181 protein-coding genes, 1 tRNA gene, 1 other RNA gene and 4 pseudogenes (1 of these 187 running past the window's edge) are annotated in these 212,506 nt (G+C 32.5%); 127 read left to right on the top strand and 60 right to left on the bottom strand.

What is annotated here, in order from left to right:
• The 5 genes from JM658_RS07865 to JM658_RS07845 all read left to right on the top strand — a co-directional run.
• The coding region (locus JM658_RS07865; protein WP_236958705.1) for a hypothetical protein at positions 1–350 on the top strand (350 nt) is incomplete at its 5' end.
• A gap of 2 nt (positions 351–352) precedes the next feature.
• A complete protein-coding gene (locus JM658_RS07860; RefSeq protein WP_236958704.1) occupies positions 353–649 on the top strand; it encodes a hypothetical protein in 297 nt (98 codons plus the stop codon).
• Between the two features lie 8 nt (positions 650–657).
• Positions 658–2,229 carry a PepSY-associated TM helix domain-containing protein gene (locus JM658_RS07855; RefSeq protein WP_236958703.1) on the top strand — a complete coding sequence of 524 codons (1,572 nt, stop codon included), beginning with the start codon at positions 658–660 and terminating at the stop codon, positions 2,227–2,229.
• Between the two features lie 128 nt (positions 2,230–2,357).
• Positions 2,358–4,733, top strand: a complete 2,376-nt coding sequence (locus tag JM658_RS07850) for a TonB-dependent receptor (protein ID WP_236958702.1) — start codon at positions 2,358–2,360, stop codon at positions 4,731–4,733.
• 101 nt (positions 4,734–4,834) lie between these two features.
• Entirely contained in the window at positions 4,835–6,094 is a 1,260-nt protein-coding gene (locus JM658_RS07845; RefSeq protein WP_236958701.1) for a DUF4374 domain-containing protein, read from the top strand.
• A gap of 93 nt (positions 6,095–6,187) precedes the next feature.
• Here the strand turns inward: JM658_RS07845 and JM658_RS07840 are convergent, their stop codons facing one another.
• Positions 6,188–6,655 carry a hypothetical protein gene (locus JM658_RS07840; protein WP_236958700.1) on the bottom strand — a complete coding sequence of 156 codons (468 nt, stop codon included), beginning with the start codon at positions 6,653–6,655 and terminating at the stop codon, positions 6,188–6,190.
• Positions 6,656–6,739: 84 nt separating this feature from the next.
• Positions 6,740–7,096 (bottom strand): hypothetical protein, encoded by a 357-nt coding sequence (locus tag JM658_RS07835; protein ID WP_236958699.1) that lies wholly within the window; start codon positions 7,094–7,096, stop codon positions 6,740–6,742.
• A gap of 236 nt (positions 7,097–7,332) precedes the next feature.
• Here JM658_RS07835 and JM658_RS07830 point away from each other — a divergent pair, with 236 nt between their 5' ends.
• Complete coding sequence (locus JM658_RS07830) at positions 7,333–7,893, top strand: DUF4251 domain-containing protein (RefSeq protein WP_236958698.1); 561 nt, start codon at positions 7,333–7,335, stop codon at positions 7,891–7,893.
• An 83-nt stretch (positions 7,894–7,976) separates the two neighbouring features.
• On the opposite strand, the gene JM658_RS07825 is transcribed toward JM658_RS07830, so the two are convergent.
• On the bottom strand, positions 7,977–8,696 hold the full coding sequence (locus JM658_RS07825; RefSeq protein WP_236958697.1) for an NUDIX hydrolase: 720 nt from the start codon (positions 8,694–8,696) through the stop codon (positions 7,977–7,979).
• Positions 8,697–8,871: 175 nt separating this feature from the next.
• Between JM658_RS07825 and xylE the strand changes: the two genes are divergently transcribed.
• From xylE to xylA, 3 genes are read left to right on the top strand one after another with little or no spacing between them, the layout of a single operon-like run.
• Entirely contained in the window at positions 8,872–10,503 is a 1,632-nt protein-coding gene (gene xylE / locus JM658_RS07820; RefSeq protein WP_236958696.1) for a D-xylose transporter XylE, read from the top strand.
• 9 nt (positions 10,504–10,512) lie between these two features.
• Positions 10,513–11,997, top strand: a complete 1,485-nt coding sequence (locus tag JM658_RS07815; RefSeq protein WP_236958695.1) for a xylulokinase — start codon at positions 10,513–10,515, stop codon at positions 11,995–11,997.
• Positions 11,998–12,023: 26 nt separating this feature from the next.
• Positions 12,024–13,337, top strand: a complete 1,314-nt coding sequence (gene xylA / locus JM658_RS07810; protein ID WP_236958694.1) for a xylose isomerase — start codon at positions 12,024–12,026, stop codon at positions 13,335–13,337.
• A 95-nt stretch (positions 13,338–13,432) separates the two neighbouring features.
• Here the strand turns inward: xylA and pgl are convergent, their stop codons facing one another.
• Genes pgl through JM658_RS07790 form a run of 4 tightly spaced genes read right to left on the bottom strand, consistent with a single transcriptional unit; the run spans position 13,433 to position 17,587 of the window.
• Positions 13,433–14,158: a 6-phosphogluconolactonase gene (gene pgl / locus JM658_RS07805; protein WP_236958693.1), complete on the bottom strand. Its 726-nt coding sequence runs from the start codon at positions 14,156–14,158 to the stop codon at positions 13,433–13,435.
• Positions 14,159–14,160: 2 nt separating this feature from the next.
• On the bottom strand, positions 14,161–15,675 hold the full coding sequence (gene zwf, locus JM658_RS07800) for a glucose-6-phosphate dehydrogenase (protein ID WP_236958692.1): 1,515 nt from the start codon (positions 15,673–15,675) through the stop codon (positions 14,161–14,163).
• A 22-nt stretch (positions 15,676–15,697) separates the two neighbouring features.
• Complete coding sequence (gene gndA / locus JM658_RS07795) at positions 15,698–17,110, bottom strand: NADP-dependent phosphogluconate dehydrogenase (protein ID WP_236958691.1); 1,413 nt, start codon at positions 17,108–17,110, stop codon at positions 15,698–15,700.
• A gap of 9 nt (positions 17,111–17,119) precedes the next feature.
• Positions 17,120–17,587, bottom strand: coding sequence for an RpiB/LacA/LacB family sugar-phosphate isomerase (locus JM658_RS07790; protein WP_236958690.1), 468 nt, complete (start codon positions 17,585–17,587; stop codon positions 17,120–17,122).
• Between the two features lie 203 nt (positions 17,588–17,790).
• On the opposite strand from JM658_RS07790, the gene JM658_RS07785 reads away from it, so the two are divergent.
• Complete coding sequence (locus JM658_RS07785; RefSeq protein ID WP_236958689.1) at positions 17,791–18,267, top strand: OsmC family protein; 477 nt, start codon at positions 17,791–17,793, stop codon at positions 18,265–18,267.
• Position 18,268: 1 nt separating this feature from the next.
• Here JM658_RS07785 and JM658_RS07780 read toward each other — a convergent pair whose 3' ends face one another.
• Entirely contained in the window at positions 18,269–19,369 is a 1,101-nt protein-coding gene (locus tag JM658_RS07780; RefSeq protein ID WP_236958688.1) for a formylglycine-generating enzyme family protein, read from the bottom strand.
• Positions 19,370–19,733: 364 nt separating this feature from the next.
• Between JM658_RS07780 and JM658_RS07775 the strand changes: the two genes are divergently transcribed.
• The 27 genes from JM658_RS07775 to JM658_RS07645 all read left to right on the top strand — a co-directional run bounded on the left by JM658_RS07775 (position 19,734) and on the right by JM658_RS07645 (position 65,530).
• A complete protein-coding gene (locus tag JM658_RS07775) occupies positions 19,734–20,756 on the top strand; it encodes a site-specific integrase (RefSeq protein WP_236958687.1) in 1,023 nt (340 codons plus the stop codon).
• 901 nt (positions 20,757–21,657) lie between these two features.
• On the top strand, positions 21,658–22,737 hold the full coding sequence (locus tag JM658_RS07770) for an alpha-L-fucosidase (RefSeq protein ID WP_236958686.1): 1,080 nt from the start codon (positions 21,658–21,660) through the stop codon (positions 22,735–22,737).
• A 6-nt stretch (positions 22,738–22,743) separates the two neighbouring features.
• Positions 22,744–24,207 carry a sulfatase gene (locus JM658_RS07765; protein ID WP_236958685.1) on the top strand — a complete coding sequence of 488 codons (1,464 nt, stop codon included), beginning with the start codon at positions 22,744–22,746 and terminating at the stop codon, positions 24,205–24,207.
• Between the two features lie 272 nt (positions 24,208–24,479).
• Positions 24,480–26,753: a glycoside hydrolase family 3 C-terminal domain-containing protein gene (locus JM658_RS07760; RefSeq protein WP_236958684.1), complete on the top strand. Its 2,274-nt coding sequence runs from the start codon at positions 24,480–24,482 to the stop codon at positions 26,751–26,753.
• A gap of 89 nt (positions 26,754–26,842) precedes the next feature.
• Entirely contained in the window at positions 26,843–28,585 is a 1,743-nt protein-coding gene (locus JM658_RS07755; RefSeq protein WP_236958683.1) for an arylsulfatase, read from the top strand.
• A 9-nt stretch (positions 28,586–28,594) separates the two neighbouring features.
• Positions 28,595–30,349 (top strand): right-handed parallel beta-helix repeat-containing protein, encoded by a 1,755-nt coding sequence (locus tag JM658_RS07750; RefSeq protein ID WP_236958682.1) that lies wholly within the window; start codon positions 28,595–28,597, stop codon positions 30,347–30,349.
• A gap of 231 nt (positions 30,350–30,580) precedes the next feature.
• Positions 30,581–32,026, top strand: coding sequence for an alpha-L-fucosidase (locus JM658_RS07745; RefSeq protein WP_236958681.1), 1,446 nt, complete (start codon positions 30,581–30,583; stop codon positions 32,024–32,026).
• A 381-nt stretch (positions 32,027–32,407) separates the two neighbouring features.
• Positions 32,408–36,586, top strand: a complete 4,179-nt coding sequence (locus JM658_RS07740; protein ID WP_236958680.1) for a hybrid sensor histidine kinase/response regulator transcription factor — start codon at positions 32,408–32,410, stop codon at positions 36,584–36,586.
• Positions 36,587–36,936: 350 nt separating this feature from the next.
• Complete coding sequence (locus tag JM658_RS07735) at positions 36,937–39,711, top strand: NPCBM/NEW2 domain-containing protein (protein WP_236958679.1); 2,775 nt, start codon at positions 36,937–36,939, stop codon at positions 39,709–39,711.
• A 42-nt stretch (positions 39,712–39,753) separates the two neighbouring features.
• A complete protein-coding gene (locus JM658_RS07730) occupies positions 39,754–40,818 on the top strand; it encodes a glycoside hydrolase family 5 protein (RefSeq protein ID WP_236958678.1) in 1,065 nt (354 codons plus the stop codon).
• A 351-nt stretch (positions 40,819–41,169) separates the two neighbouring features.
• Positions 41,170–41,625: a hypothetical protein gene (locus tag JM658_RS07725; protein WP_236958655.1), complete on the top strand. Its 456-nt coding sequence runs from the start codon at positions 41,170–41,172 to the stop codon at positions 41,623–41,625.
• Positions 41,626–43,899 (top strand): T9SS type A sorting domain-containing protein, encoded by a 2,274-nt coding sequence (locus JM658_RS07720; protein WP_236958677.1) that lies wholly within the window; start codon positions 41,626–41,628, stop codon positions 43,897–43,899.
• A gap of 153 nt (positions 43,900–44,052) precedes the next feature.
• The gene (locus JM658_RS07715; RefSeq protein WP_236958676.1) at positions 44,053–44,490 is read left to right on the top strand and encodes a putative porin; all 438 of its coding nucleotides are present in this window, start codon (positions 44,053–44,055) and stop codon (positions 44,488–44,490) included.
• Complete coding sequence (locus JM658_RS17210; RefSeq protein WP_236958675.1) at positions 44,466–45,173, top strand: putative porin; 708 nt, start codon at positions 44,466–44,468, stop codon at positions 45,171–45,173. Before JM658_RS07715 ends, JM658_RS17210 begins: the two co-directional genes overlap by 25 nt.
• Positions 45,174–45,372: 199 nt before the next feature.
• Positions 45,373–46,383, top strand: coding sequence for a zinc-binding alcohol dehydrogenase family protein (locus JM658_RS07705; protein WP_236958674.1), 1,011 nt, complete (start codon positions 45,373–45,375; stop codon positions 46,381–46,383).
• Positions 46,384–46,389: 6 nt separating this feature from the next.
• Positions 46,390–48,042 carry a UxaA family hydrolase gene (locus tag JM658_RS07700; protein ID WP_236958673.1) on the top strand — a complete coding sequence of 551 codons (1,653 nt, stop codon included), beginning with the start codon at positions 46,390–46,392 and terminating at the stop codon, positions 48,040–48,042.
• A 75-nt stretch (positions 48,043–48,117) separates the two neighbouring features.
• Positions 48,118–49,533 (top strand): tagaturonate reductase, encoded by a 1,416-nt coding sequence (locus JM658_RS07695; protein WP_236958672.1) that lies wholly within the window; start codon positions 48,118–48,120, stop codon positions 49,531–49,533.
• Positions 49,523–50,350 (top strand): amidohydrolase family protein, encoded by an 828-nt coding sequence (locus JM658_RS07690; RefSeq protein ID WP_236958671.1) that lies wholly within the window; start codon positions 49,523–49,525, stop codon positions 50,348–50,350. The genes JM658_RS07695 and JM658_RS07690 overlap by 11 nt, the downstream gene beginning before the upstream one ends.
• 11 nt (positions 50,351–50,361) lie before the next feature.
• Positions 50,362–51,318 (top strand): aldo/keto reductase, encoded by a 957-nt coding sequence (locus tag JM658_RS07685; RefSeq protein ID WP_236958670.1) that lies wholly within the window; start codon positions 50,362–50,364, stop codon positions 51,316–51,318.
• 48 nt (positions 51,319–51,366) lie between these two features.
• Positions 51,367–52,701: an L-fucose:H+ symporter permease gene (gene fucP, locus JM658_RS07680; RefSeq protein WP_236958669.1), complete on the top strand. Its 1,335-nt coding sequence runs from the start codon at positions 51,367–51,369 to the stop codon at positions 52,699–52,701.
• Positions 52,702–53,043, top strand: a complete 342-nt coding sequence (locus JM658_RS07675) for an L-rhamnose mutarotase (RefSeq protein ID WP_236958668.1) — start codon at positions 52,702–52,704, stop codon at positions 53,041–53,043. It abuts the gene before it with no gap.
• Positions 53,044–53,661: 618 nt separating this feature from the next.
• Positions 53,662–54,699: a cellulase family glycosylhydrolase gene (locus tag JM658_RS07670; protein WP_236958667.1), complete on the top strand. Its 1,038-nt coding sequence runs from the start codon at positions 53,662–53,664 to the stop codon at positions 54,697–54,699.
• 38 nt (positions 54,700–54,737) lie between these two features.
• Complete coding sequence (locus JM658_RS07665) at positions 54,738–56,297, top strand: GH39 family glycosyl hydrolase (protein WP_236958666.1); 1,560 nt, start codon at positions 54,738–54,740, stop codon at positions 56,295–56,297.
• A gap of 105 nt (positions 56,298–56,402) precedes the next feature.
• Positions 56,403–58,703: a glycoside hydrolase family 32 protein gene (locus JM658_RS07660; protein WP_236958665.1), complete on the top strand. Its 2,301-nt coding sequence runs from the start codon at positions 56,403–56,405 to the stop codon at positions 58,701–58,703.
• 103 nt (positions 58,704–58,806) lie between these two features.
• Positions 58,807–61,446: a glycoside hydrolase family 3 C-terminal domain-containing protein gene (locus JM658_RS07655; protein ID WP_236958664.1), complete on the top strand. Its 2,640-nt coding sequence runs from the start codon at positions 58,807–58,809 to the stop codon at positions 61,444–61,446.
• 259 nt (positions 61,447–61,705) lie between these two features.
• A complete protein-coding gene (locus tag JM658_RS07650; RefSeq protein ID WP_236958663.1) occupies positions 61,706–63,472 on the top strand; it encodes a hypothetical protein in 1,767 nt (588 codons plus the stop codon).
• Between the two features lie 165 nt (positions 63,473–63,637).
• Complete coding sequence (locus JM658_RS07645; RefSeq protein WP_236958662.1) at positions 63,638–65,530, top strand: right-handed parallel beta-helix repeat-containing protein; 1,893 nt, start codon at positions 63,638–63,640, stop codon at positions 65,528–65,530.
• A 118-nt stretch (positions 65,531–65,648) separates the two neighbouring features.
• Here JM658_RS07645 and JM658_RS17310 read toward each other — a convergent pair.
• Positions 65,649–65,821 (bottom strand): annotated as a pseudogene (locus tag JM658_RS17310) (IS256 family transposase); the annotation flags it as partial.
• A gap of 569 nt (positions 65,822–66,390) precedes the next feature.
• Here JM658_RS17310 and JM658_RS07640 point away from each other — a divergent pair.
• From JM658_RS07640 to JM658_RS07585, 13 genes are all read left to right on the top strand, one after another.
• Entirely contained in the window at positions 66,391–67,380 is a 990-nt protein-coding gene (locus tag JM658_RS07640) for a hypothetical protein (protein WP_236958661.1), read from the top strand.
• Positions 67,381–67,409: 29 nt separating this feature from the next.
• Positions 67,410–70,721: a SusC/RagA family TonB-linked outer membrane protein gene (locus JM658_RS07635; protein WP_236958660.1), complete on the top strand. Its 3,312-nt coding sequence runs from the start codon at positions 67,410–67,412 to the stop codon at positions 70,719–70,721.
• A gap of 12 nt (positions 70,722–70,733) precedes the next feature.
• Positions 70,734–72,383: a RagB/SusD family nutrient uptake outer membrane protein gene (locus tag JM658_RS07630; protein ID WP_236958659.1), complete on the top strand. Its 1,650-nt coding sequence runs from the start codon at positions 70,734–70,736 to the stop codon at positions 72,381–72,383.
• A 369-nt stretch (positions 72,384–72,752) separates the two neighbouring features.
• Positions 72,753–75,794: an FG-GAP-like repeat-containing protein gene (locus JM658_RS07625; protein ID WP_236958658.1), complete on the top strand. Its 3,042-nt coding sequence runs from the start codon at positions 72,753–72,755 to the stop codon at positions 75,792–75,794.
• Between the two features lie 523 nt (positions 75,795–76,317).
• The gene (locus JM658_RS07620; RefSeq protein ID WP_236958657.1) at positions 76,318–76,977 is read left to right on the top strand and encodes a hypothetical protein; all 660 of its coding nucleotides are present in this window, start codon (positions 76,318–76,320) and stop codon (positions 76,975–76,977) included.
• Between the two features lie 151 nt (positions 76,978–77,128).
• Positions 77,129–77,905 (top strand): hypothetical protein, encoded by a 777-nt coding sequence (locus JM658_RS07615; protein WP_236958656.1) that lies wholly within the window; start codon positions 77,129–77,131, stop codon positions 77,903–77,905.
• A gap of 369 nt (positions 77,906–78,274) precedes the next feature.
• Complete coding sequence (locus JM658_RS07610) at positions 78,275–78,730, top strand: hypothetical protein (RefSeq protein ID WP_236958655.1); 456 nt, start codon at positions 78,275–78,277, stop codon at positions 78,728–78,730.
• Positions 78,731–80,284, top strand: a complete 1,554-nt coding sequence (locus JM658_RS07605) for a T9SS type A sorting domain-containing protein (protein ID WP_236958654.1) — start codon at positions 78,731–78,733, stop codon at positions 80,282–80,284. It begins immediately after the preceding gene.
• Positions 80,285–80,511: 227 nt separating this feature from the next.
• On the top strand, positions 80,512–82,224 hold the full coding sequence (locus JM658_RS07600) for an arylsulfatase (protein WP_236958653.1): 1,713 nt from the start codon (positions 80,512–80,514) through the stop codon (positions 82,222–82,224).
• Between the two features lie 8 nt (positions 82,225–82,232).
• Positions 82,233–84,344: an alpha-amylase family protein gene (locus JM658_RS07595; RefSeq protein WP_236958652.1), complete on the top strand. Its 2,112-nt coding sequence runs from the start codon at positions 82,233–82,235 to the stop codon at positions 84,342–84,344.
• A 266-nt stretch (positions 84,345–84,610) separates the two neighbouring features.
• Positions 84,611–85,045, top strand: a complete 435-nt coding sequence (locus JM658_RS07590; protein WP_236958651.1) for a hypothetical protein — start codon at positions 84,611–84,613, stop codon at positions 85,043–85,045.
• Between the two features lie 6 nt (positions 85,046–85,051).
• The gene (locus JM658_RS17250) at positions 85,052–85,438 is read left to right on the top strand and encodes a T9SS type A sorting domain-containing protein (protein WP_394800470.1); all 387 of its coding nucleotides are present in this window, start codon (positions 85,052–85,054) and stop codon (positions 85,436–85,438) included.
• A 107-nt stretch (positions 85,439–85,545) separates the two neighbouring features.
• A complete protein-coding gene (locus tag JM658_RS07585; protein WP_236958650.1) occupies positions 85,546–86,604 on the top strand; it encodes a glycoside hydrolase family 5 protein in 1,059 nt (352 codons plus the stop codon).
• A 358-nt stretch (positions 86,605–86,962) separates the two neighbouring features.
• Here the strand turns inward: JM658_RS07585 and JM658_RS07580 are convergent, their stop codons facing one another.
• Positions 86,963–87,298 carry a hypothetical protein gene (locus tag JM658_RS07580; RefSeq protein WP_236958649.1) on the bottom strand — a complete coding sequence of 112 codons (336 nt, stop codon included), beginning with the start codon at positions 87,296–87,298 and terminating at the stop codon, positions 86,963–86,965.
• 229 nt (positions 87,299–87,527) lie between these two features.
• On the opposite strand from JM658_RS07580, the gene JM658_RS07575 reads away from it, so the two are divergent.
• The 6 genes and pseudogenes from JM658_RS07575 (at position 87,528) to JM658_RS07545 (ending at position 91,976) form a co-directional block, all read left to right on the top strand.
• The gene (locus JM658_RS07575; RefSeq protein ID WP_236958648.1) at positions 87,528–87,881 is read left to right on the top strand and encodes a single-stranded DNA-binding protein; all 354 of its coding nucleotides are present in this window, start codon (positions 87,528–87,530) and stop codon (positions 87,879–87,881) included.
• Between the two features lie 93 nt (positions 87,882–87,974).
• Positions 87,975–88,355, top strand: a complete 381-nt coding sequence (locus JM658_RS07570; RefSeq protein ID WP_236958647.1) for a DUF6876 family protein — start codon at positions 87,975–87,977, stop codon at positions 88,353–88,355.
• A gap of 10 nt (positions 88,356–88,365) precedes the next feature.
• Complete coding sequence (locus JM658_RS07565; protein ID WP_236958646.1) at positions 88,366–88,563, top strand: hypothetical protein; 198 nt, start codon at positions 88,366–88,368, stop codon at positions 88,561–88,563.
• A gap of 390 nt (positions 88,564–88,953) precedes the next feature.
• Positions 88,954–89,346: pseudogene (locus JM658_RS17205) on the top strand (BfmA/BtgA family mobilization protein).
• A gap of 4 nt (positions 89,347–89,350) precedes the next feature.
• A complete protein-coding gene (gene mobB, locus JM658_RS07550) occupies positions 89,351–90,379 on the top strand; it encodes a MobB family relaxase (RefSeq protein ID WP_236958643.1) in 1,029 nt (342 codons plus the stop codon).
• Between the two features lie 166 nt (positions 90,380–90,545).
• Positions 90,546–91,976 (top strand): type IV secretory system conjugative DNA transfer family protein, encoded by a 1,431-nt coding sequence (locus JM658_RS07545; RefSeq protein ID WP_394800468.1) that lies wholly within the window; start codon positions 90,546–90,548, stop codon positions 91,974–91,976.
• A gap of 77 nt (positions 91,977–92,053) precedes the next feature.
• Here the strand turns inward: JM658_RS07545 and JM658_RS07540 are convergent, their stop codons facing one another.
• The 7 genes and pseudogenes from JM658_RS07540 to JM658_RS07510 form a co-directional block, all read right to left on the bottom strand.
• The gene (locus JM658_RS07540) at positions 92,054–92,419 is read right to left on the bottom strand and encodes a hypothetical protein (RefSeq protein ID WP_236958641.1); all 366 of its coding nucleotides are present in this window, start codon (positions 92,417–92,419) and stop codon (positions 92,054–92,056) included.
• 7 nt (positions 92,420–92,426) lie between these two features.
• Positions 92,427–93,261 (bottom strand): annotated as a pseudogene (locus JM658_RS17305) (DUF4138 domain-containing protein).
• 30 nt (positions 93,262–93,291) lie between these two features.
• Positions 93,292–94,221: a conjugative transposon protein TraM gene (gene traM / locus JM658_RS07530; protein WP_236958640.1), complete on the bottom strand. Its 930-nt coding sequence runs from the start codon at positions 94,219–94,221 to the stop codon at positions 93,292–93,294.
• 111 nt (positions 94,222–94,332) lie between these two features.
• Positions 94,333–94,950, bottom strand: a complete 618-nt coding sequence (locus JM658_RS07525) for a conjugal transfer protein TraK (RefSeq protein WP_236958639.1) — start codon at positions 94,948–94,950, stop codon at positions 94,333–94,335.
• A 20-nt stretch (positions 94,951–94,970) separates the two neighbouring features.
• Positions 94,971–95,813: a hypothetical protein gene (locus JM658_RS07520; protein ID WP_236958638.1), complete on the bottom strand. Its 843-nt coding sequence runs from the start codon at positions 95,811–95,813 to the stop codon at positions 94,971–94,973.
• Positions 95,814–95,815: 2 nt separating this feature from the next.
• Positions 95,816–96,385: pseudogene (locus JM658_RS07515) on the bottom strand (conjugal transfer protein).
• A gap of 4 nt (positions 96,386–96,389) precedes the next feature.
• The gene (locus JM658_RS07510; protein ID WP_236958637.1) at positions 96,390–98,792 is read right to left on the bottom strand and encodes a TraG family conjugative transposon ATPase; all 2,403 of its coding nucleotides are present in this window, start codon (positions 98,790–98,792) and stop codon (positions 96,390–96,392) included.
• Positions 98,793–98,881: 89 nt separating this feature from the next.
• Between JM658_RS07510 and JM658_RS17190 the strand changes: the two genes are divergently transcribed.
• On the top strand, positions 98,882–99,046 hold the full coding sequence (locus tag JM658_RS17190) for a hypothetical protein (protein WP_317207858.1): 165 nt from the start codon (positions 98,882–98,884) through the stop codon (positions 99,044–99,046).
• A 49-nt stretch (positions 99,047–99,095) separates the two neighbouring features.
• Here JM658_RS17190 and JM658_RS07500 read toward each other — a convergent pair whose 3' ends face one another.
• Positions 99,096–99,383, bottom strand: a complete 288-nt coding sequence (locus tag JM658_RS07500; RefSeq protein ID WP_236958635.1) for a hypothetical protein — start codon at positions 99,381–99,383, stop codon at positions 99,096–99,098.
• A 199-nt stretch (positions 99,384–99,582) separates the two neighbouring features.
• Here JM658_RS07500 and JM658_RS07495 point away from each other — a divergent pair, with 199 nt between their 5' ends.
• The 5 genes from JM658_RS07495 to JM658_RS07475 all read left to right on the top strand — a co-directional run bounded on the left by JM658_RS07495 (position 99,583) and on the right by JM658_RS07475 (position 105,208).
• Positions 99,583–100,236 (top strand): N-acetylmuramoyl-L-alanine amidase family protein, encoded by a 654-nt coding sequence (locus JM658_RS07495; RefSeq protein ID WP_236958634.1) that lies wholly within the window; start codon positions 99,583–99,585, stop codon positions 100,234–100,236.
• A 242-nt stretch (positions 100,237–100,478) separates the two neighbouring features.
• Positions 100,479–101,549: a ComEC/Rec2 family competence protein gene (locus JM658_RS07490; protein ID WP_236958633.1), complete on the top strand. Its 1,071-nt coding sequence runs from the start codon at positions 100,479–100,481 to the stop codon at positions 101,547–101,549.
• Positions 101,539–102,636, top strand: coding sequence for a trypsin-like serine protease (locus JM658_RS07485; RefSeq protein ID WP_236958632.1), 1,098 nt, complete (start codon positions 101,539–101,541; stop codon positions 102,634–102,636). The genes JM658_RS07490 and JM658_RS07485 overlap by 11 nt, the downstream gene beginning before the upstream one ends.
• A complete protein-coding gene (locus JM658_RS07480) occupies positions 102,629–103,084 on the top strand; it encodes a hypothetical protein (protein ID WP_236958631.1) in 456 nt (151 codons plus the stop codon). Before JM658_RS07485 ends, JM658_RS07480 begins: the two co-directional genes overlap by 8 nt.
• Positions 103,085–103,090: 6 nt before the next feature.
• Positions 103,091–105,208 (top strand): AAA family ATPase, encoded by a 2,118-nt coding sequence (locus tag JM658_RS07475; RefSeq protein WP_236958630.1) that lies wholly within the window; start codon positions 103,091–103,093, stop codon positions 105,206–105,208.
• Positions 105,209–105,228: 20 nt separating this feature from the next.
• Here JM658_RS07475 and JM658_RS07470 read toward each other — a convergent pair whose 3' ends face one another.
• The 7 genes from JM658_RS07470 to JM658_RS07440 form a co-directional block, all read right to left on the bottom strand.
• On the bottom strand, positions 105,229–106,350 hold the full coding sequence (locus JM658_RS07470; protein WP_236958629.1) for an exonuclease/endonuclease/phosphatase family protein: 1,122 nt from the start codon (positions 106,348–106,350) through the stop codon (positions 105,229–105,231).
• A gap of 56 nt (positions 106,351–106,406) precedes the next feature.
• Complete coding sequence (locus tag JM658_RS07465) at positions 106,407–107,063, bottom strand: ATPase (protein ID WP_236958628.1); 657 nt, start codon at positions 107,061–107,063, stop codon at positions 106,407–106,409.
• Complete coding sequence (locus tag JM658_RS07460) at positions 107,047–107,694, bottom strand: hypothetical protein (RefSeq protein WP_236958627.1); 648 nt, start codon at positions 107,692–107,694, stop codon at positions 107,047–107,049. The genes JM658_RS07465 and JM658_RS07460 overlap by 17 nt, the downstream gene beginning before the upstream one ends.
• Positions 107,691–107,978 (bottom strand): helix-turn-helix domain-containing protein, encoded by a 288-nt coding sequence (locus JM658_RS07455; protein ID WP_236958626.1) that lies wholly within the window; start codon positions 107,976–107,978, stop codon positions 107,691–107,693. Before JM658_RS07455 ends, JM658_RS07460 begins: the two co-directional genes overlap by 4 nt.
• A 263-nt stretch (positions 107,979–108,241) precedes the next feature.
• The gene (locus tag JM658_RS07450) at positions 108,242–109,069 is read right to left on the bottom strand and encodes an RteC domain-containing protein (protein ID WP_236958625.1); all 828 of its coding nucleotides are present in this window, start codon (positions 109,067–109,069) and stop codon (positions 108,242–108,244) included.
• 243 nt (positions 109,070–109,312) lie between these two features.
• The gene (locus JM658_RS07445) at positions 109,313–110,218 is read right to left on the bottom strand and encodes a helix-turn-helix transcriptional regulator (RefSeq protein WP_236958624.1); all 906 of its coding nucleotides are present in this window, start codon (positions 110,216–110,218) and stop codon (positions 109,313–109,315) included.
• 420 nt (positions 110,219–110,638) lie between these two features.
• Positions 110,639–110,712: transfer RNA gene (locus JM658_RS07440), tRNA-Met, on the bottom strand.
• A 156-nt stretch (positions 110,713–110,868) separates the two neighbouring features.
• Between JM658_RS07440 and JM658_RS07435 the strand changes: the two genes are divergently transcribed.
• On the top strand, positions 110,869–111,252 hold the full coding sequence (locus JM658_RS07435) for an START-like domain-containing protein (RefSeq protein WP_236958623.1): 384 nt from the start codon (positions 110,869–110,871) through the stop codon (positions 111,250–111,252).
• A gap of 57 nt (positions 111,253–111,309) precedes the next feature.
• The gene (locus tag JM658_RS07430) at positions 111,310–112,158 is read left to right on the top strand and encodes an aminotransferase class IV (protein ID WP_236958622.1); all 849 of its coding nucleotides are present in this window, start codon (positions 111,310–111,312) and stop codon (positions 112,156–112,158) included.
• Here JM658_RS07430 and JM658_RS07425 read toward each other — a convergent pair.
• The 5 genes from JM658_RS07425 to JM658_RS07405 form a co-directional block, all read right to left on the bottom strand.
• Positions 112,155–112,715 (bottom strand): YqgE/AlgH family protein, encoded by a 561-nt coding sequence (locus JM658_RS07425; protein ID WP_236958621.1) that lies wholly within the window; start codon positions 112,713–112,715, stop codon positions 112,155–112,157. The genes JM658_RS07430 and JM658_RS07425 overlap by 4 nt on opposite strands.
• A 132-nt stretch (positions 112,716–112,847) precedes the next feature.
• Positions 112,848–113,120 (bottom strand): HU family DNA-binding protein, encoded by a 273-nt coding sequence (locus JM658_RS07420; RefSeq protein WP_236958620.1) that lies wholly within the window; start codon positions 113,118–113,120, stop codon positions 112,848–112,850.
• Between the two features lie 187 nt (positions 113,121–113,307).
• Positions 113,308–114,261, bottom strand: a complete 954-nt coding sequence (gene fmt, locus JM658_RS07415) for a methionyl-tRNA formyltransferase (protein ID WP_236958619.1) — start codon at positions 114,259–114,261, stop codon at positions 113,308–113,310.
• A 114-nt stretch (positions 114,262–114,375) separates the two neighbouring features.
• A complete protein-coding gene (locus JM658_RS07410; RefSeq protein ID WP_236958618.1) occupies positions 114,376–116,283 on the bottom strand; it encodes a RecQ family ATP-dependent DNA helicase in 1,908 nt (635 codons plus the stop codon).
• 135 nt (positions 116,284–116,418) lie between these two features.
• Complete coding sequence (locus tag JM658_RS07405) at positions 116,419–116,958, bottom strand: AAA family ATPase (protein WP_236958617.1); 540 nt, start codon at positions 116,956–116,958, stop codon at positions 116,419–116,421.
• 254 nt (positions 116,959–117,212) lie between these two features.
• Here JM658_RS07405 and JM658_RS07400 point away from each other — a divergent pair, with 254 nt between their 5' ends.
• From JM658_RS07400 to JM658_RS07335, 14 genes are all read left to right on the top strand, one after another.
• Complete coding sequence (locus JM658_RS07400) at positions 117,213–117,506, top strand: DUF493 family protein (protein WP_236958616.1); 294 nt, start codon at positions 117,213–117,215, stop codon at positions 117,504–117,506.
• A 94-nt stretch (positions 117,507–117,600) separates the two neighbouring features.
• The gene (locus JM658_RS07395) at positions 117,601–118,251 is read left to right on the top strand and encodes a DUF4290 domain-containing protein (RefSeq protein WP_236958615.1); all 651 of its coding nucleotides are present in this window, start codon (positions 117,601–117,603) and stop codon (positions 118,249–118,251) included.
• A gap of 17 nt (positions 118,252–118,268) precedes the next feature.
• Positions 118,269–119,579 carry a UDP-N-acetylglucosamine 1-carboxyvinyltransferase gene (murA, locus tag JM658_RS07390; protein ID WP_236958614.1) on the top strand — a complete coding sequence of 437 codons (1,311 nt, stop codon included), beginning with the start codon at positions 118,269–118,271 and terminating at the stop codon, positions 119,577–119,579.
• A gap of 302 nt (positions 119,580–119,881) precedes the next feature.
• Positions 119,882–123,190: a SusC/RagA family TonB-linked outer membrane protein gene (locus JM658_RS07385; protein ID WP_236958613.1), complete on the top strand. Its 3,309-nt coding sequence runs from the start codon at positions 119,882–119,884 to the stop codon at positions 123,188–123,190.
• A gap of 19 nt (positions 123,191–123,209) precedes the next feature.
• Positions 123,210–124,916: a SusD/RagB family nutrient-binding outer membrane lipoprotein gene (locus tag JM658_RS07380; protein WP_236958612.1), complete on the top strand. Its 1,707-nt coding sequence runs from the start codon at positions 123,210–123,212 to the stop codon at positions 124,914–124,916.
• 162 nt (positions 124,917–125,078) lie between these two features.
• Positions 125,079–125,618, top strand: a complete 540-nt coding sequence (gene pyrR / locus JM658_RS07375) for a bifunctional pyr operon transcriptional regulator/uracil phosphoribosyltransferase PyrR (RefSeq protein WP_236958611.1) — start codon at positions 125,079–125,081, stop codon at positions 125,616–125,618.
• Positions 125,619–125,626: 8 nt separating this feature from the next.
• Entirely contained in the window at positions 125,627–126,556 is a 930-nt protein-coding gene (locus JM658_RS07370) for an aspartate carbamoyltransferase catalytic subunit (protein WP_236958610.1), read from the top strand.
• Between the two features lie 4 nt (positions 126,557–126,560).
• Entirely contained in the window at positions 126,561–126,893 is a 333-nt protein-coding gene (locus tag JM658_RS07365) for a ribonuclease Z (protein ID WP_236958609.1), read from the top strand.
• A 33-nt stretch (positions 126,894–126,926) separates the two neighbouring features.
• A complete protein-coding gene (locus tag JM658_RS07360) occupies positions 126,927–127,841 on the top strand; it encodes a ribonuclease Z (protein ID WP_236958608.1) in 915 nt (304 codons plus the stop codon).
• A 48-nt stretch (positions 127,842–127,889) separates the two neighbouring features.
• Positions 127,890–128,543, top strand: a complete 654-nt coding sequence (gene pdxH, locus JM658_RS07355; RefSeq protein WP_236958607.1) for a pyridoxamine 5'-phosphate oxidase — start codon at positions 127,890–127,892, stop codon at positions 128,541–128,543.
• 96 nt (positions 128,544–128,639) lie between these two features.
• On the top strand, positions 128,640–129,134 hold the full coding sequence (locus JM658_RS07350; protein ID WP_236958606.1) for a CAP domain-containing protein: 495 nt from the start codon (positions 128,640–128,642) through the stop codon (positions 129,132–129,134).
• A gap of 262 nt (positions 129,135–129,396) precedes the next feature.
• The gene (locus JM658_RS07345) at positions 129,397–129,882 is read left to right on the top strand and encodes a SixA phosphatase family protein (RefSeq protein WP_236958605.1); all 486 of its coding nucleotides are present in this window, start codon (positions 129,397–129,399) and stop codon (positions 129,880–129,882) included.
• Positions 129,883–131,988, top strand: a complete 2,106-nt coding sequence (gene ppk1 / locus JM658_RS07340; protein ID WP_236958604.1) for a polyphosphate kinase 1 — start codon at positions 129,883–129,885, stop codon at positions 131,986–131,988.
• 9 nt (positions 131,989–131,997) lie between these two features.
• Positions 131,998–132,909 carry a Ppx/GppA phosphatase family protein gene (locus tag JM658_RS07335; protein WP_236958603.1) on the top strand — a complete coding sequence of 304 codons (912 nt, stop codon included), beginning with the start codon at positions 131,998–132,000 and terminating at the stop codon, positions 132,907–132,909.
• Between the two features lie 103 nt (positions 132,910–133,012).
• On the opposite strand, the gene miaE is transcribed toward JM658_RS07335, so the two are convergent.
• From miaE to JM658_RS07320, 3 genes are all read right to left on the bottom strand, one after another.
• Positions 133,013–133,594: a tRNA-(ms[2]io[6]A)-hydroxylase gene (gene miaE / locus JM658_RS07330; RefSeq protein ID WP_236958602.1), complete on the bottom strand. Its 582-nt coding sequence runs from the start codon at positions 133,592–133,594 to the stop codon at positions 133,013–133,015.
• Positions 133,595–133,658: 64 nt separating this feature from the next.
• Positions 133,659–134,153 (bottom strand): hypothetical protein, encoded by a 495-nt coding sequence (locus JM658_RS07325; RefSeq protein ID WP_236958601.1) that lies wholly within the window; start codon positions 134,151–134,153, stop codon positions 133,659–133,661.
• Between the two features lie 13 nt (positions 134,154–134,166).
• Entirely contained in the window at positions 134,167–135,882 is a 1,716-nt protein-coding gene (locus JM658_RS07320; RefSeq protein WP_236958600.1) for a DNA polymerase III subunit gamma/tau, read from the bottom strand.
• A 373-nt stretch (positions 135,883–136,255) separates the two neighbouring features.
• On the opposite strand from JM658_RS07320, the gene rnpB reads away from it, so the two are divergent.
• Positions 136,256–136,552: RNase P RNA component class A (gene rnpB, locus JM658_RS07315), an RNA gene on the top strand.
• 96 nt (positions 136,553–136,648) lie between these two features.
• On the opposite strand, the gene JM658_RS07310 is transcribed toward rnpB, so the two are convergent.
• Genes JM658_RS07310 through JM658_RS07300 form a run of 3 tightly spaced genes read right to left on the bottom strand, consistent with a single transcriptional unit; the run spans position 136,649 to position 138,652 of the window.
• Positions 136,649–137,191 (bottom strand): RsmD family RNA methyltransferase, encoded by a 543-nt coding sequence (locus tag JM658_RS07310; RefSeq protein WP_236958599.1) that lies wholly within the window; start codon positions 137,189–137,191, stop codon positions 136,649–136,651.
• Positions 137,191–138,024: a DUF3822 family protein gene (locus JM658_RS07305; protein WP_236958598.1), complete on the bottom strand. Its 834-nt coding sequence runs from the start codon at positions 138,022–138,024 to the stop codon at positions 137,191–137,193. The genes JM658_RS07310 and JM658_RS07305 overlap by 1 nt, the downstream gene beginning before the upstream one ends.
• Complete coding sequence (locus tag JM658_RS07300) at positions 138,002–138,652, bottom strand: hypothetical protein (protein WP_236958597.1); 651 nt, start codon at positions 138,650–138,652, stop codon at positions 138,002–138,004. The genes JM658_RS07305 and JM658_RS07300 overlap by 23 nt, the downstream gene beginning before the upstream one ends.
• Before the next feature lie 108 nt (positions 138,653–138,760).
• Here JM658_RS07300 and JM658_RS07295 point away from each other — a divergent pair, with 108 nt between their 5' ends.
• From JM658_RS07295 to JM658_RS07270, 6 genes are all read left to right on the top strand, one after another.
• Positions 138,761–140,188: an ATP-dependent DNA helicase gene (locus tag JM658_RS07295; protein WP_236958706.1), complete on the top strand. Its 1,428-nt coding sequence runs from the start codon at positions 138,761–138,763 to the stop codon at positions 140,186–140,188.
• Between the two features lie 127 nt (positions 140,189–140,315).
• On the top strand, positions 140,316–140,882 hold the full coding sequence (locus tag JM658_RS07290; protein WP_236958596.1) for a DUF4126 domain-containing protein: 567 nt from the start codon (positions 140,316–140,318) through the stop codon (positions 140,880–140,882).
• A gap of 53 nt (positions 140,883–140,935) precedes the next feature.
• Complete coding sequence (gene kdsB, locus JM658_RS07285) at positions 140,936–141,664, top strand: 3-deoxy-manno-octulosonate cytidylyltransferase (RefSeq protein WP_236958595.1); 729 nt, start codon at positions 140,936–140,938, stop codon at positions 141,662–141,664.
• Positions 141,655–142,365 carry an HAD family hydrolase gene (locus JM658_RS07280; RefSeq protein ID WP_236958594.1) on the top strand — a complete coding sequence of 237 codons (711 nt, stop codon included), beginning with the start codon at positions 141,655–141,657 and terminating at the stop codon, positions 142,363–142,365. Before kdsB ends, JM658_RS07280 begins: the two co-directional genes overlap by 10 nt.
• A 48-nt stretch (positions 142,366–142,413) precedes the next feature.
• Complete coding sequence (locus JM658_RS07275; RefSeq protein ID WP_236958593.1) at positions 142,414–143,496, top strand: iron-containing alcohol dehydrogenase family protein; 1,083 nt, start codon at positions 142,414–142,416, stop codon at positions 143,494–143,496.
• Positions 143,496–144,068, top strand: coding sequence for a 1-acyl-sn-glycerol-3-phosphate acyltransferase (locus tag JM658_RS07270; protein ID WP_236958592.1), 573 nt, complete (start codon positions 143,496–143,498; stop codon positions 144,066–144,068). The genes JM658_RS07275 and JM658_RS07270 overlap by 1 nt, the downstream gene beginning before the upstream one ends.
• A gap of 13 nt (positions 144,069–144,081) precedes the next feature.
• On the opposite strand, the gene JM658_RS07265 is transcribed toward JM658_RS07270, so the two are convergent.
• Together JM658_RS07265 and JM658_RS07260 are read right to left on the bottom strand one after the other, a co-directional pair.
• Positions 144,082–144,813, bottom strand: coding sequence for a YebC/PmpR family DNA-binding transcriptional regulator (locus JM658_RS07265; protein WP_236958591.1), 732 nt, complete (start codon positions 144,811–144,813; stop codon positions 144,082–144,084).
• 62 nt (positions 144,814–144,875) lie between these two features.
• Entirely contained in the window at positions 144,876–145,160 is a 285-nt protein-coding gene (locus JM658_RS07260) for a 4a-hydroxytetrahydrobiopterin dehydratase (RefSeq protein WP_236958590.1), read from the bottom strand.
• A 273-nt stretch (positions 145,161–145,433) separates the two neighbouring features.
• Here JM658_RS07260 and JM658_RS07255 point away from each other — a divergent pair, with 273 nt between their 5' ends.
• From JM658_RS07255 to JM658_RS07240, 4 genes are all read left to right on the top strand, one after another.
• Positions 145,434–147,497: an alpha-galactosidase gene (locus JM658_RS07255; RefSeq protein WP_236958589.1), complete on the top strand. Its 2,064-nt coding sequence runs from the start codon at positions 145,434–145,436 to the stop codon at positions 147,495–147,497.
• Between the two features lie 25 nt (positions 147,498–147,522).
• On the top strand, positions 147,523–147,723 hold the full coding sequence (locus JM658_RS07250; RefSeq protein WP_236958588.1) for a hypothetical protein: 201 nt from the start codon (positions 147,523–147,525) through the stop codon (positions 147,721–147,723).
• Between the two features lie 131 nt (positions 147,724–147,854).
• On the top strand, positions 147,855–149,849 hold the full coding sequence (gene ligA / locus JM658_RS07245; RefSeq protein ID WP_236958587.1) for an NAD-dependent DNA ligase LigA: 1,995 nt from the start codon (positions 147,855–147,857) through the stop codon (positions 149,847–149,849).
• Positions 149,846–150,520 (top strand): lysoplasmalogenase family protein, encoded by a 675-nt coding sequence (locus JM658_RS07240; RefSeq protein WP_236958586.1) that lies wholly within the window; start codon positions 149,846–149,848, stop codon positions 150,518–150,520. Before ligA ends, JM658_RS07240 begins: the two co-directional genes overlap by 4 nt.
• Here the strand turns inward: JM658_RS07240 and JM658_RS07235 are convergent.
• Complete coding sequence (locus JM658_RS07235; protein WP_236958585.1) at positions 150,504–151,409, bottom strand: bifunctional metallophosphatase/5'-nucleotidase; 906 nt, start codon at positions 151,407–151,409, stop codon at positions 150,504–150,506. The two genes, JM658_RS07240 and JM658_RS07235, sit on opposite strands and share 17 nt — an antisense overlap.
• Positions 151,406–152,170 carry a 5'-nucleotidase C-terminal domain-containing protein gene (locus JM658_RS07230; RefSeq protein ID WP_236958584.1) on the bottom strand — a complete coding sequence of 255 codons (765 nt, stop codon included), beginning with the start codon at positions 152,168–152,170 and terminating at the stop codon, positions 151,406–151,408. The genes JM658_RS07235 and JM658_RS07230 overlap by 4 nt, the downstream gene beginning before the upstream one ends.
• Before the next feature lie 66 nt (positions 152,171–152,236).
• Here JM658_RS07230 and JM658_RS07225 point away from each other — a divergent pair, with 66 nt between their 5' ends.
• From JM658_RS07225 to JM658_RS07130, 20 genes are all read left to right on the top strand, one after another.
• Entirely contained in the window at positions 152,237–152,761 is a 525-nt protein-coding gene (locus JM658_RS07225; protein ID WP_236958583.1) for a DUF6913 domain-containing protein, read from the top strand.
• Positions 152,762–152,763: 2 nt separating this feature from the next.
• Positions 152,764–153,657 (top strand): 4-hydroxy-tetrahydrodipicolinate synthase, encoded by an 894-nt coding sequence (gene dapA, locus JM658_RS07220; protein WP_236958582.1) that lies wholly within the window; start codon positions 152,764–152,766, stop codon positions 153,655–153,657.
• On the top strand, positions 153,650–154,567 hold the full coding sequence (locus tag JM658_RS07215; RefSeq protein ID WP_236958581.1) for an ion channel: 918 nt from the start codon (positions 153,650–153,652) through the stop codon (positions 154,565–154,567). Before dapA ends, JM658_RS07215 begins: the two co-directional genes overlap by 8 nt.
• A 233-nt stretch (positions 154,568–154,800) precedes the next feature.
• Positions 154,801–155,619: an outer membrane protein assembly factor BamD gene (locus JM658_RS07210; protein WP_236958580.1), complete on the top strand. Its 819-nt coding sequence runs from the start codon at positions 154,801–154,803 to the stop codon at positions 155,617–155,619.
• A gap of 8 nt (positions 155,620–155,627) precedes the next feature.
• Positions 155,628–155,951, top strand: a complete 324-nt coding sequence (locus JM658_RS07205; RefSeq protein WP_236958579.1) for a DNA-directed RNA polymerase subunit omega — start codon at positions 155,628–155,630, stop codon at positions 155,949–155,951.
• 5 nt (positions 155,952–155,956) lie between these two features.
• On the top strand, positions 155,957–157,168 hold the full coding sequence (gene coaBC / locus JM658_RS07200) for a bifunctional phosphopantothenoylcysteine decarboxylase/phosphopantothenate--cysteine ligase CoaBC (RefSeq protein WP_236958578.1): 1,212 nt from the start codon (positions 155,957–155,959) through the stop codon (positions 157,166–157,168).
• Complete coding sequence (gene porD, locus JM658_RS07195) at positions 157,161–158,051, top strand: type IX secretion system protein PorD (RefSeq protein ID WP_236958577.1); 891 nt, start codon at positions 157,161–157,163, stop codon at positions 158,049–158,051. The genes coaBC and porD overlap by 8 nt, the downstream gene beginning before the upstream one ends.
• A 57-nt stretch (positions 158,052–158,108) precedes the next feature.
• Positions 158,109–159,770, top strand: a complete 1,662-nt coding sequence (gene recN / locus JM658_RS07190) for a DNA repair protein RecN (RefSeq protein ID WP_236958576.1) — start codon at positions 158,109–158,111, stop codon at positions 159,768–159,770.
• A 9-nt stretch (positions 159,771–159,779) separates the two neighbouring features.
• Positions 159,780–160,586, top strand: coding sequence for a helix-turn-helix domain-containing protein (locus JM658_RS07185; protein ID WP_236958575.1), 807 nt, complete (start codon positions 159,780–159,782; stop codon positions 160,584–160,586).
• A 74-nt stretch (positions 160,587–160,660) separates the two neighbouring features.
• Positions 160,661–163,132 carry a TonB-dependent receptor domain-containing protein gene (locus JM658_RS07180; RefSeq protein WP_236958574.1) on the top strand — a complete coding sequence of 824 codons (2,472 nt, stop codon included), beginning with the start codon at positions 160,661–160,663 and terminating at the stop codon, positions 163,130–163,132.
• A 159-nt stretch (positions 163,133–163,291) separates the two neighbouring features.
• Entirely contained in the window at positions 163,292–164,110 is an 819-nt protein-coding gene (locus JM658_RS07175) for an enoyl-ACP reductase FabI (protein ID WP_236958573.1), read from the top strand.
• Between the two features lie 94 nt (positions 164,111–164,204).
• Positions 164,205–165,206 carry a glycosyltransferase gene (locus JM658_RS07170; protein WP_236958572.1) on the top strand — a complete coding sequence of 334 codons (1,002 nt, stop codon included), beginning with the start codon at positions 164,205–164,207 and terminating at the stop codon, positions 165,204–165,206.
• The gene (locus JM658_RS07165; protein WP_236958571.1) at positions 165,206–166,168 is read left to right on the top strand and encodes a YbbR-like domain-containing protein; all 963 of its coding nucleotides are present in this window, start codon (positions 165,206–165,208) and stop codon (positions 166,166–166,168) included. Before JM658_RS07170 ends, JM658_RS07165 begins: the two co-directional genes overlap by 1 nt.
• A gap of 2 nt (positions 166,169–166,170) precedes the next feature.
• Complete coding sequence (gene coaE / locus JM658_RS07160) at positions 166,171–166,755, top strand: dephospho-CoA kinase (protein WP_236958570.1); 585 nt, start codon at positions 166,171–166,173, stop codon at positions 166,753–166,755.
• 78 nt (positions 166,756–166,833) lie between these two features.
• Positions 166,834–168,405 (top strand): sensor histidine kinase, encoded by a 1,572-nt coding sequence (locus JM658_RS07155; RefSeq protein WP_236958569.1) that lies wholly within the window; start codon positions 166,834–166,836, stop codon positions 168,403–168,405.
• 6 nt (positions 168,406–168,411) lie between these two features.
• On the top strand, positions 168,412–169,128 hold the full coding sequence (locus tag JM658_RS07150; RefSeq protein ID WP_236958568.1) for a response regulator transcription factor: 717 nt from the start codon (positions 168,412–168,414) through the stop codon (positions 169,126–169,128).
• 207 nt (positions 169,129–169,335) lie between these two features.
• The gene (locus JM658_RS07145; RefSeq protein ID WP_236958567.1) at positions 169,336–172,356 is read left to right on the top strand and encodes a SusC/RagA family TonB-linked outer membrane protein; all 3,021 of its coding nucleotides are present in this window, start codon (positions 169,336–169,338) and stop codon (positions 172,354–172,356) included.
• 12 nt (positions 172,357–172,368) lie between these two features.
• Entirely contained in the window at positions 172,369–173,871 is a 1,503-nt protein-coding gene (locus JM658_RS07140) for a SusD/RagB family nutrient-binding outer membrane lipoprotein (RefSeq protein WP_236958566.1), read from the top strand.
• 205 nt (positions 173,872–174,076) lie between these two features.
• Positions 174,077–177,244, top strand: coding sequence for a SusC/RagA family TonB-linked outer membrane protein (locus JM658_RS07135; protein WP_236958565.1), 3,168 nt, complete (start codon positions 174,077–174,079; stop codon positions 177,242–177,244).
• 10 nt (positions 177,245–177,254) lie between these two features.
• Complete coding sequence (locus JM658_RS07130) at positions 177,255–178,643, top strand: SusD/RagB family nutrient-binding outer membrane lipoprotein (RefSeq protein WP_236958564.1); 1,389 nt, start codon at positions 177,255–177,257, stop codon at positions 178,641–178,643.
• Positions 178,644–178,698: 55 nt separating this feature from the next.
• On the opposite strand, the gene JM658_RS07125 is transcribed toward JM658_RS07130, so the two are convergent.
• The 6 genes from JM658_RS07125 to JM658_RS07100 form a co-directional block, all read right to left on the bottom strand.
• Complete coding sequence (locus JM658_RS07125; RefSeq protein ID WP_236958563.1) at positions 178,699–179,736, bottom strand: aminotransferase class I/II-fold pyridoxal phosphate-dependent enzyme; 1,038 nt, start codon at positions 179,734–179,736, stop codon at positions 178,699–178,701.
• A 1-nt stretch (position 179,737) separates the two neighbouring features.
• Positions 179,738–180,748 carry a dipeptide epimerase gene (locus tag JM658_RS07120; RefSeq protein WP_236958562.1) on the bottom strand — a complete coding sequence of 337 codons (1,011 nt, stop codon included), beginning with the start codon at positions 180,746–180,748 and terminating at the stop codon, positions 179,738–179,740.
• Between the two features lie 184 nt (positions 180,749–180,932).
• Positions 180,933–181,634, bottom strand: a complete 702-nt coding sequence (locus tag JM658_RS07115) for a head GIN domain-containing protein (protein ID WP_236958561.1) — start codon at positions 181,632–181,634, stop codon at positions 180,933–180,935.
• 43 nt (positions 181,635–181,677) lie between these two features.
• Positions 181,678–183,345 carry a PspC domain-containing protein gene (locus tag JM658_RS07110; protein ID WP_236958560.1) on the bottom strand — a complete coding sequence of 556 codons (1,668 nt, stop codon included), beginning with the start codon at positions 183,343–183,345 and terminating at the stop codon, positions 181,678–181,680.
• An 11-nt stretch (positions 183,346–183,356) separates the two neighbouring features.
• A complete protein-coding gene (locus JM658_RS07105) occupies positions 183,357–183,680 on the bottom strand; it encodes a PadR family transcriptional regulator (protein WP_008614155.1) in 324 nt (107 codons plus the stop codon).
• 134 nt (positions 183,681–183,814) lie between these two features.
• On the bottom strand, positions 183,815–184,285 hold the full coding sequence (locus JM658_RS07100) for a DUF4870 domain-containing protein (protein WP_236958559.1): 471 nt from the start codon (positions 184,283–184,285) through the stop codon (positions 183,815–183,817).
• A 194-nt stretch (positions 184,286–184,479) separates the two neighbouring features.
• On the opposite strand from JM658_RS07100, the gene JM658_RS07095 reads away from it, so the two are divergent.
• The 3 genes from JM658_RS07095 to rocD all read left to right on the top strand — a co-directional run bounded on the left by JM658_RS07095 (position 184,480) and on the right by rocD (position 187,274).
• Entirely contained in the window at positions 184,480–184,944 is a 465-nt protein-coding gene (locus JM658_RS07095) for a DUF4442 domain-containing protein (RefSeq protein WP_236958558.1), read from the top strand.
• Between the two features lie 118 nt (positions 184,945–185,062).
• Positions 185,063–185,863, top strand: a complete 801-nt coding sequence (locus JM658_RS07090) for a TIGR00266 family protein (protein ID WP_236958557.1) — start codon at positions 185,063–185,065, stop codon at positions 185,861–185,863.
• 166 nt (positions 185,864–186,029) lie between these two features.
• Positions 186,030–187,274 (top strand): ornithine--oxo-acid transaminase, encoded by a 1,245-nt coding sequence (gene rocD, locus JM658_RS07085; RefSeq protein ID WP_236958556.1) that lies wholly within the window; start codon positions 186,030–186,032, stop codon positions 187,272–187,274.
• A gap of 86 nt (positions 187,275–187,360) precedes the next feature.
• Here rocD and JM658_RS07080 read toward each other — a convergent pair whose 3' ends face one another.
• Together JM658_RS07080 and JM658_RS07075 are read right to left on the bottom strand one after the other, a co-directional pair.
• The gene (locus JM658_RS07080; protein WP_236958555.1) at positions 187,361–187,684 is read right to left on the bottom strand and encodes a CCC motif membrane protein; all 324 of its coding nucleotides are present in this window, start codon (positions 187,682–187,684) and stop codon (positions 187,361–187,363) included.
• Between the two features lie 15 nt (positions 187,685–187,699).
• On the bottom strand, positions 187,700–187,999 hold the full coding sequence (locus tag JM658_RS07075; protein WP_236958554.1) for a DUF2752 domain-containing protein: 300 nt from the start codon (positions 187,997–187,999) through the stop codon (positions 187,700–187,702).
• A gap of 106 nt (positions 188,000–188,105) precedes the next feature.
• Between JM658_RS07075 and JM658_RS07070 the strand changes: the two genes are divergently transcribed.
• Together JM658_RS07070 and JM658_RS07065 are read left to right on the top strand one after the other, a co-directional pair.
• Positions 188,106–188,333, top strand: coding sequence for a hypothetical protein (locus JM658_RS07070; protein ID WP_236958553.1), 228 nt, complete (start codon positions 188,106–188,108; stop codon positions 188,331–188,333).
• Positions 188,326–188,877 carry a DNA mismatch repair protein MutS gene (locus JM658_RS07065; protein ID WP_236958552.1) on the top strand — a complete coding sequence of 184 codons (552 nt, stop codon included), beginning with the start codon at positions 188,326–188,328 and terminating at the stop codon, positions 188,875–188,877. The genes JM658_RS07070 and JM658_RS07065 overlap by 8 nt, the downstream gene beginning before the upstream one ends.
• A gap of 4 nt (positions 188,878–188,881) precedes the next feature.
• Here JM658_RS07065 and JM658_RS07060 read toward each other — a convergent pair whose 3' ends face one another.
• Positions 188,882–189,790, bottom strand: a complete 909-nt coding sequence (locus tag JM658_RS07060; RefSeq protein WP_236958551.1) for a hypothetical protein — start codon at positions 189,788–189,790, stop codon at positions 188,882–188,884.
• 93 nt (positions 189,791–189,883) lie between these two features.
• Here JM658_RS07060 and JM658_RS07055 point away from each other — a divergent pair, with 93 nt between their 5' ends.
• On the top strand, positions 189,884–191,032 hold the full coding sequence (locus tag JM658_RS07055; protein ID WP_236958550.1) for a cysteine desulfurase family protein: 1,149 nt from the start codon (positions 189,884–189,886) through the stop codon (positions 191,030–191,032).
• Between the two features lie 79 nt (positions 191,033–191,111).
• On the opposite strand, the gene JM658_RS07050 is transcribed toward JM658_RS07055, so the two are convergent.
• The 8 genes from JM658_RS07050 to JM658_RS07015 form a co-directional block, all read right to left on the bottom strand.
• On the bottom strand, positions 191,112–192,170 hold the full coding sequence (locus JM658_RS07050; protein WP_236958549.1) for a nucleoid-associated protein: 1,059 nt from the start codon (positions 192,168–192,170) through the stop codon (positions 191,112–191,114).
• 76 nt (positions 192,171–192,246) lie between these two features.
• Positions 192,247–192,759, bottom strand: coding sequence for a plasmid pRiA4b ORF-3 family protein (locus tag JM658_RS07045; protein ID WP_236958548.1), 513 nt, complete (start codon positions 192,757–192,759; stop codon positions 192,247–192,249).
• 115 nt (positions 192,760–192,874) lie between these two features.
• Positions 192,875–193,921: a COX15/CtaA family protein gene (locus JM658_RS07040; RefSeq protein ID WP_236958547.1), complete on the bottom strand. Its 1,047-nt coding sequence runs from the start codon at positions 193,919–193,921 to the stop codon at positions 192,875–192,877.
• A 119-nt stretch (positions 193,922–194,040) separates the two neighbouring features.
• The gene (locus JM658_RS07035; RefSeq protein WP_236958546.1) at positions 194,041–195,474 is read right to left on the bottom strand and encodes a CCA tRNA nucleotidyltransferase; all 1,434 of its coding nucleotides are present in this window, start codon (positions 195,472–195,474) and stop codon (positions 194,041–194,043) included.
• Positions 195,475–195,804: 330 nt separating this feature from the next.
• Complete coding sequence (locus tag JM658_RS07030; RefSeq protein WP_236958545.1) at positions 195,805–196,365, bottom strand: L-threonylcarbamoyladenylate synthase; 561 nt, start codon at positions 196,363–196,365, stop codon at positions 195,805–195,807.
• 14 nt (positions 196,366–196,379) lie between these two features.
• On the bottom strand, positions 196,380–197,177 hold the full coding sequence (locus tag JM658_RS07025) for a glycosyltransferase family 2 protein (RefSeq protein WP_236958544.1): 798 nt from the start codon (positions 197,175–197,177) through the stop codon (positions 196,380–196,382).
• The gene (locus tag JM658_RS07020) at positions 197,177–198,277 is read right to left on the bottom strand and encodes a glycosyltransferase family 4 protein (RefSeq protein WP_236958543.1); all 1,101 of its coding nucleotides are present in this window, start codon (positions 198,275–198,277) and stop codon (positions 197,177–197,179) included. The genes JM658_RS07025 and JM658_RS07020 overlap by 1 nt, the downstream gene beginning before the upstream one ends.
• 1 nt (position 198,278) lies before the next feature.
• Complete coding sequence (locus JM658_RS07015; RefSeq protein WP_236958542.1) at positions 198,279–199,343, bottom strand: glycosyltransferase family 9 protein; 1,065 nt, start codon at positions 199,341–199,343, stop codon at positions 198,279–198,281.
• Positions 199,344–199,472: 129 nt separating this feature from the next.
• Here JM658_RS07015 and JM658_RS07010 point away from each other — a divergent pair, with 129 nt between their 5' ends.
• Both JM658_RS07010 and JM658_RS07005 read left to right on the top strand, forming a co-directional pair.
• Positions 199,473–200,078 carry a DUF4254 domain-containing protein gene (locus JM658_RS07010; protein ID WP_236958541.1) on the top strand — a complete coding sequence of 202 codons (606 nt, stop codon included), beginning with the start codon at positions 199,473–199,475 and terminating at the stop codon, positions 200,076–200,078.
• A gap of 15 nt (positions 200,079–200,093) precedes the next feature.
• Positions 200,094–201,035, top strand: coding sequence for an NAD-dependent epimerase/dehydratase family protein (locus JM658_RS07005; RefSeq protein ID WP_236958540.1), 942 nt, complete (start codon positions 200,094–200,096; stop codon positions 201,033–201,035).
• A 1,251-nt stretch (positions 201,036–202,286) separates the two neighbouring features.
• Here the strand turns inward: JM658_RS07005 and JM658_RS07000 are convergent.
• The 3 genes from JM658_RS07000 to JM658_RS06990 form a co-directional block, all read right to left on the bottom strand.
• Complete coding sequence (locus JM658_RS07000; RefSeq protein WP_236958539.1) at positions 202,287–203,222, bottom strand: hypothetical protein; 936 nt, start codon at positions 203,220–203,222, stop codon at positions 202,287–202,289.
• Positions 203,223–203,297: 75 nt separating this feature from the next.
• Positions 203,298–204,059, bottom strand: a complete 762-nt coding sequence (locus tag JM658_RS06995) for a glycosyltransferase family 2 protein (RefSeq protein WP_236958538.1) — start codon at positions 204,057–204,059, stop codon at positions 203,298–203,300.
• A gap of 106 nt (positions 204,060–204,165) precedes the next feature.
• Positions 204,166–204,981: a 2,3,4,5-tetrahydropyridine-2,6-dicarboxylate N-succinyltransferase gene (locus tag JM658_RS06990; RefSeq protein WP_236958537.1), complete on the bottom strand. Its 816-nt coding sequence runs from the start codon at positions 204,979–204,981 to the stop codon at positions 204,166–204,168.
• Between the two features lie 179 nt (positions 204,982–205,160).
• Here JM658_RS06990 and ruvX point away from each other — a divergent pair, with 179 nt between their 5' ends.
• From ruvX to JM658_RS06940, 10 genes are all read left to right on the top strand, one after another.
• The gene (gene ruvX / locus JM658_RS06985; RefSeq protein WP_236958536.1) at positions 205,161–205,571 is read left to right on the top strand and encodes a Holliday junction resolvase RuvX; all 411 of its coding nucleotides are present in this window, start codon (positions 205,161–205,163) and stop codon (positions 205,569–205,571) included.
• Between the two features lie 136 nt (positions 205,572–205,707).
• Complete coding sequence (locus tag JM658_RS06980) at positions 205,708–206,130, top strand: T9SS type A sorting domain-containing protein (RefSeq protein WP_236958535.1); 423 nt, start codon at positions 205,708–205,710, stop codon at positions 206,128–206,130.
• Positions 206,131–206,230: 100 nt separating this feature from the next.
• Positions 206,231–206,821, top strand: a complete 591-nt coding sequence (gene def, locus JM658_RS06975; RefSeq protein WP_236958534.1) for a peptide deformylase — start codon at positions 206,231–206,233, stop codon at positions 206,819–206,821.
• 57 nt (positions 206,822–206,878) lie between these two features.
• Positions 206,879–207,325: a DUF5606 family protein gene (locus tag JM658_RS06970; RefSeq protein WP_236958533.1), complete on the top strand. Its 447-nt coding sequence runs from the start codon at positions 206,879–206,881 to the stop codon at positions 207,323–207,325.
• Between the two features lie 122 nt (positions 207,326–207,447).
• Entirely contained in the window at positions 207,448–207,957 is a 510-nt protein-coding gene (locus tag JM658_RS06965; RefSeq protein ID WP_236958532.1) for a DinB family protein, read from the top strand.
• On the top strand, positions 207,945–208,628 hold the full coding sequence (locus JM658_RS06960) for an NRDE family protein (RefSeq protein WP_236958531.1): 684 nt from the start codon (positions 207,945–207,947) through the stop codon (positions 208,626–208,628). Before JM658_RS06965 ends, JM658_RS06960 begins: the two co-directional genes overlap by 13 nt.
• 125 nt (positions 208,629–208,753) lie before the next feature.
• Positions 208,754–209,143 (top strand): DoxX family protein, encoded by a 390-nt coding sequence (locus JM658_RS06955; RefSeq protein WP_236958530.1) that lies wholly within the window; start codon positions 208,754–208,756, stop codon positions 209,141–209,143.
• A complete protein-coding gene (locus JM658_RS06950; protein WP_236958529.1) occupies positions 209,140–210,177 on the top strand; it encodes an ATP-grasp domain-containing protein in 1,038 nt (345 codons plus the stop codon). Before JM658_RS06955 ends, JM658_RS06950 begins: the two co-directional genes overlap by 4 nt.
• Positions 210,178–210,184: 7 nt before the next feature.
• A complete protein-coding gene (gene mazG / locus JM658_RS06945; protein WP_236958528.1) occupies positions 210,185–210,958 on the top strand; it encodes a nucleoside triphosphate pyrophosphohydrolase in 774 nt (257 codons plus the stop codon).
• Between the two features lie 248 nt (positions 210,959–211,206).
• Positions 211,207–212,506 carry the 5' portion of an MATE family efflux transporter gene (locus tag JM658_RS06940; RefSeq protein ID WP_236958527.1) on the top strand. Its footprint extends 77 nt past the window's final position, so 1,300 of the gene's 1,377 nt are visible here — the first part of the coding sequence; it begins with the start codon at positions 211,207–211,209; its stop codon lies beyond the right edge, outside the window.

Genomic DNA, 212,506 nt, shown 5'->3' with positions numbered 1-212,506 from the left:
AAATTAACCAGCCATTCATGCTCACAGCATCTATTTTATTAATGTTTATAGGATTTTACTTTTTATATATCACTTCTAAGAGAGCTGACTATAAGAGTGAATTATTTATTTATAATTGGGGACACACTAATACCTCTCAATCAAAGTATTTAGGCATATTATTAATCGTATTAAGTCTTGTGTTGGATATTTGGCTTCTGGGACTAGGAAGTGGAGTCTTCTCTTTCTTCGTTTTATTAATGACGTTAGCAAGTTTGGTAGTCTTATTAAGTCCTCTTCGTTTTTTTTCTGTTCCTAGCCTCTTAATTATTGGATTTCTATCCCTTTTGTTAGAATTAAATATCTCTTAAAAATGCCTGCAAATAAAAAATATTTAACTCAATCTCCTTTTCAAAGAGTCTTAAAAATAACTGCTGGCTTTGTAGGTGGTTTTATAATAACTGAATTGTTGCATATGGTTTTAACGCTCTGGTTTGATTTTGGAGCAGTTATGTTTACGATACGTTATGCTGGTTTTATACTTTGGGCTGGATTAATGATTGTTGCTTTTCTAGCTAAAAATGGATGGAAAATATGGGGGATTTATCTTTTAATAATACTCATTCTAGCTACAATTTTATACTTCGGTTCTAATATTAATTCATTATAGTTTTTTTCATGTCAAACAGAATTTATAATATTCTATTTCATACACATACCATCAGTGGTATTTTTATTAGTGCCTTATTATATATTATCTTTTTCACCGGGTTCATCTCTTTTTTAAGGGATGAAATTAGTGCATGGGAGCGGAATGAGCCGATACAAGAAGATTATTTCGAAAATATAGATTTTGACACTGCTTTAAATAAGTTAAAGCAACATGATACGCTTTACAGTAGAGATATAACTTTTTCACAGCGCTTTTTTGAACGTAGAATAGGTGTTTTCATGACACCACCAAAAGATACAACTATTGTTGCCAAAAAGGGTGGAGGAAGACGTAGAGGCTTCTTTTATCTAGACATGGATGATTATTCCAAAACGGATTATGCTTCAGGATATTCTTTAGGAGAGTTTTTTTATAGGCTACATTTTTTTGCACAATTAAATTTCTTTGGGAGATCAGGTTATTTTTTAGCTGGTTTGGTAGCTTTCTTCTTTCTCTTTGCAGTAGTAACGGGGCTGCTAGTTCACTGGAAAAAAATAGTTTCAAGTTTTTATGTATTTCGTCCTAAAGGTAAATTGAAAACAATATGGACAGATGCTCATGTCGCTTTAGGAATTATAGGTTTGCCATTCCAATTTATTTTTGCTGTAACGGGTGCTTTTTTAATTATAGGGTATACAGTAATGTTACCTCCTGTTCAGAAAGTGCTTTTTGATGATAATCCTCGAGAAATGCAGAAAGCACTGGAGAGTCAGAAAGTAGAAGAATACGCATTCTATGGCAGTCCTCTTGAGAAGAATGTTTCTATAAATGATTTTGTAATACGTACTAAAGACAAATGGCCAGATTTAGTTATTAATGGTTTTAAAGTCTTTAACTACGGAAATGAAAATATGCATATTCAAGTTATAGGTGCTCCTAATTTTACTGATGGTTTTATAGGTACAGGGTATCAAACTTTTAAAGCAAGTGATGGTAAACTAGTAAGTGAAAAAGATCCTTATAATGATGTTTCCTATGTTGAAGGAGCAAATGATGTTATTAAAAGATTACACTTTGGAGATTTTGGGGGTTATGGAATGAAATTAATCTATTTAGTTCTTGGTTTTATTACATGCTTTGTCATTATTTCTGGTGTTCTTATTTGGCTTGTAGCTAGAGATAAAAAGAATGTCGCAGATCATAAAAGACGTTTTAATACATGGTTGGTTAAAGTGTATCTAGTAGGGTGCTTGAGTTTGTTTCCAGTTACAGCGCTCACTTTTGTTATTGTAAAACTTTTTGCTGATGATTATACTGGAGATAGAAATGTTTTTATAAATAGAACTTTCTTTTGGTCATGGCTTATTTTTAGTGCGCTTTTACTTCTTAAAAAGAGCAACTATTTTACTAATAAAGTGTGTTTGATTACTGGAGCAATATTCAGTTTATTAATTCCTATCACCAATGGAATAAAAACAGGTAACTGGCCTTGGGTTTCTTATACTAATGGATATTCACAAATTTTAGTTATAGACCTTTTTTGGTTGGTGGTAGCAATCCTATCTATAATTGTTGTTTTTAAAATAAAAAGAAAATAGTTCTTCCTTTTCAAAGCTAAATATTCCCTTTTGCGTAGGTATTAATCCGTTTTACGTATGAGTTTCACTATTTGAAATAGATACTTTTGCCGAAATTATATATTTAATAAGTCTAAATAAAAATAAATATGCGAATTGTTTGCATGAATAAAATAATGCTTTTGAGTTTTCTTGTATGCTCCGTAATGGCATTTTCACAAAGTGGTAATGTACGTATTACTGGAACCGTAACAGATACAGAAGGAGCTCCAATTGCAGGAGCTACTGTAATGGTTGAAGCATTGTCTAAAGGTGTAACAACAGATATTCATGGTGTCTATGATCTAAATACTAATGCAAGAAGTGGCAATTATACACTTAAAGTGTCTTATTTAGGATTTAAAGAAAAGGAACTTGAAGTTGATTTAAATGATGGGGAAACTTTAAAGCTTGATTTTCAGTTAGAAGAATCTTCTTATGATTTAGAGGAAGTTGTAGTTTCTGGGCAAAGTATTGTAGATCAAGTTAGAGAGAAGGCCTTTAATGTAAGTGTTGTAGATGCAAAAGAACTTCATAATACGACTTTAGATCTAGGCCATGCTTTAGATAGAGTATCTGGAATTAGAGTTCGAGAAAGTGGAGGAGTTGGCTCTCAGATGAATTTTTCTATAAACGGTTTCAGAGGGAAACAAGTGCGTTTTTTTATTGACGGAGTTCCCATGGATAACTTTGGAAGTTCTTTTCAGCTAAATAATATTCCAATAAATCTAGCAGAAAGAATAGAAGTATATAAAGGGGTTGTGCCTGTAGGTTTGGGTTCAGATGCTTTAGGAGGAGCTGTAAACATTATAACAAATGGCTATAATAAAAGTCATTTAGATGCATCTTATTCTTATGGTTCTTTTAATACGCATAGATCAATGGTGAATGCTATTTATGTCGCTAAAAACGGATTCACAGCACAATTGAATGCCTATCAAAATTTTTCTGATAACTCCTACAAAGTAAATGTTGATGTAGCGGATATTAATACAGGGGAGTATTACCCAGACCAGACGGTAAAGCGTTTCCATGATCAATATCACAACGAAACTGTTATTGCAAACTTCGGAGTTGTAAATAAGTCTTATGCAGATCAATTATTATTCGGAATAACACTTGGAAACAATTACAGAGAAATTCAAACAGGAGCTCGTATTGTTAGTGTTTTTGGAGGTTGGCACAGACGTGGAAATGTAATTATGCCTAGTGTAAAATATAAAAAGAATAATTTTTTAGTTGAAGGACTAAATGTTAGAATTAATGCTAACTACAATCTAGGGCAGGAGAAAAATATTGATACTCTTCATAGAAGGTATAATTGGTTTGGAGAGTATAAAGAATATGATAACCCAGGAGGTGAAAGATCATATTCGTTATATAAATATAGAAATAATAATGGAGTAGGAGCTGCTGCTTTTGATTATACGATTGCAAAAAAGCATAGGATTTCATTGGGGAGTACATTAAACACTTTCAACAGAGAGGGAGAAGATGAACTAAATCCAAATAATGATACATATCAACAGCCTAGAAAAACCCTGAAAAATATTTTAGGACTGAGCTATGGATATGAAACAGAAAATTGGAATGCATCTGCATTTACGAAGCAGTATTTTCAGCAAAATAAATTTACACAATCTTATAACCCAACGGGAGATTATGGAGATGTAGCTTATAGAGACCAAATTAATATATATAACTTCTTGGGATATGGTTTTGCAGTCTCTCATTTTTTTAATGAAAATTTCCAAATGAAAGCTTCTTTTGAAAAGAGTTATCGTCTTCCAGATTCAGAAGAATTATATGGTGATGTTATCAATCTTCAAGGAAATGTAGATCTAAAACCTGAGCATAGCTATAATTATAATTTAGGAGCTAGTTATTGGTTGGCATTGCATAATGAGCATCAATTAAACTTCAACTTAAATGGTTTTTACAGAGATGCTAGTAATTTTATTCGTCCTCGACTTAATAATAACCAAACGATGCAGGTTATGGATAATCTAGGAAGTGTAACCAATTTGGGTGTTGAGGCAGAAATTAGATACCAAAGTGCAAGACGTTTTAGTGCAGGTGTAAATGTAACATATCAAGATTTAAGAAATAATACGAAGTACGAAGAAGGACAAACAACGGAGAGTATTGTTTACCGTGACAGGATTCCAAATATGCCATACTTCTATGGAAATGCAGATGCTAGTTACACTTTTGAGAATGTATGGGGCGATGGTAACTTATTAAGTTTAGGTTACAATATGTTGTATGTACATGCTTTTTACTTGTATTGGCCTAGTTTGGGTTCTGATAAGCTTGATATTCCAGAGCAAATTTCTCATGATATAAACGCAACGTATACTTATAACCAAAAGCTTCAATTTACGTTGGAATGTAGAAATATTCTTGATGCTGAATTGTATGATAATTTCAGTTTACAAAAACCAGGGAGAAGTATTACAGGGAAAATAAAGTATACTTTTTTATAAGAAAAAGCGGAGTTATAACCGCATTAGCACATTTTAGTCAAGTGCATTATAACAATTAAAAATAGAGTTAAGTATAAATTTTAGTTTAAAAATTATTTAAAATGATCAAAAAATCAACTTATTTTTTCAGTCTATTATTCGCTGGAACCTCATTATTAATTGGGTGTAGTGATGACGATTCTTCAGATCCTGATGGAGGAACAGAAAACCCAGAAGCAACATCGAAGTATATTGTAACAGCTACACCAATAGCTTCAGAAGGAGTAGCGGATTATATTTTAACAACAGACGATTTATCTCAAGGTAGTATTACTACTGAAGGAAATGGAATTGAGCAAGATGGAACTTACCGTTATTATCTAACCACAAACAATAAGTTTTTTAGTTTATTATACGGGCAAGGAAATCCTGGAGCGGTTACTACATATCAATTAAATTCTGAAAGCGAGTTAAGCAAAATTTCAGATTTTCAATCAGAAACAGTTCAGGCTTTCGGAGCAGTAAATGATGATGTATTAATGATTAAAATTTCTAGAAGCGCTGAGTCTCCAATTGCATATTGGTATCAATTAGACACAGAAACTTCTCAATTTACTGCTGAAGGGCAAATAAATACTCAGGAATTAGCAGATACAGAGAATGGAGAGTTGGCTTTTTTTACATGGATAACTCAAGTTGGAGATAAGGTTTACCTTCCATATTTTACAATTAAAGGATGTTGTAGTGATACTTTTGGAACTGAATACCCAGATGAAGCTAATATTGCCGTTTATTCTTACCCAGAAATGGAATTAGAAACAGTTATTCATGATGATCGTACAAGTTATATTGGAAGATACTTTGATAACGGACTTTCTGTTGATGAAAATGGAGATGCATATGCTTTTTCTGCTTCAGTAGCTACAACTAATGGAGAGTTGTCTTCTACAAAACCATCTGCAATAACAAGAATTAAAAGTGGAACTACAGAATTTGACGATTATTACTTCGATATAGAAGCAGCTGCCGGAGGTGCTTATATTACAGACCATGTGTATGTAGGTAATGGAAAGGCTGTTGGAATTTTAAGAGATGAAAAAACTTCTGCTTATCAGACAGGTAACAGATTAGCTGTAATCGATTTGTATAATAAAACGTTGGATTGGGTAACTGGAATGCCAGCTGCAGAAACGGTATTAAATGTTACAGAAGGTATGGATGTTTTAGTTTCTGAAGATAAAAGTACAGTTCACGTTGGAGTAACTACAGAAACAGGAAGTTTTATCTATAATGTAGATGTTGCTGGTGCTAGTGCAACTCAAGGATTAGAGGTTAATGGTGGAGTGATTACTGCAATAAGTAAACTTGATCCAGTTGAATAAAATTAATTTTTGAATAGGGAGCTTTTTATCTCCATATTTAATTAAAGCAAAGAGTCGTCTTGAAAATGTTTTCAAGACGACTCTTTTTGTGTATTACAATTTTGAATTAATAAGGCGGTTCCATTTTTCTGCAACCATTACTTCTGGAATAAGTTGCTTAGATTCCTCGATATCAAAAACAACCAAAGTATTAACAATGTTAGCGTTGTTATATAACTCTATATTTACATTTGTATAGGCTGTACTAGTTGTTCTATTTTCATTTTTTCGTTTGATAAATGTTTTACTATTATCAATTTCACCTAAGGGGATTGTTTTTAGTTCCTCTTGTGTATTTGATTTACGGTAATAATATAAAATTTTTTGTTCCTCATCCATTGCAAGGCAAACATCAGAAGTCATTTCATGAACCGAAATGTTACTATTATTTTTCTTAGCTTCCTCTAGAATAGGAATTAATAATTTACGTGATGCTTTTTTTATTTGAATACCTAAAAGCACTAAAGGTACTAAGCAAGCAATAAAAATAATTGCTCCTAGTAGAATTGAAGATGTATCCATCTTTATGTATTTAAATTTATGAAAATGATTGATTCCCCATAGTAAACACAAGGGGTTAATTAGAATTAGAATTTTTCATAAATGTTACAAGAAAGAATGGAATGGATAAATGATTGTCCGGACTGGAAAATTTGTAAGAATCCTATCAATTCCTTGATAGGATAAGTTTAATTTTATAACACTAATTCCTAGAGTTATATGATTTAAAAGTTTAAAATCAAGTTTGTTCAGTTTAACATCAAATTCTGCGTGGGTAACTATGTGGTTAATAGTGTTAAGTATTGCTACCCCTTGGTATTTGACGTTAATTACAATATTTTCAGAAGGACTCTGTTGGAGTGGAAGCTGATCAATCTCAGCTTTTTTGGTATCATTTTTGAGAGGACTTAATTGAATAATTCCTCCAATAATGATTAGTGATATGATCTTCCAAAACTTCATAACAGCAAATGTAAGATTTTAAATACAAAGAACTAAATGATTTACAGTTGTATTTGATTTTTGTTGGATTTGAACGAACAAGAATTTTGAGTAGTTTGTTTTAACGTATTGTAAGGAATGTTAAATCCTTTTTTATTGTAATTTTGAAGGTTGTCATTTTTATAACTAAAGAGGGTGTTAGTTGTATGATAGTTAATTAGTTATATTTAATTTTGTTCAATATAAATTTTATTAAAATGAAAGTTTCATATTTTTTTTCCATGCTTTTACTGGTGATATTATCATCATGTGGCGGAGCAAAGAATAACGCTTCAACTCCAGAGCAAATTACTGCTATTAAAGAGTTGCTTGATAGTAAAGAATATCGTATTGAAAATCAATGGGCAATGCCTACTGTGAGTTCTAGTATGATGAGATTAGCCAATAGTGGTCTTGCAGGCCCGGGTTCTAATGTGCAACGAATAAATCTTATAGGAAATACTAATTACCTTGAAGTTAAAGGGGATTCTGTAAAAGCATACCTGCCTTTTTTTGGCGAAAGACAAATGGGAGGTGGTTATAACTCTGAAGGAGAAGGAATACAGTTTGAGCAAGTGGTTACCGACATGAAAACAGAATATGTGGAAGCTAAAAAACGTTATCTAGTAACATTTTCAGCAAATAATGGTACCGAATCGTTTGATATAAACTTGTTGGTATATCCTAATAATAAAACATCACTTTCTGTTAACAGCTCTCAGAGAGATTTTATTACGTACGACGGTACGATATCTCCGCTTCCAGAAAAGAAAGAATAATAAATAAAAATAACACTTTGTTTATTTATAAAATTGCCTCCTAAGGATATTATTAATATTTAAAGGAGGTTATTTTTTGAAGTCTACATTTCAAAATTGAACCCTTTTTTAGTGAGTTTATTATAAATTTCAGGATCAAATTTATAGAGTTTAGCAGCTCTATGAGAAACATCTTGTTGTTTTTCTTTAAGATCAACCAATAATTTCATCTTAAGTATTTTTCTTCTGAAATTCGGTTTGTCAAGTTCTACATTTAGAATTTCTTGGTATAGCTGCATTAATTGAAGAAGAGTAAACTTTTCTGGTAGTAGATTGAATCCAATTGGTGCATTTCTAACTCTATTTCTAAGATGTTCAAGGCTAAATTCTAAAATTTCGTTATGGTCATATATTAATTCAGGAATCTCTTCCATTTTATACCACTTAGCGTCAGAAGCAGTAGAACCAGCTTTTACATCGTAGTCCTCTTTTTTTATCAACGCATAGTAACCAATTGTTATAACTCTTCCAAGAGGGAAACGTTTTGGGTCGCCAAATGCTTTTAGTTGCTCCAAATAAAGATCCGATATTCCAGTCAATTCTTTAAGTAATCTATGAGCAGCGTTATCAATACCTTCATCTTCTTTAATCCAACCTCCTGGTAAACCCCATTTACCTTTGCTAATCCCTTCTGCGTGCTGAATTAGTAATACTTCTAATTTTCCTTCCTCAAAACTAAAAATAGCACAATCAATTGTAATAGCATTCATTACTTTTTCTTCTACTATTTTACCAGATTCACTGTCAATAAATTTCTTAATCATTTTTTAAAAGGTGATTAGTTCTTAATGCATAAATACAAAATTATTTCTATATGTCATCTTACGTCAAAAATTATTGCTAATTATTTATTTTTATGAGTAAAATTTTGATATAATAAAAATATTTAATTAGTATTGTAGTCAAATTAACTATAAGATATAGTTTAAACGACCATTAATGAGCAATCAAACTAACCAAAAAACTAGTAATGTTTACTTAATTACTGCAGTTGCTAGTCTCGGAGGATTACTTTTCGGGTATGATACGGCAGTAATCTCTGGCGCAGTAGGAGGGTTACGAAACTATTTTGTAGCACCATTATCAGACAACGCCAATTTAGCAACAGAAGCCATAATAGAATTTAAAAGTGTTATAACTATTTGTACACTGGTAATTTTCGCACTGTTTAGTTCTTTTATTTTCAAATTCTTTAAGAAAACAACAGCATTAGCTATCTTAATAGTTTCTTTTATATTAATTGGAGGTTTGCTGTATTCTAATTTTTTATCAATGCCAAATGAATTATCTGAGAATTTAGGAAATTCAATTCTAGGATTTATGGTAAGTAGTGCACTGGTAGGATGTATTATAGGGGCTGCTGTTGGAGATAGAATTGCAAATTCTATAGGTCGAAGGAATGGTTTAATTGTAGCCGCACTTTTATTTATTATATCTGCACTTGGTTCTGCGTATCCAGAAAAATTACCCTTTTTAATGGCAGGAAACCTTACAACTTTTATAATTTATAGAATTATTGGTGGAGTTGGCGTTGGTCTAGCTAGTATGTTAGCGCCATTATATATTGCAGAAATGGCCCCAGCGAATATGAGGGGAAAATTAGTTTCATGTAATCAGCTAGCAATTGTTAGTGGAATGTTGGTGGTTTATTTTGTAAACTATTTTATCATCAAAGGAAAAGAGGATGTATGGGTAGACACAATAGGTTGGAGATATATGTTTTTATCTGAATGTATTCCTGCAACGTTATTTTTCTTCTTGTTAATGATCGTCCCAAAAACACCTCGCTTTCAAGTTTTAAAAGGGAATGAGGAATCCGCTATTTCTGTATTGACAAAATATAATGGTTCTTCAAGAGCTTCAGAGATTTTAGAAGACATAAAAAAATCATTCAACACAAAAAAAGCACCATGGCTCAGCTATGGATGGGGTATAATAATTATAGGACTTTTACTTTCAATTTTTCAGCAATTCGTAGGGATAAATGTGGTCCTTTATTACGCTCCTGAAATTTTTAAAGGGATGGGAATGGAAACAGATGCTTCAATGATGCAAACAATTATTGTAGGAGCTATAAACCTTTTGTTTACTGTAGTAGCCATGTTTACAGTTGATAATTTCGGAAGGAAAAAGTTAATGATTATCGGAAGTATTTTTATGGCAATAAGTATGCTTGGGTTAGGAACTGTTCTATACGCTGATAACAGTGGTATTGCAGCACTGTTACTTATGTTACTTTATATAGCAGCATTTGCAATTTCTTGGGGTCCTGTTACATGGGTTTTGCTTTCTGAGATTTTTCCAAATAAAATTAAAGGTGTAATGGCAGTAGCTGTTGCTGTACAATGGTTAGCAAACCTTGTAGTTTCTTGGACATTCCCAATGATGAATAATAATTCACATTTAAATGAGCTATTTAATCATGGTTTCGCGTATTGGATTTATGGAATTATGGCAGTTTTATCGGCTTTATTTATATGGGAATTTGTTCCTGAGACAAAGGGAAAGACATTAGAAGAAATGGAAAGTATTTGGGAAGCAGATGGCCCTATAGAGTCAAAAATTAATTAAAGTATAGCTATGTTTTTTTTAGGAATAGATTTAGGAAGTTCATCGATAAAGTTATCTGTATTAGATACGGAAACAGAAAAGTGTATTGCATCGATTTCTGTGCCCGATTTTGAGTTAGAAATGAATGCGCCAAAACATGGTTGGGCAGAACAAGATCCAGAGATGTGGTGGCAATATGTAAAAGAGGGAATCTCGAAGTTAAAAACGGAACATAAGATAGCTATATCTAATATTAAGGGAATAGGAATTGCTTATCAAATGCATGGATTGGTTTTAACGGATGAAAATTTAAAGCCTGTTCGATCTTCAATTATTTGGTGTGATAGTAGGGCAGCACCTATTGGAGATGCTATATACAATGAAATAGGGGCGGAAGCTTGCCAAGAGCAAATTCTTGGAAGTCCAGGTAATTTTACGGCTTCAAAATTGAAATGGGTAAAAGATAATCAGCCAGAGATATATGCAAAAGCCAAGTTTATGATGCTTCCTGGAGACTATATAGCTGCTAAACTATCAAGGGTGGCACAAATTAGTACCTCAGGATTGTCAGAAGCAGCTTTATGGAATTTTAAGGAGAATAGATTGGCGACTGAGGTATTGGATGCCATGGAGATTTCAGAAGAAATTATTCCAGAGATCGTTTCAAATTTTGGTAAGCAATCGGTGATAAATAAAGAGGTTGCTTCAGAATTGGGGTTATCTCACGATGTACAAATAAATTATAGAGCGGGAGATCAGCCAAATAATGCTTTGTCTTTAAATGTTTTAAATCCTGGAGAAATTGCTGCAACGGCAGGTACTTCCGCAGTAGTATATGGGGTTAGTGATACTGATGATTACGATGAAAATAATAGAGTTAATACATTTTTACATGTAAATAATACTTCAGAAGAAAAAAGAAATGGAGTAATGGTTTGTATTAATGGTTCAGGAATTCTTTACCAATGGTTAAGAAAAACACTGTCTGAAGATTCGAAAAATCTTATTGATTACGATAGGTTAAACGAATTGGCTTCCAAAAGTGAAATTGGCAGTAAAGGACTCAGGTTTTATCCATTTGGAAATGGAGTAGAGAGAATTTTTAATAATAAACCTGCTATGTCTGGGATAGAAGGATTAAATTTTAATATCCACAAAACACCAGATATAGTTAGAGCTGCCTGTGAAGGAATTGTTTTTGCCTTGAATTATGGATTCGAAATAATGAGGAATGTTGGAGTAGAAGGAAAGGTAGTTAAGGCAGGAAAAGCAAATTTATTTTTGAACCCAGTATTTAGAGAAATCTTTGCAAATACAACAAATACTACTTTAGAATTATACAATACTTCTGGAGCGGAAGGTGCTGCAAGAGGGGCAGCCTATGGTTATGGATATTTTTCTACTCTAGAAGCTGCTTTTAATGGGCTGGAATGTTTAGAACGAATTGAACCAAAACCAGATTTGGTAGCTCAACATCAAGAAGTATATCAAGATTGGAAAAACCATATAAAATAGAATAACAACATTAATAATAAGCAAAAATGAAGTCAACATTTTTTAAGAATATCGAGAAAATTAAGTTTGAAGGAAGAGAAAGTGATAACCCTTTAGCGTTTAAATGGTACGATGAAAATCGTGTTGTAGGAGGAAAAACACTAAAAGAACATTTAAGGTTTGCTACCGCTTATTGGCATACGTTCAATAATAAAGGAGGAGATCCCTTTGGAGCTCCAACCGAAACTTTTGCATGGGATACAAAAGAAGATGCCATTGGAAGAGCAAAAGATAAAATGGATGCTGCTTTTGAGTTTATGGCTAAACTTGGAACACCTTACTATTGTTTTCATGATGTAGATGTTGTAGACGAAGCTCCGACATTAGCTGAATTTGAAAATCGAATTCAAGAAATGGTAGCTTATGCAAAACAAAAGCAAGAAGATACTGGTATAAAACTACTGTGGGGGACTTCTAATTTATTTAGTAATCCTCGATATATGAACGGGGCAGCGACAAATCCAAATTTTGATGTGTTGGCATATGCTGGAGCACAAGCAAAAATAGCTATTGATGCTACTTTAGCTCTTGGTGGTGAAAATTATGTTTTTTGGGGAGGAAGAGAAGGATACATGAGTTTGCTCAATACAGACATGCGTAGAGAGCAAGATCACTTGGCGAATTTTTTGACAATTTGTAAAGATTATGCTAGAAAACAAGGCTTTGAGGGAACTTTTCTAATTGAGCCTAAACCAATGGAGCCTACTAAACACCAATATGACTTTGATGCTGCGACTTCTATCGGATTCATAAATAAATATGGACTTCAAAACGATTTTAAATTAAATATTGAGGTGAATCATGCCACGCTTGCCGGGCATACTTTTGAGCATGAACTTCAGGTAGCGGTAGATAATGGACTCTTAGGAAGTATAGACGCGAATAGGGGAGATTATCAAAATGGATGGGATACAGATCAGTTTCCATTAAACCTTTACGAAATAACAGAAGCGATGTTGGTAATTCTCCAAGGAGGAGGAATCCAAGGAGGAGGAATAAATTTCGATGCAAAAGTTAGAAGAAATTCAACCGATTTAGAAGATAAATTCATCGCTCATATCTCTGGAATGGATGCTTTTGCTCGTGGACTTATTTGTGCTGATCACGTTTTAGAAAATACAGACTATAAAAAATTACGCAAAGAACGTTACCAAAGTTATGATACTGGAAACGGGGCGAAATTTGAAAATAAAGAGCTTTCATTAGAGCAGCTTAGTGAGATAGCGAAGGCTAGTGGGGAGCCTAAACAAATAAGTGGAAAGCAAGAATTATTCGAACAAATTATTTCGAACTCATTTTAAATGGTAAAAGAATTAGATTAGTAGATTTTTATTGATTAGAACGAAAACAGCCAATACAAAAGTATTGGCTGTTTTTATATAAAAAAGATATAATTTTATAAACTAAGCTTACTGGCAGCAGCTTTATCTACCATCCAAGTTACATTTTTACTACCTTTATTTATAAGTTGAGAAGGATATAAATTGCTATTACTTTTTCCTTCTATTACTTCATAAAGTGCATTTGATTTTTTCTCTCCAAAAACTATAAATACAATTTGTTTTGCTTTATTAATTAGCGGAGCTGTAAGTGTAATTCTATACATGTCTTGAGGTGCAAGAAAATAGGCAGCTACTTTCTTTTCTTTTTCCTTAAGAATAACTTCTTGATTTGGGAACAATGAGGCTGTATGGCCATCATCTCCCATTCCTAAAATAATAAGGTCAAATTTATCACCATCTTCTAAATGGTTGTCCAAAATCGTTTCATATTCTTTAGCGTATGCTTCAGGCTCAAAACCTTTTTTCCACATAGGAAACACATTTCCTTCAGGAATAGGAATATTATTTAAGAAGTCTTTAAAAGCAGCTCCAGCATTACTCTTTTCATCATCTAAAGGAACCCAACGTTCGTCTCCCCAAAAAATATATGTTTTATTCCAATCTACTTTATTTTTATAGGTATCTGAAGCTAATAAACGATGCAGTCCCGCTGGAGAGGAACCTCCAGTTAACGCAACTGTAAATTTACCGTTAGCCTCAATTGCTTCTTGAGCTTTTTCAACAAAAAGTGTCGCTAATTTCTGATTTAAATTATCTGTATTTTCAAATACTTTAACCATTGTTATTTTTTATCTTTTGTATGTTTATTTACAGCCCAAACATGTCCGTTTCGAGCAATTAATGCTTCGGCTGTTTCTGGTCCCCAGCTACCTGCAGGATAATCTGGAAAGTCTAAAGAATCTCTATTTTCCCATGCTTCTTGAATGGTTGAGATTACATCCCAAGCTTCCTCAATCTGATCAGATCTCATAAAGAGCGTAGTGTCTCCAACCATAGCATCCAATAATAAAGTCTCGTATGCTTCTGGAGTTTGTTTAGACCCTGTATCATAATCAAAAATCATTTCTGAAGGATTGAGATTCATTTCTAATCCTGTACGTTTTGTCATAAATCTAAGTCTAATATCCATTTGTGGTTGGATATTAATAGTTAGTCTATTTGGCTTGATGCTATCTACTTGTGTAGCAGGAAAAGATGCATGTGGAACAGGTTTAAACTGAATAGTAATAGAAGACGTTTTTTCTTGCATACGCTTACCTGTTCTTAAGTAGAAAGGAACGTTTTGCCATCTCCAATTATCTAAATAGAATTTTATAGCTGCATACGTTTCAGTATTCGATTTTTTATCAACTCCATTTTCATCTCTATATCCAGGAACTTTTTCGCCTTTTATCCAGCCTTCTCCATATTGCCCACGAACAGCATAATGATGTACTTCTTCAGGTTTTATTCTTCGGATGGCTTTTAGAGCGTCGTATTTTCTACTACGAATCTCTTCAGCATCAAAAGATGCAGGTGGCTCCATTGCAACCATACAAAGAATCTGAAGTAAGTGGTTTTGAATCATATCTCTCAATGCACCAGCTCCTTCATAATACCCGCCACGATCTTCTACACCAACTTCTTCGGCAACCGTTATTTGTACAGAATCGATATAGTTTCTATTCCAAAGTGGTTCGAATAAAGTGTTCGCAAAACGGAAAGCGAGGATGTTTTGTACGGTTTCTTTTCCTAAATAGTGATCAATTCTAAAAATCTGTTCTTCATCAAATGTTTTAGTAAGCATTTGATTGAGTTCTACAGCGGAAGCTTTATCATATCCAAAAGGCTTTTCAATAATAATTCTATCTTTAGTTTTATCACATGCCAAGCCAGATCCACTAATATTCTGTGTAGAACTCTCAATAAATCTAGGAGATACAGATAAATAGAACAATCTATTTGCTCTTACACCCCAATCGTCATCACATGCTTCTACTTTTTTTAGAAGTTCCGTATATGATTTTTCGTCATTTATATTTGATGTAAAATAATGAAGAGATTGTTTGAATTTATTCCACTGCTCATCATCTGGAGCACCACTTCTAGAGAAATCAACTAACCCTTCATGTAGGTTTTCTCGATACTCATCGTCACTTAGCTCAGTTCTTCCTAACCCGTAAATGGCGAAATTTTCAGGCATCCAATTTTCAATAAATAAATTGTAAAATGCAGGAATCAGTTTTCTTTTAGCAAGATCTCCAGTACCTCCAAATATAACAATTACTGTAGGGGTTACCTTTTTATTCGTTTTCATATTTTTTTTAATTTACAGAATGTTATTTTTCATCCCATTCTGTGTGGAAAATACCTTCTTTATCTATTCTTTCGTATTTGTGAGCTCCAAAATAATCTCTTTGTGCTTGTATAAGATTGGTTGGTAGCACCTCACTTTTATAGGCATCAAAATAAGATAAGGTAGCACTGAATACAGACATAGGAATTCCTTTATCTATTCCTCTTTTTACTGTTTCTCTCATTGCTTTTTGATGCGGATTCACTTTATCAGAAATTCCTTTATCTAATAATAAATTAGGTAAGGATGCATCTGCTTTATACGCTTTTCTGAAATCTTCAAGAACAGCAGCTCTAATAATACAACCACCGCGCCATATTTTGGCTACTTCATCTAAGTTTAATCCGTAATCAAATTCATTTGAAGCAATAGTTAACTGTGCCATACCTTGAGCATATATCGTAACCATTGCAAAGTAGAAAGCATCTTTAAACTGAGCTACTAAATTTTCTTTGCTAATGTCTTCAGGGTTTCCATTCCAAGAATAAATTTCTGAAGCTTTAATACGTTCTTCTTTATATTTTGAAATATCTCTCATTGTTACTGCAAGATCTATAGATGGTACAGGAGCCTGTATATCCATTGCACTTTGAGAAGTCCATTTCCCTGTTCCTTTTGCTTTTGCAGTATCAGAAATAAGGCTTACCAATCGCTCTCCAGTAATATTATCTTCCTTTTTAAGAATAGCAGCTGTAATTTCTACTAAATAAGATTGTAATTCAGTTTTATTCCAAGCTTCAAAAACTTTCTGTACTTCATCATCTGTAAAGTTATATCCACGTTTTAAAAGGTCGTACGTTTCTGCTAGCAATTGCATAATTGCATATTCAATTCCGTTATGAACCATTTTCACATAGTTTCCAGCGGAACCACGACCAAGGTATGTAACACATGGCTCTCCGTCTACTTTTGCAGCAACAGCTTCAAAAATTGGACGTAGTCTTTCGTAAGCACTCTCATTACCTCCAGGCATCATACTAGGACCAAAACGAGCTCCCTTTTCTCCACCTGAGATTCCCATTCCGAAGAAATGAATTCCTTTATCTGCAAGCTCTTTTACTCTTCTATTGGTATCTTCAAAATAAGAATTACCACCATCTACAACAATATCTCCATCTTCCAAATGTGGTAAAAGACTATCTATTACACTGTCAACAGGCTTACCTGCAGGAACTAGAAGCATAATAGCTCTAGGTTTTTCAATAAGCTGAACAAATTCTTTCGCATCTGTTGTTCCTTTCACGATATGTTTCTCATCAGCTTCATTTTCTAAAGAAGCAGCCTTTTCTGGGTCTAAATCCAAACCAGCTACAGAGAAGCTATGATCTGCCATATTTAACAGCAAATTTCTTCCCATTACTCCTAGACCAACGATACCAAAGTCAAAATTTTTCATATTCAATTTCTATTGTTTATTCTTTTTAAAATTTTCTTTTTCAATAGCTAAAACTTTATTTAGCCTTCTTTTAAAACGCTCTTCATCTTGGAATTCGGCTTTGATAAAAGTTTCGGTAAGTTCCCAGATTAGAGAAACACCAATAACTCTACCACCTAAACACATTAAATTCATATCATCATGTTCTACACCTTGATGGGCAGAATAGTTTTCTGTAATTAATGTTGCGCGAACACCCGCAAACTTGTTGGCAGCTATAGAAACGCCAACTCCGCTTCCGCAGATAGCAATCCCTTTTTTTATTCTTCCTTCTGAAATAGCTAAGGCTAATGGAATGATTATATCTGAATAATCATCTGTAGCATTATAAGTATGCGCTCCAAAATCTTCAAATTCGTAATTATATTTAGTAAGAAGTTTTTTTAATTCTTCTTTTACTTCAAATCCTGCATGATCTGCTGCGATACCTATTTTCACCTAAGTTTTATTTTCTGCTATGAAAATATAAAATTAAGTATTTCTGAATGATTAAGGCAATTTTATTTACTTATATAACGATAGTTTAATTAAATAGTAATATGCACACAAATATTAAAGGTTTATTATAATGATTACATCAATTTTACTTGATGGTGCTTATTTAATATAATTGTATTTTTGGTTATCATATATAATTTTAGATGTCGAAAAAACATAATTATACAGCTGTAATTAAATGGATCGGAAATAAAGGAAACGGGACTACTGATTATAAATCTTACGAGCGAAGCCATTCCATTTCAGTAAAAAATAAAACAACAATTATGGCTTCATCAGATCCTGCATTTCGAGGAGATAAGGAGAAACATAATCCTGAAGATTTATTTTTATCGTCTTTAGCGAGTTGCCATATGTTATGGTATTTACATTTTTGCGCAACCGCTGGAGTTGTGGTGTTAGATTATGTAGATGAAGCTACTGGAATAATGGAGGAGGAAGTAGGCGGGAAGGGGAAGTTTACACTAGTTACATTAAACCCTAAAATAGTGGTAGCTGATCTTTCTATGAAAGAAAAAGCTATAAAACTGCATCATAAAGCTAATGAATACTGTTTTATAGCTAATTCCTGTAATTTTTCGATTCTCCATAAACCTGTAATAACGGTTTTAGGAGAATAATTTATTTAGATAGCATCTCTGGAGTTGCTACGGTTCTAAAACCTAAGTGTTCTTGACCAGAATCTATTGCAGTAGCCATTCTCGCTGATATTCTGTAACTCGCACAGTAGGTGTCGCTACATAAAAAAGAACCTCCTTTTATAACTTTTTCTCTTGCATAAGGATTGTTTGGATTGTAAGGCTCGGTCGCACCTTTAGGATTGTTTACTTCGCCTTTATCTAAAACCTGACTGTAATAATTAACATTATACCAATCTTGTGTCCATTCCCATACATTTCCACTTATTTCATATAAACCATAAGAGTTAGGAGGGAAAGATTTTACAGGAGCTTTATTTTCAAATCCATCTACTTCTGTGTTTTCAGTAGGAAATTCTCCTGTCCAAGTATTTGCATTTTTTGTTAGTTTGCTATCGTCGTCTCCCCAAGTGTACATTTTATCATGGAGGCCTCCATTTGCTGCAAACTCCCATTCTGCTTCTGTAGGAAGTCTTCTTCCTGCCCATTCACAGTAAGCCACTGCGTCTTCATATGCAATATGTACTACTGGGTAATCATCTTTACCTTCAATAGAGCTGTCTGGTCCTTTTGGATGTTTCCAATCGGCTCCAATTTTCCATTCCCACCATTGAGAAAAGTCATATAAATTAGGAACGCTGTTCTTAGTTTTCTTAAAAAGTAGAGACCCAGGGCGTAATACAGAATCATGCGGTCTAGGTGTTCCTGGAGGGACTTGCTTTTTTATTTCTTCCCATTCTATAGGTCTTTCAGCAACAGTAACATATCCTGTTTCTTTAATAAACTTAGCGAACTCTTTGTTAGTTACTTCTGTTTCGTCCATAAAAAAACCATTTACAGAAACAGGGTGTGCAGGGTTTTCATGTTTCAGTGCAAATTTATCATTCGCTCTTGCTCCTTGAGTGTAACTTCCTCCTGGAATCCAAACCATTCCTTTTGGGGCTTTTATGTCTGAGGGTTTTTCTGAAGTTTTAGTATTAGCTGCGTTATCTTTATCAGCTTCAGAGGAGGTGTTTTTATTTTCTTTGCATTGTATTAAAAGAATTCCAATAGAAATAATGGAGAGGAAACGAAATAACTTCATTCTATATTTTTTAAGTTGAATAGCTTCAAATTTACAAAAGTCTTTTTAAAAAATAGAAGTTTATTTTTATGATAATGTTGCGTGAAAAATTAATGAGAAGATGATTGCAAAAAATAAAAAAACCAGAACAGATGTTCTGGTTTTTGTTGTAGCGAGATCGGGAATTGAACCCGAGACCTCCGGGTTATGAATTTTGAGCAGTATATATCATAATAATATAAATACCTTTAAAATCAATTGTTTAAGGTTCTTTTAATTTTGTTTAGTATTAATTAAAAGCAAATGAAATCAAAGAATGTTTTAGCTATGTTTTAGCAAAGGATAATTATTAAGTATCGTACTTTTATTTAAATATCAATTACTTATGTCATCAATAACTCCATTTTTAATTAAGAGATCTAATTCTAAAAATCTTCATCCTATAGCCATAAGGATTATTAAGGATAGGAAACCCTCGTACATATATATTGGTCAGACAATAAGATTAAATCAATGGGATGTTAAAAATTGTAGAGTTAAGAAATCACATCCAGATTGTTTAGAAATAAATCAACTTATAATTACAAAGCTATCAAAAGTCAATAAAAGCTTAATAAATAAAGACAACCTAAACTTTGATGAGTTAAATATTGATTTAATTAAAGAATTTGAACTTTATTTAGAACAAAAAAGGAATATAGTGGCTAGAACAATTGCAAATTATATGATTACATTAAGAACAATCTATAATTTAGCTATTTCTAAGTCCATAGTAAACGCTCAAAATTATCCGTTTGGAAAGGGAAAACACCAAATAAAATTTCCTGAATCCAGAAAGGTAGGGTTGAATATTCAAGAAATTAAATTGCTTGAAAATATAAAAGGATTAAGTGAAGCTCAGGAGTATGCCTTAAATGTATGGTTGCTTAGTTTTTATTTTGCAGGGATTAGGGTTAGTGATGTGCTTAAATTAAAATGGAGTGATTTTTATGATGGTAAATTGCATTATAGAATGGGGAAGAATTCTAAGTTAGTTACCCTATCTGTACCTGATAAGGTTTTAAAAATTATGATAAAATTGGAAAGAACAGAAACTTCAATTTATTTATTTAAAGAATTAGAAGGGGTAAATTTAAATGACGATAAACTATTACGTACAAGAATTAAAACAGCAACAAGAAATTTTAATAGAAGATTGGAAACAGTTGCTGAAATAGTTGGTATTGATAAGAAAATAAGTATGCATATAGCGCGCCATAGTTTTGGTAATATATCTGGAGATAAAATTCCTATACAAATGCTTCAAAAGCTTTACAGACATTCATCTGTAACAACTACCATTTTATATCAGGCTAATTTTATGCAAAAAGATACAGCTGAGGCCTTAGAAAAGGTGATTAATTTTTAGATAGATTAGAAAACGGGATTAGGTTAAAAATAACCAAATCCTGAAATTTTGAATTAATATACGTTTTTGAATGGTGTTTCTAAACCTTAATAAACTTACTTATGATTGGCTTTAGCATGACTTAATTCTACAGATTTTAGTTATACTAAGATGATAGGTTTTGAATTTTTCTTGTAATATCTAAAATGACAACACCTAAGCTTTCTCAAGCACAGTTTAGTCTAATGAAGGGTACAGGACTCTTTAACTATCTCTATATTATAATTTCTGAGTATTATTAACCAAATAAACTAAATTTTATGAAGACAAAATTATACAAAACTCAATCATTGATATTATTTTAAAATCAAGTGTTTATTGTGTTTATTTTGCTAATATACACCTAGCCTCATTATTGTTTAGAAGTTGTTTTTCCCAAATGGAATGGCTTCCTAAGAGTGTAAGTGACAGGAAATGGTTGGATTGTAATTACTTGTATTACTTGTATTACTTGGGTAGTTTGCGGTGCGCAACAAAATTTATACAATAGGCTTCATTTTTTTCATTCCTTTTTAGCAGTATAATATATTTTGCTCTAACTAAAACCAATTAAACTTTATAATTATAAAACAAGAATAATATCAATTTTTAAGAGTATCTACTTGATACTTACTTTTTCTCAAAATACAGCAAACGTTGTTGTTCAAACTCAAACTTCCGCACGACTAGGTGAAACAATCAAGGTTATGGTGCATTATAGAATTGGTTTTTTTACAAAGCGCTTGATGCAGATAAAATTCGACATAAAATATTTTAGGGGAGGAAGTTCGCTTTTTAAACAATGCAATAATTTAAAATCAATTAACGTGTCAGGATTAGATAACGGGTTATATATATTAAAAATGGATAAAAATAGTCATATATGATTTTTTGTTTTAGAAATATATTAATAATCTTTTTAGGGATAGTATTACTGTTTTCATGTAAGAACGAGTCAAAAAGGCCTAAAGAGGGAGTTCTTCAGGTAGTAGAAATTTCAGATTATCAATATTCATTGGAAAAACTAAGAGAAGAATTTATAAAGTTGAAATTTGGTATGTTCATCCATTTTAATATGGGGACTTATTATGAGATTGAATGGGTGGATTCGGGCAAAGACCCAGCATCTTTTAACCCTAAAAAGTTAGATGCAGGTCAATGGGCAGATGCTGCTAAATCTGCTAAAATGAAATATGCTGTTTTAACAACAAAGCATCATGATGGATTTTGTTTATGGGATACGGAAACTACAGATTATGATGTTGCTTCTACACCTCTAAAGGGAAGAGATATAATAAAAGAGTATGTTGATGAATTTAGAAAAAGAGATATAGAACCACACTTCTACTTTTCTATTTGGGATAGAACTCTTGGTATTGAGGATACGATTACTAGTCAAGATATAGTTTTAATAAAAAAACAGTTAAAAGAATTATTGACAAACTTTGGTGAGATTCCAACATTAACTATTGATGGTTGGGGCAATTGTGGCACGGTTTGGAATAGAGCTGACTATGATGAAATTGTTGGTTATATAAAGTCATTGCAGCCAGGAATAATGGTAACGGACCATTACCAAGTACAGCGTGTTTTTAATAGAGATAGAGGTGGTAAAGGATATCAAATGGATCCCGACAGTAGAGAGTATATTACACTTAAAGAAGCTTACGAAATAAATGACTTTCTTCATTTTGAGGAGCCGCTTGGAGATTGGGCCTGGGCTCCAGAGGACAATACTTATGCCTCGCACCAAGGGCCGACCATACAGAGTAAGTGGTTTTGGAAAGAAAGTTTCCCGACAGAAGAGTTGATGTCTGTAGATGAAATTGTTAATGGACATTTAAAAGTTCTGGGTAAGAGAAACTGTAACTTATTGCTAAACGTGGCTCCAAATACAAACGGTTTACTGGATGAAAATGTAGTACAAAGATTAAAAGAAGTTGGAAAAGTTTATACACCTTAATAGATTATGAAATACCTAAAAAAAATTGGTGTTATTTTTATTGTTGTTTTTACAATAGTAATTGTTGCCAATAAAGAACAAAAAACGCAAGCACAAATACCAACTGTTGAGAAACCAAATGTTTTAATCATTTTTATTGATGATTTAAGACCAGAATTAAATTGTTTTGGAAAGTCACACATTAAATCTCCAAATATAGACGCCCTAGCAAACAATAGTATGGTATTTACTAATGCCTATGCATCTGTACCTGTATGTGGAGCATCAAGAGCAAGTATATTAACAGGGCTACACCCTACATATACAAGATTTGTAGATTATGGTGCTCGTGTTGATGAAGATGCTCCCAATAGTGTAACGATGCCAGAACACTTTAAGAATAATGGCTATTACACTTGTTCTATTGGGAAGATTTTTCATCATCCCGATGATGCCTTAGAGGGATGGAGTGAAATGCCTTGTAGACCAGATTATCCCAATACCTTAAAGCAACAGGAATTATGGAGAGATTATCAATCAGAAGAAAATGAGTATACCAAAAAGACCAATTTACCATTAGGAGCAGCAGGTCCCGCATGGGAAAGTGCTAACGTTTCAGATGACGCATATTATGATGGTAAAACTGCAGCTATAGCCGTAGAGAAGATTAACTTGCTGGCTAAGTCTAATAAGCCTTTCTTATTAGGAGTAGGTTTCATAAGACCTCACTTGCCTTTTAATGCTCCTAAAAAATATTGGGATATGTATAATGAAGAAGAAATTGACTTAGCGGAAAATGATTTTTTTCCTTTAGACGCTCCTGTAGAAGCAAAGCATAATTATGGAGAATTGCGCAGTTATACCAATATAAGCAACGATACAATACCAATACCAGCCTCTCAGGCTAAAAAGTTAAGGCATGGTTATTACGCATCGGTTAGTTATGTAGACGCACAGATAGGTGAAATTATAAGGACATTAAAAGAAAACAATCTTTATGATAATACTATTGTTTTATTGTCTGGCGATCATGGATGGAATTTGGGAGAGCATGCTTTATGGTGTAAGCAATCGTGTTTTACCAATGCTTTAATTACTCCGTTAATTGTAAAAAAAGTTAATGAAACTAAAGGTAGACGAACCACTTCTCTAATTAGTATGTTGGATATTTACCCAACACTATGTGAATTAACCAATGTAAAAGAACCAGAACACCTAGATGGTAATAGCTTTGCAGAAATTTTAAATTCTCCTAATCATATAATTAACAAATATGTATATGCAAGGTTTCATAACGCCGAAACTATAAAATCAAAACAATTTAGCTATACCCAATACTTAGATAGTGAAGGAAGATTTATTTCCGATATGCTTTATGACAATTTATCAGACCCTCAAGAGAATATAAATCTTGCACATAAAAAAGAGTTTAAAACAATTGTTGAAGATTTAAAATCAACCTTAAATAAGCATATAAATATAAGAGGCTAATAGTGAAAAACTTAATTGTAATCAATATGTTTTTTTGAAATACTAGGTTGTTTCTATACCAAGCGTAGAGGTCTTGCTTTAATCCCAGGTTAACGTTTAACTTGGTTTTTTTTATCAATGTCCTTGATTATGGAAAGTCCAATTAAATTCAACGACTCAAACCAGATTTGCATCAAAAGTATTATTAAGTGCTTCAGGGTTGTTATTGTTACTCGGTGGTGGCAGAGTAATTTTGTGAGCACAATTAATGTAAAAATCTAATTTTTGATATAATGAATAAAATATTTAAGGGCACTGTTCTTTTTGCGCTTTCAATGATGGTTCAAAAAAAAGTAATGGCTCAGTCTGAGTTTGAGTATAAGTTTCAGTACACAAATTTATCTTTTGAAGAGCGAACCAAAGATTTGGTTTCACATATGACTATTGAAGAAAAAATAGCTCAATTGAGTCATTTAGCTCCTGGAATAGAAAGATTAGGGGTTGTTTCTTATGGTGCAAGCAATAACAGGCCTATGGCAGAGGGAGAGTATCAGTTTGGTAACGATTATGATTCTTATATAAATAACAATCCTGAAGAAGATTTAACGAATGAAACCACTATTTGTCTTGATGGAGGATATTGGAATGAGGCTTTACATGGTTTAGCTAGGTCCGGTAACGCTACGGTTTTTCCACAAATTATAGGGTTGGGAAGTACATGGAACCCAAGATTGGTTAAAGAAATTTCTACAGCCATTTCGGATGAAGCGAGAATACATCATAATGTTTATGGGAAAAAGCTAACTTATTGGTCACCAACAATTAATATGCTTCGTGACCCACGTTGGGGGAGAACAGAGGAGTCTTATACGGAAGATCCATATTTGCAATCTAAAATGGCAGTAGCTTTTATAGACGGATTACAAGGTGAAGGTTCAAAATATTTAAAAACAGTAGCGACTGCAAAGCATTTTGTAGCTAATAACAGTGAAATTAATAGACATGATGGTTCATCAAATGTGCCCGAAAGGCAGCTAAGAGAATATTATTTCCCAGCTTTTAAGGCTGCGGTACAAGAAGGAGGAGTTGGTTCTGTGATGAGTGCTTATAATGCTGTTAATAATGTTCCAGCGAGTGCAAATAGTTGGCTTTTGAATGATGTGTTAAGGAAAGAATGGGGTTTTGATGGTTTTGTAGTTTCTGATTGTGGTGCTATTAGCGATATTATAAATACACATAAATATGAAGAAGATAGAGAAAAGGCAGTTGCATTAGCGGTCATTGCTGGTACCGACATGGAATGTGAAACTTGTGAAACAGAGCAATTTTTATATGATAAATATTTACCTAATGCATATAAAAAAGGGTATATAACAGAAAAACAGATAGATAAAGCAGTTGAGCGCATATTTAAAAAGAGATTTCAGTTAGGGGAGTTTGATAATAATGAGAAGGTACCTTTTTATAAAATTCCTGTAACCAAGTTAGATAGCAAAGAAAATAGGGATTTATCCTTAAGAGCAGCAAGAGAATCAATAGTATTGCTTAAAAATGAAAATAACACCTTACCGCTTGATAAAAATGCTTTAAAAAGCATTGCTGTTATTGGGCCTAACGCAGATTTTGCTGAAATGGGAGGGTATTCTGGTGAGCCTAGTTTTAAAGTTACCACGTTTTCTGGTATAAGGGAAAAAGTAGGGTATGATAAAACTAATTATCAGCCAGGATGTAGAATAAATGAAGCTTACCCAACAGGATTTGAGAGAGCGGTAAAAGCAGCTAAAGACGCAGAAGTTGCAGTAGTCGTTTTGGGTACAAACTTACATTTGGCTAAAGAAGGCTTGGATCGTTCAACCTTAAATTTACCAGAAGTGCAAATGGAATTGTTGAAAAAGGTGTATGCTGTAAATAAAAATACAGTTTTAGTACTTTTAAATGGAACACCTTTAAGTGAACCTTGGGCATTTAAAAACATCCCAAGTATTATAGAGGCATGGTATCCTGGGCAATTGGGAGGGATAGCTATTGCAGATGTATTGTTTGGTGATTATAACCCATCAGGAAAACTTCCGGTTACTTTTTATAAGAATGTAAACCAGTTGCCAGATATTACAGATTACGACATTACTAAAGGAAGAACTTATTGGTATTTTAAAGGCGAGGTGGCTTATCCTTTTGGGCATGGGCTGAGCTACTCTTCATTTGAGTATGCTGATTTGAATTTGAATTCTAAAATAAAGTTTAAGGACGATAATGTTTTAAAAGTTCAGTTAAACGTTTCCAATACAGGAAACTTTTCTGGAGATGAGGTTGTACAACTCTATATAAAAGATGTGAAATCTAAATTTGTACAGCCTACCCAAAAGCTTCGTGAGTTTAAAAGAGTATATATTAAAAAAGGAGAAACAGTTACTTTAAAATTTGAGTTGGATAAAGATGATTTTTCATTTTGGAATCCAAACAAGAGAAAGTGGGAGATAGAAAAAGGTGATTTTGAAATTTTAATAGGTAGTTCTTCTCAAGATATTAGAGTTTCTAAAACTGTTAGTGTAAAGCAATTAAAGTAATTATTATGACGTATAAGTGTTTATTTTTTGGAGTAGTTCTGCTGCTTTTCAGTATGCCTATGCTACCCCAAACCAATAACAAGACACAAATGCCCAATATACTTTTAATAGTCACCGATGATCAAGGGTATGGTGATATGTCTTGCCACGGTAATCCATGGTTAAAAACACCTAATATAGATAAGTTATATCAAGAGAGTACCCGTTTAACAGATTTTCATGTAAGTCCTACATGTTCACCAACGCGTGCAGCGTTATTAACTGGGCATTACGCTAACCGTACTGGTGTGTGGCATACGGTAGGAGGTAGGTCACTTTTGAGAGAAAATGAAATAACTATAGCGGAGGTACTCAGAAAAGAAGGCTATAAAACAGGAATTTTTGGAAAGTGGCATTTAGGGGATAATATCCCTTTTAGACCACAAGACAGAGGGTTTGATGAAGTTTTAGTTCATGGTGGTGGCGGTGTAGGACAGCAGCCTGATTTTTGGAATAATAATTATTATAATGATACTTATTTTCACAATGGAAAACCAGAAAAGTATAATGGGTATTGTACTGATGTTTGGTTTGAAAGTGCCACTAAATTCATCAAAGAAAAATCAGATACCAAAGAGCCATTTTTCTGTTATGTTTCAACTAATGCTCCTCACAGTCCACATTATGTAGAAAATAAGTATAGCGATAAATACCAAGATAATGATAGTATTGTAGACCCTTTTTATTATGGAATGATTGATAATCTAGATTATAATATTGGGAATATGATGAGGTCATTAGACTCGTTGGGAATTGAGGATAATACAATCGTAATATTTATGTCTGATAACGGAACAACCAATCATGCAGGCTTAGTATTAGATGAATGGGATGGTTATGTTGTTAAAGGTTACAATGCAGGTATGCGAGGCAGTAAGGTGAGCATGTATGAGGGTGGGCATAGAGTTCCTTTCTTTATACGTTGGCCAAATGGTGGAGTAAAGCCTGGCCGAGATATTGACGCTCTAACGGCTCATGTAGATGTTTTTCCTACTTTATTAGAAATGCTTTCAATTAAAAATGAAAAGCATATTAAGTTCGATGGTGAAAGCCTTTGGGATCTGATTGGAGGAAGAACGGATACTATGCGAAAACGAACTTTAATTACAGATTCTCAACGCCTTGAGTATCCAGAGAAATGGAGGAGAAGTGCAACAATGCAAAACAAATGGAGGTTGATAAATGGGAAAGAGTTATATGATTTAAACACAGACCCTGAGCAAAGAATAGATATAGCTAATAAGTACCCTGAAAAAGTAAAAGAACTGAGAGATGAATATGAAAAATGGTGGTTGGATATTAAACCTGATTTGAGTGGATATCCTGCTATTTATCTAGGAACCAAAGAAGAACCTGAAACCATTATTAATACTATGGATTTACATCCTGATGAGAATTTTCCTGAAGTACCATGGCATCAAAGGCATATTCGTATTCCTGTAAAAATTACAGGGTGGTATGCCACAAAATTTATGGAAACAGGTAGGTATCGTTTTAAACTTTATAGATGGCCACCAGAAGAGCAGAAGGCTTTGTTTAGTAAGATGCCGGCATATCCGGGGGTTTTGAACACTAATATTCCAGAATTAGTGAAAGGAGAAAGTATTGATATAAAAAAAGCTCAAGTTTCGGTAGATGGAAAAGAAGTTACTGTAGATATAAATAAAGATAAAAGTTATGTTGCTATAGAATTGTCGGTAAATAAAGGTTTTCACAAGTTAAGAACAGATTTTATAGATGATAAGGAGAAATTATTTTCTGCTTATTATGTAGGGATAGAAAAAATAAATTAAAAAATAAACATGAAAAAAATAACAAGTAGAACACAAACATTCATTGTATGTATGTTAATGCTGTGCGGATTCATTCATGCAAAAGATTATCATGTATCTAAAAAGAAACTACTGAATATATCTAATGATTTGCAAACTAGAACCATTAGTGAAGTCATAGATAGGTTGAAGCCTGGTGATAATGTAATTATACATACAGGAATATATCGAGAGTTTGTAAATGTAAATATTAGCGGCACAAAAGAGAACCCAATTAGTTTTATAGCTGCTGAAGGCGAAGAGGTAGAGATTTCTGGCGCCAATGTTTTGTCAGATTGGAGTTTGCACGAAGTAGTAAATGGGGAGAATATCTATGTCTCTGAATGGGAGTCGCTTTTAAAAACCGATAAGCGTTCGTACTATCCAGATAATGATTACCATAAACTAATAGGGAAAAGGGAGCAGATGTGGATATTGGGTATACCACTTCATCAAGTATTGGAAAAGGATAGATTAACTAGAGGAACTTTTTTTTGTGATGATATAAATGGCAAAATTTATTTCCAAAATGCTTCTAACGAGTCATTAATAAAAGCAGGAAAGCCAACAACAGAATATCAGATTGAGGTATCTGTGCGCACGCATGGTATGTTGGTTTCAGGAAATTATATCCATATTAAGGGGATATCTTTTACACAAGCTGCAAATCATGCGCTAAAAGGAGCTTTAGAAATAAATGGCGATTATTTAGTGGTAGAAAACTGTGTTTTTGAAAAGAACAACAGTATAGGAGCAGATTTTAGGGGGAAATATGCTACAATAAACAAATGTGTTTTTAAGAATAACGGCCAGTTTGGTTTTACGGCCTTTGCTGCACATCATAGCCTTATGACTGAGTGTTTGATTGAAAATAATGGCTGGAAAGGATATAAATTAGATTGGGCAGCCGGAGGAAACAAAATATTATTTACTAGAGATTTTGTTATAGATAAGTGTATAGTGAAAAATAATTGTGGTAACGGTATTTGGTATGATGTAGGAAATGAAAAAGGAGAAGTACGTAACAGTTTTATTATAGAAAATCAGAATGCAGGAGTTTTTTATGAGATTTCTTATGAGTTGTATGCTCATGATAACGTAATTGTGAAAAATGGATTGAGGTCTACGTTTAATGCTTGGGGTATGGCAGGTGGTATCTCTTTATCTAGTTCTCCAAAGTGTCTTATTGAACGTAATATTTTAGTAGGAAATAAAGAAGGTTTTGTCTTAAGGGAACAGAAAAGAAAAACAGGTTTAATTGAGCACTACGAGGCAGGGTATGATGTTTGGAAACGAGAGCATGATGTAGCGGTATGGAACCATGATCATATAATACGTAATAACATAATAGCACACAATCGTGATGCACAGGTTTGGGCTTGGTTTGCGACAAAGGATAAAAGGCATATTCCAGGTGAAAAACAGACCATTACAAGAGATGAAGACGGGCAGCCAGTAGGGCTTACATTAGAAACCCTTAATTTGAAATTTAAAGATAATGTGTATTCCACTTCAATTGGAGAATTTCCTTTTTTTAAGTGGGGGGCAACTTGGCTGTCAGAAAAATATAACTTCAAATCAATTAAGGAGGTTAATGACGTGTTAAGTTTAGAAAAAGGAAGTATAATGGAATCTTATCTTTTTAAAGACATTTCTGATTTAGATTTTAGAATTGAATATAACCAAAAAGTAAAAGAGGCTTACCCCAAAGGACAAGTGCCACAAGTAACCCTAGGTATATTGTAATAAGAGGCAGCGGTTAAGTCCTGTGTAAACAAGACGTAAAACAATATAGTTGCTAATAAGAAAAACTTAATAATGTGCACCATTCTTAACAGTTAATGAAAGATTTGTGCTATTCTTTTAACAACCTTAAGGGTAATTTTGTAATACTTTCCGAGGATTGAACTTAATCGATATGGTTAATTAAAGGAACGAATAAAAAACATCAAAATAAATTTAAATTAATTATAACTTATGAAATCAAAACTAATTCTAATAGCATTGTGTTTTTTTAATGTGCTTTCTTCCCAAAATAAGGATTGGAAGGATATTGACAAAAGAGAATTTCCTCAATGGTGGAAAGATGCTAAATTCGGTATTTTTATACATTGGGGGCCATATTCGGTACCTGCATTCTCAAAAGTAGGTGAATATTCCGAGTGGTATTGGAAAGATTTAAAAGACTCTACAACAACAAGCCATAAAGAATTAAAGGCTTTTCATGATAAAAATTATGGAGAATCGTTTGCTTACCCAGATTTTGTTCCTAAGTTTAAGGCCGAGCTATTTGATGCAGACCAATGGGCCTCTATGCTTGAAGGTTCGGGGGCGAAGTATGTTGTGCTTACTTCTAAACATCATGACGGCTATACTCTTTGGCCTAACAAAGAAGCCAATGAATCTTGGGGAAGACCGTGGAATAGTACAAATTCGGGACCTATGAAAGATTTAGTTGGAGAGCTAACGGAGGCTGTACGTAAAACAGATGTAAAAATGGGATTATATTACTCATTATACGAATGGTTTAATCCATTGTATAATACTGACATCGATTTATTTGCTGAAAAACACTTAGTACCCCAATTTAAAGATGTGGTTACCAAATACAAGCCTGCTGTTATATTTGCTGATGGAGAATGGGAGCACCCGTATAACAAATGGAAGTCCACCGAAATGTTAACATGGTTGTTTAATGAATCTCCGGTTAAGGACGAAGTAGTTATTAATGATAGATGGGGGGAAGATACGCGTCATAAACATGGAGGATATTATACCACAGAGTATGGTTCTGGCTTACCAAATTCTACTCATCCATGGGAGGAAAATAGAGGAATGGCTCATTCTTTTGGATTCAGTAGAACAGAAAATTTAAGTAATTATAATACTTCTCAAGAATTTGTATATATGTTAATTGATATTGTTAGTCGAGGAGGTAATTTCTTACTGGATATTGGGCCGACAGCAGATGGTAGAATTCCAGTAATAATGCAGGAAAGATTAAAAGATATTGGAGATTGGATGGATGTAAATGGTGAAGCCATTTATGAAACAACAGCATACAACAAATCATGCCAATGGAGTGAAGGCGAAATTAGAGACTCAAAGCGAGGAAGGTATAAAGTGCCATACGATATTATGAAGTTAACAGTAAACCCAGAGAAAGGATTTGCTGTAAAGGAGGTGTTTTTTACACAAAAGGGAAATGTATTGTATTGTATTAGCCCAAAATTACCGGATGGAAAATTATTGATTAAAGATGTGAAAGTTAAGGATAATGCAAACATTACAATGCTTGGGATTAAAGAAAAGCTTAACTGGAAAAAAACAAAAACAGGTATAGAAATAGATATGCCCAAGTTTGACTATAATAACTTGCCTTGCAAGCATGCTTATTCGTTTAAAATCGAGGGCGTTAAATAAAAGTTGATGTTTCTAGATATAATAATGAATATGGTATGACTGTATTTATTGAGAAAAAACACTTGAAAACATAAGTGAGCAAAGAGTTCACTTATGTTTTTTTGTTACTTATAAAAAAATGATATTAGATGAGTAACCAAAAGTCTTCGTTTTTTTTGTGGCTAAATAATATCAATCACGCTCAGCGGTTCGGCATTTGACAGGGAGAACCTCATGAAGTTCTTTTACTTTTCTAATTTTGTAATATATACGCCATATAGCCATTATTTTGGAATTTTTATTTTTTCAATGTAATTTTACATTATAACAAAAAAGAGGGATGTTTTTTTGAAACTATTCACTCATAAATCACAACTATACTTTCCTATAACCAATACTATAATGCCTCGAAATAATTTTTATATTGTTTATTTTGCTCTTCTTGTTTGGGTAAATTTTATGTATTCTCAAGAGCAGACTAATAATTTTAATTTTGTTAATATAAAAGAAGGGATGTCCAAAAGTCCTGTTCATTCAATAACAGAAGACCGTTATGGATTTAAATGGTTCGGGACTAATGGAGCAGGACTGATTAGGTTTGATGGGATTAATTATAACTCATATGAATATAATTGGGAGGATCAATCGTCAATAAGTAGCGATGTAGTTTATGCAACATACATAGATGATGCAAATAGATTATGGGTAGGAACCAATGATGGTTTAAATTTATATAACAGAGATTTTGACGTGTTTGAGCGTATTGATTTAACTGGAGTCTCTGGAATAGAAAAGAACCAAAATGTTTCTGTGCATGCTATAATTCAAGATAAATCGGGAAATATAATTCTCGGTGTGTTGAATCATGGAGTTTTAAGAATTAATAAAGAAACCTTAAAAATATCTAAGATTTCCTCTGAAAAGAATATAGATACTGGAGGTTTTTCAGTAAATTCTTTTGCAATAAACTCTAGAGGAGAATTATATGTTGCAACAAATCTAGGACTAAAGCATGTTAATAGTGAAAATGATACTTTAGAAGAATTTGTTCAAGTTTATAAAAAAGATACAATAAAAGTAAAAACACCAATAGAGTCTATAGTTATTGACAGCGATGACGATATTTGGCTGGGAACCAATTCTAAGGGGGTCATTAAAATTTCAGAAAAAAACCATAGTATCAATACATTTGATTTATCAGATAAAAGAGTGATGTCTATAATTAATATGGGCAACGATGAAATTTTATGTGGTACTGAAAACGATGGGTTGATACATTTGAGTAAAAACGGTAAAATAATCAAGCATTATACCTACAATAAATTTGACAAGAATAGTTTAAAATCAAATTCAATATGGTCTTTGTATTTGGATTCCAATGAGCGTATATGGCTAGGTTATTATAATAAGGGAATTGGTGTCCATGATAGGCTATATAGTAAATTTCAGTCTATTGAAAGCATCGCGAACAATCCTAACTCGCTTCAAGCAAGCTCTGCTACCGACATTGCAAAAGATAAGTCTGGGAGGTTATGGATTAGTATGGAAGATGGTGGATTGGATATTTATGTTCCTAGTACAAAAGAGTTTTATCATGTAAATAAACATAATGAAAGTTATTTCAAGGGCTTAAATAGTGATGACATACAATCTGTTTTAATTGATAGTAAGGAAAATGTATGGTTAGGTAGTTGGAGCGGAGGTGTTTATCTGTTGAAAAAAGGAAGTAATAGGTTTATTAATTATAATACAGAAAACACTAAAGGAAGCCTCAAATCTAATAAAATAATGAATATTGCAGAGGATACTAACGGTTTAATTTGGTTTGCAACCTTTCGAAATGGATTACACTACTACGACCCTGAGCATAAAACATATATCCATTGCAATATGCCTGTATTTAAAGCATATGGGTTGCACAAGATTGACGCAAGGTTGGTTTATGTCGATTCCAATAATAATATTTGGCTAGGAACAACATCAGGCCTTTTTAAAATAAATGTAAGTAAAGAAGGTGTGTTTTCAGTTGCTTCAATGAAGGAACTTATGTCTACACAGCGACAAAACTATTCTGGCATACACCAAATATTATCTATAACTGAAACTAAAAACGGAAATATTTTGGTAGGTACTGGAGGAGGAGGCTTGTTTGTTTATAATCCTGAAGCAAACAAAATGGAACACCTAAACCATATAAAAGATTTTAAAGAAAATTATATTTCTTTAGTTATAGAATGTGAAGATGGTCAGATATGGCTTGGTGGTAATTCAGGAATCATTTCTTTAAACTTAAACACTCATAAGGTAAAAAAATATACAGTTTCAGACGGATTGTTATCTAATGATTTTAATAATAATGCTGTTATAAAAGATGATAAAGGAATATTATATTTTGGAAGTTATTTAGGGGTCAATTATTTTAACCCTAAAGAAATACCCATAAATTCCAGTGAATGTAACTTGGTGTTTACAGATTTTAAAATCTTTAATAAAAAAGTGTCTCCAGAAGAAGAAAATTCTCCTTTAAGCAAGGTAATATCGCAAACAGAAAATATAATTTTAACTCACGATCAATCTGTTTTTACTATAGAATATGTGGGGATTAACAACACCCGACCTGAAAAGAATCAATATGCTTATTATTTAGAAGGGGTGGATCGAGACTGGAATTATGTTGGTAGTACAAGGAGTGCAACCTATACGAATTTAGCTTCAGGTGATTATGTGTTTAAAGTGAAATCGGCAAACAATGATGGGATATGGAACAAACATCCCTTAGAATTAAAAATAAAAGTATTGCCTCCATTTTGGTTGTCTAACATAGCGTATTTGATATATACTATATTACTTTTGGTAGGGCTATATATGTTCGATTATTTTATGCGCAAAAGAATTAAGCAAAAACAAGATATTCAGTTAGAACGAGAGAAAAGGCTCCAAGAAGAAAGGTTAAATCAAAAAAAGCTTCAGTTTTTTACTAATATATCACATGAATTTAGAACTCCTTTAACCCTTATTAGCAATCCAATAACAGATATTATAAACGGAATGGATTACAACTATCCAATAGAGATACAAAGAAAGCATCAAATTATATATAAAAATGCCAGTAGGCTATCTCGACTTATTAATGAATTAATGGATTTTAGGAAAATAGAATCTAATAGAATGAAAATCCAGGCTAAGGAAGTTAATATTTTTGATCAAGTATCCAATAATGTTGAATACTTTGAGGTAGAAGCTATACAACGCCATATAACATTAAATCTTGAAAATAACGTAGATGATTTAAAAGTTTGGTTAGATCCTAGTATGTTAGAGAAAATTATGTTCAATTTAATTTCTAATGCTTTTAAGGTAACCCCTGATAGCGAAATGATTAATGTTGAGGTAAGTAAAGTAAAAGAAAACGGATATAAGTCTTTACTTGGGGAGGGCCAAGTTAAAGAAGTGGTTAAAATATCTGTTAGCGATACAGGTCCGGGAATAGACCAGAAAGAGTACAAGAAAATCTTTAAGCGATTTTATCAGGTTGGACAGTTAAACAAAAATTATTACGGTAGTACTGGTATAGGATTGGGACTTGTTAAAAATTTTGTAGAGTTACACCAAGGAAAAATAGAAGTAGAAAGTGTATTAGGTCAGGGCTCAAAATTTACCATATATTTTCCTTTAGGAAAAGACCACTTTTCTGACAATGAAATATTTAACGAAATGGATATAACGCCATCTCTAGAGGTAGATACAAATATTCAAGTGTCTAATATTGATGACGCTATTCTAGACGTCAATAATAGTGATGTAGATAGTCAAGAAGTTTCAGAAAATCAAGATAAAAAACATACACTACTAATTGTAGAGGATAATTCAGAGTTAAGGGAATATCTAAAAAATGAACTAAAAAGTAAATACCGGGTTTTAACAGCGGTAGATGGACAAAAAGGCCTGGAAGTAGCTAAAGACAAAACTCCAGATATTATTTTAACAGATGTTGTTATGCCTTCTATTGATGGTGTTGAAATGTGTGAATTAATTAAAAAGGACCTAAAAACTAGTCATATTCCTTTACTGATGTTAACAGCAAAAGCAATGGTAGCAGATCGTATAAAAGGAATTGACTCTGGTGCAGATGCGTATTTAAGTAAACCTTTTGACATGGATGTGCTTAAGGCTACGCTTAATCAATTATTAAAAAGTAGACAAATTTTATTTAACAAACATTACCAAGGCATTCTTGAGCCCTCCAAGAGTAAAACAACTACACAGGACAGTACTTTCATTAAAAAAATATTAGAATACATTAATGAGAATATTAGTGAAACAGATTTAGGAGTGGAATTGTTGGCATCAGAATTATTTTTAAGTAGGAGTCAACTTTACAGAAAAGTAAAAGCGCTTACAGGTGTTACAGTTAATGAGTTTATTAGAAAGATAAGACTTGAAAAAGCTAAGGAGTTATTGGAGTCTGGAGACTATAATATAAGTGAAGTTACATATAAAGTAGGTTTTTCTTCACCATCCTATTTTACTAAATGTTTCAAAACTTATTTTAATATACAACCTTCAGATTTAAAAAAATAGTTACGTTTACTCTGTAAAGAATACGGGTTCTATTTGAACAAATACAGGGTGACTATATGATCAGATCAATATCGATAAAATAAATATATTTTAATAGTTATTGATATTTACAACAAAACTAGTTTTTGTTTGTAGTTAAAATGCAACAAAACAACTAGTAATTGCATCATTTTTTTGGGCAGATATTGAGTTGTAAAAATACTTTTACTTCAAATTATTTAACTACTATTTCTTTAAGGAGTACTCGTGTTACAGAGAGTAATAAATGTAAAGTTATAAAACATATTGCATTTACCGTTAATAACCTTAAGGATTAGTGTTATCACAAATAAAAGTAAAATCAAATCTTTATGAATCAGAAAACACTTACTCTGTTAATAGTGTTAATTAGTACTTTAACTTTAAAAGCTCAAGAAATATATTTATCGGATATTCCATTTGCAAACGAATGGAATGAAGCATCTGAACAAGGTAAGTATAAATCCAGAGCAGATAAAAATTTCAATGGTGGTCATCTTAGTTTATTGGGTATCAACTATCAAAAAGGTATTGGCACACATGCTAGCTCCCGTATTAAATACGAACTGGATAGAAAATATAAAACTTTTGAAACTTTAGTGGGTATTGACGATAGCACGAATGGAGAAGGTGCTGCAATAGCACAAATAAAACTAGATGGAAAAGTAGTATACGAATCACCTTTGTTAAAAGGAAAACAAAACCCAGAGTCTATTAGCCTAGATATTTCTGGTATTACCGTGCTGGAGCTGCACACCTTTGCTAAAAGTGATAACAAGAATGCCAATTTGGTAAATTGGGCAAACGCTACTCTAACAAAGCACGTGGAAAAAATAGACTGGAAAGCTTTAGATGAAGTTAAATTGCTTTCAAAACAAAATGAATGCTATGTGTTTTCAAAAGGGGAAATGCGAGTTTATATCACGCCTTATAGAAATAATACGGTGCGCGTAGAGCTTAAAAGGTCTGATGAAGTAAAAAATCCAATTCATGAAGAATTAATTGACCAAGCACGAGTTGAAAATTTAAAACATAAATTTGTTGAAAAGCAAGGCTATTACCTTTTACAAACAAAAGGTATGAGTTTGCGTATTTACCAAAGCCCATTTAGGCTAGCAGTATACGGTGCAGACAACAGCAGGCTAATTTTAGAGCAACCGCTTTTAGAAGCTAATGTTATGGGCGGTAATTATAAAAAGAGCAGGTTCAAGATGGATGTTTCTGGTAATGAAGATGCTTATTTTGGTTGTGGTATTCAGTATGAAAATTTCAATTTAAGAGAAAAGTACATTCGCAATTGGTCAGTATATGTTAACCAAAAGCGAACTACAGGAGAAGTGGAAGTAACCATTCCCACTTTTTTTTCAACAGCAGGTTTTGGTTTTACCCTTTTAAATCCTTATGAAACTTCTTTCGATTTTGGAAAACAGACCTCAAAAGTATTAGAGGTATCTTCAAATAACGGAAATATGGATTTTCTTTTATATACAGGGAACTTACAGGGGCAAATGAAAACCTATTTTGAAACCACAGGTTATCCAGCCTTATTACCAAAATATGCTTTTGGACTTGCTTTTAGGGGATACGGAGCGGGAGGTGAATACGGAACAAACACATGGTCGGCAACTAAGTTTAATACTGTGGTTAACGAGTTTGAAGAAAGAGGAATTCCGTTTGAAGGGATAGGTACCGAACCAGGTTGGTCAACAGATTTTGGCGGATTTACTTGGTGGGATAAACAGTTTCCTAATCCAAAAAAATGGGTTCATGATATGAGTGAAAAAGGACATCCAGTAAGTAACTGGATTCATACTGATGTAAATATTAAAGATGCTGAATTACATAGAAAAATGAAGCCCTTCTTAAACCAAAACCTTTATCCTGATGTTGCATCGAAAGAATCTATGGATATCTTATATCAATTTTTTAATGAAGAACATTTTTCTTTAGGAGTCACGGGGTTTAAAGAAGATTCTCATGTACAGCGTATTCAGTATTACGATCAATGGGCAAGTGGAGCATCTGGGCAAGAAATGCATAACGCTTATTGGTTGCTTTGGTTAAAAAATATAACAGAGCGCTATGTCCAAGATTATGATACACGCCCATTAAATTATTTAGCTTCAGGCTATACAGGTATACAGAGGTATCCGTTTTGTAATTATGCCGATTATGGAAATTTAAAAGGAGCCGTACGAGCAATGGTCAACTCTGGTTGGTTTGGTATTAATTATTCTTCAGAAATTCAAGGGTTTTATATGAAAAAACAACCTAAGTATGTTAGGGCCTTACAGCTCGTTCAGTTAGGGCCAACACCTATCCATAATGAATGGGCGGGAGGGGAACTGCCTTGGGAACGACCAGAGGAGGTTTTTAAGATTTATAAAGACATGAATACATTACACTATAAACTTATACCTTATATCTATTCGTATGCTGGAAACATAAAACGAAATGTACTCTCTTTAATGCGTCCACTTCCTTTGGTTTATGAAAACGATATTGCCACATATAACATTGATGATGAATATTTATTTGGAAAAGAAATTTTAATAGCACCTGTAACAAACGACCATAAAGATGAAGTCTATAGGGAAGTGTATTTGCCTAAAGGAGATCATTGGATTGATTGGAACAGTAAAGAAAAGATAAAAGGAGGAACCACTATAAAGAAGAAATATAGACTAAGCGAAGTGCCTATGTTTATAAGGTCTGGAGCCATTATACCTATGATGTCCAAGGTGGAAAGTATAGGCCGAAGTTTAACTAATGACCTAGATATATATATATACCCTAAAGAGAAAAATAGCTTTTCCCTTTATGAAGACGATGGTTTAAGTTATGGTTACAAAAAAGGAAATTTTTCTTTAACAGGTATTAGTTATGAGCAAACAAGCAATAAGCTTTATGTAAGTGTTAAAAAACCTACAAGCATTTATACAGGGCAACCTCAGGAAAGAAACGTTAGTTTTAAGATTTTTACAGATAAACCTAAAAGAGTATTATTAGGAGGTAAAGAGATAGACTTTGAATACAAAGAAGGTTTTTTAATGTTTAAAACAATATTATCAACAAAAGATTTACATGTTAAGATTATAAAAGAATAATAATTTTTTATTGAAATACAGAAAAACTAAAATAAACAGAATATGGTCTTTTTAAAAAATGATAAACTAATATTTGTATTCTCTATCGCAATATTGATTACTAATTGCAGTAGTGATAAGATAAATGTCGAGGTGTCAGAAGAAGTTGTTGAGGTTAATTCTCCTAAAGAGGAAGATCCGGCAGAATTGGTTGAACCCAAAAATAAAAACGGAACTTTGTTGGATAGAAATGGAGTTCCCTTAAGAGGTGTGCCAATGATTATTACCCAAATACATCAAGATAAAGGAGTGCCTTTTGCTAAAGATGTTGATAATTGGATTAAACTAAGAGATACATATAAAATCAATACCGTTAGATTATACTGGTCAGATTTATGGAAGTCTATAAGAGGAGCCAAAGAGAATGAATATTGGAATGTAGATGAAGCGCTGCCACATATTGAGGCTTGCGTACAAAATGCAATTGCAGTTGGAATGAATATTATAATAAACTACCATGTAACTGGGGAAAATGAATCATTTAAAGATTATAATGACATAACGCAACCTATCGATTACAATAGAAATCATGCTGAAAGATTAGATTTTTGGACTAAAATTTCAAAAAAGTACAAGAACAACAATTTGGTTTTCTTTGAGCTGAGTAATGAGCCTGTATTTAATACCACCGGATATCTTAATGCGGATTTTAAGAAAAACTTAATACAAATTTATAATGTTGTTCGTAAAGAAGCACCAAACAGACAGATTTTACTTTTTAGCTTTAATGGCACACATTACAATCTAAAATCTGTAGTTGAAGATTATAGTCCAGATATCGATTGGAGTAGAACTTCAATCGCATTTCATGCTTATCATGATACAACCTCTACAAAAATAGAGGAACTCATGAAAACCTATCGTATTGTTTGTACTGAATGGGATTATTATGGGACGTATGATTATGTTAAATCTATTAACGGAGATTATTTATCAGTCGAAAGTATGGAAAAGCTTAACATAGGCTGGGTTGATTGGTTTAATAAAGAGTCAGTAACTTCTTTTAACAGATTGGAAAACATTTTACTACCAGACGCAGAAACTAAGGGGTATGCTTGGTGGTATTGATTTGATAATTTTCATTAAAAAGCGTAAATAAAACGTATGGGAGGTGACCTTTTTAAGGTTAACTCTTTTTTTAGATTCAGGTGGAGTAACAGATGTACTAGTTTTTTAATTAGTTTTAAGTGGTGATTGTAGCAATCTTTAATGTAACAAGTGTTTTTCTATATTTGCTTTCTCTATAAAATAAAGTGTTAGTATTATCTATTGTTTTAAGTTAATCAATAAACGGCGTAATATTTTTTTTATCAGAGTAAAGTAGCTTTTTGCAACATTAAGAGTATTTAATGCATCATAATTTCCATAGTGAAGACTTTTAATATAATAATTTTAGTCCAAGACTAAATATATAATATTATGAAACTAAACTACTTATTTACATGCTTATTTGCTTTTACGCTCTTTAGCATAAATGCACAGCAAAAAACACTGCTTAACAAGGATGGTGAACGCATAAGAGGAACAGCAATAGCGATTGGGAAAAGACCATATGTAACAGCTTCAACAAGTTTTTGCATGGATCCTAATGGATGGCAACAAATTAAAGATAGGCATTTAAATGCTGTACGAGTATGCTGGATTGGAGGTTGGTACAATAGACGAGGATTTAATAGCACATCAGACTATTGGGGTATACCAGACCCAAGCAGTCCAAGTACCCACGATACCCATCCTCTTATTGTAGCTTTAGATCAATCCGTAGCGAATGCTGTTGCAAAGGACATGACCATTATCATTAATTATCACAATACAGGCGAACAATCAACAGTAAATTATAATGGCACGACCTTATTACCGGAAAGTACTCAGTGAATGAAGCAATTTTGGCAAGTTGTTGCACCAAGGTATAAGGACAATCCTAATGTTATATACGAAATCACCAATGAGCCATTATTTAATTTTACTGAATACTATAATATCAACCAAGGCGATTATTATAATACTAATGGAACTTCATTTAAAAATGACTTACTAGAAATATACGATCAAGTTAGAGCCGATGCCCCCGAGAGACAGGTAATAATGTTTTCCTTTAACGGCATCCACCAGAGTACTATGGAAAATGCAATTAATGCCTACAGAAATGATATCGACTGGGACAAGACTTCAGTTGGTTATCACATGTACCAACAAGACAACGGACAGCTTCCTAGAAAGTTATCTAGAAACTATAGGATGATATGTACGGAATGGGATTATGCAAATAGCGGTCACTCTTATGTTAAAACAGTAGATGGTTATGAAGAAAATTCACAAACTTTGGAGCTGTATCAGCATTCCTGGTTAGATTGGAGCAGTTGGAACGATGTTAGTTTAAATAGTATAGATAACTATCTAATACCAGATGCTACATCCAAGGGTTATAAGTGGTGGAATGTTGCCCCAACTTCGAATAAAAAGATCACATTTAGGGCTAAAGGGACAAGTGGTACAGAAAATGTAAGAGTCTTAGTAAACAATCAAGTGGTGCAAAATTTTTCACTATCAAATCAACTAGACAATTATACCACCACAACACCTTTAACAGGAGATGTTAAATTAGAATTTACAAATAATAGTTCTGGATCCACAAATGTCCATACAGATTATCTAGCTTTTGGAGATATGATTAAAGATTCTGAAGAAATGGTTGAAAACACAGGGGTTTATCAAAACGGCTCTTGTGGGGGGATGTTAAGCGATAAACTTAATTGTAGTGGTTATATTAATTATGGTGAATTTAGTTCTGCTAATATTGGCGGAAATTATAATGTTACTGTTAGGGCTAAAGGTATTACTGGACAGGAAAAAATAAGGTTGCTTATTGGTTCTTTAGTGATAAAAGAATGGAGGCTTACAAACAGTTTTGTTAACTATGTAGCCTCAACAAACCTAGATGGAGAAATAAAAATTCAATATATAAATGATACAGAAACCGGAGGTGATGTACAAGTAGATTTTATAGAGCTGGGAGCTATTATATTCCAAGCAGAAGATATGCCTACAAATACGGGAGTTTGGACAGGAACAACTTGTGGAGGTATACAAAGTTGCAATGGATATATTGCTTTTCCTTCGAGATCAGCAAGTCAATCATTGGATTACAATATTACTATAAGAGCAAAAGGTATAAACAGCCAAGAAACAATAAGATTGTTAGTAGGGGATATATTAATAAACGAGTGGACGCTTACTTCTAGTTTTTTTGACTATACAGCAACCACGAATTTAGATGGAATAATAAAAGTTCAATACATAAACGATACTGAATCACGAGGAGATGTACAGATCGATAATGTTAAGCTTGGGATTACTAATATATATGAAGCAGAGGATATGCCTACAAATACGGGGGTTTGGACAGGAACAACTTGTGGAGGTTTGCAAAGTGAATTTATGCATTGTAATGGGTTTATTGCTTTTCCTTCAAGATTTGCAGGTCAATCAGTTAATTATAATGTTACAGTAAGATCAAAGGGGGTTGGTAATCAAGAAATAATAAGAATGTTTGCAGGTAATGTAGTAATAGGTGAGTGGACACTAACTAATAGTTTTGTTGATTATACGGCCACTACAAATTTAGATGGCACTATAAAGGTTCAATATGTGAACGATGCTCAAACAGGAGGAGATGTACAGGTGGATTATGTAAAGTTTGGTTCGTCTACTATATACGAAGCAGAAGACATGTCTACAAATACAGGTGTTTGGACAGGAACAACTTGTGGAGGTCTGCAAAGTGAGTTTTTGCATTGTAATGGTTATATTGCTTTTCCTTCATATTTTCAAAACACTTCAAAAATTGATAATTCAACAAAGCAATTTTCAAACTTAGTAGATGTTGACTCTGAGTTACCTTTAAAGTTATACCCAAATCCTGTAAGCATAAATGGGAACCTGTATTTTGAAACAATACACTTATTTAACGATACTTCGATAAAAGTTATGGATGTTATGGGGAACATTGTCTACACGGGTACCTTAAAGAAAGGAAAGTCTATTAAGTGTTTAAATTTAAGAGACACTGGCATAACTAGTTCAGGCTTGTATTTTATACGTTTTGATGACGGGATGAAAACAAAGGTTAATAAGGTGTTAGTACGATAATTGTCATTGTAATAAATATTACCTGTTTATGAATTATATGAACATTTCCAATAGAACAAACAAACTCAGGAAGACGAAAAGCTTCGAATTTATGAATTCTGATTACAAATTGGGTTAATCGGTTTTGTGAATAATTACATATGAAGTAATATTATGAAGACATACTTCTTTATATTATCATTTTTATTTCAAATTCTGGTAAGCGCTCAAAATAAGGCACTTTATTTTACAGGCGATTTTAGATTTAGAATAGAGCAAGATTGGGATTCCAGAAAGGCAGATGGAACATATAGAGAAGATAGAACACGTTTGCGTTACAGGGCTCGTTTAGGTGCTTTTTATAACTATAATGAAATTGTATCTTTTGGAGTTAGGATACGTACCGGAAACCCGATAAAACAACAAGACCCGCAGTTAACCTTAGGCGATAATTCCAAGGAGTTTGGTTTGCTTCCCATAGGATTTGAAAGGATTTATGCTAAATTTAATACTGATTGGTTTTCGGCATGGATAGGTAAAAACACATTTCCATTTAAAAAAAACACGAATTATTTTGGAGTGATAACGTGTTTCCAGAGGGTGTCGCCCTAAATGGAAAATTTAACTTTAAGAATCAATTTTTAGAATCTCTAGAAATTAATACAGGACATTTTATTATTGCTACAAATAGTACCGATTTTACAGCAGATAGTTATTTTCAAGGACTTCAATTGGTTACTTCGTTTTGGGAAGATAGATTGGTCTTTTTTCCAGCAATGTATTATTTTAATAATATTCCTGATGTTCCTGATGGTAACGAAACCTATAGTTTAAATTACGCTATAGCTAATATTGGTTTTCAAATCGTGATGATGAAAGAAAAAAATATTAAACTAGAAGTTGATTTTTACCAAAATCTAAACAACTTATCTGTCAATAACTTTGTTTCCCAGGTCTTTAGAAATCAAAAAAAAGGAATTGTTACTGCAACTGGTATGGGTAAGCTAAATAAAAAAGGAGATTGGAAAACACTTGTAACATATACATATTTAGAGCGGTTTGCTGCTGTTGATTTTCTGGCACAAAATGATTGGGCTAGATGGGATTATAGTTCGCAAGGTTCTCCAGATGGAAGATTGACCAATTTTAAGGGCTTAGAGTTGATGGTAGGTTATGCTTTGAGGGAAAACATGAACCTTACAATGCGTTTTTTTACTGTTAACCAACTTGTGTCTACTGGATTGAAAACAGAAACAGGAAATAGAATAAGGTTAGATTTTAACATAGGGTTTTAATATTATACTAATTAATTGCAATAAACTTCTGAGGGCTATGTCTAGGGGAATAGACTTCGATTAAAATTAAAAAATATTCACTTTTAGTTAAATTTATCTTCCAATTGCAACATTTTTACTATTAACAGCTATAAAAGTTACAGGGGTTAAAAGCTGTATTTACTTGTTTTGTCCAAAACCAAAAGAAGTAAAAATAAATATGAAATATATAGTTTGTGATGAGCCAGGAAAGTTCTTGTTAAAAGAAAAAGAAGCACCTGTTCGTAAAGAAAATGAAGCTTTATTAAAAATAAAAAAAGTTGGGATTTGCGGAACGGATTTACATGCTTATTCTGGTAATCAAGCCTTTTTTACATACCCTAGAATTTTAGGACATGAGTTGGCTTCCGAAATTGTTGAGATTGGTGAAAATGAACGCGGATTAAAGGCAGGCGATCAAGTAGTCGTTATGCCTTACGTAAGCTGCGGAAAATGTATTGCGTGTAGAAATGGAAAAACCAACTGTTGTACGAATATAAGTGTATTAGGCGTGCATTCGGACGGTGGAATGCAGGAGTTTATAACCGTACGCCAAGATTTATTGTTGCCTGCAAATCATTTAACTGATAACGAAATGGCAATTGTAGAACCCTTGGCTATTGGCGCACATGCTATCCGTAGAGCTCATATTCAGGAAGGAGAAACTGTAGTTGTTGTAGGTTGTGGACCAATTGGTATTGGAATGGTGAAATTAGCCCAAATAGCTGGGGCAAAAGTAATTGTTTTAGATGTAAACGATGCCCGTTTAAAATATACCAAAGACGCTATTGGCGCCGATTATGTTATAAATGTTAATGATAATCCCGTAGAAAAAATAGCTAAAATTACCAATGGTGATATGGCAACTGCGGTTTTCGATGCTACAGGTTTTAAAGGAGCATTAGAAGTAGGTCCAGATTATATGGCGCATGGTGGTCGTTATATTTTAGTTGGTTTGTCGAAAGGCGATTTGGTCTTTAATCATCCTAAAATACACGCTAAAGAAACCACCATTATGTGCAGCAGAAATGCAACAACAGAAGATTTTGAACACGTTATTAGTGTGTTAGATCAATTTCCAACGGAATCATTTATTACACATCATGTTGATTTTACGGATATGATTGCACATTTTGACAGTTGGACAAATCCTGAAACAGGAGTAATAAAAGCAATGGTAAAATTTAATTAGAAGCACATGGTTAGTAGTTACGCACAAATAGATCCGAAAGATAATATCATAGTTGCCATTCAGGGATTGACAAAAGGTACAAAGGTTGAAATAGGAGAAGAACGTTTGGTACTTAAAGAAGATATCAAACAAAAACACAAGTTCGCTTTGCATGATTTTAATGTAGGGGATGAGATTTTTATGTATGGCGTACTTATAGGAAAAGCAATTTTGCCAATTTCAGCAGGATGCGCTATTACTATAGAAAACGTAAAACACGCGTCTTCAGATTATAAAGAAAATAAAGAAAAGTATTCTTGGACAGCTCCAGATATTTCAAATTTTAAAGATAGAACCTTTAATGGATATCACAGAAACGATGGAAAAGTAGGAACAGCAAACCATTGGTTAATTATTCCTTTAACCTTTTGTGAAAACCGAAATTTAGATGTTTTAGAAGGAGCGCTTTGTGAAAAATTAGGATACGAAACCAAGAAAGATTTTGCGGTAGATACCGATGCGCTTATTCGCCAGTATAAAGCTGGAGCGTCTGCTGAAGATATTTTTAATACGCCTATCATAACAACAAAAGAAGAACTTTCTAAAAACAGAATATTTCCAAATGTTGATGGTATCAAGTTTTTAAAACACGATGGTGGCTGTGGTGGTATTCGTCAAGATTCTGAAGTATTATGTAAACTTTTGGCAGGATACATTGCAAATCCTAATGTCGCTGGTGCAACCGTTTTTAGTTTAGGTTGCCAGAACGCACAAATAGAAATGTTACAAAACGCTATTGACGCTATAGCCCCAAATAATAAAAAACCAGTACATTATTTAGAGCAGCAACGTAGCGAAAGTGAACGTAAATTGATAGAAGAAGCCGTTAAACACACTTTTATAGGCTTAACGGAAGCTAATAAAATAGAACGCCAACCTGCACCTTTAAGCAAATTAGTTCTTGGGCTAGAATGTGGTGGTTCCGATGGGTTTTCAGGAATATCGGCAAACCCAGCTTTAGGCTATGCATCAGATTTATTGGTTGCATTAGGCGGTAGTCCTGTTTTATCAGAATTTCCAGAATTAAACGGTGTGGAGCAAGACATCATCAACAGATGTGAAACTGCAGAAGATTCTAAGAAATTTTACAATTTAATGCGCGCCTATTCGGCATCAGCAGTTGCTGTAGGGTCTGGTTTCGAGAATAACCCATCGCCAGGAAACATTAAAGATGGTTTAATTACCGATGCGATGAAATCTGCAGGGGCAGCTAAAAAAGGAGGTACATCGCCAGTAGTTGAAGTTTTAGATTATACAGAACAAGTAACAAAGCCCGGATTAAATTTATTATGTACACCAGGAAACGATGTAGAATCGACCACAGGTTTAGTAGGTTCTGGATGTAACGTCGTGGTTTTTACCACAGGATTAGGAACACCTACGGGAAATCCTGTCGCACCAGTATTAAAAATGTCAAGTAATACTGCGCTTTTTGAGCGTATGAATGATATCATAGACATTAATGCTGGGACGGTAATTAGTGGTGAAGATACCATTCGGACTATGGGAGAAAAAATTCTAGATCACGTGATTAGCGTGGCTAGTGGAGAGACTGCATCGAAAGCAGTGCTTCATGGAAATAACGATTTTATTCCTTGGAAAAGAGGGGTTTCATTATAAAAACAGGAACATATCAAAATGAAAAAATTAAATAGAACAACAGCAAACAAACCTGTACAATATCCTGTGCGTGTCATGCAATTTGGAGGAGGAAATTTTTTAAGAGCCTTTTGCGATTGGATGTTTGATGTCTTAAATAAAACAACAAATTTTAACGGAAGTGTTGCTATTGTAAAACCAACAAAAAGTGGTGACTACACAGCATTAAGAACTCAAGAAGGTTTGTTTCATGTGGCTTTAGATGGCGTTAGAAACGGAAAATTAATTTCTGAAGTCACCTTAGTAGAATCTATAAGTACCATTATTCAACCGTATAGGCAGTGGGACGAATATTTGGCTTTGGCGGAAGCACCGGAAATGCGTTTTATAGTCTCTAATACGACTGAAGCAGGAATTAAATTTTCTAGTACCGACCAGCAAACAGATTGTCCGCCAGATGAATTTCCTGCAAAATTAACCCTATGGTTACACCATAGATTTATACATTTTAATGGAGCTGCAGACAAAGGCTGTATTTTATTACCCTGTGAATTGATTGAGGATAACGGCGAAGCCTTGAAAAGCAGTATTTTAGAATATGTGAAACTTTGGGACTTAAGCCAAGAGTTTGAAGCGTGGATTGTAAACCATAATCATTTCTGCAGTACGTTGGTCGACCGCATTGTATCTGGTTTTCCTGAAGACCGAAAAGGTGCCATTATTAACCAAATAGGTTTTAATGATGATTTGTTAGTTGCAGGTGAAGATTATCACAGCTGGATTATAAAAGGCCATGATTTGGTTCAAGAGGAATTGCCTTTTGCTAAAACAGATTTAAATGTTCAGTTTGTTGATGATTTGTCTGATTACAGAGAAATGAAAGTTCGTATTTTAAACGGGGCTCATACCTCATTAGTTCCTGTAGGTTATTTAGCCGGCCTACGAACTGTAAAACAAAGTATGGACGATGCATTGGTTAAAAATCATGTACTGGAGGTGTTGTCATCAGAAATAAAACCAACCTTAACTAATTTTACCGAAAGTGAAGTCGATGCTTTTATAAATGCAGTTATCGATCGTTTTAAAAATCCAACATTAAAACACTTTTTACTAACTATTTCTTTAAATAGTACCTCTAAATTCCAAGCAAGATTATTGCCTGCTTTTAAAGAATATACGACGTTAAATGGTACGTTTCCAAAGCGCATGGCTTTTTCTTTGGCTTGCATGATTCGTTTTTATAAAGGGAGTTTTAACAATGAAATTATTAACATAAACGATGATGCGAAAGCATTAAAATTTTTTAAATCGGAATGGAGCAAGGTCGATGAAGGTCGTCAGACTTTATCTGAATTAGTTCAAAATACTTTGGCCAACAAAAATATTGTAGGCGATAATTTATCTGCTTATAGTGGATTAGTCGCTTTTGTAACAGAAAAAATTCAAGACCTAGAACATAAGGGCGTAAAATATTGTCTAGAAAATTTATACAAACGTAGTTATGAATATTGATTCACATCAACATTTTTGGAAATACGAACCTGTTAAACACAGCTGGATAGATGATGATATGGCTGTAATTCGTAAAGATTTTATGCCGTTAGATTTAAAAACTGTTTATAAACAAAACAACATCGATGGTTGCGTGGCTGTTCAAGCAGATCAAACTTTAGAAGAAACTGATTTTTTAATAGACTTGGCCTCAAAAAACGATTTTATAAAAGGCATTGTAGGTTGGGTAGATTTTAGTGGAAATGATATTGATGCAGTTTTAGAACATTATAGTCAGTTTGAAAAAGTAAAAGGATTTCGTCATGTCGTTCAAGGTGAAGCAGATTCTAATTTTTTATTAAGATCCGATTTTTTAAACGGTATATCAAAACTTGAAAAATACAACTTCACCTACGATATTTTGGTGTTTCCACATCAATTAGGGGCGGTTTTAGAGTTTGTAAAACGATTTCCGAACATCAAATTTGTAATCGATCATATTGCAAAACCTTACATTAAAGATGGATTTTACGAGGGCTGGGCTGTGCTAATGACCGAAATTGCAAAACAACCTAATGTGTATTGCAAATTGTCTGGCATGATTACCGAAGCCGATTACAAAACATGGACGTATCATGCATTGCTGCCTTATATGCAGTTAGTTTTAAATGCTTTTGGAGCAGACCGAATTTTATTCGGATCGGATTGGCCGGTGTGTTTAGTAGCTGGAAACTATGAACAAGTAAAAAAAATAACAACCGAATTTATAGCAGAATTAAGTCCAGAGGAACAACAAGCCATTATGGGATTAAATGCTGTGAAATTTTACAATTTATAAATGAAGAAACGATGAATACTAGACCAACATATATAGAAGGCGATTATAAAAAAAGTGAATTTTTTAATAATCAAAGCAGATTGGTTTGTGGCTGCTCTGGGCTAGGTGGGGTTTGGAGACCGATAGAAGAACAAGATGCTATTGGCACTTTAACTTATGCTTTAGAACATGGAGTTCGTGTTTTCGATACGGCGCCATCTTATAATAGATCGCAAGAATTTTTAGGAAAAACACTAAAGTTATGGACTGGAGAAAAACCATTTATTAGTACCAAAGTAGGTCGTTTGCGTGCCGACAGAGCCGATGATTGTATCGTTGATTATTCCACTGAAACCATGAGAAAAAGTGTGTATGAAAGTTTGGAGGTCATCGGTATTGATAAAATTGATTTATTGTTTTTACACGAGCCACATTTAGTACCTGTAGAGCGTATTGACGAGATCATGAAATGTTTAAACGGTTTAAAAAACGAAGGTGTTGTAGATAGACTTGGTATTGGAGGAAATCCAACGGAACCTTTTTATCCGCATATGATTAAAGAAAATTTTGATGTGCTTTCCGGCTTCTTAAAAATGGATGCCTGCAATTTATCGGGGTTTGAAAGAGATATTCCTCAAATTCAACAAGAAAACATTGCTTACTATGCTGCATCTGCCTTGCATATGGGGTTATTAGGAAGACGTTTAGAACAGTATAATAAAGAACGTCCTAATAACGAATGGGTAACGAATTTAGATGTAGATACCGCACTTAAAATTAATGAAATAGCTAAAAAGCATAACATACCATTATCAAGATTGGCCTTACGTTATGTGTTTTCAATAAAAGAAGCAGACCGCGTTGTAGTTGGGCCAACCAAAAAAGAACAAATGGTAGATTTGTTAAATGCTTGGGATGAAGGGAAACTTGAAGAATCTATTTTCAATGAAATTACAGATACTATAATAAAAACCAAACAATCTAATTAGTTGGTTTTTTATACACAAAGCTTACTTAACAATATAGAATATTAACAAATGAACACTAGCACAAAACCGCCAACAGTACCTAAACAACTACTTTTTCCCTTTATTATTATCACTTCATTATTTGCCTTATGGGGTATTGCTAATGATTTAACCAATCCGATGGTCTCTGCTTTTAAAAAAGTAATGCCTGAATTGTCTAATATGCAAGCATCGTTAGTACAGTTTGCATTTTACTTTGGTTATTTTTTCATGGCTTTACCCGCAGCATTGTTTATTAGAAAATTTAGTTATAGATCAGGAATTCTTTTAGGTTTATGTTTGTATGCTACTGGAGCCTTTTTATTTTATCCTGCTGCAGCTTTTCAGGAATTTAATTATTTTTTAGTCTCTCTTTGGATTATTACTTGTGGTTTGGCATTTTTAGAAACCACCTCTAATCCTTTAATTTTAGCTTTAGGAGATAAAGAAACTGCTACACAACGTTTAAATTTAGCTCAAGCTTTTAACCCTATTGGTTCTTTAATGGGGATGATTGTAGCGCAACAGTTTGTGATTTCTGCATTAAGATCTGATGATAAAAATGAGGAAGGAGAATTGGTTTATGATACCTTGTCTGAATCTGCTAAAGCAGTAGTAAGAGAAAATGATTTGGGAGTAATTAGTGTTCCTTATATCATTTTAGGATTGGTTGTATTGGCAATAACAGTAGTAATTATTTTTACAAAAATTCCTAAAACAGCAGAGGAAGATAAAATGAGTTTATTGGAATCTTTTAAAATATTATTTGCTAATAATAATTATGTTCAAGGAGTTATTGCTCAAGCATTTTATGTGGGAGCTCAAATCATGTGTTGGACATATATTTTTCAATACGTAGATAATATCAATGAGAGCTTACCAGAAAGCGAAGCGCTAACTGCTACTTGGTTTAACGTAGCAGCCATGGTAATCTTTTTATCAGGTAGGTGGATTGGAACAGGAATGATGAAAACAATGAATCCTTCTAGAGTCTTAATGATGTTTGGTTTTGGAGGAGTAATATTTGCGGCAGGTGCTATTTTATTACCCGGAACTGTAGGATTATATTCTTTGGTGTTAATTTCCTTGTTTATGTCTATTATGTTTCCAACTATTTACGGAATTGCCTTAAAAGATATGGGAGATGAAGCTAAAATTGGATCTGCTGGTTTAGTTATGGCCATTGTAGGTGGTGCATTAATGCCAGTATTACAAGGAAGTATTTTAGACTGGGGAGGATCAGGATTTTCTGATATAAAAATTCTAGGATATATTCCTGAAGTAAATTTCTCTTTTATTTTACCATTAATTTGTTTAACCGTGGTTACTAGATACGGTTATATAACCTATAAAAAATCAAAATAAATGAGTACAAAAAGATTTTGTTTGACTTGCGATTTAAAAGATGATCCTAAGTTAATAGCTGAATATAAAGAGTACCATGCAACAGGAAATGCTTGGCCAGAAATTACAAAAAGCATTAAAGATGCTGGAATTGTTGATATGCAAATTTATTTATCTGGAAATAGGATGTTTATGATCATGGAATGTGACGAAACTTTTGATCCAAATAAAAAAGCTGAAATGGATGCCAAAAACCCTAAAGTGCAAGAATGGGAACAGTTAATGTGGAAATACCAACAAGAACTACCATGGGCTAAAAAAGGAGAAAAATGGGTTGAAATGGAACAGGTTTTTAAGCTTTAATTTGTTATATACTAAATTCTCCATTACCAAACTAATATTTACGTGTTCACTATTAATAGGAAATCAAACGGTATATGTGTTTGGAAACTAAAGAATAAATGAGGAATGATATGGAAGTATAAAACATGTTGATAATGAAGGGGGGATTTAATTTCTACACATTTTAATGAAGTCGTATAGATTTAGTAGTATATATTTCTCTGTATTTTATTATTAGTTTATATCGGTTATTTTTAATAGTATACTATAAAAAACGTTTCTTCTCTAGGCATATTGGAAAATATAGGATAGTCCTAATTATGATTTTTTATGTGAGGATATGAATGTTAAGTTCAGTTTTTTGTGGCTATTATACTGATAACAGTAGTTTTTTTTAATGAATTTAATGTCGTTGCTTCAAAATTAATATTATGTGAGTCATAATTACTATTCAAATTTTATACTCGATTGTAATTTTATCCCCCAAGACTTTTAAACACAATAAATAATACATAAACCATATTGCATTATCGGAAATTGGTTTATGTGTTTCTTTAATAGATAATTAGAGATAAGGTTGGTGTTCTAGTCTTTTAATATAACTAAAAGTTAAACTTTAAAAGTAATTAAATATCGTTTATGAAGAAGTTTTTGAAGGGAATGCATTTGTTGAAGAGTTTTACACTGGTAATGTTTTTATTGGTGGTAAGTTGTAAGTCTAATCATGTATCAGAAAAAGAGAAAAAAATAAATGAAAATGAGTCAAGTAGAATAGATGAAGTTCCAAAGGCAAAAGGTACGTTATTGTCGCAAAAAGGAGAAATTATTAGGGCAGCACCTATTGCTATTGGTAAATCTAATTTCATGAAGGAAACTATTAACATGGCTAGAGATCAAAAAGCGTATTCTAATTTAAAAAACATAGGATATAATGCGGTGCGTTTATGTTGGGTAGACCCCTGGTTTAAACGAGAAGGAAAAGAATATTGGAATGTAGATGAAATTCTGCCTATAATAGATGAGGCGGTATCATACACAAGGGCGTTGGATATGACTTTAATTATAGATTATCATGAAGTCGGAGAATATGTTAAGTCTAGAGGTTTCGGTATGATGGAAGAGTTTTGGGAAAAGGTAGCACCAAGGTATAAAAATAACCAACATGTTATTTATGAACTGAATAACGAACAGACATGGGAGCTAAAAGATTATTTATCTAAAGATTTTAAAACAACAATGGAACGGGTATACAAAAACGTAAGGAAAAAAGCACCGAACAGGCAGATTATAATGTTTTCTTTTAATTCATTGGCCTATGATTGTAAAAAAATTGTAGACGATTATGAATGGATAGATTGGGACTACACAACAGTTGGTTTTCATATGTATGGTCAACCTAATGGCGATTTAGAGCGTGAAGAAGCAAATTTTAAAAATCTTATAAAAAACTATAGTGTTATATGCACGGAATGGGATTATATAGGTGCTCCTTTTGATAAGCCTGAAGAACCTTATCTATATATTAAAAACTTTTTTGATGTAAAGGTAATGTCTGAAATATTTGAAAAATCAGGAATTAGCTGGGCCGATTGGCGAGGATGGAATGATGCCACCCCAAATGAATACCTTGAGATTCTAGTACCTGATGCCAAAGAAAAAGGTTATTGGTGGAACTAGAAAAATAAAATATAAATACTAATATTTAAACTACAAAGATGCAAAAATTGAATATAAGAATCCTAGTGTGTATTCTGTTTATTTGCGTTTCAAGTGCTGTAATAGCACAGAAGCAGAGACAACTACATGTTGATGTACTCCAAGAAAAAGGCCCACACTCTAAATCCTTTCAAATGTGTGTTGGAGCAGGGAGAGCAAACGAGGGGCTAAGAGCAGATTGGCAAGAGCAGTTAAGAATCGTAAAAAATGATTGTGGATTTGAGTATATCCGATTTCATGGCTTGCTACATGATGATATGGGCGTATTTAGGTATGATAAGAAGGGAGACCCAGAATACAATTGGCAGTATATCGATAAGTTATATGATTTTATTTTAAGTATAGATATGAAGCCTTTTGTGGAGTTGTCATTTATGCCAAATGCTTTAAAAACAAATGATAATACAGTTTTTTGGTGGAAAGGAAACGTTTCGCCTCCAAAATCGTACGAAGCCTATGGGGAACTAATTTATAAACTAGTAAAGCATCTTAAGGATAGGTATGGCGATGAAGAAGTTGCTACTTGGTATTTTGAAGTTTGGAACGAGCCCAACTTAAAATCATTTTTTAGTGGCACTCAAGAAGAATATTTTAAAATGTATAAAACGGTAGCAGAAGCCGTAAAACGGGTGTCAAAAGATTATCGTGTTGGAGGTCCAGCAACTGCAGGTGGCCAATGGGTGCCAGAAACGCTTCAATATTGTGAAACCAATCGAGTTCCTTTAGATTTTATTGCTACACATACCTATGGAGTTAAAGGGTTTTTAGACGAGTTTGGAGAAAACAACCTTATTATGAAATCTAATCCGCATGAAATGTGGGAAAAGGTACAGCGTACAAGAGGTATGATTGATAATTCTGTTTTTAAAGGTATCGAACTGCATTTTACCGAATGGTCTTCATCTTATTCAAATACCGATCCTGTGCATGATACCTATCAAAATGCACCTTATATTTTAAATACATTAAAAAATTCAGAGCATCATGCTACTTCTATGTCTTATTGGACATTTACAGATGTTTTTGAGGAAGGCGGTGTGCCCCGTGGGCCTTTTCATGGAGGGTTTGGTTTGTTAAACCTTCAAAATCTAAAAAAGCCAACCTACTTTGTTTACAAGTACTTAAACCAATTAGGAAAAATAGAATTGGAAAACAATGATAAACAATCTTGGGTGTGCAAAAGTGAGAATGAAGTGCAAGCCTTGGTTTGGGACTTTACCTTTTTAGACCAAAAAAGAGTGTCTAATAGGGTATTTTATAAAAAGAACCTTCCACCGGCATCAAAGTCTGAGGTAGATTTCTATGTGTCTAACTTAGAAAATGGAACATATATGTTAAGAATATATAAAACAGGGTACAAGCATAATGATGTTTATACCTCATATTATGAGATGGAGTCACCTAAAAATTTGTCCAAAAAGCAAATGAAAATACTTTCAGAATCTACTAGTGATGCCCCATTAATTTCTAAAATAGTAAAGGTGAGTAATAAGAGTTTTAAAACGAATATAGAGGTATTTGAAAATGATGTTTTTCTTATAAAACTAGAGAAGATTTAATTTTTTTGTACTGTTTTTTTAGGAATGTCAGGTCTTTTTGTGATTTGCCATTAAAAAAATCGATAAAAGACATCTAATAAAATTAATTTGAGATAATAAGAAATAATGAAGATTATTAATAATACAATTTTAAGTTCATTGTTTATTACAACAGCTTTTAGTTTTGTTTTTGGACAAGATCTAATTAATCATCCAGATTTAAAACAGTATAAAGAAGATTTAAATACTTATAATAATCAGGCTTATTCATGGACTGAGTTATACAGGCCACAATTTCATTTTACGCCTTTTAAGTATTGGCAAAATGACCCTAATGGGTTAGTATATTACAAAGGTAAATGGCATTTCTTTTTTCAGCACGATATAGGAGGTAATGCAGGACTTTCATGGGGGCATGCTACAAGTACTGATCTTTTACATTGGCAACATTTACCTCCAGCTATTCCGCAAGATAGTTTAGGGAAAATTTATTCAGGGAGTGGTGTTATCGATTGGAATAATACCTCGGGTTTTTTTAATGACAAACCAGGCTATGTAGCAATTTATACCTATCACCAACCACAAAACGGTTGGCAATCTCAAGCAATAGCTTATAGTCCAGACTTAAAGCATTTTTATAAATACAAAGGTAATCCGGTTATTCCCGAGTTACGAGATATAGTGGGGCAAAAACAAGATAAGGATTTTAGAGATCCAAAGGTTTTTTGGCACGAACAAACTCAAAAGTGGATTATGGTTGTAGCTGGAGGAACAGTTCGTATATTTTCTTCTCCAAACCTTAAAGATTGGACCTTCGAAAGCATTAATGAAGATATACGAACAGAATGTCCAGACCTATTTGAAATGGCTGTTGAGGGTCAGCCTGATGAAAAATATTGGGTAATGACTCGATCGGGGCAATGGGCAGAAATAGGAGACTTTGACGGACATGTGTTTACTCCAAAATTTCCTGTTCAAAAAATGAATGTTGGTCCAGATTTTCTTGCAATGCAATCTTTTAGCAATGCCCCAAATAACCGTCGTGTGGCCAATGCATGGTGTTACAGTTGGGGGTATGCAGGGAAATGGATTGGTTTAAATAGCCGAACACAATCTGTCATGTTAGAGCTAAGTTTAACTAAAAATAAAGAAGGTATACCAATATTAAGGCAGCTTCCTGTAAAAGAGTTACAAAATCTTAGGGGAGCACATTGGGAGTATAATAATCTTGTAGTAAATAATGATGAGATTGATTTAGATAGAGTTAAAGGAAAAGAATTAGAAATAATTGCTGAGTTTGAAGTCGGAACAAATGTAGAAGAGGTTGGTTTCACTATTGCAAAAGGTAAAGGAGAGCAAGGTACTCGAGTGGGGTATAGTATAAAGAACAAAGCCTTCTTCTTAGATCGATCAAAATCAGGATGGGATCAAGTCGGGAATATGGAGGCCGTTTGGGAAATTCCTGCGAATTTAAATAATAGGCGAGTTAAAATGCGTGTTTTACTCGATAGACAATTAGTAGAGTTGTTTGGAGAAGAGGGGGTGAAAAATATAACCGCTTGGGTTTTACCACAGCCTGCAAGTGATGGTGTTTCAGCGTTTTCAAAAGGCGGAACTAGTAAGTTGATTTCGCTTGATGTTTATGAGATGAAATCAATTCATCCAAAAACAAAAGGTAAGATACCAACTCGTATAGATATTTGGAAAGAAAAACACCTAGTGTCAGGTAGGAAATATTGGCTAAGTGCTCGTGCATATCCTAAAAACAATGCAAAATTGAGATGGAAAAGCAGTAATGATTCGGTGCTTCGAATTGTTAAAAATGAAGGAGATTGGGTGTTGGTTGAGCCACAAAAAGGAGGAGAAGTAAAGTTAACGGCTGGCTTGGATGAAAATATTCAAGGTACTTGTAATATAACTGTTTTAGAAAATACATTTAGAAGTAATATTCGGTTTTTGTATGATTCAAAAGGATGGAAGCACACAAAACATGGGATGACTCATTTTGGTAGATTATCACAAAACCATGGAGCCATTAAACTCCGTAATCAAAAATTAAGTGTAGATCTTCGTTTAGAAAATAGCGATGCTGTTGGGGGGCTAATAGCAAGAACAACTGGTAAAGGTTCTAATGGTGTTGTGTTTGAGTTGCGTGCTGCTGATAACTTGGTTGTTTATGGCCAACGAAATGTTAATAACAGTGAAGGTGTTACAGTACTGCAAACGGTGGATGCTAAAATTGAGACCAATAAAATATTTCATTTAGAGCTTACCTATTTAGACAAAGAGAAGGAACTTCAATGTGCTCTTGATGGGGAAGAAATGTTTAGGATTAAAAATTCACCAGTGAGTTGGGATTATAGTTTTGGTGTAACAGCAGAGGGAACAGCTTCGTTTCAGAACTTCAAAGCCGTCGATTTTAAATAAAAAACAAAAGCTATATATAAAAATGATAAATACAAGAATAGCCTATGCTGGAGATGATTTAGAACTTCAGTTGTAAAATAACTTATTTAAAAACTAAATAATAATGAAACGTAGTAAACAGGTTTTAAGTGTATTGATGTGCATTGCTTTTGTGTTGAGCTGTCAGAAACAAAAAGAAAGTTCAAATACAAAAGCTGAAGTTGTAAATCCATTGATTTTAAATCCAGATGCTCCTGTTAACGATAGAGTCAATGCTATTCTAGAGGAATTAACATTGGAGGAAAAGGTTATCCAGCTAGACGGTAATTACCCTCCTGGAATTCCAAGAGTAGGAATGCCAGAATATTTTTTTGGCAATGAAGCACTGCATGGGATTATGCGTCCTGGAAAGGCAACAGTTTTTCCACAAGCTATTGGTTTTGCTGCTAGTTGGAACCCAAGGTTAATTCATGAAGTAGCGACTGCAATTTCAGATGAAGCAAGGGCAAAACATAATGAAACTAATGGAGAAATGCAGTTGAAGCGTTCTTGTGGATTGTTAACTTTTTGGTCACCAAACGTAAACATGGCAAGAGACCCACGCTGGGGAAGAACAGCAGAAACTTATGGTGAAGATCCGTTTTTAACTTCCAGAATAGGAGTGTCTTTTGTAAAAGGTTTACAAGGGAACAATCCCAATTATATGAAAACTATTGCAACCCCTAAGCATTTTGTTGCCAATAATGAAGAACATAATCGGTTTGAATGTCAGGCTGATATCCCTGAAAAAGTATTGAGGGAATATTACCTTCCTGCATTTAAAGCAGCAATAGTAGAAGGAAAGGCGGGGTCTGTTATGAGTGCTTATAATGCAGTAAACGGGGTTCCATGTTCAGCAAATAAATTCTTGCTTACAGATGTACTTAGAAAGGAATGGGGTTTTAAAGGGTATGTTGTGACAGATTGTGGAGCTGTAGAACATTTACATCTTAAGCATAAATATGCATCTTCTTTTGAGGAAGCAACAGAAATGGTGATTGATGCTGGAGTAGATCTAGAATGCGGAAATGTATTCAGAAAATATCTCAAAAAAAGTGTAGAGGAAGACAGGATTAGTAAAACACAAATAGATACAGCGTTATCTCGGGTGTTACATGCTAAAATGGAACTAGGTATGTTCGATCCAGATGATCGTGTTCCTTTCAATAAGTTAAAAGGGGAGCTGGTAGGTTCTAAGAAGCATCAAAATTTGGCTTTGAAAAGTGCCGAAGAATCAATGGTATTGCTAAAAAATGAACTAATTAATGGAAACAAATTATTGCCAATAGATTCAGAAAAAATTAAAACCATTGCGGTTTTAGGGCCTAACTCTGGCATTGCCCAATTTGGAGACTATTCAGGTGTTCCTGTAAATCCTGCTGTAACGCCTAATTCTGGTATAAAGAAATTAGCAAAAACAAAAGGGATAGATGTGAATTATGTGCAATGGGAAGGCGATAATAACGATGATGAGTATGAATATATACCAATTCGTTTACTAAATTCAACTAACCAATCCAATGGAGGAAAAGGAATAAAGGCTAGTTATTATTATAATACGAATGATGTTTGGGGGCAACAAACAGCATCAATTGAACGTGTAGAAGATAAAATCCATTATGATGGGTACAATACTATTATTGATCCTGCTATACCTGAGGGTAAGTTTTCAGTTCAATGGAATACTTGGTTTACGGCGCCGTATACAGGAACATATAAATTTGCTATTACAGCAAATGATGGAGTTAAGTTTTCGGTAGATTGGGAACGAAAATTAGTAGAGTGGTATGATCAAGACAAGAAAACTCATAAAATAACTTTAGAGCTTGAAAAAGGAAAACGTTACCATCTGCGCTTAGATCATTACCACAACACAGGAAAGCCCTTTTTTGATATGAAGGTTTTAATGAAGCCTAATCAGGAAATCACTCCTTTTGAGCGTGAGATAAAAGCTGCTAAGGTAGCAGATATGGTAATTGCAGTTGTTGGTTTAGGGGATAAATTTGAGATGGAAGGAACGGATAAAACAACACTCAATTTACCACAACAACAACAAGACTTTATTAAGAAAATAATGAAAACCAACCCTAATACAGTTTTGGTTTTGGTAAACGGTAGTCCTTTATCTATAAACTGGGCAACTAAAAATGTCCCAGCTATTCTAGAAGCTTGGTATCCAGGAGAGCAAGGCGGTAATGCTATTGCAAATGTGTTATTTGGGGAGTGTAACCCAGGCGGAAAATTACCTGTTACATTTTATGATTCTGAAAATAACCTTCCAGATTTTAATGATTACGATATTAGAAAAGGAAGAACTTATATGTACTACAAAGGAGAACCATTGTATGAGTTTGGTTATGGTTTAAGTTATTCAACCTTTGAAATACAAAATTTAAGGTTGGAAAAAGAGAAATATTCTGAATCAGAAACAATGAAGGTTAATGTAGATGTTGCTAACACAGGAAATATCGATGGAGATGAGGTGGTACAGGTTTACATAAAATATGATAATGATAAAAATGCCCCTAAAAAGCTAAAAGGATTTAAAAGAGTTCATGTTAAAAAAGGTAGGAAGGACAATATAACAATTGAAATGCCTTTAAAATCTTTAGAAACATGGAATGTTAAAAAGCAAATATGGGAGGTTAAACCTGGAAGATATAGTGTTTTGGTAGGAAATTCATCTAAGAATATTCAGTTAGAATCTAAAATTAGTATTCAATAATTGTTTGGTTTATTATATAATTTAAAAATATATAATAAAGAATTTACAAAGGGGTTATTTGTTTTATTTCACAAAAACAAACTGGAATAGCAAGTTTTGTGTTTTGAAAAATATGGTTTTAGCAACTTATGTCAATACTATACTATTACAATTAATTTTATTAAAGTAAGCAGAAACTAAAGGGTGAAATGTAGACTCTTCTTAGAGAAAAAATAATCTTAAAGGAGATGATTAATTAATCAAGTAAATTTAAATAAAAATGTTTTTTTTAAAAAATATAAAGCTAGGACTATTGGTTTTAGTGGTATCACATAGTTTAATTTTAAGTTGTGCTAAAGGCTCTCATAAAGATTTATCTGAAAAATATATTTTAGATGGTATTCATAAAAACCCAGGAGAACCTTACCCTCAAAGTAATTTTATGGATCCTGGTTTTTTGGCCTCCATGGGCTATAACGGTCAAATAATTAACGATTTTGTATCTCCTGTAACAACAATCGATTATAATAATTATAAACAAGGGATGTTTCCAAATAATGAAGATCAAAAAAAATGGTTAGAGAAAAGAAGAGAGGTAACCAATGCTAAAATTGAATCCGCACATAAAGCTGGCATAAACTTATATTATTGGACAGATCTGTTTGTTTTGCCAACCACGATTATGAACAACAATGAAAAGGAATTGAAATCGGAAGTGAATAGTAAAATGAAATTTGATATTAATCAGTCTTTAACACAAGAATTGTTGAGATATATGTTACAGGAAGTATTCAAGCAATATCCTAAACTTGATGGGTTGGTAATTAGAACGGGCGAGATATATACGTTGGATACACCATTCCATAAAGGTGGTATTTTGTGTCATAAACCAGAAGACTATAAAGTTCTTATTGAAATTCTTCGAGAGGAGGTTTGTGTAAAACTCAATAAAAAAATTTTTTTTAGAACATGGGGGTTTGATGGATTTCATACAGATCCAGCATATTATTTAACTGTAACAGATGCTATTAAGCCACATCATAATTTAATTTTTAGTATAAAACATAATCGATACCATAGAATGAACCCGTTTAGTTCTGTGTTGACTTTGGGAAAACATCCTCAAATAATAGAGTATTCGTGTCAACGCTCATTCGAAGGGAAGGGAGCATATCCTAATTATATTGCTAAAGGAGCGATAGAAGGTTTTGAGGAGTATAAATTAATGGAGCCTGGGACAAACAAGAGTTTTTCAGATATAATTGACCACCCGAACATTGTAGGTTTGTGGTCTTGGTCTCGAGGAGATGGTTGGGCAGGACCATATTTGAAAAATGAACTATGGACAGAGTTAAATGCATACGTAGCGGTAAAATGGTTTAGAAATCCGCTATTAGAAGAAAGAGATATTATAAATGATTTTGCTAAATCTAAAGGATTAAGAGGGAAAGATATAGATCTGTTTAGAAAAATTTCATGGTTATCTGCTGATGCTGTGTTAAGAGGCCGAGAAAAGTATATCGGAGAAACAGAAGTTAATTACGATATGCCTGGACGGTTATGGATGCGTGATCATTATATGGAAGGTGATCAAGGACACTTTAAAGCATTACGTGATAAGATTATTGGCCAAGGACATGTTGAAATGGCTTTAAGAGAAAAGAAAGAAGCTGTGGAGTTATGGAAAGAAATTGTTAGTCTTGCTGAGCGATTAACAACAGAAGATAAAGATTTAAAAGATTTTATTATTACTTCATGTAAGTATGGACTTATAAAGTACAGTATTGTAGAACAATTTTGGACTATTTCTTTATTGGGAAAGCAAGGAGGCTTAGATGATAACTTAGGTAAACAGAGAATATCTAACGCAATAATTAAGTATGATGAATTATGGAAGGAATGGGAGGATTTATATGTTAATAATCCCAGTTGTGCAACCCTATTCAAAGACGAAGCCTTTTATTGTTATTTAGTAGATAAAAGACCAAATGCAGGAATGGGGTATACGGTAGAGAAATACAGAAAGTTAATAATGAACAAACAATGAGAGTAGTAAGTATATAAACCTTTTTTATTAAAATAAACTTCTCACCGCGTTTAGTCTAACATTCAGTAGTATTATCAAGAGGAGGTTTAACAAGTCAATTAAATAAAATATTCTTTTTAATAAAAAAATAACATAGGCTAAATGCAAAACATTTTATTATACATTATGAAAAAAACATTTATCTATTTACTCTTTTTTATTAGTTTTTTACATGTTTCAGCAAGTGAATATCATGTGTCGAAAACAGGGAGTGATTTAAATGACGGAACTGCTAACACACCTTTTTTGACTATTCAGCATGCAGTTGGTTTTGCCCAAGCAGGCGATACGATAACAGTACATGCTGGAGTGTATAGAGAGCGGATAAACCCTTTAAAAGGAGGGACATCAAATTCGAATAGAATATTATATAGGGCTGCACCAAATGAAAAAGTTGAGATTAAAGGTTCAGAAATTATTACTGGCTGGGAAAAGGTAAAAGGGAGTGTGTGGAAAAAGACATTAGCCAATAGTTTTTTTGGAGACTACAACCCGTTTAAAGATATTATCCATGGCGATTGGTTTTTTGATGAAGGTCGTGTGCATCATACAGCCGATGTCTTTCTTAATGGTAAATCTTTATATGAAATGGAAACACTAGATAAGGTGTATCAATCAAAAATAATAAAAGGAAGTTATGATGAAGAAGGTTCAACTTATACTTGGTATTGTGAAAGTGATAAAACCAACACAACAATTTGGGCAAATTTTCAAAAGTACAATCCAAATGAAGCTTTGATTGAAGTTAGTTCAAGGAAAACATGTATTTATCCTACCCAACCAGGAATAAATTATTTAACAATTCGAGGGTTTCATATCAGTCAAGCTGCTACACAATGGGCTGCCCCAACAGCAGGGCAAGTAGGGATGGTATCGACACATTGGAATAAGGGATGGATTATTGAAAATAACGTGATAAGCAATTCAAGATGTAATGGGATAACATTAGGTAAAGAATTTGGTACTGGCCATAATGTTTGGACAGCAGATGAAAAAAATAAAAATAGAGACGGAAGTATTAATTACATTGAAGTAATTTTTAATGTATTAAGAAATAATTGGGATAAGGCCCATATAGGCTCTCATATCGTTAGAAACAATACTATTTTTAATTGCGAGCAAACGGCTATTTGTGGCAGTATGGGAGCTGTGTATAGTACCATTGAAAATAATCACATTTATAACATCTATACCAAAAGACAGTTTAATGGTTATGAAATGGCCGGAATTAAATTACATGCTCCAGTAGATGTATTGATAAAAGCTAACAGCATAAATAATTGTGGACATGGTATTTGGTTGGACTGGATGACACAGGGTACAAGATTGACACAAAATTTATTGTATAAAAATTCTTCAGACGATTTATACATTGAAGTAAACCATGGACCGTATATAGTAGATCATAATATTATGCTATCATATGCGAGTGTTAGAAACTTGTCTCAAGGAGGGGCTTATATTAATAACCTTATTGGTGGGCGTGTTATTGTAAAAGCTGTAACAGATCGTTTTACACCCTACTTCCTGCCTCATTCTCTAAATATAGCGGGGCTGTCAACTATACAAGGTGGAGATGATAGGTTTTATAATAACATTTTTTTAGAACCTGATAATAAAATGGAAACCTACCTACATGCTAAACAAGATTCATGGATAGAAGCTAATTTGTTTTTCGAGAAGCAGGATTCAATACATATGGCATATAAGACAAACAAGTTTATTGATTTTGAAGCTAAAGCAAATGTTATTGAGAAAAATGAAAATGTTTTTGTTGATATTAATTTTATAGATTATGTCCAAGATTTTAAAGGAAAAATAGTTACTACCAGTACATTGGGGATAACTAAATTATCTAAATCAAGATTTGATAATCCAGATGGTTCAGACATTATGTTTAATGTGGATTATTTTGGTGAAAAAATTTCTGGTGAAAAAAGGTTTTTTGGTCCTTTTCATAGGTTTACAGAAAACAATAATAATGGAATAAAAGTATGGAGCATACTTGAATTGCTTTAAAAAATGACACTATCCCGTAAAGTGTGTAAAATTTAAAATTAACCAATAAAAGAATCTCAAGTCAATTTTTAACCTGAGATTTTAATGCTTACACACTTCATGAGATGATGCCCAAAATTCATAGGTTAAAATACAATTGATTGTAAGTTTGACCCCATTTGAATCGTGTTTTCTTCCATTTTTTACTGATGTTCTGCGCTGCTAAATAGATTGATTTTAAGGCTGCATCATCATGTGGAAACACTTTTTATTTCGTGTGCACTTGCGTAAGCTGGCATTAAAGAAGTTAATGCCTTTTAAAACCAACTTTTTCTCTTAAACAGTTATAAAAATAAAATGACACTTTCCGACAATGTGTGAACTATCAGTTTGCAGTTGTTTATTTCTCTTTTCGTTATTTTTAGACTATCAAAAAGCTTATAATTTGATTCTCTCGTTCTGGTCAAATACAACTTAATAAAAATAGTTATATAAAATTTAGATATAAATTCAATTGTATTTTTTCATAAATAATTTGAAACGTACGAATGATCTACAGGTATTAATCGTAAAACGCTTATTTATAGAAGAAACCAAGTGAAACCAAAGATTCAGAACTACCTGTACATCAAAAATACCATTTATTGCATCATTTTTTATAGCTAAAACCTGGGTGTGATATTAACTTTACAGAGTCGGACAGGTAGATTAAAAACTAATAATCACTCTGGAAAAACTTTAACTAATCTAAAATTAATTAACTAACTAAATTTAAAAATGATGAGACATTTATTTAAATCAAAATTTAAAATTATACCAATTTCATGCCTGTTTATACCTAATAAGGTAAACTCTATGTCTAACTAAACTTAACTAAAAAAATGAAACATTTAAAATTACTATCCCTTCTTTCTCTTGTATTACAGGTCGCAATTTTTGCCTCTTGTGATAAAGACGAGGATTCAGAAGCATTAAATGAAACCACAGAGGTGAAACTTTTGTCGATTTATGTTAACGATGATTTGGAAATACCTATAAGTCCCAATAATGTTGTTAAGCTAACAGGGTTTAACTTAAATAAGGTTGAAAAAATAGAACTAGTTACAAGCCCCGTTAATATAGTACTTCCGTTTGACATTGCAGCAGTTCCGCTTGCAAGTCAAGCACGTAAGCATAACTTAACTTTTACAGTACCATTATTTCAAGATGGAGAACTGGATGGTTATGGAGAAAAAACAATAAATATGGTTACTACAGATGGCTCGATTGTTAGCTTTCCTGTAATTTTAGAAGAGCCTTCTTTGCCTTTACCTCCAGAGACAATTCCTTTACCTGACGGATATTACGAAGTGTTATTTTCTGACTTTAATGGCGCAGGGATACCTGAGGCTCAAGAAGGTAGTTGGGGTGCTTTTGGTGTGGTAGATAAATCATTGTCTGGAGTTCAAACTGAAGAGGTTGTTCTTGGAGGTGGTGGACATCTAAGAATAGTCTGGGATGGCAATAAAGATTTTGGTTTTGGAGGAGTTCAAACATTAAACTTTTCAGAGCCAGATATCGTAACAACTGAAACAGATGCTTCAAAGGTTATGATTGTTTTTTCTGCAAAAGTAGACCAAATTGGTTTAGGGTTTAATATTGTTCCATTTGAACCAGGGCAACCATTTACCCAAACCATAAATTTTGACACCACAGAATGGAAAGAATACGCTTTCGAGTTATCCTCTTTTGGAGTAGGGTATGGAACATCCAATCAATCCTTTGATATTAATCCAGCTAATTTAGAAAAACTTCAATTTTCTATATCTGTAAATTCTGCCCCTAGTGCAACGATTCTTATAGATAACGTAAGGTTTTATATTAAGGAATAATAGAAAAAATATAATAAAACGATTCAATAATGAATTTAATACAAATGAAAAAAATATTTATAATAGCGCTACTTTTTTTTGTATCCAACATGTTTGGACAACAGGTAAGAGGTATAGTTAGTGATAATAGCGGTCCTTTACCAGGAGCAAACATAATGGTAAAAGGAACCATGAACGTTACAGTAACTGACTTTGATGGTAAATACAATTTAAACGACGTCCCAAGGAATGCAATTTTAGTTTTTAGCTATTTAGGATATAAAGAGCAAGAGGTTGCTGTGTTGGGAAACTCTACAATTAACGTGCAATTGCAAACAGATCAAACTACTTTAGAAGAGGTTGTTGTAGTAGGGTATGGAACTCGTAAAAAATCAGATCTTACTACATCTGTAGCTAAAGTTTCGTCAGAAAATCTTACAACATTTCCTGTGACTAGCGTTGTGAATTCTCTTGAAGGACGTGCTGCAGGTGTTCGAGTATTAAGTAGTGGTGCTCCAGGTGAGGATAGTAATGTACTCATTAGAGGTATAAATACTTTTGGAAATTCAAAACCTTTAATTGTCGCAGATGGAGTTTTTGTTGAAAGCATTGATCAAATAAATCCAGCCAGTGTTGAGTCTGTAGATATACTTAAGGATGCTGCAGCTGCTGCAATTTATGGCTCCAGGGCAAGTAATGGTGTTATAATTATCACTACTAAAAAAGGAGAGAAAGGTAAGCCTAAAATTAATCTAAGATTATTTTCGGGTACTGCTTTTGTAAATAAAAACAGATTTTTTGATGTAATAAGTGGTGAAGAACTAGCGCAGCTTACCTTGCTTGAAGATTTAACTGCTGCTGATGGAGAAGGTTTCCCAAATAGTCATGTTTCCAATTCACCTTCTCGCTTTTTTCTAACTGACCAAAATGGCAATACCACTGGTGTACTTGATCCAGATTTTGTTCCCGCAAATACTAATCAGCAAAGCCAAATTTACAATCCAGCATTTTTAACCAATTTTGATCTTGGTATATCTGCAGGAGGAGATATAGGTATGTACAACTTAAATGTAGGATATTATGATGAAGGAGGCGTGCAGCTTGATACTGGTTTTAAGCGGTATTCAACAAGTTTAAATAGTCAATTTCGAATATCAGATAACGTAAAGATTACACAAGTACTAAATGGGGGAGTCACTAAGTATTCACGCCCAGAAAATGATGGAGGTAGAACATTGGCTGAATGGGCACTTTTAAACCTTCCCTATTTGCCAGTTTACGATGAAGAAGGTAAAATATATGTGCCTAATGGTGTTCAAGATAGGGTTTTACAGATAAACAATCCCTTGCTTATAGAAACAGCCAATGATAATGATGTAGAAAGAAGAACTTTATATGGTTCCTTAGCTGCTGAATTTAAGCTTAGTAAGAACTTTACTAATACTACACGTGTAGGGTATAATATTTATGATGAAAGTACTAGCGCCATCAAACGTAGATTTGGTCCAGATGATATCGTTAATGGTACTCAAATACGTAGAAATCAGGAAGTTCGAAGGCTGATAAATAGATCTACCAATTCTAATGCATCTACTAACTTTACATATAGAAACCAATTTGGAAACCATAGTTTTGATGCCTCTTTCATAGCAGAGATTGCTGCTAGAAATTTTAATCAGGTAAATAGTACTCAAATTTCATCCTTAACTGTTTCTGGAATTAATCAAATTAGTCCTTCAGAAGAGTCAATAACTTCTACCCAGGACCAGATAAGCAAAATTTCATCTCAAATATTCAGGGTAAACTATGATTTTAAGGATAAATATCTTTTTACAGGATCTATACGTCGAGATGTATCTTCTGTTTTTCCAGCACAGAACAGCAACAATGAAGGGTACTTCCCTGCAGGTTCGGTTGGATGGGTTGTTTCTAAAGAAAAATTCATGGAGGGTATTGGTTTTATCTCTAATTTAAAATTAAAAGCAAGTGTGGGTGTTACCGCAAACAACAATATTGATGCATTTAGCTACCAAACAAATTTATTGAATAACACTTCAGTAGTATTTGGTAGTGCAGTGGTTAGTACATTAGTACCGGATACATTTTCATCTGATAATCTTACGTGGGAAACCAGTTACAAAACAAATTACGGAATTGATATATCCCTTTTTGAAAACAATTTGTCATTGTCTGCAGAGTATTTTAAGGCTGTTAATAATGATTTACTTTTGCGACAACCTATTGGTTTTTCTGGAGGGGTTACTGTAGATCCTTATAGAAATATAGGTGAAGTTCAAGTTGATGGACTAGAATTTACGCTTGGGTATAGTGATAAAAAAGGACCGTTTCAATGGAATGCACAAGGAAATATATCATTTATAAACACACAAGTAAATCAGGTTAATGGAGAAGGTGGAGCGATTTTAGGAGGGCAAAGTCAGTCGTTTAATTCGGCCTTCTTAAACATTATTCAAGTAGGAAAACCTCTATATGCGCTTCAAGGTTTACAAACCGATGGTATATTTAAATCTATAGAAGAGCTTAAAACTGCTCCCTTGCAGGAACAACGTTTTAGAGATTCTAACGGTGTAGCATTAATAAGATCAACTTCTCTTGATGCGAATGGGGAAAGAACCTTTACATTCACGCGTAGTACAGATAATGTGGTTATACCTATTGAAGATGTAATGTTAGATGAAAGTGGTACTTACCTTGGTGATATTCGATATAAAGACATAAATGGCAATTATATAGCTTCATCTGGAGACGATATAACTATTATTGGTGATCCTAACCCAGATTTTACTTATTCACTCGACTTAAAAGCGTACTATAAAGGGTTTGATTTCAATGTTTTCTTTACTGGAGTTTATGGCAATGATGTTCTTAATGTATCACGTCGTGGTTTATTAGCATTTAATGCTACAAGTTCTTTAGATGTTTCGGTATTAGATCGTTATAGATTGGCTCCTACAGACCCTGCTGACATAGCTCTTTTTGAACAAATAAATCCAGCTCTTTTAGAAGCAAATACAGATACTGATGTTCCACGTTTTGATGTTGGCGAGAACAGAAATGCGGTAGCCTCAGACCGTTTTATTGAAGAGGGGTCTTATCTTAGAGTAAAAAATATAACTTTAGGATATTCAGTAAACAAAAAAACATTGAGAAATATCGGTGATTCTTTCTCAAAGTTTAGAATTTATATGAGCGCCCAAAACTTATTTACATTCACGAAGTACACTGGGCCAGATCCAGAGATAAAACCTTCATGGTCAAGTAGAATACAAGCGATAGGAGTTGATAATGGTTTTGCACCACTTCCTACTCAAGTATTAATGGGTGTAGAAATTGAATTTTAATAATACGTAATTATGAAAAAAGTTTATAAATATATTTTAAGTACCTTTTTGGTTTGTTCATTAATTATTTCATGTTCAGAAGAGAAGTTTATAGATGTAAGTAATCCTAATAACCTTACTGAACAACAGGCTATTGAAGGATTAAACAACAATATAGCAGATCAATTAGTGTCGGGAGCCTATTCTGATATGCAAGCTGTAGGACTCTACGGTAGATACGGATTTTTCTTAGCAGATCATACGTCTGATGAAATGAAAGTTTCTACAAATTCCAATAATTTGGCAATAAATGAAGTGCAAACTTACACTTTGACATCGCTATCAGAATCTTTAAATGCATACTATGGTACCATATATAGAGGGATATTTAAAGCTAATTTTGCTATAAATGTAATGACTAAGTCAAAAAGTAAGGATATTGATCCAGATGTTAAAATACGACTTATTGCGGAAGCTAAATTTATTAGAGCACACTATTATTTTCTTTTAGTAACACGTTTTGGAGGTGTTCCTATTGAAGATGGCACAGAAGGATTGCGTCCTAGATCTTCTGAAAAACAAGTTTATGAGGAAATCATTAAAGATCTTAAGTTCGCAACAAAAAATTTACCTCCTAAAAACGAAGCATCGGTTGGTCGCCCTTCTAGTGGAAGCGCTTACGCATTGTTAGGTAAAACCTATTTGTTTACTGTACAAGAACCTGGTGCCCCTGCTGAATCCCAAAAATATCAAAATGCTTACGATGCCCTTAAAATGGTTGAAGGCCAAGGTTATCGTTTGGTAGACAACTACATTGATAATGTAAACGAATCAGGAGAGTATAATGATGAATCTTTATTTGAAGTCGGTTTTTTGCTTCCTGACAGTGGTACCTCAAAAGATGCATGGGGAACTGGAGCTGGAGATAATGAAACAACATTTATCAGTGCAGACTATTCGGGTTGGGGAAATGCCAGACCCTCAATGAAAATGCTTGAAGCTTATGAAGCAGATGGTCTTGTAATAGCTAATAATGGTAACAAAGTTACAGTAAACGACCGAAGTCAGGTTGATCCTCGTTTTTTTGACACATTCTTTGTTAATGGAGAGCCCTTTGGGAAATCTGGTTGGATTTGGGGTGAAATTGAAGACCAAAATGCTTACAGGAATCAATCTGGAGGCTTTGATGCTCCTCTCTCAGGTTTCATTGTTTCTAGAAAATATTCTAGACTTAATGACGAAGATTTTCATTTTACGGCAGAATCAGGAGTGAACCCGCGCTTACTGCGTTATGCAGAAGTACTTCTTTTGAAAGCTGAAGCAGCATTATTCAAAAATTCACCAAATATGCAAGAAGCTATCGATTTAATGAACGAAGTTCGAGCAAGACCTAGTGTTAATATGCCTCCTTATAACGGCACTGACATACGGGATTATCCAGTTACCAATATTTCAGAAGTATTCGAAGCTCTTAAGCATGAGCGTCAAATAGAACTCGCCCTGGAAGGAAAGCGTATATTAGATCTATATAGATGGGGTGATGCTCTAGAAGCATTAAGGGATGTAAAACCAAACTATACTAATGAAAGTAGGTATTTCCCTATTCCACAGGAGCAATTGGATACTAACCCGCTTATAGATCCTACAAACCCAGCACCAGATTATTTCCCAGAGGATAATTAGAGCTTTATTAGAAAGCATGAAAAGCAGAATTCAATTCTGCTTTTCATGCTTTAAAAATCTTATTTTTACTGTTCAATATTGAGAATGTTTAGTAATCATGAAAAAAAATCTGTTAATTATTTTTTTATCTGGTTTCCTTGTTGCTTGTATTAATGATAAAGAAAAGCATCATCAGGAACAAAAAAACGGTATTGCACCCATCTTTAAAGGTTTAAGTTCTAACCAAACCCACATAAAGTTTTCCAACACGCTTACAGAATCGGATACGCTTAATTATTTTACTAATCCATATATATATATTTAGGTGGAGGTGTTTCAGCAGGAGACATAAATAATGATGGATTAATAGATCTTTTCTTTACAGGTAATATGGTTTCGAATAAGTTATATCTCAACAAAGGAAACTTAGTTTTTGAAGATATTACTGAAAGAGCAAATTTAGAAGGAGATAAACGTTGGTATACAGGGAGTACAATGGTAGATATTAACAATGACGGTTATTTAGATATTTATTGTTCAGTAAGCGGTCAAAGTTATCCTCACATTAATCAGCTTTTTATCAATAATGGCGACATGACATTTACGGAAAAAGCTGCTGAATATGGTTTAGCAGATGAAGGTCATAGTATTCAGGCATCATTTTTTGATTATGATCGAGATGGTGATTTAGATGTTTATGTTGCTAATTATCCACCAACAACAGTGAACTTTACACCATATCAATACCTTCAAGCTGTTAATAATGTGACTATGGCACAATCTGGTCATATGTATAGAAATGACAATGGAGTCTTTAAAAACGTCACAAACGAAGCAGGTATGCTTAAGTATTCACTTTCATTAGGTGCTACAGTAAGTGACCTTAATAACGATGGATGGGATGATTTATATGTTTCTAGTGATTTTAACACACCAGATATGATGTATATAAATAATCAGGATGGAACCTTTACTGATAAGATAATGGAATCGACAGAACATTTCTCTTTCTACGGAATGGGGGTAGATATAGCCGATTACAACAATGACGGTTTACAAGATATTATTCAATTAGACATGAACCCTGCTAGTAACAGGCGCTCAAAGGCTAATATGCTAAGTATGAATCCAGATTTATTCTATGGAAATGTTAAAGCTGGGTTTGGTATGCAATACATGCAAAACAGCCTTCAAATCCACAGAGGAAACAAAGAAGATGGGACACCTGTTTTTAGCGATATATCCAGGCTAGCAGGTGTTTCTTCTACAGACTGGAGCTGGAGTCCACTTCTAATTGATCTAGATAATGATGGGCTTAAAGACCTTTTTGTATCAAACGGAACTAGGAGGGAAGTTAACAATAGAGATTACTTTATCTCTTTGGAAGGTGAAAAAAAGCATAAGGATAGTTTACTTAAAAAATCTCTAAATATACCCTCTGAAAGAATAGATAATTTTGTATTTAAGAATAATGGGGATTTAACATTTAGCAAAGTAAACGAGGCTTGGGGAATATCTTTTGAAGGGTTTTCGAATGGAAGTACTTATGCTGATTTAGACAATGATGGGGATATAGAAATCATTACGAATAATATTGACGATGTTGTTTCCATTTACGAAAACACTAGTTCTGAGCACCAAAACTTTTTAACACTTAGTTTTGAGGGGAAAGATGAAAATAAATTTGGCATAGGCACCAAAGCAATACTATACGCAAATGGTGGTTTACAGCATCAACAACTTACATTAACTCGCGGGTTTCAATCATCAGTAGCCCCTAAATTAAGTTTCGGTCTTGGAAAATCAAAGAAAATTGACAGTATTAAAATTATTTGGCCAGATTTAAAAGAGCAAACGTTAGTGAATGTAGTCACTAATCAAAACTTAAAGTTATTATATGCTAATGCCCAACCAAAGACTAATGCTCCAAAACCTCTAAATAATACGTATTTTGAAAATTCTACAGATTCATTGTTGGTTTACAGACATAAAGAAAATGTATATGACGATTTTGAGTCAGAGGTTCTTTTACCGCACCGCACGTCCCGTTTTGGGCCAGGTTTAGTTACAGGAGATCTTAATGGAGATGGTCTTAACGATGTCTATATAGGTGCCGCTAAAGGTTATCCTGGTGGTTTGTTTTTTCAAACTACAACAGGTAAGTTTGAACAACAGAAAACAAAAATACTTATCAACGATCGTAACCATGAAGACTTAGGTGCATTAGTATTTGATGCTGATATGGATGGTGACAATGATCTTTATATAGTAAGTGGAGGCAATGAATTCCCATATAATTCTCCATTGTTACAGGATAGGTTATATGTAAATGATGGTAAAGGAAACTTTAAAAAAAGCAAAGTTACCTTGCCCAAAATGATTAGTAGTGGAAATAGAGTGTATGCTAATGATTTTGATAAAGATGGCGATTTAGATTTATTTGTTACTGGTCGTTTAGTTCCAGGGAATTATCCACACCCAGCAAATAGCTTTTTATTAGAAAATATCAGCTCTAATGGTAATCCGAAATTTAAGGATATAACTGCGCAAAAAGCACCTTTTTTAAAACAACTCGGACTTGCAACCTCTGCGTCTTTTGCCGATATAGACAAAGATGGCTGGGATGATCTTATTGTAGTGGGAGAGTGGATGCCAATAAAAGTATTTAAAAACAACGAAGGAATATTTAAAGATGTATCTGAAGATTGGGGATTGAATTTAGATACCACAGGATGGTGGTTCAGTATAAATTCTGGAGATTTTGACAATGATGGCGACCAAGATTTTATTGTTGGGAACCTTGGTTTGAACTATAAATATAAGGCTGAAGAGGATGAGACTTTTGATATCTATTTTAGTGATTTTGATAGCAATAATAAAAACGATATTGTTCTTAGTTATTTTAATGAAGGGAAGAAATACCCCGTGAGAGGAAGATCTTGTTCTTCTCAACAAATTCCATCATTAAAGAAAAAATTTAAAACTTATGATGCGTTTTCAAAAGCGACATTAAACGAAGTATATAACCCAAATCAGCTTAAAAACGCTTTACATTACCAAGTTAAATCGTTTGCTAGTGTTTATTTGGAAAATAAAGATGGAAAATTTATTTTACATCAACTACCTAATGCTGCCCAAATATCACCAATAAATCAGGTTTTAGTCGATGATTATAACAAAGACGGTCATTTAGATGCTCTAGTAGCCGGGAATCTATACGCTTCAGAAGTGGAAACACCTAGAGCAGACGCAGGAATAGGTCTATTGCTTTTAGGTGATGGACGAGGGAGTTTTAAAGATATTCCCGCAACCAATAGTGGTCTTTACCTTCGTGGTGATGTTAAAGACTTGACAACTATAACTGTTAAAAACAAAAATTATATTCTAGCAGCTAAAAATGATGGATTTCTTCAATCTGTAAGAATAAAATAAAGAACCCAGCTTGACTTTTCGTGTTTAACCGAAAATGAAATAAAATTTGACCAGATAAGGTGTTTTTAGAAGTCATAGTATCGCTACGACTAATAAAAACAGTAAAATATGGGTGAATTTTAAGCGTTTTTTAGGAAATAGAAAAAGTCAAGATGAGTTCAATAGTAAAAGTTTAAACTCCAAAGCCAATACTACATTTTGTTTTGGAGTTTAAATATTTTCCCTTATTGAAAAAGGAGTAGTCATGAAAATGCTACAGTAAAATCTGTATTTATGATTTTCTTTCCTTTTTTATTGGTAAGAACGTAATAAATACATTTGGCGGTAACAAATCTTGAAAGCTGATGTATTGAAGTGTTTTCTTTTCACCCTATTATAATATATTTTAACAAAATAAATTAAAACTATGTACACCCCATTAAAGTTATCAGTTTTCGCAATAATTTTGCTTTTATGCTGTGAAAAAATGGATGAAAACACACCTAAACCTGAAACAAGGGACAGGTACCCTATACTACTGAACATGGTTCATCATAACCCAGGTGAACCCCACTTTGAATCTGAATATACGCAACCAGAATATATAAAATCTTTAGGCTATACAGGTCAAGTGCCAAAAATCGAAATTCAATGTGGACTGACTTATGATGATTTTGAAGATAATATAGTTCCTGAAAAATCAGCGGAGAAAATGTGGATACAACGTCATGCGGCAAATGTTAAAACGCGTATAGATATTGCGGAAAAATATGATGTTCCAATCTACCCTTTTACCGATGTTTTAGTAGTACCAAAATCGGTTTTAAAAAAGTACGAAGAAGAAATGTCTATCGATGGCAAATTGTCTATTAAGAAAGAAATGACCCAGAAGTTACTAAAAGCACAAATAGCAGAAATTTTTAAACGCTTCCCTGAAGTTGATGGGCTAACTATTCGTCATGGAGAAACTTACTTGCACGACACCCCTTTTCATCGAGGAACTTCTCCTGCTACAACACCAGAAGAGCATTCTATACTCATTAATTTACTTCGTGATGAAATTTGTGTGAAACGCAATAAAAAACTCATTTACAGAACTTGGGATTTTAGTCAATTTCATACCAAGCCAGAATTTTATTTAAAAGCGACTAATGCAGTGGAGCCTCATGATAACTTAATTTTTTTCGATAAAGCATGTAAATAATGATTTTTTAAGAGGTAACCCTTTTAATAAGACTATTGGCTTAGGAAAACATCAACAAATAGTAGAAATTTCCACGAATCAAGCAGGGATTTATGGTAGAAACAGTCATCCTTATTACATAGGAAAAGGCGTGATAGAAGGTTGGTCTGAAATGAAGGAAAACAAAAAAGGGCTTCAAGATTTATATACAGATGAAAAAATAAAAGGGTTTTGGACCTGGACCTGGGGAGATGGTTGGGTAGACCCTTATTTTAATAACGAACTCTGGATTAAACTTAACGAATATATGGTTAGGGAGTTTGCCCTTCATCCCAAGAAGAGTGAGGAAGACATTTTTTATGATTATGCACTTAATCATTTAAAACTATCAGAAAGTGATGCTGAAAAATTCAGAAAACTTTGCTTATTATCAACTGATGCCGTGTATTACGGACAAGCAACACAGTACGGTTGGACCAACCCCTGGTATGTAAGGGATCATTACTTGGCAGGCATAGATTTGCAAGATATTGTAAAAAACGATTTTACCGAAAAAGTCTTGGCTGAAAAAGAACATTATATTAAAGATTGGTATGAGATTGAAAAATTATCTAAACAAATAAACTTGCCAAATGTAGTTGATGATGAATTCTTAAAAGTCTCAGCTTCTTATGGACGAATAAAATATGAAATTATAGAGCAGGTCTGGAGAATACAAATCTTATTGGCCAAACACAAGTTAAATAAGGGGTTTGATGTAACGGAAGCTAGAGGAGCAATTAAGTTATATAATGGAAAATGGCAGGAGTGGGTTGCTCTTAAAAAAAGTTCACCCCTGTGTCCTACGCTTTATGTAGATTATGAAGTGGTGCACATACCTTGTTTTCAACCATTTAAAGCTTCCTTAAATGAATTAAAAAACATTGTAGATACTGTTAATAATATCTAAATTGAAATGATATTTTTAGTTTGTATGCTATGAGAAAGAGTTAAAAGTCTCTATACGTAAACGCGGTAAAATGTTATTTCCGTATTAAGGTATGCGAGATGTAATAATATATGGTATCTCAATTTAGTTCCATAAGTCATAGGTAATTGTAGGGTGTGACTAGGTTAGGTCTTAGAAAAGAAATACTCAAGACGAACTTAAAAAAGACACCCTATAGCTGCGTCCTAGTGTGCTTGCTTTAGGGAAATTCTTTGCAGCCTTAATATATGACCTTAGATAAAATGCAACATTAAGTGTATTATATGCATCATAATTTTCATACTACAGGTTGGGGATGGAGTAATTTTGCTTCTCTAAAACTAAATTATTATGAAATTAAACTACTTATTTACATGCTTATTTGCTTTTACGCTCTTTAGCATAAATGCACAGCAAAAAACACTGCTTAACAAGGATGGTGAACGCATAAGAGGAACAGCAATAGCGATTGGGAAAAGACCATATGTAACAGCTTCAACAAGTTTTTGCATGGATCCTAATGGATGGCAACAAATTAAAGATAGGCATTTAAATGCTGTACGAGTATGCTGGATTGGAGGTTGGTACAATAGACGAGGATTTAATAGCACATCAGACTATTGGGGTATACCAGACCCAAGCAGTCCAAGTACCCACGATACCCATCCTCTTATTGTAGCTTTAGATCAATCCGTAGCGAATGCTGTTGCAAAGGACATGACCATTATCATTAATTATCACAATACAGGCGAACAATCAACAGTAAATTATAATGGCACGACCTTATTACCGGAAAGTACTCAGTGAATGAAGCAATTTTGGCAAGTTGTTGCACCAAGGTATAAGGACAATCCTAATGTTATATACGAAATCACCAATGAGCCATTATTTAATTTTACTGAATACTATAATATCAACCAAGGCGATTATTATAATACTAATGGAACTTCATTTAAAAATGACTTACTAGAAATATACGATCAAGTTAGAGCCGATGCCCCCGAGAGACAGGTAATAATGTTTTCCTTTAACGGCATCCACCAGAGTACTATGGAAAATGCAATTAATGCCTACAGAAATGATATCGACTGGGACAAGACTTCAGTTGGTTATCACATGTACCAACAAGACAACGGACAGCTTCCTAGAAAGTTATCTAGAAACTATAGGATGATATGTACGGAATGGGATTATGCAAATAGCGGTCACTCTTATGTTAAAACAGTAGATGGTTATGAAGAAAATTCACAAACTTTGGAGCTGTATCAGCATTCCTGGTTAGATTGGAGCAGTTGGAACGATGTTAGTTTAAATAGTATAGATAACTATCTAATACCAGATGCTACATCCAAGGGTTATAAGTGGTGGAATGTTGCCCCAACTTCGAATAAAAAGATCACATTTAGGGCTAAAGGGACAAGTGGTACAGAAAATGTAAGAGTCTTAGTAAACAATCAAGTGGTGCAAAATTTTTCACTATCAAATCAACTAGACAATTATACCACCACAACACCTTTAACAGGAGATGTTAAATTAGAATTTACAAATAATAGTTCTGGATCCACAAATGTCCATACAGATTATCTAGCTTTTGGAGATATGATTAAAGATTCTGAAGATATGGTTGAAAACACAGGTGTCTTTCAGAATGGCTCTTGTGGTGGGATTTTAAGCGATGAACTTAATTGTAATGGTTATATTAATTACGGAAACTTTACTTCAAGTGAAGGCTCTGGAGAACTATACAATATTGTTGTTAGGGCTAGGGGCACTCAAGGAGATGAAGTTTTACAAATTAGTGTAGGAAGTGTTCTTATAGACGAGGTTATTTTATCTTCTACTATGGCAGATTATACTTTTAGCTCAGACTTGAATGGAAATGTTAAGGTGGATTTTATTAATGATGCTGGATCCAGAGATGTTCAAATAGACCATGTAAGATTGGGTAGTGTAACGCACGAAGCGGAAGGAATGCCTATCCATACCGGTATTTGGAACCCTAGTGAAAGCAAATGCAATGGAATGTTTAGCGAATGGATACATTGTGGAGGTTACATTGTTTTCCCTTCAAACTCGGCAAGTCAATCATTAAGCACTAACGATTTTGTAAAATCTTTAAACGCCAATTTATACCCTAACCCAGTTAAACTCCATACGGCTTTTACAATAAGTATCAATGGTGAGGTGTCTAATAATATTTCGATAGAAGTATATGATGCTTTAGGTCATACGCTTTTTGTTAATCAATTTAAAAACAAACAAAGTTTAAAATTAATAACTCCATCGGCATTAAACATCAGAAAAAAAGGGCTGTATTTTGTTAGGATAAATAATGTAACAAAAAAACTAATTGTAAACTAGGTATGTAACAAACTTAGAGGAGTAGTTTTTATTTATGGCAAAAAAAAAATATTATAAGGTTAGCAAATGTTTCAAAATTAATTGTATTCAGTGTTGTTAATTAATAATACTATTAATTAAGCTTTCTAATATCAAAGTAATAAATTTTAAAATCTCTATCAAAGAGATCAATGAAAATGGAGGATAAAACAATTAAAACATTAATTCAAAAAAGATTCTTATAAATTATGAATAGTAATAAATTATTTGTTTTAAGTATAATTTACTTAGTTATATTATTATTTTCCTGTAACTCAAAAACTACAAAAAAAGAGAAGGCATTTGTAAATAAACAACCTAATATTCTTTTCATTCTGGCCGATGACCAAGGGTATGGTGATTTTAGTGCTTACGGAAATACCATTTTAAAAACTCCTAATATTGATAAAATTTATAAGGAGAGTACACGTTTCAATAACTTTTTTGTAAGTCCAGTATGTTCTCCAACAAGAGCATCTATCATGACGGGAAGATATAATCAACGTACAGGAGTATGGGATACATGGAAGGGAAGGGTTAGTATGCATGGAGATGAATATACAATTGCAGAAGCATTAAAGGATAGAGGGTATACAACAGCCTTGTTTGGAAAATGGCATTTAGGATACAATACTCCTCAAAGGCCAATGGATCAAGGATTTGATAAGACATTTGAATTTGAAGAATATGCAAAAGATTCTGCAACTAGGTTTGATCCTATAATGAAGTCTAATGGTGTGTTAGATCATCGAAAAGGATTTTTAACAGATGTTGTTTTTGATGATGCTATAGAATGGATTGAGGAAAAATCGAAAGAAAATAAACCCTTTTTTGCCTATGTTGCTACTTATATGCCACATACAGCAGATAAACCTCAAGTACCTTTTGAATATGTAAAACCTTTTTTAAAGAATGATAGTTTAGTGAGACATACAGCCGAAGTTTATGGTATGATTAGTAAGTTGGATGAAAACGTAGGGCGTTTAATGACTAAAATAAATGAACTTAATTTAGATGAGAACACACTAATTATATATATGTCAGACAATGGTCCTCAAATTGAAGGGGGAGATCAAGGAAGACAGGTAAGATATAATATCGGAATGCGTGGGGAAAAAGGAAATGTTTATGATGGGGGTATCAAAGTACCATGTTTTTTTAGGTGGCAGGGTAAATTACGAGCTGGTCACGAAATTAAAAGTATGGCTGCTCATATTGATTTGTTACCATCTTTAGTAGAAATTGCCGACAATACAAACTTGAATCTTCCAAATCCAATTGATGGAATAAGTCTTGTACCTGCTTTATTTGGTAAAAATCATATTCCAAAATCAAGAACTTTCTTCAGTCAATGGGATCGTGCAGCTGTTCCAAAACTTTGGAATAATGTGACAATGAGAACTGATACCTTTAAATTAGTTAATGGTAAAGAGTTATATGATATTTCTAAGGATCCATATGAGAGCAATAATATTGCAGAAGACAAGCCAGAAGTTTTTAATAAAATGATTGAGGCTACCAAAAAATGGTTTGATGATGTTTCTTCTACAAGGGGGTATGTTACCAGTTATACAGAGCTAGGTTCTTCTGCTCAAAAGAAACTCACGCTCCAATTTTTTGATAGAAATGAAAATGGTTGGCCGTTAAAGGTTCTAAAAACTGGACCTTATAAATTTATTGTTGAGAATGTACAACCCGATTTATTTCCTCATGGTGCCAAGTTGTGTATAAAAATAGGGGACACATTGATGGAGAAGGATATGGTAAAAGGCAAAAACGAAATAGTTTTTGAAAATATAGAAGTTGGAACAGGGCTACAAAACCTCACTGTTTATACAAAGGGATTTAAAACACCAAAAATAGGAAGGTGGAACCAAGAAGATTTAGGTTATAGAAATATTATAATTGAATATCAAGAATAATAAAAATTATGCAACTGGTAAGAAATATCTTTGGGTTAAGCTTATTGTTTATAATATTAATAGGTAAGTGTTATTCACAAAAAAAAGCAAATTCAACCGATTTACATGTTAATCTGGATAAGGCAAAAGCAACTTATAAAAACAATAAGTTATATGTAAGTACAGGAAAGATTAGTAGAACATGGGTATGGAGTGGAGCAGGTTTCAAAACTGTAAGTTTCAAAAATAAAATCACTGGGAAAGAATGGGCTACAAATGCTTTATCCTCCTATGATTCAGACTGGAATTTACCAAATAAGATTGGGAATAATTCAAAAGCTTCTTTAATTTCTGTTGATTGTAAGGTGTCCAATGATGATAATTTTACATCAAAACATCTATTGGTAACGACAGAAGTTTTATACGAACACGGTATTCAAATTAAATATTTAATCCGTGTATATCCAAATGAACTAGGACTATGGACTGCTTTAGAGGTGAGAGTGAATGAAGGTTTTTCTACAGAAGGGATTCCGAAAGATATAGCATATAAAAAATACTATGGTTCCAATCAGCCAATAAAAATTGCAAGAACAGAATATGTTCCGGTAGATTTTTCGTTGGAAAACAAACGTCGATATTGGGGATATTATAATGATCCTGGTAATCGTGTGAACACTAAGGATATGGTGAAAGAAGAGGTTGTTGAAGGTTGGCCACTTTTTAGCGATGAACAAAATACATGGGCTAGTGGGCTCTCTATTGAAACAGGAAATGAAGGGTTGATTCTATTAAAGGAATCTAACAAAACAGTAAATAATTATGGTCACCAAACAGGTAGTTTTTATTGTACACCTAAAGGGGTGGAGGTTACAGGGTGGGGGTTAAAACCCAATGAAATCACTAATGAGTTTAGAAGAACCTGGGCTACTTGGAGCATACTTTATAGTGATGGTGAAGATGGAATGCAGTTAGCGCTTAAAAAGTTTGATAGAACCCGTTTTCCAATCAATAAAGAAAGAGACATGCACATGCTTGTAGATACCTGGGGAAGCGATTATAGAGAAGGCAAAGGCGATAAAATATATGGTCGCGAAAATTCTGAATTTTCTGTTATAGAAAAAGAAATAAAATCAGCTTCAGAATTAGGTATGGATATTGTCCGGATTGATGATGGTTGGCAAGATGGAGATACATTTAGTAGAAAATCTTGGCATCCAAATACAAATATTGGATATGACGCCGATTGGAAGAATGTAAAGAAACTTGCCGAGAGCAACAATATAAAGATAGGGCTTTGGGCTGCCATACGTTATATCTCGCCTGAAGAAATGAGAACCAACCAAGAAAAACTGGATGTGGCTACTTGGAAATTAGATTTTGATAAAATAGAGGATTGGGAGTCCTATCATGTAAGAATGGATGGTATACGGGACTTTATTAAATTTTCAAATTATCAAACGCAGGTTTCATGGTGTCCTGAATATGACGACCCTCGCTATGGTTGGTATAGTACTGCTCGTGAATATGGACCAATGTATTTTCAAAACATCCAAAATAACATGCCACACCATATTGTCTATGTACCCTACGTTACATTGCGCCATCATTGGATGATGTCTAAATTCTATAACATGAACAAGCTACAAACCAATTGGCAAAATCCAAGCAGAACAAATTCAGAGTTTTCAGATGCCGTAAAACATAGCCAATCCTATTGTGCCATGACAGCTTTTGTGGGTGTGCCAGCTGGTTTTATGTTAACTCAACTAATGAAGCCAGAGGAAAAAGCAGAGTTAAAAAAACTTATTGAAATCTATAAGAAAGAAAGAACTATAATTTTTGATAGTTATGTTTTTCCCATAGGAAATAAACCTAACAATGCTTCTTGGACAGGTTTTCAAATATATCATCCAGACAAAAAAACAGGCTACTTAATGGTATTTAGAGAACTTCATAACTCAGAAGAGTCAAAAGAAATCAATGTAAAATTTCTTGAAGGAAAGAAAATTAGATTAATCGACTTGGAACAAAGTAAATCAAATTCTAAAATAATTACTGTTTCAAACAATAAACTAAAACTAGAAATAAATAAAACACCAGGGTATCGCTTTTTTAGATACACTATTTTAGAAGAATAAATATTTATAACGGTTTAACAGGGGGTTCACAAAACGAATAGCCCTTTCTTGAAACAAGAAAAACTAGTGAATTCATTTAAGCACTAAAAACTGTTGCTATAGGCATCTTTGTTAAGTTTTTATTCATGAGTATATCAAGATGTTTTACATGTCATTTGGAAATTTAGATACGATATGCTCCAAATCTACTATTAAATGCTTGATTTTTTACACTCTTTTTGTTAAAACGAGGATAGTTTTGGATAATAATTTTAAAACTAAACTTTATGAAAAAATTTACAATTTTTACTTTATTACTTGGAAGTGTTGCTTTTGGGCAAAAAACTATTGCAGACTGGGATGGTACAGATCCTGTTAGTACTCAAGTGTATGCCAGTCCTAACGACAACAGTGTAAGGACAGGTAATGTTATTGTTAATCCAACAGGGGCGACCGATCCAAATAATACTTCAGCTAATGTATTTCAATTTAATATTACAGCTTCAAATACGGATAACAATCCTGTGATTATTATAACATTTAGCGAAACTGATGAAGCAACATTAGCCACGGATGGTAATATTGTTGAGTTTGATATGAGGTCTAGTATATCAGATGTTCAGACCCATACACTTATAAGACCTAAAGATGCTGGATCTTTATTTGCTATAAATTTTGGGTCAAATTATACGGCTAGCGCAGGTGAGTGGCAAAGAATATGAGCAACAATTTCATCAAGTGGATATAGAAATGGTTTTGATGAAAATACACCTTTTGGTAGAATTGACATCAGACCGAACTCTGGTCAACCCAATACCGCAGGAACTTATGAAATTGATAACGTTGTTTTAGGAACAGAAGCTCAACTTTCAACTGGTAATTTTTCAAAAAACAACATTTCTGTTTATCCTATTCCTGCCAAGAATACACTAGTTCTTAACGGAATAATTCAAGGTGAAACCATTAACATCATAGATGTTACTGGTTCAATTATTGGAACCAGACATATAAACAGTAGTTTAAATTTAAAATCTATTGATGTTTCTACTTTATCATCAGGTCTCTATTTTTTACAAACTGAGAGTGGAAACATTAAAAAATTTATAAAGGAATAATTCTTAAAGTGTATGTTATTTGTTTTAAAGGGGCTGTGTGTAGTAACTACAGCCTTTTTTGATAGCCTATAATTAATCAATGTAGAAAGAATAAAAAATTTAATTAAATGATTTATATATTAAAAGAAAACTTGTTGATAGTATTAATTGTTCTATTTGCTTGTTCATGTGACAATAGTGATAATATTCTAGTAGATATGGAAAATCCTGAAATTGAGGTGCCCGAGGCAGAAGATCCTCCAGAACTTGTTGAACCTAAAAATACCACAGGCACCTTATTGGATCGTAATGGCAAAATGTTAAGAGGCGTACCTATGCCTATTACACAAATTAACAGTAATGATGGTGTTCCATTTTCTGCAAATGTTAATAATTGGATAAAACTAAGAGATGAGTATGGAATAAATACAGTAAGAGTGTGTTGGTTCGACCTTTGGTTAAAAATGAGAGGAGCTCAAGAGGACCAATATTGGAATATAGATGAAGCTATGCCCCACATTGATAAATGTGTTGAAAACGCTATAGCTACAGGAATGAATGTAATTATTAATTATCACGTTACAGGGGAAAATATGGCCTTTAAAAATTATGCAGGTGAAGAAGTTGGTATTGATTTCAACAGAAATCATGATGAGCGCATTGAATTTTGGACCAGAATAGCAAAAAAGTATAAAGGGAATAATCTAGTATTTTTTGAACTTAGCAATGAACCTAACTTTTGGCATTCCTATTATTTGAATGAAACATTTAAGAAAAATTTATTAGAAGTATATAATATCGTTAGAAAAGAAGCTCCTAATAGACAAATTTTATTATTTAGTTTTAACGGTACTCATTATGATCTGAAATCTGTTGTTGAAAATTATAGTCCCGATATAGATTGGAGCAGAACATCAGTAGCATTTCATGCTTACGAAGACACATCATCTGCTAAAATACAAGAGCTTATGAGTGACTATCGTATTATATGTACTGAGTGGGATTACTATGGAACACATGATTATGTAAAAAAAATAGATGGAGAATTACTAACAGCCCAAACAATGGAACGTCTAGGAATAAGTTGGGTTGATTGGTATAATAAGGAATCTACCAACTCTTTAAATAGATTAGAAAACGTATTATTACCAGATGCCAAGACTAAAAATTATTGGTGGGGTAATTAAAACAGGATAAATTTTGGTATGTTATTTTTACATTATTGTATAAATTGAAAAAAGCTGTAAATCATATGGTGCGAGGTTTAAGCAGGTTTTGATACCTAAACAGTGCAATAGGAGACAACGACCGTAATATCTAATTTTTAATGTTTATAAGGTTTTCAGAAGATCTCTAATTCAATGAGTTTTTTAAATTAATAGCAAAATCATAGTAAATTTGTTAAAAGAGGGTTGATAAATAATTATTATCCCTCTTTTTGTTTTTATAAGTTGTTTTCTAGTTAAAGTTAAAATTGGAATATAATTCCCATTCAGCACATTCCCTTCCATTCCGTAATAACTCCATTCCAGAAAAAGAGCTTCATTAAAAAAGTCTTGGACACAATCCCCACTTTTTACTTTCCATTACGTTACCCCTTTCCATCCCGATAGCAATCGGGACTGGAAAGGTAAGCCTGTCCAGAGCGCAGACGAAGGGCTCCATTCCCAAGTAAAAAGCGTGAATCAAGTCCGCCAAATAAGGAAAAATGTATTTGCATTTTGTTACACTTCCTTTGGTTTTGTATTTCACAAAGACTTTAGAATTGCTTCCATAATCCAACACCGTTATACCTTTTTTTGATAGCAAAATACCAACATTTTGAAGTTGAACAGACTGCATAATCACTACGCTGCGCTCATTTTTATAAGTCTTTATCAATTCAAAATATTTAAACAGTATAAGCAACAAAAGAAGGTAACAGCGTCGGCACTATGGGAAGTAAATCTAAAATGAATCTAATGAAATCATACAAAATCAATAAAAAGGAAGCGGAACAAAAGTTAAAAAAACAAAAAAGGAAAACGCTCTGGATATAATAAGTAAATCAATAGTAAAGCCTTTTTGAATAGTTCAGATAGGTAAATATTAATCTTTAAATTTTTTAATCATGAGTACTCTAAAAAACAAAGTACAGTTAATTGGTAACGTAGGAAACGAGCCAGAAATTTCGAATCTTGAAAGCGGAAAGAAAGTTGCTAAATTTTCAATTGCTACCAATGAATTTTACAAAGATTCAAAAGGAGAGAAACAACAGGACACCCATTGGCACAATATTGTAGCATGGGGGAAGATTGCCGAAATCGTAGAAAAATATGTAGGCATAGGAAAAGAAGTTGCTCTGGAGGGAAAATTAACCTCACGCAGTTATGAAACTTCGGCGGGTGAGAAAAGATATGTTACCGAAGTGGTTGTAAACGAAATTTTGCTTTTAGGAATTAAAAGCGATAACGCTACGGCATAATTATAAATTATAAGAGAGCGTTCCTGTCGAAAAGTTGCGCTCTCTTTATTTTCCGATAATTATCGGGAATTAACTTCTAAAAAAGAAATTAAAATGAATGATAAAGTTAACAAAATAAAAGCCGAATTACAACATTTTGTTGGTTCTGAAATGTTCTTTAAAATCCCATTAATTGGTACTCGATTTACTGATGGCTTAAAATATTTGACCAACGAAGCGGAATGCTTTTGGTTGATTACAGACACTTCAGTTATTGCCAAAAGTTTATCAAAAAAATGTTCTTTTATTACCATCGATTTTAAGCGACTTTCTGAAAAGGAACAACTTGAAAAGCAATGTGAAGCTATCATTAATTATAGTGATGGGGATAATAATATTTTTGAAACCCACAGATATAATGTAACCAATTTTCCGTTAGATGAATTACGATTATATTTTATAGATGATACACTTATGCTGCCTAGCGAATATTAAAAATGGCGCTATGGTATATCTCAATTATTCGAACCTTGATAAGGAAACTCAAAAGCGATTGGTTTCGGTTTCTAAAAAAGATGTTGAACATAAATATGGAAATGATTTGAAACGCTATGCAGAAGAATATCATGTAAAATATGATGCGCTTTTGGAAGAAGAAGCTCTAAGAAATTTGTATTCTTATGACTATGTTTTTAGTATCTAAATATGATTTTTAACCCAAGACCTTTAACTATTTAGAGGTCTTTTTTTTGATCTACAATTTTATATTTAGCAATAAAAATAGAGGTTTACTAAAGATGCTTTTAAACTTCAAGAAGAATACTCTTAAAAAATCGAAATCCAATTTGTGTTACCATTAAAGCTATTACATTTTTGGATGTGATGGTATTTTTTTGTCCCGCTAAAGCGTGACGAAAAGGAATAGCAAGAGGGTAACACGCTAACGCGATGTTTCGATTTTTAGTTTTGTCAAAAACCTAGTAAAATCAGTACCTATCGGCGATTGATTTTTTTGATTTTAGAATTTCTAACATGCTTTTTCAAGGAAAAAGGTTGTCAGCCCAATAAAAACAACAAGTTTTTTCAAGGAAAAATGGATAAAGGATATGAAAAAGAACGATTTGAAAGCCTAAGTATTAAAACTTCGGTGGCTAAAAAGTTTAATGGATTTTGTAAAAAAATGTCGCTTTCAAAATCAATGACGCTTCTAATGATGCTGGACTTTTTTGAAGATAATGGTATTTCGCCAAAAGAAACTATGTGACCAAACATGCAAACATTGGAGCGTGAAATTAAGAAACGAATTAACGCCGTAATAGCTATTATAAAAGATATAGAAAAGCACCATGACAAACCTACAACGGCGATGTTACAATCATTATTTATCAAGCTTGAACCCAAGAGTGAAAACTTGATGTTAGAGAAAGAGGTCAAAGAGAAGAAAGTACAGTTTGTAGAGAAAAAAGATTCAAATAATCAATTATAGAATTATGTACATCACAATTACAGCCCAAAAATTAGGAGGCAATTATTCGCAGAGTGCTGCGGATTTTGTAGAGTATCTAGAGAAAGAAAATCAAGGTTTAGAGCAAGAAGAAATGGAACATTTTTTTAATCAATATGGCGATGAAATTGAAACCAAAGATGTGGTAAAAGAAATTGATGGCAATACAGCAAAACTCAAAATGAAAGAGCCAAAATTTTATTCCATTACAGTTAGTCCTAGTAAATATGAATTGAGAAAACTACAGAATAGTTCTGAAGGTTTAAAGACATATACTAGAGCGATAATGAATGATTATGCGGCATCCTTCCATCGTGAAATTAATGGAAAACCAATCACTGTTGATGATATCAAATATTTTGCAAAAATTGAACATCAAAGAACATTTAAAGGCACAGACAAAGTGGTTAAAGAAAACCAACCTTTTGCCGCTAAAATACTTCAACTAAAGACTAATATTCGAAAAATTGGAAAGCATCAATTAGCAGGTGATATTGAAAAAATGAAATCCGAAATAGCCAAACTTGAAGCCGAAGCACCACACCAACAAAATGGAAAACGGATTGTTCAAGGCATGAAAAAAGATGGCATTCAAAGTCATATTCATATCATAGTAAGTCGAAAAGATGCATCAAATTCTGTGAGTTTATCTCCAGGATCAAAATACAAAGCTTCGGTAGTTGAGATGCATGGTAAAATTGTAAAACGAGGATTTGATCGAGATGCGTTTTTTACAAAAGCAGAAAGTACTTTCGATAAAATATTTGGTTACAAACGTAACTATGCAGAATCTTATAAGTCAAAAAAGGATTTTATTAAAAATCCGAAGTTGTACTTCACAACATTAATAGGTTTGCCAGCAAGCGAGAAAGCAATGGCATTTAAAGTGCTTACAAAATCAGGAGCACCTATAGCGAGTATACCAACAAATCAAGTGCAGTTGGCGCTTAAAACAATTAGATACTTAAAACGTGGGATACAAATCGCCATTAAATCAAGTTCAATAGGTATATAAGATGGAAATACAAGGTGTCATATTTACAATTGGGTTATTAATTGGAATGAGTTTAGTGTTCGTAGGGCTTTTCAAAATAACGAAATATGCCTTTTTTGTAAACCTATTAATAACTGTAATTTGTTTGATATTACTTTTTAAATCGAGCCATTATTTAATGAATTGGATGCGACTGTTACTTTATTTAGGTTGTCCGCTTTTGCTTATCAATACCGTTTTATATGTATTTCTTCATAAGGAAAATGAAATTCTAGATTCTAATGATAAGCATCAAGTTCATTTTAAAGTCGAAAGTGGAAGTTTCAAAATAAACAACATAAAAAGAGGCGCTTCAATAATAGGTTCTGCAGGAAGTGGGAAAACTGAAAGTGTTGTTTTTAATTTTCTTCAGCATTTCAGTAAACATAAATTTGCTGGTGTGATTCACGATTATAAAAACTTCGAAATTACAGAAATGGCATTTCCTTTATTTGAAAAAAATGAGATTGATTTTAAAGTGATTTCATTCGATACAATTCATGATTGTGTGAACCCCATTGCACCAAGATATATGACAAATGAAGAAAGTGTTAATGAAGTTGCAAGGGTGCTAATAGAAAACCTTTTGGAGCAAAGAGAATCCGGAAGTATAGGTACAACAAAATTTTTTAATGATGCAGCTGAAGGTTTAATTGGTGGGTTGATTTGGAAACTTCGAACCTCATATCCGCATCTTTGCACATTACCACATCTAATAGCTATTTATCAATTCTTGGACACAGATAGTCTTATTGCTTTTTTGAGTACAAACACAACCTCGAGAGCTATGGCAGACGCCTTTATTAGTGGAAAGGATTCCGACAGACAAACCGCTGGAGTAAAAAGCACTTTGGCTAATGCGCTTAAAAAAATAAGTACGCAGCGTATTTTTATGACTTTATCTTCAGACGATGTGCCACTTGATATAAATAACCAGGAGGAATCTTTAGTTATTTCAGTGGTTAACAATCCGAAATACGAAACAGCCTATTCGCCAATTATAGCAACTATTATTCATACCATTACTAAGCAAATGAGTGTAAGAAATTCAAATGCTTCGTTTTTGTTGATGGAAGAAGCACCAACTATTAGGCTTTTAAATATGCACCGAATCCCAGCAACATTAAGAAGCTATAACATTGCCACGATTTATGTGATGCAAGATAAAATTCAGAATGATATGATGTATGGTGACAAAGCTAGTAAAGCGATTTTAAGTAATTTATCCTATCAATTCTTCGGAAAGGTAAACGACCCAGATACGGCTAAGTATTACGAACGCTTTTTTGAAATTGTAAAGAAAGAGACCACAAGCGTGAATCGAGGTTACAATCTAAATTTTGATACAAGAATAACAACAGGGGAGCGTGAAGTTGCCAAAATTAGAGCCGATGTATTTTTTAGACTAAAAGAAGGCGAGTTTATAACCTTTGCAGATGGAATGGATAGGAAAGTACAATTTAAATTGCCTAAAATTGAAAAGCGATTACCAACGCAAAAACAAGACTTTTCAGATGCCGACTTACAAGCTAATTTTGATAGGGTTTATTCAGAGGTGAAATATATTTTCAAAAATTAATAAAAAGATAAAACCCTTGATGTAAAATTTAGTTAGAAAATCCAAATTTACATCAAGACTGTCAAAATGTTTAGCTTTTACAAAGGTGTTTTTTCTCTGGGATCTCTAACCGTAACTTTCCATACACCATCTTGTTTTACCAATTTAAAAATCCCTGGTGTTTTATCAAAAGAGGTCGAGTACTTTACCCAAGCAACATCGCCTTGAGTAACTTCATTGATAAGTTTAAAATTAGATTCAGAGCCTTTTGGCTTCGTAAACATTTTTTGAAGATTGGAAAAAGTGATGAAACCTTCCGGAGTAGTGTGCTTTTTAAGCATGGCTTCTTTACTTTGGTAAAAACTTTCTGCGACGATTTCGGCTACTGCAGCAGGAGTTGAATTCGTTGTTTCTGCACAGGAAATAAATAAGAATACGATTGACCAAATGGTGATTTTATTCATGATTTAATTAATTGGGATTATTAATGTGTTTATGTGATACTTTCATTTCAATATTTCGTTCGCCACTTTTCTCGTTCAATTTTATAATGACCCTTCTGTCGTTAGAAAGCGAAAATTTAGACATAACATAAATAAATCTTGTTGTTTCATTAACCTTAATTTTCGAAGGCAGATGATGTTTGTAAATTGGCTCTTGATATAAACGTTGTAAAGATTTCCTTTTTCCTTTTTGTCGCGTTTCAATGGAAAGGTTTAAGAAATTTAAATCGTAATTTAAAGTAGAATTATTTCTAATTTGAAAAACGAAGTAGAGCTCTTCATTGTCAAAAAACAATGTTTTCAAGCCTCATGACAACACCATTGTTTCGTTTTATGTTCCTATCAAGGTATTGTTTTCTATCAAGTAAATAAGCGCAGAATTTTTGATAATAATTTGTGCTGTTATCAATTTTTTTCAAAAAAGGATTGGACTTAATTAAATCATCAGCTTTTGGTTTTTCATTCCCAATACTACTGGTCATCGGGATAAAATAATTCAGTTTTGAAAGTTGCGCTTTATAGCTTACAATGTACGAAAAAATTGCTCCGTTTCTATTGATAACCAGTAGATTACTTTCTTTTCCTTGTTTGGCTTGCAATAAACCAAAATATTGTTCTTTTTCGCGATTATAGGTAAATACAAAATTTTCAGATCCAGTTATCCCTTGTCGTATGGGTTCAGGAAAAAACAAAGCAACGTTTTTGGTATCGTTAGCAAAAATGGTATCAAGGGTATTAGCTGTTTGCGCATTCATTGAAGCGGAAACAATAATAAGTGTCAAAATGCTGATGTATTTTTTCATAAGAGTATGTTTTTAAATTTCAATGTGGACTTATAATCGGGGTTTTAAAATTAATTTGTAGTTGTTCAAAACGGTAACCTTCACATTTCGATTATTACGTTTAAGTACTTTTGTTATTCCGCCTACTTGTGGAACTGTTGGGATATTAATATCACTAAAAATATCGTCTAGAACTTCATTGGTCGCTTCAGCTCTAAAGTTATTTTCTACATAAATGCCTTCACTGCCATCTTGTAAATCGAATGCTTTTAGTTTTGTGGGATGATGATTGATGTTCTCAATTTCAATTAATGCGCGATTGGGCTGAAAGCTTATAAAGCCAAATACTAGCATGTTTTTAGGCATTATTTTGCCGTTGATAGTTGCTGCTTTAATAAGTCTCATTCTCAATCTGGTTTTTGCCTTTACAATTTGGTTGCCATCAACAACCACGTAAATGTTAGCGTCCGTATTACCTAGAATACTAAGCGCATTAGGTTTTGGGGCAGAAGCAAAGAACAGTTGATGTTCCAGACCTAATTCTTTGGCTTGAATTTTAAGTTCTCTGATTATTTCTGAAGAATCAATTTCTGCAAGTGTCTTTTGTTCGACATGCTTTTGTCCGAAGTTTAGATAGTTCTTTTCTGAGTATTGAATTTTGCCTGCTTCATAATTACTATCTACGATACGTTTCCTTTCACGCTCAGGCAACTCTGGGTCGTAGTAGCCTAAGGAATCAATTAATTTTTCATCATAGATACTAGGCGCATTGTTTTCACGGACTTCTTTTAAATCGTTAAGCGCATCTAATTTAGAGTCGTACTCTTTTTGGTTTTCTTCCAAATCTGGAATTAAGGTCTGTTTAAGGTTGTCATTTTCTTTGTCATCTTCACCCATTAATATCATGGAATAAGAAATTAGGAATATGAAAACTATAGCCAATACTGCTATAAATACTATTTTGTTTTTTTCAATTTTCATTTGCTTGTTATTTATTGTTTTTTAATTGTCAGATGTAATTCGCCAATAAAGATTTCGAGTAATGCTAAAAATTGTTTAGGCTCATTTCATAAGAATGGTATTAAATGCCCTTTATGGGCTTTGATCGTTCAATTTTTTTAAAGTGTTTTCGAAATAATTGGTAATTAACAAGCCATGTGGGTTGTTAGGGAAGTTTCGGTCAACCATGATTAGGTTTCCAGTAGATGCCAATTCATAGGTGTCGATTATTGTGCCTCTATTAATTTCAAATACCGTTTTAGTAGTGAAATTATACGCGCCTTTATTTTCTGTTATCTGTGAATCGATATGCAGTACCTTTTGAACTAAAGAATATTGTAATAACCTATTATAAACACCATCTGCTTTTTTCTGGCGGTATAGATTATCTACAGAACTATTACCCAGCCAAAGTGCCTTTTTTAGATTCTTTTCATAGTTGCTCGCATCGACGTTATAGAAGTAGTTGTGAAACAAATCTAAGTGCGCCAAAGCTTCGACTTTAAAATTTTCTTTTTGGCTAACGAGTTTCAGCGGAATAATACTTCCATCTGTATTAATGGCAAAGGCACTATTCATGGCATTTTTATTTGTGTTAAAAGCCATCCAAATAGAAAAAGTACTAGATAGTAATGCGCAAACAACTACTGATAAAACGATAAATCGATTCAGTATTAAGACGGTGTAAATATTTTTATATGGAGTTTTCATATTTTAATTTTTAATCTGACTTAGGCAGTAAATAATCGAAGTGTAAAGGATGTCGCGCGTTTATATAATTTGAATTTTAGAAATACGATAAAGCCAACCGAACCTAATTGAACAACAGGAGCAAAGAAACCTTGGCCAAAATCAGATCCAAATAAGTTGGTCCAGAAATTGGTATTTATTTCAGTATAAATGGCGTTAATAAATATATTGACAAGAAAGAATGCGGGAACTAACATATAAACAGCTGCATAGAGTTTGAAAAAAGTATATGCCAACGAACGAAATTTTTCAAATACTGCTAGACTTATTACCAAAGGGAAAAAGGCTTGCATAATCTCAAGAAGGAAGAAGCGTTCTGCTAAAAACAACGGATAGATAAACAGGTCAAGAATCCATAAAAAAGTACTTAGCATAAAAGCTAGTATTTTGAATGCATACAACGGAGTAATCAAAGCTTCATAAAGAAGTGTCATTGCCATGCTTGCAGCATCCAATAAGCCAACTTCTTCTTCAAGTGGTAGGTCCTGTAATTCCAGTGGAAGTAAAGCAGGAGCAGTACCTCGATATTGTCCTTCAATAGCAACCAATATGGCGTCGAAAAACCCAAGTACCTGCGTTGAAAATATCACTAAGAGCACCACCGCAAAATTCTTTGCGAGTTCTCCAGGACTTAAACCCCAAGAATATCCATCTTTAGCAGCAATACCTTCATTGTACTTTTTTAGAATATTAACTAGAAAAAATAATACAGCAAGCGTTTTCATTCCTGCAATAGTATATTGCGAGAAACTGCTGTTCTGTATGGTTTGAAAAACCGTATCGATATATTCTAGTCCAATTCCTAAAATGAAGGTTGCGGCCATTTCTAATAATTTGTTTTTCTGTTATTCACTTTATCCTGCATTTTTCTGAAGGAAATAATATCCTTATACCGTTTCGTTTTCGTAGTGATATTGGAAATCATTTGTTTAGATTCTAATTCTTTTAGTTTTAGAATTTCGGCACGTTCGGCATCCGTCATTTTTAGATAATCGCTGGATAGAACTTCGTCTATAAAATCCACTGTCTCTAAAGAGTTTTGAACTATGGCGTCAAACGATTCTGCAACTCGTGTGATTTCGTCTGGTTTTATGTAGGGGGAGTTTAAAATGTCTTTTAACTCATTTTGCATAACCTGAATAAGTCGCTTATTGTTTTTAGCAATTTCTTTAACCGCATTAAGTTGTCTTACAACGCTAGATACTTTCTCAATGGATTCTTTAGCATCCTTTAAGAATTAAACAGACTTAATCATTTGAGCTGTTTGTTTACCAGATTCTACAAGTTGTTTAATCAAACTAATAAAATTGGTGTTGTCATAAGTGGGCATGCCCTGAGCTTTAGTATTTAAGCAGAACAGTAAAGCGATTGCGAGTAATAAAATTTTCGATTTCATAATATTATGTTTTAGATGTGAATTGAATTATTGCTTTTTCCATATCCTGATGGGTTTCATAGAACTTCATAATGTCCTCGTTTTCTTGTCCATCTGTTAGGTAGGCAGCATAAACCTCTTTCGGAACTTCGAGTCTGAAAATGTTACTTTCCTTTCCGATTTTAATAAACATTTCGGTGTACTTTCTGGCGCCGGAGAGATTGTTTTTGATAGATTTTAATTGGTTTAGATCATGGCTAGATAAATGGAGTCTTTTAACCAGTTCGTCATAACCTTTTTCATTATTCAGACTATAAATAACTTGGGTATTTTCTAATATGCTTGCTGATGTTGAATTATTAGGAAGTTGATTAATGGATTGTAGAATAATGCCAATAGCTCCATTTTGTTTTCTGATGGCTTGATAGTAGAATTCTACACTTTCCAATACGTTTTCAAATTTTAGCTGTTTGGCAAACTCATCGAATAATATGATGCCTTTTTCAGCTCTGTTTTTCCAAATGGTCCTTTGGATGGCAGATTTAATCAACTTCAACATTACGGATAAGATTTCCTTATTATCCTTCACTTCGTCTAGTTCAAAAACAATTAATCTTTTGTCTTCTATTTTATAAGTCTGGTCTTCACTAACTTCAAATAGAAAACTATATAGACCATCGCCAACATACTCAGACATAACATGTAAGAAACTCGTAACATTAAAGTAGTCGGGATGGATTTTAAGGGTGTCCAGAAGGTCGTTCTGATTCCTTTCTATAAAATTATAAAACCCTTCCAACGAATGATTATCTGAAGTGCTATCGTAGTAATGGCGTAGTATTTTTTTTACTGAAACAGATTGTGCTTTGGTTACTTTCATATCTGAAGCAAACAATTCGAAAAGAAATACCGATAAATCCTCTAACCGTTCTGGGGAAAGGTCTTTTTTAGTGTTGATGTAAAAAGGATTGATGCCTAAATTCTTTCCGCTTTCATAACGTAGTACGGTGTATTTTTCAGGATAGAGTTTGGCGAATTTGGTATATGAACCACCCAAATCAATAATAACTAGACGCACTCCACTTTCAAAATATTGGCGTAGGATGTTATTGGCTAAGAATGATTTGCCTTCGCCTGTTGGAGCAAAAATGGCAAAGTTACGCGCCTTGATGCGCTTCTTTTTCTCATCCCAAACATCCTTTAATACTGGAATATTATGTTCTCTATCATTAAAGATGATGCCTGTTTTATCCGATTTGTAATTGGTATTGTTGATGAATAAGCAAAGTGCATGTTTTAAATCGGTTACGTATAAATCGTTGTTTGAGAAATTAGAAGAGAAGCAACAGTAACTATTCAGTATGTAATTTTTGCGTTCTTCGCTTCTTGGGTAGTAGGGGATGATATCCAATTCTTTAAATTCGGTCTTTATTTTAGAAGTTATTTTATCTAACTCTTTAACATCTTTCGACCAGTAGACAATATTGAGATGACCGCGTATAATTCGTGAATTGTCATCTGCATTGATTTGATCTAGGATATGCTGAATTTTAGTTAGCACCACTTTATTCTGTGAGCCAAAATTGGAACTCTTATTAAGTTCCTCTATTTTTTTATCTAGCAGCTTGCGCCACTTTTGTTTGTCATCCAAATAAAGTACCTGGTTAACAATATGGTTTTCATTAAGTGTAAGTCCTAGACCATCAATAAATCCTTGATGAAACACAAAATCGTCGGAAGTAAATTTCTCATTGGTTTTGCTACTTTGTACACTTTCTCCAAAGCATAATTCGCTGTTAATGGCAAGCGCATCAAAATAGTTTTCGCCAATATTAACGCTTTTCTTTTCCAATAAAATATCGGTATCAAACCCTTCATTGAAGCCATTGAAATAACTATTCGTTAATTGCTGAATAGCTTCTGGTTTTAATGGAAGAAATTCTATTTTTCTACTGTTATTTATAAAAGCAACCGAATCGTTTACCGAGTTTGCAAAGCTTTGAATGTTATCATCAAGTTCTTGTATAATGCCTTTTGAAGCTTTTCTAAAGGGATTAACGTATTTAGGATTGTTAAGCGCTTTGTTCTTAGTTAAAATGAAGAATAGATAACATTTATGCTCGATGTGTTCACGACCTTTAAAATAATCGTGGGTGGCTTTTTCTAAAAATGTAGAGTTTGGAAGCGCTTTAGAATCATATGATTTTTTAAGGTAGATGTTTTGTTTATGAACAACAGTTCCAACGGGCAAAGATTTTAAAGCCTGAAACCATGCAGCATGCATATCCTCAAAATCTTTTTCGGACAAGGAATAGATTTCTGGTAAAATCCCTTCATAGCATAAAACCACATTGCCATTGTTGGCAAAAACGATATGGTCTTGGATATCTACAATAGGTTGATATGCTGAGATATTAATCTTATTCATAATTGAAGTTGGAATTTCTTTTGTTACTTATAATTTTAGGGAAGGCTTTTGCTATTTGAAAAAGCTGTGGATTGTTTGATATTCGTGTTATGGCTACATATAAAGCTGCATTGAAAATGAGTATGCCAATTATCAACCCAAAGCTGAAAGAAAAAATGATGATTAATAGCGATGCCAAAACAGAAACCATCATTAAAGCAAATAGGGAGATGGGCAATCCAAAAATGACTGCCCGTTTTCTAATATTATTATAGATTTCGTACTTTTTCATACAGCTTTTCAAATTAATCCATCAACGGGGCATTACACCACGATGGTTATTAAGTAAGTGAAGATGCCTACTACAGCGCCAGCAATTAATACAAAGACCAAAACACGAGTAATCCCTTTTTTAAGGTCTGCATTTTCACCAAAGAAATGTCCAGCATTAAAGAGGAATCCAATAAGGAATATGACACCTAAAATGATAGGGAAAATGGTTCTAATGGTATCTGAAACATCGTTAACAGAATCTTCAATACCACCAATTTGAGCAAAGCTTGATGCAGATGTAAGCATAAATACGAGTAATACAAAAATTGATTTTTTCATAATGAATAGATTTTAAATTATTTAGTATCCATGCAGTACGTCATACTTCGTCGTCTGCTAAGACTTTTATGAAATCTATTATGAAATGAAGATGGAGGAGAAGAATCTCTAAATTTTAACGCTAGTTGTTGTTAAACTTTTGAAGATTATTAAGGAAGTGATTGGATTGTTGAATATTGTGTAACCTAAAATATTTGTTATGAATGCTTTAAAGCAAGTTTCGATTTCACTGTTCTGTCTATTATTTTTTAACTTTCCTTCTGCTCAGAATGGCAAAAATAAAACAAGAAACCTTGTTGTAGTGATAGATCCTGGTCATGGAGGAAAAGATGCTGGAGCAAAAACCAGAAATGGGGTTAAGGAAAAAGATATTGCTATGGGTGTCGCTTCTAAAATAGTTGAGCTTAACAATACGCTATATAACAAGCCTTTGCAAATATTCCTCACTAGATATACCGACACATTAATAGCACTTGGAGATAGAGTGCGATTATCTAATAAACTAAAAGCCGATGTGTTTATTTCGCTGCATTGCAATCATGCAACAAATAGAGCAGCTTCAGGAACAGAAATATATATTTTTCCTAAAAGCGAAGTGCAAATAGAAGCCTCTACAAATTTAGGCGTTACAATTCAGAATGGATTAACCGCTATACTTGGTATTAAAAGTAGAGGTGTGAAAAAAGGGAATTTTCAAGTGCTACGCGATAACATTAGTGATAACGCAAGTATTCTATTAGAACTTGGGTTTTTATCTCAAATTGATGAGGCTATATATTTATCTAAAGAAGATTCTCAAAGCGCTGTTGCTTTGGTTATACTTCAATCTATTACTAAATATTTGGGGATATGAGGGAGTTCTATTTCAAATTAATGACTATAGTGATAAAGGTTCTACATGTTATTTTAGATTGGATTGAAAAACTTAATGATTAAATGGTTTTTTTAGTTCAAAACTGATTCTATTTTTTAATTGGATAAGTTTTAGCGTAGGAAGACCTTTGAATGGTGAGAAAGAAAAATTATATTTACGCGATATTGGTAATAAAAGTTACCATAGAATTATTTATTTTTAATTTGAGTATCCAATCATAAATGTTAATAAATCAAACTGAACTTACTATTCTTCCTGCGTACAATGGAGATTCAATTCTAATAAAGACATTTGATAAAAATAAAGAGGAATTTATAATTCTGATTGATGGAGGAACTGCAGAAACTTTTGAATATTCTCTCAAAAAAAAACTAAATGAAATAAGCAAAATTAATCTTCTAGTTTTAACTCATATAGATTCTGATCACATTGGAGGGTTAATCAGATTTTTCAAAAACAGCTTAATCGATAAAATTGAAATTGATGAGATATGGATAAACCAACCTGACACTAAATTCAATCAAACATCAAATGAAAAAGCACAAATAAGTGTTGGTCAAGCTGAAAATCTAAAAGTCTTATTTAAAAAAAAGAAACCAAATTCAAAAATTCGTGAAATTACTATTGCTGATAATGTTATAAATATAAAAGGACTTGAATTTACTATACTTTCACCAACTGTTGAGATAAAAGATAAGCTTTATGAGGTTTACGAAAAAGAAAAGTCATTATTAAAACAAGAAAATTTAGAAGTTAATATATCTTCAAGTATAGCAAATTATTCAAAATCGTTAAAAGAATTAAGTGAAATAGACTTTAAACCTCACTCATCATTTAATAGCGATATATATAATTCTTCATCTATTGCTTTCATATTAAATTGCCCAGATGTTAATCTTCTATTTTTAGCTGATTCTAGAGCTGAAATAATTACTAAAAGATTAAAACAATTAGGACATGGAATAGAAAATCCATTGGAAGTAGATTATGTCAAAATTTCTCATCACGGAAGCTTAAACAACACCTCACAAGATTTACTCTCATTAATAAAATCAAGTAATTATTTAATCTCAACTAATGGAGGAACATCAAACCATAAACATCCATCAAGAGAAACTATAGCAAGAATTGTGTATAAAGCAAACAGAGATCATAAATTATTAAATATTTACACAAATTATAAAATTACCGACATAAAAAACAGAATTGGCGAATTTGTCAATGAAAATGATTTAGAAGAAGGTAATTGGAATATTGAATATAAAAACACTTATACAAAAAATGACAAATAACGAACCTGAAAAATATTGTGTGCGTGTAAAATGTAATGGTAATATTGGAAGCGGTGTTTTAATAGCTGGAGAAACTACCTTTTATGTATTTACAGCAGCTCACTGTTTAGGAGAAGTAGAACCAAGAATTGAAGACATTTTAATTGAAAAACAAAACGATTATAAATCCGAATTTGAAAACATTCAAGTAGTTACAGTTAGAGAGTTTGATTATGACAAAGATTTTGCACTAATTGAAATAGATTTTGAAGGAGAAGATAAAATGTTATATCAATATAATTTAGCTCACCAGTTTATAGCACAAACGGATGTTAAATTTTGTGGTTATCAAGGTGTCAATAATAATGAATACAGACCATTTCCAAGTAAAATAATAACAACAAGCGATTCAAATCAGTGTTTTAAAATTAAATTAACCGAAGGTGAAACTTTCCAACAAGGAGGAGAAGATGGGCATTTATTAGCACGAGGATTGTCTGGCAGTGGTGTTTTCACTATAAGATATAACACTCCATTTTTGATAGGCATTTTAAATTCTGTTGTTACAGATAAAGCTTGGAATGATGATATTAACTGCTGTTCTGTAAGTCACATTCAAGATTACTTCAGTTCGTACGTAGATTTATCTGATTTGAATGAATTAAGAAGTTGGACAGAAAATTTAGAGAAAACATATATAGAACAAGAAATAGTAGCTTTTGAAGAAAGTAAAAGTGATTTTTTTGAAAAACTAAGTAGAAAAAACAAAGTTATATATTCAGATATTGAAAAAGCAAATTCTATTACTACTAGGCAAATAAAAAGATATTTATCTATGCTTCAGAATATTAGGTTGTTAGAGAATGAAGCTCCAGATTTATATATAAAGTTTAAAGGAATTGTTACTAAATATGTGAATTTAGTAGAAGAAGACTATACAAGGTCGGTAAATAATAATAATGAAGCTTTAGATTTAAAACAAACTTTACAATATAGACTTAAAGATGAATTAGATTTTTTACCCAAAAAAATGGATATAGATTTTGCTGATTTTCAAATAATTGAATGGTTAGGTATGTGTACTTTAAACTTTACAAAAAATGATTAACATAATATTAGACGAAAAAAAAACATCTGTATCTATAAAGTATAATGCATATTATAAGCTTGTTATGTTACTCTCAATTATTAACGAATGTGGCAGAAGTAAAAAAGCTAGTTTACAATTAATTCATTTAGTCTTTTGGAGTTTACGTAATGATAAAAACTACCAAGTTTTATATGATTTAAAAAGAGAAATTAGAAATTCATTAATTCCTTGGTCATTTGAATTTGGTATTGAAAAGGTTTTGGCCTTAGGTTACATCGAAGAATACATACAAAAGAAAATAGTGAGTAACACTTTAGAAATTGAAATCACAAAAAAAGGTATTGATGTATTAAGTTCGATTACTGAATATGAATTATTTCAAGAGGAAATAGATAAAATAAAAAAAATAGGTAACATACCTAAGACTAAATTAAATAGAGCTAATAAGAATTGGAAATTAATATAAATCAATATGTTTAAAATAAATAAATTAAGAGTTGAAATCTTAACTAATAAAAGCGAAACTATAGATGATTTATATGGTTTTGAATTTCCCTTTAATCAGGGTCTAAATATAATTGCAGGTGAAAACTCAAGAGGTAAAACAATTATAAATTCATGTATATTTTATGCTCTTGGTATGGAGGAGTTATTGGGCGGTAACAATAACAAAGCACTTGACAAAGCCTTAAAAGATACATTTGTTATAAAAACAGATGGAATTGAAGAAGGTGATGAAGAAACAGGTGAAAACTATATTGTTAGTAGGTCTAAAGTTTTTCTAGAAATAGAAAATGATAAAAATGAAATTGTATGTTTAGAGCGTGCCATTTTAGCTTCTAATCAAGATGAAAAGCAATCGAATATAACAATCTATAAATCGAAACTTGAAAAGATTGATGAAGATACTGTTAAAGGGATATTTTTCGTTAATGGTAGAGGAAATAATGATGACCCTAATGGCTTTTACGAATGGTTGAAAGATTTTATAGAATTAACTGTACCAGATGTAAGTAATAGCAATGCTAAGTCAGACTATAGTCCTTTGTATTTACAAATGATATTTTCATCAATATTTATTGAACAAACTAAAGGATGGTCAGACTTTTTCGCGACAATGCCTTATTTTGGAGTCACAAAACCTAAAGAAAAGGTTATTGAATTTCTTCTGAATTTAGATGAAATCAATATTTCTACTAAAAGAGATACTTACAATAAAGAAAAAAACAGCATTACAGATAGCTGGAATAAAACCATTAAAGAGTTTTCTTATTTAGAGAAACAAAATAATGCGACTATAACTTCACTTCCTGAAACTATTACTACAGAAAAAAGAGAAATAGATTTAATATCATCCAATTTTCAAATTTCTGAAGATGAAGTTATTGGCTATAATGAGTATTTAAAAAACACAAAAGAATCAATTTCTGTTTTAGAAAAAAAACCATTTGCCACAATCGAAAGCAAAAAGGAAGAAGTACTTCATAAATACGAAGAAACTAAAATTCAGTACATAGAATTAAATAAATATATTGAAGAGTATGAGAACAATTTAAATATTGAAAAATTACAAATTAAAAATATTAACCGTCAACTAATTGATATTAAAAAAGAAATTAAGGAACATACAAATCTAATTAAAGTATTTAATAATAATTTATTTGATAATAAAAAAGAAAGTAAGTGCCCTACTTGTACACAAGTGGTAACAGAGGACATTATTTCCAATAATGAAATCACTATTCCTCAGTTATCTCTAGAGGAAAATAAAAGTTTTTTACAAAGTCAAAAATTAATAATAGATTCAACCCTTAAGAGTCTAACCAATACTGTTGAAGAGAAAAATAATTTGTTATTATATTTTAAAAATACTTTAAGAAATAAAGAGATCCTATTAAAGTCACTTTCAAAAGATTTAATTGCTGATGATAGAGCTTTGTCTGAGTCTGAGGTTGTTCAAAAAATTCAGTTACAACAAGAAGTAGAAAATCTAAATAAATTTGAATTACAATTAAATGAACTCAAAGAAGAGCTAATTAATTTAGCAAATAATCATCATAATATACTTATAAAATTAAATGGGCTTGAAAAATCTTATGATGAAGTAAAAATAAAGGCATTTGAGTCAAATTATAAAGATTTGCTGTATTCATTTGGATATGATAGTAACGAAAAATATCAAATTTCAATAAATAGAAAAGAGCCATTTAAATATTTTCCTGTATATAAAAGATATGCTGATGATAAGCAACCTCAATCAGTAAGAATTAACTCTTCTGCATCAGATTTTGTACGAAATATTTGGGCTTATACATTAGCTTTACGTAATAATGGTGAAAATCATCCAGGATTAATTATGTTTGATGAACCAGGGCAACATAGAACAAAGTTAAGTAGCTTAAAAGCTCTTTTTGAGAAAGTTTCTAAAGAGAAAAATAAGCAAACAATTATTTTTACTTCAATTGATAAACCATTGAATAACGATAAAAAAGAAAAAATAGATTTAGATGAAATAATTAATGATTTAGAAAAGGGTTCTTATTATTTAATTAAATTAAATAATCATAAAGTAATTAATTCTCTGTTTTAAAAGAATATTTGATTATTTAGTTACTTTGAATCAATCTTCCCCCAAACCAAAGGATGTTCACTAGCAGCAACATTTTTATTAATAACAGATTTATAAATTGACCATTGTGGGCGTTTTTCAGGCCAAACGGCTTTACGGTTTAAGCCGCTGTCGGTCATTTTATCAAATAAAGCAGGGGAGAAGAGCATGTAATCTTTTTGTTTTATGTTAACGCCCATTCGGTAGGCTCCTAATCTATGATAAGTAGCATCTTTTCCGTTATCGATTTCTACTTCAAAAGAAAGGTGCTTTGTAATGTCTTTCAAGTCGGTATCTTGTATTAAAGGCGATAGGGAATTACAATAAGATGGCGCATTAAATGTGCCTGCGATGATAATATTGGTTTTACCTTCAGCAATCAGTTTATTGTAAATTTTAGCGATATTAAAAACTTGTTTTTTTCGGATGTTATCAGATTGTTCTTTGTCTTTAGTTTGTAATTGTAGGTAAGTATTTAATAACCAAATTTTTTCTTTTGATGGTGTCGTAATTTCGTATTCTATAAGGCTTTTACCATCGTCGTTAATTGCTTCATTGATGTTGTGGATTCTAACAGCTTCTAGAATGTAGCCTTTTCTGAGTGCTATTCCCATTTCTAAACTATTCATAGCGTTACCTTGTATAACAAATGAGTGTTCAAATGGTTTGCAGTTAAATTCAGGAAGAATGAGCTGATTGAAGTCCTCAAACGAAGCTCGGTCTTCTATTTCTTGTAATATTAAAATATCAGGATTTACATCAGCAATAACTTGAGCTTTATGATTAATAGCGCCATTTTTTATAGGAACGGTTTGGAGCTCAATCCATCCACTCCAGTTTGTAAGTTCTCCAGCTCTGTTTTCTACTGAATGACTTAAACCTTTCATATACAGAAATCCTGCTTTGCGTCGTAAAACCGCATAGGGGCGTGGGCTTGATTTTTCAAAACCAATTAAAAATGAGAGTTCTCTTATTCGATCATGTTGTGGTAATGATTTTGAAGTTTGGAGCATGAGCGTATCAAGTTCTGTGATCCAATCGGTAAATAATTTCCCAACAGGTTTTTCTAATAAGCTTTTATCTCTATGGAATAAGTTCTGGATGTTAAATGTTGCTATTTTCATTGTAATTGTATTTGTTGCATTACCGTTAATCCCAATTGCTGTTGGGAAGAAATCTGTTATTTTCTTTTATCGTTAGTGTCTGGGTCAAATGCTACGAGGTTGAATAATTGCCGCATACGACTTCGTACTCTATTGCCATATAAATCCTCTAACTCTTCAGCATTTAGGTTTGTAGTAGCGTGTGTTTTAATGTGGTGGTCTATTAAAAGTTCATGACGAGAAAGTAATATTTCGCCCATAACGTTACAGTCTTTTCCGTAATGCCTTCCTGTTGGTTCTACTCCCAAATCATCAAAGCAGAAAAACTGTCTACAACCAAAATCTTCAATAGTTTTGTAGCCAATATGATTAAAACCAAATACAATATTCCGAGAAGGAATTAGAATGTATGGCCTTTGAAATGGCACAATGTGTTTCAGTAAAAGCATGAGACTTGTTTTACCGCAGCCTACAGGTCCTGAAAGTAAAATGCCTTTGTTGGGGTCTATCTCGTGCTTTTCGCAATTTTCTTTATCATTTATTAAATAATGACAAAGTTTTAAAATGATTGGATGGTCTTCTTCATGAATTTTAAAACCATTACCAAAGAGCATTTTTCCTTTAATGTCCAGATAGATTAGAATCCTGTCAAAATCGTAAATCACTTGATTACCATTGAATGTTCCGATGGAATATTCTTTATTTTCTTCGACTATTTTACAAGGGTTGCGCATAATCTTTGTTTTTATTGGTTCGCAGGTTGTCTTTTTTTTGAGAAACAGCATTTGATGTTTTATACTCATTGGCTTTAATAATCCAATTACTAGCTATAGCATGCCAATCTTCAATTTTTATTTTACCACCAATTTTCCAACCGATACCTTGATAATGATTGTAGAATTTCCTGGCTTCATTAGGCGACCATTTTTTGTTTTTAAAAAAATCAATGACTTCAAATTCATTTTTTGGTAGCTTAGTTTTATTTATATTTTCTATTTGTTTATTACTGTTTGTATTACGTATCAATGCTTGTTTAGTACTTGTTTCCAACTCCTTCACAACATGTTTTGAGGTTGTATCTAAATTGAACAACTTGATTTTACTGCCTTTATAAGGGTTGTGTGATGGGAAATATTTTAGATAATTCCATGAATCCATCTGTTTTAAACAGCGATGATAAGTTGCTGTCGAACCAATTTTTGAGAGTTCCATAACTTCTTGTCTGTCTATGTAAAATTCTTCTCGAAATCGATTTAAATTCCAAAATTGAAACAAAGACATATACAAGCTTACATGTGTTGTGTTTAACCTTTTGTCTGCATAGAATTTTTGAAATGTAGCATTGAGATGCCTTATATAATTCATACATCCTTAATTTTATTATGAACTCGATTTCCTGTCATTACTTTTTGAATTTCATCACATTCATAAAAAATAATACCACCCATTCTTGTATATGGTATTGTACCATTTACTCGTAAGTTTTGCAGCGTTCCAGGGCTGATTTGTAAAAGCTTCAGAACCTCAGTTGATTTAAGGTATTTTTTTAGATTTCCCTTAGAGTGTTCAAGGAGTAGTTTTTTTATGTCTTCGAGAAGTTCAATTTTAAAATCTCTAAGATCGTCTGTTGTAATGATGCTTGTTGGCATAGTAAATGGATTTAAATGAAAAGATTGGTGTTGAAATATCATATCATTTATTTGCCTATAGCATGATCTGACTTTCGTTTTACAAAATTGATGAGGTTTGATACATTTTATTCACTAGTTAATCGTAGTCCTGTCAAAATTTAACATATTGAAGAATGCTGTGTTTTGAATTGATTTTGAGACTCTTTTTGGTGCGATTTTATTAATTGAACAGTAAAATCATGGGTGTTTTATTAAATCAGGAGGTAGACCTGACTACGAATTTATTCGTCAGAATTATTCATATGAGTAAGTAGACCTGAAGAAAGGTCATCTAAGAATTTTGTCCGACTCATTTTACGAGCTTTAATTTCTGAATAAGTTTTGTAGAAATTACCCAGATTACAATGGAAAACCTTCTGTATAGATTCGGCAATTTCCTTTAAATCAGTATTACCATTATTAATAACTCTATTTGAGTGTAAGGCGTAAACTAGTTCTGTTAGCGCCGTTTTATTTGCTGTCCATTTTAAGCCGGAATCTTTAGTGTTAGCTTTGTTTTTATGAACACGAAGTTTTTCTAATTTGTTTTGAAGATATTGGATGAAAAGCTTGTAGGCTTTGTATTTACCTAAAAGCATATCACGAGGTGTACAGAATTCTGGATCTTGAAAATAGAATTTTGAAGAAGTAATGGGTAGGCGATCTAAATAGTCTCTAGTAAAGTATTGTAAATCAAAATGAGTTTGATTTGATTCAATATATTGACCAAAGTCCATATTATATAAAAAAAATCTATTTAGCTTATTAAGTTTTTTTTGAATGTGTTTCTTTTGAGATTGTTTGTCTGCTTTAGGAAGCTGAATTTCAAATGACCGTATTTCGGAAAAGTAAATGAGCTGTATTAGTGGGATTAATTTAACTTCTTTAAAAAATATGATTTCTTCATTTCTAGATTTAAAATCGTTCTTTATAATTTCTTTCTTAAATGTAGTTAGAAGGTTTCTACAAATTATTATGGATTTAGTTGCTTGATTAATCACTTCAAAAGAATTTGAGTCAATACTATTCAGTTCTTTTAAAAGGATACTTGTCTGTAATTTGAAGTCCATTTGCTTTCATTTCAGTGAGAATGGAATTATTAAAGCTTAGTTTTACAGTTATTTGTGATAAGTTTTTGAGAAGAAAAACGAGTTACAACTACCAGTTAAAGCTATTTCAGAAATCCTATTTACTCTTATTCAAATATCGATAGATGTATTTAGTTTTCTTGTTTAAGTATGTGTAGATTCTGTGTATTTAGCATGTGAACTTTATACGCACTTAACATTTAAAGGTATATAAACGCTTTTGTATTATTTTTTGAATTTATTAATGAACTCATCTTTATTATTACATCCTAATTTAATAAAAATATTTGAAGCATGCTTTCTGACCGTTCCATATGCAATAAACATATTTTTAGCTATTTTTTTGTAACAATCTCCATTGACCATTTGCAAAGCAATTTCGTTTTCTCTATGAGTTAAATTGTATTGATTATTAATGTCAAAAACAAGCGGATATGTATATTTTAACTTATATATATAACTATTTATTTCCATTGTGGTAACAAGGAAAAATGACATACATACTAAAGGTTGTGTTATTGGTTGATAATCTCCAAAATATGTAGGTATAGGCAAAGTAACAATGGATAATATTGAGCTTAAAACTAAATAAGTTTGAATTTTAAAATTATTTTGTCCCTTTACTTTTTCCTTAATAACATTAAAGTAAAAAATGAAAAACACTAGAAGAGACAGAGTTGGAAGAATTAAGAATAGACTTTTTGTAGTATCTAATGAGTTGGTATATAGGTATGGAACTAAAAATATACTTAATGCTGAAATAGAGGTTATTAAGGTTGAGTTTTTTGTTCTATATATTTTTATATTAACAGCATTGCATAAATACCAAATTAAATAAATACACATAAAACTTGAAATACTATAAGAAATGATTTTTTGCAAAATCGCAGAACTTGATAATGGTATTCTGGTTAGTAAAATATTTGATAGGTTATATAAAAGGAAGAGTATGGCTAAATATAAATGTCTGAATTTTGTTTTATCAGGTTTACACTTTCCGTTTAAAATAAGAATTATTTGATGTAGTGTAATTAAGCCTATTGAAATACATGTGAAAATGACAATCCAGTGCATGGATGAAGTATATTCATATTCTGGTGTGTAATTAAAATAACGATAAATTATTGACATGTAAATATTTGAAACAAAATATTGTAAATATTTTCTTAATAAAGATAGCGTATAATACTGTCAATAAAAAATCAATTGAGATAATATATAATGAATCTAAAGTTTTTTAATTCCATTAGCTGTTATGAATAAATTTTTAAAAATTGTTTTCTAGAACAAAACAAGAGCTCTTTATCCTCATTAAATACTAAAATTTAAGACTTTAGAACGTATTACGGTGGGTAAAAATGTAGGATTATTTTTTTAGATTAAATACAATTTTTTGCATCAACAAAACTAATGGGATTGATCCCAAATTAAATTTAATATGATTTGTGCTTATTTGGGTAGAGGTTTAAAAACAAGCTAAATGTTTTAGCTATGTTTTAGCAATAAAAAAAAGCCAAGAATTTTTTTCTTGACTTTCCTTTGTTTACCTTGTAGCGAGATCGGGAATTGAACCCGAGACCTCCGGGTTATGAATCCGACGCTCTAACCGACTGAGCTACCTCGCCATTGTTTTGTGTGCCTCACTTTTCGTGTTAGCGGGTGCAAATATATAAACAAATTGATAGTAATCAAACCAAACTCAAAAAATATTTTATTAAAAAAAAATGAAGCAAGTTAATTTTAAATAATTATATTGTCGCTTTATAAATTATGAATTACGTATGGAAGAGAAAGTAAAATATGAATTGGAGTTCCCTATACAGTCATCGCCTCAATTATTGTATCAATACATAGCAACACCTTCAGGATTGGGGGAGTGGTTTGCAGACAATGTAAATTCTCGAGGAGAGTTATTTACTTTTATTTGGGATGGTGCAGAAGAGCAAGCTAAGTTGATTAGAAAGAAAAGTGGAGAGCTAGTTAAGTTTAAATGGTTGGAGTCAGACGAAAATACTTTTTTCGAAATAAAAATTGTTGTTGATGAAATAACAAAGGATGTATCTCTTATGATTACTGACTTTGCAGATGATGATGAAGTAGATGAAGGTAAGATGCTTTGGGAAAACCAAATATCTAGTTTAAAACAAGTAATAGGTTCTGCTTAGGAATCTTTAATCTTTAAAAGTATATTTGTGCCTTGAAATTCTCAAGGCACTTTTTTTATGGTAAATTTTAATGGAACTTTATTAGAGGAAAACACGAATTTTTTAAATGAAGAGAATAGAGGGCTTCGTTATGGAGACGCTTTATTTGAAACTATTCGTGTAGTTAACAATAAAATATTTTTCTGGGAATCTCATTACCTACGCTTAATGGCTTCGATGCGTATTTTACGTATGGAAATTCCTATGGATTTTACAATGGAATTCTTGCAGGAAGAAATCGAAAAGACGGTTTTAAACAACGAACTTCAGAATTCTCCGGCTAGGATTCGTATTACAGTATTTAGAGAAGCAGGAGGCTTATATACTCCTACAAATAAGGAGGTTTCTTTTGCAATTGAAGCAAAGACTTTAGAAAACCCTTTCTATATTCTAAACGATTCTTTTTATGAGGTAGAGCTTTTTAAAGATCATTATGTAAATTCTGGACTTTTATCGACCTTAAAATCTAATAACAAAGTGTTGCATGTTTTAGCGGGGATATACGCTAAAGAGAATGATTATGATAATTGTTTACTGATTAACGAAAAGAAAAACGTTATCGAGGCAACAAATGGTAATATCTTTTTGGTTAAAGGAAATGTAATTAAAACACCGCCAATTACTGAAGGTTGCTTAAATGGAGTGTTAAGAAAGCAACTGATTGAAATTATTGGTAAAACTGAAGATTTAGAATTTCAAGAAGCAGAGATTTCACCTTTTGAAATTCAGAAAGCTGATGAGATGTTTATAACGAATGTAATTTCTGGAATAACTTCTGTTTCAAAATATCGTAAGAAAACATATAGCAATGAGATCGCTAAAAAGCTATTAGGGAGATTAAATGCTAAGGCTAGATTAATAGCTTAGTTTAATACTGGGTTCTCTGGTGCGTTTGACCAAATAAGGTAATCACCGCCTAGTTCCAGCATCTTTTCTTTCCAGAAGTATCTCGGTGCTTTTTTTATGATATTACTTTTGTGTTTGTTTTCTGAAACTACCCAAGAATTACTGGTTAGTTCTTTATCTAATTGCATGATATCCCATCCAGAATATCCTAAGAAGAATTTTATATCAGAATCTTTTATATCACCTTGATTGATAAGATCTATAATAGTTTCAAAATCGCCACCCCAATATATTCCATTCGATATTTCGATGCTATTGGAAATAAGATGTGGAATCTTATGAATAAAATATAAATTATCTTGCTCAACAGGACCTCCGTTGTATACTTTTAGAGATTCTGTTATTTCAGGAACAAGTTCATTGAGTCTAAATTCTAGTGGTTTATTAAGGATAAAACCAATGGAACCTTCATCATTATGCTCAGCGAGCAGGACTACTGACCTATTAAAAGCTACATCGCCAATTATTGAGGGCTCGGCAATTAACAAATGGCCTTTCTTTGGAGTTAAAGCAACCATAAGCTCTTTGTTTTTATTTTAAATCTATAAAAAAAACGTTAATCATCAAATAAAACTTATGTTTTTTTGCTTATAGGACAAAAAAAAAGCGTCGAAACGACGCTTTTAGATCATTATTTTGAGCTATGTCAATTAGTTCACTGCACCTGCTAATTCAGCACCCGCTTTAAACTTAACTACATTTTTAGCAGCAATTTTTATAGTTTTTCCAGTTTGAGGATTTCTTCCTTCTCTTGCAGCTCTTTTAGAAACTGACCAAGATCCGAATCCTACTAGAGAAACTCTACCACCTTTTTTAAGTGTTCCTTCTACGCTACCTAAAAAAGATTCTAATGCTTTTTTTGCTGCCGCTTTAGTAATACCTGCATCAGCAGCCATTGCATCAATTAATTCTGTTTTGTTCATAATTTTAAAGATTTAAATGAATATAAGGTTAAACATTTATTTAATTTGCTTCACAAAATTATACGGATTTACTTCCCACGCAAGTAATATCAAAGGAAATCCGAGTTTTTGTTAATAACTTGCGCATATTGTTAATAAAGTTGGTGCTTTTTTACTACAAATCTCCAATGTCAATCATAGTGCGGTTTTACAGCATTTTAGCATCTGGAGTGAATTCATACCCATTAAGAATGTCTTTTATAGCCATTTTTCGTTTTCCGGGTAACTGTATCTCTTTCAGTAATATATAACCATCTTTTGTGGCTACTTTCACCTCTTTTTTATCAGCTGTAATAGCGCCAGGTTGCTCGTTGTGGAGTATAATTTCCATCTCTGCGCCATATATTTTTATATTTATAGGATTTTCTTCTCTATTTTCTAAGAAACTCCAAGCAGAAGGATAAGGACTTAGGCCTCTAATTAGGTTATAAATGTCTTCTGTTTTTGCGTTCCAATTTATTTTTGTGTTTTCTTTATCTAGTTTATAAGCGGTTTTTAGGTCAGTAGAATCTGGTTGTATTTTTGTTGTAGTTGTACCATCTGCTATCTTTTTTAATGTTTCGACTACAAGATGAGCGCCAGTATTCATTAATTTATCATGTAGAACTCCAGCAGTATCATCTGGAGCAATTGTAGTTTCTTCTTGTAAGATTACTGCTCCTGTGTCAATTTTTTCATCAATAAAAAAAGTAGTCGCTCCAGTTTTAGTTTCTCCATTAATAATAGCCCAATTTATTGGTGCTGCCCCACGATAATCGGGAAGTAGTGAAGCATGTAAATTAAATGTGCCGTGTTTTGGCATACTCCAAACCGCTTTAGGAAGCATTCTAAAAGCAACAACTACATTCAGGTTAGCGTTGAGTGCTTTTAATTCCTCTAAAAAAGATGGATCCTTAAGATTTGTTGGCTGAAGAACATTTAGATTGTTTGCAATAGCGTATTTTTTTACTGCAGACTCCTGTAGTTTTCTACCTCTTCCTGCTGGTTTATCTGGAGCTGTAATTACACCTACAACTTCGTAATCGTTTTCTATGATATTTTTTAGGGTAGCTACAGCAAAATCTGGAGTTCCCATAAATATAATTCTTAACTTCTCGCTCATAATAACTGTATCAATAAATTATAGTCAAAGATAATCAGTTTATTAAGAATAGTTGCTTAGAGAATGGTATTACTCACTTTGGGAGGTTTAAAAAATGAATTCAAAATGTTTTAGCTATTGAATTTCATATTTATTGACATCATTTATTTTGATTTCTTCTTCTTCAACTAATTCTTTTAGAGCTTCTAAAATATATACCTCTTTAAAAGTGATGTTTTCAAGGAGTTCTTTTGAGCTTAGTGGAGATTTACGAAGACATTTTAATACTTCATCTTTAGCTATAGAGAGAACATCAGAAGATATTTTACTTTTCTTTTTCAAACAAACAGAACAGATTCCACATGGTTCTTTAGTTTTTTCATCAAAATAAGATAGAATTTGTATGCTTTTACAAACCTTATCATTATCTATATAATTGAGAACATCTGTAATTTGCTTCGTTTTAAGTTCATTTTGTTGGACTATAAGTTTACTAATTACATTAATAGTCTGGTCATCTTCTCGAGGAACAAGAAATGTTATGGTCGCGTCTGTATCCATAGCATCCAGCGTAATCATATTGTCTTTTTCTAATTGCTCTAAAACATGAATTACTTTTTGCTCAAAGGTTCCAGCTTTTTTTGCAATAGTAACAGTATTAATATTGGTAGGAAGATCAAAAACGCCACCGTAGCTTCTAATAATATGTTGAACAATATTTTCTGCTGAAGGGTTTTGATCTAAATAGGAAAACAACTGCTGATTGGTAATTATAAACTGGATCGATGTTTTCTTTAAATGTGTTTCTACCAATGTGATAACAGAATGCCTATCCAACATCTTGAGTCCGTTATAGGCAAGCCTTGGATTTAGATTATAGGTGTGGCAAAATAAGTTGAAATTTATTGAAAAGGTAAGGTTAAATCCTTCTCCGTAAGGAATCTGAAAGTAATTACTTAGCTTTTTATAGAGTAGTTTTACAAAATCAACACTAGGAAGCGTCTTTATGTATAAATTTTTAAGCCAACTTTCGTCACTCTTGTTTTTTATGATTACAGCATAGGCTTTGTCTCCATTTCTTCCTGCACGGCCTGCTTCTTGGTAATAACTTTCTAGAGAATCGGGGAAGTTTAAATGTGCAATTGTTTCTACATTAGCTTTATCGATTCCCATTCCAAAAGCATTTGTAGCAACCATTACTCGGACTTCATCATTTAACCAAGCGTCTAGTTTTTTATTTTTTTCAGCATTAGGAATTCCGCCATGAAAAAAAGCAGCACTTATTCCTACTTTGTTTAATATTTCACTGGTATCTACAGTCGCTCTTCTTGTCCCTGCGTATACAATTGCAGGGCCTTTATTCTCTTTAAGAAGCTGTTCTAGTTTGTATATTTTATCTTCAGAGTGGTATACTCTATACGATATATTATCTCTTTTGAAAGATTTTTTTATCGTAATAGGGCTTTGCAGGTGAAGGTTTTCAATAATATCTTGAGCTACCAATTTAGTTGCAGAGGCAGTAAGAGCCATCATTGGGACTTCTGGTAGGAGTTCTTTTATAACGGCTGTATTTCTGTATGCAGGTCTAAAATCGTTTCCCCATTGAGAAATACAATGTGCTTCATCAATAGCAATCAGGTTAACATTCATCCCTTTTATTCGCTCTTGTACTAAGTCTTGCTGTAAGCGTTCAGGAGAGAGGTAGAGAAATTTATAATTTCCATAAATGCAATTGTCTAAAAGCGCATCAACTTCAGAAAACTTAAGTCCACTTGTTAGAGCAATAGCTTTAATTCCTTTGCTTTTTAGAGTATTTACTTGGTCTTTTATAAGAGCAATTAGCGGTGAAATAACGATGCAGATTCCGTCGTTTACAAGCGCAGGAACTTGAAAGCAAATGGATTTACCGCCTCCAGTTGGGAGTAAAACTAAAGTATCTTTTTTTGCAATAGCGTGTTTAATAATTTCTTCTTGTGGATGTCTAAATGAAGAATATCCCCAATATTCTTTTAATATTTCGTGAGGACTTTTTGTAGACGCCATTTATAAATTGTTAAGGATTATATTAGTTCTGATAAATATTTTAATACTTCAGTTTATTTACATATCAACTAAATGCTACGTATTGCGAAGCTTAATTATGTTTTTATGGTTGAAAGTGAAACGTATTAACTTCAATTACAAACTTAGCTTATTTAGTATAAAGTTAGCCCTTTCGTCAATATTTCCTGTAGGAACCTCAATAAGTTGATAACCACATTTTTTATATGCTTCTTTTAAGTGCTTATGAATCTCTTTAGCTTGTTCGAAATTCTCATAACGCTCACTGTCAGAAATATAAATTTCTTCCCAAGGCGGAAGTAAAAATACCTGGTCGTATTTATATTTTAGACATGATTCCTTGAAAACTGAAGGGTAGTTGTCTCCACTGTAATCCATGTACGCAATCACATCTGGAATTCCTCGATCAAAAAAAACAGTCCCAGAAAGTTTTTCAGATTCTTTATGCTGATTAATACGTCCTTCTAAAAGCTTTTTACTGAATAATAATGGATCTGTTAAGAACAATTGTTCTATACCTGCCTCGCGAGCCTCCAGGGTTACTTGTCGTGATATTTCTAGTAGACATTGATGATTATTGTCTTTAAGAAAGTCTATAATAGAAGTTTTTCCAGTACCAGGACCTCCAGTAATCACTATTTTTTTATTCAAATTCATGCTATTCATCTAAAGTGCAAAAATAGCTAAATGATTCGCTAATTAAAAATACGTTTCAATCTAGCATAATAACGAAAAGTAAACTCATTTTAATGAGGATAAATTAAATAATTATTAAACTTAAAATTAGTTTTTAGACTGTAAATCATTCCTTTAAATGAAATATAAACCATAAAGAAGCATATTTTAATTTAGTTTATATTAAAACATAAATAGTATAAATCCTATCTTTGTACAAAATATGAAGATTCATTATGAAAGATAAAAAGGAAATAGAAGAATTTTATGTTAGATTGAAGGGAGAATTAGATAGAACAACAGCTGCATGGCCTTCTTTATATCTCTATAAATTTATTGTTCCGACGAGTGAAAGCAAAATAAATGAAATAGCAACTATTTTTGATAATACTGGAGCAGTAATTAAAACAAAAGAATCCTCGAACGGTAAATATACAAGCCTTTCTATTGAAGTAAATATGGAAAGTTCTGATGCAATAATCGATAAATATAAAGAGGTTAGCGTTGTAGAAGGAGTAATTTCTTTATAAATCTCTTTGATACACCGTAAAATTTGTTATTTTGCAAAGATTAAAGGTGTAGCGATACATCTTATCACTTCATTTAAAATAATATCATTTAATTTTGGTTGAAAATATAGAATACAATAGCGAGCGTCCAAAGCTTATAATTCCTGAGTACGGGCGTCATATACAGAAAATGGTAGATTATGCCGTTTCTATAGAAGATAAACAAGAAAGAAATAAAGTAGCACAAGCTATTATTGGAGTTATGGGAAATCTAAACCCTCATTTAAGAGATGTTTCAGATTTTCAGCATAAACTTTGGGATCAGTTATTTATAATTTCTGATTTTGAATTGGATGTAGATTCTCCATATCCAAAGCCGACAAGAGAATTATTAGAAGAAAGGCCAGAGCCTTTGAAATATCCTCAAAACCATCCAAAATATAGATTCTACGGAAATAATATTAAAAGGATGATTGATGTTTGTGTTAGCTGGGAAGAAGGAGACTTAAAAGATGCTTTGAAGTTTACTATTGCCAATCATATGAAGAAAAGCTACCTTAACTGGAATAAGGATATGGTAGACGATCAGGCTATTTTTAATCATTTATTTGAGTTAAGTGATGGAAAGATAAATCTTGCTAAATGGGATGAAGATCTAGCGGATAGTAAGAATTTGGTTCGTAGCAGACCTTCAAATTCTAAAGCAAGAACTACAAATACAAGAAAACATTACCCTAGTAAAGGGAGAAGCAAGAAACGTTACTAAAGTTTACTAGATTCTTTATGGGAACATTTAAAATAGAGGGGGGAGCTCCTTTAAAAGGAGAGATAACTCCACAAGGTGCAAAAAACGAAGCTTTGCAAATTCTTTGTGCCGTTTTACTTACCGACGAAAAAGTTACAATACATAATATTCCGAATATAATAGATGTCAATAAACTTATTGAGCTTCTAGAGAATTTAGGGGTGAAGATTCAAAAAATAGGAACTTCATCTTATACATTCGTTTCAGACGATCTTCATTTAGAGTATTTACAATCGGAGCAATTTAAAAAGGATGGACGTGGTTTACGAGGTTCTATTATGATTGTTGGTCCGTTATTGGCTCGTTTCGGAAAAGGGTATATTCCAAAGCCAGGAGGAGATAAAATTGGACGTAGAAGATTAGACACTCACTTTGAAGGGTTTATAAAATTAGGAGCGAAATTTAGATATAACCGTGAAGAGTATTTTTATGGAGTAGAGGCAAAAAAACTAAAAGGATCTTATATGCTTTTAGATGAAGCTTCTGTTACAGGAACTGCAAATATCGTTATGGCAGCAGTGCTTGCCGAAGGTAAAACAACGATTTATAATGCTGCTTGCGAACCATATTTACAACAGTTATGTAATATGCTAAATAGAATGGGCGCTAAGATATCTGGCGTTGGTTCTAATTTACTAACTATTGAAGGAGTAGATAAGTTAGGAGGTACAGTGCATACTATCTTGCCAGATATGATTGAGATTGGTAGTTGGATAGGAATGGCTGCTATGACAAAAAGTGAGCTAACGATTAAGAATGTACAATGGGATTATTTAGGACAAATTCCAACAGTATTCAGAAAGTTAGGGATTACTTTAGAGCGTAAAGGAGATGATATATATATACCTGCGCATACAGAAGGATATGAAGTGCAGAATTTTATAGATGGTTCTATTCTAACTATATCAGATGCACCATGGCCTGGATTCACTCCAGATCTTTTAAGTATTATTCTAACTGTAGCAACACAAGCTAGAGGTAGTGTTTTAGTACATCAAAAAATGTTTGAAAGTAGACTTTTCTTTGTTGATAAACTTATTGACATGGGAGCTAAAATTATTCTTTGTGACCCGCATAGAGCTACAGTTATTGGGCATGATTTCAAATCGACATTAAAAGCAACCACAATGACTTCTCCTGATATTAGAGCAGGAATCTCATTATTAATTGCAGCACTTTCTGCGAAAGGGACATCTACAATCCATAATATAGAACAAATAGATAGAGGTTACGAAAATATAGACGAACGATTAAAAGCAATAGGAGCAAAAATTGTAAGACTCGATTAGTAACTCTTTTTAATAAAGGTATAAAGCCGTTAAGATTAATTTTAATCTTAACGGCTTTTTTATTGTGCTTAAATTATCTGTTTGTATGATGCGACTTTAAAATGTATTATTATAAGTTAATAATGCAATACTTTATTGTTTTCGTAAAATACTATAGTATTATATGTTGTATTAGCATATGATGGTGTATAAAAAGTATCATATTTTGAAGCTTCAGTATTAGTTTAACGTTTTAGTATGAGCTAAGTTTATAACGTTAATTTAACATAAATAATGTTAAATAATCAACTAAACACTTAAATATGAAATTTTTATTAACTTTTATGATGTTGTTAATTGTAACATTAACATCAGCACAAACCGTTTCAGGTACGGTGACAGACTCCGGGTTTAACGATCCTTTGCCAGGAGTAACGGTATTAGAAAAAGGAACAAAGAATGGTGTCTCAACAGATTTCGATGGGAATTATCAAATAACCTTGGAAACAGATAATCCTGTGCTAGTGTTTTCAAGTTTAGGGTTTGATACAATGGAAGTAACCGTAGGAAGTAAAGCTTCTGTAAACGTTACTTTAAAAGAAAGTTCAGAGCAATTGGACGAAGTAGTTGTTACTGCTTTAGGAATTAAAAGAGATAAGAAATCTCTTGGATACTCGGTTTCTTCCATTAAGTCAGAAAAATTGGTGGAGACTGGAAACCCTGTCAATCCTTTAGAGTCTCTTTATGGTAATGCTTCTGGGGTTCAGATTCAATCTACATCGTCAGGTCCTACAGGAGGAATGATTATAAAAATAAGAAATGCTGTAGCACTTACTGAGCAGTCTTCAACAAGACCTTTATTTGTAGTAGATGGAGTTCCTATTTATGATGAAAACTCTGGGGTTGGCTTCAATAGCAATACAAATAGGGATACTGGTACTGGAATTAATGATATTAATGCTTCCGATGTAGAGTCGATCGAAATTTTAAAGGGAGCCAAAGCTGCTGTTTTGTATGGATCTTTAGGGGCCAATGGAGTTGTTTTAATTACAACAAAATCAGGTAAAAAGAAAAAAGGATTAGGGGTTGAGATAAGTACAAATTACTCTGTAGATAGAGCGGCTTTTTTTCCTGAATATCAGAATAAATATGGTACTGGTGAAAATCCTTATGTTGCTGGTTTCAGTAATGATCAGGTAAGTGAAGAGGGCTTTTTTTTAAGAGATGGAAAAGAAGCTTATTGGAATGGTGCAGATTTTAATTTTGGACCAGAAATGGATGGAAGGCAGTTATTATGGTGGGATGATGAATTAAGAGATTATACAAGTCAGCCTAATAATTTTAAAGAAATATTTTCAACAGGTAGTCAAAGTAGTAATACAATAGCATTTTCTAATGCAGGAGATATAGGGAGCTTTAGAGCGTCTTATACCTTTAAGGATTTTAATGGAGTTTTTTTAAATTCAGAACAACAGAATCATAACTTTAGTTTTAATGGAACGCTTAATGCTTCGGATAAGTTAAAAATAAAGTATGTAGGTAATTATTATTATACAGAGAACAATAATGCAGCATATAATATTAGAGATTTCTTTACTTATGGAATTAGAAGAGATTCAAAGCCAGAGTTGTTGTTGAATAGTGATTTCTTAAAGGATGATAATGGATATTACACGTTATCAACAAATCCAGAGTATACAAGAAGAATTGGTTTTTTGAAAGCGATTCCTGGATATTATTGGAATCAAACAGAAAATACTAATGAAGAAATTAGACACCACATTATCCAGTCTTTAAATGTAAGTTTAGATATAAACAAATGGTTGAACTGGACTACACTTGCAGGTATAGATTTAACTTTAAGAGATAATGAGGTTAAAACAAAAGTAACTCAACCTCTATTTGAAAATTCTAGTCAAGGATTTTATTCTTATACACAAGAAAAAATTGTGAACTTTTATGGACAGTCTTTTTTGAATTATGACTTCAAAATTTCCGATGATATTAGAATAAACGGACTTGTAGGAGGAGCGTTACGTAAAAATTCTGCCAATAGATCTGGAGCTCAAGTTAATAAAACATTTTTTGTTGAAAACTGGTTTTCATTATTAAATACAACAAATCCAGAAGGTCCATCATTTGATACTACAGATGGAATTAGAGGTTCAGATGATTTGTACAGCGTTTTAGCTTCTGCTCAATTTGCATATAAAGAACAGTTATATTTAGAGGTACAAGGAAGAAACGATTGGTCTTCAATCTTACCTCCAGAGAATAATAGTTTTTTCTACCCTGGTATTAGTGGATCATGGGTTGCGTCAGAAACATTTAATATGCCAAGCGCAATAAAACTTTTAAAGCTTAGAAGTTCATGGGCAGATGTTGGTAGGCCAGGGCCTAGATATTTTGGGAACTTGAACTTTGATGTTAGCACATATGGAGGAGTTCCTTATTACACGGTGCCAGATTTTCTTCCTCCTGCTGATTTTGCTGAAAATGGAAGTGGATTTCCTGAACCTAGTTTAAAACCTGAAAGAAAAAGAGAGTTCGAAATTGGATTTGAATCTAGCTTCTTTGAAGGGAGTAGACTTGGAATAGAGTTTTCTTATTACAAAAGTAATACCTATAATCAAATCATGGGAATTGCTGTACCGAGATCTTCAGGAGTAACAAATATTAGAGTGAATGCTGGAGATATTGAAAATAAAGGATGGGAGACGTTAATAAGAGGAACGGTGATTAAAACTCAAGACTTTTCTTGGGATATGTCTCTAACGTTATCTGGAAACAAGACAAAAATAATAGAATTAGCCAAAGGGGTAGAGCAACATAATTTATGGGGTGGTACTGGAATTCAAATTTTAGCAGAAACAGGAGAAGAATATGGAGAAGTTTATGTGAGGCCGTTTGTACGAGATGACGAGGGTAATTTGTTACTTACGGAGTCTGGTACTTATAAAATTGACTCTCAAAATTGGAAAAAAGTTGGAAAAGTTACTCCAGATGTTATTGGAGGATTCAATACTGGTTTCAAGTATAAAGATTTTGATTTGAACGTAGGTTTTGATTTTCAATATGGAGCAATATTACCATCTCAAACAAATATGTATTTATTAGGAAATGGATCTGGAAAAGAGACATTAAAATATAGAGATGAAGAAAACGGAGGATTGCCATATTATATAAATAATGACAAAGAGATAGTAGCTTTAGACTCTCATGATAATGCTTTACCATCTGATTCTTATTATGATAATATTTTTCATGATGGTGTTATTATAGACGGAACCAACGAAGCTACAGGTCAAGCAAATCAGGCTATAATCCCGGCATCTGAATTTTATCAGCAATACTGGAATGGTGATCAAAAAATCTTTGAAGATAGAATATATAAAAAAGATTATATCTCTTTAAGAAGGTTAGCTGTAGGTTGGAATGCGCCTAAAGATGTAACTAGTAGAATAGGCTTTAATTCATTAAGAGTATATGTATACGGAAATAATATAGCGTATTTATATAAAGCGATTCCAAATATATCTCCTGAATCATTAGATGGTACCAACGCTTTTATTGAAAATAATGGTTTGCCATTATCGAGAAGTATAGGAATGGGAGTTAATCTAAGTTTCTAAATAATTTAAAAAGTATAAAATGAGTAAAATTATAAAATATTTAGTCTTATCAGCAGTGATTTTTTTAAGTTCTTGTGAAAAGGATCTTGAAGAAAAGTTTGGTAATCCAGATAAACAAACGGATCCAGACATTGAATTGTTTTTTACAGGAGCTTTACAAGAGAGGCACTTGTTTAGAACAAATTATGGTTCTTATTATCATCAATTTAGACAATTAAATAAGGTTACGGGGATTGGTTTATACCCTTACCATTGGTCTTCCAGTAGAGAATGGATTGTTTTAGACGATTGGTCAGGTCCCTCTTTTTATTATGATATTTTTAATAAAGCTTCTGTTAATTGGGTTAAGAATCTAAATGCCATGCAATTGGTGTTTAATGGTCTTCCTGAGGAGGAAAAAGCAGCCTCCGAAGTGTATTTTTATATGGCAGATATAGTAAAGGCTTTTGTTTATCAAAGATCTACAGATGCGTATGATGATATTCCATATGAAGAAGCTAGTGGAGCTTTTCAAGAAATTTTCTATCCTAGGTATGATTCGCAAGAAGTCATATACAAAGATATTATAGAAAAGCTAGGTATTGCAGTTGGAGCACTTAAAAATGTAAGCTTAGATGCTAGTCAGCAAGCTAGATTGTCTTCAGCAGATATTTTAAATGGAGGGGACGTTTCAAAGTGGATCAAGTTTGCAAACTCATTACGTCTAAGAATGGCTATTAGATTATCTGTAGTCGATCCAACTTATAGTAGAGAAGTCATACAAGATTTAACAAATAATAATGCTGAATATGTTGTTAATAATGAAGATGTGATAGGTATGGAAGAATTAGTTAAAACTAGACTGACAGCTGGTGGAAGTGGGATATTTTTTCCTAGAGCATTTCAAGAAAATGGAACGGATTTCTGGGCACCAAGATTTATAATGGAAGATATTTTTAATTATAAGCAGGTAGTTGATGAGACAGTAGACCCGAGAACTTTTGTAATTTTTCAGCCAGCTAGTGACGGGCGTTATATTCCACTTCCAGAGATGGAAAGATCTGCTTCATTAAATTATTTAAATCAATATTTAGATTCTCAGGATGCTGAAGACATCATTAACGGGAATCATGAACCGACTAACAATACATGGGCTGCAGATGAGCAGCTACTATCGAAATACAATCGAGTAACATATTTAAATTTTGATGCTAAATTCCCAGTATTTACAGCAAGTGAAACTTATTTGTTATTAGCAGAAGCGGCTGTTAGATTTCCTGGTTCTGTAGATGTTAGTGCTGTAGATGCATATAATAAAGCGATAGATTTATCAATAGAATATTACTACAGTTTAAATAATACAAATAAATCTAACTCAGGTACTATTCCGCCTTTAGAAGAAGTAAATCCAGATTATTATGTAACATTAGATCAAGCGCAAGCAAATTCTTTTACGCAACAAAGAACAGCTTATTTTTCTAGTTTAGGTCAAGATGATCAAATTGAAGAGATATTCTATCAGAAAGTTGCGCATTTAAATATATTTAATACTTATGAGGTTTGGAGTGAAGCAAGAAGGTTAATGAAAAATCATGGAATGCTATTAAAGCCTGTAGAAGATAAAGTAGAATGGTTAGAACGTTTATATTATCCGCCAACAGAAGAAAGAGATAATCCAGATAATTTTAGTCAAGTTGCTGGTCAAAATGATAACTCAACACCAGTGTGGTGGACAGGTAGGAAATAATTGATTTTATTTATATTAGCTTTTAGGCTGTCCATTTTGGGCAGCCTTTTTTATTGAAAAAATAGATGTAAATTTTTAAGGATATAACGAATCTTTAAAATAAGAGGTCGTTTTCTCCTTAAAAATATGTAATTTTACATCACATATATTTCCATTATTAATATGAGTCAAAAAGTCTTGCTTTCCGCGAAAGAAATCAATATCATACTCCATCGATTGGCTTGTCAACTCATTGAAAATCATATAGATTTTAAAGATACCGTATTAATCGGAATTCAGCCAAGAGGTGTTTTTCTTGCTGAACGTTTAAAAAAAATTCTAGAAGAAGAGTATAGTATCCCAGACATTAAACTAGGGTATTTAGACATTACTTTTTATAGAGATGATTTTAGAAGGAGTGATAAACCCTTGGAAGCCAATAAAACCAAAATCGATTTTCTAGTTGAAAATAAAAATATAGTTTTTATTGATGATGTTTTATATACTGGAAGAAGTATTAGAGCAGCATTAACAGCTATTCAATCTTTTGGCCGTCCTAATGAAATAGAATTACTAACGTTAATCGATAGACGATTTAGTAGACACCTCCCGATACAACCAGATTACCGAGGAAGACAGGTAGATGCAATTAACCAAGAAAAGGTAAAGGTAATGTGGAAAGAACAAGAAGGAGAAGATAAAGTATACATGATAAATAAATAGCTGCACACATGAGCGAATTAAGTGTAAACCACTTACTGGGAATTAAATATCTAAAGGAGGCAGATATTCAATTAATTTTTGAAACTGCAGACCATTTTAAAGAGGTTATCAATCGTCCGATAAAAAAAGTACCTTCTTTAAGAGATATAACCATAGCTAATTTATTCTTTGAAAATAGTACACGAACAAAACTATCATTTGAATTAGCTGAAAAGAGACTATCCGCAGATGTAATTAATTTTTCTGCGGGACAATCTTCTGTTAAAAAAGGAGAAACACTTATAGATACTGTTAATAATATACTTTCGATGAAAGTAGATATGGTAGTTATGAGGCATCCAAACCCTGGAGCAGGGGTATTTTTATCGAGACATGTAAATGCAAGTATTGTAAATGCAGGAGACGGTGCTCATGAGCATCCTACGCAAGCTTTATTGGATTCTTACTCTATTAGAGAAAAGCTAGGAGATGTAGCTGGAAAAAATGTAGTTATTGTTGGAGACATTTTGCATTCTAGAGTAGCGTTGTCTAATATTTTTGCTTTAAAATTACAAGGAGCAAATGTAAAAGTTTGTGGTCCGAAGACGTTAATTCCAAAATATATCACTTCTTTAGGAGTAGAAGTGGAAACAGATTTAAGAAAGGCTTTAGCTTGGTGTGATGTTGCAAATATGCTTCGTGTTCAAAATGAGCGAATGGATATTAGTTACTTCCCATCAACAAGAGAGTATACACAGCAATTTGGGGTGAATAAAGCTTTGCTAGATTCCTTAAACAAAGAAATAGTTATTATGCACCCAGGACCTATTAATCGTGGAGTAGAAATTACCAGCGATGTGGCAGATTCTAAGCAAGCTATTATTCTTAATCAAGTAGAAAATGGTGTAGCAATTAGAATGGCTGCAATTTATTTATTAGCTTCTAAAATAAAACAATAAGATTATGATTATAGATAAACGAGATAATATTACCGTAATTACTCAGGAAAGTGTTTCTTTAGATAAGTTTGTTCAGCGTCTTAAAGATTCATATAAAGAAGTACAACATACACATGTTATATTAAATCTTTTATCCTTGAGTAATCTTAAGCCTGAAGATATGATGGAGTTTTTAGAGATTTCTCGTGATCATCGTGCTGCAAAAAAATCTTTCGTTATTGTAACTAATTCGGTTAATCTAAATGAAGTAGATGAACACCTTATTGTAGCTCCTACTTTGGAGGAGGCATATGATGTTATTGAAATGGAAGATATCGAGCGAGATTTAGATTTTTAATATGCATTTCGCTATAGAATATCTTTGTTTATTATGAGTGAATTAAAACTTCATATATTAGGTTGTTATAGCGCGACTCCAAGAGCTTTTACTAACCCTACCGCGCAAGCTCTAGAAATTAAGAATCATATATTTCTTATTGATTGTGGAGAGGGAACACAGGTGCAATTACGTAAACAGAAAATTAAATTTTCACGTATAAAGCATATTTTTATATCTCATCTCCATGGAGACCATTTTTTTGGTTTACCGGGTTTACTTTCTACATTTCGTTTACTTGGCAGAGATACGCCTTTGCATGTTTATGGTCCAAAAGGGATAAAAGAAGCAGTAACAATGATGCTTAAAGTAGGGAGTGCATGGACAAATTATCCTTTACTTTTTCATGAACTATCATCATCAAATTCAGAATTGATTTTTGAAGATGAAAAGGTAGAAGTTTATACAATTCCTTTATTTCATCGTGTATATACAAATGGATTCTTATTCAAAGAAAAGCTAGGAGACCGAAAATTAGATATAAATGCTGTTTTAAACTATAATATAGATACTTGTTATTATCAGAATATAAAAAAAGGGAAAGACATCACTTTAGATAATGGAGAGGTAATTCCAAATGGAAAGCTTACAAGCGATCCTGTAAAGCCTAAAAGTTATGCCTTTTGTAGCGATACTTCTTATAACAGATCTATTGTGCCAATTATAGAAAATACAACATTGCTTTATCATGAGTCTACATTTTTAGAGGAACATGCTAATTTAGCAACTCAAACAGGACATTCTACGGCAAAACAAGCTGCTACTATCGCTTTGGATGCTAATGTAGAACGATTGATATTAGGGCATTATTCTACCAGGTATGGTAATATAAATGAATTTAAACAAGAAGCTAAACTTGTTTTTGACAATGTTGAGCTTGCAGAAGATGGAAAAGAGTTTTTATTCTGAAAATATTAAGTCAAGAAACACACAGTTTAATAGTTAAATGTATTGGTGATGAAAAGTGAAAAAGACCTTAGCGATTATAGAAAAGTTTATGAAAAGAGTGAGCTTTTAGAGACGAATGTTCCAGATAATCCTATTCAGTTATTTCAAATATGGTTTTATGAGGTAGAGAAAAGTGGAGGAGTGGATGAAGCTAATGCCATGACTATTACTACGATTGGACTTGATGGTTTTCCGAAAAATCGTGTAGTGCTTTTAAAGAAATATACAGAAGAAGGTTTTATATTCTATACTAATTATAATAGTGAGAAAGGGAAGGCTATAACAGCAAATCCGAATGTTTGTATTTCATTTTTTTGGCCGAATATAGAGCGACAAGTGATTGTAAAGGGAAAGGCAGAGAAAATATCAAAAAATCTTTCTGATGGTTATTTTGAATCGCGCCCAAGAGGAAGTCAGTTAGGGGCAATTGCTTCTGACCAAAGTGCAGTTGTAAGTTCCCGCGAGGAATTAGAGTCAGCATTAAAAGCATTGGAGGCTGAATATGAAAATAAGGAGATAGTACGTCCAGATTATTGGGGAGGATATATTATAAAACCTATCTCGATTGAATTCTGGCAAGGAAGACCAAATAGGCTTCATGATAGAATACGCTACACTTTGCAAAAAGATTATAATTGGAAGATAGAACGCCTAAATCCATAAGTTAAATACATTGTTTTATAGAATATTTTATTAAGATGATATAGTTGTTTAGTTTAAAATAGCTATATTGTTAGTCCAAATCTTAATATTATACCTATGAATGCTGTAGAAAAAACTATAGCAGCTGCCCTGCTGTTATGTCTTTTTTCATCGCTGTACTCCTGTTCTTCAGAGAGTATCGATGAAAATGAAATTACCCCAAGAGCTTTAGTTGAATATGTAAGTATCGAACAAGAGATTCTCTCTAGAATTAACACGTATCGAAGCAATAAGGCTCTTCCGCCATTAGAAATACTTGATAATGTTTCTCAATTAGCACAATCCCATAATGATCATATGATTTCTGAAAAGGAAATTTGTCATCATTTTTTTAATGAAAGGCAGGAAGAAATAAAGCTAAAAAACAAGGCTATTATAGTTGGAGAGAATGTTGGTTTTGGTCATGAAACTGCAGAAGAAATTGTAGATGGATGGATTGCTAGCGAAGCTCACAGGAAGAACATTGAAGGAGATTTTAATCATATGGGTATTTCTGCTAAAAAGAATGCCGAAGGTGATTATTACTTCACAAATATTTTAGTAAAATTATAAGGATGTTCAATTGAGTGTTTTAAGAATCTGATTTTTGAGGGTCAGAGAATTTAAAAATAGTTTAGTTCTTATATTCCATCAGAGGAGATAAAAACTAAGCTATTTTTTTATGATCAATTTTAAGAGTTTTTTAATGTAAAAAGCAGACTTAAAATACTGAAATTTATAAAAGATTCACTATTTTTCAGATTAAGACTCGGTTATTTAGAAAAGTGATTTATTTTTCAAAAGTTTACCGTATTTTCTTTTAAAGTGGACTTCAATGAAAGAGATTACTATAATAAGACATGGCAAATCCTCGTGGGATTTTGATGTAGATGATAAAGATCGTCCGTTGAAGGAGCGTGGGATTAATGATGCTATATTAGTTTCTAATCATTTTAATAAAGAATTGACTCCTCCCGATATTGTTTTTTCTAGTCCCGCAAATAGAGCGCTTCATACGTGTATGATATTTATGAGGCAGTTGGAGATTAGTATGTCTAAAGTTATAATTACAGATCAGTTGTACGATTTTGGAGGCTCATCAGTCACTAATTTCATAAAACAGTTGGATGATCGTTATAATAATGTTATGATTTTTGGTCATAATCATGCATTCACATCAATTTCTAATATCTTTGGGGATAAATTTATAGAAAATCTTCCAACAGCTGGAGTAGTTAAAATAAAATTTGATGTAGCCCATTGGAGTGACATCAAAAAAGGAGTAACAGAACTGATTATTTTTCCAAAGAAATTTAAATAAATGAACGAAGTAAAGAACCAATACATAAATAGAGAGATTAGTTGGCTACAATTTAATGCCAGAGTTTTACAAGAAGCAGAAGATGTTTCTGTGCCGCTTATTGAAAGGCTACGTTTCTTGGGTATTTTTTCTAATAATTTAGATGAATTTTTTAAAGTTAGATATGCTACAGTAAAGCGTATTGCATTATCTGGAAAAACAGGAAAGAGTGTTTTAGGAGGAGCGAAAGCTAAAGATTTGATGGATGACATTACTCAGATTGTAATTAATCAGCAAACTGAAAGTCTTCGTATTTTAAGTCATATTGAACGAGAACTGGAGGAGGAGAATATCTTTATGATCAAAGAAGATGAGGTAACTCCTGAGCAGAATGACTTCGTGAGAAATTATTTTTATGATAAGGTGAGTCCGGCTTTGGTGACTATCATGTTAAACGATTTGGACGAGATTCCTAACCTGAAAGATAGTGCAGGGTATTTGGCTGTAAAAATGACCATGAAGCTTGATGGGAAACAAGATGGAGTAAAAGGACTTTTTAAAGCTAAATCTAAAGAAGTGCGTTATGCTTTAGTTGAAATTCCTAAAACTATTGAACGTTTCGTAGTGCTTCCTAGTAAGGGGGATAAACAATACATCATCATTTTGGATGACCTTATTCGTTACTGTATGGGAAGTATTTTTAATATTTTCAATTACGATTCCCTTTCTGCACATATGATAAAAATTACTAGGGATGCAGAATTAGATATTGATAGTGACCTGAGTAAAAGTTTTATTGAAAAAATATCTTCTAGTGTTCGAGGAAGAAGGATCAGTGAGCCTGTTAGATTTGTTTACGATAAGGAAATAGAGAAAGATACCCTAAAATTCTTAAAAGATAAGATGGGAATAGATGATACCGATAGTGTAATTCCTGGTGGTAGATATCATAATAGAAGAGATTATATGGGATTCCCTAGTTTGGGAAGAGCAGATCTTTTGTATAAAAAGTTTCCACCATTACCTGTAAAGGGATTAACTCATGATGGGAGTTTATTTGAAGCTATTGCAAAGAAAGATTATTTGCAATATGCTCCATACCATACATTCTCTAATGTGGTTAAATTTTTGAGAGAAGCTGCTATTGATCCTAAAGTAAAAACTATAAAAGTTACTGTCTATAGGTTGGCAAGAAATTCTCAGGTAGCAAGTTCTTTAATTAATGCAGTTAAGAACGGAAAAGATGTAACGGTGCAAATAGAGCTGCAAGCAAGGTTCGATGAAGAAGCTAATATCGAATATGCTGAGCAATTACAATCTGAAGGGGTAAAGCTTATTTTTGGAGTACAAGGTTTAAAAGTTCATAGTAAAATATGCTTAATAGAACGTGTAGAAGATGATAAAACAGTTCGATATGGTTTTATAAGCACTGGAAACTTCAATGAATCGACTGCAAAAATATATACTGATTATACACTTTTTACTGCTGATCAGGGAATATTAAAAGAGTTGGATAAGGTGTTTGACTTCTTTGAAACTAATTATAAGATTAATAAATACAAACATTTAATAGTTTCTCCTCATTATACAAAAAGAACATTCTTTAAGCTTATAGATAATGAGATAAAAAATGCTAAAGAGGGAAAAGAAGCTTTTATAAAAATCAAGATGAATAGTTTTACCAGTTATAAAATGGTAGATAAACTATATGAAGCAAGTAGGAGTGGTGTTAAAATACAACTTATCGTTCGAGGAACCTGTTGTTTAATACCAGGAGTTCCTGGAATGAGTGAGAATATTGAAGCTATTAGTGTGGTAGATAGATTTTTGGAGCATACTAGATTATTTGTATTTGGAAATGCAGGAGATCCATTGTTCTATATTTCTTCTGCTGATTGGATGACAAGAAATTTAGATTTTAGAGTAGAAGTTGGTTGTCCGATTTACGATGAAGAGATAAAACAAGAATTGCTGGACACTTTCGAGATTTGCTGGAAGGATAATGTGAAAGCCAGAATTTTTTCTGAAAGACATGACAATGCATATAGAAAAGAAAAAGGAGTAAAACATAGATCTCAATTTGAGACATATGAGTATTACCTAAGAAAACAAAGTATAAAAGGATAAAACAGATAGATGTTGAAGATTAGGAAGTTTGCAGCTATTGATATTGGTTCAAATGCAGTTAGGTTACTGATTAATAATGTTATTGAATATGAGGATAAGGAAACTCAATTTAAAAAGAGTTCTTTAGTAAGGGTTCCTGTTCGTTTGGGTCAAGATTCATTTACCGTAGGAGAAATTTCTAAGCAAAACTCCGAACGAATGATTGATACCATGAAGGCTTTTAAGCTTATAATGAAAGTTAATGGTGTCGAAAAGTATATGGCTTGTGCAACATCCGCAATGAGGGAAGCAAATAACGGAAATGAACTTGTTGAGATTATATCAAAAAAGGCTGGTATCGACATAGAAATAATAGATGGTAAAAAGGAAGCTGCTATTATCGCATCTACAGATTTACATAGTTTAATAGATAAAGATAAGACCTATTTATATATTGATGTAGGAGGAGGGAGTACTGAGTTTACTATTTTTAGTGATGGTAAAATTGTGGCTTCAAAATCTTATAAAATAGGTACTGTACGTCTTTTAAATGAAATGATATCTGCCGAAACCTGGAAAGATATCGAAAAGTGGATAAAGCATAATTCAAAAAAATATAAGGGAATCGAAATAATAGGTTCAGGAGGAAATATTAATAAGCTGTTTAAGATGTCGGGTAGAAAGGCAGGAGAACCCTTGTCGTACATTTATTTAAATGCACAATATCAGTTTCTTCAAGAGCTTAGTTATGATGAAAGAATCTCCGAATTAGGTTTAAATCCAGATCGAGCAGACGTAATTATACCAGCCTCTAGAATTTACTTAAATGCCTCTAAATGGAGTGGAGCAAAAAAAATACACGTTCCTAAAATAGGACTTTCGGATGGTATTATTAAGCTTTTGTATAATACAGAGAAGGAAAAAAGTATGCTTTTTGTTTAATGTCATTTGATATTTGAAACGATACTTTTTGCATTGTAATTCATTTATAAAATAGCCTCATAGAATATTTCTACGAGGCTATTTTGTGAAGATATTGTATTTATTAACCGTGTACGGTTTCTTTTTTTCCAAGGTTTTTCATTATTTCAGCCTCAAAATCTAAAAGTGCTTGCCATTTTTTATTTACTTCTTCTGTGTCGCCATATTTACGAGCAAACTGTAAGAACATTGTATAATGATTAGCTTCACTTACCATTAAATTCTTATAAAAAACACGTAGTTCTTCATCTTCTAGGTTTTCAGATAATAGTCGGAAACGCTCACAACTTCTAGCTTCAATTAAAGCAGCATAAAGTAATTTATGCACCATAAATGTGGTTCTACTTCCTCCTTTAGGAAAAAATGTCATTAGTTTGTTTACATATTCGTCTTTTCGATCACGACCAAGTGTCCAACCTCGTTCGATTATTTTATCATGAACCATTTTAAAATGACTAATCTCTTCTTTGACCAAAGCAGTCATTTCTTGTACTATGTCTGTATATTCAGGAAATAAAACTATAAATGAAATAGCGGTACTTGTAGCCTTTTGTTCGCAAAAAGCATGATCTGTAAGTATTTCTTCTAAATTCTTTTCAACGATATTAACCCATCGTGGGTCTGTGGGAAGTTTCAGGCCGAGCATAATCTAATTTCATTTAAGTGAATTACAAATATACCAACTTTAATACAATATCCTGAATCTCATTCTATTCACTATGCGCTTTATTTATTAGTGTATTTAATATTTCATTTTTACTATTTATGATAACAGCGCCTTTATTTCCATGTGAACCAAATAAAGCGCTAGCCATTTTTGGTTCCATAAAAGTGATACTTTCTATTTGTTTGGCAGACAATTTGTTAACTACTTTAATGTCACTTGGACGCTCGTTTAAGTCAATTTTGTGGGAATCGATTGTAAAAAGAATCTTAGTGCCGCATAAATTGTTATTTTTGTCAACATAGTTATGGATTCGAGAGCTATGTGGTTTGTTGATTACAGATTTTAGTCTAGTGTAGACAGTGTCAGATTTTATCTTTTGTATAATCAAAGAGAGCTGATCAGGGATGTTATCAGTTCTTCTAAATTCTGCTAACCACGCTTTATTTTCCTTTTGGAGATTGCATTCTGTTGTTTGTGAGAAAGAATTAGTGGCTATTAAAATAATACACAGCGTGAAAATATTTTTAAAAACCATCATAAAGATTTAGATATTACACATCGAGATCAAACTCTATACGAAGCTTATCTATGAGTGGATTTTTTTCGCGTAGCTTTTCATATTTATCTTGAGGCGTAAAAGCATATTGCTTTTCTGCATTTTCGTTGATGGTTATATAAAGCTCAATATGGAAGTTATTAAGGTTTTTCTTTAGATATTCCATCAATGGGTATTGATCACGCTCAACTTCCTTTTTTAATGTGTCGTTTGCGAGCTCAATCCATATTTTATCAGGCCCTTTTAGTCGAGGTGTATCTGATCCTAATGCAGAAGCAAGAATCTTCTTTCCATCTTTTTCAATCTGATCAACATAATCTTCCCAATGTCTTTGCATTGTTTGTTCATCAAAAGGATCTTTGGGTAGATTCTTTTCATCTACAGCATGATTCTTTTTTGCCTGAAGTTCATGCTCTCTTTTTCTTTTTATACTGGAAAGTGAAAGACCTGAAACTCTATTTTTAACCGCTGCACTTGTATTAATCACTGGAGTTTCTACTTTTTTCTCTTTTGGAGGTGGAGTAGTAGCTTCTTGTGTATTAACTGCAGACGGAGTAGAAGTTGTTGTTTTCTCAGGTTGAGGTTTTGTTACTTCTGTGCCTATCTTAAAAAAAGAAGGAGGGATTATGTAGTTGCTACCTTTTTTTTTTTCTCCATCGTGATTGATGGAGGCAAGTTTCATTAGGCAAAGTTCGACTAGAAGTCGCTGATTCCGACTGCTTCGGTAATTAAGGTCGCAGTTGTTGGCGGTTTCTATTCCTTGCAATAAAAAGGCTCTCGATGCTTTCTTGCTTTGAGAAAGGTACTTTTGTTTGGTATCGTCTCCTACTTCTAAAAGAGGAATGGTTGCTTCATTTTGGCAAACTAAAAGATCTCTAAAGTGAGATGCTAATCCTGCTATAAAATGGTGACCATCAAAACCTAATGATAAGATTCTATTAAAATCTACTAATAGTTTTGGAATTTCACCCTCTAAAATTAAATCTGTAGCTTCGAAATAAGTTTCGTAGTCTAATACGTTTAGGTTTTCTGTAACTGCTTGTCGCGTTAAGTTTTTACCTGTAAAACTTACAACTCTATCGAAAATAGAAAGAGCGTCTCTCATGGCGCCATCTGCTTTTTGAGCAATGATATGAAGCGCATCATCTTCAGCTTCTATCCCTTGACTTTCGGCGATATATTTAAGATATTCTTTAGCATCTCTAACGGTGATCCTTTTGAAATCGAAAATCTGACAACGAGATAATATTGTTGGGATTATCTTGTGTTTCTCTGTAGTTGCAAGAATAAAAATGGCATGCTTTGGTGGCTCTTCTAATGTTTTAAGGAAAGCATTAAAAGCTGCTTGTGAAAGCATGTGCACCTCATCAATAATATAGACTTTATATTGTCCTACTTGTGGAGGGATTCTAACTTGGTCTATTAAACTTCTAATATCGTCTACGGAGTTATTGGAAGCTGCATCTAATTCGAAAATATTAAAGGCGAAGTCTTCATCTTCACTATGAGTACCATCGTCATTAATTTTTTTCGCTAAGATTCTGGCGCAGGTTGTTTTACCAACACCACGAGGTCCACAAAAAAGCAATGCTTGTGCTAAATGATTGTTATCAATAGCATTGAGCAACGTATTGGTAATAGCCTGTTGGCCTACCACGTCTTTAAATGTCTTAGGTCTATATTTGCGAGCAGATACTACAAAGTGTTCCATTGCTACAAATATAAAGATTGAAAGTTTATATTCTCACTTTTAGATATGATTTTGTATTTAATTATTAACAATGAAATGTATAAAGTGAGTTTAAAAGTATAGTCGAAAAGTGTGATGACAGAAATTTATGGGATGTCTGTATAATTGTATTAATAATGAATTGGGACTATTATATGTTGTAACTTTTCGGGTAAGGATTGCAGTGATTAGCTTTTGGCAAGCTTTTGTTTATGGCTTGCTAAAACTAAAAGCGTAAAGCCTGGTTTTGGAATGTAATGGAGAAAACCCGCACAGAAATTACTTAGAAATAGAGTGCTCGTATTTTAAATGAATTATATAGGGTGATTTTGGTTTAAAAGATTAATTTTGCGCCGCAGGTCACCTTATCGCTTTGTTTTATACAGAGAGGAAAGTCCGGACACCACAGCGCAGCATAGCGGCTAACAGCCGTCGGTCGTAAGATTAGGACAAGTGCAAAAGAAAGGATGTACAGGTAATGCTGTAGTGAAATCAGGTAAACTCTATGCGGTGCAACGTCATGTAAACCAATGCTTGAGGGTTGCGCGCCCGATGTTGGAGGGTAGGCGGCTAGAACGTTGCAGTAATGTAACGGCGAGATAAATGATAAGGATCTTTTATAGATACAGAATCCGGCTTATGACCTGCTTTTTTTATTAGTTTTCATATTTCTATGGTTATTTCTCTTACTTTTTATGGCAGATTTATAAACGGAAGATTTCTATATTACAGTTGTTGGTGCTTGTAGTTACGAATCGAATTCAAAAAAGCTAAATACACTTCCTCCATATTTTCGAGCATCAGTAAAACCTTCGTATTCACTTAAATCGGTGTCTTTTGAGTGCTCAATGATAAGAGTCCCGTCCTCATTTAGTAAGTTTCTTTCTTTTACGATCGTAGCTATTCTTCCAAATTGCTCTTTTGAAAGGTCGTAAGGTGGATCTGCAAAAATAATATCTGCAGTGATGATAGATTTTTCTAGGAAAGTAAAAACATCACTTTTTATAGTTTTTATAGGAAACTCTAATTCGTCTTTAATCTTGCCAATATATTGAACACAACCAGCGTGCGCATCTACAGAAGTAATGGTAGGAACCCCTCTGCTAGCAAATTCGAAACTTATATTTCCGGTTCCAGAAAATAGGTCTAAAACAGAAATTTCATCAAAATAATATACGTTGTTTAGGATATTAAATAGCGCTTCTTTAGCAAAATCTGTTGTAGGACGAACAGGGAGCTTTTGCGGAGCCATTAATCTTTTTCCTTTATATTTTCCTGATATTATTCGCATTATAGACTATTTAGAAGGATAAATGTATTTGGATTTTGAGTGCTGAGTTCTTTGGTTTCCTTTATGTGAGAAGGAGCGTAATCATTTTTAATTTCTAGATGTTTTATGTAGGTATATGCAATTTTATAAAGCTCATTATCTTCAGTTATGATTCCAGTTAAAAAAACAGGTGTTTCTTCGGGATTCAAGTTTAACTGTTCAATTGTGAAAAGAAGGTAGTAAATAAAGTCTTCTTTCTGTTGGTATTGAAAAGAGTTATAAAAAAGCAATTTCTTTTGATCGAGGACAACAATTTCAAAATGAGTTTTTGAAATAAAAACATGTACATTTTGTGTGTCGCTCTTTTTAGATGAGTTTATTAATGTCTCTACTAAAACAGTGGAGAAATGTTTGTATTCGAAATCTCCAAACTTATCAAAAATATAGTTGTTTACGTTAGCAAAAGGGACATATACATTATAAATATCATGCTCTTTTAGTTCATCATAAGTTATAAAATCATTTTCGAGGATCTTTACATTATATTTTAGATAATTAGAAAGATTTCGCTCGTTAAATAATGATTTTGGAACTAGAGCAGCTAATTCATTTTCATGAATTACAGTTACTTTATTGAAAGTAGTTTGTGATACGATGTCCTTTTTAAACCAATCTTCAAGATGTTCGATTAGTTTTTCTGGAGTGGCCTTTTTTTCAAAGCTGATAGTGCTTAAGTGCTCTATTTTGCTATCGGTGCCATCTAGAATACAAAAAGAAAGTCCACCCAAGCTAACTTGAATGGACAGTTCTTTAAAAGTATTATTAAGTATATTACTTGTTGTCTTTTGTGTCATAATATGGAGGCCAGTTTGCACTTGTGCTTACTTCATCAAGGCTACCAACTTTAATTATAGGACCGTTAACTTCTTCTACAGAAATTGCAGATTTTTCTTTTGCTACAAGATCTTCAGGTTGGTCGTATAATAAAACTGACTTGTCTACTTTAACTTCAAATACTGGAGCTACAAACCCATTAGTATTTATAGTTTTTGCATCCATAGTAAATTTCTCATTATTTTGAGCGTAAGGTACTGATGCAATGTTTTTGTAAGCGTCTGTTCCTTTAAATAGAGAATCTTTTACCGCTACAAAACCTAAAGTATCAATAATTTTAACCTCTCTTTCCATGTCGATACGATATGTTTTATCATATTCCATGTAAGAAGAGTCTCTTTGTTGCGTCAGCGTAAACTGAGCAGTATCGATAAACTTGATAAGGCTAGGGAAGTCTTTTGCGAATTTCCCAGTTACAGTTCTGTGAGCTTCTTGCGCGTCTCTAATATCTTTTAATTTATTAATAACGGCTGTATATCTTTCTTTCTTTATTTTGTCGAATTTAATAGGCTCCATTACGGAAACATAAATTTGGTAACCAAAAAAGATACTTACAAGCCAAAGAGCAATTTGTATTACTGTCTTCATTTTATATTTTTTGAATTAAAGAGGTTTAAGCAAATCTACAATTTTTTTTCATTTATGAAAGGGATACCCAAAAAAAACATCACTAATTTTGGGTCAGAATTAGATTTTATGGACGCATCATCATTTTATAAATTATTAAAAGATCAATTTCCTCACAATCCTACATTAAAGCAAGATATTGTGCTTCAGCAACTTTCTGATTTTATTTATTCAGAAGAGAAGAATGAATTATTCCTCTTGAAGGGGTTTGCGGGGACAGGAAAAACTACAATAATTGGAGCTCTTGTTACAAATTTATGGCAAACATTAAGAAAATCTGTCTTATTGGCGCCTACAGGAAGAGCAGCAAAAGTGATTACAAACTATTCTGGAACTACTGCACATACAATTCATAGACATATTTATTTCCCTAGAAAACAAAAAGGGGGAGGCGTTAAGTTTGTACTTTCTCCAAATAAACATAAGAACACAATTTTTATCGTAGATGAAGCTTCTATGATTCCAGATTCTCCAGCCGATTCTAAGATTTTTGAAAATGGATCTTTGTTAGATGATCTTATTTCATATGTATATTCTGGTCATAAATGTAAATTGTTGCTTATTGGTGATACTGCACAGTTACCGCCAGTGAATCTCTCTTTAAGTCCTGCATTAAATGAAGGCACTCTTTCTCTTAATTATAATAAGGAGGTACGTAAAATGGAGTTGGATGAAGTTGTAAGACAACAGTTGAATTCTGGGATTTTATTAAATGCAACGAATTTGCGTGAACAATTACAAGATGACTATGCTGATGATTTTAAATTTCAGGTTAATAATTTTACCGATATAATAAGGTTAGTAGATGGTTATGAGATCCAAGATGCTATAGATGGTTCTTATAGTCAGAACGGAAAAGAGGAAACAGCGATTATAGTGAGGTCTAATAAAAGAGCTAACATGTATAATCAGCAAATTAGAAGTAGAATCCTATTTTTGGATAACGAACTTGCTACCGGAGATTATTTAATGGTGGTCAAGAATAATTATTTTTGGCTAAAGACGTCTTCTGAAGCTGGGTTTATAGCAAATGGGGATATTATAGAGGTATTGGAGATTTTCGCCATTAAAGAGCTCTATGGTTTTAAATTTGCAGAAGTTAAAGTGCAAATGGTGGATTATCCAAAAATGAGTCCTTTTGAGACAGTACTTCTATTAGACACATTGGATATTAATTCTCCTTCTTTGCCTTATGAAGAGTCTAATAGATTATACCAAGAGGTGATGAAGGATTATGAGGAAGAAACCTCTAATTATAAAAAGTTCCTTAAGGTAAAAAACAATAAATATTTTAATGCCCTGCAAGTAAAGTTTTCATATGCTATAACATGTCATAAGAGTCAGGGTGGGCAATGGGATACTGTTTTTGTAGAGCAGCCATATTTGCCAAATGGAGTAGGTATCGAATATTTACGTTGGTTATATACAGCTGTTACAAGAGCTAAAAATAAGTTGTATTTAATAGGTTTTAAAGATGATTTTTTTGTTGATATGTAATAGTGTTGGTTGTAGAATTTCTTTCTGAGAATTAATCCTTAAAGATAAGGATACCTCAAAAAGGGAGTTTATAAGTTGATTTGTATCATGCTAAAATTACTTACTTTTATATAAATTAACTATCAGAATGACTTCAGAAACAATAATCAGTATATTTTTAGGAATAGGATTAGCGGCCTCCGCAGGATTTCGAGTATTCTTACCACTTTTCGTGTTGAGTATAGCGGCTTACTTTAATGTATTAGATTTAAGTGAAAGTTGGCAGTGGGTTGGTTCTCTAACTGCGCTTTTAACTCTTGGGGTTGCAATGCTATTAGAGATCTTTGCTTACTATATTCCATTTGTAGATAACATACTTGATACCATTGCAGTTCCATTAGCAGCTATTGCAGGAACAGCGGTAATGCTCTCAACTGTTGCAGATCTTTCTCCAATTGTAACTTGGTCTATGGCTATAATTGCTGGGGGTGGTACTGCAAGCTTAGTAAAAGGAGCTTCTGCAGGAACAAGATTAACTTCCTCTACAACTACTGCTGGACTAGGAAACCCTATAGTTTCTACTGTAGAAACTGGGAGTGCTATGTTTCTTTCTTTTGTGTCTGTATTTTTCCCTATATTAGCTATAGTGCTAGTAATCATTATTTTATTAGTAATATATTGGTTTTATAAAAAACTCAGAGGAACTAGCAACTAAATTCTCAATAATATCTCTTATTTTTGTGAAATAAGAAAGGTTTAAGAACGCTTATGAAAATTATATCAATGATCCCGGCTAGATATGCCGCTTCCCGTTTTCCTGGTAAATTAATGCAAGATCTAGGAGGCGAAACTGTAATACTTCGCACTTATAAAGCTGCAGTAAATACAGGTCTTTTTGATGATGTTTATGTTGTTACAGATAGTGATATTATCTTTAATGAGATAGAAAAAAATGGTGGTAAAGCCATTATGAGTAAGAAAGAGCATGACTGTGGAAGTGATCGTATTGCTGAAGCTGTAGAGAACATGGATGTTGATATTGTTGTAAATGTACAAGGAGATGAACCTTTTACCGATAAAGAAAGCCTAGAGAAAGTAATTGATGTTTTTAGAGAAGATGTAGATAAAGAGATAGATTTAGCATCTTTAATGACAAAAATTGAAGACTGGGAAGAAATTAATAATTCTAATACCGTAAAGGTAATTACCGATAATAGAGATTTTGCGCTTTATTTTTCTCGTTCTCCAATTCCCTTTCCAAGAGATAAAACCGTAGCAGTTAATTACTATAAGCATAAAGGAGTTTACGCTTTTAGAAAGCAAGCAATTGTAGATTTTCAAAAGATGCCTATGCTTAGCTTAGAAGCTACAGAAAAAATTGAGGCAATACGGTATTTGGAGTATGGGAAGAAGATAAAAATGGTAGAAACAGATAGCGAGGGAATTGAAATAGACACTCCTGAGGATCTAGAGCGCGCAAAAAAAATATGGAAGTAAGTTATAGCAATATAAAAGTTATTGGTTTTGATGCTGATGACACACTTTGGGTAAATGAAACCTATTTTAGAGAAGCAGAGCATGAATTCGCAAAATTATTAGCTGGTTATGAAACAGAAAATAAGATTGATCAAGAGCTCTTTAAAATGGAAATCAAAAATCTAGAGATTTATGGCTATGGAATAAAAGGTTTTGTACTTTCTATGATTGAAAGTGCCATGGAATTGTCAAATAATAAGATAGATAATGCAACTATTTCAAAAATTTTGCATCTAGGTAAAGAGATGCTTTTGAAACCAGTTGAAGTTTTAGATGGGGTAGAAGAGGTTTTGCAGTCTTTAGTAGTTGACTATAGAATAATATTATTGACAAAGGGTGATTTATTAGACCAAGAAAGGAAATTAGAAAAATCAGGTCTTTCAAAATATTTTCACCATATTGAAGTTTTAAGTGATAAGAAAGAAGAGAATTATAAAAACCTTTTAGATCACCTAGAAATAGATGTTAATGAGTTTCTGATGGTAGGAAACTCATTGAAATCGGACGTTTTGCCATTAGTTAATATTGGTGCTAAAGCTATTCATGTTCCATTTCATACTACGTGGGCTCACGAGATGGTAAATGTAGAGAAGGAAGATGATAGTTTTAAAACGGTAGGGAGTTTAAAAGATATATTAAAATTAATTGATTGTAAAGATTAATTAGAAGAATTAGAACAAGAGTAAAGGATATAAATTCAAAAAGCATAGATGAAGTATAAAAATTTTCCAATGGTTCCTAGAGTGGTTTTTGGGCGAGGAAGCTTTAGTCAACTCAATGAGATATTAATGCCGAAGCGTAGAAACGCTGATGCTCCTTTTATTTTCTTGGTTGATGATGTTTTTGAAAGTAATGATTGGATACTTTCGAGAATTCCAGTTATGTTCAATGATCAAATTATTTTCATACCTACAGAAGAGGAACCTAAAACGGATCAAGTTGATGTTTTAGTTGAAAAAGTGAGAGCTGAAAGTTCTGAAATACCTTCAGGTATTATCGGAATAGGTGGTGGTAGTGTTATGGATTTAGCTAAAGCAGTAGCAATAATGCTAACAAGCACTGGGAAAACAGAAGATTACCAAGGTTGGGATCTTGTAAAGAATGAGGCGATATATCATGTTGGAATCCCAACAATAAGCGGTACTGGAGCTGAAGTTTCTAGAACAACTGTTCTTACAGGTCCAGACAAGAAATTAGGTATAAACTCAGACTTTACACCTTTCGATCAAGTAGTTTTGGATCCAGAGTTAACACGTGGGGTTCCTAAAGATCAATGGTTTTACACAGGAATGGATTGTTATATTCATTGTGTTGAGTCGCTTAATGGTACATATTTAAATGCTTTTAGTCAGAGTTATGGAGAGAAAGCAGAAGAATTATGCCATGAAGTTTTTTATACAGGAGATCTTTCAGAGGAAGAGTCGCAAGATAAATTAATGATGGCTTCTTGGCATGGAGGAATGAGTATAGCTTATTCTCAAGTGGGTGTAGCTCATGCTATGAGCTATGGTCTATCATATCTTTTAGGAACAAAACATGGTATAGGAAACTGTATTGTTTTTGATTACTTAGAGGAGTTCTACCCTGAAGGAGTAGCTATGTTTAAAAAGATGAAAGCGAAGTTTGGTATTGAACTACCAAAAGGAATTTGTGCTAATCTTACAGATGAAGAATTTGATACGATGATCGATGTTTCTATGGGGATGGCGCCTCTATGGGAAAATGCATGTGGAGAAAATTGGAAAGATATAATTACCCGTGAGAAATTAAGGAGCCTTTACGAAAAAATGTAATGGCTAGACTATCTCATTGGTTATTTAATACCGTATTAGGGTGGAAGCAGATAGGTGCTTTTCCGCCCTTAAAAAAATATATAATTATTGTTGTGCCACATACCAGTTGGCACGATTTCTATATTGGAGTATTGGTTCGTAGTATGGCAACAGACTCTATGAACTTTGTAGGAAAAAAAGAACTATTTGATTCTCCAATAGGTTGGTATTTTAAATGGATGGGAGGAGCTCCTATAGATCGGAGTAAGAATAGTAATACTGTAGACGCTGTAGTTTCTTTGTTTGAAGAAAAAGACGAGTTTAGGTTGCAAATAGCTCCAGAAGGAACTCGAAAGCGTGTAAAGGAGTGGAAAACGGGCTTCTATCATATTGCTAAGGGAGCAGGCGTCCCTATTGTAATGATAGCGTTTGATTATAAAAATAAAGAGGTTCGTATAGAACCTCCTTTTTATCCTTCTGATGATATAAAATCTGACTTTGATCTTATGTATCGCCATTTTTCTGGAGTGATTGGAAAAATTCCAGAATATTCATTTATATATGAAAAATCATCTTCTAAAGAATCAGAATAAATTATAGAATAATTTAATCTTCCGATTCTGAATCAGATTCTTCCATGGTATGATAAACGTTCTGAACGTCATCATCTTCCTCTATTTTTTCAAGTAATTTTTCAACATCAGCAGCCTCATCTGGAGTAAGCTTTTTTGTAACTTGAGGGATACGCTCAAAACCTGAAGATAATATTTCTAGATTTCGCTCTTCTAGTTCTTTTTGAATTGCTCCAAAGCTTTCAAAAGGTGCATATATAAGTATTCCATCTTCATCAGCAAAAACTTCCTCCGCACCAAAGTCGATCATCTCTAATTCTAATTCCTCAGGATCTATTCCTTCAGCAGGAATTCTAAAATTACAAGTATGATCAAACATAAACTCTACAGAACCACTAGTTCCTAAGCTTCCATTACATTTGTTAAAGTAACTACGAATATTAGCAACTGTACGGTTATTATTATCTGTAGCAGTTTCTACTAATATAGCAATACCATGTGGCGCATATCCTTCAAATAATACCTCTTTATAATCTTCTGTGTTTTTATCCGTAGCTCGTTTTATGGCCCTTTCGATGTTGTCTTTAGGCATGTTTATAGACTTCGCATTCTGGATAATTGCACGCAGACGAGAGTTAGTGTCCGGATCAGGACCACCTTCTTTAACAGCCATTACGATATCTTTTCCAGTACGAGTAAACGCTTTTGCCATAGCAGACCAACGCTTCATCTTTCTTGCTTTTCTAAATTCGAAAGCTCTTCCCATAAAGTTTTATTATTATAATTTGATAACAAAAATAATTAAAAAAAGAAAATAGATAAACTTAATTATCCTTTTATAATATCTTCAATTTTCTGTGCTAGAGTAAAATCTTTTTCTGTAATTCCGCCCGCATCATGTGTATGTAATCTAATTGTTAGATTATTATATACATTGCTCCATTCAGGGTGGTGTTGCTGTGCTTCAGCTTCAAAAGCAATACGCGTCATCATTGCAAAAGCATCTGCAAAATCTTTAAAATCTAGAGAAGTAACCAATAAACCATCTTCAAAGTCCCAGTATTCTAGATTTTCAATGCGTTTCTTTATTTCTTGATCATTCAATGTTTTCATCTGTTTCTTTTTTAGAGTTTTGTAAAGGTAATAAGTTCATTCGCAAAAAGAGAATTTACATTATATAAAAACATAAGTTGGAGCGTTAGTATGAGTAGAAAAAAATAGTTGTCAGTATATAAAAAAGTGATTTTTACTATTATCTTTAACATTAAACTAATGATGTGTCATTATATAAGAAAATTAAGTTATATTTTCTGTAATGAAGAGTTAATCCTTGTTGCATGATTAATATTCATTTTTATTAATCATTAACCCTTTTAAATAAAAACAATGTTTTCAAATTTCTTTTCATTCTTTATTCTAGTCTGTTGCTTGTTATTTTTTAAACCTTCATTTTCTCAAAATGGTTTAGCGGTTTCTGAAGTTCTTAAAAACGATACACTAACATTGAATAATGAACATGTTTCTGGAAAATGGCTTTGGAATGATGGTAATATTATTCCTTTGAGTATAGATAATCTTGATGCATCAAAAAGCATAAAATGGAAAGGGAACAATCCTTCCTTTGTATTGGCAAATCATCCGTTTGTAAAGCATGTTTCATTATCGGTTAAAGAAATTCAGAAGAATTATTTTGAGCCTGCACATATAGAGTGTGTTCTTATTAATCAGCATGATGAATTGCAAGTAAAGCGTGTTTTTAAATTATACACCAATACTGCTACAATTTCTACGGTTACTTATATTAAATATTCTGAATTAAGTTTATTTAAAAAAGATAAAGAGGATGAACTTACTGGGAAAGAGAGCTTTTATAAAGAATATGAAGCTGTGAATAATCATTTAGAGCGATATGGGTTTAATTCACCGCACTGGAGTATAGAAACGGTTTCCTTTAAGGATGTAACTGATAAGAATAATAACCTTGTTTTTAATTCATCTTTTATCCCTTATAATTATGATATTACTTCCAATGGAAATTTACTACTAGGAACACATTCCTTTGATAAAGTGGGATTCTTTATTTTAAAAGAAGCTCCAAATGAAAGCAGTCAGCTAAATTATCCAGGTTTTGATTTTGTTACTTCTAATAAAGGCTTAAGTATTCCTTTTTCAGGATATCCTTTTCAGGGTTTTTCTAAGGAATGGATAGAAGGTTATACGACTACAATTAGTATTGGAGAGAATGAAAATTCTTTGTTGCACAATCTCCGTCTTTATTTAAAGGAAACATCAATGTATAGTGAAGACTCTCACGAAATGGTAATGATGAATACCTGGGGTGATCGTGGGAGAGATGGTCGTATAAATGAAAGTTTTATTGTTAATGAATTAAAAACTGCTGCTAATTTAGGGATCACACATTACCAAATAGATGATGGTTGGGAGCAGGGTTTGTCTTCTAATTCTGCGGACAGTTCTGGAGAATTATGGGATGAGTGGAAACCTGAAGATTGGCAAGTGCATAAAACTCGATTTCCTAACGGATTAAAGCCTGTTTTAGAAGAGGCTAAAAAGTATAATATAAAGTTGGGTTTATGGTTTCATCCTAGTAATGGTAATAGTTATGCTAATTGGAAGCAGGATGCGGAGATAATTACCAATTTATATAAATCTACAGGAATAAAATACATAAAAATAGATGGGATAAAAATTAATGACAAGAGGTCTGAAATTAATTTGCAGAAGTTTTTTGAAACTGTAAAAGAGCAAACTGATGGAGCTGTATTTTTCAATTTGGATTTAACTGCTGGAGTTCGAGGAGGGTATTTTAAATATAGGAACCTTGGAAATTTATTTTTAGAGAATCGTTATACAGATTGGGGGAGATATTATCCTTATCAAACACTTAGAAATTTATGGATGCTTTCTAAATATTTTCCTCCTGAATTATTACAAATTGAGTTTTTAAATAATTCTAGGAATCCCAATAAATATGGAGAAAACGATTTGTTAGCTCCACAAAATTATGATTTCGATTATGTATTCGCTACAACAATGGCTGCGCAGCCATTAGCTTGGTTTGAAGCAACAGGGCTTCCAAGAGATTTTCTAAAAACTAAAGAGCTTATAGGAAAATACAAAGAAGTAAAAAAGGATTTTCATGAGGGTGTTATTTTACCCATAGGAGAAGAGCCTTCAGGGGCATCTGTAACAGGATTTCAGTCTATTAAAGAGAATAAAGGATATTTATTAATTTATAGAGAACTAAATCCAAATGATCTACAGTTTGTTCAAACACATTTATTAAATGATAGAAACGTTAAATTCAAGACTATATTGAGTAGTAAAGATGCAAAAAACGTAAAACTAGAATTACTAGATAATGGAGTCGTAAAACTTAATCTTCCCAAAGAGAATAGCTTTATTATGGTTTCTTATGGTTATAATTAGTAAGTTGGGGGCTTAATTGATTGTTATGAAAAATGTACCCTTAAATTTAATTCTTGGAATTTTAGCAATAGCGAATGTAATCTATAGTTTTTTTAGAGATACATCAACAGCTACTATTTTAACTTTTGAAGTGGATATATGGTATTATAGAATTGTTTGGGCTTTCCTAGCTGTGATTCTAATATTTAATCACTTTAAGGAACAGAAAAGAAAGAAGAAAGAATAATTTCTGGACTATAAATTTAAAAAGCTTTAGTTTAAATTTATAAGACATCTACTTATATTGTATTATAAAAATACCCATCATTAAACTATATTTGTGAAAATAAGAATACACAATACTCTTACATTATTTTCATGGATATAGCAGCAAAGATAAAATCGTTACGTCAGGAACTCTCCCAACATAATTACAATTATTATGTATTAGATACGCCTCAGATTTCTGATTATGATTTTGATATCAAACTAAAAGAATTACAGGCTTTAGAGGCTAAATATCCTGAATTTTATGATGCTAATTCCCCTACCGTTCGTGTAGGAGGAATGGTTACTAAAAGTTTTGATACTATTGTACATGAAAATCGTATGTATTCTTTAGATAATTCATATTCTAAAGAAGATTTAGAAGATTGGGAAAAACGTATTCAGCGTATTCTTGGAGATGTTGAGGTCGCTTTTACATGTGAATTGAAATATGATGGAGCTTCTATAAGTTTAACCTATGAAGATGGAGTTTTATTAAAAGCTGTAACTAGGGGAGATGGATTTCAAGGAGATGATGTAACAAATAATATAAAAACTATCCGTTCCGTTCCTTTAGAGCTAAAGGGGGAATATCCTAAGAAATTTGATATTAGAGGAGAAATAGTGTTGCCTTTTGAAGGTTTTGCTAAAATGAATCAAGATAGAATTGAGGCAGGCGAAGAGCCTTATATGAATCCTCGTAATACTGCTAGTGGGAGTCTTAAATTACAAGATAGTGCAGAAGTGGCAAAGCGTCCGTTGGAGTGTTTGTTATATAATATTACAGGAGAGAATTTAGGAATTTCCAGTCAGTTTGAGAGTCTAAAAAAGGCTCATGAATGGGGTTTTAAAGTTCCTGAGGTTGCAAAACTATGTAAATCAACAGCTGAAGTTTTAGAGTTTGTGAATTATTGGGATATTCATCGTCATGAATTGCCATATGAAACTGATGGAGTGGTAGTGAAAGTTAATAGTTTTCAGCATCAAGAGGAATTAGGATATACTTCGAAAGCTCCACGTTGGGCAATGGCATATAAATATAAGGCAGAACAGGTTTCTACGACTTTAGAAAGTATAACATACCAAGTTGGGCGTACGGGAGCTATAACTCCAGTGGCAAATTTAAAGCCTATATTATTGGCTGGAACAACTGTAAAACGTGCTTCTTTGCATAATGCAGACCAAATAGAAAAGTTAGATGTTCGGGTTGGAGATATTGTGTTTGTAGAAAAAGGAGGAGAAATTATACCGAAGATTATTGGTGTAGATTTTACAAAGAGAACGCTCGACGCTGCACCTGTTCATTATATTGAAAATTGTCCTGAATGTGATACAGAACTTGTTAGGAAAGATGGAGAGGCGCAACATTATTGCCCAAATACCTATGGCTGCCCACCGCAGATAACAGGTCGTATTCAACATTATATTTCTAGAAAAGCAATGGATATTGAGGGCTTAGGCGGAGAAACGGTAGAGTTGCTTTTTAAAGAAGGACTTATAGATAATTACGCTGATTTATATACATTAAAAAAGGAAGATATTGTTCCTTTAGAACGAATGGCAGAAAAATCTGCTGAGAATTTAATTCAGGGGGTTGAGAAATCAAAAGAGATTCCCTTTGAGCGCGTTCTTTTTGCATTGGGAATTCGTTTCGTTGGAGAAACAGTTGCCAAAAAATTAGCCAAGGAATATAAGTCTATCGATGCTATTATGGCAGCAAGTGTTGAAGAACTTGTTCAGGTAGATGAAATAGGGATTAAGATTGCAGAGAGTGTAGTTGAATTCTTTCAGAATGAAAAGAACATTTTAATTTTAAATCGATTAAAAGAATATGGAGTTCAACTAGAAATATCTGCTGATAAACTTGAAAATATATCAGAGAAGTTCAAAGGGATTACATTTGTAGTATCAGGAGTCTTCGAAAAAGTTTCAAGAAACGAGCTTAAAAAACTCATAGAAGACAATAGTGGTAAAGTTGCTTCGTCTATATCTTCAAAAACTAGTTATGTGGTTGCAGGAGATAATATGGGACCTAGTAAAAAAGATAAAGCTGATAAGCTTGGAATAGCCATTATTACCGAAGATGAGTTTCTAAAGATGCTATGAAAACTAATGAACTTCTAAAACTGTATTTTGTCTTTAGTGCTATTTATTTATTAGCATTACTGTTTGATTTTCATCTAGTGGCAAGTATTGCTAAAGTATCATTAATTCCGATAATTTTTTTCAATTACTATTTTGAAAAGGGGAAGTTAGCGTTAATACCGACTTTAATATTGGCATGTTGTTTTTTAGGAGATGTTTTTATGCTGAATTTTAATCCGATTACAGTGCGGTTGTTCCTAATATTCTTCGGTATAAATCACTTAATATTTTCATTAATTTGCTTTCGATCTATTCATGATTTAGATGTCAAGAAACTTATATTTTCTGCTGTTCCAGTTATAATATTATGGTTTATTTATTTTAATTATTCTATCAAAGATATTTTTGGTGAACAAATGGGAGATTTGTACCCATTTATAATAATTTACTCTATTGTTTTAAGTGCTTTTACAATCATATCATTAGTGAATTTTTTTAATGACGAATCTAAGATTAATCTTTATCCAGTAATTATATCTGTCTGTTTTCTAATAGGTGATATTATGATGGCAATAGATAATTACATCGTAAAACTCTTCTTCTTTGATATTACGATTGTTGTAGTAAAGGTTATTTCTTATTATTTCTTACTGAAGTTTATCACCAGTTATAATTTTAAACGTTTATACTAACACCTTCAGAAGTAGATTTATTTGTGTCGAAATAGAAGTCGATTCTTCCAAGATATATACCGTAACACCCTACTTGATTAATTAAAACATTTTTCCCTTTTCTGTTAACCTCCACCACAGGTTTGTCCATAAAAGTATGTGTGTGACCACCAATAATTAAATCTATATTCTCGGTGTTTTGTGCTAAAACAATATCAGATACTTTATCATTATTGTATTTGTATCCTAAATGAGATAGGCATATAACGAGATCACAATTCTTATCCTCTTTAAGTTCTCTAGTAATATCTTGAGCCTTTTCAATTGGATCTAAATATTTAGTTTCCTTGTAAAGACCTTTTGTAACGAGTCCATCTAACTCTACTCCAAGTCCAAAAACACCTATTTTAATTCCGTCCTTAATAAATATTTTATAAGGATTTATTCTACCATCCAGAACAGTATTCGAAAAATCATAATTCCCATTAATAATTTCAAATTTGGCGTTTGGTAATTGTGCTAATAATCCTTCAACACCATTATCAAAATCATGATTTCCGAGAGTTGCAGCGTCATATTTAAGCATACTCATCAACTTGAACTCTATTTCACCTCCGTAGAAATTGAAGTATGGAGTTCCTTGAAAAATATCACCTGCATCAAGTAATAATGTGTTTGGATTTTCATTTCTAATTCCTTCAATCAGGCTAGCTCTTCTCGCTACTCCACCTTGATTAGGATTTCGTGCATGGGAGACAGGAAATGGATCGATATGGCTGTGTACATCGTTTGTATGTAAAATAGTAAGATGTTTTTTCTTTTCAGTAGAACAAGAAGTTAAGGAAAGTCCTCCAGCTCCTATAAAAGCGGTGCTGGCTATCGTATTATTTATAAAGTGTCTTCTTTTCATTTTTTTATAAATCTAGTGTCAACATTCGCTTTAATGGTATCTGTTTTTTGGAAGTAATCAATTAGTTCATTTCGTAATAAATAATTGATGTCCGTAGTATTAATAGGATTTTTAAAGAAATCCATATGATCCCCTCCAGTAGCTAAAAAGTCTGAAGTTCCTACAAAGTAAGTTTTATCTGCTTCAATAGGTTTCCCATTAATAGTCATGCTTTTTATAGAGTTGTCGTTTCGTAATGTAAGTTGTAACTGTTTACTAATGGGGTGAGCAGTATTATTTTTTGCAAGATAAAGTCCTAGTTCTTTAACTTTATCCGCAGTGAGCTCTAATACTAAAGTTTTGTTTTCAAAAGGCATAATTTCATAAGCAGTTCGGCGACTTACTTTTCCTTTGCTCATACTAGCACGAATACCTCCGTGGTTAAGAAGTACAAAGTCGATTTTATTGCCTGTGCGTTTATAAAAAATAGGATTACTTTGCTCGTATGTTATATCTGCCATTAAATTTCCGATAGAAGAATTCAAATCCCCGTCTTTCTTAGAAAGATTTTTAGGATTATAAGCGAGCTGTTCATCGAGTACTTCTTCAATATGTTCTCTGTATGGAGTAACAAAGTCATTGATACTATCTACGCTTTTTATAGAATCAGTAATATTTATTTCCTTTCCTGAGATGCTTTTTAGCTTTGTGGAGGCCTTGTTGCAAGAGAGGAAACAGAGGATTGTTATAAATATAACAAAATGTGTCGTTTTATTACGCATAAGATTCTTAATTTTAATAACAGGAACTATCGAAAGTTTTACATTTGCAAAAATAACGGAATGTAAATGATTTTTAAGGGCCTTAAAGAAAAATCAATTAAAAAAGCAATTGGGAAATCGCTTTTATCAGAAAACCCCTCTGTAAATGAGAGAGATGGTGTAGTACGTTCTTTAGCTATTGTAATTAATTATGAGAAGTTAGTAGACTACAAGCCTCTTTTAGACGTAGCAAAAGCAATTAATGTTAGTGCTGAAGACGTTTATGTAATAGGATATGTTGATAAAATTTATAAAAATGGAAGTTATCTAATTCCAGTTTTTACTGATACTTCTTTTGGAATGAAGGGAAAAGTGAAGACTGATGAGGTGGCAGAATTTTTAAAGCGTTCTTACGATATTGTGATTAATTATTATACAGAGCCGAATGTTTATTTAGAATTGGTTTCAGCATTAAGTAAAAGTCCTTTAAAGGTTGGAATCATAAGTGAAGGAGAAGCGATTAACAATTTAGTATTGAAGACAGATGAAAAGGATTTCTCTCAGTTTAGTAAAGAGCTGGTAAAATACCTTAGCATTTTAAAAAAGATTTGAGTATGTCAAAGTTTTTAGGCACAGGGGTTGCTTTGGTAACGCCTTTTAGAGAAGATTTAAGTGTAGATGTTGCTGCGCTTATTAATATTGTAGATCATACAATAAAAGGAGGAGTAGAGTATTTAGTAGTTTTAGGAACTACTGCAGAATCTGCTACGCTTTCTAAGGAGGAAAAAGAACTTGTAAAACAAACAATAATAAAGGCAAATAATGGGCGTGTTCCGTTAGTAGTAGGTGTTGGAGGTAATAATACTGCAGAAGTAGTACACGAGCTTAAAAATAGTGATCTAACTGCTTTTGATGCTATTTTATCTGTTTCTCCATATTACAATAAACCTACGCAAGAAGGGATATTTCAGCATTTCAAAGCTATAGCTGAAGCGTCTCCACTACCGATAATTTTATATAACGTTCCTGGAAGAACAGGGTCTAATGTATTGCCAGAAACTGTTATTCGTTTAGCAAATAGTTTTAAAAATATCATTGGAGTAAAAGAGGCAGCTGGGGATATAGTTCAGGCAATGAGACTTATAAAAGACAAGCCTAAAGATTTCCTAGTGATTTCTGGAGATGATATGATTACTTTACCTATGGTTCTTGCTGGAGGAGCAGGTGTTATATCTGTAATAGGGCAAGGTTTCCCAAAAGAATTCTCTTCGATGGTTCGTTATGCTTTAAGAGGTAATTTAGACGATGCAAACAATATTCATTTTCAATTAATGGATATTATCGATTATATTTTTGAAGAAGGAAACCCTGCAGGAATAAAAGTAGTGTTTGAAAACTTAGGGCTTAGTACAAGCGCTGTTAGATTACCATTAGTGAAAGCAACTGATAGCTTGATACAAAAAATAAATAATTTTCCTATTTTAGCCACAAACAAAATTAATGGTTAAAACATTAAAGGATATAGGGTTTGGATTAAACGCTACCAAAAATGTAAAGAGATTTATTACAGAAGACGGTAGGTTTAATATAAACCATGTTAATAAAAAATCAATGTTCGAATCCACGTACTCCTATTTAATTAGGATTTCGTGGATTTCTTTTTTTTCGTATGTGCTCTTAGCATACATTATAATTAATTCCATATTTGCTATCGGGTATGTCGCTATTGGAGTAGATGATATCTCAATTTATAAGAGTCCTAATGTTTTTGCCAATTTCCTGAATGCTTTTTTATTTTCAGCACAAACAATTACCACAGTAGGTTATGGAGTTATGTCTCCTTCAGGAACACTTGCTGGAATTTTAGCTGCATTAGAAGCTTTAATTGGTTTATTGAGCTTTTCTTTTACTACAGGGTTACTTTATGGAAGGTTTTCTAAGCCTAAAACTTTAATCTCTTTTAGTAAGAACTTCGTTGTGCGTCCTTTTAAAAATAAGAGAGCCTTAATGATTAAGGTGATGAATACAAGTAGAAATGTTCTTATAAAACCTAAAGCAGATGTTATTTTAATTCTTCATAAAGAAGTGAATGGGTATTTCGAGCCTGAATATTATAATTTAAAATTAGAACGCAGGTCGATTACTTTTCTTCCAACTACATGGACAATAGTTCATGAAATAGATGAAGAAAGTCCGTTTTTTAAGTTGACAGAAAATAATATTGCTCAGGCAAAAGCAGAAATAGTAGTTTTATTCTCCTATTATGATGATGCTTTTAATAATGAGATTTACGATGTTAAGTCATATTTATATAGCGATCTTATAATAGATAAAAAGTTTACTAAGTCATACGGATATGGAGAAGAGGGGGCTATAGTTTTAGATCATTCTATGTTAGATGATGTTGAAAAACTATGAGTTGACATCTCAACAAGTTAAACTTTTAATAAAAAAACTAAACAGGGTTGCTTGTTAATTATGAAGTGCTTTTCTTCACACTTTAAAATAGTTTTTTAATTTACATATATTTAACTAATTTTGCAGGATGAATTGACTGCATTAGAAAAGAAGATGTAGGTAAGTTAATGCAGTATGAATTTAATTCGATAAACCATCGAAAAACTTAAACCTAGTGATAGGATTACATTAATATGAAGTATACATATATAGCAATTCTTTTTGTTTTGATTTTTACTAGTAGTTGTAGTGAGTATCAAAAAGTATTAAAAGATAGTGATATTAAGAACAAGTATGAAATGGCAGAAAAGCTTTATAACGAAGGTGATTATAAGCGCGCTATTAGACTTTTCGAACAAATAGTACCTCAATATGTTGGGAAACCACAAGGAGAGCGACTTATATATTTTTATGCAGATTCTTATTATCAAACAGGCGATTATTATTTAGCTGCATATCAATTTGAAAGATTTTCAAAATCATATCCACGAAGTGATAAAGCTGAAGAAGCTGCTTTTTTAGGAGCTAAAAGTCAGTATTTAACTTCACCAAGATATAGTTTAGACCAAACAGAAACAGATAAAGCTATTAGTAAGCTTCAAGTATTTATAAATACACATCCAGAATCAGAATATATGGATGAAGCGAATGAAATGGCGGCAGATTTAAGAGCTAAGAAAGAGAAAAAAGCTTTTGAAGTAGCAAAACAATATAATAGAATATCAGATTACCATGCATCTATAAAATCTTTTGAGTTATTCTTTAAAGAATTTCCAGGATCAGTATATAAAGAAGATGCCTTGTTTTATGATTACCTTGCCAAATATAACCTGGCAGTAAATAGTATCTACTCCAAAAGAGAAGAGCGTATAGGAGAAGCAAAAGTGGCTTACCAAAAATTAATTAGTGAGTTTAGCGAAACTGAGTATAAAAACAGAGCTGATAAAATGAGTGATGATTTAGATCAGGAATTGCAAGAATTCAAACAGTTATTAGACAAATACAGTAAATAAAAGAAGTTATGAGCGAATTAAGAAATTCTGAAGCACCAGTTTCTACAGTAACTTACGATAGAAATGAAATAGATGCGCCTACAAACAATGTTTACGAGGCTATATCTGTTATTTCTAAGCGTGCCAACCAAATTAATGGAGATATTAAGAAGGAGTTGATTGAAAAGTTGGAAGAGTTTGCTACTTACACAGACAGTCTTGAAGAGATTTTCGAAAATAAAGAGCAGATTGAAGTTTCTAAGTTTTATGAAAAACTTCCTAAGCCGCATGCTATTGCAGTAGAAGAGTGGCTTAACGATAAGATCTATTACAGAAACACAGATAAAGAGTAAGGCATATGTCCATACTTAGCGGCAAAAAAGTATTACTAGGTATTACAGGAGGTATTGCCGCATATAAGTCAGCTTTTTTAGTAAGATTACTAATTAAAGCAGGAGCAAGCGTTAAAGTGGTAATGACAGAATCTGCAAAAGATTTCGTTACCCCTTTAACGCTTTCTACGTTGTCTAAAAATAAAGTGTATTCTTCTTTTACTGATGAAGAACAAGAAGGAGAGGTGTGGAATAATCACGTAGATTTAGGTCTATGGGCAGACCTTATGATTGTGGCTCCGGCTACGGCAAATACACTTTCAAAAATGACGACTGGAACTGCGGATAATTTTTTATTGGCAACTTATCTTTCAGCAAAATGTCCTATTTATTTTGCGCCAGCAATGGATTTAGATATGTATGTTCATCCTTCTACAAAGAATACTTTCGATACATTAAAGTCCTTTGGAAACATTATGATTTCTGCTGGATTTGGTGAATTGGCAAGTGGATTAGTAGGGCAAGGAAGAATGGCAGAACCAGAAGAAATAGTGTCATTTGTAGAAAAAGATATCCTTTCGAAGCTTCCATTAAAAGGGAAGCGAGTTTTAATTACTGCTGGACCAACTTATGAAGCTATAGATCCTGTGCGTTTTATTGGAAATCATTCCAGTGGAAGAATGGGGTACGCTTTAGCAGAAAAGGCAGCAAATTTAGGTGCCGAGGTTTTCTTGATTTCAGGACCTACGCATTTAGATATATCACATTCTCTTATTAAGTTAGTAAGAGTTACCACTGCGGAAGAAATGTATAATGCCACACACCAAGTGTTTAATCAAGTGGATATTGCTATTCTCTCTGCAGCTGTTGCAGATTATAAGCCTGCCGAAGTAGCTGACCAGAAAATTAAGAAAAAGACGGCAACCATGCATATAGATTTGGTGCCTACACAAGATATTTTAGCTTCTTTAGGGAAGAATAAGAAGAATCAGTTTTTGGTCGGTTTTGCTTTAGAAACCAATAATGAAATCGATAATGCAAAAAAGAAGCTTGCTTCAAAGAATTTAGATGCGATTGTCTTAAATTCATTAAAAGATAAAGGTGCAGGTTTTGGAAACACCACAAATAAAGTTACTTTTATAGATAAGAATTTAAACAATATTCCGTTTCCATTAAAACCAAAAACGGAAGTTGCAACCGACATCTTTAACGAAATATTGAATCGTCTGAATGATTAAAAAGCTTTTATCTCTCGTAATTTTATGTGCTGTTCAGTTTGCATTTGCTCAAGAATTGAGCTGTACTGTTATAGTTAATTCTGATCAAGTAGATCAAACAAATAAGCAGATATTTAGAACATTAGAGAAGTCGCTTAACGATTATGTGAATAAAACGAAGTGGACAAATAAGACTTTTTCTCAGAAGGAACGAATTGAATCCAGTATGATGATCACCATTAATAGCTATGAGAATAGTACTTTTAGTGGAACCATACAGGTGCAATCTAATCGTCCGGTTTATAATTCAACCTATCAATCGCCTGTATTTAATTATCAAGACAAGCGCTTTACTTTTAATTATTTAGAGTTTGCACCCATTTTTTATAACCCAAATGTATTTGAGTCTAACTTAACTTCGGTAATTACTTATTACGTATACATTATGTTGGGAATCGATGCCGATACTTTTTCTAAAGAAGGAGGAACTGCTTATTACAAAAAGGCGCAAAGCATTGTAAATTTATCTCAGGGAAGTGGTTATAGCGGTTGGCAGCAAACTGATGGAAATAGAACCCGTTGGGAATTGGTAGATAACTTGCTATCCAATACTTTTAAAGAATATCGTTTGGCGCTTTATAACTACCACCGTTTAGGACTAGATAATCTGGTAGAAAATCCAGCATTGGCAAAGCAAACTATTGCAAGTTCAATGCAGCTTTTTGATAAGCTAAATAATGTACGTCCAAATTCTTTTGTTTTACAAGCTTTTTTTGATGCCAAGTCTGAAGAGATTGCAAATGTTTTTTCTGATGGACCAAAAATTGATGTTGTAAAATTAAAGGGAACTTTAAACGATATCGCTCCATTATACTCAGAAACCTGGTCTCGTATAAAATACTAACAATATTTTATTCCGCTAAAAATAACATTTATCTTTGGAGTATAAAACTAGATAACTTTGTTAGTAACTCTCATTATTAAAAATTACGCGTTAATAGATAACCTACAGGTTACTTTTACTAACGGACTTACAGCTATTACTGGAGAAACTGGAGCTGGGAAGTCTATTCTTTTAGGCGGATTATCATTGGTATTAGGAAAGCGTGCAGATTTAAGCAGTATTAAAAACAGCGAAGATAAATGTGTTATTGAGGCTACCTTTGCTATTAGTAATTATAAAATAGAGCCTTTTTTTAAGGCTAATGATCTAGATTTTGAAAAGCAAACAATAATAAGAAGGGAAATTCTTCCTAGTGGGAAATCTCGTGCTTTTATAAATGATACACCTGTTACTTTAGATGTTTTATCTCGTTTAGGAGAGCAACTTATAGATATTCATTCGCAGCATCAGACATTAAAACTTACTGATAATAATTTTCAATTTCAGGTAGTTGATGCTGTGGCTAGTAATGATCTTGTTTTAAGTGAATATTCTGAGAAACTTTCGCTATATCATCAGATAAAAAAGGAATTAAAGAAGCTTATCGATTTTCAGCAGGAAGCAGATAAGGAATATGATTATAATTCTTTTTTATTGAAGGAATTAGTTTCAGCGAACCTCAAGCCAGGAATGTTGGCAGAGTTGGAGGCTTCTTATGAAGCGTTGAATAATGTAGAAGAAATAGCTGAAAATGTTTCGCATGCTACTCAGATTTTAGGAGAAGAGCAAGTTGGAGTTATTAGTGGAATGAATGAGCTAAAAGCAGTTTTTAATAAGCTGGTTCATTTTGGAGATTCTTATAAAGAATTAGCTTCTAGGGTTCAGTCTAGTCTTATTGAATTGGATGATATTTTTGTGGAAATTCAGCAAATAGAAGAAAATCTTGAAGCTGATCCTCAACAATTGGAGGAGGTAAATGCTAAATTACAGCTGATATATAACCTTCAGAAAAAACACAATGTTATAGAAATTTCAGAATTGTTGGCTGCTCAAGAGGAGCTTGCAGAAAAAGTTTCTAAGACAGAAAACCTTGAGGCTGATATAAAGAGATTACAATTAGATGTGTTGAAGCAAGAAGAAGCTTTAGACGTAGTTGCAAATAAAATACATAAGAATAGAGCGAAGTCTATTCCTTCTTTAAAATCTCATTTGGAAGGGGTACTTGCTGAATTAGGAATGCCAAATGCTAAATTTAAAATAGATTTAGTACCAACCAATAAGTATTTTGCAAAAGGAAAAGATGAACTTCACTTTTTATTCGCAGCAAATAAAGGCGGTAGTTTTAATGAGTTGAAGAAGGTAGCTTCTGGAGGAGAGCTTTCTAGAATAATGTTAGCTATAAAATCTCTTTTAGCGCAATATATGCATTTGCCAACTATAATGTTTGATGAAATCGATACGGGTGTTTCTGGAGAGGTTTCCAATAAAATGGGAGATATAATGCATCAGATGAGTAAAACGATGCAAGTTTTTACGATTACCCATTTACCACAAGTAGCTGCAAAAGGAGATGTTCAATTTAAAGTATTTAAAGAGGATAAAGGTGGTGTAACTTCTTCGCAAATGAAACAAATTACTGGAGAAGAGCGAATTAAAGAAATAGCAGAAATGCTAGGTGGAAAAGATATTTCTAGCTCCGCAATGGCGCATGCTAAAGAATTATTAATGAATAAAGCTTAGTTTTTTTGGATGGAAGAGGTGATTCCTATAAAGAATAAAATCAGTTATTATACAGATATAAAAATAGCTCCTTTTGATCCTAATAAGCGATTTACAAAGCCTCATCGTCATAATAAATATTTTGAAATTGTATATCTAAGCAAGGCGGAAGGATACCATTATATAGACGATATTGCATATAAAATTGATGGCCCAACTTTCTTTTTTATAAGAAAAGAGGCAGTACACCATTGGGATATAACTACAATTCCGGAGGGATATGTTGTAATATTTAAGGAAAGTTTTTTGCAAAATACTTTAGATGATACATTGAATACACTTTTAATGAAGCTTAATAGTCATCATGAAAAAAAGTGTACAGAACCTGAGTTTGTAGAAGAGTTATTTAAATTATTATGCTTTGAGTCAAATCGAGAAATTGGTCATAATAAATTAGTCTTTGAAGGATTATTAAAGGCTTTACTTGCTCACTTAAATATTAATTTAGAAATTCAAGATTTAGGGAAGACTGATGAATTTTTAAAAATGCTTGCAGATAATCCTGTAAACAACGTAAGCTTTTATGCTGATAAATTGCAATTAAGTAACCAGCAACTCAATCAATTGTGTAAAAAGGAATACGCTAAAACAACTTCAGAAGTTATTGCTTCACATATTAATACAGAGGCTAAGCGTTTACTTAAATATAGTAAGATAACTATTTCGGAAATCGCTTTTCATTTAAACTTTAAGAATGCTTCTCATTTCGTAAAATATTTTAAAAAGCACAACGCTGTAACTCCTTTAAACTTCAGAAAAGAAGAGAATAGACCATAGTTTTATTCGAATAGATCATTTTAAGGTAACTATTACTTTTATTTTTGTTTTTCAATTTAAAAGTAACCAGCCAAATGCGATTTTTTTTATTTTTCTTATGTACGTTAAGTTTTGTGCAAATAAGTAAAGCTCAAGTTAAGGGTAAAGTTGTAGATGCAACTAATAGTGATCCCTTAGAATATGCAACCGTAGCTATTTTTAATACTGATGATAATGAACTTATCACTGGAGTTGTTACCAATCAAGATGGAAGCTTTGTGTTGGAAAATATTAAAAAAGGAAATTACTATTTAGAAATTTCTTTTATAGGTTATGAAACAAAAAAGGGTACTCCGTTCGAAGTCTCTAAAAGCAATCAGAATTTAGATTTAGGAAAGGTTGAAATTAATCCAAGTCAGCTATTTTTGGATGAAGTAGTGCTTTCAGGAAAAAAATCTACTGTAATTAATAAAGTAGATAGACAGGTTTATGAGGCAGATCAATTTCAAAGTAGTATCGGTGGGAATGGGATCGATGTAATTAGAAACTTGCCTTCTGTATCTGTAGATGGATTGGGAGAGATTTCTGTGAGAGGAAGTAATAGTTTTGTTATTCTATTAAACGGGAAACCAGTACAAACAAATGCTTCTTTGATTTTAAACCAGTTGCCTGCAAATGCTATTGAGCGTGTGGAATTGATTACAGCACCTTCAGCAAAATATGATCCAGAGGGGAAAGCGGGAATTCTAAATATAATCACAAAAAAAGGAGCTACAAATGGAACCTTTACTCAGATAAATATTAAAGGAGGTTTTCCTAGTATTGAGGATTATGACAACAAAGAGCCTGCACAGCGTTATGGAGGGGATATTACATACAATATTCGAAAAGATAAATGGAATATTTCTATGGGAGCGAGTTACCAAAGAAATGATATTTCTGGGAGAAGAGAAGGAGATGCATATACTATTATAAACGATACATTAACACAGTTTCCTTCAGATGGTGAGCGTAGTTTTGTAGAAAAGAATTTTTCTGGTCGATTCTCGGTAGATTTCACTCCAGATACTTTAAACACATATTCTATTGGTTTTTATGGGGGTAAACGTTCTAAAGATAGAACAGCAGATATTATTTATTACGACAATCATGCCATTACTCCAGCAGAAGGGGGAGATCGTATTTATACGTTTCAATATTATAACGAAAATCTAAGAATCCGTAAGGGAGATTTTGTGCTAGGAAGTTTTGACTACAATCACATTTTTAAGAACAATTCGAATATTTCTACTTCTTTTTTATATGAATATACATTGCTTGGAGGACCTACAACAAACGATAATTTGGGATATCCAGATACTAGTGTAGTTTTACAGGAAGAATACAATACGAATGATAACCCGTTAAATGGAATTCGTTTTCAAGTAGATTATCAGTTTAAACCTATGTCTATTGGTCAGTTAGAAATGGGATATCAATTTAGAAACTTAGATCATAAAGGAGATTTTGTTTATGAGCGAAAGAATAATATGACTGGAGAATTTGAGTTGGTACCTGAATTTTCTAGTGAAGTAGATCTTACACGTCAGATAAATTCTGGATATGTACAGCTTTCAAAATCTTTAGATCAATGGGAGTATAGTGCTGGACTTCGTCTGGAGGGAATGGATAGAAATTTAGACCTTAGGGATAAAGCACAAACGGTAGATACAACATATAAATATGATTACTTAAAGCTTTTTCCTTCCGCAGCTATTCAATATTCAGTCAATGAGGATTTAAAATTTAAGGCTGCATATAGCAAACGTGTTGAACGTACAACATCTTTTAAAATGAATCCCTTTCCTGAGCGAGAGCATTCAGAAACATTGGAGCAGGGAGATCCTACATTAAAGCCAGAGTTTATAGATTTAGTGGAGCTTGGAATGGTAAAATCTTTTGAAGGTAATAATTCTTTATATGTTACCGCTTATTACAGGAATGTAAATAACTTGGTAAATCGTGTGAATACAGTATATAACGATACTATTTTAAACCGAATATATACCAATGTAGGAAAAGGAAGATCTTTAGGTTTGGAGTTAGGATCACAAATAGATCCTACTGAAAGTTGGTCGAATTTTATAGGTTTTAATGTTTATAACTACGGAATTGATGGTAGTTTCAATGGGGAAACTGTAGATGAAAATGGTTGGCAGTATTCTATAAATGTGAATTCTTCATTCGATTTTTCTGACACAGCTTCTTTACAATTTACATTTAATTATTTATCAGAAAGAAAAACAGCACAAGGAGAAGATTCTAGGTTTTATTCACCAAATCTAACATTTCAAAAAACCTTTTTTGATAATAGGCTTAAAGCGTCTCTACAATGGTTAAATATGGATATGGGATTATTAGATACCAACGAACAACGTATTACTACCGCTAGTCCGGGATCGTTTTATACCACTACAAATTATGTTTATGAAGTAGATGTTGTACTATTAAATTTATCGTACACTTTCAATAATAATAAAAATAAATCTAAGTTTATAGAAAGTGAATTTGGAAAGCGAGAGTTTTAATTTGTGTTTCTAGTAGTAGTAAGAACACTTTAATTATGTCATAATATAATAATAAGTAAACATAAGGTGCATTTATTTGATGCATGATTGGTCTTGTTACAAATAATTTGAATATTTTTGACGCTGTAAATAGTTAAATACAGAATTAACCAAAATCATATGTCATATAATTTATTAAAAGGTAAGAGAGGGATAATCTTCGGAGCATTAGATGAGAATTCAATAGCATGGAAAACTGCTATAAAAGCGCACGAAGAAGGAGCTACATTTGTTTTAACCAATGCACCTATCGCAATGCGAATGGGACAAATTAAAGAATTGGCAGAAAAAACAGGTTCTGAAATTATTCCAGCTGATGCTACCAATGTTGAAGAATTGGAAAACCTTGTTGAAAAGTCAATGGAAATTCTGGGAGGTAAAATAGATTTTGTTTTACATTCAATTGGAATGTCTATTAATGTAAGAAAAGGAAAGCACTATACAGATCAGAAGTATGACTTTACTGAAAAAGGTTGGGATGTTTCGGCATTATCTTTTCATAAAGTTTGTCAGACTTTATATCAAAAAGACGCTATGAATGAGTGGGGAAGCATCGTTGCTTTAACATATATGGCTGCACAGAGAGTATTTCCAGACTATAATGATATGGCCGACAATAAAGCTTATTTAGAGTCGATTGCAAGAAGTTTTGGGTATTTCTACGGAAAACACAGAAATGTACGTGTAAACACTATTTCTCAGTCTCCAACACCAACAACAGCAGGGCAAGGAGTAAAAGGATTTGATGGATTTATAGCATATGCAGATAAGATGTCTCCATTAGGAAATGCTACTGCTCAAGAATGTGCGGATTATACAATTAGTTTGTTCTCTGACCTTACTAAAAAAGTAACTATGCAAAACCTTTTCCACGACGGAGGTTTCTCTAACACTGGAGTAAGCAACGAAGTGATGGAAAAGTTCATGAAAGAAGATTAATTAGTTTCTAAAATATAAAATGCTGTTTGAGGAGTGATTGCTATAAAATAAATGTCACTTTTTAAACAGCTTTTTTGTATCTAAAAGTATTTAAATGGCATTGAGCTTTTCATTTATCATTCCTGTTTATAATAGGCCAGAAGAAGTAAAAGAATTACTTGAAAGTATGAATTTGCTTACAGGTAATATTCCTTTTGAAGTAGTTATTGTAGAAGATGGTTCTTCTATTTCTTCGGAAAGTGTCGTAGAAGATTTTAAAGATCATCTTAATATTTCTTATTACTTCAAGTCAAATTCTGGACCTGGAGATTCTCGTAATTATGGAATGCGAAAAGCTAAAGGAAACTATTTTATTATTTTAGATTCCGACTGTATTTTGCCACCACAATATTTAGAAGAAGCTAATAAATCTTTACAGAGCAAGTATGTTGATTGCTACGGTGGTCCAGATGCCGCTCATGAGTCTTTCTCAGATATTCAGAAAGCAATTAATTATAGTATGACTTCTCTGCTAACCACAGGAGGGATACGAGGAGGGAAGAAAGCTGTGAATAAGTTTCAACCCAGAAGTTTTAACATGGGACTCTCAAAAAAGACTTTTGAAGCAACTGGCGGTTTCGGGAAAATTCATCCAGGAGAAGACCCAGATTTAACGATCCGGTTATGGAAAGCAGGTTTTGAAACTGTTTTAATTCCACAGGCTTTTGTATACCATAAGCGTAGAATTTCTTGGGAAAAGTTTTATCAGCAAGTTCAAAAGTTTGGACTTACACGGCCGATATTAAATAAATGGCATCCAGAAACTAAGAAGATAACATATTGGTTTCCTACATTATTTGTTTTAGGGCTAGCATTTTCATTATTAATGTGGTTCGCAGGAATTTCTATATTTTTTAAAATATATGGTTTATACTTTTTAGCTATATTTTTTGATGCATTATTGAAAAATAAAAGTTTGAAAATTGCGTTTTTAGCTGTTTATGCAGTAGTGATACAATTTTTTGGTTATGGATTGGCCTTTGTAAAATCGACTTTTTTGATTACCTTTTCTAATAAAAAACCAGAACAAATTTTTCCAAAACTATTTTTTAACTGATGGCAGGAAGGTTTCTAGAATATATAAAAAGTACGCTGAAGAAGCCAAAGGCAACAATATTTTTAATGTTTCTTGTTGTTTCCTTCTTTATATGGTTTCTAATATCGCTTTCCGATATTTATACCTCTCATATAAGCTTTAATTTAAAATACAATGGTATTCCTGAAGACAAGTTAGTGTTAGGGGATCCCAAAACCAGTTTTGAAACAAATGTGGAAACATCTGGATTTAAAATATTGGGATATAGACTTTTTAAAAGAGATCTAATTGTTGATTTAGTTGATTTTCATGAGAGTAACAACGCCTATTACATGCTTCCTAATGATTTAGAGGATGCTATAAGAACTCAATATAAATCTTTAAATGTAAGGAGGATAAATACCGATTCTGTTGTTTTAAAGCTTGGAGTTAATCAGAAGAAATATATAAAGGTAATTCCTAAAACACGTTTGGAATTTGAAAATGATTATCAGCTTAGGGATTCTATAAAAGTGGAGCCAGATAGTATTTGGGTACGTGGACCTGAGGATATTGTTGGTAAAATTATCAATATAGAAACAGAGGTTCAAAACCATAAGAATGTAAGGAATAATTTTGATTATAAATCACCTTTAAATATTCCAGACTCTTTAGAAGAGTTGGAATTTGAAACCAAAGAAGTATCTATTTCGGGAGTTGTTGAGCGTTATTCAGAAAAAATAATTTTAGTGCCTGTGCAAATAGCTAATCTTCCTGATGATATGAGCTTAAAGGTATATCCTGAGAAAGTAAAATTGCTTTGTAAAGCTCCAATATCAGAATTGAAACGAGTGAATGAGGGGGCTTTTAAAGTGATTTGCGATTACAATGAAATTTCTTCGGAATCGACTTTTCTGATTCCTAAATTAGTGGAAGAGCCAAAATTTGTGTCTTCCGTTAAGATTTTGGATAAAAAAGTGGAATATTTAGTGAAAAAGCAATAACTATGATAGTAGGATTAACAGGAGGTATAGGAAGTGGTAAATCTACAGTAGCTTCTTTATTTAAAAAACTTGATGTTCCTGTTTTTATTGCTGATGTAGAGGCGAAAAGCCTAATGGAAACTAATAATGATGTACGCAAGCGTATTATCGATTTGTTTGGTGAAAATGCCTATGATCATAACTTACCTAATAGAAAATATATCGCTGATATTGTTTTTGCAGATCCTGAAAAATTAAAAAAACTTAATGCTATAATCCATCCTGCAGTTGGCGCCCATTTTAAAGACTGGTATGAAAATCAGGAAGCAGCTTATGTAATAAAAGAGGTTGCTATTTTATTTGAAACAGGAGGAGATAAGCAATGTGATCTTGTTATTACGGTGACCGCTCCAAAGGAAGTGCGTTTACAGCGAGTTTTAAAGCGTGATAACACAACTAGAGAAGAGGTAGAAGCAAGAATGAATAATCAATGGAAGGAAGAAGATAAAGTTAAGAAATCTGACTTTGTTATAGAAAATATTGATTTAGAAGAGACCTCACAAATTGTTGAGAAGATACACGAAATGATACTTAAAAAAAGTATTTGAACCAAAAATTTTAACATTTTTGTTAACGTTAGGTTAAATGCTTAACATACCTTATTACAAAGCCTTAATTTTGACTAAATGAGTAGACGCTTATTTATACTTCTAGTAATTTTGATGAGTTTATCCTTAATGGGGATTATATTCGTCCAAGGTTATTGGATAAAGACAGCAGTAGAAGATAAGGAAGAACAGTTTTCTACTAGTATTTCTCAAGTATTAAACTCCGTTTCGGATAAATTGGAGGGAAGAGAAATTAGAGACTATTTTAATAGGTTTCTTATGTTACGAGATAGCGTAGGAGAATTGAAAGAGTCTAATTTAAGAGAGTTCTTTTTTGTTGAAAAAGATAGGAATAGCAATGAAACATTTATCTATTCCCACGGAATTTTAGAAGAAGATTATGGCATATCTTCTACGTTCTTTGATAATAATAGTGCAGACACTACAACGATTAAAAATTACACGAGTAAGAGAACTACTCAGATTTTTAAAGAAGAGTATGGTATTGATGGGAAGGTATATTCTCCAGTGGAAAGGATTGAGAAGATTGGTGGTTTCTCTGCTTTAGAGAAAGCTCAGTTTGAAGATGTTTTTAAAGAAGCAGCGCAAAGAGTTCCAATTCATAAAAGAGTTACTTCTCAAGAAATAGAGCTTTTAATCCAACAAGAATTAAATGACAGAGGGATTAATCTTAATTTTGAATATGGTATCTATAGTAAAGGGTTAGCTACAAGAGTACGTTCTAGCAACTTTAAAGAGTTAGATATATCACGCTATAAAACACCGCTTTTTACAGATAATGATGGTAATAGTAATTACGATTTATTAGTTAGTTTTCCTGAAAAGAAGAAATTTTTAATATCTTCTATCATAGAAATGGCTATTTTATCTGTGGTTTTTACGCTTATAATTTTAGTAGCATATTCTAGTGCATTGTATCAATTAATAAAGCAAAAGCAAATTTCGGAGATAAAAACTGACTTTATTAATAATATGACGCATGAGTTTAAAACACCGATTGCCACTATAAATTTAGCATTAGATTCTTTGAAGAACCCTAAAGCTTTTCAGGATTCAGACTTAGTAAAGCGATATTTACAAATGATTCGTGATGAAAATAAAAGAATGCACGCTCAAGTAGAAAATGTACTAAGAATCTCTAAATTAGAAAAGAATCAGTTGGATATTAGTAAGGATAAGGTAGATATTCACGACATAATAGAAGAAGCTATAGCACATGTAGAGCTTATGGTGGAAAACAGAGGCGGATATATAAAAACACATTTAGACGCCAGTAGAAGTGAGATATTAGGAAATGACTTTCACCTAACTAATATATTAGTGAATATTATGGATAATGCTAATAAGTATTCTCCAGAAACCCCAGAAATAAATGTCTACACTGAAATAGTAAAGAATAGTATTATTATTAAGATTACCGACAATGGTGCGGGAATGAGTAAAGCAGTATTAAAAAGAATATTTGAAAAATTTTATAGAGAATCTACAGGAAACATACATAATATAAAGGGCCATGGATTAGGATTGGCTTATGTAAAAAGTATTGTAGAGGATCATCAAGGCGAAGTTTATGCCGAAAGTGAAAAAGATAAAGGAAGTACCTTTTTCGTAAAGTTACCTTTAATATAAAAAAGCATGGAAACAGTAAATAAAAAGATTTTATTAGTAGAAGATGATCCCAATTTTGGAATCGTACTGAAAGATTATTTATCAATGAATGATTTTGATGTAACGCTAGCTAAAAATGGGATGGAAGGTTATGAGAAATTCAGAAAAGATCATTACGATTTATGTATTTTAGATGTAATGATGCCTTATAAAGATGGATTTACTTTGGCAAAAGAGATTAGAGAAAAGGATGAGAATATTCCAATTATCTTCTTGACAGCCAAAACAATGAAAGAAGATGTGTTGAAAGGATATAAGGTCGGAGCAGATGATTATTTAAACAAACCATTTGATTCTGAAGTTTTATTATTCAAAATAAAAGCTATCATTCAGCGTAAATCTACAGAGTCTTTAGCAGATAGTAAGCAATTTGAATTTGTTATAGGGAACTTCCATTTAAACTCTAAACTACGTTTCCTAACATACAAAGAAGAAGAGCCTATAAAATTATCTCCGAAAGAAAACGAATTATTACGTTTACTAGCGCTTCATGAAAATGATTTAATGCCAAGAGAATTGGCTTTAACGAAAATATGGAGAGATGATAATTATTTCACTTCTCGAAGTATGGATGTTTACATAGCAAAACTTCGTAAATATCTTAAGAAAGATGACGAAGTAGAAATATTGAATATTCATGGTGAAGGATTTAGATTAGTTGTAAAAACTGAAGCTGAGAAGTAAAAAAATATTTTATAATAATTTTAAAAGCCTCTAAATGTGATCATTTAGAGGTTTTTTTTTCGCATAATAGACAGGTCTAAATTAAGTATTTATTAATCGATAGCTGTAAATCACTGATTAACAATAATTAACAAAAGGTGTTAAAAAAGTTAAATTTTTAAGTTTTATTCGATACTTTAACTCTTTACTAAAACTTAAAAAAATTTTATGAAACAACTTTTATTAACAATTTCATTGTTACTTACTAGTTTTGCTTATTCGCAAAATATTAGTGGAATAGTAACTGATGCTGGAGGAACGCCCTTACCAGGGGTGTCAATAATAGTTGATGGAACAAGGAATGGTACATCAACTGATTTTGACGGAAATTATACAATTAATGCGACACCAGATGATGTCTTAGTGTTTACATACGTAGGAATGGTGTCTGTAAAGGAGCAAGTAGGGACTAATTCTACTATAAATGTTTCTATGAAAGAAGATGCTACTAGTTTAGATGAAGTAGTTGTATCTGTAGCCCTTGGAGAAACAGCTAAGAAAAAATCTTTAAGTAACTCTGTTCAGGCAGTATCTTCTGAGCAATTATTAGAAGGGAATCAAAATAATATGGTGAATGGATTGCAAGGAAAAGTTTCTGGAGTTACTATTTCTAACTCTGGTGGTGTCCCAGGGTCTTCTTCTGTGATCTTAATTAGAGGAGGGAACTCAATAACAGGTAATAATCAACCGTTATTTGTTGTAGATGGTATTCCTATTGATAATTCAACTAACTCTAGTTTAGAAGTAGCGAGTGTAAACAGAGCTTCGGATATTAATCCCGAGGATATAGAGAATATTTCAATTTTAAAAGGACCAGCAGCAGCTGCTTTATATGGTATTCAAGCGTCCAATGGAGCTGTGATTATTACGACTAAGAAAGGAAAAGCTGGTGTTAGTAAAATTAGTTATTCGGGTTCACTTTCTGTAGATGAAATATTAGGAACACCAGATGTTCAAACAAAGTATGGACAAGGAGAGGAAGAGGCTGATGGAGATATTAATCCAGAGTCTTCTTTTTCATGGGGAGAACAGATAGCAGCAGGTACTCCTATTTATAAAAATATTGATGATTTTTATAAAACTGCAATTACACAAAATCATAATGTTAGTTATTCAACAGGTAGTGAGAAAAGTAATATTTATTTTTCAATTGGAGATATTTCTCAAGATGGAATTATTCCTAGCACTAGTTATGATAAGACTTCTTTTAAAATTAATGCGAATTCAAAATTCAATAAAAATTTTAGTATTGGAGTATCTGGAAATTATATAAACACAAAAATATCAAGTACGAGACAAGGAAATGCTAGTGGTGGAAGTTTTAATAGTTTATTAGCCTATCCCGTTACTGTTAATGCTCGTGATTATTTAAATCCAAATGGTTCTCAGAAAACTTTTTTTCAAGATCAACAATTTGACAATCCTTATTGGAGTATAAATAATAGTCCAAATACAGATGATGTAAGACGTTTGATAGGGGTAATTAATTTGAATTATAATTTCTTAAATGATTTTAACCTTACCTATAGAGTAGGGACAGATGATTATAATGAGTATAATAAAAAAATTACTGGAGATGGTTCTTTAGTAGAGAATAGAGAGGAAGGTTATATATCTCAATTTGAAAAAGACCATTCTAGACTTACTTCTACACTTTTGTTGAGGTATAACAAAGAAATATCAGAAGACTTTACATTAGATGCAATGGCGGGTAATTCTGTAGAAGAATTAGATATTCGAACAACTTATTCTTATGGAAACGGCTTTCAAGCGCCTGGAATATATAGTATTGCTAATGTAGCTCAAGAAGATCAACTCGTTAATGAGGTAATTCAAAGAAAGAGAATAGTAGGTTTATTTGGAGAGCTTAAATTAGGATGGAAAGACGCTTTGTTTTTAACCGCAACAGGGAGAAACGACTGGTCTTCTACACTTCCAGCAGATAAACGTTCTTTCTTTTATCCATCTGTTGGAGCATCAGCAGTTTTAAGTGATTTATTTAATATTTCATCTGATGGAGGTCTTAATTATTTAAAATTAAGAGGAACTTGGGCTAAAGTAGGAAAAGACGCTCCAATTGGAGCTTTAGAAAGTTCTTTAGGGAAAAATTTAAATGGAGCGGCGAGTTCTGCATATGCATGGAATGGAGTTAATGTTGGTAACCCTAATTTAGAGCCAGAGTTTACAGATAGTTACGAAGTAGGAGCAGATATGAGGTTTCTTAATAACAGATTGTCATTAGAGTTTTCTTACTTTTATAGTTTATCAGATAATCAAATTTTAAAAGATATAAGGGTTCCGCCTACAACAGGTACTTTTTATGCCACTTTAAATGGAGGGTCTATCAAGAATCAGGGGATAGAAGCGCTTCTTTCTGCCCAGATTTTAAAACCTAATGCAGGAGGTTTAGCATGGAATGCAGATTTTAATTTTGGAATGAATGAAAGCACAGTTGAAGATTTACCAGGTTTTTTAAATGAAGTTTATTTATCAGATTCCTGGACATTTAGAAATTCAGCTGCCGGAGCAGCAATCTTAGATGGATCTTTATTTGGACTTAGAGGTAAGCAGCCCTTAACAGATGATAATGGAAATATAATTATAGATTCAAGTGGACTGCCTGTTTTGACAGATCAAACTTATACTAATGTTAATAGAATGCCAGATTGGACATTAGGAATTACAAATACTTTTAGCTATAAAGGGGTTTCGTTGTCATTTTTATTTGATATAGTTCAGGGGCAAGAGATTTATAACGCTACAGAATCAGCTATGATTTATTATGGTCAGAGTCCGCAAACACTTGATAGAGGTCAGCAAGTAACATTTACTGGAGTGGATGTTGATGGTAATCCAAGGGAGGTTACCTCTACAAAAGATCAAAATTATTATACAAATTACTATTCTTTAAATTCTAATAACTTTATTGAAGATGGATCATTTGCACGTTTAAGATATGTTACCCTTTCATATAAATTTCCAAAATCTTTGACTGATAAGCTTTCATTATCAGCATTGGAACTATATGGAACAGGAAGAAATTTATTGACAATTACTGATTATAGTGGTGTAGATCCAGAGGTAAATACTTTTGGTGCAGGAATATCTGGTGCAGGTTCTACATACATAGATAATTTGGGTACTCCAAACACTAAAGGTTTTGATTTAGGGTTAAAATTCACATTTTAAATACAAATAAAAATGAAAATATTAAATTATATATATACAGGTTTGTTGTTAGCTACGGTGTCGTGTTCAGATGATTATTTTGACGTGAACAGTTCTGAAACAGCTCCTACTACAACTTCTTTAGAACCACAATATAGAATACAAGGAGCAATAGAGAACACTACAGGAACTGCACAATATAGAGGAATGCGAGAAGTACTTGGAATAGTGCAATACGGTTCTCAAAATGTCGCTAATTATTACTCAGAAACATGGAGTTCATTTATAACAACAGGAAGTTATTTTTTATGGCAGAATTCTTACGTTTATGCGCTACCAAATACAGCTGATTTAATAGTTTTAGGTAGAGAATATAACTCTCCAAACTACAGCGCAGTAGGTAAAATATTAAGAGCATATATATTTGGAATGACAACAGATCAATATGGAGATATTGTAACAGATGAAACATACGACGGTGAATCTTCAATGAATCTTACTCCAAAGTTTGTGACACAGAAGGAGGCATATCAAACAATATTCACTTTGTTAGATGAAGCAATTGACGAGTTAAATCAAACAAGCGAAATTGATCTAAATAAAGAAGGAGGAGATGTTTTGTATGAAGGTGATAACGATTTATGGATCAAATTTGCATATGCTTTGAAAGCAAGATATATGAATCACTTAAGTAAAAAATCATCTGGTGATTTAGCATACAACTCGCAGGAAATAATAGATCTATGTCAAAAAGCATTCGCTTCAAATGCAGAGAATGCTTTGGTTCAATTTACAGGAGGAGAAGCAGAGAATACCAATCAACCATTTAGTGCTGATGGTTATGGATCTTCTAGAATTGATTTCTTTTCAGAATTTTTTGTAGACTTACTAAAAAATCCGCTTCAACTTTCTGCACCTATGGAAGACCCTCGTTTGAAGATAATTGTACCAGAAGCCGTTAATGGTGGTTATTATGGTGTGAGAACTGGAGCTGGAGTAGATACTGATAGTGATTCATATGATAATTATTCTATTGGTAATGGAGGTTTTTATACTAGTCCTGATTCTCCAACATATATGTTTACATTTAGTGAAGTCAAGTTCATAGAAGCTGAAGCTAAATTTAGAGCAGGAGATAGAGCGGGAGCCTATACTGCTTTAAAGCTTGGAGTCGAAGCAGATTTAAAAAAGCTTAATGTAAATGCAGTTGATATGAATTCATATTTAACAGCATTGGACACCGAAGTAGGAGCTACTAACATCAGTTTGTCACATATAATGGTTCAAAAATATATTGCCAATATGTTGAACCCTGAGACATGGGTAGATATGAGGAGAATGGATTATAGTGATTCAGTGTATCCAGGACTCCAAAGACCAGAAAATGTAAATATTGATATTTTTCCTAATGAGAATGATTGGATACAAGCGATGATGTATGAATACAATGAGGAGGATAGAAATTATGAAAACATGCCGAATAATAATCCAGCATTGAGATTAACTACTCCTCTTTGGTGGAATACATCAGAATAAAAACTTAATTTATATTGATTTTAAAAAAGGGGTTTCTGTACTACAGGAACCCCTTTTTTATTGTGTTATTAATAATATTTCAGGATATTGGCTGCTTTATAAAAATTTTAGAAATAGATTATTATAAATTTAACAAAAAGCAATCCTACTGTTAAATTTTGATTTATTTTCAGTAATTTAATGAGCTAATTAACCTAATTCAATCATGAAAAGATTATTATTAACAATGTCTTTATTACTATGCTTTAGTATGGCCTATTCTCAAGCCATTACAGGTAAAGTAATAGATGGTCAAGGAACACCATTACCTGGTGTATCTATAGTTGTAGACCAAACCAACCTAGGAACAACTACCGATTTCGATGGAAATTACAAGATTAATACCAATACAGGCGATGTTTTGGTTTTTACCTATGTAGGTATGAAAACACAAAAAAAATCTGTAGGCACTAGTAATGTAATAGATGTAACATTAACAGAAGATGCTCAGAGTTTAGATGAAGTAGTAGTTACTGCTTTGGGAATTTCTAGAGATAAAAAATCTTTAGGGTATTCAACTCAAGAAGTAGATGGAGAGGATTTTAACTTAACTAATGAACAAAATGTATTAGGTTCTCTCTCCGGACGTGTAGCAGGTGTTCAAGTTACTGGTGCTTCTGGAGCTAGTATGGGAGGAACTCAGAAAATTAAAATTAGAGGTGTTAACTCTATTAGCGGAGGGGATCAACCTTTAATTGTAATAGATGGAACTCCAATTTCTAACGCTAATTTCTCCGGTAGTGATCAAGCAGATTATGGAAACTTAGCACAGGATATTAATCCAAATGATATCGCAGAAGTTAACGTGTTAAAAGGGCCTGCGGCCTCAGCTCTATATGGTATTAGAGGTCAGTTTGGTGTAATTATGATTACAACAAAGAAAGGGAAGAAAGGACCAAGAAAAGTTAACGTTCAGCTTTCTTCTTCTTTTTCTATGGAATCTACTTATAACTTTATCCCATTACAAAATATGTATGGTGGTGGTTCTAGTCAAACTTTTAGAACTTTACCAAATGGAGATCCATATGTAGATATGAGTGTTGATGAAAGTTGGGGGCCAAAAATGGATGGTACACCTGTAAGACAAGTATTTAGTTTTTATCCTCAAGACTCTGAATATGGAAAACTAACTCCTTTTGTAGCGCATCCTAATAACGTTGAAGATTATTATAAAACAGGAACTACTTATAATAATAGTATAACAATTACTGGTGGTAATGAAAATACTTCTTTACGATTAAGTGCAAACGATACTAGAGTAGATGGGGTTGTGCCAAACACTTCTTTGAATAGAAATAATGTAGGGTTAAGTGCTAGTTTAAATCTTACAGATAATTTAGTGGTTTCTACAAATATTAATTACGCTGGTAATGAAGGACAGCGTCCGTCTCAAGGATCAGAATACGGAGGGAGCTACATGGTACAGTGGTTCCAAAGAAACGTGGATATGAACCGTTTAAGAGATTATAAATATGACGATGGTACATTCTTACATTGGAATTTAGGAAGACCAGATTCTAGCACAGGAGAGATAACAGATTTTGAACCTTTATATTGGAACAATCCATACTTTGAAGCTTATGAAAACCTTAGTAATGATACGAGAGATCGTTTCTTTGGTGATATTGGAATGTCTTATAAAATTATTCCTGAACTAGAAGTAAGTGGATTTATTAGAACCGATATGTATACTCAGAATATCGAAAACCGACAAGCTTTTGGAGGAACACGTTTACCATCATATTCTGTAGGGAAATATCAAAATAAAGAATTCAACTACGAGCTTCTTGCTCAATACAAAAATACGTGGGATAAATTTTCTTTGGATGCAACTGTAGGGGGGAATATCTATGATAGAGACTATAGTTATGTTAGTCAAAGTACTGTAGGAGGGCTCTCTTCTCCAGGGTTTTATAATATAGATGCTTCTATTGATAGACCAAATACAACATCTTATAAATTACGTAAGAAAATTAGAAGTTTCTATAGTTTGGTGTCTTTAGGATATGATGGAACTTACTTTATTGACGCTTCTATTAGAAATGACAATTCTTCAGCATTGCCAGAAGATAATAACTCATATTGGTATCCATCAGTTTCAGGGAGTGTAGTTTTTAGTGAATTAATAAACTGGAATCCTCTTTCTTTTGGTAAACTAAGAGCTAGTTACGCTCAGGCAGGATCAGATTTAAGTCCATATCAAACGAGTCTTAATTATGCTGTAGGGACAGTATATGATGGTATTAATACATTGTATGTTCCAGATGCTTTAAATAATCCTAATATAGAGCCTTCATTTTCAAATTCATTTGAAGCTGGTTTAGAATTGAACTTCTTTAATAATAGATTAGGTTTTGACTTTACGTATTATGAGCAAAAGAATAAAAATCAGATTCTTAATCTTGATGTTTCTGGTACTAGCGGATATAGCTCTAGTATTATTAATGCAGGTTTAATTGAAAATGATGGTTTTGAGTTATCTGTGAATGCCACTCCAGTGCAGTCAGGTTCTTTCTCATGGGATTTTACTTTTAACTTAAGTAAAAATAATAGTGAGGTAGTAGAATTAGCTCCAGGGATTGATGTTTATACATATGACTCTACAACATATTCTAGTGTTACAAGCTATTTAAATTCTTATGTAGGCGAGTCTTTCGGAAGTTTAGTTGGGCAAGCTTATCAAAGAGATGAAGCTACTGGGAAGATATTATTAGATGATAATAATATGCCTTTGTATACAGATGCTACTCATAACTTCGGAACTGTTTTACCAGATTTTACAGGAGGATTTCAGAATACTTTTAGAATCGGACAGTTTACTTTAACTGGAATGATTGACTTCCAAGCGGGAGGACAATTTTTTAGTAGATCTAAAATGTTAGCAGTTAGAACAGGTCAAGATGCTCTTACCGTTGCTACAAACGACCAAGGAATGAATGTTCGTGATCCATTAGATCTAGGTGGTGGAGTAAAAGTTACAGGAATATCTGCAACTACAGGAGAAGATGTTACTGCTTATGTAGATGCACGTTCCTATTATAGAAACACGCTAGGAAGAAGAATTTATGAGGAATGGTTATACGACGCATCTTATGTTAAGTTAAGAGAGCTTAGAGTTCAATATGATTTAGGTAAGAGTGTAATGGATAACCTGCCTTTTGAAACGATGAGTTTTGCCTTAATAGCAAGAAACCCACTTATGATATGGCAAGAAGCGCCAGAAGGGATAAATCCTTCTGAAATATCTACGGGATCACAATCTATTAGTTGGTATGAATCAGGACAGTTGCCAACTGTAAGGTCTTATGGTGTTAATCTAAACATTACATTTTAAATAAAGAAAGATGAAAAGTATATATATAAACACATTACTTATAGCTTTGTTTTTAGGAAGCTGTAGTAATTTCGATGAAGATATTAATACAAATCCTAATGTTCCTAGTCAGGCTTCAGGAATGCAATTAATTGCACAGGCAGAATTGTATTTGCCAGGTTTAAGTTCTTCTCCTCAAGGAGAGTTTATGTCGCAATATTTATCAGAAACTCAGTATGTGGGTACATCATTATATCCACAACAAAGTACTAGTTTTTATGGGTGGTACCAAGGACCTCTAGCAGATTTAGAAGCTGTTCTTACTTCTGATAATTTAAGTGCTACTGAAGGACCAATAGACAATCAATTAGCAGTTGCCAAAATTCTTAAAGCATATTTCTATTGGAATATTACTGATAGATGGGGAGATGTTCCTTATAGTGAAGCTTTACAAGGACAAGAGAATTTTACTCCTGTTTACGATTCTCAACAATCTATTTATACAGATTTGTTTGCTGAATTAAAAGAAGCATCAAATATGATTGTAAGTGGAGATTTAAGTAATGATATTATTTATGACGGAGACGTTAATAAATGGAAGAAATTATCTAATACGATAAGAATGTTAATGGCGCTTCGTTTATCTGAAGTAGATGCTGCAACAGCAAAAGCTGAATTTGTAAGCGCTGTAAATGATGGTGTATTTACTTCTAATGATGATAACTTATTTTTTCAGCATTTAGCAGAAGCCAACAACCAAAATTATTGGTATGGGCAGATTGTTAATCAAAATAGAGAGTGGTGGGCACTCACAGAGAGCCTTGTAGCAGAAATGAAGCCTGTAAATGATCCAAGATTACCAGTATATGGTAATCCAGCTAGGAATAGTGGTGAGTATGTAGGTTTGCCTTTTGGAGAGGAAGAAAATATAGGTACTGAAGAATACTCTCTTTTAGGGGATGATATACATGCGCAAGATGCTCCTGTTTATTTGGTTACTTATGCACAAGTGCTTTTTGCAATGGCAGAAGCTTCTGAGCTTGGTTGGATAGGAAATGATACGCAGAGTTTATATGAAAGTGCTATAGAAAACTCTATTTTACAATGGACTGGAAGTACAGACGCTGTGGCCGATTTTATGATGGAGTCAGGAATTGCTTTTGATGATAGTATGGCAATCGAACAAATTGCTACTCAACGATGGGTGCATTTATTTATGTTTGGATATGAAGCTTGGGCAGAGTGGAGAAGAACTGGTTTTCCAGACATTATGGTTTCTCCGAATGGAGCTGAAGTTCCAAATCGTTTAAGCTATCCTGATAATGAAGCTTTTAATAATGAAGTGAATTATAATGATGCTATTCAAACTCAATTTGGAGGAGAGAATACCATATATGGAGAGTTATGGTGGGATAAGTAGAAACTATGATTTCTTATAAATTATATAAAGAACCACTCTTTTTAGGGTGGTTCTTTTATTTATATAGTTTTATAACCTTAGCTAAAAAATCTAAGTCCTCTTTAGTATGATAAGCACTAACAACAATTCTACTCATTAATGGAGAGTTTTCTTCTGGATAATTAAAGCTAGTTATTAAAATATTATTATCTAAAAGATGCTTTGTAAGCTTCTCATCAAAAAAAGTATAAGTAGGATGTTTAGCTACTTTTGTAAAAAAAGTTGAATCTTCAAGCTTATTACTTAAATATTCATCGTTCTCTATTAATTTTTTTATTTGTGAAGTATAAGTTTTCTCAGCTTCTAAAATAGTAGAAACAGCTGCTGGACTAGCAGGAGAGGCGCCCCCAAAAAATGAAGTATTTATAAGAGATTCAATGCTGTTTTTAGTCCCAAAAATTGCTCCTGCCTGAACTCCAAAACCTTTCCCTAAAGAACCGCAAACAATCAGCTCTTTTGAATTCAGTTTTGAGGCTATTTTATAAACACCTTCTCCTTTTTCACCGAGAACTCCCAAGCCATGGGAGTCGTCTATAACCAATATGGTATTCGATAGGTCTATTTCAGTTAAAAAGCTAAATTTTGGATAATTATTCCCCAAAAAATCAATAGCATCAAGAAATATTACAGGAGTAGTATCTTTTGAATTCTGCTTAAATTTTTCTTGTAAAAGCTTATAGCTTTCAAAAGGTTTTTGTCCAATTTGTAATAAAGATGCGTGCGTAAGAGGGGCGTGGTAACAGGTATAATCTTCAGAAGTAAAAAAACGACTTACCAATTGCGAAGCCATATATCCTGAAGATAGGGTTACACAGCTTTCACTTCCTACTAAATTAGCTAGATAAGTTTCTACTTCATTATAAATAGAAAACCTAATGTTCGATTTTCTGGAAGCTCCGTAATTGGTGCCATATTTAGTGATATTCTTTATAAAAAGTTGCTGGAACTCTGGATGTGTTTGTAGACCTAAATAGGCTGTTCCACCAAAATAGTGAAACGAGCCTTCTTCAGTATTTATAATTCTTCCAGGAAATTCCTCTACAAAATGTATCATTTTATAATAGAGTTACACCCGTTCCTCCAGTTGTTGGAAAAATCAGTTTACCACTTTCTAGGATTTCTACTCCCTTAGCGATATCGTGTTTTAGAAGCATTGCACCATCCATATCAACATAATCCAATTGTGGAGTAAGTTGAGCAATAGCAGAAATACCAACACTAGATTCTGTCATACAACCAACCATAACTTTTAATCCAAGTTCTTTCCCTCTTTTTATCATACGTAACGCAGGAGTAAGTCCACCGCATTTTGTAAGCTTAATATTTATGCCAGTAAAGTGGCCAGCACATTTATCTACATCTTCTTCTACAATACAGCTTTCATCAGCAATAATAGGAAGCACACATTTATCAATGATTTGTTTGTAGCCTACTAAATTATCAGCAGGAAGAGGTTGTTCTAAAAACTCTACTCCAAGTTCTTTTAATTGTGGAGCAAATTCTAATGTTTGCTCTGGTGTCCATGCATTATTAGCATCAATTCTAAAAATAGCATCTGTATTTTCTCTAAGTTGCTTTACGATTTCGATATCATTATCGGCACCTAGCTTCACTTTGTATAGAGGCCATGGCTTCTCCAACATCTTTTCGACCATTTTTTCTACGGAATCAATCCCGATAGTATAATTGGTAATAGGATAACTGTCTGTAGATGTTCCCCAGATTTCGTGTAATGGTTTTCCTAAAATTTTACCATATAAATCATGGCAGGCTAGATCTAAAGCGCAAATAGCAAAGTTGCTAAGACCTTTTTCTTTTAAAAACGCATGAAACTCTTCAGGTTTCTCTAATTTATAGTCATTAATATCAGATTCGATTGCTTTGATTTCCTCCATCATAGAAGCTACCGTAATCTTATAATATGGATTGGCTGTTGCTTCCCCATAACCAGTTTTTCCATCAAGAGATAAACCTACAATTAAACTGTCTTGAAAATCGTGAGATTCACGAGAAATACTGAATGTATGCTCTAATTCTAAGACATATTTTTTTAACGAAACTTCCATAATATTAATTTTCGACTAAGATATAAAACGCTTTAGTATTCTTACATTTTTTGAACTAAAAATGAAGTTAAAAATGATGTGTTAACGTTGGACATCTACGTCTTTTAAAAGGCATATTATTAATAAAAAAGCCAGTCAATACAAGTGTATTAACTGGCTTTTAGTAATATATAGTTGTAATTATTTAATCAATACTCACTTTTTCCACACGTTTTGGACTTCCTATATAATCTACATCGCCACCAGAACTCTTATGAATTGCAATTTCATCAGAAGCATTTACATCAATATCTGCGCCACTACTAGCATGTGCCTCTACTAAATGTGCTTTCAACTTTTCGGTTTTAATGTCGCTACCGCTACTAGCATGGGCCTTCAAAATATTAGTTACCCCATAAAGCTCAATCTCTGCACCGCTACTTGTATTCACAGTAACTTCTTTAGATTGTAATTCTACATATATATCGCTACCGCTGCTTGCATCCAAAGAAATAATTGCTGAATTGATAGTCCCAATACTGGTTATACTCCCTCCGCTAGTGCTTTTTAACTCACTTATTTCTGGTAGTGTAACATAAACTTTTTTAGCAGAAACTCTTCCGATTTGCTCTTTAGTATCTATAACTAGCGCTCCATTATTAACCTCTGTACGGATTAGATCGATTATATTTTCATCAGCTTCAACTTTTATTGATGTTTCTGCTCCTTGTGCTACAAATACATTGATTCCTTCAGTAGCTTTAATTGCATCAAAAGATTGATTTACTTCTCTTTGCTGGTTTATTACATTTCCATTTCCTGTGACTCCATTTTGAAAATTAAAGTTACATGACGTAAAGAAAATAGCAATAAGTAATGTTATAAATACTTTGATTAATGTGCTCATAATTGTTGTTTTTTGATTGATTGTTGTTTAGTTATTATTGATTTTAAATGCTATCGTTAACTATATCTTTTATAATAACATCCTCTTGTTCACTTATAATACTATCAATTGTTTCAGTTGGAATTGTAGTTTCCTCTTCCTCAATAGGACAATCTAGACAGTTTAAAACACCAAGGGTATCCATTTTCCAGCTATGATTTGCAAGGTCATTACTATAGTAGTTTTGATTGTTTTTAATCTTTCCATCGATATGATATCGTGTGGAGTTATGGAATTTTACCGCTGTGTTTTCTGGAATATATATTACGATTTCTACTTCTTGATCTCTAAATTTATTTTCATAATCTGTTGTTAGGTAATCGTTTAAAAACAGAGTGTTGTTTTCTATTTTAAAAGAATAATCAATAGCTTCCGCTCTATTAAAAGCATCTTTATAATTGCTTCCCTGTGATTTCTTTTCAATTTCAATTCGAGATTCATTATTTAGGGATTGCTTTACATAAAATGCCATATCTTCACGATAGATCATTTTTTCATTTCCATCAATAATGATATCGAAATTAGAATCTCGATAATATCTATTCTTTAGATTTTCAGCTTCTAAAATTCTAATTTCAAGTGTATCACTTTCTGTAATATTTAATACTTCGGTATCTGTTGCCGTCGCATCAAAGCTATAAGAAGATGCAGTTCTTATTCCTAAAATAGTAAGACCAATAATTGATAATAACCAAACTCCAAGCAATGTAAATTTTGCAAAGTTTCCTATTGAGTTTAAGTTATTCAATAATATTTTTAGTCCTAAATAGAATAGAAAAAAGAAAGGAATTCCAACTGCAAAGAAAGAAAGTAGTGAAATGAGCCAAACTGGCGCATCAATGGTAATATCTACAAATTCTCTCCAAGGTTGCGCTCCCCATAAATCTATTGTTCCAGCTGTAAAAAGACCTATTAGTAAACTTATTAATACTGTAGCTGCAAATACAAGAACAATAATACCAATGAGTTTAGCGACTACTCTAAAAAGGAACATAATGACACTTAGAATCGAATCAAAAATATTTTTGGAATTTTTTTTTACTGACGCTCCCATTTTGTCATAATCTACACTCTTTACTTTTTCAGTAACTTCATCGAAACCTTCTTTAATTTTTTTTTCGATGTTACTAATATTAACAGGTTCTCCTGTCATTGCTATTTTCTGCGCTGTTGTTGTAGCTTCCGGAACTAGAATCCAAAATAAGATATAAACTAAAATTCCAAAACCAGATAGTATTGTAGTTAGAATAAATAGCAATCTTACCCAAAGAGCATCGATTCCTAAATAGTAGCTCATACCAGCACATACACCGCCAATATATTTATTATCAACGTCTCTAAATAATTGCTTATGAGGTTTTCTTGTGTACGATTTACTAGACTTAGGTTCATCTTCAAAGATTTCTTCATCTACTAGATAATCTTCAGGTTGCCCCATAATAGTTATAATCTCATCTACTTCTTTTGTAGTTATAACTTGTCTTTCGTGTTGTAATCTTTCCGTGAATAGTTCCGCAATTCGAGCTTCTATATCAGCAATAATTTCAGATTTTCCTTGAGAATCAGTGAACGAGCGTTTAATAGCATCTAAATAGCGCTGTAATTTTAGATAGGCATCCTCATCTATATAAAAGAAGGTATTTGCCAGATTTATGTTGATTGTCTTATTCATTGTTAGTGTTTTTATTTTGTTACCAGGTTAACTGCGTTTCTTAGCTCATCCCAAGTGGTGTTAAGCTCTTTTAAAAATAGTTTGCCATTCTCGGTTAGGGTGTAATATTTACGCGGAGGCCCAGAAGTGGACTCCTCCCAACGGTAACTTAATAACCCTGCGTTTTTAAGCCTTGTTAATAGTGGATATATTGTTCCTTCTACTACAAGCATTTTTGCGTCTTTTAGAGTTTCAAGAATTTCTGATGCATATTTATCTTCATTCTCAATGATGGATAAAATACAGTATTCTAAAACCCCTTTTCGCATTTGTGCTTTTGTGTTCTCTATATTCATGGTTTCATGATACTTTTTGTTAAACGGTTCGTTTTTTGATTGTCCACAAAGTGGAATTGATTGATTTAATTGATGACTCACTAAGTGAGATTTTTATGTTTGATGTTTTGTGTTTCTCCTTGTTGGGATACTTCTTATTTAATAAATTTAATAGTTAAGGGATATTTATATAGCAAGCCATCGTTGGCTCTTATTGTTGCGATAATAGTGCAAAAAATATCCATGATTAATAGTCCGATTCCTAACAACGCTATTATTCCAATTAGTCCTGCGTTTATTCCGAACCCTGAAATATGGTCAAAGTTAACATCAATATTATGACTATTGTGTTCTAAGATGTTTGTAAATCCTACAAATTCCCATGCGGTAAATAGCACTATCGGAATCATTATAATACCCAATATAATACTGTAAAGTAAAATGCTAATCTGGAAATTAATGACCTGTTTTCCATTTTCATCTATAAATTCCCATTTGTCTTTATTAGATGTCCAGATGAGTAGGGGAATGATAAAATTCCCGAATGGGATAAAATACTTTGAGAAAGTAGACAGATGTATTACTGCAGATACGTTCTTTTGATGTTTGTTAATGGATGCGTCCATGTTCGTTTTTTTGATTTGATTGATGATTGTTTTTAGTAAGAAAATATATAACCTACTAATTGTTAATGCAAATATATGTTTAAAAAAAGGTATTATGCAAAACATAGTACTAATATTTAACAAAAAATTAAGAATGTTAAATAGTATGTAATTTGATTATTAATGAATAAATTACACCTCTAAATTTGATTAAAATGAAGTTGACAGCGTCACAATTAAATAAGTTTTCAATGTTAAAGTTACCTTCTGCATGGTTATGTGGGGTAAGAGTGTTATCTATAAGTGATACAAGTTGCACAACCACAGTAAAACATCGTTGGATTAATCAAAATCCATTTAATTCTATGTTTTGGGCGGTACAGGGTATGGCTGCAGAATTATCTACAGGGGCAATTGTTATCGGTAAGATAAAAGAAGAGAAAGCTAAAATATCTATGTTAGTAGCAAATAATAAAGCTAATTTTTCGAAGAAAGCAACAGGGAGAATTACTTTTGAGTGTAATGATGGTCATTTAATAGATGAAGCAATTAAGAATACAATAGCCACTGGAAAAGGACAGACTTTTTGGATGCAATCTGTAGGGAAAGATGAAGCTGGAGATGTAGTATCTACTTTTGATTTTGAATGGACTGTAAGAGTGAAGAGTCCAAAAAAGTAATGTTTGAAAGCATTTTGGTGGGTTTATAGAATTGGTTATTAAAATGATTAAGAAACTTTGTACATGTAACAATTTTATATTTTTAGCTACATATAAATAAACCAAAAAACTAAAAACTATGACAGCACACGAAATTGATTATCAGATATACGGAGAGGAAATGCAATATGTGGAGATAGAGTTAGATCCACAAGAAGCAGTAGTTGCAGAAGCAGGAAGCTTTATGATGATGGATACCGGACTAAAAATGGATACCATTTTTGGAGATGGTTCTAATCAAGATCGAGGAGTTTTAGGAAAGCTTTTTTCAGCAGGAAAAAGATTACTTACAGGGGAGAGCTTATTTATGACGGCTTTTCTTAATATTGATTCACAAAAAAAGAAAGTGAGTTTTGCTTCTCCTTATCCTGGGAAAATTATTCCAATAGATTTAACTAAATATCAAGGTAAATTTATTTGTCAGAAAGATGCTTTCTTATGCGCTGCTAAAGGAGTTTCTGTAGGAGTAGAGTTTTCTAAAAAGCTAGGACGTGGATTCTTTGGGGGAGAAGGATTTATAATGCAAAAATTAGAAGGAGATGGAATGGCTTTCGTTCATGCTGGAGGAACATTAGCAAGAAGAGAGTTGGCTGCTGGGGAGGTTTTAAAAGTGGATACAGGCTGCATTGTTGGCTTCACTAAAGATATAGATTACGATATAGAATTTATTGGAGGGATAAAAAATACCGTTTTTGGTGGTGAAGGTCTCTTTTTTGCCAGTCTTCGCGGTCCAGGGGTAGTGTATATCCAATCTTTACCATTTAGCAGATTAGCAAGTCGCGTTTTTGCTGCTGCTCCAAGACAAGGAGGGAAAGATAGAGGAGAAGGTAGTATTCTTGGTGGCTTAGGAGATATGCTAGATGGAGACAATAGATTTTAAGGATTTCTATAGAAGTTAATTTCCAAATATTTTTTTCGTTGAAACTAAATAGAAATTCTCTTTTTGAGTATCGTCAAAATATTTCGTAATTTGCAAGCACTGCATGGATGATTTCTCTCCGTAAGAAGGAATTGTAAAGTTTCAATTTTTAAATTTCGATTTCAGAATGGCAGTTTTGGAAAAATTAACTTCAGAAGAAGCAATTGCTTTAGAAAACAAGCATGGTGCGCACAATTATCATCCACTTCCTGTGGTATTAAGCAAGGGAGAAGGTGTATATATGTGGGACGCCGAAGGAAAAAAATACTATGATTTTTTATCAGCATATTCAGCTGTAAATCAAGGACATTGTCACCCGAGAATTATAAATGCTATGATGGAGCAAGCAAAAACGCTTACGCTAACATCACGTGCTTTTTATAATGATGTGTTGGGTGTATTTGAAAAATATGCAACTTCATATTTTGGTTTTGATAAACTCCTTCCAATGAATACGGGAGCAGAAGCTGTAGAGACAGCAATCAAAATATGTAGAAAATGGGCATACGAAAAGAAAGGTATAGCAGAAGAAGCAGCCCAGATTATTGTTTGTGAGAATAATTTTCATGGTCGTACCACAACAATTATTTCTTTTTCTAATGATGAAGGAGCAAGAAATAATTTTGGACCTTATACACCAGGATTCTTAAAAATACCTTACGATAATACAGAAGCTCTTGAAAAAACATTAAAAGAGAATAGTAACGTAGCTGGATTTTTAGTAGAACCAATTCAAGGAGAAGCAGGAGTTTATGTTCCTTCAGAAGGGTATCTTACAAAAGCAAGAGAGTTATGTAAAGAATATGGTGTTTTATTTATTGCTGATGAAATACAAACAGGAATAGCAAGAACTGGAAGGTTACTAGCTGTAGATCATGAAAATGTAAAGCCAGATATGCTAATCTTAGGAAAGGCTATCAGTGGAGGTGTATATCCTGTTAGTGCCGTTTTAGCAAACGATGAAATAATGGATGTTATAAAGCCTGGACAACACGGAAGTACTTTTGGAGGAAATCCAGTAGCAGCTGTTGTGGCAATGGAAGCATTGGAGGTTGTTAAGGATGAAAAGTTAGCAAAAAATGCCGATAAACTCGGACAATTATTCCGTAGCGAACTTCAGAAATATATTGATACAAGTAATATTGTTAAATTAATTCGAGGTAAAGGATTGCTTAATGCAATAGTTATCAATGATACAGAAGATAGTTCTACGGCTTGGGATATATGTATGGCTTTAAAAGAAAGTGGTTTGTTGGCAAAACCAACACATGGTAATATTATCCGTTTTGCACCACCGTTAGTAATGACAGAAGATCAATTAAACGATTGTATTTCTATCATAATTAAAACACTTAAGAACTTCGAAAAGTAACAGAAAAATTATTTTTCAAAAGAAAAGGCTACTCACAAAATTATCATTTTTGCGAGTAGCCTTTTTAATTTATAGTGATTAGAGGTCTATTGCTCTATTCCCCATTGTTCTATTATTTCTTGCTGCTGTAGTTGTATTTCTTCCCAACCAACAGTAGAAATTTGATAAATAGAATAAGCAAGGTATAATAAGTTTATTATTAAAACGACCAATGCTACTGTCTTAGCAGTACGCATTCCAGCTACATTATCATATTCTTCAGGATTTAGTTCAGCTTCTTTGATTTTTTTGTTCGCTATAAAATAGGCAATTCCAGCAGGAATAAATCCAATTCCAACAAAACAGCAACATAAGAAACCTAGTATAGATAATACATAAGTGATAGTTGGATTCAGTTTTTGTCTTTCCATAATGTTTAATTAAAGTTAATTGATAATTTTTATAAGATAGTTAATTATTATTGTAGAAATAGTGAGTATAGCCAAGCCTGCTTTTATCTTTCCGATATACTTTATGTTTATAAAAGCTGAAAGTGCAAGGAAAGTAATAAAAGCAATTAATGGATAAATGGCTGGATACATTTTAAAAGCTGCTAAAAATTCACCTTTAAAGATTAATAGGACAGAACGTTGCATGCCACAGCCTAAACATTCTATCCCTAATAATTTTTTATTAAGGCATGGGAGCATATAATCTTCAATGTTTGTAAGTAATAAAAACGGCATAAATTTTTTAGTAGCTATGAAACAAATGTAAACTTATTAAAAAGTTCTTAAACCTAACTTGTTTCAATGTATTATTTTTGTCATCTTAATAGATAAAATATTTATAATGAAATTAATTTCTTTTTTGTGTATTATCGTTGGAGCGGTGCTGGTTTTTATGTTTAATGATCAGTCGGATTACGATAAATACTTTAAAATATTAGGTTTTGTATTAATGATGTTTGGTCTTTATCGTTCTACACAATTATGGGTTAAAGACAATCCTAAAGAGGATAAAGATGATGTAAAGAAGGATGATACGAAAAGTCTAGAAGATCATTTAAAAGATGAATAAAGTAAAGTTTAAAATAGGAGATGCTGTTGAGGTTCTTGATGATGCTATAAAGGGAGAAGTTGTTAAATTGGAAGGGAAGTCTGTTTTTATACGAACAACAGATGGATTTCCTATGGAATTTGAGGAAAGGGAGTTGGTTAGAATAAGCAATGAGAACGAGTTGAAAGTGACTAATATGGATGTTTTTCATGCCGTTTCTGAAAAGCAAAAAGGTGAGAAGCGGAAGAAAAAATCTGTAAAAATGGAAAAAGTGGTACCACCTATGGAAGTGGATTTACATATCCATAAGCTTACAGAATCCACAAAAGGGATGACAAATTTTGATATGCTAAATCTACAGGTAGATACTGCAAAGCATAAGTTAGAATTTGCTATTAAAAATAGAATTCAAAAAATAGTTTTTATCCACGGAGTAGGGCAAGGAGTGCTCAGAACCGAATTAGAGTATCTATTTGGCCGTTATGATAACATTAAATATTATGATGCCGATTATAGAACCTATGGATTAGGAGCTACAGAAATCTATATCTTCCAAAACGGTTAAGAGTCTATTCTTCTGTATTTGTGATGGTATTTTCTACAGTTCCAAAAAGATATTCGTCGATATCAAATTTTATTTCTTCATCTCCATTTTGTAGTTGAAAGCCATCTATAATTTTTATTTCACTAGTGTAAATAGATTGGTATTCATTCTTCTTTCTACCAAATACATCTGTAGTGGCAGTTGAAGCCGCTGGAGTTAAATAATTCTTAACTGATACTCCATCAATTGTAGTTTCATCATTTGCAGGGTTTCCATCACCATTAAGATCTTCATCAATAGTTAACACCATGTCGTCATCATCATCATTATCTAGGTAATTAACAACCCCGTCACCATCTGTATCGGTGTAGGTTACCACATTAGTACTAGAGTCTATTTCAATTTCATCTTCGGTAAAAACATTATCACCATCGTCATCTCTATCTATATAATCAGGAAATCCATCGCCATCAGTATCTCTAGATTCAGCATCGTTTACGGTACCATCTTCATTATAAACAACCCCTTCATTTGCAGTAGGAACTCCATCTAAATCATCATCTTCTAAAGTAGTAACAATTATAATAGTTCCGCTAGGAGCATACCATTCTTCAGTTACTAGAGGAGAAGTAGGAGGTACGTTCTGACAGAAATAGGAATCTGTAACTTCATCATCAAAAATTCTATAAAGGACTTTATTTGTAGAGTTATTTATAGTGTAAGTTAAAGTATCTAATGAAAATAAATCGATGCTACTTGAAGTGATTTCCATGATAAGGGCTTCTGTAGCATTATCAGAAATTTTATATAGAGTGGTGTCATCACAAGAAGCTTCAACATCTGTATCATCAAATTCAAGACTTTCAATAACAAAATCTCCATCATCACATGAAACCATTGCAACCAATAAAATAAAAAAGAATATTCTTCTCATCTCTATATTTTTAAAACTTAAACAAATGTAAAACATACTAAGTTATAACGAAATTTATTGCGCATAATTTTAAATAAAAGTACTTTTGCGCCCATGCAAAAAGTGTATTTAGATAGTGCTGCGACTACGCAGGTAAGAGAGGAAGTTATTGCAAAGATGCAAGAAGCTTTGGCAATGTATTATGGAAATCCATCTTCAACACACAGTTTTGGAAGATCGGCAAAAACACAAATAGAGAAAGCTCGTAAGACAATTGCAAAGCGACTAAATGCGAGTCCTTCTGAAATTATTTTCACTTCTGGAGGTACAGAGGCTGATAATATGATTTTGCGTTGTGCAGTAAGGGATTTAGAGATTAAACATATTATAACTTCTAAAATTGAACATCATGCTGTATTGCATACTGTAGAGCAATTGGAAGAAGAGTACGGGATAAAAGTTTCTTATGTAGCTTTAAATGAGTGCGGAACACCAAGTATTGAAAGTTTAGAGACTTTACTTAAAGAAGATGATTCAAAGACTTTAGTAAGTCTTATGCATGTTAATAACGAAATTGGAAACATGATCGATATTAATGCTTTTGCTGATTTATGTAAGGAGTATGATGCCTTTTTTCATTCAGATACTGTGCAATCGGTTGGACATTGGGATTGGGATCTTAAAGAGACCAATGTAGACTTTATAACAGCAGCTGCGCATAAGTTCCATGGGCCTAAAGGAATTGGATTCGCGTTTATCAGAAAGAATATTCCTATAAAACAGCTCATACATGGAGGGGAGCAGGAGCGTGGTTTTAGAGCTGGGACAGAACCTTTTCATAATATTGTAGGTTTAGAAGAGGCTTTTATCCAAGCATATGATAATTTAGAAGAAGAGCAAAAGTATGTAACAGGACTTAAAGAATACTTTATGGAGTCGCTTGAAAAAGCATTGCCAGGAGTTAAATTTAATGGAAACTGTGCTTTTAAAGAAAAGAGTACATATACTTTAGTAAATGCTTGCTTGCCATTAAGTGAAGAAAAGGGAGCATTGTTGTTGTTCCAATTAGATATCAAGGGAATTGCTTGTTCTAAAGGGAGTGCTTGCCAAAGTGGAAGTGCTTCAGGATCTCATGTTCTTAATGAGATTTTAAATGATGACGATGCTAAAAGGCCTTCTGTTAGGTTTTCATTCTCAAAATATAATACGAAAGAAGAGTTGGACTATGTTGTAGCTTGCTTAAAGGAGTTTGCGAATAGTTAATTTCTTACTTTTGAGTCATAAAAAAAGGTTCCTAAATTTTAAATCTAGGAACCTTTTTTATTTTGAAAAGCTATTTCTTTTAGCTCTTTTGTTCTTTGTTGAAATATACTAAGTAGTAGTACATTTGTTTCTCTTCATCCCAACCTTTTTCAACAAATTTCTCTGCTGATTCAGGGTTTATAAAATCCATTTTTATCTGAATATTAGTATCTAGATTGATGACGTTTTTAATTTTCTTACGAGCATCAGAAACGGCTTTGTTTGCAATAGGAAAAGAAGAAACATCTTCGATGCTATATTTAGGACCTTTTTCTGTTTTGTAATTTTTAAATTCAGGAATCAAATTAGGGTTATCCATCACTTCATTTAAAAAGCTTGTCTCTTCAAAATCGTCATTTTTAGCAAAATGATTTACTGCACGATTCATAAACATAACCTCCTCTTTTTTGTCTTCAGCAGGTAATACTACGTCTTTAGCAAAATCTTGACAGAATTTTAAATACTTTTTAGTGAAGAAAGTTTCATCTGTTAAAGCATCAACACTTAAAAAGTTTTCTAACCAATACTTAGTATCGTAACGGTTGCTATCAATAGAAAGAATTTTAAAACCTTCTTCTTTATTTGAGTTGATAATAAGGCAACCTTTATCTAGTTTATTGATATTAATTCCTTGACGGATTAAAATTTCTAAATTCATGCCTTTTTCTTCAAACTCTAAGAAATCGTGCTTTAATTCAGACTTGAAGATTCCAATAGCATCTACCTTTTCATTGTCTAAAACAACTTCAGATAGATAAGCAGTATAAATTTCTCCACTTTTAATGTGCGGATGATTTGATTGATCGTATAAATGCGTAGCTATGCTTTTAGATACTTTATGAATGCTAGCTGGATCTTCAAATATCTCAGAAGCCATGCTATACAATTCGTTGTATTCTAAGTCTACTTCATGATCAAAACGGTAATAATTTTCTTCTTTCTCACGGAAAGGTTTGAAAAAATATTCTTTTAAAAGTCCCGTAATTTCATCATTTAAACGGTATGGTTCTTCAGAGAAAAAAGTACCTTCTTCCTTACTTTTATTACCAATTCTATGAATAGAAAGACTTTCAATTTGTGTTGGATATAAATTGATCATTTTTTAAGTTGAAATTTAAAATTAGAAATTTGAAGTTTACGGTAAACTTCAAAATAGGGGTTAAATACTATCAGAATTAATTCCAGTTCTGATCAAAATCATAATTATCGAAATCATCGATATCAAGATCGTCCATATCATCATCTTTATCATCAGATAGATCTTCTGCTTCAAACTTTTTCACAGGAGGAGCGTCTGGCAACTGTCCGTGCACATAAAGTAAATTAGGATATGTATTTCCGTCTTCTTTTTCTGCGATATCAGCAAGTTCAACGAAGAAAGTCCACATGCTAAAAAAGTCATATACATAAATTAAGTTTCTATTGTTTTCATCCAATAGATCCTCAATATGAGTTTCAGCCATTAGTTTTACTTCGCTTCCGCTTTCACTCATATCAAAAAGGGCTATTTCTTCCCCTTGATTCCACTCTTCATCACTTACATAAAATGAAGCCATTTCAGTTCCGTCGAAGCCAAAAGCTTGAGAAACGGCATTATGAAAATCTTCAAGTGTGTTATTTCCTTCTACTTCAATATCTCGAAATACATCTTCTTCTAAATCGAGTATAATTCTAAATTTATAGATCATTAATTCTAATTTTTCAGCGTGCTGCAAGGTACAAAGATTTCAATTGAATTCCACTAAGAAGCGGTTAATTCCGTAGTTGATTTTCTAACGTAATTTACTGCGATTTCTTATGTATTTATCTTACAACCTTGTCTTGAGTAAGTTGGTTTTTGTTTGCACGTGCTTCAATTAGTAAATAAAATTGTATTCCAAATAGTATAGAAGCGATGACCAAATGTAAAGCCTGACTACCAAATGGGAAGTCTAAATAATACATGGCTATCCCTGTAATAATTTCTAAAATAATAAAGATAAGAACCCAGTTTACTTTTGTGTAACCAAGATTTAATTTTTTGTTTCTGATGTATAAATATAGATTCACCAGTAAAACAAGAATTGATAAAGTTCTATGGATATAAAAGTCGATTTCCGGATTTGAAAGCCATAAATTTTTTGACATATCTCCAAAAACATCAGATTGTTCATCTATAAATTGACGAACTTGTGTTCCTAACACAATTTGAATAAGTGTAAGGATAAGTGCTGCTAAAAGCATTGCTGAGAATGACTTATTGAACTTAAGGCGTTCTTTTCTTTCTTTTGTTTGGTAGATTATAATTAAAATAAAAGCAACAATTACGAGCGCCATTACCATATGGAGCGTTATTCTAACGGGAGCGAGTAAAGAGTATACTACGGTAGCTCCTAGCCATGCTTGGAATCCCATTCCAAGAACAGTAAGCCATGCTAAAATAGGGATCCATTTATTTTTTTTCCAGTAGCTAATTGAAGCGAATGCCAAAATAAGTGTTCCGAAACCTGCTAAAGCCCCAAATAATCTATTTATATATTCTACCCAAGTATGTGATGGATTAAAAATAGCATAATCGTGTTTTGTATATGTTTCCCAATGAGATTCTGAATATTTATCTCCTGTGGTGAAATCTTCTTTGGCTATTTTTAAAGACTCATCAACAATAATTACTTGTCCTTTTTTGAAGTCTCTTTCAGGCTGCCATTCTAATTGTGAAATTTCTGTTGGTGGGATGTAGTACCCAAAACATTTTGGCCAATCTGGACATCCCATTCCGCTTCCTGTCATCCTAACCACAGCACCAGCAATGATTACTAAATACACTAAAACAAGTGTTACTTTTGCTATTTTTCTAAAGTTTTTTTTCACTTTTTAAAAGGTTCAGAATTAAAAATGTTCCTGTATAAATATACTTCTTTTATATTTTGACTTTTTTCTAGTCATATTGATCTTATCGAAGCATTTCTTAATCAGATTTTTATTAGTATTTATTTTTTTCCGCCAGCAGTTAACCCCAATTTTTTTCCTTTCTTCAGCATAAATTCAAAGGCAGCGTCATGTTCATTAGGGATTTCACCTTCTAAAATAGCTTCTTTAATAGCCTCTTTTATGACTCCGATTTCTCTTGAAGGTTTTATATTGAAAGTTTCCATAATTTCTGCACCATCAACAGGAGGTTGAAAATTACGAACATGGTCACGCTCTTCAACTTCAGCAATTTTTTCTCGTACTACTTTAAAGTTATTATTATACTTTTTAAAGCGTTTAGGGTTTTTGGTGGTAATATCTGCTTCACATAATGTCATTAGGTCTTCGATGTGTTCTCCTGCGTCGAAAATAAGACGTCTTACGGCAGAATCGGTGACAATATCTTGTGCTAAAACAATAGGTCGGGAACTCATTAAAACAAGCTTCTGTACCATTTTCATTTTATCATTTAATGGCATATGCAAGCGCTTAAAGAGCTTATAAACCATTTTGGAGCCCACAAATTCATGACCATGGAAAGTCCATCCAATCTTTTCGTCAAAGCGTTTGGTAGGAGCTTTTCCTATATCGTGTAATAAGGCAGCCCAGCGTAGCCAGAGGTCATCCGTGTTTTTAGAGATGTTATCTACAACTTCTAACGTATGCCAAAAATTATCTTTATGGCGTTGCCCTTCCTTTTCTTCTATCCCCTGAAGATTTGTAAGTTCAGGCATGATAATAGGAAGGAGCCCCGTTTTATAAAGTAAAGTGAATCCTATTGAAGGTTTTTTACTGAGTAATATTTTATTGAGCTCGTCTACAATCCGCTCGTTGGATATTATTTTTAAACGCTCTCTGTTCTTTTTAATGGCCTCAAGAGACTTTTCTTCTATGATGAAGTTAAGTTGTGAAGCAAAACGGATGGCTCGCATCATTCTCAGCGGATCATCTGAATATGTAATGTCTGGATCTAACGGAGTTCTGATTATCTTATTATTAAGATCTGAAATACCATCAAAGGGGTCTAGAAGTTCGCCATAATTCTTTTCATTTAAAGAAATAGCAAGTGCATTAATTGTAAAATCACGACGATTTTGGTCATCTTCTAAGGTTCCATTTTCAACTACAGGTTTTCTACTATCAAAATGATAACTTTCTTTTCTAGCCCCTACAAATTCTATTTCTAAATCATCGAATCGCAGCATAGCTGTACCGAAATTTTTAAAAATAGATACTTTAGGTTTCTTTTCAATATTAGAAGCTACTTCTTTAGCTAAATCGATTCCACTACCCAAGGCAACAATATCGATGTCTTTGGGAGTGCCTCTTTTTAATAAAAAATCACGAACAAAACCACCAATTACATAGCTTTCTGTTTGCAAGGAAGCAGTAGCCTTTTCAATAATTTTGAAAATTGGATTTTGTATCGCTTTGGTGTAATTACTATTTTTCACTTAATGTTCAGTGTTTAGTGTTCAGTAGTTTTTAATTCTAAATTTGTTAAGATTCAGAAGTATATAATTTAACAATCTCCCTGTTTCTTCACTGTCACTAATTAATTTTATATAATGTTCGTTTTATTAATATAATTACATTCAAAAGCAAAAGACAGCATACTTGGGTTTAAGAGTATTCAGTATCACAATCTGTTAACTTACTGTAAAAATGTTTAGGATAGTTTCTTTTTTCTAGATGTTCCTATTGCAATGAACACTAGATCTCTAGAGCCTCTCCTTATTTTATCCGTTATTAATAAACCTAATTTTATTGCTTATTCAGACGGATTATTTACGAATAATCTTTACAATAGCATCATTTCCAACTTTAATAATTGAAGAAGGAGCTCCATTTGACTTTTCGCGATGCAAATTTACCACATAGTCTACACCTTTTAAAATTTCCTTTGATATTTCTGAAAAGCTTTTTGGTGTTGGTTTTCCACTAATATTGGCAGATGTAGAAATAAGAGGGCGCTTAAATTGTCTGATTAATTTTTGGCAAAATTCATCAGAAGCAACGCGAATAGCTAAAGTATTATCTTCAGCAATAAGATTTTTTGCTACATTGATTGGTTGGTCATATATAATAGTGGTAGGTCTATCAGCAAGTTCTACAATGTCATAAGCCGCATCAGGGATTTCGTAGACGTATTTTTGTAGCATTCTAGTGTCGGAAACTAAACAGATAAGCGCTTTGCTATCGTCTCTTTGTTTAAGTTTATAAACCTTTTTAATAGCCTCTTCATTGGTAGCATCACAGCCTATTCCCCAGACAGTATCTGTAGGGTAGAGTATTAGTCCACCATTATTAAGGACTTCAAGAGTTTTTTTTATTTCTTCTTGCATTTTAATATTTTAAGCTAAAAATGAATAATTCCTTTGTTACACTTTATTGTCTTTTTTGATATTGTATCTTCAAGTATACTAATATTATACTTTAACATATTTTTTGAAAGAATTTCATGGTATAAATGATATATAATAGCTGCATGTTTAATTTGTAACATATTTATATTAGCGTTTGAAAGCCTTTGAGTGAACTCGGAGTCTTCTGGTCCCCACCCAGAGAATAATTCATTGTAGCCATTAATCTTTATTGCATCACTTTTCCAGTATGACATATTGCATCCAAAAGGCACACTTTTTCTATTGTTTTTTGAAGTAATTGATTTTTTCTTAGCTAGTTTGTAGTTTCGATATTGATATTTAAAATTAAATTTACCACCAAAATTTAAAGTCAATAGTGAAGGAGGAATTTTTTTCTGAATAAGTTGATTAGTGATGACTTTTGACAGCATAACTCTATTTCCACAAATAAATTGTCTTTTTTTTGCAAAATAAGAATGGTCTTCAATGAAGTTTTTATGCAATATGCAATCACCATCAGTTTGAACTACATAATCAGATTTAATTTTTTTGAGACACATGTTTAATGAAATACATTTTCGGTGACCTAAGTCTTCATGCCATATGTGATGTATATTTAGATGTTTGTTTTTTTTTATAAAATTTAATATTACTTCCTTTGTTAATGGTTTCGATCCATCGTCTGCAATGTAAATTTCATCAGGTACAAAGGTCTGCTTAGCAACACTTTCAAGCACAAGAGTTAACGCTTGAGGCCAATTATAAGTTGCTATGATGAGTGCTATCGTCATTATTTATTATACACATTTTTATACATTTTATAATAGTTCTTCTTCATTACTTCTAAAGTGAAATTTTGATTAACCAATATATTACTCGACTCAACTATATAGTCAATTAATTTAGGGTCTTCCAATAGACACAATACATTTTGAGCTAAAGCATTTGAATCTTTGATGGGTGAGATCATTCCTGTTTCTTTTTGCTTAATGGCTTCTTTTATACCTCCTGCACTTGTAGAGACTACAGGAACTTTTGCAGCAAAAGCTTCGAAAATACTAAGAGGTAATCCTTCAACAATTGAGGACATCATAAGAATGTCTATTTCCGGTAATATTTTTGGGATATCGTTTCTAAAGCCTGTGAAAATAATTTTATCATTAAGTCCTTTTTTTTGTTTATACTTTGTCAATTCTTCATTTAACTCCCCATCTCCAATTACAAAAAATTGAATTTTTCTTTGAGTAGAATTAACTATAATCTCTACTGCATCAATAAAAGTTGTAATATCTTTTTGTTCTGTTAAGCTTGCAATATTTGCAATGATAGTGGTTTCTTCAGCTAATCCGTATTCTTTTATTAAAACATCCTCTTTTTTATTTAATTCAAATTTTTTCACATCTATTCCATCGTATATGGTAACTACATGATCCATCTTTTTTAGTATAGGACGAAAAACATCTTTTACTGCATTGGAAACGCATACAATTTGATTTATTCTTTTGTGATTATACTTGATTTTTTTAAAATAATTATTACTTATGGGATTATTTCTTTTTCTTGAATATACAAGTTTAGTGTTTGGTAAAAATCTAATGATTAGCAGTGTTAATGAAAATGCGTTAGAATCATGGACATGAATGATATCTATTTTTTCTTGTTTTACTATTCGCCAAATCTCACGTGCAAATTTGAATGATTGTTTTGATTTTCGACTAGCAGTATAATATTTAACTTCATCTTTTTTTAGTTTATCTGATAAAACAGAGCCTACAGGACAAAGAATAAACTGTTCTATGTCAGAATAATTTTTCATTAGATTGTAAGTGGTTAGCATTTGAGCATCACCACCTCTCCATTCTACAATAGTAGTTATATGTAGTATTCTCATTTTAATTAGTTATAAATTTTTTTAACTCATTTAAAAAAAAGGTAGGCTTAAACTCTTTATAAAAATATGAATGATCATTTTTTACTTTTTTTAAATCATCATTTAAGAATAGTTTAGGGAGGTAGTCTGCTAAATGCACACTTTGGTGTATTCGAGAGTTTTCTGTAGCCCATTCTTTTTTATCAATCCAGGGCGAAAAAATAGCAAATGAAGGGATATCTAAAGCTTTAGCCATATTAATCGCGCCGCCTTCATTCCCTATAATTGCAGTGCAATAATTTAAGATGCTTAAAAAGTTTCTTAATGAAGGAGCATAAACTTCTTTTTTTATTTGCTGTTGAGTGCTTTTGTTACACAGTTCATATATTTTATTTACTTCAGATAGTTGTTTAGGAATATAATTAAATAAAATAACTGCATTCCTATTTTGTGAAGCAATTTGGTCAATAACTTCTGCCATGTAGTCTAAAGGATAACTTTTGTTAGGACTGCTACCTAATATAGAAATCATGTAGATAGGTACCTTTAAATTAATGTTATTTTTGAGAAGGAAGAGTTTACCTTCTTCTTTCTCACTATCTGTTAAATATATTTTTGGTGTTGTTATGTAATCTTCAATATTATTTTCTGGATAAATTGGTGCAAGTAGTTGTAATCTATTAATAATGGTATTGCTTATTTCTTTATTAAATTCTGTATTTCGCTTTATAGGATGTGTGTATATGTTTTTAGTATACCATTTATAATATGCAATTTTTTTATCGGCATTCAAAAGAAAAGAAATTATGTTAGTTTCTATTTTTCCATAGACATCAATTATAACGTCATAGTGTTCATTATTTAGTTTTTTTATTAACTTAAAGAGTTCTTTTTTATTTTCTCTATAAATAGGTTTGAAATTGATGATAGCATCAATTTTGTTGTTGTTTAAAATAACAGGAATTGTATGAGAATGTACCATATAGTGAATAGTAGAATTAGGGTTTTCTCTTTTTATGTTCTCACAAAGAATAGAACTTGTGAGTACATCTCCAATCATCTTTTGTTGAATTATTAATACCTTCAAATCAGTTTCATATTTAATACAAAAAAACGACAAAATACTATACCAACAATCAAAAAGTATAAAGATGTTTATTTTTCATGTCTTATATGAATTATAATAATTTTATCTTTGTTACCAAATTTGAAAATTATGTTTAGTGACCTTGCTTATGAAATATTTGAAAAAAGTATTTCTAATTACCATATTAAAGATAATGTAAATCAACATTGTGAAAATCCATTTTCTAAAGGTTCTATAGAGTATCTTTTGTATTTAAAGAATTGGATTGACACTGTGCAGTGGCATTATGAGGACATTATTAGAGATCCTAATATAGACCCTGTTGATGCGTTAACATTGAAAAGAAAAATAGATGCTTCTAATCAAAAGCGAACAGATGTGGTTGAGTTTATTGATAGCTATTTTTTAGATAAATATAAAAATGTTAAAGCAAAAGAGAATGCTCAAATAAACTCAGAAAGTCCAGCTTGGGCAATAGACAGGTTTTCCATTTTGGCTCTTAAAATTTATCATATGCGAGAAGAAGTGGATAGGTTGGGTGTAAGTCCTAAACATACACAGGAATGCAGAGATAAACTAACTGTTTTATTAGAGCAAAAACAAGATTTATCAGGTTCAATAGATCAACTACTTACCGATATAGAAAATGGGGATAAGTATATGAAAGTTTACAAGCAAATGAAGATGTATAATGATGAAAATTTGAACCCCATTTTATATAAATCAAGTAAATAATTTTTCGGATAGATAATGAAAATATTAGTAACAGGTGCAGTTGGTTTTATAGGTTCTCATACCGCAGAATATTTTGCAAATGAAGGTCACCAAGTGTATGGGGTCGATAATTTTTCTTCGTATTATGATCCTGCATTAAAGAAACTTAATTTAATAGATATTGAAAAAGCCGGTGTTATTTTTATAGAGGTAGATTTAAATGATGCCTTAAAAGAAAAGCTCCCAACAGATTTCGATTATATATTTCATTTTGCTGCACAGCCTGGTATTTCTGCAACTACAAGTTTAAATGAGTATGTTCAGAATAATATTTTTGCTACTCAGAATTTATTAAATTGGGTAAAAGAAACATCTCCTAATCTTAAATTGTTTGTTAACATTGCAACGTCTTCTATTTATGGGAAAGAAGCAACTTTACCGGAAACAGCTGTTCCGATGCCGGTTTCCTATTATGGAACTACAAAATTAGCTGCAGAGCAACTGGCTTTAGGAGAACAACGTGCGGGTAAATTAAATGCTTGTTCTTTAAGATTATATTCAGTTTATGGACCAAGAGAACGTCCAGAAAAGTTATATACAAAGTTGATCAAATCTATTTACGATCAGACAGAATTTCCTCTTTTTAAAGGAAGCGAAAAGCATTCTCGGAGTTTTACGTATGTTGGAGATATTGTAAAGGGAATGGCTGCTGTGATAGGGAAGGAGAAAAAAATAAATGGAGAGATTATTAATATAGGATCTGATATTGAATATACTACCCAGCAAGGAATTGAACTTATTGAAAAAATAATAGGTCTTAAGGCAAAAATAGAAGTTACTCCACCGCGTCCAGGAGATCAATTACGTACTACTGCATTGATAGATAAGGCTAGAAAGTTATTGGCTTATGAGCCAGAAACTAGTTTTGAAGCTGGATTAGAAGCGCAAGTGGAATGGTACCGAGAGAAGTTTTTATAGTTATTGATTTTGTATGTATACCTAAGAGAATAAAAATAATGCAATTATCTATATACTTTCTGAGTTTTTTATTCCATAAGGGGAAACATTATGAAGCTTTCCTTAAGCCAAGAAATTGTGATATTTAAGCATATAGTTTGCAATACAAATTAAAGACGCTTAGTTCAAAGTGGGTTGTATGTTTAGAAGCGTAAATATTTGAATATTGAGGAAGGGGATGAGTTTTATTTTCTAAAAGTATGATTTTAGTAATAATTATGTTTATCTAGCTTTAAAATTTACTTTTATAGTACTATAAAAGTAAAAATGATAAAAGAAAATGTATAAGCTAATGATATTTACAAGTTCTATCTGATATAGGTAATGGAGAGTGTGTCTTTCATATTAAGGCAATAGAAACAGTGTCAAAGAATAGTTATATAATGTCAGTGTAATAAGGGGTAAAACTATTAATTTCGAGTATTATACAATACTAATCAGTTAACTTATTTTTAATAGTATTTTAAGATGACTTCATAGTGTTATTATGGATAAATAGAAGCATTACTTTTAAGGGCTGTTTGTTTAGTGACTTATAATAGAAACAGACCTAAGTATTTTATTGAAGGATTTATACAGTGTTGTTGCAATGGTGATACATCAAGAAGAAATGAGTATTTATTTAAAATAATATAAAGAATAAAAATAGATAGATATACAGAAGCCGTAGGTCTTATAGGTGTATATAAATAAAAAACTTCTGAAGTGTGGTTAGGCAAGGATGATTATGATTCCTTTTGAAAAATATATTTATTTATTTAGAAGTACAATAATTTAAGTTATTCTAAGGCACTGTTAGTTAACTTTATTGAATAGACTTAATTTTGAAAAGAGTATTTGCTACTGAGTGATAATTAAGTGTATAGATTGTAGTTATTAAGGAACAGTAATGGCTAATGTATTGTGGGAAAATAAAACTTATGTAATTTACATGAATCATATTTGCAAAGCTTTTAATAATAAAAATAACCTTCATTAGATCTGTCATCTTGCCTGAAAATTTAATATTAAGTACGCTTTCGTCACCAAATGTGGGTAAAATTATAGGGAAAGAGCTTACCGTATCTTTTGATATTTCTTTTGAAACATGTAAGAGTATTTAGAATACTAATCTATATTGGTGGGAAGGCTAAATTGAAAAAATAGAAGGGTACAACTTTATTTATGTTGTACCCTTCTGATTTTTTTAACATTTACTGTGTAGTATTAGGATTACCAATTACAATTAGCATACCATTTATTGTATGAGGCATCTCCATTAATGTAATGTGTTATTGTACCATTTAAATTTATATTCCATTGTTTTGGTCCATTTGTAAATGTATCTGCAATTAGAAACCTATTCCATTTAGATCTAGTACATGATACTGTGGCATTTATATTTATAGGGACTTCTTGGTAATTAGAATATAAGCCTCCATTTATACCTACAGTTCCATGTATGTCATATGTGTAAGTTCTTTCTTCTTTTTCCGCATAACTTAAATCATTCTTACTATTTCTGAAAAAGAGCTTAGTTTCGACATAAAGAGCCATCGTTCCAGAAAAATATAGTCCTTTCAATTGTTGATAAAACCTCATTGGTCTCGAAGATTTACCAAGAACTAAACTATTATTACTACATTTTCTATATGCTTGTCTAGTGAAGTCTTTATAGCTTCTTCCTGTTTCACCTGTACTTAAATAGGTTCTGTCTGATAGTGATTTATCTATTGTTTCTCCATCTTCAGAAAATTCTATAATTTGAATATTAGTGGATAGTTCTTCTTCATTATTTAATAAGTTAGTAGAATAAAATTCATTGTTTTTAAAGTTTATAATTTCATTACCGACTTTAAATTTTAAAGATTCATTAAAAATAGCAAGTAACTCAATAGAAAGGTTATCAGTCGTCTCTAATTCGGTACTTTTTGGATCAAAAGCGATATTATAGTAGGAATTATAATCTTGTTCTGATAGCCAATCTAAAAATTCTTCATCAGATTGAAATTTAAGCAAACTTTGCATAGTTTCAGAGAATTCTACCCAACTGTCAAATACTTTCATTTTTGAACTATAACTTTCAACAGAGATCGAATCCTCTTTTAAACTCTCACTTTCGCATGATAGAAACGAGATAATAATTAGGCTAAAAAAAATTTTTTTCATAATAAGTATAATTTAATGGTTAATATTTCAAATGTAGAATATTTTCACTAAATAAACTTGTATTTTATTCTTTTGTTAACATTTTGTTAACCTTTTAAGCTCTCGAAAACGCTCATACACTCCTAGAGCATTTAAATAGCAAATGGTAATTCCTTTAGTGCCGTCTAGAATTCCAAACCTTATTATGTAGTGGTTGAAAAATTTCCAAGAAGGACGTAAGAATTGCTGAAAGATATTCCATTTTTTACCTTTTAGAAAGGATTCTTTAGCTTTTAAACGGCCATATTTAAGCATTTTACCCTTATAATCATCATAGTCTTTATAAGAATAATGAATTAGTTTTTCTTTTAAAAATCCTTCAGAGCCGTTAACCTTTAGAGTTTCATGAACAATCCTTTCGTTTATAAACTTACATTTACTCTTTTTAAATAGACGATATACTTTATCAGTTTGCCATCCACTAAAATATAAGCGTTTGTTTTTAAACATGAAGATTCTATAATTCCAATAGGCATCATTAGACTCAGGATTATTAATAATAGAATTTATTTCCTTCTCTAGCTTTGGAGTAACTCTTTCATCAGCATCAAAAAAATATACCCAATCATTTTTAGCTAAGCTTAAAGCGTATGATTTTTGTTTTGTAAAATCTTCAAATGGATGTTGAATGGCAGTAACTTTGGGGTGACTTTCAAGATATTCCCAAGTTCCATCAGTACTAAAAGAATCTACAACGATAATTTCATCAGCAAAAAGAACACTTTCAATACAATCTTTAATATAATTGGCCTCGTTGTAGGTTATAATAACCGCAGATAATTTTTTTACTGTGCTCAAACTTTAAATTTTTGTAAAGATATTGTCTTCAAAGAACATAAAAAAATCCAAACCTCTTATAAAAAAAGGTTTGGATTTTTAAGGTTGTATATTATTGAAAAACTAATTAAACAGCAACATCGTATTCACGTAGTGCATCGTTTAATGATGTTTTCTTATTTGTACTTTCTTTACGTTTACCGATAATTAATGCACAAGGAACATTAAACTCTCCAGCTGGAAATTTTTTAGTATAACTTCCAGGGATAACAACCGATCTAGCAGGAACATATCCTTTGATTTCTACAGGTTCATCTCCAGTAACATCAATAATTTTTGTAGAACCGGTTAATACAACATTAGCTCCTAAAACAGCTTCTTTCTCTACACGGATTCCTTCAACAACAATACATCTAGAACCAATAAAAGCATTGTCTTCAATGATAACAGGCGCAGCTTGTAACGGTTCTAAAACCCCGCCGATACCAACACCGCCACTTAAGTGAACGTTTTTACCAATTTGTGCACAACTTCCTACTGTTGCCCATGTATCTACCATAGTACCTTCATCTACATAAGCACCAATATTTACATAACTAGGCATTAATATCGTACCAGCAGAAATATAAGCTCCATGTCTTGCAACAGCAGCTGGAACTACACGAATCCCTTTTTCTGCATAGTTTCTCTTTAATGGAATTTTATCATGAAACTCTAAAGGTCCAACTTCTAAAGTCTCCATTTTTTGAATTGGGAAATATAAAACAACAGCTTTTTTCACCCATTCGTTTACTTGCCACCCATCTTCTGTAGGTTCTGCAACACGAAGTTTTCCTTCGTCTAATAAAGAAACAACTTCTCGAATAGTTTTTACTGTATTTTCGTCTTTTAATAAGTCCCTGTTTTCCCAGGCATTTTCTATGATTGTACGTATCTCGTTCATGTAAACTAAAATTTTGTTGCAAATATAAAACTGTTCCTTCTATTTCCCTTACTATTTTACAACTATAACATTTTATAACATTTTGTTTTAAAAACCACATTGTGATTTTGATCGTATTAATAACTACTATTTAAGTATTAACTCTATTTAAAAGGTTATTTTTGTACAAAACATCTATAATGGGTAGAATTTTAGCAATAGATTTTGGTGAAAAGCGAACGGGAATAGCAGTCACAGATGAGCTTCAGATTATTGCTTCCGGTTTAACAACAGTTAAGACTCCAGAGTTATTATCATTTTTGAAAGAATATACAGAAAAAGAAAATGTTGAGTTAATAGTTGTTGGGCAACCTAAACGTTTAAACAATGAATTTTCTGATGTAGAGCAAGTAATTGTTACTTATATAGAGAAAATAAGAGCAAGTTTTCCTAATCTTCCCATAGAACGCGTTGATGAGCGTTTTACTTCTAAAATTGCTTTTCAAAGTATGATAGATGGTGGTGTGAAGAAAAAACAACGCCGTAATAAAGAGTTACTGGATGAGGTAAGCGCTACAGTAATTTTACAATCTTACCTTTATAGTAAATAAACTATTTGCATATAATTGATATTTATTTTAGGTAGAATTTAAATTCGTACTCATTTTTTATTAACTTTGTGTTTGATAATTAGATTATTATACGCCTAAACAGGCTTTTTTAAATCAAAAAATTAAAGTGAATGAAATGAGAATTACCCTAATCTTATGCTTTTTTATGCAACTTGTTTTTCCTCTTATGGCGAATAAAGTTGAAATGATTGTGCCCCACACAAAGTCATTAACCACGAACCCTCTCACTAATCCAAACGACTCACAATGGTCTTTGGAAAGTATGTTAGCATTTTACAACGATGAAAAATCTGTTCAAGACGATTCATTAAAAGTTTACCCGAATCCAGTTAATAAGAAAGATATGTTAAATATTAACATGGCTGGAAATGGAGTAAAACGATTAACGTTTTACGATATTACAGGTACAATGGTAAAAACGCTAGAAACAGAACGTACTACATTTACTTTTAGTATCTCTGATATGGATACAGGAGTTTATTTTTTAAATGTTTCAGCTTCTAGTTTTCAAACCACAAAAAAGGTAATCGTTAAATAACTTTCGATATAATTAGTAATTAAATCGGCATCTTTTACGACTTTCCATAGCATTATTAGAATTACTTTGTATTTTTGCAATCTTAATTTTAATAGTTATTATGATATTACCAATTGTAGCATATGGTGATCCTGTTCTAAGAAAGGTAGCTAAAGACATTCCACAAGAATACCCTAAATTGGCCGAACTTATTGATAGTATGTTCGAGACCATGTATAATGCTTATGGAGTTGGTTTAGCTGCACCACAGGTAGGATTACCAATACGTTTGTTTGTAATAGATGCTTCTGCTTTTGCTGATGATGATGATCTTTCAGAAGAAGAAAAAGAATCACTTAGGTCTCTCAAAAAGGCGTTTATAAATCCTACCATCGTTGAAGAAACTGGAGAGGAGTGGGCTTTTAATGAAGGGTGTTTAAGTATTCCAGATATCCGTGAAGATATTTCTAGAAAAGCAAATATTAAAATTGAGTACTACGATGCAGATTTTAATAAGCATGTCGAGGAGTATAATGGATTGGCTGCACGAGTAATTCAACATGAATACGATCATATTGAAGGAATTTTATTTACAGATAAGCTGTCTTCTCTTAAAAAAAGACTTCTAAAAGGAAAGCTTACTAATATTTCAAAAGGAAAAATAAGAATAGATTACAAAATGCGTTTTCCAGATGCTAAAAAAGCACGTTAAACGTTTTGATAATATAACCAAAGCATTGATATTTGCGATCTCAAAAAATTATAATTTATGGGCTTAGATAAGATATTAGCCATTTCAGGGAAACCAGGACTTTATGAATTAAAGGCACAAACTAGATCAGGTTTTGTTGCTGAATCATTGTTGGATGGAAAGAAGATAAGTGTAGGTTTAAGAAATAACGTTAGCTTACTTTCAGAAATAGCCATCTATACATTAACGGAAGAAGTTCCTCTTCGTGATGTTCTCAATAAGATCAAGGAGAAAGAAAATGGAGAGAAAACAAGCATTAGTCACAAAGATTCTAAAATAAAATTGGAAGAGTACTTTTTTGAAGTACTTCCTGACTATGATGAAGATAAAGTATATCCTAGTGATATTAAAAAAGTAATACAATGGTATAACTTACTTCATGATAAAGGATTAAACAACTTCGAAGCAGAAACAACTGAAGAAGAGAAAGCAGCGGAAGTTACTGCAGATAAAGCTTCAGAATAGTACGTTTTATAAGTATGTTGATAAAAAAGGGAGTTTGCAAATTTGCAAACTCCCTTTTTTAGTAAATTTATTATGTAAGGATTCTAATTTTAGAAACACTTATGTTAAAATATAACTGTCCGATGATTCATGACACTGTTAAAATAAATTTATTACATCTTAAAAATAGTATTCTAAAACTTTCTTCAGAGCAATTTGTAAAACCTATAGCATTATTGAGCGATTCTTCAATAGGAATGCATGCTCGTCATATTATAGAGTTTTATCAATGTCTACTAATTGGCATTGAAAGTGGAATTGTTAATTACGATAATCGTGAGCGTGATTCGGAACTTGAAGTATCACCAGAATATTGTATTAAAATAATAGATGAGATTTTATTAGAAGTAAATAAACTCAGCCTGAATGTCGACTTGGTACTACAGACGAGTTATTGCACTTTAGATTCTTTAAATAAAATAGATGTGGCAACTTCTGTTAAAAGAGAGCTCATTTATAATATCGAACATACAATACATCATCTTGCAATTATTAAAATAGGTATAAAAGCGTTAGACCCTCTTATTACTTTGGATAAATCTGTTGGGGTTGCGGTTTCTACCATTAGAAATAAAAATATATGTGCACAGTAAGCTATATTCCTACCAAAGAGGGTTTTTACCTTACTTCTAATCGAGATGAAGATCCAAATAGAAAGACATTGCCTCCACAAACTATAAAGGTCGCTAAAAATGTAGTGTTAAAAGCGCCTATAGATGAAGAAAAGGGAGGTACATGGATTGCTACAAATGGTACTACAAAAGTTGCTTGCCTGTTAAATGGAGGCTTTATTAAGCATGAAAGGAAAACTCCTTATGCAAAAAGTAGGGGGCACTTTGTTTTAGAGTCTTTTAAGGATGCTTCGTTCTTAGAATTTATAGAATCAGTTTCGTTAGCTAACATAGAGCCATTCACCTTAATTCTCATTGATGATTTTTTGCAAGTGTTAGTTTGGGACGGAACTAAAAATCACATTCAATTTTTAAGTAAATCGATACCGCATCTTTGGTCTTCTTCAAGTCTTTATGATCAAAAAATGCATGATCTTAAATTAAATATGTTCGAAAGTTTTATTGCTGAACAAAATGTTACATCAAATACTATTTTAAACCTTCATGATAACGAACTTTTTTTATTAAAAAAACCACAAGTAGAAACCGTAAGCACAACTCAACTATTTAAGAACGCTGAAGGATTATCAATAGATTATTTCAGTAGAATTGATGCTGTTAAAAGTCTTGGTAATAGTTTGGTAAATAAATAATTATGTAAATAATGTGTTCGTATTTAGTGGATTTCCCTTATAAAAAGGTATCTTGTTTGTATTATTTTCTACAATTAGCTTTGTGAGATTTTCTTAGGAAGTAACTTAATTCAAGCGTAAGCTTTATGAAAAATAAGAAGTATTATATCGAACGTGTTGCTGCTATTATAGCCGCTATTTTATTAATTCAAAGTTTATATTTTAAATTTTCAGCACATCCTGACAGTATAAAACTCTTCACAGAATTAGGTGTTGAACCGTTTGGAAGGATCGCTTTAGGTTGTTTTGAATTGATAACTGCATTGCTATTAATATTTAGAAAAACATCCCATATTGGAGCTTTGTTAGGTATTGGTTTAATGGTAGGTGCAATTTTTTCTCATATTGCTATTATAGGAATTAATTATAATAATGATGGAGGAACTTTGTTTATCTTAGCATGTGTAGTGATGATTTGCTGTATTACAGTATTAGTTGTAAAAGACACAAAACTTCCGTTTATAAGTAGGCGATGAAAATAAAGCAATGGTATATAAAGTTGAATTCATGGGAGTATTGGCCTATGTGGATTTTATATATTCCTGTTTTTTTTCAACATTTCTATCTTTCAATTAAAGCTAAGAGCTTATTTTTTTTCTTAAAGGTAAATCCAGCCATTAAAGAAGGGTTCATTTTAAGTGATAGAAAATATAAAACTTTAGGATTAGTACCCGAAGAACATCGTCCAAAGGCTTGTTACATAGCAAAAGGAACTAGTCTAGATAAAATAAGACAGTTAATTGCTGCAAATCATTTATCATACCCTATAATTGTAAAACCTAATATTGGTTTTCGAGGAGTACTCGTTCAGCGTTGTATGAATGAAAATGAATTGAGGAATGTTAACTTTAAAGAAGCATCTTATCTTGTTCAAGAATATATAGATTATTCGGTTGAAGTCGGTATTTTTTATTATCGATATCCTAATGAAGCTCACGGTAATATTCCTTCTATAACATTAAAAGAATTTTTGTCGATTACAGGAGATGGAAGAAGTACATTTTCTGAACTTATTATGGCAAATCCAAGAGCTTTTCTTCAATATGAAAGACTAAAAGTTAAGTTTTTAGATAAATGGAATGAAGTATTGGATAATGGTGAGCATTTTACCCTTGAAGTGATAGGAAATCACAATCGAGGAACAAAATTCATCAATGGAAATGCTATTTTAGATACTTCACTCCTAAAAACTTTTGATCAGTTATGCTCAAAAATGGAAGGCTTTTATTATGGAAGATTTGATATTCGGGCAAAATCTATAGAAGACTTAAAAAAGGGTGAAAATTTTAAAATTCTAGAAGTAAATGGAGTGGGAGCAGAGCCTACACATATATATGATCCTAACTATAAACTTTTTGACGCTTGGAAAGAAATGTTATTCTTATGGAGAGTAACTTACCAAATTGCAATTCTAAACAAGAAAAAAGGAGAAGAGTTTCCTGTTTTTTCTGAAGCAAAAAGGCGTTATTTACAGTATAAAAATTACAAGAAAGTAGCACTTAGTCAATAGATAATTTATGAATACCAGACAAGATCAATTAAAAGCAATAGACCGACTCTTAACAATAATGGATGAGTTGCGAGAAAAATGCCCGTGGGATAAAAAGCAAACGTTACAAACCTTAAGGCATTTAACTATTGAAGAGACATATGAGCTTGGTGATGCTATTTTAGATAATAATCTTGAGGAAGTAAAAAAGGAGCTTGGAGATTTATTATTGCATATTGTTTTTTATTCCAAAATTGGAAGTGAAACAAGTGATTTTGATATTGCAGATGTAGCCAATGGAATTTCTGAAAAATTAATTCACCGTCATCCACATATTTATGGTGATGTTAAAGTAGAAAATGAAGAAGAGGTAAAGCAAAATTGGGAGAAATTAAAGCTGAAAGAGGGAAAGAAAAGTGTGCTTGAAGGAGTTCCTAAAAGTTTACCAGCATTAGTAAAGGCAAGTAGAATACAAGATAAAGTAGCAGGAGTAGGTTTTGATTGGGAAGAGCCACAACAAGTTTTTGAAAAATTACAGGAAGAGCTTGGAGAGTTACAAGTAGAAGTAGATAAGCAAGATCATGATAAAATGGAAGCCGAATTTGGAGATGTTCTGTTTTCAATGATTAATTATGCTAGATTTTTAAAGATTAATCCTGAAGATGCTTTAGAGCGCACTAATAAAAAATTTATCAAGCGCTTTCAATATTTAGAAGCTAAATCTAAAGACCTTGGGAAACCACTTTCAGATATGACATTAGCGGAAATGGATGTCTTTTGGGAAGAAGCTAAAAAGGCATAAACTTCAGAAATATAAAACATGCTTTCTCTTTGTTTATGACTAATGTTGTAATATGGTTCCGAACGTTTTTTATAATTCAACTTTGAATTTTAGATACATTTTTAAAAGCTTTTATGCTTGTATTTATTCTTTTGGAATTCAGGTTTTTGTGAGTTTTTATTATTGTAATTAAACAAGAAAGCTAAAACCAATCTTTCATTAGGACAACATAACCGTAAAATGTATCTTTGCGCTTTCAAAAACGCTTCATGATTTTAGAACAATACACTAAAGAATTTGCATATAATTTAAAATTATCATTCCCAGTTATATTAGGAATGTTAGGGCATACATTTGTTGCTTTTGCAGATAATATAATGGTAGGGCAATTGGGAACAGCACAATTAGCGGCAGTTTCCTTAGGGAATAGTTTTATATTCATAGCGATGTCTTTAGGGATTGGTTTTTCTACAGCGATAACTCCTTTGGTAGCAGAAGCCGATGGAGCTGGAAATATAGAGATGGGGAGATCTTCTTTAAAACACGGACTCTTTCTAAGTACAATTATTGGTTTAGCACTTTTTGTAGTCTTACTTTTTGCAAAGCCACTAATGTATCTTATGGATCAGCCACGTGAAGTGGTAGAAATTGCATTACCATATTTAGATTTAGTAGCATTTTCTTTAGTTCCTCTTATTATGTTTCAAGCACTAAAGCAATTTTCGGATGGCTTGTCCGCTACAAAATACCCAATGTATGCAACCATTGTTGCTAATGTGGTAAATATAGTATTGAATTATTTATTCATTTTTGGAAAGTTTGGATTTCCAGAACTCGGAATCATTGGAGCAGCTATTGGAACGCTAGTTTCACGATTTATGATGGTGATTTTCTTATGGTGGCTTTTCAAAAATAATTCTAGAATTAGTCAATATATAACTAACTTTAAGTGGAAGGTTATAGAGAAATCTATGATGAAGAAAATTGTGAACTTAGGACTTCCTTCCGCTTTACAAATGTTTTTTGAAGTTGCTATTTTTACATCTGCAGTATGGCTAAGTGGTGTATTAGGTAAAAATCCACAAGCAGCAAATCAGATCGCTTTAAACCTTTCTAGTATGACGTACATGGTTGGAGTAGGTCTAAGTGTGGCTGCAATGGTTAGAGTTGGAAACCAAAAAGGATTAAATAACTATAAAGAACTCCGTAGAATAGCAATATCTGTATTTTTTCTAACGTTCTTAATAGAAGTTGTATTTGCTCTTTTCTTTATTGTATTTAGACATTGGCTTCCTACTATTTATTTGGATCAAAACGATTTGGTAAACATCGCAGACAATACGGAAGTAATTACGGTAGCAGCACAATTACTATTGATAGCAGCTTTTTTTCAAATTTCTGACGGACTTCAAGTAACATTTTTAGGAGCATTAAGAGGTTTGCAAGATGTTAAGATCCCTACGATAATAACTTTTATAGCGTATTGGGTTATAGGTTTCCCGATTTCTTATTATTTAGGACTAAAAACGTCATTAGGGAATATGGGGATTTGGATTGGTTTATTATCAG

This window comes from Joostella atrarenae (assembly GCF_021764745.1).
Taxonomy (GTDB): domain Bacteria; phylum Bacteroidota; class Bacteroidia; order Flavobacteriales; family Flavobacteriaceae; genus Galbibacter; species Galbibacter atrarenae.
Note: the sequence above shows the minus strand (reverse complement) of the source record. Positions and strands in the feature narration are given on the sequence as shown.

Bases quoted from the DNA above. Each gene is read 5' to 3' on its own strand.
- JM658_RS07860 (WP_236958704.1), top strand. From the start codon at position 353: ATGCCTGCAAATAAAAAATATTTAACTCAATCTCCTTTTCAAAGAGTC.
- JM658_RS07855 (WP_236958703.1), top strand. From the start codon at position 658: ATGTCAAACAGAATTTATAATATTCTATTTCATACACATACCATCAGT.
- JM658_RS07850 (WP_236958702.1), top strand. From the start codon at position 2,358: ATGCGAATTGTTTGCATGAATAAAATAATGCTTTTGAGTTTTCTTGTA.
- JM658_RS07845 (WP_236958701.1), top strand. From the start codon at position 4,835: ATGATCAAAAAATCAACTTATTTTTTCAGTCTATTATTCGCTGGAACC.
- JM658_RS07840 (WP_236958700.1), bottom strand. From the start codon at position 6,655: ATGGATACATCTTCAATTCTACTAGGAGCAATTATTTTTATTGCTTGC.
- JM658_RS07835 (WP_236958699.1), bottom strand. From the start codon at position 7,096: ATGAAGTTTTGGAAGATCATATCACTAATCATTATTGGAGGAATTATT.
- JM658_RS07830 (WP_236958698.1), top strand. From the start codon at position 7,333: ATGAAAGTTTCATATTTTTTTTCCATGCTTTTACTGGTGATATTATCA.
- JM658_RS07825 (WP_236958697.1), bottom strand. From the start codon at position 8,696: ATGATTAAGAAATTTATTGACAGTGAATCTGGTAAAATAGTAGAAGAA.
- xylE (WP_236958696.1), top strand. From the start codon at position 8,872: ATGAGCAATCAAACTAACCAAAAAACTAGTAATGTTTACTTAATTACT.
- JM658_RS07815 (WP_236958695.1), top strand. From the start codon at position 10,513: ATGTTTTTTTTAGGAATAGATTTAGGAAGTTCATCGATAAAGTTATCT.
- xylA (WP_236958694.1), top strand. From the start codon at position 12,024: ATGAAGTCAACATTTTTTAAGAATATCGAGAAAATTAAGTTTGAAGGA.
- pgl (WP_236958693.1), bottom strand. From the start codon at position 14,158: ATGGTTAAAGTATTTGAAAATACAGATAATTTAAATCAGAAATTAGCG.
- zwf (WP_236958692.1), bottom strand. From the start codon at position 15,675: ATGAAAACGAATAAAAAGGTAACCCCTACAGTAATTGTTATATTTGGA.
- gndA (WP_236958691.1), bottom strand. From the start codon at position 17,110: ATGAAAAATTTTGACTTTGGTATCGTTGGTCTAGGAGTAATGGGAAGA.
- JM658_RS07785 (WP_236958689.1), top strand. From the start codon at position 17,791: ATGTCGAAAAAACATAATTATACAGCTGTAATTAAATGGATCGGAAAT.
- JM658_RS07780 (WP_236958688.1), bottom strand. From the start codon at position 19,369: ATGAAGTTATTTCGTTTCCTCTCCATTATTTCTATTGGAATTCTTTTA.
- JM658_RS07775 (WP_236958687.1), top strand. From the start codon at position 19,734: ATGTCATCAATAACTCCATTTTTAATTAAGAGATCTAATTCTAAAAAT.
- JM658_RS07770 (WP_236958686.1), top strand. From the start codon at position 21,658: ATGATTTTTTGTTTTAGAAATATATTAATAATCTTTTTAGGGATAGTA.
- JM658_RS07765 (WP_236958685.1), top strand. From the start codon at position 22,744: ATGAAATACCTAAAAAAAATTGGTGTTATTTTTATTGTTGTTTTTACA.
- JM658_RS07760 (WP_236958684.1), top strand. From the start codon at position 24,480: ATGAATAAAATATTTAAGGGCACTGTTCTTTTTGCGCTTTCAATGATG.
- JM658_RS07755 (WP_236958683.1), top strand. From the start codon at position 26,843: ATGCCCAATATACTTTTAATAGTCACCGATGATCAAGGGTATGGTGAT.
- JM658_RS07750 (WP_236958682.1), top strand. From the start codon at position 28,595: ATGAAAAAAATAACAAGTAGAACACAAACATTCATTGTATGTATGTTA.
- JM658_RS07745 (WP_236958681.1), top strand. From the start codon at position 30,581: ATGAAATCAAAACTAATTCTAATAGCATTGTGTTTTTTTAATGTGCTT.
- JM658_RS07740 (WP_236958680.1), top strand. From the start codon at position 32,408: ATGCCTCGAAATAATTTTTATATTGTTTATTTTGCTCTTCTTGTTTGG.
- JM658_RS07735 (WP_236958679.1), top strand. From the start codon at position 36,937: ATGAATCAGAAAACACTTACTCTGTTAATAGTGTTAATTAGTACTTTA.
- JM658_RS07730 (WP_236958678.1), top strand. From the start codon at position 39,754: ATGGTCTTTTTAAAAAATGATAAACTAATATTTGTATTCTCTATCGCA.
- JM658_RS07725 (WP_236958655.1), top strand. From the start codon at position 41,170: ATGAAACTAAACTACTTATTTACATGCTTATTTGCTTTTACGCTCTTT.
- JM658_RS07720 (WP_236958677.1), top strand. From the start codon at position 41,626: ATGAAGCAATTTTGGCAAGTTGTTGCACCAAGGTATAAGGACAATCCT.
- JM658_RS07715 (WP_236958676.1), top strand. From the start codon at position 44,053: ATGAAGACATACTTCTTTATATTATCATTTTTATTTCAAATTCTGGTA.
- JM658_RS07705 (WP_236958674.1), top strand. From the start codon at position 45,373: ATGAAATATATAGTTTGTGATGAGCCAGGAAAGTTCTTGTTAAAAGAA.
- JM658_RS07700 (WP_236958673.1), top strand. From the start codon at position 46,390: ATGGTTAGTAGTTACGCACAAATAGATCCGAAAGATAATATCATAGTT.
- JM658_RS07695 (WP_236958672.1), top strand. From the start codon at position 48,118: ATGCAATTTGGAGGAGGAAATTTTTTAAGAGCCTTTTGCGATTGGATG.
- JM658_RS07690 (WP_236958671.1), top strand. From the start codon at position 49,523: ATGAATATTGATTCACATCAACATTTTTGGAAATACGAACCTGTTAAA.
- JM658_RS07685 (WP_236958670.1), top strand. From the start codon at position 50,362: ATGAATACTAGACCAACATATATAGAAGGCGATTATAAAAAAAGTGAA.
- fucP (WP_236958669.1), top strand. From the start codon at position 51,367: ATGAACACTAGCACAAAACCGCCAACAGTACCTAAACAACTACTTTTT.
- JM658_RS07675 (WP_236958668.1), top strand. From the start codon at position 52,702: ATGAGTACAAAAAGATTTTGTTTGACTTGCGATTTAAAAGATGATCCT.
- JM658_RS07670 (WP_236958667.1), top strand. From the start codon at position 53,662: ATGAAGAAGTTTTTGAAGGGAATGCATTTGTTGAAGAGTTTTACACTG.
- JM658_RS07665 (WP_236958666.1), top strand. From the start codon at position 54,738: ATGCAAAAATTGAATATAAGAATCCTAGTGTGTATTCTGTTTATTTGC.
- JM658_RS07660 (WP_236958665.1), top strand. From the start codon at position 56,403: ATGAAGATTATTAATAATACAATTTTAAGTTCATTGTTTATTACAACA.
- JM658_RS07655 (WP_236958664.1), top strand. From the start codon at position 58,807: ATGAAACGTAGTAAACAGGTTTTAAGTGTATTGATGTGCATTGCTTTT.
- JM658_RS07650 (WP_236958663.1), top strand. From the start codon at position 61,706: ATGTTTTTTTTAAAAAATATAAAGCTAGGACTATTGGTTTTAGTGGTA.
- JM658_RS07645 (WP_236958662.1), top strand. From the start codon at position 63,638: ATGAAAAAAACATTTATCTATTTACTCTTTTTTATTAGTTTTTTACAT.
- JM658_RS07640 (WP_236958661.1), top strand. From the start codon at position 66,391: ATGAAACATTTAAAATTACTATCCCTTCTTTCTCTTGTATTACAGGTC.
- JM658_RS07635 (WP_236958660.1), top strand. From the start codon at position 67,410: ATGAATTTAATACAAATGAAAAAAATATTTATAATAGCGCTACTTTTT.
- JM658_RS07630 (WP_236958659.1), top strand. From the start codon at position 70,734: ATGAAAAAAGTTTATAAATATATTTTAAGTACCTTTTTGGTTTGTTCA.
- JM658_RS07625 (WP_236958658.1), top strand. From the start codon at position 72,753: ATGGTTTCGAATAAGTTATATCTCAACAAAGGAAACTTAGTTTTTGAA.
- JM658_RS07620 (WP_236958657.1), top strand. From the start codon at position 76,318: ATGGTTCATCATAACCCAGGTGAACCCCACTTTGAATCTGAATATACG.
- JM658_RS07615 (WP_236958656.1), top strand. From the start codon at position 77,129: ATGAAGGAAAACAAAAAAGGGCTTCAAGATTTATATACAGATGAAAAA.
- JM658_RS07610 (WP_236958655.1), top strand. From the start codon at position 78,275: ATGAAATTAAACTACTTATTTACATGCTTATTTGCTTTTACGCTCTTT.
- JM658_RS07605 (WP_236958654.1), top strand. From the start codon at position 78,731: ATGAAGCAATTTTGGCAAGTTGTTGCACCAAGGTATAAGGACAATCCT.
- JM658_RS07600 (WP_236958653.1), top strand. From the start codon at position 80,512: ATGAATAGTAATAAATTATTTGTTTTAAGTATAATTTACTTAGTTATA.
- JM658_RS07595 (WP_236958652.1), top strand. From the start codon at position 82,233: ATGCAACTGGTAAGAAATATCTTTGGGTTAAGCTTATTGTTTATAATA.
- JM658_RS07590 (WP_236958651.1), top strand. From the start codon at position 84,611: ATGAAAAAATTTACAATTTTTACTTTATTACTTGGAAGTGTTGCTTTT.
- JM658_RS07585 (WP_236958650.1), top strand. From the start codon at position 85,546: ATGATTTATATATTAAAAGAAAACTTGTTGATAGTATTAATTGTTCTA.
- JM658_RS07575 (WP_236958648.1), top strand. From the start codon at position 87,528: ATGAGTACTCTAAAAAACAAAGTACAGTTAATTGGTAACGTAGGAAAC.
- JM658_RS07570 (WP_236958647.1), top strand. From the start codon at position 87,975: ATGAATGATAAAGTTAACAAAATAAAAGCCGAATTACAACATTTTGTT.
- JM658_RS07565 (WP_236958646.1), top strand. From the start codon at position 88,366: ATGGTATATCTCAATTATTCGAACCTTGATAAGGAAACTCAAAAGCGA.
- mobB (WP_236958643.1), top strand. From the start codon at position 89,351: ATGTACATCACAATTACAGCCCAAAAATTAGGAGGCAATTATTCGCAG.
- JM658_RS07545 (WP_394800468.1), top strand. From the start codon at position 90,546: ATGCGACTGTTACTTTATTTAGGTTGTCCGCTTTTGCTTATCAATACC.
- JM658_RS07540 (WP_236958641.1), bottom strand. From the start codon at position 92,419: ATGAATAAAATCACCATTTGGTCAATCGTATTCTTATTTATTTCCTGT.
- traM (WP_236958640.1), bottom strand. From the start codon at position 94,221: ATGAAAATTGAAAAAAACAAAATAGTATTTATAGCAGTATTGGCTATA.
- JM658_RS07525 (WP_236958639.1), bottom strand. From the start codon at position 94,950: ATGAAAACTCCATATAAAAATATTTACACCGTCTTAATACTGAATCGA.
- JM658_RS07520 (WP_236958638.1), bottom strand. From the start codon at position 95,813: ATGGCCGCAACCTTCATTTTAGGAATTGGACTAGAATATATCGATACG.
- JM658_RS07510 (WP_236958637.1), bottom strand. From the start codon at position 98,792: ATGAATAAGATTAATATCTCAGCATATCAACCTATTGTAGATATCCAA.
- JM658_RS17190 (WP_317207858.1), top strand. From the start codon at position 98,882: ATGGCTACATATAAAGCTGCATTGAAAATGAGTATGCCAATTATCAAC.
- JM658_RS07500 (WP_236958635.1), bottom strand. From the start codon at position 99,383: ATGAAAAAATCAATTTTTGTATTACTCGTATTTATGCTTACATCTGCA.
- JM658_RS07495 (WP_236958634.1), top strand. From the start codon at position 99,583: ATGAATGCTTTAAAGCAAGTTTCGATTTCACTGTTCTGTCTATTATTT.
- JM658_RS07490 (WP_236958633.1), top strand. From the start codon at position 100,479: ATGTTAATAAATCAAACTGAACTTACTATTCTTCCTGCGTACAATGGA.
- JM658_RS07485 (WP_236958632.1), top strand. From the start codon at position 101,539: ATGACAAATAACGAACCTGAAAAATATTGTGTGCGTGTAAAATGTAAT.
- JM658_RS07480 (WP_236958631.1), top strand. From the start codon at position 102,629: ATGATTAACATAATATTAGACGAAAAAAAAACATCTGTATCTATAAAG.
- JM658_RS07475 (WP_236958630.1), top strand. From the start codon at position 103,091: ATGTTTAAAATAAATAAATTAAGAGTTGAAATCTTAACTAATAAAAGC.
- JM658_RS07470 (WP_236958629.1), bottom strand. From the start codon at position 106,350: ATGAAAATAGCAACATTTAACATCCAGAACTTATTCCATAGAGATAAA.
- JM658_RS07465 (WP_236958628.1), bottom strand. From the start codon at position 107,063: ATGCGCAACCCTTGTAAAATAGTCGAAGAAAATAAAGAATATTCCATC.
- JM658_RS07460 (WP_236958627.1), bottom strand. From the start codon at position 107,694: ATGAATTATATAAGGCATCTCAATGCTACATTTCAAAAATTCTATGCA.
- JM658_RS07455 (WP_236958626.1), bottom strand. From the start codon at position 107,978: ATGCCAACAAGCATCATTACAACAGACGATCTTAGAGATTTTAAAATT.
- JM658_RS07450 (WP_236958625.1), bottom strand. From the start codon at position 109,069: ATGGACTTCAAATTACAGACAAGTATCCTTTTAAAAGAACTGAATAGT.
- JM658_RS07445 (WP_236958624.1), bottom strand. From the start codon at position 110,218: ATGTCAATAATTTATCGTTATTTTAATTACACACCAGAATATGAATAT.
- JM658_RS07435 (WP_236958623.1), top strand. From the start codon at position 110,869: ATGGAAGAGAAAGTAAAATATGAATTGGAGTTCCCTATACAGTCATCG.
- JM658_RS07430 (WP_236958622.1), top strand. From the start codon at position 111,310: ATGGTAAATTTTAATGGAACTTTATTAGAGGAAAACACGAATTTTTTA.
- JM658_RS07425 (WP_236958621.1), bottom strand. From the start codon at position 112,715: ATGGTTGCTTTAACTCCAAAGAAAGGCCATTTGTTAATTGCCGAGCCC.
- JM658_RS07420 (WP_236958620.1), bottom strand. From the start codon at position 113,120: ATGAACAAAACAGAATTAATTGATGCAATGGCTGCTGATGCAGGTATT.
- fmt (WP_236958619.1), bottom strand. From the start codon at position 114,261: ATGAGCGAGAAGTTAAGAATTATATTTATGGGAACTCCAGATTTTGCT.
- JM658_RS07410 (WP_236958618.1), bottom strand. From the start codon at position 116,283: ATGGCGTCTACAAAAAGTCCTCACGAAATATTAAAAGAATATTGGGGA.
- JM658_RS07405 (WP_236958617.1), bottom strand. From the start codon at position 116,958: ATGAATTTGAATAAAAAAATAGTGATTACTGGAGGTCCTGGTACTGGA.
- JM658_RS07400 (WP_236958616.1), top strand. From the start codon at position 117,213: ATGAAAGATAAAAAGGAAATAGAAGAATTTTATGTTAGATTGAAGGGA.
- murA (WP_236958614.1), top strand. From the start codon at position 118,269: ATGGGAACATTTAAAATAGAGGGGGGAGCTCCTTTAAAAGGAGAGATA.
- JM658_RS07385 (WP_236958613.1), top strand. From the start codon at position 119,882: ATGAAATTTTTATTAACTTTTATGATGTTGTTAATTGTAACATTAACA.
- JM658_RS07380 (WP_236958612.1), top strand. From the start codon at position 123,210: ATGAGTAAAATTATAAAATATTTAGTCTTATCAGCAGTGATTTTTTTA.
- pyrR (WP_236958611.1), top strand. From the start codon at position 125,079: ATGAGTCAAAAAGTCTTGCTTTCCGCGAAAGAAATCAATATCATACTC.
- JM658_RS07370 (WP_236958610.1), top strand. From the start codon at position 125,627: ATGAGCGAATTAAGTGTAAACCACTTACTGGGAATTAAATATCTAAAG.
- JM658_RS07365 (WP_236958609.1), top strand. From the start codon at position 126,561: ATGATTATAGATAAACGAGATAATATTACCGTAATTACTCAGGAAAGT.
- JM658_RS07360 (WP_236958608.1), top strand. From the start codon at position 126,927: ATGAGTGAATTAAAACTTCATATATTAGGTTGTTATAGCGCGACTCCA.
- pdxH (WP_236958607.1), top strand. From the start codon at position 127,890: ATGAAAAGTGAAAAAGACCTTAGCGATTATAGAAAAGTTTATGAAAAG.
- JM658_RS07350 (WP_236958606.1), top strand. From the start codon at position 128,640: ATGAATGCTGTAGAAAAAACTATAGCAGCTGCCCTGCTGTTATGTCTT.
- JM658_RS07345 (WP_236958605.1), top strand. From the start codon at position 129,397: ATGAAAGAGATTACTATAATAAGACATGGCAAATCCTCGTGGGATTTT.
- ppk1 (WP_236958604.1), top strand. From the start codon at position 129,883: ATGAACGAAGTAAAGAACCAATACATAAATAGAGAGATTAGTTGGCTA.
- JM658_RS07335 (WP_236958603.1), top strand. From the start codon at position 131,998: ATGTTGAAGATTAGGAAGTTTGCAGCTATTGATATTGGTTCAAATGCA.
- miaE (WP_236958602.1), bottom strand. From the start codon at position 133,594: ATGCTCGGCCTGAAACTTCCCACAGACCCACGATGGGTTAATATCGTT.
- JM658_RS07325 (WP_236958601.1), bottom strand. From the start codon at position 134,153: ATGATGGTTTTTAAAAATATTTTCACGCTGTGTATTATTTTAATAGCC.
- JM658_RS07320 (WP_236958600.1), bottom strand. From the start codon at position 135,882: ATGGAACACTTTGTAGTATCTGCTCGCAAATATAGACCTAAGACATTT.
- JM658_RS07310 (WP_236958599.1), bottom strand. From the start codon at position 137,191: ATGCGAATAATATCAGGAAAATATAAAGGAAAAAGATTAATGGCTCCG.
- JM658_RS07305 (WP_236958598.1), bottom strand. From the start codon at position 138,024: ATGACACAAAAGACAACAAGTAATATACTTAATAATACTTTTAAAGAA.
- JM658_RS07300 (WP_236958597.1), bottom strand. From the start codon at position 138,652: ATGAAGACAGTAATACAAATTGCTCTTTGGCTTGTAAGTATCTTTTTT.
- JM658_RS07295 (WP_236958706.1), top strand. From the start codon at position 138,761: ATGGACGCATCATCATTTTATAAATTATTAAAAGATCAATTTCCTCAC.
- JM658_RS07290 (WP_236958596.1), top strand. From the start codon at position 140,316: ATGACTTCAGAAACAATAATCAGTATATTTTTAGGAATAGGATTAGCG.
- kdsB (WP_236958595.1), top strand. From the start codon at position 140,936: ATGAAAATTATATCAATGATCCCGGCTAGATATGCCGCTTCCCGTTTT.
- JM658_RS07280 (WP_236958594.1), top strand. From the start codon at position 141,655: ATGGAAGTAAGTTATAGCAATATAAAAGTTATTGGTTTTGATGCTGAT.
- JM658_RS07275 (WP_236958593.1), top strand. From the start codon at position 142,414: ATGAAGTATAAAAATTTTCCAATGGTTCCTAGAGTGGTTTTTGGGCGA.
- JM658_RS07270 (WP_236958592.1), top strand. From the start codon at position 143,496: ATGGCTAGACTATCTCATTGGTTATTTAATACCGTATTAGGGTGGAAG.
- JM658_RS07265 (WP_236958591.1), bottom strand. From the start codon at position 144,813: ATGGGAAGAGCTTTCGAATTTAGAAAAGCAAGAAAGATGAAGCGTTGG.
- JM658_RS07260 (WP_236958590.1), bottom strand. From the start codon at position 145,160: ATGAAAACATTGAATGATCAAGAAATAAAGAAACGCATTGAAAATCTA.
- JM658_RS07255 (WP_236958589.1), top strand. From the start codon at position 145,434: ATGTTTTCAAATTTCTTTTCATTCTTTATTCTAGTCTGTTGCTTGTTA.
- JM658_RS07250 (WP_236958588.1), top strand. From the start codon at position 147,523: ATGAAAAATGTACCCTTAAATTTAATTCTTGGAATTTTAGCAATAGCG.
- ligA (WP_236958587.1), top strand. From the start codon at position 147,855: ATGGATATAGCAGCAAAGATAAAATCGTTACGTCAGGAACTCTCCCAA.
- JM658_RS07240 (WP_236958586.1), top strand. From the start codon at position 149,846: ATGAAAACTAATGAACTTCTAAAACTGTATTTTGTCTTTAGTGCTATT.
- JM658_RS07235 (WP_236958585.1), bottom strand. From the start codon at position 151,409: ATGAAAAGAAGACACTTTATAAATAATACGATAGCCAGCACCGCTTTT.
- JM658_RS07230 (WP_236958584.1), bottom strand. From the start codon at position 152,170: ATGCGTAATAAAACGACACATTTTGTTATATTTATAACAATCCTCTGT.
- JM658_RS07225 (WP_236958583.1), top strand. From the start codon at position 152,237: ATGATTTTTAAGGGCCTTAAAGAAAAATCAATTAAAAAAGCAATTGGG.
- dapA (WP_236958582.1), top strand. From the start codon at position 152,764: ATGTCAAAGTTTTTAGGCACAGGGGTTGCTTTGGTAACGCCTTTTAGA.
- JM658_RS07215 (WP_236958581.1), top strand. From the start codon at position 153,650: ATGGTTAAAACATTAAAGGATATAGGGTTTGGATTAAACGCTACCAAA.
- JM658_RS07210 (WP_236958580.1), top strand. From the start codon at position 154,801: ATGAAGTATACATATATAGCAATTCTTTTTGTTTTGATTTTTACTAGT.
- JM658_RS07205 (WP_236958579.1), top strand. From the start codon at position 155,628: ATGAGCGAATTAAGAAATTCTGAAGCACCAGTTTCTACAGTAACTTAC.
- coaBC (WP_236958578.1), top strand. From the start codon at position 155,957: ATGTCCATACTTAGCGGCAAAAAAGTATTACTAGGTATTACAGGAGGT.
- porD (WP_236958577.1), top strand. From the start codon at position 157,161: ATGATTAAAAAGCTTTTATCTCTCGTAATTTTATGTGCTGTTCAGTTT.
- JM658_RS07185 (WP_236958575.1), top strand. From the start codon at position 159,780: ATGGAAGAGGTGATTCCTATAAAGAATAAAATCAGTTATTATACAGAT.
- JM658_RS07180 (WP_236958574.1), top strand. From the start codon at position 160,661: ATGCGATTTTTTTTATTTTTCTTATGTACGTTAAGTTTTGTGCAAATA.
- JM658_RS07175 (WP_236958573.1), top strand. From the start codon at position 163,292: ATGTCATATAATTTATTAAAAGGTAAGAGAGGGATAATCTTCGGAGCA.
- JM658_RS07170 (WP_236958572.1), top strand. From the start codon at position 164,205: ATGGCATTGAGCTTTTCATTTATCATTCCTGTTTATAATAGGCCAGAA.
- JM658_RS07165 (WP_236958571.1), top strand. From the start codon at position 165,206: ATGGCAGGAAGGTTTCTAGAATATATAAAAAGTACGCTGAAGAAGCCA.
- coaE (WP_236958570.1), top strand. From the start codon at position 166,171: ATGATAGTAGGATTAACAGGAGGTATAGGAAGTGGTAAATCTACAGTA.
- JM658_RS07155 (WP_236958569.1), top strand. From the start codon at position 166,834: ATGAGTAGACGCTTATTTATACTTCTAGTAATTTTGATGAGTTTATCC.
- JM658_RS07150 (WP_236958568.1), top strand. From the start codon at position 168,412: ATGGAAACAGTAAATAAAAAGATTTTATTAGTAGAAGATGATCCCAAT.
- JM658_RS07145 (WP_236958567.1), top strand. From the start codon at position 169,336: ATGAAACAACTTTTATTAACAATTTCATTGTTACTTACTAGTTTTGCT.
- JM658_RS07140 (WP_236958566.1), top strand. From the start codon at position 172,369: ATGAAAATATTAAATTATATATATACAGGTTTGTTGTTAGCTACGGTG.
- JM658_RS07135 (WP_236958565.1), top strand. From the start codon at position 174,077: ATGAAAAGATTATTATTAACAATGTCTTTATTACTATGCTTTAGTATG.
- JM658_RS07130 (WP_236958564.1), top strand. From the start codon at position 177,255: ATGAAAAGTATATATATAAACACATTACTTATAGCTTTGTTTTTAGGA.
- JM658_RS07125 (WP_236958563.1), bottom strand. From the start codon at position 179,736: ATGATACATTTTGTAGAGGAATTTCCTGGAAGAATTATAAATACTGAA.
- JM658_RS07120 (WP_236958562.1), bottom strand. From the start codon at position 180,748: ATGGAAGTTTCGTTAAAAAAATATGTCTTAGAATTAGAGCATACATTC.
- JM658_RS07115 (WP_236958561.1), bottom strand. From the start codon at position 181,634: ATGAGCACATTAATCAAAGTATTTATAACATTACTTATTGCTATTTTC.
- JM658_RS07110 (WP_236958560.1), bottom strand. From the start codon at position 183,345: ATGAATAAGACAATCAACATAAATCTGGCAAATACCTTCTTTTATATA.
- JM658_RS07105 (WP_008614155.1), bottom strand. From the start codon at position 183,680: ATGAATATAGAGAACACAAAAGCACAAATGCGAAAAGGGGTTTTAGAA.
- JM658_RS07100 (WP_236958559.1), bottom strand. From the start codon at position 184,285: ATGGACGCATCCATTAACAAACATCAAAAGAACGTATCTGCAGTAATA.
- JM658_RS07095 (WP_236958558.1), top strand. From the start codon at position 184,480: ATGAAGTTGACAGCGTCACAATTAAATAAGTTTTCAATGTTAAAGTTA.
- JM658_RS07090 (WP_236958557.1), top strand. From the start codon at position 185,063: ATGACAGCACACGAAATTGATTATCAGATATACGGAGAGGAAATGCAA.
- rocD (WP_236958556.1), top strand. From the start codon at position 186,030: ATGGCAGTTTTGGAAAAATTAACTTCAGAAGAAGCAATTGCTTTAGAA.
- JM658_RS07080 (WP_236958555.1), bottom strand. From the start codon at position 187,684: ATGGAAAGACAAAAACTGAATCCAACTATCACTTATGTATTATCTATA.
- JM658_RS07075 (WP_236958554.1), bottom strand. From the start codon at position 187,999: ATGCCGTTTTTATTACTTACAAACATTGAAGATTATATGCTCCCATGC.
- JM658_RS07070 (WP_236958553.1), top strand. From the start codon at position 188,106: ATGAAATTAATTTCTTTTTTGTGTATTATCGTTGGAGCGGTGCTGGTT.
- JM658_RS07065 (WP_236958552.1), top strand. From the start codon at position 188,326: ATGAATAAAGTAAAGTTTAAAATAGGAGATGCTGTTGAGGTTCTTGAT.
- JM658_RS07060 (WP_236958551.1), bottom strand. From the start codon at position 189,790: ATGAGAAGAATATTCTTTTTTATTTTATTGGTTGCAATGGTTTCATGT.
- JM658_RS07055 (WP_236958550.1), top strand. From the start codon at position 189,884: ATGCAAAAAGTGTATTTAGATAGTGCTGCGACTACGCAGGTAAGAGAG.
- JM658_RS07050 (WP_236958549.1), bottom strand. From the start codon at position 192,170: ATGATCAATTTATATCCAACACAAATTGAAAGTCTTTCTATTCATAGA.
- JM658_RS07045 (WP_236958548.1), bottom strand. From the start codon at position 192,759: ATGATCTATAAATTTAGAATTATACTCGATTTAGAAGAAGATGTATTT.
- JM658_RS07030 (WP_236958545.1), bottom strand. From the start codon at position 196,365: ATGCAAGAAGAAATAAAAAAAACTCTTGAAGTCCTTAATAATGGTGGA.
- JM658_RS07025 (WP_236958544.1), bottom strand. From the start codon at position 197,177: ATGACGATAGCACTCATCATAGCAACTTATAATTGGCCTCAAGCGTTA.
- JM658_RS07020 (WP_236958543.1), bottom strand. From the start codon at position 198,277: ATGAGAATACTACATATAACTACTATTGTAGAATGGAGAGGTGGTGAT.
- JM658_RS07010 (WP_236958541.1), top strand. From the start codon at position 199,473: ATGTTTAGTGACCTTGCTTATGAAATATTTGAAAAAAGTATTTCTAAT.
- JM658_RS07005 (WP_236958540.1), top strand. From the start codon at position 200,094: ATGAAAATATTAGTAACAGGTGCAGTTGGTTTTATAGGTTCTCATACC.
- JM658_RS07000 (WP_236958539.1), bottom strand. From the start codon at position 203,222: ATGAAAAAAATTTTTTTTAGCCTAATTATTATCTCGTTTCTATCATGC.
- JM658_RS06990 (WP_236958537.1), bottom strand. From the start codon at position 204,981: ATGAACGAGATACGTACAATCATAGAAAATGCCTGGGAAAACAGGGAC.
- ruvX (WP_236958536.1), top strand. From the start codon at position 205,161: ATGGGTAGAATTTTAGCAATAGATTTTGGTGAAAAGCGAACGGGAATA.
- JM658_RS06980 (WP_236958535.1), top strand. From the start codon at position 205,708: ATGAGAATTACCCTAATCTTATGCTTTTTTATGCAACTTGTTTTTCCT.
- def (WP_236958534.1), top strand. From the start codon at position 206,231: ATGATATTACCAATTGTAGCATATGGTGATCCTGTTCTAAGAAAGGTA.
- JM658_RS06970 (WP_236958533.1), top strand. From the start codon at position 206,879: ATGGGCTTAGATAAGATATTAGCCATTTCAGGGAAACCAGGACTTTAT.
- JM658_RS06965 (WP_236958532.1), top strand. From the start codon at position 207,448: ATGATTCATGACACTGTTAAAATAAATTTATTACATCTTAAAAATAGT.
- JM658_RS06960 (WP_236958531.1), top strand. From the start codon at position 207,945: ATGTGCACAGTAAGCTATATTCCTACCAAAGAGGGTTTTTACCTTACT.
- JM658_RS06955 (WP_236958530.1), top strand. From the start codon at position 208,754: ATGAAAAATAAGAAGTATTATATCGAACGTGTTGCTGCTATTATAGCC.
- JM658_RS06950 (WP_236958529.1), top strand. From the start codon at position 209,140: ATGAAAATAAAGCAATGGTATATAAAGTTGAATTCATGGGAGTATTGG.
- mazG (WP_236958528.1), top strand. From the start codon at position 210,185: ATGAATACCAGACAAGATCAATTAAAAGCAATAGACCGACTCTTAACA.